Annotated in this window: 207 protein-coding genes, 3 rRNA genes, 7 pseudogenes and 2 riboswitches (2 of these 219 cut by a window edge); of the genes and pseudogenes, 52 read left to right on the forward strand and 165 right to left on the reverse strand. The window is 57.6% G+C overall.

The features are described from left to right. The 5 genes from PM3016_RS32770 to PM3016_RS32785 form a co-directional block, all read right to left on the reverse strand. Nucleotides 1–1,498, reverse strand: partial view of a hypothetical protein gene (locus PM3016_RS32770; RefSeq protein ID WP_014372351.1) — the 5' portion only. The gene continues 341 nt to the left of window position 1, outside the view; only the first 1,498 of its 1,839 coding nucleotides appear in the window; its start codon is at nt 1,496–1,498; the stop codon falls past the left edge of the window. Between the two features lie 32 nt (nt 1,499–1,530). Continuing rightward, nucleotides 1,531–2,418, reverse strand: a complete 888-nt coding sequence (locus PM3016_RS37730; RefSeq protein WP_014372352.1) for a DUF6997 domain-containing protein — start codon at nt 2,416–2,418, stop codon at nt 1,531–1,533. Between the two features lie 252 nt (nt 2,419–2,670). Continuing rightward, entirely contained in the window at nt 2,671–3,549 is an 879-nt protein-coding gene (locus tag PM3016_RS32775) for a hypothetical protein (RefSeq protein WP_014372353.1), read from the reverse strand. Nucleotides 3,550–3,553: 4 nt separating this feature from the next. After that, nucleotides 3,554–7,048, reverse strand: coding sequence for a hypothetical protein (locus PM3016_RS32780; protein WP_014372354.1), 3,495 nt, complete (start codon nt 7,046–7,048; stop codon nt 3,554–3,556). Between the two features lie 11 nt (nt 7,049–7,059). Then, nucleotides 7,060–7,938, reverse strand: a complete 879-nt coding sequence (locus tag PM3016_RS32785; protein WP_014372355.1) for a DUF4007 family protein — start codon at nt 7,936–7,938, stop codon at nt 7,060–7,062. A 234-nt stretch (nt 7,939–8,172) separates the two neighbouring features. On the opposite strand from PM3016_RS32785, the pseudogene PM3016_RS37735 reads away from it, so the two are divergent. After that, nucleotides 8,173–8,395 (forward strand): annotated as a pseudogene (locus PM3016_RS37735) (helix-turn-helix domain-containing protein). A gap of 19 nt (nt 8,396–8,414) precedes the next feature. On the opposite strand, the gene PM3016_RS32790 reads toward PM3016_RS37735, so the two are convergent. The 10 genes from PM3016_RS32790 to PM3016_RS32830 all read right to left on the reverse strand — a co-directional run bounded on the left by PM3016_RS32790 (nt 8,415) and on the right by PM3016_RS32830 (nt 16,416). Continuing rightward, a complete protein-coding gene (locus PM3016_RS32790; protein WP_014372356.1) occupies nt 8,415–9,083 on the reverse strand; it encodes a hypothetical protein in 669 nt (222 codons plus the stop codon). A gap of 81 nt (nt 9,084–9,164) precedes the next feature. After that, nucleotides 9,165–10,295, reverse strand: a complete 1,131-nt coding sequence (locus PM3016_RS32795) for a DnaA/Hda family protein (protein ID WP_014372357.1) — start codon at nt 10,293–10,295, stop codon at nt 9,165–9,167. Between the two features lie 400 nt (nt 10,296–10,695). After that, nucleotides 10,696–10,824 carry a WCX domain-containing protein gene (locus PM3016_RS37740; RefSeq protein WP_081484354.1) on the reverse strand — a complete coding sequence of 43 codons (129 nt, stop codon included), beginning with the start codon at nt 10,822–10,824 and terminating at the stop codon, nt 10,696–10,698. Beyond that, complete coding sequence (locus PM3016_RS40575) at nt 10,821–11,018, reverse strand: hypothetical protein (protein ID WP_014372358.1); 198 nt, start codon at nt 11,016–11,018, stop codon at nt 10,821–10,823. Before PM3016_RS40575 ends, PM3016_RS37740 begins: the two co-directional genes overlap by 4 nt. 634 nt (nt 11,019–11,652) lie before the next feature. Then, complete coding sequence (locus tag PM3016_RS32805) at nt 11,653–13,410, reverse strand: HNH endonuclease (protein WP_014372359.1); 1,758 nt, start codon at nt 13,408–13,410, stop codon at nt 11,653–11,655. A gap of 129 nt (nt 13,411–13,539) precedes the next feature. After that, a complete protein-coding gene (locus tag PM3016_RS32810; protein WP_014372360.1) occupies nt 13,540–13,893 on the reverse strand; it encodes a hypothetical protein in 354 nt (117 codons plus the stop codon). Nucleotides 13,894–13,912: 19 nt separating this feature from the next. Continuing rightward, entirely contained in the window at nt 13,913–14,989 is a 1,077-nt protein-coding gene (locus PM3016_RS37745) for a deaminase domain-containing protein (protein ID WP_014372361.1), read from the reverse strand. A 21-nt stretch (nt 14,990–15,010) separates the two neighbouring features. After that, the gene (locus tag PM3016_RS32820; protein ID WP_014372362.1) at nt 15,011–15,295 is read right to left on the reverse strand and encodes a WXG100 family type VII secretion target; all 285 of its coding nucleotides are present in this window, start codon (nt 15,293–15,295) and stop codon (nt 15,011–15,013) included. Between the two features lie 19 nt (nt 15,296–15,314). Continuing rightward, nucleotides 15,315–15,590, reverse strand: coding sequence for a WXG100 family type VII secretion target (locus PM3016_RS32825; protein ID WP_014372363.1), 276 nt, complete (start codon nt 15,588–15,590; stop codon nt 15,315–15,317). Beyond that, the gene (locus tag PM3016_RS32830; protein ID WP_014372364.1) at nt 15,535–16,416 is read right to left on the reverse strand and encodes a hypothetical protein; all 882 of its coding nucleotides are present in this window, start codon (nt 16,414–16,416) and stop codon (nt 15,535–15,537) included. The genes PM3016_RS32825 and PM3016_RS32830 overlap by 56 nt, the downstream gene beginning before the upstream one ends. A gap of 231 nt (nt 16,417–16,647) precedes the next feature. Here PM3016_RS32830 and PM3016_RS32835 point away from each other — a divergent pair, with 231 nt between their 5' ends. Together PM3016_RS32835 and PM3016_RS41000 are read left to right on the forward strand one after the other, a co-directional pair. Further along, a complete protein-coding gene (locus tag PM3016_RS32835; RefSeq protein WP_014372365.1) occupies nt 16,648–17,709 on the forward strand; it encodes a DUF6612 family protein in 1,062 nt (353 codons plus the stop codon). 144 nt (nt 17,710–17,853) lie between these two features. Then, nucleotides 17,854–17,925 carry a putative holin-like toxin gene (locus PM3016_RS41000; RefSeq protein ID WP_274380035.1) on the forward strand — a complete coding sequence of 24 codons (72 nt, stop codon included), beginning with the start codon at nt 17,854–17,856 and terminating at the stop codon, nt 17,923–17,925. A 90-nt stretch (nt 17,926–18,015) separates the two neighbouring features. On the opposite strand, the gene PM3016_RS32840 is transcribed toward PM3016_RS41000, so the two are convergent. The 9 genes from PM3016_RS32840 to PM3016_RS32880 all read right to left on the reverse strand — a co-directional run bounded on the left by PM3016_RS32840 (nt 18,016) and on the right by PM3016_RS32880 (nt 26,782). Continuing rightward, nucleotides 18,016–18,855: a sugar phosphate isomerase/epimerase family protein gene (locus tag PM3016_RS32840; RefSeq protein WP_014372366.1), complete on the reverse strand. Its 840-nt coding sequence runs from the start codon at nt 18,853–18,855 to the stop codon at nt 18,016–18,018. Nucleotides 18,856–19,491: 636 nt separating this feature from the next. Next, nucleotides 19,492–19,812 carry a hypothetical protein gene (locus PM3016_RS32845; RefSeq protein ID WP_014372367.1) on the reverse strand — a complete coding sequence of 107 codons (321 nt, stop codon included), beginning with the start codon at nt 19,810–19,812 and terminating at the stop codon, nt 19,492–19,494. Between the two features lie 50 nt (nt 19,813–19,862). Next, a complete protein-coding gene (locus PM3016_RS32850; protein WP_014372368.1) occupies nt 19,863–20,429 on the reverse strand; it encodes a CBO0543 family protein in 567 nt (188 codons plus the stop codon). A gap of 46 nt (nt 20,430–20,475) precedes the next feature. Beyond that, nucleotides 20,476–21,306: a TatD family hydrolase gene (locus PM3016_RS32855; protein ID WP_014372369.1), complete on the reverse strand. Its 831-nt coding sequence runs from the start codon at nt 21,304–21,306 to the stop codon at nt 20,476–20,478. A 249-nt stretch (nt 21,307–21,555) separates the two neighbouring features. Beyond that, the gene (locus PM3016_RS32860) at nt 21,556–22,620 is read right to left on the reverse strand and encodes a tetratricopeptide repeat-containing glycosyltransferase family 2 protein (RefSeq protein ID WP_238540383.1); all 1,065 of its coding nucleotides are present in this window, start codon (nt 22,618–22,620) and stop codon (nt 21,556–21,558) included. 220 nt (nt 22,621–22,840) lie between these two features. Then, nucleotides 22,841–23,644, reverse strand: coding sequence for a TatD family hydrolase (locus tag PM3016_RS32865; RefSeq protein WP_014372371.1), 804 nt, complete (start codon nt 23,642–23,644; stop codon nt 22,841–22,843). Further along, complete coding sequence (locus tag PM3016_RS32870; RefSeq protein ID WP_014372372.1) at nt 23,641–24,225, reverse strand: RNA 2'-phosphotransferase; 585 nt, start codon at nt 24,223–24,225, stop codon at nt 23,641–23,643. Before PM3016_RS32870 ends, PM3016_RS32865 begins: the two co-directional genes overlap by 4 nt. 217 nt (nt 24,226–24,442) lie before the next feature. Next, nucleotides 24,443–25,228 carry a nucleotidyltransferase domain-containing protein gene (locus PM3016_RS32875; protein ID WP_014372373.1) on the reverse strand — a complete coding sequence of 262 codons (786 nt, stop codon included), beginning with the start codon at nt 25,226–25,228 and terminating at the stop codon, nt 24,443–24,445. Nucleotides 25,229–25,270: 42 nt separating this feature from the next. Next, nucleotides 25,271–26,782 (reverse strand): TROVE domain-containing protein, encoded by a 1,512-nt coding sequence (locus tag PM3016_RS32880; protein ID WP_014372374.1) that lies wholly within the window; start codon nt 26,780–26,782, stop codon nt 25,271–25,273. Nucleotides 26,783–27,514: 732 nt separating this feature from the next. Here PM3016_RS32880 and PM3016_RS32890 point away from each other — a divergent pair. Genes PM3016_RS32890 through PM3016_RS39000 form a run of 3 tightly spaced genes read left to right on the forward strand, consistent with a single transcriptional unit; the run spans nt 27,515 to nt 29,832 of the window. After that, a complete protein-coding gene (locus PM3016_RS32890) occupies nt 27,515–28,882 on the forward strand; it encodes a helix-turn-helix transcriptional regulator (RefSeq protein WP_014372375.1) in 1,368 nt (455 codons plus the stop codon). Then, the gene (locus PM3016_RS32895; RefSeq protein ID WP_014372376.1) at nt 28,854–29,669 is read left to right on the forward strand and encodes a WYL domain-containing protein; all 816 of its coding nucleotides are present in this window, start codon (nt 28,854–28,856) and stop codon (nt 29,667–29,669) included. Before PM3016_RS32890 ends, PM3016_RS32895 begins: the two co-directional genes overlap by 29 nt. A 10-nt stretch (nt 29,670–29,679) precedes the next feature. Beyond that, nucleotides 29,680–29,832 carry a hypothetical protein gene (locus tag PM3016_RS39000; RefSeq protein ID WP_238540384.1) on the forward strand — a complete coding sequence of 51 codons (153 nt, stop codon included), beginning with the start codon at nt 29,680–29,682 and terminating at the stop codon, nt 29,830–29,832. 731 nt (nt 29,833–30,563) lie between these two features. Here the strand turns inward: PM3016_RS39000 and PM3016_RS32900 are convergent. The 3 genes from PM3016_RS32900 to groES all read right to left on the reverse strand — a co-directional run bounded on the left by PM3016_RS32900 (nt 30,564) and on the right by groES (nt 33,053). Beyond that, nucleotides 30,564–31,061, reverse strand: coding sequence for a hypothetical protein (locus PM3016_RS32900; protein ID WP_013920806.1), 498 nt, complete (start codon nt 31,059–31,061; stop codon nt 30,564–30,566). A gap of 68 nt (nt 31,062–31,129) precedes the next feature. After that, complete coding sequence (gene groL, locus PM3016_RS32905) at nt 31,130–32,746, reverse strand: chaperonin GroEL (RefSeq protein ID WP_014372377.1); 1,617 nt, start codon at nt 32,744–32,746, stop codon at nt 31,130–31,132. Then, on the reverse strand, nt 32,739–33,053 hold the full coding sequence (gene groES, locus PM3016_RS32910; RefSeq protein WP_014372378.1) for a co-chaperone GroES: 315 nt from the start codon (nt 33,051–33,053) through the stop codon (nt 32,739–32,741). The genes groL and groES overlap by 8 nt, the downstream gene beginning before the upstream one ends. Nucleotides 33,054–33,325: 272 nt before the next feature. Between groES and PM3016_RS32915 the strand changes: the two genes are divergently transcribed. Continuing rightward, nucleotides 33,326–34,063: a hypothetical protein gene (locus tag PM3016_RS32915; RefSeq protein ID WP_014372379.1), complete on the forward strand. Its 738-nt coding sequence runs from the start codon at nt 33,326–33,328 to the stop codon at nt 34,061–34,063. An 875-nt stretch (nt 34,064–34,938) separates the two neighbouring features. Here PM3016_RS32915 and PM3016_RS32920 read toward each other — a convergent pair. From PM3016_RS32920 to PM3016_RS32965, 10 genes and pseudogenes are all read right to left on the reverse strand, one after another. Beyond that, entirely contained in the window at nt 34,939–36,015 is a 1,077-nt protein-coding gene (locus tag PM3016_RS32920) for an ABC transporter substrate-binding protein (RefSeq protein WP_014372380.1), read from the reverse strand. After that, nucleotides 36,012–36,824: an ABC transporter permease gene (locus PM3016_RS32925; protein WP_013920812.1), complete on the reverse strand. Its 813-nt coding sequence runs from the start codon at nt 36,822–36,824 to the stop codon at nt 36,012–36,014. Before PM3016_RS32925 ends, PM3016_RS32920 begins: the two co-directional genes overlap by 4 nt. Then, on the reverse strand, nt 36,821–37,633 hold the full coding sequence (locus PM3016_RS32930) for an ABC transporter permease (protein WP_014372381.1): 813 nt from the start codon (nt 37,631–37,633) through the stop codon (nt 36,821–36,823). Before PM3016_RS32930 ends, PM3016_RS32925 begins: the two co-directional genes overlap by 4 nt. After that, the gene (locus PM3016_RS32935) at nt 37,623–38,729 is read right to left on the reverse strand and encodes an ABC transporter ATP-binding protein (RefSeq protein WP_014372382.1); all 1,107 of its coding nucleotides are present in this window, start codon (nt 38,727–38,729) and stop codon (nt 37,623–37,625) included. The genes PM3016_RS32930 and PM3016_RS32935 overlap by 11 nt, the downstream gene beginning before the upstream one ends. A gap of 251 nt (nt 38,730–38,980) precedes the next feature. Then, nucleotides 38,981–40,042, reverse strand: coding sequence for a YrpD family protein (locus PM3016_RS32940; protein WP_014372383.1), 1,062 nt, complete (start codon nt 40,040–40,042; stop codon nt 38,981–38,983). A gap of 196 nt (nt 40,043–40,238) precedes the next feature. Beyond that, the gene (locus PM3016_RS32945) at nt 40,239–41,846 is read right to left on the reverse strand and encodes a response regulator transcription factor (protein WP_014372384.1); all 1,608 of its coding nucleotides are present in this window, start codon (nt 41,844–41,846) and stop codon (nt 40,239–40,241) included. 24 nt (nt 41,847–41,870) lie between these two features. Next, nucleotides 41,871–43,700 (reverse strand): cache domain-containing sensor histidine kinase, encoded by a 1,830-nt coding sequence (locus tag PM3016_RS32950; RefSeq protein WP_014372385.1) that lies wholly within the window; start codon nt 43,698–43,700, stop codon nt 41,871–41,873. Nucleotides 43,701–43,711: 11 nt separating this feature from the next. Next, nucleotides 43,712–45,193 (reverse strand): extracellular solute-binding protein, encoded by a 1,482-nt coding sequence (locus PM3016_RS32955; RefSeq protein ID WP_051045015.1) that lies wholly within the window; start codon nt 45,191–45,193, stop codon nt 43,712–43,714. 313 nt (nt 45,194–45,506) lie between these two features. Continuing rightward, a complete protein-coding gene (locus PM3016_RS32960; protein WP_014372387.1) occupies nt 45,507–47,366 on the reverse strand; it encodes an ABC transporter ATP-binding protein in 1,860 nt (619 codons plus the stop codon). After that, a pseudogene (locus PM3016_RS32965) lies at nt 47,359–49,141 on the reverse strand (ABC transporter ATP-binding protein). The gene PM3016_RS32960 and the pseudogene PM3016_RS32965 overlap by 8 nt, the downstream one beginning before the upstream one ends. Nucleotides 49,142–49,629: 488 nt before the next feature. On the opposite strand from PM3016_RS32965, the pseudogene PM3016_RS39205 reads away from it, so the two are divergent. Together PM3016_RS39205 and PM3016_RS39210 are read left to right on the forward strand one after the other, a co-directional pair. Then, nucleotides 49,630–49,899 (forward strand): annotated as a pseudogene (locus tag PM3016_RS39205) (transposase); the annotation flags it as partial. 29 nt (nt 49,900–49,928) lie between these two features. Beyond that, nucleotides 49,929–50,789 carry an IS3 family transposase gene (locus PM3016_RS39210; protein WP_238540601.1) on the forward strand — a complete coding sequence of 287 codons (861 nt, stop codon included), beginning with the start codon at nt 49,929–49,931 and terminating at the stop codon, nt 50,787–50,789. A gap of 27 nt (nt 50,790–50,816) precedes the next feature. Here the strand turns inward: PM3016_RS39210 and PM3016_RS38325 are convergent, their stop codons facing one another. Then, nucleotides 50,817–51,062: a hypothetical protein gene (locus PM3016_RS38325; RefSeq protein WP_148279726.1), complete on the reverse strand. Its 246-nt coding sequence runs from the start codon at nt 51,060–51,062 to the stop codon at nt 50,817–50,819. 116 nt (nt 51,063–51,178) lie between these two features. Continuing rightward, nucleotides 51,179–51,817 (reverse strand): LysE family translocator, encoded by a 639-nt coding sequence (locus PM3016_RS32980; protein ID WP_238540385.1) that lies wholly within the window; start codon nt 51,815–51,817, stop codon nt 51,179–51,181. 635 nt (nt 51,818–52,452) lie between these two features. Between PM3016_RS32980 and thrS the strand changes: the two genes are divergently transcribed. From thrS to PM3016_RS32995, 3 genes are all read left to right on the forward strand, one after another. Next, nucleotides 52,453–54,384 carry a threonine--tRNA ligase gene (thrS, locus tag PM3016_RS32985; RefSeq protein WP_013920821.1) on the forward strand — a complete coding sequence of 644 codons (1,932 nt, stop codon included), beginning with the start codon at nt 52,453–52,455 and terminating at the stop codon, nt 54,382–54,384. Between the two features lie 145 nt (nt 54,385–54,529). After that, a complete protein-coding gene (locus tag PM3016_RS32990) occupies nt 54,530–55,981 on the forward strand; it encodes an amidase family protein (RefSeq protein WP_014372390.1) in 1,452 nt (483 codons plus the stop codon). A gap of 143 nt (nt 55,982–56,124) precedes the next feature. Beyond that, entirely contained in the window at nt 56,125–56,778 is a 654-nt protein-coding gene (locus PM3016_RS32995) for a CBO0543 family protein (RefSeq protein ID WP_013920823.1), read from the forward strand. A gap of 181 nt (nt 56,779–56,959) precedes the next feature. Here the strand turns inward: PM3016_RS32995 and PM3016_RS33000 are convergent, their stop codons facing one another. Beyond that, nucleotides 56,960–58,051 (reverse strand): lactonase family protein, encoded by a 1,092-nt coding sequence (locus PM3016_RS33000; protein WP_014372391.1) that lies wholly within the window; start codon nt 58,049–58,051, stop codon nt 56,960–56,962. A 330-nt stretch (nt 58,052–58,381) separates the two neighbouring features. Between PM3016_RS33000 and PM3016_RS33005 the strand changes: the two genes are divergently transcribed. Further along, nucleotides 58,382–58,624 (forward strand): DUF6953 family protein, encoded by a 243-nt coding sequence (locus PM3016_RS33005; protein ID WP_014372392.1) that lies wholly within the window; start codon nt 58,382–58,384, stop codon nt 58,622–58,624. A 46-nt stretch (nt 58,625–58,670) separates the two neighbouring features. Here the strand turns inward: PM3016_RS33005 and PM3016_RS33010 are convergent, their stop codons facing one another. The 8 genes from PM3016_RS33010 to PM3016_RS33045 form a co-directional block, all read right to left on the reverse strand. After that, on the reverse strand, nt 58,671–59,756 hold the full coding sequence (locus PM3016_RS33010) for an S-layer homology domain-containing protein (RefSeq protein ID WP_014372393.1): 1,086 nt from the start codon (nt 59,754–59,756) through the stop codon (nt 58,671–58,673). A gap of 177 nt (nt 59,757–59,933) precedes the next feature. Beyond that, a complete protein-coding gene (locus tag PM3016_RS33015; RefSeq protein ID WP_014372394.1) occupies nt 59,934–60,575 on the reverse strand; it encodes a TraX family protein in 642 nt (213 codons plus the stop codon). A 190-nt stretch (nt 60,576–60,765) separates the two neighbouring features. Further along, entirely contained in the window at nt 60,766–61,098 is a 333-nt protein-coding gene (cyoD, locus tag PM3016_RS33020; RefSeq protein ID WP_013920829.1) for a cytochrome o ubiquinol oxidase subunit IV, read from the reverse strand. A gap of 1 nt (nt 61,099) precedes the next feature. Next, nucleotides 61,100–61,717, reverse strand: coding sequence for a cytochrome o ubiquinol oxidase subunit III (gene cyoC / locus PM3016_RS33025; RefSeq protein ID WP_013920830.1), 618 nt, complete (start codon nt 61,715–61,717; stop codon nt 61,100–61,102). Beyond that, the gene (locus PM3016_RS33030; protein ID WP_013920831.1) at nt 61,717–63,693 is read right to left on the reverse strand and encodes a cbb3-type cytochrome c oxidase subunit I; all 1,977 of its coding nucleotides are present in this window, start codon (nt 63,691–63,693) and stop codon (nt 61,717–61,719) included. The genes cyoC and PM3016_RS33030 overlap by 1 nt, the downstream gene beginning before the upstream one ends. 75 nt (nt 63,694–63,768) lie before the next feature. Next, on the reverse strand, nt 63,769–64,767 hold the full coding sequence (gene qoxA, locus PM3016_RS33035) for a cytochrome aa3 quinol oxidase subunit II (RefSeq protein WP_013920832.1): 999 nt from the start codon (nt 64,765–64,767) through the stop codon (nt 63,769–63,771). Between the two features lie 381 nt (nt 64,768–65,148). Further along, nucleotides 65,149–65,409, reverse strand: a complete 261-nt coding sequence (locus tag PM3016_RS33040; RefSeq protein ID WP_013920833.1) for a hypothetical protein — start codon at nt 65,407–65,409, stop codon at nt 65,149–65,151. 197 nt (nt 65,410–65,606) lie between these two features. Beyond that, nucleotides 65,607–66,773 (reverse strand): pectinesterase family protein, encoded by a 1,167-nt coding sequence (locus PM3016_RS33045; protein WP_014372395.1) that lies wholly within the window; start codon nt 66,771–66,773, stop codon nt 65,607–65,609. A gap of 454 nt (nt 66,774–67,227) precedes the next feature. Between PM3016_RS33045 and PM3016_RS33055 the strand changes: the two genes are divergently transcribed. Next, nucleotides 67,228–67,746 (forward strand): hemerythrin domain-containing protein, encoded by a 519-nt coding sequence (locus PM3016_RS33055; RefSeq protein ID WP_013920837.1) that lies wholly within the window; start codon nt 67,228–67,230, stop codon nt 67,744–67,746. A gap of 427 nt (nt 67,747–68,173) precedes the next feature. On the opposite strand, the gene PM3016_RS33065 is transcribed toward PM3016_RS33055, so the two are convergent. The 8 genes from PM3016_RS33065 to PM3016_RS33100 form a co-directional block, all read right to left on the reverse strand. Continuing rightward, on the reverse strand, nt 68,174–68,665 hold the full coding sequence (locus tag PM3016_RS33065; RefSeq protein WP_013920839.1) for a glutathione peroxidase: 492 nt from the start codon (nt 68,663–68,665) through the stop codon (nt 68,174–68,176). Between the two features lie 251 nt (nt 68,666–68,916). After that, nucleotides 68,917–69,999 carry a rhamnose ABC transporter substrate-binding protein gene (rhaS, locus tag PM3016_RS33070; protein WP_014372397.1) on the reverse strand — a complete coding sequence of 361 codons (1,083 nt, stop codon included), beginning with the start codon at nt 69,997–69,999 and terminating at the stop codon, nt 68,917–68,919. A 198-nt stretch (nt 70,000–70,197) separates the two neighbouring features. Beyond that, nucleotides 70,198–71,187: an ABC transporter permease gene (locus tag PM3016_RS33075; protein WP_013920841.1), complete on the reverse strand. Its 990-nt coding sequence runs from the start codon at nt 71,185–71,187 to the stop codon at nt 70,198–70,200. 2 nt (nt 71,188–71,189) lie between these two features. Then, a complete protein-coding gene (locus PM3016_RS33080; RefSeq protein WP_013920842.1) occupies nt 71,190–72,245 on the reverse strand; it encodes an ABC transporter permease in 1,056 nt (351 codons plus the stop codon). Between the two features lie 20 nt (nt 72,246–72,265). Continuing rightward, entirely contained in the window at nt 72,266–73,789 is a 1,524-nt protein-coding gene (locus PM3016_RS33085) for a sugar ABC transporter ATP-binding protein (RefSeq protein ID WP_014372398.1), read from the reverse strand. A gap of 556 nt (nt 73,790–74,345) precedes the next feature. After that, nucleotides 74,346–75,845 carry a sugar ABC transporter ATP-binding protein gene (locus PM3016_RS33090; RefSeq protein WP_014372399.1) on the reverse strand — a complete coding sequence of 500 codons (1,500 nt, stop codon included), beginning with the start codon at nt 75,843–75,845 and terminating at the stop codon, nt 74,346–74,348. Nucleotides 75,846–75,893: 48 nt separating this feature from the next. Further along, the gene (locus PM3016_RS33095) at nt 75,894–76,664 is read right to left on the reverse strand and encodes a DeoR/GlpR family DNA-binding transcription regulator (RefSeq protein ID WP_013920845.1); all 771 of its coding nucleotides are present in this window, start codon (nt 76,662–76,664) and stop codon (nt 75,894–75,896) included. A gap of 178 nt (nt 76,665–76,842) precedes the next feature. Continuing rightward, a complete protein-coding gene (locus PM3016_RS33100) occupies nt 76,843–77,553 on the reverse strand; it encodes a MerR family transcriptional regulator (RefSeq protein WP_013920846.1) in 711 nt (236 codons plus the stop codon). Between the two features lie 225 nt (nt 77,554–77,778). Between PM3016_RS33100 and PM3016_RS33105 the strand changes: the two genes are divergently transcribed. After that, on the forward strand, nt 77,779–78,273 hold the full coding sequence (locus PM3016_RS33105) for a DUF6022 family protein (protein WP_013920847.1): 495 nt from the start codon (nt 77,779–77,781) through the stop codon (nt 78,271–78,273). A gap of 571 nt (nt 78,274–78,844) precedes the next feature. Here PM3016_RS33105 and PM3016_RS33115 read toward each other — a convergent pair. From PM3016_RS33115 to PM3016_RS33150, 7 genes and pseudogenes are all read right to left on the reverse strand, one after another. Further along, entirely contained in the window at nt 78,845–79,405 is a 561-nt protein-coding gene (locus PM3016_RS33115) for a 5' nucleotidase, NT5C type (protein ID WP_013920848.1), read from the reverse strand. Nucleotides 79,406–79,612: 207 nt separating this feature from the next. Then, nucleotides 79,613–81,169: a sensor domain-containing diguanylate cyclase gene (locus PM3016_RS33125; RefSeq protein ID WP_013920849.1), complete on the reverse strand. Its 1,557-nt coding sequence runs from the start codon at nt 81,167–81,169 to the stop codon at nt 79,613–79,615. Nucleotides 81,170–81,446: 277 nt separating this feature from the next. After that, nucleotides 81,447–82,299: pseudogene (locus PM3016_RS33130) on the reverse strand (VOC family protein). 9 nt (nt 82,300–82,308) lie between these two features. Continuing rightward, a complete protein-coding gene (locus PM3016_RS33135) occupies nt 82,309–82,728 on the reverse strand; it encodes a DoxX family protein (protein ID WP_013920851.1) in 420 nt (139 codons plus the stop codon). Between the two features lie 282 nt (nt 82,729–83,010). Continuing rightward, complete coding sequence (locus PM3016_RS33140) at nt 83,011–83,538, reverse strand: helix-turn-helix domain-containing protein (RefSeq protein WP_013920852.1); 528 nt, start codon at nt 83,536–83,538, stop codon at nt 83,011–83,013. A gap of 83 nt (nt 83,539–83,621) precedes the next feature. Further along, nucleotides 83,622–84,092: a sensor histidine kinase gene (locus PM3016_RS33145; protein ID WP_013920853.1), complete on the reverse strand. Its 471-nt coding sequence runs from the start codon at nt 84,090–84,092 to the stop codon at nt 83,622–83,624. Nucleotides 84,093–84,229: 137 nt separating this feature from the next. Next, nucleotides 84,230–85,624, reverse strand: a complete 1,395-nt coding sequence (locus tag PM3016_RS33150; protein WP_014372404.1) for a copper amine oxidase N-terminal domain-containing protein — start codon at nt 85,622–85,624, stop codon at nt 84,230–84,232. 241 nt (nt 85,625–85,865) lie between these two features. Between PM3016_RS33150 and PM3016_RS41005 the strand changes: the two genes are divergently transcribed. Together PM3016_RS41005 and PM3016_RS33155 are read left to right on the forward strand one after the other, a co-directional pair. After that, nucleotides 85,866–86,000 carry a hypothetical protein gene (locus PM3016_RS41005; protein ID WP_013920856.1) on the forward strand — a complete coding sequence of 45 codons (135 nt, stop codon included), beginning with the start codon at nt 85,866–85,868 and terminating at the stop codon, nt 85,998–86,000. 332 nt (nt 86,001–86,332) lie between these two features. Then, nucleotides 86,333–86,614 carry a hypothetical protein gene (locus PM3016_RS33155; protein ID WP_013920857.1) on the forward strand — a complete coding sequence of 94 codons (282 nt, stop codon included), beginning with the start codon at nt 86,333–86,335 and terminating at the stop codon, nt 86,612–86,614. 76 nt (nt 86,615–86,690) lie between these two features. On the opposite strand, the gene PM3016_RS33160 is transcribed toward PM3016_RS33155, so the two are convergent. The 9 genes from PM3016_RS33160 to PM3016_RS33200 form a co-directional block, all read right to left on the reverse strand. Next, a complete protein-coding gene (locus tag PM3016_RS33160) occupies nt 86,691–87,389 on the reverse strand; it encodes a Na-translocating system protein MpsC family protein (RefSeq protein ID WP_014372406.1) in 699 nt (232 codons plus the stop codon). A gap of 82 nt (nt 87,390–87,471) precedes the next feature. Then, the gene (locus tag PM3016_RS33165) at nt 87,472–88,380 is read right to left on the reverse strand and encodes an ATP-binding protein (RefSeq protein WP_014372407.1); all 909 of its coding nucleotides are present in this window, start codon (nt 88,378–88,380) and stop codon (nt 87,472–87,474) included. Nucleotides 88,381–88,608: 228 nt separating this feature from the next. Beyond that, complete coding sequence (locus PM3016_RS33170) at nt 88,609–89,298, reverse strand: hypothetical protein (RefSeq protein ID WP_014372408.1); 690 nt, start codon at nt 89,296–89,298, stop codon at nt 88,609–88,611. Then, nucleotides 89,279–90,937 carry a pilus assembly protein PilM gene (gene pilM / locus PM3016_RS33175; RefSeq protein ID WP_014372409.1) on the reverse strand — a complete coding sequence of 553 codons (1,659 nt, stop codon included), beginning with the start codon at nt 90,935–90,937 and terminating at the stop codon, nt 89,279–89,281. Before pilM ends, PM3016_RS33170 begins: the two co-directional genes overlap by 20 nt. 15 nt (nt 90,938–90,952) lie before the next feature. Then, nucleotides 90,953–91,720: a prepilin peptidase gene (locus tag PM3016_RS33180; RefSeq protein ID WP_014372410.1), complete on the reverse strand. Its 768-nt coding sequence runs from the start codon at nt 91,718–91,720 to the stop codon at nt 90,953–90,955. Between the two features lie 65 nt (nt 91,721–91,785). Further along, nucleotides 91,786–92,241 (reverse strand): type II secretion system protein, encoded by a 456-nt coding sequence (locus tag PM3016_RS33185; RefSeq protein ID WP_014372411.1) that lies wholly within the window; start codon nt 92,239–92,241, stop codon nt 91,786–91,788. A gap of 53 nt (nt 92,242–92,294) precedes the next feature. Next, nucleotides 92,295–93,500: a type II secretion system F family protein gene (locus PM3016_RS33190; protein WP_014372412.1), complete on the reverse strand. Its 1,206-nt coding sequence runs from the start codon at nt 93,498–93,500 to the stop codon at nt 92,295–92,297. Then, a complete protein-coding gene (locus PM3016_RS33195; RefSeq protein WP_014372413.1) occupies nt 93,500–94,546 on the reverse strand; it encodes a type IV pilus twitching motility protein PilT in 1,047 nt (348 codons plus the stop codon). The genes PM3016_RS33190 and PM3016_RS33195 overlap by 1 nt, the downstream gene beginning before the upstream one ends. An 18-nt stretch (nt 94,547–94,564) precedes the next feature. Further along, complete coding sequence (locus tag PM3016_RS33200; RefSeq protein ID WP_013920866.1) at nt 94,565–96,232, reverse strand: GspE/PulE family protein; 1,668 nt, start codon at nt 96,230–96,232, stop codon at nt 94,565–94,567. 342 nt (nt 96,233–96,574) lie between these two features. On the opposite strand from PM3016_RS33200, the gene PM3016_RS33205 reads away from it, so the two are divergent. Further along, on the forward strand, nt 96,575–101,269 hold the full coding sequence (locus tag PM3016_RS33205; protein ID WP_014372414.1) for a DUF5057 domain-containing protein: 4,695 nt from the start codon (nt 96,575–96,577) through the stop codon (nt 101,267–101,269). 109 nt (nt 101,270–101,378) lie between these two features. Here the strand turns inward: PM3016_RS33205 and PM3016_RS33210 are convergent, their stop codons facing one another. From PM3016_RS33210 to PM3016_RS33240, 8 genes are all read right to left on the reverse strand, one after another. Next, complete coding sequence (locus tag PM3016_RS33210) at nt 101,379–102,764, reverse strand: hypothetical protein (protein WP_238540386.1); 1,386 nt, start codon at nt 102,762–102,764, stop codon at nt 101,379–101,381. Then, entirely contained in the window at nt 102,761–103,300 is a 540-nt protein-coding gene (locus PM3016_RS40585) for a hypothetical protein (protein WP_238540387.1), read from the reverse strand. The genes PM3016_RS33210 and PM3016_RS40585 overlap by 4 nt, the downstream gene beginning before the upstream one ends. An 11-nt stretch (nt 103,301–103,311) precedes the next feature. Next, nucleotides 103,312–103,881 carry a PulJ/GspJ family protein gene (locus tag PM3016_RS33215; protein ID WP_014372415.1) on the reverse strand — a complete coding sequence of 190 codons (570 nt, stop codon included), beginning with the start codon at nt 103,879–103,881 and terminating at the stop codon, nt 103,312–103,314. Beyond that, nucleotides 103,856–104,413 carry a type IV pilus modification PilV family protein gene (locus PM3016_RS33220; protein ID WP_014372416.1) on the reverse strand — a complete coding sequence of 186 codons (558 nt, stop codon included), beginning with the start codon at nt 104,411–104,413 and terminating at the stop codon, nt 103,856–103,858. The genes PM3016_RS33215 and PM3016_RS33220 overlap by 26 nt, the downstream gene beginning before the upstream one ends. A gap of 395 nt (nt 104,414–104,808) precedes the next feature. After that, on the reverse strand, nt 104,809–105,102 hold the full coding sequence (locus PM3016_RS33225) for a hypothetical protein (protein ID WP_014372417.1): 294 nt from the start codon (nt 105,100–105,102) through the stop codon (nt 104,809–104,811). Between the two features lie 257 nt (nt 105,103–105,359). Continuing rightward, nucleotides 105,360–106,076 carry an SIR2 family NAD-dependent protein deacylase gene (locus PM3016_RS33230; RefSeq protein WP_014372418.1) on the reverse strand — a complete coding sequence of 239 codons (717 nt, stop codon included), beginning with the start codon at nt 106,074–106,076 and terminating at the stop codon, nt 105,360–105,362. 227 nt (nt 106,077–106,303) lie between these two features. Further along, a complete protein-coding gene (gene pulA / locus PM3016_RS33235) occupies nt 106,304–108,268 on the reverse strand; it encodes a type I pullulanase (protein WP_014372419.1) in 1,965 nt (654 codons plus the stop codon). A gap of 81 nt (nt 108,269–108,349) precedes the next feature. Then, nucleotides 108,350–108,763 carry a hypothetical protein gene (locus PM3016_RS33240; protein WP_014652883.1) on the reverse strand — a complete coding sequence of 138 codons (414 nt, stop codon included), beginning with the start codon at nt 108,761–108,763 and terminating at the stop codon, nt 108,350–108,352. 528 nt (nt 108,764–109,291) lie between these two features. Between PM3016_RS33240 and katA the strand changes: the two genes are divergently transcribed. Next, nucleotides 109,292–110,749 carry a catalase KatA gene (gene katA, locus PM3016_RS33245; protein WP_014372420.1) on the forward strand — a complete coding sequence of 486 codons (1,458 nt, stop codon included), beginning with the start codon at nt 109,292–109,294 and terminating at the stop codon, nt 110,747–110,749. Nucleotides 110,750–110,897: 148 nt separating this feature from the next. Here katA and PM3016_RS33250 read toward each other — a convergent pair whose 3' ends face one another. The 10 genes from PM3016_RS33250 to PM3016_RS33290 all read right to left on the reverse strand — a co-directional run bounded on the left by PM3016_RS33250 (nt 110,898) and on the right by PM3016_RS33290 (nt 120,133). Continuing rightward, nucleotides 110,898–111,488, reverse strand: coding sequence for a CBO0543 family protein (locus tag PM3016_RS33250; RefSeq protein ID WP_014372421.1), 591 nt, complete (start codon nt 111,486–111,488; stop codon nt 110,898–110,900). Between the two features lie 114 nt (nt 111,489–111,602). Beyond that, nucleotides 111,603–112,202, reverse strand: a complete 600-nt coding sequence (locus PM3016_RS33255; RefSeq protein WP_013920879.1) for a response regulator transcription factor — start codon at nt 112,200–112,202, stop codon at nt 111,603–111,605. Continuing rightward, a complete protein-coding gene (locus tag PM3016_RS33260; RefSeq protein WP_013920880.1) occupies nt 112,199–113,335 on the reverse strand; it encodes a sensor histidine kinase in 1,137 nt (378 codons plus the stop codon). Before PM3016_RS33260 ends, PM3016_RS33255 begins: the two co-directional genes overlap by 4 nt. A gap of 54 nt (nt 113,336–113,389) precedes the next feature. Continuing rightward, complete coding sequence (desA, locus tag PM3016_RS33265) at nt 113,390–114,448, reverse strand: Delta(5) desaturase DesA (protein WP_014372422.1); 1,059 nt, start codon at nt 114,446–114,448, stop codon at nt 113,390–113,392. Between the two features lie 201 nt (nt 114,449–114,649). After that, a complete protein-coding gene (locus tag PM3016_RS37755) occupies nt 114,650–114,898 on the reverse strand; it encodes an SEC-C metal-binding domain-containing protein (RefSeq protein ID WP_014652884.1) in 249 nt (82 codons plus the stop codon). Beyond that, entirely contained in the window at nt 114,849–115,313 is a 465-nt protein-coding gene (locus tag PM3016_RS33270; RefSeq protein WP_013920883.1) for an acyl-CoA thioesterase, read from the reverse strand. Before PM3016_RS33270 ends, PM3016_RS37755 begins: the two co-directional genes overlap by 50 nt. A gap of 161 nt (nt 115,314–115,474) precedes the next feature. After that, the gene (locus tag PM3016_RS33275; RefSeq protein ID WP_014372423.1) at nt 115,475–116,959 is read right to left on the reverse strand and encodes a family 43 glycosylhydrolase; all 1,485 of its coding nucleotides are present in this window, start codon (nt 116,957–116,959) and stop codon (nt 115,475–115,477) included. 441 nt (nt 116,960–117,400) lie between these two features. Further along, the gene (locus tag PM3016_RS33280; protein ID WP_014372424.1) at nt 117,401–118,444 is read right to left on the reverse strand and encodes a glycosyltransferase family 4 protein; all 1,044 of its coding nucleotides are present in this window, start codon (nt 118,442–118,444) and stop codon (nt 117,401–117,403) included. 195 nt (nt 118,445–118,639) lie between these two features. Beyond that, nucleotides 118,640–119,140: a topoisomerase DNA-binding C4 zinc finger domain-containing protein gene (locus tag PM3016_RS33285; RefSeq protein ID WP_238540388.1), complete on the reverse strand. Its 501-nt coding sequence runs from the start codon at nt 119,138–119,140 to the stop codon at nt 118,640–118,642. A 63-nt stretch (nt 119,141–119,203) separates the two neighbouring features. Then, nucleotides 119,204–120,133: a helix-turn-helix domain-containing protein gene (locus PM3016_RS33290; RefSeq protein ID WP_014372426.1), complete on the reverse strand. Its 930-nt coding sequence runs from the start codon at nt 120,131–120,133 to the stop codon at nt 119,204–119,206. Nucleotides 120,134–120,295: 162 nt separating this feature from the next. Here PM3016_RS33290 and PM3016_RS33295 point away from each other — a divergent pair, with 162 nt between their 5' ends. Next, nucleotides 120,296–120,700, forward strand: coding sequence for an MFS transporter (locus PM3016_RS33295; protein ID WP_081484355.1), 405 nt, complete (start codon nt 120,296–120,298; stop codon nt 120,698–120,700). 766 nt (nt 120,701–121,466) lie between these two features. Here the strand turns inward: PM3016_RS33295 and PM3016_RS33305 are convergent. The 11 genes from PM3016_RS33305 to PM3016_RS33355 form a co-directional block, all read right to left on the reverse strand. Next, complete coding sequence (locus PM3016_RS33305) at nt 121,467–121,955, reverse strand: hypothetical protein (protein ID WP_014372429.1); 489 nt, start codon at nt 121,953–121,955, stop codon at nt 121,467–121,469. Nucleotides 121,956–121,985: 30 nt separating this feature from the next. Beyond that, nucleotides 121,986–123,047 carry a suppressor of fused domain protein gene (locus tag PM3016_RS33310; protein WP_014372430.1) on the reverse strand — a complete coding sequence of 354 codons (1,062 nt, stop codon included), beginning with the start codon at nt 123,045–123,047 and terminating at the stop codon, nt 121,986–121,988. Nucleotides 123,048–123,315: 268 nt separating this feature from the next. Continuing rightward, nucleotides 123,316–123,885: an SF0329 family protein gene (locus PM3016_RS33315; protein ID WP_014372431.1), complete on the reverse strand. Its 570-nt coding sequence runs from the start codon at nt 123,883–123,885 to the stop codon at nt 123,316–123,318. Nucleotides 123,886–124,130: 245 nt separating this feature from the next. Further along, nucleotides 124,131–124,418, reverse strand: a complete 288-nt coding sequence (locus PM3016_RS33320; protein ID WP_014652896.1) for a hypothetical protein — start codon at nt 124,416–124,418, stop codon at nt 124,131–124,133. Between the two features lie 63 nt (nt 124,419–124,481). Continuing rightward, nucleotides 124,482–124,664, reverse strand: coding sequence for a DUF3934 family protein (locus PM3016_RS33325; RefSeq protein ID WP_164923415.1), 183 nt, complete (start codon nt 124,662–124,664; stop codon nt 124,482–124,484). Nucleotides 124,665–124,801: 137 nt separating this feature from the next. After that, nucleotides 124,802–125,254, reverse strand: a complete 453-nt coding sequence (locus PM3016_RS33330) for a HEAT repeat domain-containing protein (protein WP_013920900.1) — start codon at nt 125,252–125,254, stop codon at nt 124,802–124,804. A gap of 33 nt (nt 125,255–125,287) precedes the next feature. Next, nucleotides 125,288–125,740, reverse strand: coding sequence for an NUDIX domain-containing protein (locus PM3016_RS33335; protein WP_014372433.1), 453 nt, complete (start codon nt 125,738–125,740; stop codon nt 125,288–125,290). Further along, nucleotides 125,740–127,245, reverse strand: a complete 1,506-nt coding sequence (gene rlmD / locus PM3016_RS33340) for a 23S rRNA (uracil(1939)-C(5))-methyltransferase RlmD (RefSeq protein WP_014372434.1) — start codon at nt 127,243–127,245, stop codon at nt 125,740–125,742. The genes PM3016_RS33335 and rlmD overlap by 1 nt, the downstream gene beginning before the upstream one ends. Then, complete coding sequence (locus tag PM3016_RS33345) at nt 127,184–128,209, reverse strand: diacylglycerol kinase (RefSeq protein ID WP_013920903.1); 1,026 nt, start codon at nt 128,207–128,209, stop codon at nt 127,184–127,186. The genes rlmD and PM3016_RS33345 overlap by 62 nt, the downstream gene beginning before the upstream one ends. Before the next feature lie 8 nt (nt 128,210–128,217). Continuing rightward, nucleotides 128,218–128,994, reverse strand: coding sequence for a sirohydrochlorin chelatase (locus PM3016_RS33350; RefSeq protein ID WP_013920904.1), 777 nt, complete (start codon nt 128,992–128,994; stop codon nt 128,218–128,220). 224 nt (nt 128,995–129,218) lie between these two features. After that, nucleotides 129,219–129,509: a YerC/YecD family TrpR-related protein gene (locus PM3016_RS33355; protein ID WP_010494821.1), complete on the reverse strand. Its 291-nt coding sequence runs from the start codon at nt 129,507–129,509 to the stop codon at nt 129,219–129,221. A 355-nt stretch (nt 129,510–129,864) separates the two neighbouring features. Here PM3016_RS33355 and PM3016_RS39010 point away from each other — a divergent pair, with 355 nt between their 5' ends. Both PM3016_RS39010 and namA read left to right on the forward strand, forming a co-directional pair. Continuing rightward, complete coding sequence (locus tag PM3016_RS39010; RefSeq protein WP_238540389.1) at nt 129,865–130,467, forward strand: hypothetical protein; 603 nt, start codon at nt 129,865–129,867, stop codon at nt 130,465–130,467. Nucleotides 130,468–130,639: 172 nt separating this feature from the next. After that, on the forward strand, nt 130,640–131,695 hold the full coding sequence (gene namA / locus PM3016_RS33365; RefSeq protein WP_187297987.1) for an NADPH dehydrogenase NamA: 1,056 nt from the start codon (nt 130,640–130,642) through the stop codon (nt 131,693–131,695). A gap of 176 nt (nt 131,696–131,871) precedes the next feature. Here the strand turns inward: namA and PM3016_RS33370 are convergent, their stop codons facing one another. Both PM3016_RS33370 and PM3016_RS33375 read right to left on the reverse strand, forming a co-directional pair. Further along, nucleotides 131,872–133,143, reverse strand: coding sequence for a sensor histidine kinase (locus tag PM3016_RS33370; RefSeq protein ID WP_014372438.1), 1,272 nt, complete (start codon nt 133,141–133,143; stop codon nt 131,872–131,874). Nucleotides 133,144–133,375: 232 nt separating this feature from the next. Beyond that, a pseudogene (locus tag PM3016_RS33375) lies at nt 133,376–134,115 on the reverse strand (ThuA domain-containing protein). A 252-nt stretch (nt 134,116–134,367) separates the two neighbouring features. Between PM3016_RS33375 and PM3016_RS33380 the strand changes: the two are divergent. Beyond that, the gene (locus PM3016_RS33380) at nt 134,368–135,297 is read left to right on the forward strand and encodes an AraC family transcriptional regulator (protein ID WP_013920910.1); all 930 of its coding nucleotides are present in this window, start codon (nt 134,368–134,370) and stop codon (nt 135,295–135,297) included. 1,532 nt (nt 135,298–136,829) lie between these two features. Here PM3016_RS33380 and PM3016_RS33385 read toward each other — a convergent pair. Together PM3016_RS33385 and PM3016_RS33390 are read right to left on the reverse strand one after the other, a co-directional pair. After that, the gene (locus PM3016_RS33385) at nt 136,830–137,531 is read right to left on the reverse strand and encodes a hypothetical protein (RefSeq protein WP_014372441.1); all 702 of its coding nucleotides are present in this window, start codon (nt 137,529–137,531) and stop codon (nt 136,830–136,832) included. 199 nt (nt 137,532–137,730) lie between these two features. After that, nucleotides 137,731–138,941, reverse strand: a pseudogene (locus PM3016_RS33390) (glycoside hydrolase family 88 protein). Nucleotides 138,942–139,084: 143 nt separating this feature from the next. On the opposite strand from PM3016_RS33390, the gene PM3016_RS33395 reads away from it, so the two are divergent. Next, a complete protein-coding gene (locus PM3016_RS33395; protein WP_014372442.1) occupies nt 139,085–139,960 on the forward strand; it encodes an AraC family transcriptional regulator in 876 nt (291 codons plus the stop codon). Here the strand turns inward: PM3016_RS33395 and PM3016_RS33400 are convergent. From PM3016_RS33400 to PM3016_RS33410, 3 genes are all read right to left on the reverse strand, one after another. Beyond that, on the reverse strand, nt 139,957–140,835 hold the full coding sequence (locus PM3016_RS33400) for a helix-turn-helix domain-containing protein (RefSeq protein ID WP_014372443.1): 879 nt from the start codon (nt 140,833–140,835) through the stop codon (nt 139,957–139,959). The two genes, PM3016_RS33395 and PM3016_RS33400, sit on opposite strands and share 4 nt — an antisense overlap. Nucleotides 140,836–141,197: 362 nt before the next feature. After that, a complete protein-coding gene (locus tag PM3016_RS33405; protein WP_014372444.1) occupies nt 141,198–142,859 on the reverse strand; it encodes an ABC transporter substrate-binding protein in 1,662 nt (553 codons plus the stop codon). Beyond that, complete coding sequence (locus PM3016_RS33410) at nt 142,856–143,404, reverse strand: RNA polymerase sigma factor (RefSeq protein ID WP_014372445.1); 549 nt, start codon at nt 143,402–143,404, stop codon at nt 142,856–142,858. The genes PM3016_RS33405 and PM3016_RS33410 overlap by 4 nt, the downstream gene beginning before the upstream one ends. 217 nt (nt 143,405–143,621) lie before the next feature. Here PM3016_RS33410 and PM3016_RS33415 point away from each other — a divergent pair, with 217 nt between their 5' ends. After that, complete coding sequence (locus tag PM3016_RS33415) at nt 143,622–143,876, forward strand: GlsB/YeaQ/YmgE family stress response membrane protein (RefSeq protein WP_013920918.1); 255 nt, start codon at nt 143,622–143,624, stop codon at nt 143,874–143,876. 63 nt (nt 143,877–143,939) lie between these two features. Continuing rightward, the gene (locus PM3016_RS33420) at nt 143,940–144,428 is read left to right on the forward strand and encodes a YtxH domain-containing protein (protein WP_014372446.1); all 489 of its coding nucleotides are present in this window, start codon (nt 143,940–143,942) and stop codon (nt 144,426–144,428) included. 230 nt (nt 144,429–144,658) lie between these two features. Here PM3016_RS33420 and PM3016_RS33425 read toward each other — a convergent pair whose 3' ends face one another. Genes PM3016_RS33425 through PM3016_RS40595 form a run of 3 tightly spaced genes read right to left on the reverse strand, consistent with a single transcriptional unit; the run spans nt 144,659 to nt 148,637 of the window. Beyond that, entirely contained in the window at nt 144,659–145,945 is a 1,287-nt protein-coding gene (locus PM3016_RS33425) for an extracellular solute-binding protein (protein ID WP_014372447.1), read from the reverse strand. Beyond that, nucleotides 145,942–147,252: a putative bifunctional diguanylate cyclase/phosphodiesterase gene (locus PM3016_RS40590; RefSeq protein WP_238540390.1), complete on the reverse strand. Its 1,311-nt coding sequence runs from the start codon at nt 147,250–147,252 to the stop codon at nt 145,942–145,944. Before PM3016_RS40590 ends, PM3016_RS33425 begins: the two co-directional genes overlap by 4 nt. Beyond that, on the reverse strand, nt 147,246–148,637 hold the full coding sequence (locus PM3016_RS40595; RefSeq protein ID WP_238540391.1) for a hypothetical protein: 1,392 nt from the start codon (nt 148,635–148,637) through the stop codon (nt 147,246–147,248). Before PM3016_RS40595 ends, PM3016_RS40590 begins: the two co-directional genes overlap by 7 nt. 453 nt (nt 148,638–149,090) lie before the next feature. Here PM3016_RS40595 and PM3016_RS33435 point away from each other — a divergent pair, with 453 nt between their 5' ends. Next, entirely contained in the window at nt 149,091–149,360 is a 270-nt protein-coding gene (locus tag PM3016_RS33435; protein ID WP_014372448.1) for a hypothetical protein, read from the forward strand. Between the two features lie 64 nt (nt 149,361–149,424). Here the strand turns inward: PM3016_RS33435 and PM3016_RS33440 are convergent, their stop codons facing one another. The 5 genes from PM3016_RS33440 to PM3016_RS33460 all read right to left on the reverse strand — a co-directional run bounded on the left by PM3016_RS33440 (nt 149,425) and on the right by PM3016_RS33460 (nt 152,185). Then, nucleotides 149,425–149,745 carry a hypothetical protein gene (locus PM3016_RS33440; RefSeq protein ID WP_013920924.1) on the reverse strand — a complete coding sequence of 107 codons (321 nt, stop codon included), beginning with the start codon at nt 149,743–149,745 and terminating at the stop codon, nt 149,425–149,427. A gap of 197 nt (nt 149,746–149,942) precedes the next feature. Beyond that, nucleotides 149,943–150,734, reverse strand: coding sequence for a sigma-70 family RNA polymerase sigma factor (locus tag PM3016_RS33445; protein ID WP_013920925.1), 792 nt, complete (start codon nt 150,732–150,734; stop codon nt 149,943–149,945). Next, a complete protein-coding gene (gene rsbW, locus PM3016_RS33450) occupies nt 150,731–151,180 on the reverse strand; it encodes an anti-sigma B factor RsbW (RefSeq protein WP_013920926.1) in 450 nt (149 codons plus the stop codon). Before rsbW ends, PM3016_RS33445 begins: the two co-directional genes overlap by 4 nt. 20 nt (nt 151,181–151,200) lie before the next feature. Continuing rightward, entirely contained in the window at nt 151,201–151,560 is a 360-nt protein-coding gene (locus PM3016_RS33455; protein WP_013920927.1) for an STAS domain-containing protein, read from the reverse strand. Between the two features lie 142 nt (nt 151,561–151,702). Next, the gene (locus PM3016_RS33460; RefSeq protein WP_013920928.1) at nt 151,703–152,185 is read right to left on the reverse strand and encodes a DUF948 domain-containing protein; all 483 of its coding nucleotides are present in this window, start codon (nt 152,183–152,185) and stop codon (nt 151,703–151,705) included. Between the two features lie 200 nt (nt 152,186–152,385). On the opposite strand from PM3016_RS33460, the gene PM3016_RS33465 reads away from it, so the two are divergent. The 5 genes from PM3016_RS33465 (at nt 152,386) to PM3016_RS33485 (ending at nt 157,961) form a co-directional block, all read left to right on the forward strand. Then, nucleotides 152,386–152,964 (forward strand): Dps family protein, encoded by a 579-nt coding sequence (locus PM3016_RS33465; RefSeq protein WP_014372450.1) that lies wholly within the window; start codon nt 152,386–152,388, stop codon nt 152,962–152,964. Between the two features lie 270 nt (nt 152,965–153,234). Further along, a complete protein-coding gene (locus PM3016_RS33470; RefSeq protein ID WP_014372451.1) occupies nt 153,235–154,317 on the forward strand; it encodes a BMP family lipoprotein in 1,083 nt (360 codons plus the stop codon). Then, nucleotides 154,314–155,930 (forward strand): ABC transporter ATP-binding protein, encoded by a 1,617-nt coding sequence (locus tag PM3016_RS33475; RefSeq protein WP_014372452.1) that lies wholly within the window; start codon nt 154,314–154,316, stop codon nt 155,928–155,930. The genes PM3016_RS33470 and PM3016_RS33475 overlap by 4 nt, the downstream gene beginning before the upstream one ends. Next, complete coding sequence (locus tag PM3016_RS33480; protein ID WP_013920932.1) at nt 155,923–156,993, forward strand: ABC transporter permease; 1,071 nt, start codon at nt 155,923–155,925, stop codon at nt 156,991–156,993. Before PM3016_RS33475 ends, PM3016_RS33480 begins: the two co-directional genes overlap by 8 nt. A gap of 5 nt (nt 156,994–156,998) precedes the next feature. Continuing rightward, the gene (locus tag PM3016_RS33485) at nt 156,999–157,961 is read left to right on the forward strand and encodes an ABC transporter permease (protein WP_013920933.1); all 963 of its coding nucleotides are present in this window, start codon (nt 156,999–157,001) and stop codon (nt 157,959–157,961) included. Nucleotides 157,962–158,172: 211 nt separating this feature from the next. On the opposite strand, the gene PM3016_RS33490 is transcribed toward PM3016_RS33485, so the two are convergent. Both PM3016_RS33490 and PM3016_RS33495 read right to left on the reverse strand, forming a co-directional pair. Continuing rightward, nucleotides 158,173–158,643, reverse strand: coding sequence for an ATP-binding protein (locus PM3016_RS33490; protein WP_013920934.1), 471 nt, complete (start codon nt 158,641–158,643; stop codon nt 158,173–158,175). Beyond that, nucleotides 158,640–158,966 (reverse strand): STAS domain-containing protein, encoded by a 327-nt coding sequence (locus PM3016_RS33495; RefSeq protein WP_014372453.1) that lies wholly within the window; start codon nt 158,964–158,966, stop codon nt 158,640–158,642. The genes PM3016_RS33490 and PM3016_RS33495 overlap by 4 nt, the downstream gene beginning before the upstream one ends. Nucleotides 158,967–159,166: 200 nt before the next feature. Between PM3016_RS33495 and PM3016_RS39015 the strand changes: the two genes are divergently transcribed. Then, nucleotides 159,167–159,325 carry a hypothetical protein gene (locus PM3016_RS39015; RefSeq protein WP_014372454.1) on the forward strand — a complete coding sequence of 53 codons (159 nt, stop codon included), beginning with the start codon at nt 159,167–159,169 and terminating at the stop codon, nt 159,323–159,325. 158 nt (nt 159,326–159,483) lie between these two features. Here the strand turns inward: PM3016_RS39015 and PM3016_RS33500 are convergent, their stop codons facing one another. The 3 genes from PM3016_RS33500 to PM3016_RS33510 form a co-directional block, all read right to left on the reverse strand. Beyond that, on the reverse strand, nt 159,484–160,089 hold the full coding sequence (locus PM3016_RS33500) for a hypothetical protein (RefSeq protein WP_014372455.1): 606 nt from the start codon (nt 160,087–160,089) through the stop codon (nt 159,484–159,486). Nucleotides 160,090–160,188: 99 nt separating this feature from the next. Continuing rightward, the gene (locus PM3016_RS33505; protein WP_013920938.1) at nt 160,189–160,530 is read right to left on the reverse strand and encodes a YflT domain-containing protein; all 342 of its coding nucleotides are present in this window, start codon (nt 160,528–160,530) and stop codon (nt 160,189–160,191) included. A gap of 40 nt (nt 160,531–160,570) precedes the next feature. After that, a complete protein-coding gene (locus tag PM3016_RS33510; protein ID WP_041617611.1) occupies nt 160,571–161,749 on the reverse strand; it encodes a glucose-1-phosphate adenylyltransferase in 1,179 nt (392 codons plus the stop codon). Between the two features lie 295 nt (nt 161,750–162,044). Here PM3016_RS33510 and PM3016_RS33515 point away from each other — a divergent pair, with 295 nt between their 5' ends. Then, complete coding sequence (locus PM3016_RS33515; protein WP_014372456.1) at nt 162,045–165,116, forward strand: fibronectin type III domain-containing protein; 3,072 nt, start codon at nt 162,045–162,047, stop codon at nt 165,114–165,116. 167 nt (nt 165,117–165,283) lie between these two features. Here PM3016_RS33515 and PM3016_RS33520 read toward each other — a convergent pair whose 3' ends face one another. From PM3016_RS33520 to PM3016_RS33535, 4 genes are all read right to left on the reverse strand, one after another. Then, complete coding sequence (locus tag PM3016_RS33520; protein ID WP_013920941.1) at nt 165,284–166,480, reverse strand: ATP-binding protein; 1,197 nt, start codon at nt 166,478–166,480, stop codon at nt 165,284–165,286. An 11-nt stretch (nt 166,481–166,491) separates the two neighbouring features. Next, on the reverse strand, nt 166,492–167,397 hold the full coding sequence (locus PM3016_RS33525; protein WP_013920942.1) for a CheR family methyltransferase: 906 nt from the start codon (nt 167,395–167,397) through the stop codon (nt 166,492–166,494). A gap of 1 nt (nt 167,398) precedes the next feature. Continuing rightward, a complete protein-coding gene (locus tag PM3016_RS33530) occupies nt 167,399–171,103 on the reverse strand; it encodes a response regulator (protein ID WP_014372457.1) in 3,705 nt (1,234 codons plus the stop codon). An 84-nt stretch (nt 171,104–171,187) separates the two neighbouring features. Then, the gene (locus PM3016_RS33535; protein WP_013920944.1) at nt 171,188–172,345 is read right to left on the reverse strand and encodes a PP2C family protein-serine/threonine phosphatase; all 1,158 of its coding nucleotides are present in this window, start codon (nt 172,343–172,345) and stop codon (nt 171,188–171,190) included. Between the two features lie 360 nt (nt 172,346–172,705). Between PM3016_RS33535 and PM3016_RS33540 the strand changes: the two genes are divergently transcribed. The 4 genes from PM3016_RS33540 (at nt 172,706) to PM3016_RS33555 (ending at nt 176,375) form a co-directional block, all read left to right on the forward strand. Then, nucleotides 172,706–173,140: a YflT domain-containing protein gene (locus PM3016_RS33540; RefSeq protein WP_014372458.1), complete on the forward strand. Its 435-nt coding sequence runs from the start codon at nt 172,706–172,708 to the stop codon at nt 173,138–173,140. Between the two features lie 353 nt (nt 173,141–173,493). Continuing rightward, on the forward strand, nt 173,494–174,408 hold the full coding sequence (locus PM3016_RS33545) for a polysaccharide deacetylase family protein (protein WP_014372459.1): 915 nt from the start codon (nt 173,494–173,496) through the stop codon (nt 174,406–174,408). Between the two features lie 199 nt (nt 174,409–174,607). Next, on the forward strand, nt 174,608–175,174 hold the full coding sequence (locus PM3016_RS33550) for an RNA polymerase sigma factor (RefSeq protein WP_013920950.1): 567 nt from the start codon (nt 174,608–174,610) through the stop codon (nt 175,172–175,174). Beyond that, complete coding sequence (locus PM3016_RS33555; protein WP_014372460.1) at nt 175,158–176,375, forward strand: hypothetical protein; 1,218 nt, start codon at nt 175,158–175,160, stop codon at nt 176,373–176,375. The genes PM3016_RS33550 and PM3016_RS33555 overlap by 17 nt, the downstream gene beginning before the upstream one ends. Before the next feature lie 169 nt (nt 176,376–176,544). Here the strand turns inward: PM3016_RS33555 and PM3016_RS33560 are convergent, their stop codons facing one another. The 10 genes from PM3016_RS33560 to PM3016_RS33605 all read right to left on the reverse strand — a co-directional run bounded on the left by PM3016_RS33560 (nt 176,545) and on the right by PM3016_RS33605 (nt 184,754). Beyond that, a complete protein-coding gene (locus PM3016_RS33560) occupies nt 176,545–177,705 on the reverse strand; it encodes a DUF3048 domain-containing protein (protein ID WP_014372461.1) in 1,161 nt (386 codons plus the stop codon). A 161-nt stretch (nt 177,706–177,866) separates the two neighbouring features. Further along, nucleotides 177,867–178,724, reverse strand: coding sequence for a sugar phosphate isomerase/epimerase family protein (locus PM3016_RS33565; RefSeq protein ID WP_013920953.1), 858 nt, complete (start codon nt 178,722–178,724; stop codon nt 177,867–177,869). Between the two features lie 369 nt (nt 178,725–179,093). After that, on the reverse strand, nt 179,094–179,864 hold the full coding sequence (locus PM3016_RS33570) for a dioxygenase family protein (RefSeq protein WP_014372462.1): 771 nt from the start codon (nt 179,862–179,864) through the stop codon (nt 179,094–179,096). A gap of 57 nt (nt 179,865–179,921) precedes the next feature. Continuing rightward, nucleotides 179,922–180,458 carry a DinB family protein gene (locus PM3016_RS33575; RefSeq protein ID WP_014372463.1) on the reverse strand — a complete coding sequence of 179 codons (537 nt, stop codon included), beginning with the start codon at nt 180,456–180,458 and terminating at the stop codon, nt 179,922–179,924. Nucleotides 180,459–180,529: 71 nt separating this feature from the next. Continuing rightward, nucleotides 180,530–181,498, reverse strand: a complete 969-nt coding sequence (locus PM3016_RS33580; RefSeq protein ID WP_014372464.1) for a helix-turn-helix transcriptional regulator — start codon at nt 181,496–181,498, stop codon at nt 180,530–180,532. A 154-nt stretch (nt 181,499–181,652) separates the two neighbouring features. After that, a complete protein-coding gene (trxA, locus tag PM3016_RS33585; RefSeq protein ID WP_013920958.1) occupies nt 181,653–181,970 on the reverse strand; it encodes a thioredoxin in 318 nt (105 codons plus the stop codon). A gap of 66 nt (nt 181,971–182,036) precedes the next feature. Further along, a complete protein-coding gene (locus PM3016_RS33590; RefSeq protein WP_013920959.1) occupies nt 182,037–182,444 on the reverse strand; it encodes a hypothetical protein in 408 nt (135 codons plus the stop codon). A 112-nt stretch (nt 182,445–182,556) separates the two neighbouring features. After that, nucleotides 182,557–182,988 (reverse strand): RrF2 family transcriptional regulator, encoded by a 432-nt coding sequence (locus PM3016_RS33595; RefSeq protein WP_013920960.1) that lies wholly within the window; start codon nt 182,986–182,988, stop codon nt 182,557–182,559. A 190-nt stretch (nt 182,989–183,178) separates the two neighbouring features. Beyond that, the gene (locus PM3016_RS33600; protein WP_013920961.1) at nt 183,179–183,517 is read right to left on the reverse strand and encodes a hypothetical protein; all 339 of its coding nucleotides are present in this window, start codon (nt 183,515–183,517) and stop codon (nt 183,179–183,181) included. A 238-nt stretch (nt 183,518–183,755) separates the two neighbouring features. Beyond that, nucleotides 183,756–184,754, reverse strand: a complete 999-nt coding sequence (locus tag PM3016_RS33605) for an ABC transporter substrate-binding protein (protein ID WP_014372465.1) — start codon at nt 184,752–184,754, stop codon at nt 183,756–183,758. A 309-nt stretch (nt 184,755–185,063) separates the two neighbouring features. Here PM3016_RS33605 and PM3016_RS33610 point away from each other — a divergent pair, with 309 nt between their 5' ends. From PM3016_RS33610 to PM3016_RS33620, 3 genes are read left to right on the forward strand one after another with little or no spacing between them, the layout of a single operon-like run. After that, complete coding sequence (locus PM3016_RS33610) at nt 185,064–186,071, forward strand: FecCD family ABC transporter permease (RefSeq protein ID WP_014372466.1); 1,008 nt, start codon at nt 185,064–185,066, stop codon at nt 186,069–186,071. Next, nucleotides 186,068–187,114, forward strand: coding sequence for a FecCD family ABC transporter permease (locus PM3016_RS33615; RefSeq protein ID WP_013920964.1), 1,047 nt, complete (start codon nt 186,068–186,070; stop codon nt 187,112–187,114). The genes PM3016_RS33610 and PM3016_RS33615 overlap by 4 nt, the downstream gene beginning before the upstream one ends. 47 nt (nt 187,115–187,161) lie before the next feature. Continuing rightward, the gene (locus PM3016_RS33620) at nt 187,162–187,989 is read left to right on the forward strand and encodes an ABC transporter ATP-binding protein (protein ID WP_013920965.1); all 828 of its coding nucleotides are present in this window, start codon (nt 187,162–187,164) and stop codon (nt 187,987–187,989) included. Nucleotides 187,990–188,293: 304 nt separating this feature from the next. Here PM3016_RS33620 and PM3016_RS33625 read toward each other — a convergent pair whose 3' ends face one another. Next, nucleotides 188,294–189,529: a macrolide family glycosyltransferase gene (locus PM3016_RS33625; RefSeq protein WP_014372467.1), complete on the reverse strand. Its 1,236-nt coding sequence runs from the start codon at nt 189,527–189,529 to the stop codon at nt 188,294–188,296. Between the two features lie 181 nt (nt 189,530–189,710). Between PM3016_RS33625 and PM3016_RS41010 the strand changes: the two genes are divergently transcribed. Then, a complete protein-coding gene (locus PM3016_RS41010) occupies nt 189,711–189,842 on the forward strand; it encodes a hypothetical protein (RefSeq protein WP_013920967.1) in 132 nt (43 codons plus the stop codon). 515 nt (nt 189,843–190,357) lie between these two features. On the opposite strand, the gene purD is transcribed toward PM3016_RS41010, so the two are convergent. From purD to PM3016_RS33700, 14 genes and pseudogenes are all read right to left on the reverse strand, one after another. After that, nucleotides 190,358–191,617, reverse strand: a complete 1,260-nt coding sequence (gene purD, locus PM3016_RS33630) for a phosphoribosylamine--glycine ligase (protein ID WP_014372468.1) — start codon at nt 191,615–191,617, stop codon at nt 190,358–190,360. Nucleotides 191,618–191,629: 12 nt separating this feature from the next. Beyond that, nucleotides 191,630–192,358: an IMP cyclohydrolase gene (locus PM3016_RS33635; protein WP_013920969.1), complete on the reverse strand. Its 729-nt coding sequence runs from the start codon at nt 192,356–192,358 to the stop codon at nt 191,630–191,632. A 66-nt stretch (nt 192,359–192,424) separates the two neighbouring features. After that, the gene (locus tag PM3016_RS33640) at nt 192,425–193,612 is read right to left on the reverse strand and encodes a phosphoribosylaminoimidazolecarboxamide formyltransferase (RefSeq protein ID WP_013920970.1); all 1,188 of its coding nucleotides are present in this window, start codon (nt 193,610–193,612) and stop codon (nt 192,425–192,427) included. Then, nucleotides 193,609–194,238: a phosphoribosylglycinamide formyltransferase gene (gene purN / locus PM3016_RS33645; RefSeq protein ID WP_014372469.1), complete on the reverse strand. Its 630-nt coding sequence runs from the start codon at nt 194,236–194,238 to the stop codon at nt 193,609–193,611. The genes PM3016_RS33640 and purN overlap by 4 nt, the downstream gene beginning before the upstream one ends. Continuing rightward, nucleotides 194,235–195,278: a phosphoribosylformylglycinamidine cyclo-ligase gene (purM, locus tag PM3016_RS33650; RefSeq protein WP_014372470.1), complete on the reverse strand. Its 1,044-nt coding sequence runs from the start codon at nt 195,276–195,278 to the stop codon at nt 194,235–194,237. The genes purN and purM overlap by 4 nt, the downstream gene beginning before the upstream one ends. A gap of 1,206 nt (nt 195,279–196,484) precedes the next feature. Beyond that, nucleotides 196,485–198,026 (reverse strand): amidophosphoribosyltransferase, encoded by a 1,542-nt coding sequence (gene purF / locus PM3016_RS33655; RefSeq protein ID WP_014372471.1) that lies wholly within the window; start codon nt 198,024–198,026, stop codon nt 196,485–196,487. A 23-nt stretch (nt 198,027–198,049) separates the two neighbouring features. After that, a complete protein-coding gene (purL, locus tag PM3016_RS33660) occupies nt 198,050–200,296 on the reverse strand; it encodes a phosphoribosylformylglycinamidine synthase subunit PurL (RefSeq protein WP_013920974.1) in 2,247 nt (748 codons plus the stop codon). Then, a complete protein-coding gene (purQ, locus tag PM3016_RS33665) occupies nt 200,274–200,969 on the reverse strand; it encodes a phosphoribosylformylglycinamidine synthase subunit PurQ (protein WP_013920975.1) in 696 nt (231 codons plus the stop codon). Before purQ ends, purL begins: the two co-directional genes overlap by 23 nt. A gap of 46 nt (nt 200,970–201,015) precedes the next feature. Continuing rightward, nucleotides 201,016–201,261 (reverse strand): phosphoribosylformylglycinamidine synthase subunit PurS, encoded by a 246-nt coding sequence (gene purS / locus PM3016_RS33670; RefSeq protein ID WP_013920976.1) that lies wholly within the window; start codon nt 201,259–201,261, stop codon nt 201,016–201,018. A gap of 115 nt (nt 201,262–201,376) precedes the next feature. Continuing rightward, on the reverse strand, nt 201,377–202,270 hold the full coding sequence (locus PM3016_RS33675; RefSeq protein ID WP_013920977.1) for a phosphoribosylaminoimidazolesuccinocarboxamide synthase: 894 nt from the start codon (nt 202,268–202,270) through the stop codon (nt 201,377–201,379). Between the two features lie 33 nt (nt 202,271–202,303). Further along, nucleotides 202,304–203,599, reverse strand: a complete 1,296-nt coding sequence (gene purB / locus PM3016_RS33680; RefSeq protein ID WP_013920978.1) for an adenylosuccinate lyase — start codon at nt 203,597–203,599, stop codon at nt 202,304–202,306. A gap of 49 nt (nt 203,600–203,648) precedes the next feature. After that, nucleotides 203,649–204,846, reverse strand: a pseudogene (gene purK / locus PM3016_RS33685) (5-(carboxyamino)imidazole ribonucleotide synthase). Next, a complete protein-coding gene (gene purE / locus PM3016_RS33690) occupies nt 204,843–205,328 on the reverse strand; it encodes a 5-(carboxyamino)imidazole ribonucleotide mutase (RefSeq protein ID WP_013920980.1) in 486 nt (161 codons plus the stop codon). The pseudogene purK and the gene purE overlap by 4 nt, the downstream one beginning before the upstream one ends. A gap of 182 nt (nt 205,329–205,510) precedes the next feature. Continuing rightward, nucleotides 205,511–205,613: riboswitch (purine riboswitch) on the reverse strand. 136 nt (nt 205,614–205,749) lie between these two features. Next, a complete protein-coding gene (locus PM3016_RS33700; protein ID WP_014372472.1) occupies nt 205,750–206,442 on the reverse strand; it encodes a DUF6483 family protein in 693 nt (230 codons plus the stop codon). A 177-nt stretch (nt 206,443–206,619) separates the two neighbouring features. After that, nucleotides 206,620–206,799: riboswitch (cyclic di-AMP (ydaO/yuaA leader) on the forward strand. Nucleotides 206,800–206,850: 51 nt separating this feature from the next. Here PM3016_RS33700 and PM3016_RS33705 point away from each other — a divergent pair. Both PM3016_RS33705 and PM3016_RS33710 read left to right on the forward strand, forming a co-directional pair. Continuing rightward, nucleotides 206,851–207,693 (forward strand): stalk domain-containing protein, encoded by an 843-nt coding sequence (locus PM3016_RS33705; protein WP_013920982.1) that lies wholly within the window; start codon nt 206,851–206,853, stop codon nt 207,691–207,693. 162 nt (nt 207,694–207,855) lie between these two features. Beyond that, nucleotides 207,856–208,557 (forward strand): polysaccharide deacetylase family protein, encoded by a 702-nt coding sequence (locus PM3016_RS33710; RefSeq protein WP_013920983.1) that lies wholly within the window; start codon nt 207,856–207,858, stop codon nt 208,555–208,557. Nucleotides 208,558–208,753: 196 nt separating this feature from the next. On the opposite strand, the gene PM3016_RS33715 is transcribed toward PM3016_RS33710, so the two are convergent. The 13 genes from PM3016_RS33715 to PM3016_RS33775 form a co-directional block, all read right to left on the reverse strand. Next, entirely contained in the window at nt 208,754–208,948 is a 195-nt protein-coding gene (locus PM3016_RS33715; RefSeq protein WP_014372474.1) for a hypothetical protein, read from the reverse strand. A gap of 72 nt (nt 208,949–209,020) precedes the next feature. Further along, the gene (locus PM3016_RS33720) at nt 209,021–209,404 is read right to left on the reverse strand and encodes a WGxxGxxG family protein (RefSeq protein WP_014652938.1); all 384 of its coding nucleotides are present in this window, start codon (nt 209,402–209,404) and stop codon (nt 209,021–209,023) included. Between the two features lie 153 nt (nt 209,405–209,557). Further along, a 5S ribosomal RNA gene (rrf, locus tag PM3016_RS33725) occupies nt 209,558–209,674 on the reverse strand. Nucleotides 209,675–209,843: 169 nt separating this feature from the next. Beyond that, nucleotides 209,844–212,757 (reverse strand): 23S ribosomal RNA (locus PM3016_RS33730). A gap of 259 nt (nt 212,758–213,016) precedes the next feature. Next, nucleotides 213,017–214,553 (reverse strand): 16S ribosomal RNA (locus tag PM3016_RS33735). The 16S, 23S and 5S rRNA genes sit together here, the layout of an rRNA operon. Before the next feature lie 321 nt (nt 214,554–214,874). Beyond that, nucleotides 214,875–215,216, reverse strand: a complete 342-nt coding sequence (locus PM3016_RS33740; protein WP_014372476.1) for a DUF2512 family protein — start codon at nt 215,214–215,216, stop codon at nt 214,875–214,877. 391 nt (nt 215,217–215,607) lie between these two features. Next, nucleotides 215,608–216,678 (reverse strand): tRNA (adenosine(37)-N6)-threonylcarbamoyltransferase complex transferase subunit TsaD, encoded by a 1,071-nt coding sequence (tsaD, locus tag PM3016_RS33745; protein WP_013920988.1) that lies wholly within the window; start codon nt 216,676–216,678, stop codon nt 215,608–215,610. A gap of 21 nt (nt 216,679–216,699) precedes the next feature. Next, nucleotides 216,700–217,215: a ribosomal protein S18-alanine N-acetyltransferase gene (gene rimI, locus PM3016_RS33750; protein ID WP_013920989.1), complete on the reverse strand. Its 516-nt coding sequence runs from the start codon at nt 217,213–217,215 to the stop codon at nt 216,700–216,702. A gap of 16 nt (nt 217,216–217,231) precedes the next feature. Next, a complete protein-coding gene (gene tsaB / locus PM3016_RS33755) occupies nt 217,232–218,113 on the reverse strand; it encodes a tRNA (adenosine(37)-N6)-threonylcarbamoyltransferase complex dimerization subunit type 1 TsaB (protein WP_014372478.1) in 882 nt (293 codons plus the stop codon). Continuing rightward, nucleotides 218,110–218,580 carry a tRNA (adenosine(37)-N6)-threonylcarbamoyltransferase complex ATPase subunit type 1 TsaE gene (gene tsaE / locus PM3016_RS33760; protein WP_013920991.1) on the reverse strand — a complete coding sequence of 157 codons (471 nt, stop codon included), beginning with the start codon at nt 218,578–218,580 and terminating at the stop codon, nt 218,110–218,112. The genes tsaB and tsaE overlap by 4 nt, the downstream gene beginning before the upstream one ends. A gap of 18 nt (nt 218,581–218,598) precedes the next feature. Continuing rightward, nucleotides 218,599–219,648, reverse strand: a complete 1,050-nt coding sequence (gene thiL / locus PM3016_RS33765; RefSeq protein ID WP_013920992.1) for a thiamine-phosphate kinase — start codon at nt 219,646–219,648, stop codon at nt 218,599–218,601. Nucleotides 219,649–219,863: 215 nt separating this feature from the next. After that, nucleotides 219,864–220,046 carry an H-type small acid-soluble spore protein gene (locus PM3016_RS33770; protein ID WP_013920993.1) on the reverse strand — a complete coding sequence of 61 codons (183 nt, stop codon included), beginning with the start codon at nt 220,044–220,046 and terminating at the stop codon, nt 219,864–219,866. Then, entirely contained in the window at nt 220,043–220,249 is a 207-nt protein-coding gene (locus PM3016_RS33775; protein WP_014372479.1) for a hypothetical protein, read from the reverse strand. The genes PM3016_RS33770 and PM3016_RS33775 overlap by 4 nt, the downstream gene beginning before the upstream one ends. Before the next feature lie 187 nt (nt 220,250–220,436). On the opposite strand from PM3016_RS33775, the gene ku reads away from it, so the two are divergent. Then, a complete protein-coding gene (gene ku / locus PM3016_RS33780; protein ID WP_013920995.1) occupies nt 220,437–221,306 on the forward strand; it encodes a non-homologous end joining protein Ku in 870 nt (289 codons plus the stop codon). Between the two features lie 95 nt (nt 221,307–221,401). Here ku and PM3016_RS33785 read toward each other — a convergent pair whose 3' ends face one another. Beyond that, on the reverse strand, nt 221,402–222,850 hold the full coding sequence (locus PM3016_RS33785; RefSeq protein WP_014372480.1) for a magnesium transporter CorA family protein: 1,449 nt from the start codon (nt 222,848–222,850) through the stop codon (nt 221,402–221,404). Between the two features lie 140 nt (nt 222,851–222,990). On the opposite strand from PM3016_RS33785, the gene PM3016_RS33790 reads away from it, so the two are divergent. From PM3016_RS33790 to ligD, 3 genes are all read left to right on the forward strand, one after another. Beyond that, nucleotides 222,991–223,704, forward strand: coding sequence for a TrkA C-terminal domain-containing protein (locus PM3016_RS33790; RefSeq protein WP_013920997.1), 714 nt, complete (start codon nt 222,991–222,993; stop codon nt 223,702–223,704). Between the two features lie 52 nt (nt 223,705–223,756). Next, entirely contained in the window at nt 223,757–224,707 is a 951-nt protein-coding gene (locus tag PM3016_RS33795) for an ATP-dependent DNA ligase (protein ID WP_014372481.1), read from the forward strand. Nucleotides 224,708–224,813: 106 nt separating this feature from the next. Next, nucleotides 224,814–225,734, forward strand: a complete 921-nt coding sequence (ligD, locus tag PM3016_RS33800; RefSeq protein ID WP_014372482.1) for a non-homologous end-joining DNA ligase — start codon at nt 224,814–224,816, stop codon at nt 225,732–225,734. 67 nt (nt 225,735–225,801) lie between these two features. On the opposite strand, the gene cls is transcribed toward ligD, so the two are convergent. After that, on the reverse strand, nt 225,802–227,235 hold the full coding sequence (gene cls, locus PM3016_RS33805; RefSeq protein WP_014372483.1) for a cardiolipin synthase: 1,434 nt from the start codon (nt 227,233–227,235) through the stop codon (nt 225,802–225,804). 183 nt (nt 227,236–227,418) lie between these two features. Here cls and PM3016_RS33810 point away from each other — a divergent pair, with 183 nt between their 5' ends. The 4 genes in view from PM3016_RS33810 to PM3016_RS33825 are tightly spaced (at most 15 nt apart) and all read left to right on the forward strand, a layout consistent with a single transcriptional unit that may run on beyond the window. Further along, entirely contained in the window at nt 227,419–229,041 is a 1,623-nt protein-coding gene (locus PM3016_RS33810) for a spore germination protein (protein ID WP_014372484.1), read from the forward strand. Beyond that, on the forward strand, nt 229,038–230,213 hold the full coding sequence (locus tag PM3016_RS33815; RefSeq protein ID WP_014372485.1) for a Ger(x)C family spore germination protein: 1,176 nt from the start codon (nt 229,038–229,040) through the stop codon (nt 230,211–230,213). The genes PM3016_RS33810 and PM3016_RS33815 overlap by 4 nt, the downstream gene beginning before the upstream one ends. Further along, nucleotides 230,210–230,458 (forward strand): hypothetical protein, encoded by a 249-nt coding sequence (locus PM3016_RS33820; protein ID WP_013921003.1) that lies wholly within the window; start codon nt 230,210–230,212, stop codon nt 230,456–230,458. Before PM3016_RS33815 ends, PM3016_RS33820 begins: the two co-directional genes overlap by 4 nt. Nucleotides 230,459–230,473: 15 nt before the next feature. Continuing rightward, nucleotides 230,474–230,686, forward strand: the beginning of a protein-coding gene (locus PM3016_RS33825) for a GerAB/ArcD/ProY family transporter (RefSeq protein WP_014372486.1). Its footprint extends 1,215 nt past the window's final position; only the first 213 of its 1,428 coding nucleotides appear in the window; it begins with the start codon at nt 230,474–230,476; its stop codon lies off the right edge, out of view.

Consider the following 230,686-nt stretch of genomic DNA (forward strand, 5'->3'; position numbering starts at 1 on the left):
TTTTGGGAACTGAAATACTTTCTTCAAATATTCTACTAACCTTAGCCTGCGAGTGACTCCCAGATGTGGCCAATATCAATTCATCATTGTTCTTAGCCAATAACCCTGTAAAAATACGGTTTAAACCTTGAGATATTCTTGAAGTGATCGGTGTTGCTACTTTACCATTCTTAGATACTCTGTATACGTCAGATAAAAATTCACCAGCGAATTGAAAGGTTGTAAGATGCCAAAGTTTAAGCTCTTCCTCTTTATCCCTAGGAATTACAAAAAACAATCTTTGTCTCTGAGAACGTAGTGAATTCAAAAAGGCTTCACCACTATCCGGCACACCTTCTAAATAATTTTTTTGATTCGCCCGAAAAGTCTGGTCAGCGCCGAAGTATGTGTCATTGAGTACAAGCTCTTCATAATACGAATACAAATCTGGGTCATCTGCGCCAAAAATCAAAATATTATCGATCGTATTGCTTGTCTCATAGCCAATTCCGAATTTGCCCAAAGCTACAAATACATCTGTTGACTCACGACGTCTTTCCGTAAGATTCTCACCTAGAATATTTCGATAAATACTTGCGAACGATGTTCTATTGTCGCCTACTATTTTTACTGCATCCGAACACGACATAAGCCTATCCTTAGCTTCGGGATGACCTAAAAGCATGTTTGATACTAAAAGAAGCAACTGTCTTATTGGAAGATGTACGCCGTTTAACTCGCATAATTCCAAGAGATCGGTAACTCTAGAACGGATAAGTTTATCGTCCTTGTTACCTTCTAGTCTTATTCGATTTTCCCAAATTGGACATTTATTTCCGGTTTGATCATCTTCTCTCAAAGAGCAGTTATTACAATCATTCCAGCCTGGGTGCTGCAATACAACGTCTACAATTTGAGGAAATAGTCTTGCAGCGCTTATTTGACTTAAATTAAACAATTTCAAATTGAAGCTGCTTTTTTCTTTTATCTCAGAAACCAGCAAATCCTCTACACAGTCTTTTACGAGCTCGGTCTGATGGTCAGAATCAATATGTTTCCACGCTTCAATTAGTTGGCCATCGTTTGCAGCAATTAAAAAAACATTACTATCATCAGAATTAAGAACAGAAGTTACAAATTGTTTTAGGATACCTCTATCTTCATCCTTAAGTTCACTGAGATCTTTTATAACAAATAATTTTTTTGAGCTTGGCAGCACTAGTTCTTTAACCTTATCATCGTTTTGCCATACTTCTAATGCCCCATTCAGCGATAACCAAATCTCCCTACAGTTATACGTTTTTCCATCCCCAGCTGTACCCGTTAAAATTACTGACTTAGGGTTGTTTGAGTTGAAATTTTCAACAAGCTCATCTAAATATACCGATTCTATAATAATAGGTTGAATATTTTTACGTTTTATTATTCTGTGAATCGCTTCATCATACATATTATCATTACGGGGAATTGGTCCATATTGCCTAAGAAAGCTAATCCAATCAGATTGATAAATAGACATTTTATATACTCCCACCCTCTACATAGTAAGTCTTATATTATTTGCTTTAAATTAAGAATTAAATGAGTATATTTCTTAACAGTTAACTCATTATAAGCAACTACTGCGAGTCTTGGATCCGGAACACTGCATTCAACAATATGATAATGTATCCCAAGAGAAGAAGTTTTCACTTTCATGTAAACCGGTACTATTGGCATATTGCTTGGGATTTTCTCTGAGATCCCTAGTACTGGATATAGTAATTTATGTTTAGCTAATGATCTGTGACTTGAATCGCTCTTCGCTTCTACCACAAATAAAACATCAACATCGTTACGTTTTTCTATAAACATGGCGTCAATTTCAACTTGTCCCCTATTATGTAGGAACTCCTCATTATTAAGCAAAGTATGGGGTTTAAATTTAAAGGTAAACGTTGATGAACAGCCAGCCGGAGGATATATCGGTTTGACCTTATCAACACCTAATGCATAACTTATCAGACCAGATGAAAATGCAAGATTCACATACGACTTTTCTGTTAAAGAAGGTAATAAAGAGAACACCTTCAATTGATCAAGATTCACCTCGGGAATGTAATTAAATCCGACTGAGCTAAAAATTGAATCATCTATAAGAAAAAAATCGTCAAGTTTCCCTTCTACTACTTTTACTAAAGCAAACTGCGTCCCTGTTACCCCATGAGTTTGCCCTAATCTCATGATCATCGCCGAATGACTTTTGGCAGATGAATGAAGCCTTTCATAGGAATCTATTGAGATCGCATCCGCTGTAGCCCCTACTCTAGGGAGGTTATTGCTCTTTAGATAGTCAAGAAACGAAACTGGACCAAAAGTCGCAATACTCTGATCCACTATAGTTCTTAAGGCAGGCTCAAACATTCCACTTATTCCCTGTTGTTTCTCTTTCAGGTCCATTTGTCCCCCTGTATGTGTATGTACAATATTACATCTGTGAGGTACAAGAATTCTTTCAATCTAATTCATCGCACTCTTACTATTTATATCGTCAATTTATACTACCTCTTTTAACTATTACGAATTTTAAAATTTTATATTGTCTACTTAATACACTAATCATTTTTTTATTAAATGCAATAAAAAAATCGCCGGGTTTACCCGACGATTGGTGGATGCTCTTCATTAAAATATGCTAACTACAAATAATTATTAAGAAAACGAGCAAACACAAGGAATATCAGCATCTGCTTTAAAAAGGAATTTTTCAAATCCCTCTTTCTCCATGACTTCTCTGAACTGCTTCATGGTGTAAGATCCACCATTCTTCTTCAGAATAGATACATCTTTCTTGAGGGTTGCCCTAAATCGTTCTTCCATATCTTCTTGTTCCTGGTACCTTTCCGGCCAGATTGCATACAAAAGCGCGTAATGCTGATAACCACCGCGAACACATCTCCCTGCACAATTCGCATGGGAGAAGCCTTTGATGCCATTCTTTAGAGCTATCTTGGCATTTTCATTGTTCTCTTTCACTGCTAATTGTTCTGCAATATTATACATACGAGGAAGATCAATTCCCCACTCATCGCGAATAATTCCTTTGGCATCTAGATCATCCCGGAATAGTTCTATTAGAGGGAAGCGTGTCTCGATGGGCTCAAGAGGAAAATGCTCGTAAAAATCTTTCAGATTATCAGCGCGATGCTTCTCGTGTGGTCCAATTCCAAAATAAAGAATAGGCTCAAGCCCCTTTTGATTCCTTAATTCATCTTCTAAGAAAAGAATCGTCTGTCTAACTTTCAGTTCTTCTGAACACTTTGCCAATCGTGCATTGCCTAAAAAGCGTTCATCATAAAATACTTCTTCAGGAGTCCTGCCGTCAAGCCTCTCTGTTATTTCCAGACCAATGTGCTTTGATACTTCGTCCATGAATCTGTAATTATCTTCATCTTCCCACAAGGTGTTTGTAAAGAATAAAATACAATTTTCTTTACCGTAGGTTTGCACCATATGGTACGCGACATAAGCACTTCCAGCCCCACCACTAAACATAGCAACATGTACAATTTTTTTCTCATGTATGTCCATAGTATCACTCCGCTTTTACCACATAAGTTTCAAATAGCCTGTAAATAAGATACTCCATTTCCTGCCGCGGCACATTCTTACCCGCGGTATTTATCATTCTTTCAAGATTAGAATAAACTGTTGTTGACTTTACGGATAGATCTACCTTATTTATTATCTTTCGGCTGTTATTGAGTTGGACCGTAACAACATTTTCTTTGTTCAGAGAATTATTTTCATTCTCCCTGAGATTCAGATGGTTACGGTCATAAATTAATTGGTTGATGAACAATTCGTAAGTTGTATCCGACCAATCTTCAATTTTTACCCCAATGTATTCTTCAGAAAATTTGTCTATCCAGATCCTTTCATCGACTGTTCCAGTTGAAGTGAGAGCATTGAGCATCTTTTCTAGCATTTTACTATTGAATGAAAGGCTTCTTCTCTGATCTTCAGCCCAACTCTTTAATTCACCAATCTCCCCAACACCAATTATCTCATTCACCTTTGATATTAATTCTTGTTTCAGTTCGATAATTTGATGTTCCGCATATTCTTTTACCTTCAATAACTTTGCTAAATCCTCGTAGAACAGCTTGTATATCTCTGCAATAGTTTGCTGAGGATCTATTTCAGACCTTTTAATTAAGTCACGAATCTGCTTAAATTCTTCATCCACATGTTCTGATGTTTGGGTAATCTTAGGCAATGATCTCAGCCACTTTAATAAGGTTCCACACACATAAATCAGCCGTGATTGAGTACTAAGCCTCTCTTCAAGAGAGTCTCTGAAATGAGTTTCGATATTACTAAACAGCTGAATGTAGCCTTCATCTATTCTTTCATACACATAATGGTAGTTCTCTGGCCCTGCTTCAACAATAATATCATAGAGCTTGGCACCATTTATGCCTGGAACAAACATTCCATTGCTATATAACATGAGTTCATTCCATCGATCCCTGAGTAAAGAAACAAACAGTATAGGAATGAGTGGCTTACGAATACCGAAGGGAGGAGCTATAAATATATCAATTAGATCTTTTAAACTGCCTTTCGGATTCTTATCCAGTAATTCTTTCAATTTTGATCTCAATAGACGAAATGGCTCATTTCTAACAGTGGAATAGTCTAAGTTATTTACATTGTAATCAAAGCGGTCATTATTTTTGAATATACTCGCATATAACGCATATTCAGGCCCATTTCCCGTAATACCAAACTGATTATTGTGAGGTTCCTCGAGAATTTTATTGATTAATAAAACAGCTGCATTTCTCTGGGCTCCAGAAATAGAGCTACGGTTAAAGGAATCATTTAGTATGATAGGCGTATGTTTATATAATCTATTACACATGTCTGTCAGTTTCTCTGTTAATTCAAACTCACTGTTAAAGTATGTTTCATTGCCTTCAACATACCACGGATGTATACCATCAAAGATCGATATCTTCAACAAGTAATCGGAAATCGTGTATTTAGCCTCATTTAATAATATCTCTAATTCTTCTCTGATTCCCTTATCTTCACTCAGCAGTGTTTTGTTCCTTCTCAGTGACTCAAGGGCCATGTAATTATATAGTTCTGATTTTATGTTTTCCACTGGGTCGGGATGAATAAAACAGAGACTCCCTCTGCTTGTTACACTAAGTTCTCTTAGCGTTGAACCTAATGCTAATGCGTTCGTTACTTCAGTATTTTCAGGTAGAACATAATATAAGGAAAGATCAGATGTGGTATCATTCTCTATCTTGCCCTCTAATACTTCTTTCCCATAGATGATCTTAACCGCGGCAAACCTGGTCATTCCCTTTTCATCATTATATTTCTCAGGGAAGTAATACTTCCTAGATAGATTGCTTTTTAATACTTCAATTTCGTTAGTTGGATTTTGTTTTAATGACTGTTTTTCTTGCTCTAATTTCTCCTGTAAATCAATCGAGCTCCCCGCAAACAATTCCCAAAAGCCATTCACTCTATTGAATCGAACTATTTTATTCGTATTTAACAAGGAGAGCAACTCTAGTAGCTCTTCCTCATTGGTTCCAATAGCAAATTGCAGAAAGTCAGTTGTTAACTTTTGCTCATTCTGAAGTACACATAAATTCCAGAGTGTAATTACCTTAACTAAATTCAAGGCCGTGTGTTTTTTATTTGGAATGTCTTCTGGCATTCGAGCTATTGCCTTTTTATATAAAAGCATATGTTCAGCTAATTCATCATTACTATTCCCCGTAGAATCGGGGAAGAAAAAATCAAACAGTTGGTGGGCTAGGTAATACTCCTTACTTTTACTAATATGGTTAATTAGCCCCCCGGTTTCTTGGCTCTCTAAGAATGTGAACAATGTTCTTTCATTCTGCCCAAAGACCCTTGTTAAATGCGGCAACAGAAAGATGGAAACGGGGTGAAGCGGGTACATCCCCCGTATCACTAGTTCATCCCTTTCCGTTTGATTAATACTCGGAAAAAGGGGATACTTTCTCATGGCTCCTTGAATCCGAGTGAAATCATCGAGGGATATCTGGGGTTTGGAATCAATATTCTCCGAAACAATAATCTCAGCAATTCTTAAAAAAGTTGCTTGATCGCTCTTAATCAAATATTGATTAAACCGCTTTTCAATGCGTTGGAACTCCTTAGAAGAGTCCTCATCAGAGGAACTGAAATAATGGCGTAGACTTTTATGAGTTATCAAAATAAAATGTATGCAATTCAATCTATTTGAAAGCTCAGCAAGATCTTGAATATCTTGCATCGCTTCATTGAATTTCGACTTATTTAACCCTTGTAGAAATCTTGCAAACTCATCATATACTATAAAGATCCCCATGTTATTTTCCTTTAGGACTGTGGCCAAGTATTCCATTTGAGACAGAAAACTGTGGTCATAATCCACCTCAAAAGAAGCACCTGCAGTAAGTAAGGGGTATATGCTTGAGAAATATTTAATCTCTACTTCATTTTGTTTTTTAATTTCTTCTAACCATCTAACAATCTGTTTTCCATCCTGCTCTAACCTAAGACAAAACGCTTTGTAAGTATCCGGAAACTCATCATCCCATACTTTTATTGACTGTAGAATCTTTGATGAAAGGCCAGGCAATACAATATCTAGGCCTTGCTCCCCTAGCTTTTTTAATACGTTAGTTAGTATGGATTGCCTAAAACGTCCTTCATTACCACTTAGCAATATAGGTAAGAATAGGGTTGGTAAGTTGCTAGCATGATTAATTTTGCCGGCAATATATTCATCTACCTGATTGAACTTGTTTACCAGAGTAGTAACATTGTCTCGATCAACAGATTTAGATACAATGCTTCCTACTACATTCGCCAACAGCGATTTTCCTGTGCCATATGGCCCAATTATAATATGCGATCGGTTTACACTTTCCTCAGTAAATCCCTCAATAATTCCTTTCATAGCATCAGCATGAGAAGGGGTTGGAATGTAACGCTTTATGAATTCAACGTTACCGATATCAAATTTTATATTTACGCTTGTTTTAAACGCCATCTTCTAGTTAGTCACCCTTTCACAAGCTCCTGCTTTAAAAAATCCATAGGTGATACCTTAGGAACCTTTATGTAGTCGAGATTATTGGTTCTAACATACTGTATCGGAAATTTATCATGGTTGGTGAGAACATTTAGTGCTTCAATGGTTTTATTTCGAGATAGATTAAAGATCTTTCCCCATAAAAAATCGCCCTTGATTATTTCATCAACACTGATTAGCTCTACTTCAGCAAACTCCCTGTGACACAATAAAATGTAATAAAGCGAGTTAATCCCTAGGTTAGCGACCTCAGGGGACATTTTTTTTATGGTGTCAGACTTCTCTCCTGAAGATTCACTCTTCATCAATGAAAGCTTAGAAAACGGACAAAAGATAACGTCCTCAGGATCATTATCGTTAGGGGTTTTGGTGTAAAATTGTATCAAGCAATCAATATCTCGTTTTAGCGAATTTTCCGATATTTCTTTTGATTCATTTTGACTTACCCAAGTACTAAATGAATTCAACAAATCCAATTTGCTTACTGTTGTCTCTTTATATCTATTAAAGTACCACTCGAATACCGTGGATAAATCCTTAGTATTTTTCACCAAGTGGTAATGAAGTATTGCTAAGGTCTCATTCTTCTGAAGAAGCCTATCGTTATTGTATAAAGTCGTTCCCAACTCCGTTAAATAATGTCCTTTTTGTCCTTCTTCATTTCTTTCCTCTATAACATCAAAGGCAAGAAGCCAATATTTTAGAGACTCAACCATATTCTTGCCTAAGCCGATGGTCTCAAAGTTATTTTCCTGAAAGAAAAATCTACTATCGCTATCAACTGCTCTTAGTCCCTTACTAAACCATTTGTCTCTTAAATAAAAACTCTGATGTCTTGCATAGGCCATACGTTGTTTCTCCCCTTCAAAGTGGTAAACACTCCTGGAGAAGTATCTCCAGCACTTATTATACATTAAGATGCCTAAGAAAAACACTAAATCATAAGAACGTACATTCTGAACAGTTGAGACAAAGCAATTGTTAGATATAACCCCCTTTTCTTTTGGTACGCATAAGCGTACCATTAATAATTTCATCTTATGATACGCTTATGCGTAAGTCAATATTAAGGGGAGGTATTTATGAAAAAAAAAGTCATTGTTAAAATACCGGAGCTTATAGATGCTAAAGGAATTTCACTTAGGGAATTATCGAGATTAGCAGATGTTCGACATGCAGCGTTAAGTGAGTTATGCAACCAAAAAACGCGAGAATATTAATTTCGCTCATATAGAAAAAATCGCTGATGCATTAAGCATCAACGACATTAGGGAAATAATAGATTTAGTTGAAGTGGCGGAGTAGTTTCCCAAGAGGATAAAATCTATTGTTTGTACTCTTTTTCAGTCAAATATATTTCAGTTAATAAACTCTTCATTTCTTTCATATTAGCAAGTCTTCGATCCCTTATATCTTCAATTAATGGTTTAATAATCATAATGGCCCCAAATAAAATCAATAATAAAAATACAATCAGTATTACATTCCACATCGTTTCTGTTTGTACAAACCACTGTTTTCCATACTCTTTAATTAGTATGCCTGCAATCGGAATAACAAGTGACGTCATTACTTTACTTACAATATCTATAAATGCCGAGCTGTTCTTGCTGTTCGTACCTTCCTTAATATACTCTTTGAGTGTATCTATTAAAATTTTAACTTGATCAGATGAGTAAACCTTATATTCTCGTAGTATCATCACAAGAATAGCAACTTTATGTCTAAAGTATTGAGTGTCACTTCCGTATTTTTGTGTCTTGATTTTCTTAATTTCTGTACTTACAAGATTAGTAAACGTTAAAAGTGATATCATGTAACATAATAGGTACCAACTCAAGTTAGATATAAAAAATAAAACAAAGAAGCTAATACTAAGCAAGATAAGTGCAAAATACAAATACTTTGATCTTGTAGGGATATATTTATTAATAAGCTTTTTACTATTGACCGTCTCGCAAAACTTTTCAAAGATTAGCCAGAATGTACTCATTTATCCCCCTCCATAATCCCCCATATTGATTCATTACAGAAACATACGTTCTGTATACATTCTAATTCAAAATACATAATCTTACAACAACCTCACAACCTTCTCCAACAAATGATTCGTCCGCTTCTGCTGCTGCACCATCTCGTAGATCAGCTCCTTCAGCCGCTGGATATCGTTCGAAGCAGTCAGCAGCCTCTCTTCCTCATCGTCCTCCTCCTCATCCAGCAGATCAACACAGCCTCTCTCCGTTCCCTGCCTCTCACCCGGGGCAAGCAGCTCAAAGAACAGCGGAAGCTCCACGTCATCGATCGCCCGGATCGCCTCCCTGAGCAGCCTGCTGTAGCGATCCTCCAGCCACTCGACGGCAAATTTGCTGGGGGACTGGATGAGAATGCAGTTCGCTTCCTTCGTGATCCGGCAGGGCTGGAACCAGGTCTCGTATTGGATCGGAGAGATCCGGCCTCTCACCAACCGCATCACCTGATCATGGAACGAGCTGCTGTCACATCCCCCCACCGGCACCTCCATAGGAGGCGGCCCGCCGGACACAACCGTTCCGCTGCGTATACGAGCGATAATCTCCGCAGGGTTGGCCGCTCTCTCCAGGAAGGCCTCACTGTGCCATTCCCGCCGGTCTTCAAGACCATGATGCCTGCAGTAATCCTGGATGAACCCGGCCGGGTCGAAGCAAGCCATATCGCAGGTAAATCCCCAGTACATACGGGACTGCAGCCTGGATGTAAGCTTCTCCACGAGCTTAGGCGGCTGTTCGGAGGCGAGGACGATCTGTTTGCGCTGGGCGAGCAGATGCTCGAATACTTCCAGGAGCAGCTCCTGGGTGGACTCCAGGAAGGCGAGGTCATGCACATTATCGAGCAGGAGTACGTCGACCGACTTCAGCGCCTGCTGGTAGGCCGGGATGGTGTTGTTTCGTACGGCGGAGATGAAGGTATCCCCCAGCTCGCTGATCGTGAGATAGAGGATGCGGTAATCCGGATGCGTCCGGCGGATCTCTTGGCCGATGGCGTGAAGAAGATGGGTCTTACCGATGCCAGTAGCCCCGTGAAGCATCAAGGGATTATAGGAGCGGCCCGGCGCCTGGCTAACAGCTTGCGCCGCGGCCAGTGCCACCCTGTTGCCCGAGGTGGGGATCATGTGGTTCAAGGTATATTCCGGGTAACGGTGTGCATCGTATTCGAGGTACTGCTCCATGCGGCAGGCTCCTTTCCGTGGTGCGTTGGAACATTATAACAAGCTGGCTGCGGGGCTGACGAAGCCGCTGAGTGAGACTGAGAAGCGATGGAGAGCCGTTTTCATACCGCTCCCTCTGCCGTCATGCGGATCTTCGGGCAAGCATCTTCCGCGAATGCAGGCATGCTTTCTTTTTCAGGCGGCGCACTTGTCGGCTTTCAACCGATCGAATAATCAGAGAACGGGGCTAACGACAGTACCCGCACACTCAGAAGACACAAGGAACATATGTTCTAATCCAGGGTACAAAAAAACCTCATCAGCCGCAATGGCTGGAGGCAAGGGGGATCTCTACGGTAACTAGTATGCGGCGGCGGGACGTTTTATACTCGCTTGGGTTCCCGCTTGTTGGGCTTGTCTGTCACTGATACGGCTCCCGCCACCGCTCCAGCCGCTCCCGCATCGCATCCCGGTACGCCTTCGGCTCAAGAATCTCCGCCGCGGGGCCGTACTGGTACACCCAGTTCAGGAACTCCCGGTCGCGGTTCAGAACATTAGAATAGCGAGGTCACTCATGCGGGTTCTCCGTATTTTTATGGGTTCGATTTCACCGTTATCATATTCCTTGACGATCTCGCCGTTTGCCGTTTTATATACAATGTAAGTGCCGTTGGCTCTGGCATCCAATCTTGCCCGGTCTCCTGTAAGCTTGATTAATTTATGCAGATCTCGAACAAAATCCATGAACACTCACCGTCCATCCCAATGACAATTCCGCTCATATCATAACATTGGCCAGATACAGGAATAGGACCATCCCGAAGAATGGTCCTTGCAGTTAGTATTTTGTTATTATGAACAGAAAATGCTTAGATGAGTAAACCTCACTGGATGTTTACTTCAATCGTCAATCGCAGGAAGAAGAACTGCTGTCCGCTCCTCCCCATCCCCCGATGCCCGAAGCGTCGCCGGCCGAATAATTAGCTGATGATGCGCTCCCTACCGCCGCTTCCGGAACTCCGCAAGCCGCCGGGACCCTGTCCCGATCCGCTTCATACGGGGATGAATTCTTCGTAAATATCGGGCTGATGGGGTGGTGCAAATTCAGTACATCCGTGCTGTCACTCGAAGTCGTCGCGGCGCTTGAGGAGGCCGCTTTCTTAGAAGAGCTTCTTGCCGATACGTAACCTTGCCCGCTGCAGAAATCACATTGAATGGGAATCAAAAATTTCATGCGTTTGCCGGTTCCATTGCAGAGATAGCATCTGAGCATCCGAATCTCTCCTCTTCTCTTCGCGCAGGATGTAGGTCTCCTGCTACTCTATTAGACGCACAGCTAGATGGAAAGGTTTCTCCTATAGGCCGAGCTTAGTTTGAATTATTTGTAACCTCCAATGCGGTTGATATATTGTATTCGATCATATTTTTCCCAGATGGTATACAACAACGAAGTGATCTCATGTACTACGGCCTTATTTATAGCATGTTCGGCTTTATTACCTTTTAGTACCTCAATAAAACACCTGAAGAGCAGTTCAACACTTCCAGTTGAACGACCAGCCTTCTCAATGGCCTCTATGTTGAGATTTATATATTGAAGGAGACCAGCCAATGTACAATCCAAACCATCAATACCCGGCATCTTTCGTCCTATATACTGATAAGAGTATTCTGGTAACTCCACAGTTAAGAGCAGATATTTCAATCCTCGATAGATATTTTCTATCTCTTTAGGAGAAAAACTAACCGAAGGGCTCAAATGATAAAAGGACTGCATGTCATACAGAGATTGCACCAATTCCCCAACGGTTTGAATTTGCCGAAAGTCCTGTTTTCTTTGGTATCCGGACTCATAGATATAATTATTCAAATTAAAACTCTCCGAATATTTTTCAAAAGTCGGTACTCTCTCCAGCCATTTCTTTGGTTTAATATATTCATAGTAATAAACCACATAGAGAAGGAATTTTTGGGTTAGCCATGTATATGTTTGCTCAGCATTCCATCCCTCTTCATTACTCATAAACCTGTTATCATGTCTTCTCCAGACAATCCACACGGTATCATCCGATTCCAGTTGCCCAATGTGGAGCTCCAATTCTGTAAGGATCTTATGGTCCTGATAAACCATTACGCGGTCTGTACCTTTGTTAAAGATATGCCAGTTGGTGTCTCCGTTAGAGTAATCAAACTCCCATGAGAAGTCTATCATTTGGTTCCATAGCTCCTTATGCAGGCGAATCATTTTTACAGAGTAATTTTGAGGTAGGAAGTATCTGAACTGTAGGGTTGCCCAGTGCTCTTCAATAGAACGAAAGGTGTTCAAATATACTTCTGCAAAATCATCTATAATTCGGCAGAGCTCTTCTACCTCGTTCTCATTTAAAGTAAATCGATTATTTCCGAGTTGGACATAGTACAAATTCGGAATATTTGTGTGAGGACCTACAACAAAAGATCTTTTCCCCTGTTTAAAATCCGTATCTAAACCATTAAATAAGAGCTCTGTCAAGGTTTCGTGGTTAAATGTGATCATACAATCGCTAACAAATAAGCTCCTAAATTCCAGACAGCAGCTTCCTCGATGTTCATAGAGTTTGGGCAACATACCATAAAGACGAACGGATTGCTCGCTTCTTAAGAAAGCCTCTTTCGTTACCTCTCTTTTCTCCTCGAATGGTCCAAATTGGTTTGTAACCAACTCTGCAATCTTAGCAAATTCTTGCCTTGGTGAATCTGAATTTGCAATAAAACTGGTAATAAATGCAAGGTGTTTTTCATAATGTTTCATTTTTCGTAATTGTTCTATTCTTTTAAGTATATTGGGTGCCTTTTCCACGGCCTTTGCTCTTAGCAAAATAGCCCATTTCAATTTGTAGAGGCCGTCTCCCTTCAACAAATTAATCCTCCACGTCGCGGGTACAAGGTTATATAAATGATTCAGCTCAATAGGACCCAGTTTCTCCTTATATTCACGAAGCTCTTCCTCTTTTCCCTTGTATGATTGAGGAATGATATGATCGATTGTCATGGTAAATGAACTTAGTCTTTCCTCTGAGTAATAACAAAAGAATCCATGGGCTTCCAATATGGCGTAGCGGACAATAGGGTCATTTGGGTTAACAATCATATCCATTACCTGATCCCATCCTCTCAATGTAATTCTTAAGTTATAAAAAAAATAGATCACTACCTCTGTTGACGGTTCGTAATCTATTTTTAGATGGTTTCACTATGTTAGCAATAAGTTAGACCTTAGGAACCATTAACTTCCGTAATTCAGTAATTTGCCCTTTACCTCTTCTAAGTAGCCGCTTCTAAGTTCCAGTTCTGATTCGCTTACTCCGTCTTGCTTCCATGCTTCTATTAACTTTCCATTATCAATAATTCCCAATGCCTCTGCTTTAACTTCTTCACTTAGGCAATGATAACTTACTCCCAACTCAGCCAGCAAAACAGTAAATAACCAGCTAACATCCTCGTAATCGTCGGTTTGAATCTCATATTCATCGATCAACCTTGATGCTGCCTGAACAGGGGTTAATCCCTCAGACATAAACGTCATAAAATCCTTTGGTACATATGCTCGTAATTCTTCGTATGTCATTGGCTCTAACAATTGGCTTGTCCTCCGTTCCTCATCGCTTTAAATTTTTAGCAAAATAAACGTTCACCTGGATATCGGGAAATCTAGCTTTAAACTGTTCTAATATGGGGCCGCAGCTGGCACAAGGTTCACGGTCCGTATAAATATCAATGGAACCCTTTCGTTGTTCAGGCTTTAACGCCTTTAGCTGGTCCGTAATGTCTTCGATAATTTTAAACTCCGTATCCCATTTCCTTGAATATGCGCCCTCACCGTTAATAATATCCTTGGTATTCACCTCTTGCGGAGTAAAATTCCAGTCTTTAGGGTCGGGCTTAAGCACGGAGTAACCTTCTGCATTCCCTGCATCTTTTAATTCATTAACACGGCTGTGAGATTTGAATTCGGTTCTTAACCCTTCGATCTTCACCTCAGCCAGACCAAAGTTACCCGTTTTTTGAATTTCCTTCGGCAGTTCCTGCCTAAATTCAATACTTCTCCTAAGCAATTCCCCGCCTACACCCGGAGAGTTCATACTCACTTTTTCTTGAGTAATTCCCCCACCAGCCCTGGCCGCATCCCCCGCCTCATCAGCCTTATCCGCCTGCTTCACGCCCTGCACTACCGCCTCTGCCGTCTCATCGGCAAGCTTCAGCAGCTTCGCCCCCTGCTTGACGCCTTTGCCGAAGGGGCCGAGCACGCCGAGCGCCCGTTCGGCCGCCGTGAGCTTCTGCCCGGTGACCGGATCGCGGCCGGTTACGGCTTCGACGATGCCCTTGACGTTGCCCACTACGGGCAGGAAATCAAGGCCCATGCTGACGGCGGAGCGGATGAAGCCCGCTCCCTTCCCGCCGCCTTGGGCCCGCTGGCCGTGGTTGTCGGCCTCCAGGTAAGCGCGCTTCTTCGCTTCGACGAAGGCGCCGAGCTCGCGGTACTGCTCGCTGAGCTCCCGGAACTGCCGGTCGATGCGCTCCCACCGGTGGTCGAGGCCGGAGCGGCGGCCGCCCTCGTAATCGAGCCCGCGCATCTGGTGCTTGAGGTGGCTCTGTATCGATTGAAGCCGGTCGAGCGTGCCGCTGATGTCCCTGCGGACCTGGTCGAGCTCGGCCGGCTCTACGCGTATTCTCATGTTCCTCTTCTCCTATACCGTCTATGACCTCGACTGCCGCAGGCTCTCTTCCTCGGCCCGGCGCAGGTCGGCCGCCAGGTGCTGCAGCTCCCGGCTGAGGTCCGCCATCATCTCGGCGAGCTGGCGGGTCATGCCTTCGGTCTGGCCATAACGCTGCATGAACTCCTCCCGAGCCCGTCCCTGCCACGACATGCCCTGGATCCGGCCCCGCAGCTGCTGGGCCGTCTGCCCCACCTGATGGCCTCCTTCGGCCATCTGACGGGAGACCCGCTCGATCTCCGCCAGCTCCGCTCGTATTCGGCTCATGCTGCCTCTCCTCCTGTCGTTACTTCGACTGCCCGTCGGCCTGACGGAAGCGGCTGGCGATCGCCTGCAGCTCTTCACCGACTTCCTTCAGCATTACGGACACCTGCTCGAGCTCTTTGTGAGCCCCGGTGTACGACTGAAAAAACCGCTCCCGCGCCGCCCCTTCCCAATCCCCGGTCAACCCTTGGACCAGGGATTTCAGCTCGGCGGCCATGGTCTCGTTCTGCTCACTGCAGGACTTAAACCGGCGGGAGATCTCCTCCAGCTGCTCGGGCTGGATCGTAATTCGTGCCATGATCTGTGACTCCTTCCGCTATCTCATCCTGCTGCTGTACTTGCCCTGCTATCCCATTCAAAAACCTGCGGACCTGTTCCACTTCATAGGCACAAACCTGCCACACCCCGCTGTCCGGCTCCGTCAGCAGCCAAGCGGCCGCCGCCCCCCGCAGACAGACAAGCCGGCGCGAACGAACGACGCGCCCCTCCCGGGTCAGCACCGCCGCCTCGATCCGCTCTTCCGGATACAGCCAAGCGTCGGCCAACGATGCAGCCCAGTGTTCGGAGTATCCTTGACCGGCCAGCATTTCGCAGACAGGTCCCGGTAATGCCTTCTCCTGCCCCAGCTTCTCGATCTGCCGCCATACATCTGATGTCACGGCAAAAGAGACGGCTTCCTCTCCCTGCCCCCTGCCCGCAGTCGGAAAAATCCGCTCAACCTCACCCAGTGCAAGCTCAAGATTGGCAATGGGGCTGAGCTGCAGCCTCCCCGGCTGCTCGTCACTGTCACACCTCTCCACCACAAGCGCCGGAGACAGATGCAGCCAGCCTTCGTACACGGCCCGCCCGCCTTGATCCTTGCGAATATGAAGGGCATGGTCGCTCCCGCAGACCGCCACGCAAGCACCGGCCAGCGGATCCACCTCAATACTGCCGGATGGTCCATCCGACAACAAGCCGTGATCTATCAATTCCTTGCGGGTATGTATCCACCGTTCTTCGATCTCCGCGGCCAGGAATCCCCGGAACGGATCCTGCCATCCCAGTGGCTGTCCACAGCCGAGCAGCTCCGACAGGAAGAACAGCCCCTCCCGGGATAACGCATATCGATAAGTATCTTCCATCTCTTCCAGAATCACCTCATAGCTTTTACTATAAAGGATTGGAGGTTAGAAAATCCACTGCCGGCGCCGTCACAAACACATAGCCCCGTACTGTGTAAGCAGCTTCTCCCCTCCTAGTATAACTACTATTTTGTAATAAACTAGATTTCACACTAGATTTTTTGCTAATAACTGTAATATAATCATTCGTGCTGTATACAACTGGGAATTGGGAGAGGAGAAACAAACAAGATGAAACGAAAGTATGGAACATGGACACTGGTCACCCTGCTCGGCACGTCGCTGCTGGTGAGCGGCTGCGGCAAGGAAGTGCCGCCAAAACAAGCGCTCGAAACCGCATATGCCAATGCGAGTAATATGAAATCGACGGATTTTGATCTATCGATGAGCATGAGCCTCGACATGCCGCAGGACGTATTGGACAATGACCCGGGGATGGCCGCGGTCGCGAATATGCTCAAGAACTTTGAGGTAAAGGCCAAAGGTACATACCAGATGGAGCCGATGCAGGCGGAAATGACAGTGGAGGCGCAGCTGAAGGGTGATATGCAGATGAACATCAGCCTGCCGCTTGTCATGACCCAGGAGAAGATGTGGGTCAAGGTGCCGAACATCCCGATGCTGCCGATCCCGAAAGACGTGGTGGGGAAATTCATCGAGCTGGACATGAAGGAGCTCAGCGAGCAGTCCGGTGGTACCTTCAACACCGATGCGGCCAACATCCAGAAGCAGCAGCAGCTGGGGCAGGATCTCATGAAGGTGGTTGTCACCAGCTTCGACGAGAATACCTTCCTCTCGAAGCTCGACGCGAAGGCCTACAAGCTGGCGGATCAGAGCCAGCCGAAGCAGGTCGTCAAATTTGCCGTAACGAACGAGAATCTGGAAGCGGCCGTCAACACGGTCATCGAGAAGGTCGCACCCCAGGTGCTTGACCTGCTGGCGAGCGACAAGTATGCAGGCGTGGCCCAGCTGACGAAGGAGGAGGTCGAAGAGGCGAAGAAGGAGCTCGCAGCCCAGGATAAATCCGAACTCAAGCAGGGTCTCGACGAGATGAAAAAGGAACTGCAGATCAACGAGCTCAGCGTCATTACCGCGATCGACAAGAAGGACTTCCCTGCTCTGATGGAAGTGAATGCGGATGTCGGCTTCACGCAGGACAACCAGCCGTTCAAGGCCGGCATCAAGGCCACAACTACCTACTCCCGCATTAACGAGCCGGCAGAGTTCAAGCTAGGCATTCCGAAGGACACGATCACTCTGGAAGAGTTAGAAAGCATAATGAACGGTTACTAAGCCAAGAGAAAAGCCAGGTTCCCCGCTAGGGTGCGGTGAGCCTGGCTTTGGTTTTGATGTTCTCCAAAATCGCTGCATCTCTCTGCCATAACCGTATCCGCTTAAGAGGGCGGTCGACTAATCTCCCGGAAGGGAGGTGCGGCCATGGAGGTTAAAGATGCACTGACGCTGATGTTCATGTTCGGCATGTTCATTCTGTCGCTGCTGACTACATAGCGACTATACTTGTGACTATGTATAGCGGCTATACTCGCGACTACGCATAGCAACCCCATTGCCTGCTTTCTGACTCCCCAAACGAATAACTCACACCCCAACCGCCTGCCCGCTCCGCAGTTCCAGCACCCGGGCCGCGGACAGCTCCGCGTCTTCGAGCGTGCACAGCTCCATCACGTGCCGCTCGGCCGCCAGCTCCGGCAGGCCGGCGAGCAGCGCCTCCAGCGGTACGGTGCCCTTGCCTACGGCATCGTGGTCGTCGGCGGAGCCGCGGTTGTCGCTCACGTGCAGGCCGAGCAGATGCGGCGCAGCCTCGCGCAGGCCCTGCAGCGCGTAGCCGCCGCCGAGCATGTGCGCGTGCCCGACGTCGTAGACGAGACCAAGCCGCGGAGAGCCGGCCGCCGTCACGACGCGGACGAGCTCCTCCACGCGCGAGCCGAGCAGCCCCGGGTACGGCGGCACGTTCTCGAGCGCGATGGCGGCGCGGCAGCCGGCCGTGGCGCCCAGCAGCTCGCCGAGGAACGCGGCGGCGCGTTCCCAGGCGTCCTCGGCGTAGTCATCGCCCGAGTCCATCGCGCCGGGATGCACGACAACGTAGGCGGCGCCGAGGCGCTCGGCCCGCTCGATGCAGCGGCGCAGCACGTACAGGCCGCGGGCGCGCAGCAGCTCGTCCTCCTCGGCCGGGTTAACATCTTCGATCGGCGCGTGCACCGACCAGCGGATGCCATGGGCGCGGCCCCACTCCGCCAGCGCATCCACGCGCTCGAGCGGCCAGTCCACCCATTCACGGTGGGCGAACTCACACATGATCTCGATGGCGGTCCAGCCGCGGGACGCCATCGTCTGCACCGCCTGCTCGAGCGGCAGCTCTTTCATCGCGTAGGTCGATATGGCATAGCCGCCGTGTGCGGCTTCTGCTGCATTTTTCATGATTCATCCCTCCCTATGGATTGGCATTCGTTTAGTGATAGAGTTCAAGCCGGCAGCCGCAATCACCCAGCGTTCGCCCGAATTCTGCAGCAGCTGCCGCAAACTCGGCCATACTCTCGCCCTTGGAAGCAGACAGGGGCCTCAGCCCAGCCGGGTCCAACAGGCTTCGCCGATCCATCCACATCCACCACGGTTGGTTTGTTAGTGAGACTAACTATACCCCCGGGAGATCAAGCCTGTGTCAATGGAATTTAAAGGTTTTATGAAGCCGGGAGCGGGGAACCGGGGATGGAGGGGACAGCCTGCGCTGGCGGAGCTGCGGCCGAACCTCAAGCGGAACACGGGAGAAAGCGGTTTGCGGGAAGATGTGGTTCTTGGAGCTTGGACGGCGGGCAGGAGCATTTTTTACACAAGCTTCATATCCGGAGAAGATACGGCAAGATTTCCTAATATCATTGATATTGAGAAGGTTGACTCCCGACCGGGAAAGCCCCCGGCCTCCCTGTACACAGCAAAGCCCGGACAGCCTGCGCCTGAAGCGCCGGCCGTCCGGGCCTTTTGCCCTTTTCACAGTCCTCGGTTCATATTCCCGCCAAAGTACGGGTGTGGTAGGGCCCTGCTGATTCGCCACACGGCTCAGATCAGCTCCAGCTCCGCCAGGCGGCCCTGCTGGTGCCGGATGAGCAGCCGCCGTCCGTCCTGCAGCTCCAGCTCGACGAGCCTGGAGGCCTGCTCCCTGCCCGCCCCCGCGAATTGGACTGTGACGCATGTGGGCTCCCCGCAGTCGCAGGATGCCGCCACTTCCAGATGGTCAAGCTGGGACAGGTAGCGGCCCCGGAGGCCTTCCGGCTCCATATGCTGCAGCCCGAACTGCAGCCAGTACTGCTCTTCACGGGATAATCCCCGGGCCTCGGACGGCGGATAACAGGATTCATCGGCGTAGATTAACTTGGACATGACTTGGCCCCCCAATGGATAATTATGGTTCGCAACCTCTGTTACTACCCTTATCGACCGGGGGAGGTGTTTTTTGTATATCTCTTTTGAATGGCTTTCATCATGGCCTTCGTCATCACCGCGAGCAGCAGATAAATCGGGACCGAATAGTACGATTTCCATACGATCGGCTGGTAAATGCCCAGCCATATAAATAGAGGCTCTGCGGCGAATGAGGCCCCCAACGCCAATACCGCATGAGCAAGGAGGAACGGCTTCCAGCGGGGAAACCATTGATAGATGAGCATATAGCATATGGGGACGAGGGCGATGTCGGCCGTCAGCAGCCGGTTATACAAAGGAAACAGCTTGTAATGGTAGCTCCAGAGCTGAAGCTCGCTGCCTGCGGCATCAAGCAAAGTGGCTAGATACGCCATGAAGAGTCCGAGAAAGCCGATCTCATATAAGCGCCGCTTGTCCAGGAGACGCCACCAGAGGAGCCAGGAACCTAGGAACAGGACGAGTAAAAACCACCACTGGGGCGTAAATACCTCATGCTGTGTCCAATGGGAGAGCCGAAGCTCGGTCAGCTGCTCCTGTGCGGCATCTATCAGTTTGTGAAGCTCTTCATCCTTCATGTCGGCACCACCACCCCTTATCCTTTGTATCCATGAGGAAGACGGTTTAAACGGCCGGGATGCCGTAGAACCGGCACGAATTCGCGTACAGGATGCGGCCGGCTTCCTCCTCCCGAAGGCCCTTGATCTCCGCGATCTTCCGGACCGCCTGCCGGATCATGGAAGGATGGGTGGTCCGCCCGGCGAACGGACCCTCGAACGGCCAGGGACCGTCGGTCTCGGCCATAAGCCGGTCCAGCGGCACGGCGGCCGCGACAGCCTGTGTCTTCTCCTTGTAGACCACGTCAGGGGTCAGCGAGACATGGCAGCCCAGCCGCTCCATCCTCCTCAGCGTATCTCCGCTTCCCTTGAACCAGTGAAAATGGGCCCGGTGCACACCATGACGCTCCAAAAGGTCCAGCGCGATATCCGCGTCCTCGTAGACGGTGTGCAGCACGATCGGCTTGCCGAGCTCGGCGGCCAGCCGGACGAACCGCTCGAGCAGCCGGACATAGCCGTCCAGCGGGAAGGCTTCGCCCCGGGCCTCCGCCGCCTGGCGGAGATAATACGGCAGGCCCACTTCGCCCACGGCCGCCATCGCCCCTTGGTTCGCCCGGATCCAGGCGAACAGCGCCTCCTCTTCGGCCGCGTCCGGCAGGGGCTGCTCCGGATGATAGCCGAAGGCGCAGCGGATGCGGCCCGGCGGGGCCTGCCGGCTCAGGCGCAGCACTTCGGCGCAGGAGGCGAGGCCCATCGAGACGGCCACCAGCGCCTGCACTCCGCAGTCCGCAAGCGAGGACAGCAGGGCCTCCCGGTCCTCCGCCCCGTAGGCGTCGAGGTGAATGTGCGTATCCATGACCGGGTACATGGAAGCATGAGATGGCTTGAATGGCGGCATATCGCGTCCTCCCCAGTGAGCCTTCAGATAGGCTCCAGTCTGTTTTGCTTCCCATTATACCGGATCAGCCGCACAGGGTATGACTTTTCCATCGCGAAGAAAGGTCCTGACAGTGAAGCCCCGCCCATCCCTGTACGCGGCACAAATATCCCCCCGGCATAGGACAGGGGGATTACGTCTGCGCTGTCTTTGTCATGCTTGCTTGTGCCGTGGCGACCTGCATGTACGGTTGATGCGAAGGAGACTCTGTCAGCCAAGCTTCGCCAGACGGTCCGCCGCCGGCTTATAACCGTCCCGGGCAGCGGTCTCATAGTACATTCGTGCTTTGGCCGTATCTCCGGTCGTCTCATAGAAGACGCCCAGGTTATACGCAGGCAGGAAGCTGCCGGTTCCGCGCACGCTGTCATACCGGCTCGTCTCCCCCAGGGCCAGGCAGGTCAGGAACGACTGCTCGATCTGCGGGAAGTAGGCGATGTACTTCTCGATATTGCTGAATACAAGCTCCCGGTAATAATGCCCGCAGACGAAGTGGAAGTCCGGATAGTCCGGCAGGAACGTCTTTTCCCTCTCGATGAGCTCCAGCCCTTCTTCCAGATGCCTGCTCGCAATGATGTTGTACAGGTAATCGACGACCGCCAGCGGATAGAACGCTTCCTCTCTGCGCAGATGCTCATAGCATTGTGCGAAGTAAGGGGCTGCCGCCCGGTAATCTCCCGCCATCCGGTATTCCTTGGCAAGCTGGAAGAGGAAGTAAGCATCCAGGGGGTGCTCCTTCACTGCGCTCCGCAGCAGCTTCAGATTGCGGTCCGACTTGCTCCGGCGAAAATACCCGTCATGGTACACCTCAATGGAAGTCTTGAGCGCCGGCAGATCGGTCACCACCTGCTCGTGGATGATGCCCGTATAGAAGGTTCCCTTCGGAAACAGGCGGGAGATGAAGACCTGGGATTCCATGACCTCCCCGTTCTGCTCGAACTTGTCGATCCGCTTGATCCGGCCGATGCCCTGATGCCGGGCGATGAAGTCCCGGATCTCCCCGCCGCAGTCATTCAGGATGTATTCATCCGCATCGAGCACGAGATTCCAATCGCCGGTCGACTGCCGGAGCGCGAAGTTGCGGGCGTCCGAGAAGTTATGGGTCCACGCGTAATCGTAGACCTTCGCTCCGTACGAGAGAGCGATCTCCCTGGTATTGTCGGTCGAGCCCGTATCCGCAATGACGATTTCATCCACGAGCGGCCCCGCGCTCTCGAGGCAGCGGGCCAGGTCCTGCGCTTCGTTCTTGACGATCATGGCCAGTGATAACCGAACCACCGTCTCACCCCTTTTCGATCTTGGGACCAGTATTGCCTAAACCCAAGTCCCCTTATAACTCGATCGATCGGCTTCCCGGGCCGCTGCCCGCAGTTTCTGCCCCCAAGCCCCCTGCCCCTCCGGACCGATTTCGCCTCTTCGACTAAGGCTATCCTTTCCATAGAAAGCACAAAGAGCAGCCCTTCCAACGGAAGACTGCTCCACTTTGAACCTTTGCCTCTTATATGCCAAAAAAAGTCCGTGCCGTCCGCGTCGTCGCCTCCGCCACTTCCTCCGCAGACTTCCCCATGCAGGCGGCCACCGTCTGCAGGATATGCGGCAGGAAGGCCGGTTCGTTGCGTCCGTCCTTCGGCTTCGGCGACAGGTCACGCGGCGTCAGGAACGGCGCATCGGTCTCCAGCATGAGCCTCTCGAGCGGGATCCTCTTCACGAGCTCGCGCAGGTGCTTCCCCCGCCGCTCGTCGCAGATCCAGCCGGTGATGCCGATGTACAGGCCCATGTCGAGGTACTTGTGCAGCTCGTACGCGGTGCCCGTAAAGCAGTGCACCACGGCCCGGCCGATGTACGCCCGGTGCTGCCGGAGCAGCGCGGCGAAGTCCGCATGGGCTTCGCGCTCGTGCAGGAACAGAGGCAGGCCGGTCTCGGCGGCAAGCCCGAGCTGCTCCTCGAACCAGCGGCGCTGCACGTCGCGGGGCGAGAAGTCGCGGTTGTAGTCCAGGCCGCATTCGCCGATGGCAGTGACCTGCGGCAGGGCCGCCAGCTCGCGCAGCCTCGGGATCGTCGTATCGTCGCAGCCCCTGGCGTCGTGCGGATGAATCCCGGCCGTCGCGTAGAGCTGTCCGGGATAGCGGGCCGCCAGCCTCGCCGCTTCGGTGCTGCTGCGCAGTGACGTGCCTGTGAGCACCTGTACCGATACACCGGCAGCCAGGGCTCGGGCGATCACTTCCTCCCGGTCCGCATGGAAGGAGCGGTGCGTCAGGTTCACGCCAATGTCGATGAGTTCAGAAGTGTGGTTCCCTGTCATTGCGGGCGGGCTCCTTTCTGCTTCCCGGGTAAGGGATGGACAGCGAGACAGGAAGCGGGAACCCCGTCCGCCAGCCATACTTCATTGCCGGCAAAATAAAACGTGACGCCAAGCTCCCCCGCTTTCTTCGTATCGACCCTCAGGATCACAAGCTCTCCCCGCCGGCTGCCGGCCAGCGAGGCGAAGCCCGTTCCCTCGGACAAATGCACATACTGCCGGTTCATCGGGCTTAACCCCTCCGCCAGAATCTCCGCAGCAGCCCCGCTGTTCGTGCCGTGATACAGGAGATCCGGGGGCACGCCCGGCTCGTACGTTACCCGGTCATGGCTGTGCCCGTACCGGGCGCGGATGCGTCCGTCCCGCAGCTCGAAGCGCTGCTTCTCCGACCGCCTGACCACGGCGGCAAGGTCTTCCTCCGTCACCCAGGCCCACGAACGCTGGGTACGGATCGCCTGCAGCAGCGCCTCCACCGTGCAGGAACCGTCCGCCGGATCGAGGGAGAGTCCGAATTCTCCCGGCGTATGGCGCAGCAGTTTGGTCATGAATTTGCTTAATCGTTGTTCGGACACCGGTGTCGGCATGTTCCGCTCCTTCTTTCTCTCTGTCCGTTAAGCCGTCCAGGTTCTTTCCTTCTATTATAACCACCCGGACGGACCGCACGAGGGAAAGATTGGGTATAACGGTTGTTTGCTCAGCGGAGGAGCATATTAGGGGCCCGGATGATGTACAAAAAAAGCACCCGGGAACCCCGCTCCCTCTGTCCTGCCGGACACGAGGAGGCTGAGCTCCCGGGGCTTTCTACTCCCCCCATACTTCCCGCAGCGCCCCGCGGAACAAGGCGTCCAGCCCCACATCCTTGGAGCCGCCGCCGGATGGCTGCAGGACAGCCGCCTGCTCGAAGTACGCGATCTGCTCTTCGAGGTACGCGTTGATCGGCCCGACCTTCGGCTCGTAGTCGAGCTCGTCTCCGGCTTTCTTCCGGGCAAGAAGTGTCTGTACGGCCGTGTACAGCTCGCTGTCCGCCGGAATTAAGCGCTCTACGAGTACATCGAATTCCATTGGGGCCATCGTGCCGTACTTCTCGATCCAGCTGCAGGCAAGCAGCGGGCGGAGCACGTAGAAGTACTTCTTGATCTTCACCTGGTCCCCCTGCAGATATTCGCGGAAGTTGCCCTTCGCCATGTTGAGGTAGTGGTAGATGCAGGACTTCGGCGAGAAGGTCAGCGGGGAGATGCGGCGGATCTGCTCGGCGGTCGTGTACTTCTCGAGGTAGGGCATCGGCGACTGCAGCCACTCGAGCAGAGGCGGATTCGACTTGCGGAAGAGGCGCAGCGCCTTGCGCAGATCCCACCCGCTCAGGTCGAGCCGGTCCGAGATCGGCCGCTCAATGACGTCCCTCCCTTCGTCGATGGAGAGGTACCAGTCCAGCGGACGCAGGTACAGGAAGCGCACGTCATAGTCGCTGTCCTGCGACGGGAAGCCCCAGGCCCGGCTCCCCGACTCGCAGGCGTACAGAATGCGGACGTTCTCCTCCTCTTCAATGCGGTGAAGCTGGGTGATGATTTCTTCGCGTATGTTCGTCATGCTGCATTTCCTCCTTAACCTAACCGGTCTTGCTGCCGGAACTCATCCGGTATTCTCCTCTTCCCACTCCATTGTTGCCACCCGTTCCACCATGGAACCGTACCCCTGCGATGCCTGCGCAATATAAGACAGGACCGTGTCGCTCCAGCCGTAGATATAAAAGGTGCGCGGGTCCTCCGGCGGCACCATCGCGTGCCGGTACGGTGCGATATCCACGATGAACGCCTGCGCCTCCGGATTCACCTTCGCCCGGTAAGCCTGAAGGTCGCGGTAGAACGGGCTGCCGCTGTTCTGCTGCTCATCCGTAATGATAATGATGCGGTCCACGTGCTGCTTCTCACGGGTCAGCCTGCGCACCGGCGCACCGGTATCCGTCCCCCCGCGGGTGTGAATCTGCTCGGCCTGCCCCAGAATGCTGTCGTACCGGGACGGCCTTGGATCAACCACCTCGGTATCGAAGAGCCAGAAGATCGACGCCCCCTGTGTCTTCTTGTAGAGCGCCAGGGCAAACACGGAGCCGGTCTGCAGGTACTCGCCGTTCATCGAACCCGAGATGTCGAGGAAGACAGCGGTGCGGCCCGGCAGATCCGGCAAAGCGTCGAAGGTATGGTCCACAGCCGCCCGCAGGGCATCCCGCAGCTCGGGGTGCCCAACCTGGCGGAAGGCCGCCGCAAAACGGAACGGCAGGATGCGGGAGCGTTCCAGCGCTTCGCGGTCGGTCAGCCGGCTAACCGCGTACCGCAGGTGCTCGGGGGAGCCGAACACCCCCGCGCGGTCCAGCGCGTTCAGGTGGCGCAGCAGCGCGAACTGCGGCATCTGGTACAGCAGCGCCTCCCAGATTTCCCGCGTCGGCTGGATCGCACCGGTAACCGTCTCATACGGCAGCCGGCCTGCTCCGATCCAGTGCAGCTGCTCGGCTTCCGAGCCGGCGCGCTTCAGCTCCTCGAGCGCCGCGATCTGGGGCAGCAGCGACAGGTCCGTCTCTTTGCCCCGCAGGTAGCGGAACAGCGTGCGCTGCTTCTCATCCGCGGGCTTCGGATGCGCTGTCGCGATCGCGTCGCCGAGGCTGTAGCCCCGGCCGCGCCCGTTGTACTTCAGCGCCCAGTACTCGGTGACGCCGGAGAGGAACCGGTTCACCTGCCGTTTCACGGCGCGTCCGCCCTGCCCGCGGCCCAGCCCCCGCAGGATGGTCAGGAAGTCCGCCAGGTCGGACGGGATGCGGACGACGCCGGGGAACGCCCGGGCGAACAAGTCCGGGCGGATGCCCGAGAGCACGGCCAGCCCGTACAGGGGCTGCAGGCGCATGAAGCCCTCGCTGCGGGCGAAGACGAGCGCCCGGGCCATGAACTGCGGGTCTTGCTGCGCCATTTCCTGATGCATCCGGTGCGCATCTTCCAGCAGCTCTCCGCCGTCCGCATAGAACGTACCGCCCATCGTATTGGTCAGCAGCGTCTGCAGGTACTGCTCCTCGAGGGAGCGGGTATGAACGGTATAGCCTTCATGGTTATAGGTTTGAGGCCGCGTGCGGCCGAATAGCTTGCGTGCATGGCTCATGGTGGAAGCCTCCTTAAGGATCAACGGCATCGCCGCCCCTATGGACGGTTCGCGTTTGGCAGGGCAGATCCGAGCAGATGTGAAACTTATACTTACTTTTCTACGGAATAAGGCCGGCGAGGGAGAGTGGGGAAGGAGCTGCAGGATTCGAACCTGCGGCCGGACTGCGTAGTCCGGCCTGCCATCGTCAGATCGAAGGAACCCTCCCCGGCGCCTCGCCGGATTTGTTGGGATACGGGCAGTGCGGCATCGGCATCCATGAGGATCAGGAATGAAGAAGCGAGGAACATGGTGAAAAGGTTTCGGCGCGCTCCTAACCGATGTGCGAGCCCGGCGCGCCTTTCATTTTCAATTTGGAAGTCGAAGGAACCCTTTCAGGCGCCTCGCTTCTTGCCATGATCCGCATGGCCTCTGCCTATGTAGTCGGATCTTCGAGGGAGGGAGCGGAAAGGAAAGACTGCTCTACCCGCTGAGCTATCCCGCCTGATGCCTGGTGCGGGAGCCGGACTCGAACCGGCGGCACGAAGGACCCCTTCTGCGCCTCGGAGATCGTCGTGAGCCGAAGCGGCATGCCGTCCGTCTCACCCCCTTATCATCGCTGATTTTGACTCCCGTGAACATGGCGCAAGTATTACGACGAGGCGCCGGTGCCAAACATTTTGCGGTAGCCCCCCTCTCCCCCTCCTGCTACAATAGGTGAACGAGAATGAACCGAACGGAGGCATGACCCCGATGGCCCGGGAAAGCTTTGATAAAGAAATCCAATTCCTCCGCATGCTGGTGCTGACCAGCGGCGCCTATGACCGGCAGCAGTATGCCCGGCGGCTCGGCATCTCCGTCCACACCTTCGACAAGACGATCCGGCGCCTGAAGGAGGTGCTCGGTACGGTGTACCGCCAGCTTCCCGGGGAAGAGAGCCGGGAGTTCGCGGATATGCTGCGCTACCGCTACTATGAATCGGCCGATCCGCTGCTCCTGTTCCTGTACCGGGCGAAGTCCCTCAAGGAATCGGAGAGCCGCCGGCTCGCCCTGCTGCTCTCTTCTCTCCAGGAGACGCCGCAGACGGCACTTGAACTGCTCGACACGTGCTGCTCGGAGCTGCCGGATGACACTCCCCTGCCCGATGAGAAAACGATCCGTTCCGACCTCAAATACCTCGAGGAGGTGGGGGTCATCCGCCGGGAGCCCGGCCCGCGGCCTTACCGCTACCGGCTGCAGGACGGCCTGCTGACGGACCTCTCCTTCGATGAGCTGTGTGATCTGTACGACTATGTGGATATCATGGCGAACACGCAGGTTCCTTCCGTGCAGGGTTACCTGCTGCGCGACAGCCTCAAGCGGGCTCTGCGGATCAAAGCCGACGGCATGGAAACGGCGGACCGTAGGCCGCTTCAGGACCGGGACAGCCTGCTGACCGAGCCTTTTTGCTACAAGTACCATTATCCTTCCCGCATCCTGGACGAGGCCCATCTGCACACCCTGCTGCATGCGATCGAGCACCGGCGCAGGATCCAGTTCCTATACTTCTCACCGAAGTCCGGAGCCCACTACGGCTCGCGCAACACCAACCCGCTCTTCGAACGGGAGACAAGCGGCACCCTGGAGAGCGCACAGCCGCTCAGGGTGGTCTACGATCACCAGTACGGGCGCTGGTACCTGCTTGCGGCGCATCCGAAGATGGGCATCCGCACCTACCGGGTCGAAGGGATGACCCAGATCGTGGAGGGCGAGGAAGTCTCCGAGGACGTTCATCTGGAGCGTCAGCAGGCGCTGCAGATGAAGCTCGGACGCAGCTGGCTGCTCGACACTTCACGTCCCGTCAAGGTCCGGGCCCGGTTCTACCGCCCGGCCGGCGGGCAGCCCGATTGGATCCGGGAACGCGTGGAGCTCCAGGGACAGTGGGGGTGCATTACCGAGGAGGATGAGACCTCCTTCGTCTACGAGATCGAGGTCAGCGGCACCACCGAGATCAAGCCGTGGCTGCGCAGCTTCGGTTCCAGCTGTGAGGTGCTGGAGCCCCGGCGCCTGCGCCAGGAGTTGATCGACGAATGGAAGGAGATCGAAGGCTATTATGAAGCGCAGGATTCCGAATCCCTTTGAAAAAATATTCAGCTACAGCATCATGAGCCGGCTGGACGAATCGGCTTCTTTCACGTCGACCTCCCATGAACGGGCCTGGCTGAAACGCATGCTGGAGCACCCGGCCGCCTCCGGGGCCTTCACCGCTGAGACGCTGGGCAAGCTGCGGGGCCTGCTCACGGCCGAAGACGACCTGAGCTTCTCCGGCGGCTTCGTGGAGAAGGCCGGGGCCGCCGGGCGGCCGCTGTACCATCCCCTGCTCCGCCCGCTGCGCCGGATGATCCTGGCAGGCTCCGGCATGCGCCTGACGATCCGGACGCGGAGCGGGCTGGAGTTCACCCGGCAGCCCGGCTTCCCGTACAAGCTGGAGTATTCGATGGCCCGCAGGGAATGGTACCTGCTCTGGTACCATCGCGACGAGCAGACCCTGCTGACGACCAAGCTGGACACCGTGCTCGGTGTATATGCCGAGCCCGTCAGCGAGACGGAAACCGCGGCCGCGCTGGGCCGGATCAAGGACATCCTGGATGCCCGCCGGGAGCAGGCGCTGATCGAGGTCCTCCCCGCTTACCGCAGGGAGCTGTCGCGGATCCTGTATGCCTTCTCCTGCTTTGACAAGGAGGTCATCTACGAGGAGGCGCAGGAGGTTTACCGGATCCGGCTGACCTACCTCAGCGACGAGGCGGAGTATGTGCTCTCGAAGCTGCGCTTTCTCGGCAAGCGGGTCCGGGTCGTGGAAGGCCCCCGGCTGCAGCAGCGGATGCTGGAATCCGCCCGCCTGGCCCTGGGGCGGTATGGGCAGGGGTAAGGGGCTGCCATTGGCCAGCCTGCCTACGTACGGCAACAGCACCGCTTACCTCAAGAACATCGCTTTCGGCTGCAGCGCCGCTTACGACTATATCGCCGCTTACACCTACAGCACCGCCTGTTTCAAATACGCCACTTTCGGCTGCAGCGCCGCTTACGACTGACTACAACCGCTTACGCGAAGAACCGTCCGGATGGCCCGGACGGTTCTTTCACATGCGCAGTGTTGGATGGGGGACTCTGGGTAAAAACCGAAATTACGGAACTCAGATGCGTTATGCTTTTCATTGCAGAGATAATTTTGAACATAGCGGAACTGAGATTCGCTATTTCCATGAATGAGCGGTCAGTTGGATGAAATCGGCACCCATAGCGCATCTGAGTTCCGCTATTGGCTGGGAAATGACGGGAAATATCCCAATAAGGCATCCTGGTTCCTTTATTTGAGCTGCCGGGTAATCGTCGGGGGAGCGATGTTCGGCCACCTACGTTTAATCGTTTCGGCCCATTGATTGCCTCAGGTCGCTTCGGTTGCTTCGGTTGCTTCGGTTGCTTCGGTTGCTTCGGTTGTTTTGGCCGCCTCGGTCGCTTCGGTCGCTTCGGTCGCCTCGGTCGCTCGGTCGGATCAGCCGCCTCGGTCACCCCAGTCGCCCAGTCACTTCCGCCACCTCAGACGCCCGGGTCGCTTCGGCCTCTTCCGTCGCTTCGGTCGCTTCCTTCATCTCGGTCGCCTCCGTCACTCAGTCGCCCCTGTCACCTCAGTCTGCCAATTGCCCCTATCGATCGGTCGCTTCGGTCGCTTCGGTCGCTTCCGTCTTCTACCCTACACCTCTCCCCTCTCGGATTCATCCTTGCTGTGCCTCTATCCCCCTCCAGCTGCACCCGTCCCCCGGCTTCACCGGTACATCATCCGCGTCCGCTCCATGAGCTCCTCGAGCATCGCCAGCGCCCGCTTGACGCCCTCCTCCTTGCCGAGCAGGAACTGGGACTCGGCCGCCTCACTCGTCGGCAGCCCTGCGATCCGTTCCGCTTCCTCTTCGAGCTGCTGCCGCAGCACGTTGAGCTGCAGCTGACCGAGGCCGCGTTCCATCTCGGTCTCGCTGCGCATCCGCTCCTTCCGGTCCAGCTCCCGCTCCAGGAAAGCGTCGATATCCATCTCCATGAAGCGGGACGCCGTCCTTAGGATGCGGGAGAAGTGCTCCGTACGGTTCGTATGCAGCCGGAGCTCATGGCCCGTATGCCGGATCATGAAGCGGCACAGGAGCTCGTCGCTGTCCGTATGGCTGTTGTGCAGCAGTGAGTATTCCCCCTGAAAGTGTCCTTCCTTCTCGATATACTTGCCAAGTGCCGTATATTCGTGGCAGGCGCTGCAGTACAGCAAATAGTCCCGCAAGCTGCCCCCTCCTTCCCCGAGGATGGATGGATAGAAGAAACCCGTCCATACCGGACGGGTCGCTTCGCTTACATATCCATATCTGCTCCGGCTCCGCTGCCGAGCTTCTTCGGCTCCGGCTTGTCACTGACGACGCACTCGGTCGTCAGGAACAGGGACGCCACGGATGCGGCATGCTGCAGCGCCGAACGGGTGACCTTCGCCGGATCGACGATGCCCGATTCGATCATGTTCACCCACTCGCCGGTCGCGGCGTTGAAGCCCACGCCGGCAGGCTCACGCTTGATCCGCTCGATGACGACGGAGCCGTCGATGCCCGCATTCGCGGCGATCGTGCGCAGCGGCGCTTCCAGCGCATGGCGGACGATGCGGATCCCGGTCGCTTCGTCGCTGTCCTCGGAGGTCAGCGCTTCGACCGCCTGGATCGCATGGATCAAGGCTACGCCGCCGCCGGCAACGATGCCTTCCTGCACGGCCGCCCGCGTAGCGTTCAGCGCGTCTTCGATCCGCAGCTTTTTCTCCTTGAGCTCGGTCTCCGTCGCCGCCCCGACCTTGATGACCGCCACGCCGCCGGCCAGCTTCGCCAGACGCTCCTGCAGCTTCTCGCGGTCGAAGTCCGACGTCGTCTCCTCGATGAGATTGCGGATCTGCTGCACGCGTGCCTCAATCTCCGGACGGCTGCCGTAGCCATCGACGACGGTCGTGTTCTCCTTCGTGACGTGGATCTGGCGGGCGCGGCCCAGCTGGTCAAGCGAGGCGCCCTTCAGGTCGAGCCCCAGCTCGTCCGTGATCACCTGGCCGCCGGTCAGGACTGCGAGATCCTGCAGCATCGCCTTGCGGCGGTCGCCGAAGCCCGGCGCCTTGACCGCCACGCAGGTGAAGGCGCCGCGCAGCTTGTTGACCACAAGGGTCGCCAGCGCTTCCCCTTCGACATCCTCGGCGACGATCAGCAGCGGCTTGCCCTGCTTGATCACCTGCTCGAGCACCGGCAGCAGGTCCTGCAGGGACGAGATTTTCTTGTCCGTAATGAGCACGTAAGGCTCGTCCAGTACGGCTTCCATCTTGTCGGAGTCGGTGATCATATACGGCGAGATGTACCCGCGGTCGAACTGCATGCCGTCCACGGTTTCGAGCTCCGTCTGGAAGCCCTTGGACTCCTCAACCGTAATGACGCCGTCCTTGCCGACCTTCTCCATCGCTTCGGCGATGAGTTCGCCGACCGTGTCATCCGCCGCCGAGATCGCCGCAACCTGGGCGATTTCATGCTTCTGCTCGACGGTCTTGGCCGTGCTCAGAATCTGGTCGACCGCCACGCGGACCGCCTTGTCGATCCCCTTGCGGACCACCATCGGGTTGGCTCCGGAAGTGACATTCTTGAGCCCTTCGCGGATCATGGCCTGGGCTAGCACCGTCGCTGTCGTCGTGCCGTCACCGGCCACATCGTTCGTCTTCGTGGCGACTTCCTTGACGAGCTTGGCGCCCATGTTCTCGAAAGGATCTTCGAGCTCGATCTCCTTGGCGATCGTCACGCCGTCATTGGTGATGAGCGGCGAGCCGAATTTTTTCTCCAATACGACATTGCGGCCCTTCGGCCCCAGCGTGACCTTCACGGCATTGGCCAATGTATCTACACCGCGGAGCATCGCCCGGCGGGATTCTTCACTGAACAGGATGTGCTTAGCCATTCGTTACCAGCTCCTTTTCACCGGCAGGCTGCAGAACCGCCAGAATATCCGATTCTCTCATGATCAAAAGCTCCTTGCCTTCGGCCTTGATCTCGGTCCCCCCGTACTTGCTGTACAGAACGATGTCGCCCTCACGCACATCGAGCGGGATCACTTTGCCGTTCTCCATGCGTCCCCGGCCCACCGCCACCACGGTGCCCTGCATCGGTTTTTCCTTCGCCTTCTCGGGAAGCACGATGCCGCTGGCCGTCACTTCCTCCTGCTTCAGAGGTTCGATGACAACACGGTCACCCAAAGGTTTCAACATCGGAATTCATCCTCCCATTACGGAATTGGTCTGGCACTCCCTAGGGTAGAGTGCTAATCACAGTTATTAATATACGGATTTTCCGGGGAGTCTCAACAGCCGAAAATAACGGATTGCAGGCAATTTACCAAAAAAAGTCCGCTAAAGAACCGGATTTCGGGGGAATTTCTCATCCTTTTTCGTTTTTTCTTGGGCTTGCAACCCGGCCTCGATCCCCGTCGTCTGTTTCGGTAACATGCTATTCATTCCCACGACAGACAGGAGACAGGTTCATGACGATAGTGCTGTGGTTGTACCTTACTCTGGCCGGGGCGGGGGCCGCTGCCGGGAGCGGTGTGCCCGCTGCAGAACCGGCAGGCGAGGCCGTGCTTGCAGACGGACTCCCTTCAGCGGCCGAATTGCAAGCCCTTCCGCTGCTCGCCGAGGGTCCGGGCGGGCTTCGGCTGCTGGCCGTCGAACCCAGCCGCAGCGGCATGTATCCGCGGCTTGAGCTTCACGCGGGCGGTATCAGCCGGGCCTTCGAGTGGAGCACGGCGGATCACCCTGCCTACCGGCCGACTCTCTACCGCGGGAATTATGATGGAGACGAGCTTCCCGAGATTGCCGTCGTCCTGACCCAAGGATACGGCAGCGGCGTGAGTGTGCAGGAGCTTCATGTCGTGAACGAGGAGGATTTGACGGAGCTCGCGGTGGAACATCCCGTCGATGCCGCCGCCTCCAGAGTGGAATCGGAAGTGACGCCCCGGCAGGACGGAACGGTTCATGTCTCGGCCCGGACCGACGGCAGTCTGGTTCGACGTACGTACAGCGCAGGAGACGCGGGCTCATGGCTCGGAGAGGTTCACTTCGGCTCCATCGTAAAGTACCGGGTTGATGAGAACCGGATTACCGCCCTGCTTCCCGGGCAGGTGTCTCCCGCCGAATTCGCGCTGATAGCCGAAGCCGAGTATGGCAGGGATCTGCGGGTGCAGCGCATCTTGCTGCGAGAGGACACAACGGCGTCCAACTAGGTCCGTCTCAGTACTCCGTTTTTTTTCTGGAGCAACCATCTCCGCATTAGCCTTGTGAGCCATACTTCTTCAGCGGCGGGACACCTTTTCTTCGGTCTCGTAAAAGGATGGCTTTCGTGCCGGACTCTTTGCTGCTTTTGCTGCCCGGGTCGCGGTCCTGTGCAGCGGTGTCTGTTCAGAATCTGCAGATGCCGGTCTGTCGGGCCTTGCTTCCGCCTATGATGCCGATTCGTCCTCGGGTTGGGCGGCCGGCAGATCTGACTCCGGCAAAAGGTGAATGTTTTCATTATTTTATGTTAATAAACATAACATTTTGTTGACGAAGAGGTCCTTTTGGAGTAAAATCAAGACAGAAAGTTCGGTTTTATGTTATATAATCTAACAAGGAGATGAAGAAGCCTTCCTATGCTTGACTTGTTAATCCGCCGCCGCCGTCACCCGGATTACCCTAAGCTTAGGGATATGGGGCTCGCAGGAGGCAGGATTGTCCACTGTAGTTCATCCGGCAGGTTCAATACAGCCGCCGCTACCTGCAGCTGTGTCCCCCTTTCCGACTTGACCGCCTACCCCCTCTCCCCCGCTTCTCTCTCCGCCGGTTAACCCCAGGAAGCCAGGCACCGCACCCCGCGGGCCTGGCTTTCGATTTTGCCGCCAAGCCGCTGCGGTCCTAGGCTAATCCTCCATACTTACCGTGCAGGTCAAGCCGGCCCTGGAACTTACCTGCACATTCGCCCGTCTCCGACTCGTCCATCCAGTCCCGCACGTTCGCCGCCCGCCTGATCTTTTGCCCCCGAACCGCCCTGGACTCCCATCGATCTCACATCCCCTTGCAATTCAAAAAGCCCGCCCCAGCTTACGCTATGGGCAGGCCTCTTCTATTTCCGGTGCATCTTGAACTCAAGGAACAGCTCGTTGTAATGCGAGAGCATGCGCTTGCCGAGGTTCTCGTAAACCTCCAGCTTCTCGGTCAGCTCGGGATCCGGGTAGAAGCGCTTGTCGCCTGAGATCTCCTCCGGCAGGAACTCCATTGCACTCTCGTTCGGCGTGGAGTAGCCTACATATTCGGCGTTCTGCGCCGCCACTTCCGGATCCAGCATGAAGTTGATGAACGCATGGGCGCCTTCGATGTTATGGGCGGTCTTCGGGATGACCATGTTATCGAACCACAGGTTCGACCCTTCCTCCGGTACGACATAGTCGAGCTTGTCGTTCTCGTCCATGATCTCCGACGCATCGCCCGACCAGACGACACCGACGGCCGCCTCCTCATTCGCCAGCAGCATCTTGATCTCGTCGCCGACGATCGCCTTGACGTTCGGGGTCAGCGTATCCAGCTTGGCTTTGGCCTCCTGCAGGTGAGCCTCATCACGGTCATTGAGGGAGTAGCCGAGCGAGTTCAGGCCCATGCCCATCACTTCCCGCGCTCCGTCGACGAGCAGAATCTGATTCTCCAGCTTCTCGTCCCAGAGGTCGTTCCAGCTCGTGAACGTCTTCCCCTCTTCGAGAAGATCCGGGTTGAAGATAATGCCGACCGTACCCCAGAAGTACGGCACCGAGTACTTGTTGCCCGGGTCGAAGGACAGATCCAGGAAGCGGGGATTGATATGTTTCAGGTTCGGCAGGCGGACCGGGTCGATCGGCAGCAGCAGGCCTTCGTCCTTCATTTTGCTCAGCGCGTACTCGGACGGAACTGCCACATCGAACGTGGTGCCCCCCTGCGAAATCTTCGTCATCATCGCTTCGTTCGAATCGAACGTCTGGTAGATGACCTTGATCCCCGTCTCCTCCTCGAACTTCGTGAGCAGCTCGGGGTCGATATAATCGCCCCAGTTGTAGACGGTCAGCGTGTTCTCGCCGGTGTACCCTTCGGAGGTATTGAGGTACGAGGCGAGATACATCAGGGCAAAAGCCGCAGCAAACACGGCGGCGAACAGCCGGAAGAGCGGTTTCATGGCCTCACCCCCTCTGCGAGCGTCTTCGCCTTGGCGGCCCCTCGCCGGTTCACCGCATAATAACCGAGCACGAGCAGCAGCGTGAACAGGAAGATCAGCGTCGACAGCGCATTAATGGACAGCGAGACCCCTTGGCGCGCCCGCGAATAGATCTCGACCGCCAGCGTCGCGTAGCCGTTCCCGGTGACGAAGAACGTCACCGCGAAGTCGTCGAGCGAGTACGTCAGCGCCATGAAGAACCCGGCGAAGATCCCCGGCCGGATGAACGGCAGCACGACTTTCGTGAGCACATCCCACCGCGTCGCCCCCAGATCCTCGGCCGCATCCACCAGTGTCGGGCTCATCTCCTGCAGCTTCGGCAGCACCATCAGCACCACAATCGGCACGCTGAAGGCAATGTGCGAGAGAAGCACCGAAGTGAAGCCGAGCTTAATGCCCGCGATGGTGAACAGGATGAGAAAAGAGGCCCCGATGACCACATCCGGCGAGACGATCAGCACGTTGTTCAGCGTGAGCAGCGTCTGCTTCGTGGTGTGCCGGCGGACCCGGTGGATGAACAGCGCCCCGGCTACCCCGATGATCGTCGCCAGCGCCGAAGACAGCAGCGCAATGACGAGCGTATTCAGGACGATGATCAGCAGGCGGGTGTCCTGGAACACCTCGGCATAATGCTCGAGCGTGAAGCCCTCGAACTCATGCATGCTGCCCCCGCTGTTGAACGAGTAGTACGCGAGATAGAGAATCGGCGCATACAGGATGACAAAGACGGCGATCAGATACAGATTCGATACCTTCCAGCGTGTCTTCATACGATTCCACCCCGCTTCCGGAGGCCCGTCAGACGCATGATAACCGCCATCGCCAGGATGAGGAAGACGGCAATCGTCGCGCCGATGCCCCAGTCCTGCGTGACCAGGAAGTGCTGCTCGATCGCCGTGCCGAGCGTGATGACCCGGTTGCCGGCCACGAGCCGCGTAATCATGAAGAGCGACAGAGCCGGAATGAACACGGCTTGGCAGCCTGCTTTGACCCCGCCGAGCGTCAGCGGGAAGATCACCCGCGAGAACGTCGTCCACGCCGAGGCCCCCAGGTCACGGGAGGCGTCGACCAGCGACGGATTCAGCTCCTCGAGGGCATTGAAGATCGGCAGAATCATGAACGGGATGAAAATATATACCGATACAAAAACGAAGCTGAAGTCCGTAAACAGAATCTGCTGCGTGCCGATCCCGAGCAGCTCCAGCAGCTTGTTAACGGTGCCGTACGTGCCGAAGATGCCGAGGAAGGCATACACCTTCAGCAGCAGATTGATCCACGTGGGCAGAATGATGAGCAGCAGCCACAGCTGCTTATGCCTGGTCTTCGTGAGCAGATAAGCGGCCGGGTAAGCGACCAGCAGCGAGAACAGCGTGATCAGCAGCGCATACCAGAACGAGCTCAATGCCATCCGCCAATACACCGGCGTAAAGAACTTGGCATAGTTGCCCAGAGTAAAGTTTCCATCCACATCAAAAAACGAATAGTACGCAATCAGCACGATCGGTGCCGCCACGAACAGCACCATCCACAACAGATAAGGGATCAGGTACGCGCTTCGCGTCGCCGCATTAGTCCCCATCGCGGTCCGCCTGATAAGCAGCAAGCCGCTTATCGTACTCCTCTTCGGTTTCGCCGAACCGCATGACATGAATGGCTCCCGGGTCAAACTGCAGCCCGATCTCGCCGCCCACCGCAGCCTTCTTCGTGGAGTGCACGAGCCATTCGCTGCCCCCATCGTCGTAGCACGAGATCTCGTAGTGGACGCCCCGGAACAGCTGGGAATCCACACGCACCTTCACCTTGCCCTGATCGGCGGCGGTAATCTCCAGGTCCTCCGGGCGGATGACGATCTCAACCTCCTCGTTCGGGCGGAAGCCCCCGTCCACACATTCGAAGCGCCGTCCGTTGAACTCGACAAGGTAATCCCGGATCATCCGGCCCCCCACAATGTTCGACTCGCCGATGAAGTCGGCCACGAACCGGTTGATCGGCTCGTCGTAGATATCCGTCGGCGTGCCGCTCTGCTGGATCCGGCCTTTGTCGAGCACGAAGATCTCGTCGGACATCGCCAGTGCCTCCTCCTGGTCATGCGTGACGAAGATGAACGTGATGCCGAGGCGGCGCTGCAGCTCCCGCAGTTCATACTGCATCTCCGTACGGAGCTTGAGATCGAGCGCCGACAGCGGTTCGTCGAGCAGGAGGATCTCCGGCTCGTTGACGATGGCCCGGGCGATCGCCACCCGCTGGCGCTGGCCGCCGGACATCTCCGTAATCTCGCGGCTCTCATAGCCGTCGAGGTTCACGAACCGCAGCGCTTCCTTGACATTGCGGGTAATGTCCTCGTTCTTCATTTTTTTCACGCGCAGGCCGAAGGCCACGTTCTCGAACACATTGAGATGCGGGAACAGCGCATAATCCTGGAATACCGTATTCACTTGACGCTTGTTCGCCGGCACCTGGTTGATGAGCTTCCCGTTGAAGGAGATGCTCCCCTCGGTCGGCTGGAGGAACCCGGCGATCAGGCGGAGAATGGTCGTCTTGCCGCAGCCGGAAGGGCCCAGCAGCGTATAGAATTTGCCGCGCCGGATCTCAAAGCTTACGTTGTCCAGCACAGTGGTCTGGTCGTCGTAGCGCTGGGTGACCCGGTCAAAGCGGATGATGGTCGGATCGGACATGAGTGCCTCTTGAATAGAAAGTGAGCGAATGACCGTGAGAGGGCTTTCCCCGTCCCCGCATTATATTGTAAATATAAACCATTGGGCGGAAAGTGCAATCTCAAATTTCGATAAAATCCCCCACGCCTGTCAAAAAGCCCCGATGGCGGCAGCCTGTCCGGAACGGTTTGTACTAACGGACCTCCACCCAGTCCCATGTCCATAAAAAAACTCCTTCCCCGATTGGCGGGAAGGAGTGTAGGTTCTGAAGCTTAACGCGAAACGTTGATCGTTACCGTACTGCCGCTGACGGTTACCGTTGCGTAGTCCTGCGCTTCAATGGTTGGCGTTTGGCTTACACCGTCGACATTCACGTTCTTGAACTGGGCGTAGTTCTTGCCGGTTACCGTTTCGGAGCCTGCAATGGTAGCAAGCATTTTCCACTTGGTGACGCTCGAGACGTTCGTTCCTGCCACTTCCATGACCGAGGTCAGGTAAGTATCCGTTTGGGACGTGCAGGCCATATCAGGACACTCCGCCGTGCCGCTGATGGACAGGCGTGTGTTGCCGTTGTAGTTCCGGTAAGTCGTCAGATTCAGGTCGACGCCGCCCTTGAAGCCGTTCTTGTACTGTACTTGGTTATAGGAAGATAGGAAAGAACCATTCGATTTAACTCCATTATAGTAGCTGAGAATCGGTGTCCACTTCACGTACCCGTAAGCGTTGCTGTACTGCAGCCCCATGTCGGCCTCTACGGGATAGCTGGTCGAGCCGTTGGAACCTTTTCCCACCCCGCTGAAGCCGCCGTAGATGTAAGTCGCCCCAGACGGCGCACCGGTCAACTGCGCAGCAGTTGCCGTGCGTACCGTCGCATTCATATACGAACCGTTCTTCGCGACAATCGCCTTGCCTCCGATGCCATCCGGCAGATTAACGGCGGCCGCGGTTACCCGCCCCTTTGCTTTGACAGCTGCTGCCTGGGCTTCAGGCGCCTGCTCATAGACGTATACTTTCTCAGCGCCATCCAGACCATTCTTCTCGTACAAGTAATGCGTGCCGCCTTCAATAAGGAGGTAGTTCACGGCATCCTTCTCTGCAGCGTCAGCTTGAGCGGACACGCCCAGCTTCGCTGCACGCTTCAAGGCGTTATCCGCGCTGACCTGCCGCCCTTTCTGGACAAGCTCCTTCACCTTCTCAGTGCTGTGGTCCGTTGTGGATGGCAGGATCTGGACGCCTTCCAGGCCTGTCGGGGCCGCTGCGCTTACGTTCAGGGAGGTAGGTACGGAAGCCAAAACTGCGGCTGCCACGGTAAGTACTGCAAGACTCTTTTTCATTAATAACACGCTCCTCTGAGATTGGTTTGATCGGGTTGATCTGAAACCAAGTATACCGGAGCGCACCAAACACGATTAGAGGACAGCCATTGCCTTTTTTGGTAGTTTGATGACGTGTGTTGTCTTTTCGTGACGCACCTTGGCTTTACCTGACGATATTCCCGGCTTGAGGACGCAGCACCTGTGACTCCTTCTATCAGCAAGTCTTCATCGTTCCTGGAGTAGTCCCCCAGTAGCGCCGGAAAACCTTGGTGAAATAACTGACATCTCGGTATCCCGCCAAGAGCGCCGCATCATACACCTTCGCCCCTTCGGTAAGGGCAGCCTTCGCGCGTTCCATTTTTCGCTCCAGCACATAGACCGAGAACGGCTTGCCAATCTCCTGTTTGAAGAGACGGCTCAGATAGGATGCATTCACATACAGGCGATCGGCAAGCGCATGCAGCGTAAGATCCTGGTCCAGTTCCTTCTCCACGAGCTCCAGGATCAACTTGACCGTCCGATGGTTCACCTGGCTTCCCTGCTCCTCTGCATAATCGAGAATCCGTTCTACGGTACCGCACAGCCAGTTATGAATTTGCTTGGCGGTCGTAAGCAGATGAATGTTTTGGAAGTAAGGGTAATGGCTGCCGGCCGCATCCTTCAACAGCCAGCCTTGTCTGCGTACGGTCCGGACAAGCAGCGAGCTGAAGTAGAGCACCTGTTCATGAACCTGTTCGGGGTCGGCTGTTCCTTGTCCCATCGCGGCATTCCACAGTGCTTCCAGCGCTTCCCTGGCCTTGATCCGGTCTCCCGTCTGCAGCGCCACTTCCAGCGCCTTCTCGCAAGCCGGTTCGGGAACGGGCACCGCCGTCTGCGGCTGTACGGCTTCCCGGTACGGGATCGCCAGGCCCCCTCCGTAGATTTTGCGCTGGAGCAGTGCAATGCAGGCCTGCTGATACAGTTCGTAGACCCCATCGGCTTTCCCCGTTGTTCCGCTGATGCCCGCGCTGGACGATACGGAGAGAAAGCTTCCCAGCAGAGTCAGGATTCTCTCGACATCCGTATAAATGCGCAGCAGTCCCTCCTGTCCCTCGACTCCTTCCGGAAGAGCAAACAAGATTACAGCCGAGCCCGGCGTATCGGAGCAAATCCAATACTTCCCCTCCTGCAGATGTTCCTTGGCAATGCGTCCCAAAGTGTATTCAAGCACTGACGCATCGCGTGCGCGAAGCGCTTCACCCGATTCGGTCCGCTCATCCGGGTTAAACACGGCCACTGCAAATCTTCCCTCCGGCGGCAGGTTCAGCTGCAGTTCGGAGGCATGCCGACCGATCTCCTCGGCCCGGTATCGGCCCTTGAGCCAATTCAGTAGGAAGAGGTTCTGCAGATAGGGAAGGTGCTGATGCCACTTGTATTCCACCAGCGCCTGTTCATGGCTCTCCTCCCTCTGCCGGCGGAGGTGGCTGGCGGCTTCCGTCACAGCTTCCAGAATCTCCGTATCGCCTGCCGGCTTCAGCAGGTACTTGAACACACCAAGCTCCAGCGCCATTTGGGCGAAGTGAAAATTGTCATGCCCGCTCAGGATGACCATGGCCATGCCGGGTTCCTTTTCCCTCACGAGCCGGGCTAATGTCAGGCCGTCCATATCCGGCATCTGGATATCGAGCAGCATGAGATCCGGACGTCTTCTTACGATCAGCGAGAGCGCCTCTTCTCCGCCGGAAGCCGAAGCAATCACCTCGATCCCCCGCTCTTCCCATGGGATATGATAAACCAGACTCATCCGAAGGCGCGGTTCATCTTCGACAATCAACAGCTTCAAGTCTCTCTCCTCCTTGACTATCCTTTACACCGCCGCACACTCGTGAGCGCATAGCCCCAACGCTTCCCTTCCGCACTTGTCGACGGGCAGTGAGATCCTAACGGTCGTTCCCTCCCCTGCCGTACTGTCCACCTGCATCCCGGACTCCGACCCATAGAACATGCGGACCCGGGAGCAGACGTTGCGGAGCCCAAAAAATTCCTCGTCCCGCCCCTCCCCGTGGGATACTGGACGTGACGGCTCGGCCATGATCGAGGCCAGCTCCTCTTGTATCCGGTGAAGGCGCTCCTCCGCGATGCCGAGCCCGTTGTCCGTGACCGTGAGCACCAGCCGATCTCCCTCCAGCACACTGCGCAAGGTCAGTTCGCCGCCTTCCTCCCTTCCTTTAAGCCCATGCTGCAGCGCATTCTCGACCAGCGGCTGCAGCAGCAGCTTTAGGACCGTCAGCCCCTCCGTCCCCGGACCGATCCGGTAGTTGACCGTGAAGCTGTCGAGATACCGCAGCTGCTGTACGCGGACATAGTAATGCAGATGCTCGACCGTCTCTTTCAGCGTGAAGGCCTCCCTGCCCTTGTTCAGGCTTAGCCGGAAAAAGCGGGAGAGGTTGAGCACCATCTCGCCGATCTCCTCCGCTTCGTAGTTTTTGGCGGACCAGTAGATCGAGTCGAGGGTATTGTACAGAAAATGCGGGTTGATCTGCGATTGGAGAAACTTTAGCTCCGTATGGCTGAGCCTCAGCTGCTGCTCGTAATAGTCCTCGATCAGATGTTTCTGATCGCGGGCCATCTGGTTGTACAGGTTCATTACGAACCCGAACTCGTCGCTGCGGCTGTGGTGCAGCCGCAGGTCATAATTCCCCCCGCTGAGCTCCCTCATCCCGTGAGAGAGCCGCTTCAGCGGCCAGGCAATCCGGCTGTAGACCCCCCAGGAGATCAGTATCGAGAGCAGGATGCTTACTGCAATGATCAGGTTCGTAAAATGGCGGATCTGCCTAGTTTCCCGATAAATCTCCGCCTCCGGCTGCAGAATCCGAAGTGTCCAGCCGAAGTTCGGCGATATCGCTCCGGCCTCAATCAGAGCAGGTTCAGCATTCATGTCCGCCGTGTTCACACCGTCCTGCCCGGTCCCTGTCCCCGCCACCAATCTCCCATTCTTCGTATAGAGGAAGATTCGGGAGTCCTTCGACGGAAGAACCGATTCCATGATGGAATAGAGGCGGCTTCTGTTGAGCGTAATGATGAGCAGATTGGGCTGCCGATAGGCGTTGTAGGAATCCATCACCCGCACGAGGGATACACTGTCGGTACCGGTCAGATCGCCAAAAGAACGCTCTCCGCGGATGCCGTCATCCGGCAGCAGGTATTTTGTGCCTGACCCTATATCAGCCGCAAGCTCCAGAAGCCAAGCGCGCTGCGAGTCATCTTCCACCTTCTTCGCGCCGGATTTGGTAGATACAAGGGTCCCCGAATCTGCATGATATACCGAGACTTCCGATACTGTACGAGAGATGGCCGTCACGTTCCACAGCTTGCCGATCAACTCCGAGAACCGGTAGATTGCCTGCGGTGACAGCACAGTCCCTGCCTCACTCAGGATCGGGACCAGATTTTTATCCGTCGCTACAAGCCTCGAAAGCTCCTCCACGTTCTGCAGTACGGTATCGATGGAATTCGTCACTGCCCGCAGGCTGCCCTCGGTGCGGCGGATGCTCTGCTGAAGCACAATCTCCTCCGAACGGGAAATGGCATGGAGACTGACCAGAACGAGCGGGAGCAGCACCAGAAGAAAATAAATCGTGAGCCTAAGCTGCGTACTTCCGTTATATCGGCTGCGAATCCAATACAGCATTCTCATGGCACGGCCCTCTACTTCCGGGAGGACAGCAGCTGCCGGTTCACTTCCTCGGTGATCGCGTCTCCCCCACCCTGTTTCCACTCCCGTACATAGGCGTCGAACGCCTCCGGCGGGACCGTTCCCATGATGATTTGAATGAAAACCCTTTGAAGTGCCAGGAGAGACTCCGAATACAGTTCCATGGATTCCGTAGGAGCCCCTGTATACGCATCCCGGATGAGATTCCGCTCAATCCGCTGAAGATTATCGTACAGCCGGAACTCTTCACCATAAGAGTCAAGACGATCTCTCAGCAGTTCCGGGTCAGCCACTTCGGCCAGGCTTCCATAGATCCCCCGGTACTGATGTTTGTCGTGCTCGGCGAAGTTACTTACGATCCGCCCTTCCTTTCGTACCCAGACCTCATTCGGAAACCCGAGGGACAACGTCTCGTAACCGGGCCCTCCGATGAAATTCAACAAACGGACGACGGCCCCGGCGCCGGCACTCTTTGCCGGGATAACCTGATAGCTCTTGACCGACGGCGCCGCGTACACTCCATGATCCCCTTTGGGACCCGTAGGATATTCCAGCGGCATCCACTCCGCCTTAGGATCCAGCTCCCGGCTTCGCGCAATCATCCCCCGCGTATCGTGCCATGCCGCCGAGAAGAGCCCGACTCGTCCCTGCTCGACTCCCTCCTCCAGATTCTTGTGGTTCATCAGCGGAAACTCCGGGTCAATCCACCCTTCCCGGTAGAGTGAAGCCAGGAATAACAAGGCTTCCTTGGTCTCCGGGAGAATATTCGAATACACCAGTTGCCCCTGGCGTTCGGTCCATTGGTTCAGCTGCACGCCAAACGCACCGAAGAACGGGGCAGACCGATACAAATGGTTGGTCATTGCCAACCCGTAAGTATCATGCTTCCCGTTGCCATCCGGATCCTCTTGGGTGAACGCCCGCATCACTTCCCGGTACTCCTCCAGTGTGCGTGGAGCCTTCAGCCCTAGCCGGTTCAGCCAATCCTTGCGGACATACATGAGTTCCACCCCTGGAATACTGTTCATACTGGGAATCCCATAGATTTTCCCCTGAAACCTTACCCTGTCCCAAGCCTCCTGCGGGATCTGCCGCAGCAGGTCCGGCCCGTACTGCTGCAGCAGCTCATCCAGCGGCTGAAGGGCTCCGCGCTGTACCTGCCTCGCGATCCACACGTCGGAGGTCACACTCAGCATGTCCGGCACCTGCTCGTTGTTCAGCATAGCCTCCACCGTATGCTGATAGCCTTCCTGAGGAGGAAGGATCACCTGCACATCAAGCCCGGTGTTCCCCTCAATATACTTTAGATACGGGTTGTTGTTCTCATGAAGTCCCTGGGGGAACCGGGTCCCCTGACTGTTAATTACAATGGAAATCCGCTCGGGCACTCCCGCCTGTCCGGAGACCGTCCCCTCCTGCAGCGAGGCAGGCATCGAACACGAAGTCAGCCCCGCTGCCGAAAGCAATGAAGCCATCTTAAGATGGTAGTAGCAAGCTTTAATATTACGAGCCCCCTTCTCCTAGAATGTCATCAAATTTTCCAATACTGGAATATTCATTTTCCTGATCATATCACAAATAAAGGAAATTTAGGCTCTGATTATATAGTTTGTAACTATTCTGTAACGCTCTTTGGACAGGAGCAATTGGTCATAGGTTCGGCGATCCGGCGGGCTGCAGCGTCTGATCGCATGCGGAAAAAGCCTGCAGTCCATGGTCATGACTGCAGGCTTTTCCGGGCGTAACCTTCGCCTCCTGAATCTTTTATCCTATCAACCCTTCACTCTCTTAACCTGCCTCCGGCTCCGCTTCCTCTTCCTGTGCCCGGGCTTCATACAAAGCGCAGTACGCTCCCTTGCGCTCCATCAGCTCCTCGTGGGAGCCCTGCTCGGCAGCCCGGCCCCGCTCGAGCACCACGATAAGATCCGCCTCCCGGATCGTGTTCAGCCGGTGGGCGATCACGAGATTCGTGCGCCCCTGCATCAGCCGGGACAAAGCCTCCTGGATGCGCATCTCCGTGACCGTATCGATGCTGCTCGTGGCTTCGTCGAGGATCAGGATCGCCGGGTCGGCCAGCATCGCTCTCGCGATCGCCAGCAGCTGCTTCTGGCCGTGGGAGATGCCGCCGCCCCCCTGGTGCAGCACCGTGTCGTAGCCCTGCGGCAGCTTCGAGATGAACCCGTGCGCGTTGGCCAGCTTCGCCGCCTGCTCGACCTCCCCATCCGCGGCGTCCAGCCGGCCGTACCGGATATTCTCGCGGATCGTGGCATCGAAGAGCACGGAGTCCTGCAGGACGAAGCCCATGATGCGCCTCAGGCTGCTCCGCTGAAGCGTACGGATATCCTGCCCGTCGAGCAGAATCTGCCCGCTGTCGATCTCGTAGAAGCGGGTGAGGAGCTGGACTACCGTCGTTTTGCCTGCTCCTGTTGTCCCCACCAGCGCCGCCGTCTGCCCCGGCTTCACTTGGAAACTCAGATCGGCTAAAGCGGGTGCGCCTTCCCCATAGCCGAACGTAACGTCCCGGAACTCGATCTCCCCCTGGACTTCTGTCACCGCTGCGGCTCCCGGCTCATCCCGTTCCTCTTCCTCGTCGAGAATCTCGAAGGCGCGCTCCGCACCGGCCACCGCCGCCAGCAGCGTATTGTACTGGGTTGCCAAGTCGTTCAGCGGCCGGACGAACTGCCTTGCGTACTCCGTGAATGTGATGATGACCCCGATGGTCACCAGTCCCTTGTAGGCGAGGACGCCGCCCGCCGCCGCAATGACCGCGAAGCTCATGTTGTTGAGCATGATCATCAGCTTGGAGATGAAGCCGGAATACGTCTGCGCCCAGTAAGCGGAAGTCTGCAGCCGCCGGTTCCGTTCCCCGAACGCCGCCTTCACCTGCTCCTCGCGGCCGAAGGTCTTGACGATGAGCTGGCCGGACAGCGTCTCTTCGATGAAGCCGTTGAACGCGCCCATGTCCTTCTGCTGGGCCCGGAACAGCCTGCCCGTGCGGCGGGTGATCCACTTCATCCCGAGGAACATGACCGGCACTACCGTCATCGTAATCAGGGTCAGCAGCGGGCTGAGCCACAGCATCACCGCCAGCATGCCGGTGAAGGTGATCACCGAAGAGCAGATTTGGATAAAAGAGGAGCTCAGCGTCTGGCTGACATTGTCGATGTCGTTCGTGAACCGGCTCATGAGCTCCCCATGCTGCCGCTTCGCGAAGTAAGGAATCGGCAGCCGCTGCAGCTGCGCGAACACGTCCGCCCGCATGGCGGCAACGGCTTTCTGCGCGGTGCCGATCATCAGGTAGTTCTGCAGAACCGTCGCGGCGGTCTGCACCAGATACACGGCGGCCAATCCGCCCAGCAGGAGCAGCAGGCCGCTTCCGTCACGCCGCACCAGATAGGTATCGATCGCCATCCCCAGCCAGAGCGGGCTGAGCAGGCTGAGCACGGAGCTCACCACAACCAGCACACAGACCAGGACCAGGATCCCCTTCGCATCCGCCAGGTAAGACCAGATGCGCTGCAGCGTGGACCTCAGGTTGCGGATCTTCGGCTTCGGCTTCCCCCTGCCTGCCGCAGGAGCCTCCTTTCCCTCCAGCAGCCCTTCCAGGGCTTCGGCGTATTTGTCCGGAATGCCAGGCAGCTTAAGCATGGCCCACCCGCTCCTCTCTGGCTTGGGATTGTACGATGCTCCGGTACAGGTCCGAGTTCTCCAGGAGCTCCTCGTGGCTTCCTTGGGCGAGGAGCTTCCCGTCCTCGAGCAGCAGAATCGTATCGGCCTGCTGCGCCGCCGTGATCTTCTGCGTGACGAGCAGGATGGTACAGGACATCGCCCGCAGCTCGCAGAGCAGCCGCGCCTCGGTCCTCGCATCCAGCGCGCTTGTGCAGTCGTCGAGCAGCAGCAGCTTTGGCCGGCGCAGCAGCGCTCGCGCGATGGACAGCCGCTGCTTCTGGCCGCCCGACAGCGTGGAGCCCTTCTGCCCGATGACCGTGTCATACCCCTCCGGCATGTCTGCGATCGTCTGATGGATTTGGGCCCGGCGCGCCGCTTCCTCCATCTCCTCCAGGGAGGCGTCCTCCCGGCCCCAGACGAGGTTCTCCCTCACGGAGCCGCCGAAGAGCAGCGCCTCCTGCGGCACATAGCCGATGGCCCGGCGGAGGCTCTCCGGATCGTACCGGTGAACATCCTCTCCGTCGATGCGGATCGCACCTCCCTCGGCCTCGTACAGCCGGGGAACCAGCTGCAGAAGGGAGGTTTTGCCCGAGCCCGTGGCGCCGAGGATCACCGCCAGCTGCCCCGCCCCGACGCGGAATGTCAGCGACTCGAGCACCGGCGCGGCTGTGCCGGGGTAGCGGAACGTCACGCCGTCAAATTCGACGGCGCCGGCGGTCACCGGCTCTCTAGCGTCTGCTGAGCCTGGCTCCCGTCCTTCCCTTGGGCCTTGGTCCGCTCCGTTATCTGGGACGGCTTCCGGCCTCTCCTCCGTCCGGAGCACCTCCTCCATCCGGGTGACGGCCGCGCGGGCGCGTGAGAGGCTGGTAATCATCATTGAGATGATCCCGAAAGCCCCTGTGATGCGGGTAGCATAGTTCACGACGGCAACGACCTCCCCGACGTTCACCGTCCCCCGTCCGATCTCCGCGCTGCCGACCCACAGCAGCACCAGCACGCTGAGGTTCATGACCAGTAGCACGCATGGAATCATCGTCTCCGACAGGCGCAGGGGCTGCCGTCGTCTTCGCGGCCAGGTCGCTGTTGGCTTCAGCGAACCGGCCCTTCTCATGCTCGCCCCGCACGAACGCGCGGATCAGGCGGATGCCCTTCAAGTTCTCGAGCAGCGTGCCGTTCATGCGGTCGAGCCGCTCCTGCACCGCGCGGAACAGGAGGAAGCCCCGTTTCATCGCAAGCCCGAGCAGGACGATGAGCAGCGGGGTCACCACGAGAAGCAGCAGAGCCAGCTTCGCATTCACCGACACGGCCAGAACCAGCGCGCCGATCATGACAAGCGGCGAGCGCAGGAAGACCCGCAGGCCGAGGAACACCGCAAGCTGCGTCTGTGTGACGTCGCTCGTCAGCCGCGTAATGAGCGTCGAAGCCGGAAACCGGCCGAACGCCGCATACGAGACCGTCTGCAGGCGGGTGAACATAGCCTGCCGGATATCATGGGCGAAGCCCTGGCTCGCATCGGCCGCATAGAACGTATTGATGATACCGCTGATGAAGCCGAGCAGGGCAAGTCCGATCATCAGCCCGCCCCATTTGAGCACCTGCCCGAAGTCGTGCGGCACGATCCCCTCGTCGATCATCCGGGCCAGCAGCAGCGGATGCCACAGCTCTACGACGAGTTCGACGAGCATCAGAATAATCGCCGCCGTCATCGACCGGCGGTAAGGCTGCAGAAACCGAAATACCGTGCGCACCTCCAAGCACCTCTCCCCTCATGCTGCCCAATCTATGCTGTCCATTATAAAACAGATTCAAGATTTGAACTATCCCATTCACCAATTTTATTTATAGGAATAGTAAGTTTGAACCTTGCACTGATTTTCTCTGCCCTTACAGACTTCGCCCCTTCGAAGCTCCGAACGCTCCGACACCCCGACAATCCGACAATCCGACACTCCGACACTCCGACACTCCGAAACATTCAGCCCCTCCAGCCCTGCCCCTCCCCCAGCCAGCGCCAAATAGCACTGCATCCAGCAGTGCTCCGATCTTTTTGATATTGACCCGGCATCCTATTCAAAAAATAGCGGAACTCCGATTCGCTATGGCCTTCCTTCAAGAACGATTCGGCGAAATAAAGGAACTGAGATTCGCTATCCCGCCTAATCTGGAAGTAGACTAAACGGTGGACACAACTTAAGGAACGACCTTTATAATAAAGACAAACGAACAAAGGTCGAGGTGTGCCATGAGTCAGCAGCGGGAGAGTTACGACAGTGAGTTTAAGAAAAAAACAGTGGAACATATAGAGAAGGAGGGGAAGAAGCCAATTGAGATTGCCCGGGAACTTGGGATTCCGAAAAGTACCTTAAGCCGCTGGATCAAACAGTACGGGAAAAGTGCAGCTTCGGAACAATCACAAGTCTTTGTGGATTACGAACGACTAAAAAAGTTGGAGCAGCAAAACCGCGAACTGCAAGAGGAGAACGAAATCTTAAAAAAGGCAATGCACTTCTTCACGAAAGACCGGGACTGATTTTTTCGTTTATTTATAAACACCGCTTCCAGTACCGTGTCGAGAAGATGTGCTCCGTTTTACAAGTATCCAGAAGCGGCTATTACAAGTGGGTAAAACACAAGCCTAGTAAACGGGAAAAGCACCGGATGTGGCTGAAAAAACGCATCCGGCATCACTTTTACCGTTTGAAGAAGCGCCCGGGCAGCCCCGTGATTACTGCGATTCTGCGAGAGGAAGACGGTTGTGCTGTCTCCTCAAAAACGGTCAGTCGCCTTATGAAAGAGATGGGTCTTAAGTCGATTACGGTTGGAAAATACAAAGCAACGACCAATTCCAACCACAACATGCCTGTTCATGACAATATCCTAAATCAGCAGTTTAAAGTGGAGGCACCCAACAAGGTCTGGGTAACAGATATTACTTATGTCGCCACTGGCGAAGGCTGGCTATACTTAGCCAGTGTGATGGACTTATATTCACGTAAAATCGTGGGCTGGGCTACAGGCGCGCGGATGACTAGGGAGCTCGTGATCGAAGCCCTGGAGCTTGCTTACAAGCGTCAGAAACCGGCCCCTGGCTTGATCCACCACTCCGACCGCGGATCTCAGTATGCAAGCAGTGATTACCAAGAACGGCTGGCAGACTACTTCATGACCGGCAGCATGAGTCGAAAAGGGAACTGCTATGACAATGCGTGTATCGAGTCTTTTCACAGTACATTGAAAAAAGAGCTTGTGTACCAAACCAAGTTTAAAACTCGTAAACAAGCAACCGATGAACTCTATAATTACATCGAGTTTTACTACAACCGAACACGGCGCCACTCCACTTTGGGTTATAAAACGCCTCATCGCTTTGAACAGATGTACCATGAACAAAGAGCAGCTTAGCGTTAAAGGGTTCCTTCATTTTTGTGTCTACTTTATTGACAGAAGTCCAATCGGCCCCCTCTGCGTTGAAAACAGCCCAATAAGATATCTGAGTTCCGCTATTCCTTGCGCCCCGCCTGAAAATGCCCACTTAACGAACCTGAGTTCCGCTATTCCTCGCGATTCCCCTGAAACTACCCACATTACGAACCTGAGTTCCGCTATTCTGACCGGCAGGACCAGCGCCTTTCCTTTTGCCCACAAGCTCCCATAGGGTCCTGCCAGAAAGCCCATCACCGTGTCACTTCCCACCCAAGCTCCAATAGGGTCTGCCGGCAAACCCCACGCAACTCTGCACCTATGTTCCACGATGGCCCGCCGCCGGAAGTCCCAGCGCCCCTCTCTCCCGCTTACAGCAGCGTGTGGTACCCGTCGAGGAAGACTTTGACCGCGAAGAACAGGAACAGGATCGCCGATACGATGGAGAATCCGCGGGTCAGCTTCTCGCCGAGCAGCTTGGCGCCCTGGCTGCTGATCACCGCCATGAAGGCCGACCAGACAAGCCCCGCCACGAAGAAGCCGAGGAAGAACAGCATCAGCGACTCGTAGGAAGAGGAATCGGTGGTCGACGCGATCACACTGCCCCCGATCGAAGCAAAAAAGAGAATCGCCGTCGGCGAAGCGAGCGCAAGCGTCATGCCCGTATACAAGTCCTTGAGCGATCCCCGGCGGCTGCCTTGGGTCCCCCCTCCGAGATCGACCTCTTTCGCCCGGATCACCGAGCGGATCATCTGCCAGGTCAGGTGAAGCAGGATGAGCGTCCCCCCGATCCAAAGAATCCACCGGATATAAATATTCTCGAGAATGAGCGTGACGCCCACCATCGACAGCACCGCGTAGATCAAATCCCCGATTCCCGAGCCGAAGCCCACCAGGGCGGCGGGAACAAGCCCCCGTTCGACTCCTGTTTTCATAATCGTGACATTGACCATCCCCAGATCGAGACATAAGGCCAGCGACAGCAGAAATCCCGACAAGAACAGCTCCACGACGTTCACCCCAACATTTTATTCGGTTTATATTTAAACTGGCGAAGCAGCGCCCTCTTCCCTCTATCCATGCCGTTAACTTTCTTGATCCTATGGAGAAAAGAAGGCTTCCCCAGCATGGCAGAGTTCAGAACATGAGGCATTCCAGCAAAAGCTTACCATATTCCGGTTGGCAGTTGAATCCCAAATTTTTGATGGCACCGGCGGCCGTCTCCCCTGTGCTGATCGGCTTATCCCTTTGAACTTTCCCCCTTGACAATGGAAAATCCCCCTGTATAATACAGAATCAAACCTCAAAAGCACGGCGATGACCAAAGACATGATCCCCGGAACCGGACTGCCAGAGAGAGAAGTGAGTGGTGTGAGCTTCTTCAGTAACGTCCGCGGATTACCCCTTTGCAGCCGCTCCGCCCAACCCGCAGGACCGCCTGCGGCAGTAAGCGGCGCCGCCTGATCCCCGATACCGGATTCCATGAGGACCTTGCGATGGCTGCACTTCCGGGCGAACCCCGGCAGATCCGGCGCGCAGGTCGAATTAGGGTGGAACCACGAGCTGAACGCACTCGTCCCTTACCGGACGAGATGCGTTTTTTTTGCGTTCACAACACACTATTCAGGAAATGGAGGAACAAGGCATGAAAGAGATCAGCGTGGCACTGCAGGACGGAACGGTCAGGAGGTACGCGGCGGGCACCACGATCCGGGACATCGCCGAGTCGATCAGCCCGGGCCTCAAGAAAAAGGCTGTCGCCGGACGAGTCAACGAAAAGCTGGTAGATCTGGACCGGCGGCTGGAGGAAGAAGGAGGGACAGCAGTCCTCACCGTAACCATCGTCACGCTGGACTCTCCGGACGGACTGGAGATCTGTCGGCATACTACAGCGCATGTCATGGCACAGGCATTCAGGCGGCTCTACGGACCACAGTCCGTTCAGCTTGGGATCGGACCCGTAATCCGTGACGGCTTCTACTACGACATCGGCCTAGACCGCCCGCTCTCCCCCGCCGATCTTGCCGCCATCGGGCAGGAGATGGAGCGGATCATCCGGGAGAACCTCCCCGTCGTCCGACGGGAAGTGTCCAGGGAAGAAGCCCTGCACACCTTCGCGGAGCTCGGGGAGCCGCTCAAGCTGGAGCTCATCCGGGATCTGCCGGCGGAGGCGGTAATCTCCCTGTACAGCCAGGGCGAGTTCACGGATCTGTGCCGCGGGCCTCACCTGCCCTCCACCGGCTGGATCAAAGCATTCAAGCTGCTCAGCACAGCAGGCGCTTACTGGCGGGGAGACTCGTCGAACAGGGTGCTGCAGCGGATCTACGGAACAGCTTTTGCTTCGAAAGCAGAGCTCGAAGACCACCTCCGCTTCCTCGAGGAAGCAAAGAAGCGGGATCACCGGAAGATTGGCCGCGAGCTCGGACTGTTCATGTTCTCCGAGGAAGCGCCGGGCATGCCCTTCTACCTGCCCAAAGGAATGACGGTCCGGACGGAGCTGGAGCACTTCGAGCGGACGCTCCTGCGCCAGCGCGCCTATGACGAGGTGCGTACCCCCCTCATGATGAACAACCGCATGTGGGAGCAGTCGGGCCACTGGGACCACTACCGGGAGAATATGTACTTCTCGGATGTCGACGATACGACGTATGCGCTGAAGCCGATGAACTGCCCCGGCCATATGCTCATCTTCAAGAACCGGCTGCACTCCTACCGCGATCTCCCCGTGCGCCTCGCCGAATTCGGGCAGGTGCACCGGCATGAGTTCTCCGGAGCGCTGAACGGCATGATGCGGGTGCGCACCTTCTGCCAGGACGACGCCCACCTCTTCGTCCGGCCGGATCAGATCGAAGGAGAGATCGGCGGCATCATCGAGCTGATCGACGAGATCTACAGCGTCTTCGGGTTCCAATACGAGATCGAGCTGTCCACAAGACCGGAGGATTCCATGGGCTCGGAGGAGCTGTGGAACGAGGCGGAGCGCTCCCTGAAGAACGTGCTGGAGGCGCGGGGGATCGCCTACCGCCTCAATCCCGGAGACGGCGCCTTCTACGGACCGAAGATCGACTTCCACATCCGCGACGCGCTGCAGCGGAGCTGGCAGTGCGGAACGATCCAGGTCGACTTCCAGATGCCCGAGAAGTTCGACCTGTCTTATGTCGGCGAGGACGGGCTCAAGCACCGTCCGGTGGTCATCCACCGTGCCGTGTACGGCTCCATCGACCGGTTCATCGGCATCCTTACGGAGCATTATGCGGGAGCCTTCCCGCTGTGGCTGGCCCCGGTCCAGGCGATGCTGCTTCCGGTCTCCGACGCTTACAGCGAATACGCCCACAAGCTGCAAGAGACCCTGACGGCCGCAGGCCTCCGGGCCGAGGTCGACGCCCGCAGCGAGAAGCTCGGCTACAAGATCCGCGAAGCGCAGCTGGAGAAGGTGCCGTATATGTTCATCCTCGGCGAACAGGAGAAGTCTTCGGGCACTGTCTCGGTCCGCAGGCGGGACGAAGGGGATCTGGGAGGCCGGACCCTCGGGGAAATCACGGAGCGGATGCTCGAAGAGATTCGCGCAAGGAAGTAAGCAGGATCCGGGAAGAGCCCGTTCTTTCATATAGTTAACTTCTCTCTTGATGGGCCGCTCCGTTTAGGTCACAATAAAGCCGATCAACAGACCGAAAGTTAAAAGAACAGGCTGCTTGCCTGACGCGTGGGAGGATTACTCCAGCATGGAGAGAATCGAAGAAGCAACGATAGCCCGGCTGGGCCAAAGCATGGAGCAGGGCGGTCTTACGTCGCTGGAGCTGACCGGGTTCTATATGGACCGTGTGGCACGTCTTGACCAGGACGGTCCGCGGATCCATGCCGTACTGGAGTGGAACCCGCAGGCTCTGGAACTGGCTGAAGCGGCGGATGAAGAGCGCCGCGCCGGCCGGGTCCGCGGACCGATACACGGCATCCCCGTGCTGCTCAAGGACAACATCGGGACAGCCGACGCCATGCATACGAGCGCCGGATCGCTGGCCCTGGCCGACCATTACGCCCGGAAGGACGCCTTCCTCGTGACCCGCCTGCGGGAAGCCGGCGCCGTGATCATCGGCAAAGCGAACATGACCGAGTGGGCGAATTTCATGACAGCCGGTATGCCGAGCGGATACAGCTCCCGCGGCGGCCAGGTGCTGAACCCCTACGGCCGGGGCGTCTTCTGCGCGGGAGGCTCCAGCAGCGGCAGCGGTGCGGCGGTCTCCTGCAATCTGACGGCCGTCGCCGTCGGCACCGAGACGTCGGGTTCGATCCTCGATCCCGCCGCACAGCATTCCATCGTCGGGATCAAGCCGACCGTGGGCCGCATCTCCCGCAGCGGGATCATTCCCCTGGCGCACAGCCAGGACACCGCAGGCCCGATGGCCCGCACCGTGGCCGACGCAGCCGTGCTGCTCGGCGTGCTGTGCGGGTACGATCCGGCCGATCCGGTAACCGCCGCATCGGCCGGACGGAATGTGTCCGACTTCACGGCCTGCCTGGACCGGGACGGCCTCCGCGGTGCGCGGATCGGCATCCCGCGGCAGGTCTATCACGATTCGCAGACGGCGGAAGAGCTGGCCCTCTTCGAGTCGCTGCTCGAAGACATCGCGGCGGCCGGCGCGGTTCTGGTCGATCCGTCCGATATCCCATCGGCCCGGGAGCTGGCTTCGCACCATTCGGAGGTACTGAGATACGAATTCAAATCGGACTTGAACGCGTATCTCAGCCGGCTTCCCGCGGAGCTCCCGGTGCATTCGCTGAAGGAGCTCATCGCCTTCAACGAGGCCCATGCGGAGATGACCCTGCGGTACGGACAATCCACCCTGCTCTGGGCGGAAGAAACCTCGGGCAGGCTGACCGAGCCCCGGTATCTGCTCGACCGGCTGGCGGATCTCCGGTTATCCCGTACGGAAGGCATCGACCGGGTCATGCAGGAGCACCGGCTCGATGCCCTGCTCTTCCCGCATACCGCGGGAGACGATATTGCCGCCAAGGCCGGCTATCCGTCCATTGCGGTACCGGCGGGCTACCGGAGGGATGGAAGCCCGTTCGGCGTGATGTTTACGGGCACAGCGTATGCCGAGCCCGTATTGATTCGTCTGGCTTATGCGTTCGAACAGCAGAAGCACCGCCGGGTCCCTCCACTACTCGAATAGCCACCGTGAGTGTACAAAGCCTGTCCGGAACTTCCGGGCAGGCTGTTTTGTTACCTGCGGGATAACTTCCTCATAATTCCTTCTTCTTGTGGAAACCTTAGTTACGAACCATTTCGGACCACAATACAATGGGAGCAGATCGCATGACGACGGACCAATCGGCACAACTCGAACGGATGACAAAGCTTCATGAGCTCTCTTCAGAAGCTACCTGGAATTACTGGTTCTCCTATTCCCACGCAGGGACCTGGCAGTTCTGGGTGGAGATCGCCCTGCTGGTCGTTCCGCTACTTGCGCTCTTCCTGTATATTGACCGCGGCAAGGCGTTCCTGCTCGGGTTCTACGGCTTCTGCGTCCATATGCTGTTCACCTACATTGATGCCTACGGGGTCACCCACGGGCTGTGGATCTATCCGTACAAAGCGATCCCCTTTCTCTCCGTCAATCTGCCGCTGGATACCGCGCTGATTCCGGTGCTTTACATGTTCATGTATCAATGGACGATCAACTTCGGCAAAAACTACTATATCTACGGTACGGCGCTGTGCCTGTTCCTCTCGTTCCTGTTCAAACCGGCGATGGTCGCCTTCGACCTCTTCCGCTTCAATCATGGAACCGGGTACCTTCATCTGCTCGCCGGCTATCTCACGATCCTCTGCCTGTCACGCTGGGTTACGAATCTGTTCCTGTACGCCGAGCGGACCTCCAAGCAGGATCCCCCCGACGGCGGTCCGGTCCTCCGGCAGCCCCGGGCCTATAAGCTGCTCAGACAATTCTCCCGGCCGAAGGCGCGGTGAGCGTGACAGTCATGCTGTTGGTACACGGGGGAAGATAAGTTCCACCTGAAAGCTGCATCCACCGATTTCCCGCCACCCAGACGGAACAAGCCCATCCTAACCGGATGGGCTTGTTTGAGTCGATCACTTGCGGAGAGCCCCTTACCTTAAGGAGATCCCCTCTTTGTCGAACCGCTATCGCCTACAGCGGGAAGTAAGCCGCCTGCACGCACACCGGTTTCGACACGGTGACGGCCTGGCCGGAGAACGCCAGCCGGCCGGTCTCCTTGTCGACACGGAACAGCACCAGGTTGTTCTCCGAGTCGCGGTTGGCGGCCAGCAGGTGGCGTCCGCCAGGCAGCAGAGCGAAGTGGCGCGGATGCCCCCCTCTTGTCGATACGTGTTCGACAAGCGTCAGACGGCCGCTCTCCCGGTCGATGCGGAAGACGACAATGCTGTCGTGCCCCCGGTTCGAGCCGTACAGGAACTGTCCGTCATCCGACACGGCAATCTCCGCGCACGTGTTTTCTTCCGTAAAGCCCTCAGGCAGCGTCGACACGTGCTCGATCTCCTGCAGGGTGCCCGCTTCGCTGTCATACCGGAAGGAGGTGATCGTCGAATCCACCTCATTGATGGAGAAGGCCAGCTTCCCCTGCGGATGGAACGCCATATGGCGCGGACCGGCCCCCGGATGCGTCTGCGTCTCGCCTTGATAGACGAGGGCATTGTTCTGGGTATCGACCGTGTACACCCGGATGCGGTCCATCCCGAGATCCGGCACGAACAGGAACCGCCCGTCCGGGCTGAGGTTGGCCGAGTGCGGATGCGGACGGTCCTGCCGCTCGGGATGCGGCCCGTGACCTTCATACTGCTGGGTATCCAGCAGGGCGCCGATCCGGCCGTCCTCCCCCAGCGCCGTGAGCCCGATCCGCCCTCCGTGATAGCTTGTCAGCACGAGGTACCGTCCCGATCCGACACGCTGGATATGGCAGGCCGGCGCATCCACGCCGATTCCGCGGCTGATCTCCGACAACCGCCCGGACTTCGTGTCGATGTCGAACGACACGGCTTCCCCCACTTTCGCACCGTCTTCCGACAATCCCTCGGCGAGCGAATACAGCCGGCGCCCCTCCGCATCCAGATTCAAGAAGGTTGGATTCTTGAGGCCGGATACCGAATCGAGGAGGGTCAACTCCTCCTTCTCCTCGTCCAATGCATAGACATACACCCCGCTGCCGGAGGCTTCCGCATAGGAGCCGACGAACACGAGCATCTTTTGCTGTTCCACTGTCATCTCACAATTCCCCTCTTCCCTTATATTCACTGGTTTTCCTCACTGTATAGAGTACCACACCCTTCGCCCGATGCGATAATTCCCTGCTCGTCGAGCCCATTATTTCCCGGAAAATATGACAGCAGTAAGCGTACCGTTTCGACCCGGAGCTCCCCATCCTTCGCGCTTCACGGGGCTCATTTTCGACCCCCTACGCAGGACTGTGTCTTTGCGGGTTACCGAAACCCAGCCCCAAGAGCCCGCCCCCATCTCGACAAGGCAGGCCCCGGATGAGGTATACTAATAAGCGACCGTCACACGTCAATTACGCAGCATAAGGAGCGTTAACCCATGGAACAGCAGCTTAAGGCAGAAGAAGCAGCCCGCTGGATGCTCAGCGAGCTTAAGGAGGCCGGCATCCTCTACCAGCAGGACGCGGTGAACTATATCCGAAGCCATTTTGGCGAGAGCTTCATCTACGTGAATGAGAACGGCAACGAATCCATCGACAAGGAAGTCAAAAAGATCTTCAAAAAGCTGCACGGCGGCAAAGCTGCATGGGACCGCGACGGCTTCTTCTGGGGCTGGACCTGAGACTGGTCCGGCTTTCGTTTGCCTTCCGCAGCGGCTGTCATTGCCCTTAGGATGCCGGCGGGGCAGCCTCCTCGAGCTCTACGGACCGGGTACTGTCAGGTACCCCGCCCTTGGGAAAGAGCCGATCCTCGTAATCCGACAAGGTGATCGTCACATTCCCCTGATCCGCCGTCAAGTCATACGACTTGAACTTGCCGACAATCCCGGGGGAGCTCCACCGGAGCTCCGGCACCGGAATCCGGCCGGCGTCCCCGGGAGCCGCCTGGAAGACGACATGCTCCGGCGAGGCTTCCCCCTCCGGCACGATCCGGTATGAGCCGCTGACCCGGACAGGCTGCGGCGCCTGGAAGCGGATCTGGTAGCCGAAGATCTCATCGTTATCCGCCCAGTAGTCCACCCCGGTAACGACCATGCCTCCGACGGTCTGGCCCGTGCGAATGCTGCACCGGTCATAGGGCTCGGCGGAGAGCATCCGGCCGCAGCTGCGGGCATGGAAATTCTCCTGACGGGCATACGCCCCATACACGGAAGCCACGAGGTCGCTCCGTTTGGCGGCCACCGTGTAATCGTCTGCCGTGCCGATCAGGCCCGAGGCATAAGCGGCGTCGAGCTCCACCGCGGCCCAGCCCGATACCTTCGAATACTGGGCGATCGCATCCTCGCCGTCCGCCGGCTTCAGGGCGAAGGCGCGCGCGAAGACCGCCGCCAGCTGCTCCAGCGTAACGGGGTCGCCCGGAGCGAACCGTCCCTCAGCCGTGCCGCCCATCAGGCCCGCCTCCGCGGCCGCCCCGATATAGCCCCTGGCCCACTCGTGGTCCGCCAGGTCACCGAAGCCTGATGCGGCACCCGGCGCTTCCGGGAGATCCATCAGCTTCACCAGCACCTTGGCGAGCTGAGCGCGATTGGTGTCCCCCTCGAGATTCGAGCCGGCCTCGTCCCCTTCCATGATCCCCTGCTTCTTCAGCTCCTGGAACCGTTCCTCGAGCGTCAGCCGAGAACCCTGCAGCACATGATATCTTGCCTCACCAGTACCCGTCTTCTCCTCCGCAGCCGGCACTCCTGCGGCCGGCAGCATCAGAGCGCAGCCCAGTGCCGCAGCGATCCCCCTCCTGCACCACTTCGTCCAGTTCATTCGTCGACTCCCCCTGCCGCAGCATTCCTTTTTCCTTTCGCTCCGTGAGCTTCCATCGGCGCCCCCCCTACGGATCGCGGACCGCTTCTCTCCTGATGCCTACCTTAACGACCCTTCGACAGCAAAAGTTGCATGCCGGCGTTTCCCGCCCCCCCTGAACCCGGCTTACCTTCCGGCTCAAAAACCCGCGAACAGCCCCCTGCGGAAAGCCGCCGCGATGCTCAGCAAGAGCAGATGGCCCGGGTAGAACCCCCGCCACAGCCAGGCGGGCGCCGACCTCTCCGAGAGGGCCGGAAGCCGCTTCTGCGCATAAATAATGATCAGCGTGCCGGCAATGCTCAGCATCTGCAGCGGCATCAGCACATAGTAGAGGAAGTTCAGCAGCAGATGGCCGAGGAACATCTGGGAAGGGGACTCCGCATACCGGTAGATCAGCACGAGCAGCAGGCCGTAGCCCCCGTACTCGAAAGGAAGCACCTGCATGATCACCAGTGCGGCCGCAATGATCAGCGCCCGGGCGGCCGGGTGACCCGTCCGGTCCAGCACGTAGAGCACCCCGATGCAGAACAGAAACGAGCCCACGACGTTCACCTGCATGAAGCCGAAGGCGTACAAGTACGGCAGCTGAGCCAGTGCAGCCGTGACCGCGAGACGCTTGGCGTATCTCGGCAGACTTCTCGTATGCCGGTATCCCGCCACAATGCCGTAGGCATACAGCGGGAAGGCCAGCCGGCCGATCCAGCGCCATACCTGCTCCCCCTTAAAGAACACAATCCCGATATGATCGATGAGCATGGCGATCATCGCGATCCACTGCATGAACTCCCTCCTCACGCTTTTGTTTCCCTTAGTATATTACACCCGCTGTCCTTTCTGCCAAAACATGAGGATTTTCAACAAAAAAACAGCCTCCCAAAGGAGGCTGCCAGTGTTCGGGCTGAGCCGCGCTCCGTTAGAAGCGCCGGCCTTGCCTTCATCTTATCCGGGAAATGAATCCCGCTATCTTTTTTTAATGGGCTACCTGATTGTACGTCATGATCCAGATCGATCCGGCGACGATCGTCAGCAGGATGATCATCCCGAGGATCAGCGCCATGATGTTCCAGCGCGCATTCTCGCCTTCCTTGAGGTGCATGAAGAACACCAGCTGCACTGCGAACTGAAGGATCGCCATCGCGAGGATGAGGATCAGCAGCGGCTTGCCCTCCAGCATGTGGTTCATGACCGCGGCAACCGGAATGATCGTCAGTACGATCGAGAGCAGGAAGCCAATCACATACGACTTTAGGGAACCGTGGGACGCATCATGAGAAGCGGAATCGCCGTGATGCTGCTGTGCCATTTTACATCACCCCCATAAGATAGACGACGGTGAGAACGAAGATCCACACGACGTCGAGGAAGTGCCAGTACAGGGAGAGCACTTCGACCTTGCGCTTCGTGACCGGTGTAATGCCTCTGCGGCGGAGCTGGATCATCAGACCGATCATCCAGACGAGACCCAGGGATACGTGCAGCCCGTGGGTACCGACCAGAGCGAAGAAGCCGGAGAGGAACGCGCTGGTGGAGATCGTCGCCCCCTCGTGAACCATATGCACGAACTCGTAGATCTCGAGCCCGATGAAGGACGCGCCGAGCAGTGCCGTTACAATGAGCCAGCCGATAAGCTGCTTCACCTTGCCCTGGTGCATCGCAAGAACCGCGAGACCGCTGGTGAAGGAGCTCGTAAGGAGAATGAACGTCTCCGCGAGAATCATCGGCATCTGGAACAGCTCTTCAGGGGTCGGGCCCCCGTTGGTGTTGCCGCGAAGCACGATATAAGTGGCGAACAGCGTACCGAAGAGGATGCAGTCGGTGATCAGGAACAGCCAGAAGCCGAACGTCTTCATCGATTCCAGGTCATGATGGCCGTGGTCGTGATGTCCGTGTCCGCCCTTGGCGGCTGCGTGTGCTTGTGCCATTATGCCTTCACCCCTCTCAGCGCGGCCTCGGTCCGCTCGATTTCGTCAACCTGGATATAATAATCATCGTCATATGTGAACGAACGGGCCAGCATGCAGATCCCTACGCCGATCAGGGCCGGGATCGCCATCCACATCCAGTCCCAGACGAAGCCGAAGCCGACGAAGAACCAGAGTGCGGACTTCACGAACGGAATCGCGGAATTCTTAGGCATGTGAATCGGTTCATACACCGGACGCGGCTCCTTCGCCGCCCCTGCTGCGGCACGCTTCTGCTTCGTTTCCCACCAATCGTCGACATGCTCGACGTGCGGGGTTACGGCGAAGTTATACACCGGTGCAGGCGACGGAATCGACCATTCGAGCGTGCGGCCGTCCCAAGGATCGCCGGTGACGTCTTTCTCGTGATGCTTAATGCTGTAAGCAATCTGCCATACCTGGAAGATGAAGCCGATCCCCATCAGGAAGCCGCCCACGGTGGAGACCATGTTGAGCGAGCCCCAGCCCATGTCGAAGTCGTACGTGCTGACACGGCGGGTCATCCCGTCGAGACCCAGGAAGTACTGCGGCATGAAGCAGACATAGAAGCCGATGTTCCACAGCCAGAAAGCCCATTTGCCGAGGTGCTCGTTGAGCTTGAAGCCGAACATCTTCGGCCACCAGTAATACAGCCCGGCGAAGTAACCGAACGCCACGCCGCCGATCAGAACCTGGTGGAAGTGCGCGATCAGGAAGTAGCTGTTGTGGAACTGGAAGTCGGCCGGCGCTACAGAGAGCAGTACGCCGGTCATCCCGCCGATGACAAAGCACGGAATGAAAGCGATGGTCCACAGCATCGGGGTCGTGAACTTGATCCGCCCGCGGTACATCGTGAACAGCCAGTTGAAGACCTTGGCCCCGGTCGGTATCGCGATGGCCATCGTGGTGATCGCGAAGAATACGTTGACGTCTGCGCCGGAGCCCATCGTGAAGAAGTGGTGGACCCAGGTGAAGAACGAAAGGACGCTAATAATTAACATGGCGAAGACCATGGACTTGTAGCCGAACAGGGTCTTCTTGGAGAACGTTGCGACGATCTCGGAGAAAATCCCGAACGCCGGCAGAATAACGATGTATACTTCCGGGTGGCCCCACATCCAGATGAGGTTGATATACATCATCGGGTTGCCTCCGCCGTCGAGCGTGAAGAAGTGCGCGCCGAGGAAGCGGTCCAGGAAGAGCAGTGCCAGCGTCACCGTCAGAATCGGGAACGCGAAGATAATGATGATACAGCTGGAGAATACGGACCAGGTGAACATCGGCATTTTCATCAGCGTCATGCCCGGTGCGCGCATCTTCAGGATCGTGACGATAAAGTTAATGCCTGTGGCAAGGGAGCCGATACCCGAGATCTGAATCCCCCAGATATAGAAGTTCTGGCCTACGCCCGGGCTGTGCTCGAGACCCGACAGCGGCGGATAAGCGAGCCAACCCGCATCCGGCGAACCGCCGATGATGAACGAGACGTTGAAGAGCATCGCGCCGAAGAAGAAGAGCCAGAAGCTCAGCGCGTTCAGGAACGGATAAGCTACGTCGCGCGCGCCGATCTGCAGCGGCATAATGACGTTGAACAAGCCGAACATAAGCGGCATCGCCATGAAGAGAATCATGATGACGCCGTGCGTCGTGAAGATCTGGTTATAGTGCTCGGGATGCAGGAATTCCGCATTCGGCACGGCCAGCTGCAGACGCATCAGCAGGGCGTCGACCCCGCCGCGGAAGAGCATGAGAATGGAGCAAATGATATACATGATACCGATCCGCTTGTGGTCGACGGTCGTCAGCCATTCGCGCCAGAGCCAGACCCACTTGCGGAAGTAGGTCAGGACGAACACGATGGCCACCATCGCGATCGCGATGCTGACTTGCGCCCCCAGGATCAGCGGGTCCCCGGTAACGAAAAACTCGGATGCAAACTCTTGTATCTTATCGAGCATGTAGAGGACTTCCTTTCGCTGGTTTTCTCCTTGTAATTCACAGGGTTGCCTGTGTTAGCGGGTGTTCAAGCCGGATTAATGGCCCGTGTGTCCCGAATGGTCCGTGCCGGTCGAGCCGCCCTGGGTATGGTCTTCCTTGGCGTCAGGCAGCGGCTGCTGCACCGGATCGGTCTTCGACTGAGGCGTCGGTTCGTTATGCTGCCCGTGAGCGTGGCCGCCCGGAGCATACTTGGTGACAATGCGCTGGAACAGGCCTTCCGGGAACGAAGAGTACAGGACCACCGGGGAAGTCCCTTTCTCCGCCAGCTTCTCGTACGAATCGTTCGTGAGCTTCTCCGGCGAAGCCTTGACTTCTTGAACCCAGGCGTCGAACTGGCTTTGCGGCTTGACGTCCACGAAGAATTTCATGTCGCCGAAGTACTCGCCGCTGAAGTTCGCGCCCGACCCGTAATACCGGCCTTCATGGTCGGCCTGCAGGAAGAGCGTCATGCCCATGCCGGACATCGTGTACATCTGCCCGCCCAGCTGCGGGATCCAGAAGGAGTTCATCGGCGCGTCGCTGGTAAGCTCGAACTTCACCGGCACATCCTCCGGAATCTGCAGGTAGTTGACCGTTGCGATCCCCTGCTCCGGATAAGTGAACAGCCACTTCCAGTCAAGCGAGGTTGCCTGAATCGTGATTGCCTTCTTCTCGGACTCGATTGGCTTCGTCGGCTCGAGCGCATACGTATATCGGGCCGTTACGGCAGCCAAAATAATGATGATAAGGATCGGAATCCCCCACCAGATCAATTCGAGCTTGGTGCTGTGGGAGAAATGCGGCTCGTAGGCCGCCGTACTGCCTTCCCGCTCACGGTATTTCCATACGATGTAGGCGGTCAGGCCGAGAACCGGAAAGAGAATCACGGCGCACAAGAGGGATGAGATCAGAATCAAATCCTTCTGGTCCGAGGCGATCGGCCCCTTCGGGTCCAGAACCATTGGCTGCTCACCGCAGGCCGAGAGCAGCAGCACGCCTGCAAGCAGGAGCAGCATCGGAAGTGCCCTGCGAAGCGTCCGTTTTGTTTGTTGCATGGTGGGTGGTCCTCCATTCTCCTCATTCTACGGTTGACATCTTAACATAACGAAAAGGTAAAACTTGTGACAAAAATCACAAACGCAAGTTCTCAAAGTTCTGCCTTTGGAAGTTCAGGGGAATGTATAGGCTATCCGTCCTCCATCCGGCGTCATTTTGATGACTTACGACTACAAGCAGAAGTGATATGTATAACATAGCAGATTCTCTCCGGCTTTACGCGGGGGTTAACAAATACGTCAAAACTTCGCCTTTTCTCTGCAACAAGTTTGTCACCAAGCCGACAAAAACGCAAAAAACACCCTCGTCCGGACTGGTTCCGGTTGGGGGTGTTCCAAAAATTAACCTAATCTGTATGGTTTTGGGCCGGTATTTCCGCCTTATTTCTCCGAATTGGATGCGCGGGAATGGACCAGGTGGATCGCAGTCCGCATGACGTAAATGTGAACGCTGCCGACCATGCAGCCGATTCCTACCATGAGGCTCGGGTTGCGATCGCTGAAGTGATGTAAGTTAAACAGGCTAAGAAGAAGTCCGAAGCCCAGGAAGATCCATGCTGCTGCAGTCATCCAACCCACGAGGCGGTTTACATCCCGCTCTCCCTGCATTTCGCTTTGTACTGCCGCTGTTTTTGTCGTCATAGGATTCACTCCAAAACAGATAATGTAAGTGCTTTAGTAAGGCAAGATCAGTATACCATACTTTACCCGGTTTGTTCAAAGATTATTCACTTTTTGATCAAAAAATAGACAAAAGTCTGAACGCTTTCAAAGAAGGGGCCGGACAGATGCCAAAAAATCCTCCGGCGGCCGGCCGGGGGATTGCTCTTCCTGCGTATTTAATGATGTCCGAGGGACGGATTGGCAAAGGATGGACTGAGCCCCTCCAGCACTTTCTTCGGATCCCAGTCACCGAAGTAAGCCTCCGGCGTGTGAAGATCCGCCTGCTCTTTGGTGAGCACCGGACGCGTTAGGCTCTCCAGCGCCCCCGGTCCTCTGCTGTCATATTCGAAGAAGCGCGCGTTCTCCGCCTTGGAGGCCCCCATATCCACCCAGCCCGTCGACGTGATGTGGCTGCCCATGTGGGTGTGCTTGAACACGACGCTCGCTATGGCATTCGTATTGCCGCCTGGCTGCCATGGACGTCCCAGAGAAACCGTGCCCTCCATACCCGGATCGCTTGTCAGCCGGCAGTTGATGAACAGGTAGCCGTACGGATTGGAGTTCAGTGTGCTGGCTGCCGTAATATAGCCGTTATTGGTATCGGAACCGCGGTCCAGAGAGTGGATGCGGGAATTCTCGAAGACCGCCGTGGCGGCGCCGAAAATGAAGTCGACGTCCCCTTCAATATAAGAGTCCACGAAATACTGGCGGCCGAGGTTCGGGTAGAGCGTGTCCTGGTTGCCAATAAAGCGGCAGTCCTTGAAGATCGCGCGGTCCGCCTGCGTCTTGATCGCTACGGCCTGCTTGTTCTGGTACGGCGAATTCGCCTCGTCGAATGAGTTCTCGAACGTTACGCTGACCGCCGTAAAATTCTCTCCCTTGACCGTCACCGTGGCGCTGCCCGTGGTTCCGTACGTGCCGCTGCCGTCCGGCTTCGGTGTGCCGCTGGCATTATCATAGGTAATCACCGTACGCTTCGCGTTCTCGCCTACGAGAGTAACATACGGCTTGTCCACGTTGAGTACTTCCTTATAGACCCCTGCCTTCAGATAGATGACATAAGGCGACGCCTGGTCCGCCGGCACATCCGAGATGGCTTTCTGAACGGAACGGTACTGCTTGACGCCGTCGATAACAGCCCCTTCGGTTCCTTGGTAAGAAGAATCGACGATCGCTTGCTTGGTCATTTGCTCCTGCTCCTTCATCGTTGAGGCTGAGAATACGGCTCCTTCCGTTCCAGCGGAGGCTGCGGAGGCTGCATCCGGCAGGGCTCCCCAAGGCGCCGCGGCGGTTACCAGCAGGAATGCCCCCAGGGCCAACGGTACGGATTTTTTCGATTTCATCAGGTCATCTCTCCTCATTGTTCCAAAGTGGATGTGTGCAATCGCTTCCACACCAACATAGCTCAAGGGCGGATGGCAATCCATAGTCCTGAGTTAACCGAAGCGCCGCAGCAGCCGGTTCCGCCTGCCAAATCCAATCCATTGATTATCCGGTACATGCCGGCCCTCCCTAGCTCCGCTTCCGGACAAACCGATAAGGGAGAAGACTTCCGTTCCTGCTGCCTCACAAGCACTTCCTCCCCCTTTTCTGACATCAGCCTGCTTCCCTGCTTCCCTGCTTCCTGCTTCCCTGCAGTCTGCTCCCTGCCCCCGCCTGACAGCCCCGAGTATCCCCCATGCTCCGCTTTAAGATTCATCTTTTTTATTTGTGATTCATTTCACATACTTTCGTGTACCCATCCCCTATACTGAAATCATCAAAGCCAGTCCATTGGCATAAGCGGAGGGATTCCAAATGAAAACCATCGACACGCAGGCCGTCTTCACCACTTTAACCCATCCCCTATACCAGCTGACGGAAGCGATTGACCGCCTCAAGGAAGAACACGCCATGCTCGAAGAAAAGCTCGTGGAGCTGTACGCCATGGCCCGGACCATCGGGCTGCAGGATGAAACCGGCAACTGGACCCCTGCCCTGCTTCAGCTGGGCCAGACGGTCAAGGCGTTCTGGATGGAGCTCGAGGCTCATTCGAAGTGGGAGGAAGCCACCATGTTCCCGATGATCACCTGGTATTTCGGGGAGACGCTGGAGCAGTTCACCCTGATGGAGCAGGAGCATGAGCTGGCCGAGCAGTACATCCTGGCCTTCATCGAACCGGTGGAACGCCTCACCGCACCGGTCGAGCAGGAAGAAGCCAAAGAGCTGGCTTCGATGCTGGTTCAGGCTTATGCGATCTTGAGGAATCACTTCCGTCAAGAAGAAGAGATCATCGATGCCCTCGCCGACCGTTCGAACCACTTCGGAGGCTTCTAAGTGAGTGAGCCCACAGCCGATTTCAAAACCAATAACCCCAGGCGCGCGCATGCTGGAAGAATGGCGCACTGGGGGTTTATTTTGTGATATACAGGAGCTTGCTATGTTTGCCGTTCACGGCTCCCGATTCCATATGCCATGGAGCTTCCGGGAAATCCAGCCGGCCCTGAAGATCAGGAACAGGCTTACGCCAATATTCGTCACATGAACAATGAAGTCCAATAGGATCCCGTTCTGCCCTGCGTAAGGCTCTATGCCCAGATAATCTCCGGCATACTCACGGAAGGACCAGAGGATGCTGGACAGATCCAAGACCAGCATATAGATGCCGAGCAGCCCGCATCCAAACAAGCCGAACCTAAAGAAGCCCCTCCTTTACATAGAAGAGAGGGTCTCCTTTAGATATAGAGGCTATCTGTGCACGGACTCACACCGCCGCGGGATCAAGCAGCTCCGCGATCCGGCTCTCGATCATCTCCGGGGTATCGGTTGGGGCAAAACGTTTCAGGACACGGCCATTCCGGTCAACAAGGAACTTGGTGAAGTTCCACTTGATCGCCTTGGAGCCGAGCAGACCGCGGGCCTCGCTGCTCAGATATTGGAACAAGGGATGGGCACCGCTGCCGTTCACATCGATCTTCGCATAGAGCGGGAACGACACGCCGTGGTTCAGCTCACAGGACTGCGCAATGTCCGCGTTATCGTGCAGCTCCTGGTCAAGGAACTGGCTGCTCGGAAAGCCCAGTACGGCAAACCCCTTGTCGCGGTACGTATCGTGCAGCTTCTGCAGCCCCTTGAACTGCGGGGCAAATCCGCACTTGGTTGCCGTATTGACGATGAGCAGCACCTGCCCCTGGTAGGGGGCCAGGGTCGTCTTTTCTCCGCGGATCGTGGTGACCTCGAAATCATAGATAGACATGGTAGGGACCTCCTGAGGAATGATGGATCGGATGAACGTGTCAACACTTGGTTATTTGATTGTATACAATTAAATTTGAAGTGTCCAGTATCATTTTTGTTCCCGCTACCTCTAATTAAACCTTCAGCCCTTGCGGACAACCTCTAATGAAGAACGCCTCAGAAAAAAACAGACTCCCGGCGGCATGATGCTTCCATCCATGCCCGGGAGCCTGCGGCTGCCGAAACTTCATAGGCCTGTTGATCTGCGGTCTAGTATACCGATTTCCACTCGCCGATATTCTTCGCGTCGAATTTGAACGGATCGCCGAGCATGACCTGCGTGCCCTTGTCGTCGGCGATGATCTCCTTGTCTCCGAGCCGGCCGGCCTTGAACTTGTCGCCGGTCTTGCCGGTGATCGTGCCCTGCACGAGCGCATCCGCCGTATAGCCGGCCAGATAGCCCACATCGACCGGATTCCACAGGTACATCCACTGCGAGACGCCGGATTCGATGTACTGCGCCATCTCGCTCGGCAGGCCGAGGCCGGTGAGATGCACCTTGCCCTTCAGGCCTTTGTCGGTCAGCACCTTGCCTGCCGCCGCAATCCCTACCGTAGTCGGGGCAATGATGCCCTTCAGGTTCGGATACGATTTCAGCAGCGCTTCCGTCTCGGACACGCTCTTGTCGCGGAGATCGTCGCCGTAGGCTACTTTGACCAGCTTCATGTCCTTATACTTGGGATCCTCCAGCTCCTTCTTCATCCAGTCGATCCAGAGGTTCTGGTTCGTCGCCTGGGAGGTCGCACTGAGCACGGCAATCTCGCCCTTGCCGCCGATCATCTCGGAGATCGCCTGCACCTGCACCCGGCCGATCCGCTCCGGGTCCGCCTGATTGACGTGCACCATGCGGCTCTGCGCATTGACCGCGGAATCAAGGGAGAGCACCTTAATGCCCGCATTCATCGCCTTCTTCAGCGCAGGCTGCAGCGCATCCGGGTCATTCCCGGAGATCGCGATCGCCTGGACCTTCTGCGAGATGAGCTCCTCGATCATCTTGATCTGCGCCTCGGCCGTCGGCTGATCCGGCGCCTTCAGTATCGCTTCGCCGCCCAGCTCCGTCACGGAGGCCTTGAAGCCCTCCATCATCTTCTCGCCGTACGGGTTGCCTGTGTTTTTGAAGATAATGGCGTATTTCTTCTTGCCCCCTGCCCCGCTGTCCGCAGGCTTCGCCCCTTCGCTCTTGGCCGGCTCCGCTCCACTGCCCCCGGCAGCCGGTGTACTCCCTCCGCCGCACGCCGCCAGCATCGACAAACTCAGGACCGTCGTCAAACAAGTCATCACCATTTTGTTCATGCGTCTGATCTCCCCTATCTTTCTTCTTGGATTGAAAAAGTGTATACTAACAGCTTCCTTCCGGAGGAAGTCTGCCGTATTTGCAGTTGGGCGGTTCGTGCGAAACAGATCATTAAGCTGCCGGCCCGGATTTCCACTCCCCTGTCCGAAGAGACCAGGGAATAGCCTTACCGATAGCTCCACGCGTTACGTGCGGGATCAGGTGCGGCGCAGTTTGCCCAGCTTCAGCTTCGGCACCATCACCGCGAAAATCAGCAGCAGCCCGATGATCACGAGCAGCATCTGTGCCGGCACATTGACCAGCCCGAGCCCGTAGCTCAGCAGCCCAATGAGGAACACGGCGAGGATCGCGCCGATCATCCGTCCTTTGCCCCCGGCGGTGCTGATCCCGCCGAGCACGACCATCGCGATCACATCGAGCTCATAGCCCGTCGCCACATTCGGCCGCGTGCTGCCCATCCGGGACATGAGGAAGATCGCTGTAACCGCTGCCATGAGTCCTGTCAGTGTGAAGACAATGACCTTGATCTTATCCACCTGCACGCCGGAGAAACGGCTTGCCGTGCTGTTGTTGCCGATAGCGTACACTCTCCGGCCGAAGGTCGTCTTATGCAGCAGCAGGCTGAACGCCGCCGCGAAGATCAGGAACACTACAAGAATGAACGGAACGCCGCCAACATACTCCCAGCCGAAAAAGCTGAACCACTCCGGGAAGTTCCCTTTGGCCTGGTCTTCCAGGATGATATAGGCGATACCGCGGTAAATGATCATGGTCGACAAGGTGACGATGACCGCCGACAGCTCCTTGAACTTGACGATAAGCAGGCCGTTAATGAAGCCGCACAGCGCCCCGACAGCCAGACCGACCAGAATCGACAGCTCCATCGGCAGCCCCAGATGATACAGGTCGGCCATGATGACGGAGGTCAGTGCGACCGTGGAGGCTACGGAGATGTCGATGTCGCCGAGGATCATGACGAGCACCATAGGCAGCACGATGAACGCTTTATCCAGGAAGCTCATCGTGGCATCCCGCAGACTTTCATAGTTCAGGTAGTACGGCGACAAATTCGCATTGATAATATTGATGGCAATCAGAATCACGACGAGCAGCCATTCCCACTGCAAAAAGAAATTCTTCAGGCTGAACTCCCGTCTTCCCTGCAGCCCTCTCGCTTGCGCTTCCATCGTCAAATCCTCCTCCTCAGCAGGTGGTTGCGGTCCACGCCCCGTTTGACGAGCGCGTTGATGATCACGGCCACCAGGATAATCGAGCCCTGAATCGCCATCTGCCAGAACGGCGAGACATCGATCAGCGGCAGCGCGTTGTTCAGGATGCCGAGCAGAACCGAGCCGAGGATGATCCCGGAGATTTTGCCCGAGCCGCCCGCGATCGAAACCCCGCCCAGCACGCAGGCTGCGATCACGCTCAGCTCGTAGCCCATCGCCGTGTCCCCTTGGGCCGACGCGAACTTCGAGACCCACAGCACCCCGGCGAGCCCGGAAAGCGCCCCCATGATCGTATAGACCAGCCACAGAATGCGGTCGTTATGAATGCCGCTTATCTTCGCCGACTCGGGATTGCTGCCGACGGCATAGATCTGCCTGCCGGTTCTCGTGTGATTGATGAAATAGTAGAAGACGATATAGATGAGGACCGCGATCATAATCAGTGTGTTCAGTCCCAGGACCGAACCGGTGGCAATCCCTTTGAAGCTCTCCGGCATCTGGTGCGCGCTGACCCACTTGCCCCCGGACACCGTGAAGGTCAGCCCGCGGAACACGTTCATCAATCCGAGGGTGGCGATGATCGGCAGCACCCCCATCTTGGCGATCAGGAAGCCGATGACGATGCCGCAGACGACGCCGACCAGCGTCCCGAGGAGCAGCGTCAGCAGCGGATGCAGATCCGGCACGGCCTTCACGGCCAGGGCGGAGATCATGCCCGAGAGGGCCAGGGTCGCCCCGATCGAGAGGTCGATGCCCCGCGTGACGATCACCAGCATCATGCCCACGGCAAGAATACTGAGGATCGCAGTATTGGTAATGAGATCATTGATGTTCTCGAGCGTAAGGAAGCTCGGATTACGGAGCTGGACGGCCGCCGACAGCAGCACAATGAAGAGCAGCAGCCCGAGTTCCCTGAATTTGGCCAGCTTGGCGCCGATCGACGATGCTCCGCCGATGCGGGATGCGCCGCTCGGGCCGCCGCCTCCGATGGCCTTCCCCAAGGCTTTCTCAGCCATGGATTCTTCCCCCTTTCTGTCTATCCTGCGTGAATCGGATGCGGCTTGGCTTCATTACCGCTCATCGCCGCTTCCAGTATGGCTTCTTGCGTGACCTGTCCCCGCTGGAGCTCGGCCGTGATGCGCCCCTCCTTCATGACGATCACCCGGTCGCTCATCCCGATGACCTCGGGCATCTCGGAGGAGACCAGCAGGATGCCGTAGCCCTGGGAAGCCAGGTCGCTGATAATCTCGTAGATGGACGACTTCGCTCCGACATCAACGCCCTTCGTCGGCTCATCCAGGATGATGACATCGAGATCGGCGGTCAGCAGCTTCGCGAACACCACCTTCTGCTGGTTGCCGCCCGACAGCGACGACACGAGGTCGTGAATGCTTCGCGCCTTTACGCTGACCTTCTCCGCCAGCGTCTGGGAGACGGCGTCTTCCCTGCCCACATCCAGCCAGCCTCTGCGCGAGAGTCCTCCGAGGGACGGGAGCGTAATGTTCCTCCCGATCTCCCAGTCGAGCACGAGCCCCTGCTTCTGCCGGTCCTCCGGCAGATAGCCGATCCCAAGCTGCATCGCCTGCAGCGGATCTCGGATCGCAACGGGGCTTCCCTTCACGAAGATCTGGCCGCGGTCGCACGGTTCGATGCCGAACAGCGCCTGGCACACCTCCGTCCGGCCTGCGCCGACAAGCCCGGTGAGGCCGAGAATCTCACCCCGGTGCAGGGCGAAAGAGATATCGGCGAAGTAGCCGGTCCGGCCGAGCCCCTCGGTCCGCAGCAGCTCCTCGCCGCGCCGCACCTCCTTCTTCGGGAAGAGCTGGGTCACTTCCCGGCCGACCATCGCGACGATCAAGGCGTCGTTCGTGATCTCATCCACGCCCCAGGAGCCGATATACTTCGCATCCCGGAACACGGTCACCCGACTGGCCAGGCGGTACATGTCTTCGAACCGGTGCGAGATGAAGATGATCGCCACCCCGCTGTCCCTCAGCGCCTCCGCAATCGTATACAGCTGCTCGCTCTCCCGCTGGGTCAGCGCGGCGGTCGGTTCGTCCATGATGATCACCTTGGCATCGGTTGACAGCGCTTTCGCAATTTCGACGATCTGCTGCTGCGCCACGCTCAGTGAGCCCATCATGGCTTTGGCGTCGAAATCCGCCCCCAGCCGCTCCAATAACCGCTGCGCTTCATGGTGCATCTCCCGCCAATTGATTCTTCTTGTTCGTTTATGTACTTTCTCATGGCCCATGAAAATATTCTCGGTGACGCTGAGGTCCGGATAGCATGTGACATGCTGGTAGATCGCGGCAATGCCGAGCTTCTTGGCGTCGTTCGGGCCCTTGAATTCGACCCTCTCCCCGTTGTACCGGATCTCCCCTTCATCGGGCCGGTGCACGCCGGTAATCACTTTGATGAAGGTCGATTTACCCGCCCCGTTCTCTCCCATCAGCGCATGGATCTCGCCGGACCTCAGTTGAAAGTTCACCCGGTCCAGCGCCTTGACCCCGGGAAACGTCTTTGTAATCGCTCTCAATTCCAGAATGAATTCAGACATCGTACGGGCTCCTATCCATCTCTTAGAATTCCCCTCGGGACTGAGCCCAGTATAGCACACGATCAACCGAAAATAAACAACAAAATTAACTTTTATTTTCGATTATGTTTATTTATGATTGTAACAGAAGAAAAAACCTAAATCCTTATAGTTGCATACACCCTTACTTCGGCGCGTTTGAGGGATGGGTGTGGGGTTCCAGCCGCTGTTAAAGTTATGTGGTTAGGAATATATATTCAGCTGTAATCACATGACTTTAAAGGCGGACGCTATGCTCTTCCACCCCACACCCATTCCCTTTCTGGCATATTGCGGCGCGTTAGAGGCCGGCAAAGGCGGTCCTTCGCTTTTCCCACTTAAGCCCATCCTTCCCCAGCATCTATCTCTATCTACCGCATAGGGCGCTTAAGACAATACGGCAAGCTAATAAAAAACATCCGAAACCACTTAGGCCGTTAACTGTGTAAGCCGACCCAGCGGTCAGCCCTGACGACATACGAAAAGACATGCCCGTACGCTTCGGTCCATGAGCATGTCTTCTTCTCCCTGCTTCTGATTAATCTATCCCGCCGCCAGAGGCGTAGTACAGGATCTTCTCCTTCGTCGCCTCGGCTCTCGGCAGGACGCGGCGGAGTTCGCCGCCGCACATGACGAGAATCCGGTCGGCCATCCCAAGCACCTCCGAGAGGTCCGACGAGATCATGATGACGGATGCGCCCGAGAGCACCATCTCGTTCATGATGTTATAGATGTCGGACTTCGAGCTGACGTCGATCCCGGCGGTCGGCTCGTCGAAGATGAGCACCTGCGCGTCCGCGAACAGCCACTTGGCGAGCACGACCTTCTTCTGCTTGCCGCCGCTGAGGCTGCCGGCCAGTTCCTTCTCGTCGCAGGTGATCTCGAGCCGTTCGATGAGATCCCTGGCATAGCCGGACTCCCGGCCCGCCCGCAGCAGTCCGGCGCTGGAGACCCGCTCGAGGTTGGAGAGCGTGATGTTCTCCGAGATCGTCGAGGTGGCGATCAGCCCTTCATCGGAATACAACCCGCTTGCATAGCACAGCCCGCACTGCTTCGCCAAGTGGGGGGTCATCCGGGCATAGGGGCGGCCGTTCAGGTGAATCGTCCCCTCGTAAGGTCCCTCGATACCGCACAGCACCTTGGCGAGCAGCCGCCGCCCCGAGCCGCTGAGGCCGGTCAGCGCCAGGATCTCCCCCCGGCGTACCTCGAAGCCGATGTTCCTAAGCAGCCCCTGGTAATTGAGATTCTCCACGCGCAGCAGCTCCCGGCCGCTCTTCACCTTGAGCTTCGGATAGCGGTCGTCCAGCGGCTTGCCGACCATGCACCGCACGATGTCATCCAGCCCCACATCCGCTGTGGAGCAGGTCAGCACGGCTTCCCCCTCCCGCAGCACCGTGACCCGGTCGGCGATCCGCTTGATCTCCTCCAGCCGGTGGGAGATGTACAGAACGCAGACGCCCAGCTCCTTCAAACGGCCGATCACCCCGAAGAGCACCTCACGCTCCCTTTCCGTCAGCGAAGCCGTCGGCTCATCCATGATCAGAATACGGGCATTCTGAGACAACGCCTTGATGATCTCCACGAACTTCTGCTGGCCCGGGCCGAGTGACTTCAGCACGGTCCGCGCGTCCAGATCCAGCCCCAAGGCCTGCAGATAGCGCCCCGTCTCGCGGTAGACGGCCTCCCAGTCGATGAGCCGGTTCCACTTTTTGAGCGGCTCCCTGCCCATGTAAACGTTCTCAGCAATGCTCAGATCCTGGAACAGCTTCAGCTCCTGATAGATCATGGCGATGCCGAGCTCCTGCGCCTGCCTCGGAGAGGAGATGATTGCGGGCTCCCCGCCGATGCGGATCTCTCCCTCATCAGCCTCGAACCAGCCCGCCAGAATTTTCATCAGGGTCGATTTGCCCGCCCCGTTCTCCCCGAGCAGGGCATGCACCTCTCCCCTGTCCGCTGCCAGGTCTACGGCCCGGAGCACCGCAGCCTCGCCGAATCTCTTGGTGATTCCCTTCATTTGAAGCAGATGCTCCACACCCATGCCTCTTTTCCTGGGGATTTTCATTTCATCCGCTGATTCCGCGCCGGCTTATTCCAGTTCGAACGTGGTGAACAGCTTCACGCCCTGCTCGAAGAAATGCTTTTTGTATTCGGAAGGAATTTGCTTGTTCGTAATGAGCGTCTTGGCGAGGGAAAGATCTCCGAGCTTCGCAAAGCCTCTCTGGTCGAACTTGCTGTAATCGGCCGCAATGATCACTTCGCTGGCAATCCGGCGCACCGCCTGGATGATCATCGCCTCGTCGTAGCTGCCCGTCGTATAGCCCGCATCAAAGTGCACGCCCTTCACACCGAGAAAGGCCTTGTTGACATAGATTCCCTGCAGCAGCTGCAGCGCGGCTCCCCCGACGAGGGCGGAGCTCGAGTGCGCCAGGTCCCCTCCGGTCACGATCGTCTTCACGCCGGTGAAATCCTTGAGCGCGAGGCCGATCCGCAGATCGTTGGTCACCACCGTGACCCGCTTCTCCTGCAGGTTGCGCGCGATCTCCAGGCAGGTCGTGCCGGGACTGAGATAGACCGCTTCCCCGTCTTCGATAAGCCGGGCGGCGATTCGGCCGATCATCCGCTTCTCCTCGATGAACTCGTCATCTTCCTCGACCGCCTGCGCGGCCGGCACCAGCTCCTCGTTCAGCACCGCCCCGCCGTAGGTTTTGGTGAGCACGCCCATCTGCTCGAGCTTGTCGAGGTCCCGCCGGATCGTCACCTCCGTCACGGAGAAAAGCTCGCTGAGCTCCATGACGTCGACGCGTTTCTTCGAGAAGAGCAGCTCTTTTATTTTGTTCAATCGCTCAATGGCAAACATAACGATGCTCCCGTGTCCATAGTCCGTATGTACGTTGTTGTACGTTCATGAGTCCATTATAACACATCTCTTGTTTCTTTGTGATCGCATCTGCGCGAGGCCCCATAGCAATGCTGAAGTCCCAAGGGGAAGGCCTAAAAAGTCCATGCCTCGCTCCAGCTTCCCAAAGCACGGCATGCTATTCCAGCAGCTCCAGCTGTCTGCACAGGGAGTAAAGGGAGTGCAGCCCCTTCAGCTGGAGCCGGGCGAGAGCGTTCCAATAGTGCAGCGCCTGCAGAGCCAGCCGGTGTGCTTCTTCGGTGTCGTCCGGATCCAGCCGCTTGACCGCCTCTTTCCACTGCACCGCCTCCTCCGAATACACGGCTGAGCGGAGAAGGCGCATCAGCAGTACTTTGCGGAGTTCGGATCGGCCGTACTTTCTGTACCCGTTCTCCTCATCGCGAAGGGACGAGACGAGGCCTTCCTTCTCCCAATACCGGAGTGCGGAGCGGGGGACTCCCGTCTCCCCGGACAGCTCCCCGATCCCCACCGGTTCCCCGGCATGCTCCCCTCCCTGGGTGTCACCGGCTTCTGCTTCAGAGGCGAACCGTTCGGCGGTCTCAGCCGCCAGAAGCTGTTCGCGGTGCAGGGCGGCCTGCGCCCTGCCGGCTGCCCACAGTGCAGCATCCACATCACCGGCCTGCAGGGCACGGAGCACCTCCGACGTCACCTCCATTCCGAACCCCGGTGCCATGGCACGCAGGCAGTGAAAGTAGGCCCGGTGCACCTCCGTGTACATCCGGTAGCCTTTGGGCGAACGCACTGCGGGCGGCACAAGCCCACGGGCCTCGTAGCCCCGAAGCGTATTGGTGCTGAGCTTCAGCTCACGGGCCAGATCGACCGGTCGCATCTTGTGGATTCCTCCTTTACCGGCATGTTCCCATTTATCGTCGTCTGCAAACTTTTTCTAGCTTCTATCCCATAATATCAGGCATTGCCGCGCTCCAACCTTCCCATTCGCTTCACTGTTGTAAGATGGATTTGTAAGGTGATCCCTGCGGGTCACCCATACCACGCGGGAGCCGCCCGGAGAGGAAAAGTCCACTCCGTCCGGCCCGCCAGAGGAGGAATAACAATGATGGCTGATTCGAAGTTTGTTCCCGGCATGAGTGCAGAGGATCTGGCTGCGGTAATTCAAAACGAGCTTGCCTCCCAATGGAAGCAGGTCCTGGAGGAGAATCGTGCGGAGCTGGAGAGCGTCTTCCCCGAGCTGGAGGACTCGACTTACGGATTGTATCTGGACCGGCTTCTGCCGCCAATCTTCGGCGCACTGGAGCAGGCGGGATATAGCGGGCTCGGAGAAGTCAAGGACACGGACTTCATCATCGGAGGCTGCCTCAACTTCAGCAGCTCCCTGGAGCAGTGGGGACCCGAACATCACCGCTCCCGCGTGTTCTGGATACCCGTCCGGGAGGAGGGCCGGTCCGAGCCGGTGGGAACCCTGCTGCTCGATTTCTTCCACTCCCACGCCGGATTCGAAGTGCCGGAAGGACCGCGGATCACGGCGATCCCCGCGGCAAACCGGCGGGAGATCGTCGCAGCCGTCCGCGAGTGGAAGGAAGGCGCGTAGACAGGGATGCCGAATAGGTGAGCATGCGCAGACCGGAGGGTCGATGACACTCCAAATCCCTTTGACCCTCCTGACTTTTATGCTGACTGTCAAGTTGGACCAACTTTTTTTCAAACACTGGCTTCCCGGCCCTGCCTGGCACTGGGTCATCCCAGGCCTGTTCATCTTTATACTAAGTTACATGTTGGAACTTACGGGACTTCCCAAGAAAAAGCTCCCCGCCCCACTCTGTATCCTGCTAACGCTGGGTACGATGGTCCTCGGCTCCACCGCCTTATAAAAGAGACCAACCTGCCGCCGGAAATGGTGGAAGGTTGGTCTTTTTATTTAATTGCCGCGGAGTGATATCCTTTTTGTTTTGCCCTTCCACCTGCTGCGGAGTGATATCTTTTTTGTTTTTGCTCTCCCCCTCTGCCGCGGAGTGATATCCTTTTTTGTTGTTGCCCTTCCCCTACCGAGGAGTGATATCCTTTTTGAAAGTGACCTTTGTGCGAAGCACAACGGAACGAAAAAAGGATACCACGACGCCCCAACGGAACGAAAAAAGGATACCACGACGCTCACGACGCCCTTACACCACCAAATCCCTCAGCTCCGACCAGCACCCGATCCGAGGAAACGGCAGCCCCCGGTTGTACGGCTGATCCTTGGCATACACCTTGACGCCGGAATCGGCCAGCGTCTCCAGCACAGCCGGCTTGTCGTCGAAGTAATAGTCGAGACCGAGGTCCCGGATGATATGGACCTTCTCCGTATCGTCCATACCGTAGAAGAACCGGCCCGGCCTCACCGGGAAGCCGTTCGTGGTCATCCACTCCAGCGTCCGCTCCCCGAACTCTCTCGCCCGGGCCGTGATGTAATAGATCTCATGCCCCTGCCGGTCCAGCTCCTGAAGCACTTCCACGGCATGCGGGAACGGAGGACACGCGGAGAAATAAATCGCTTCCCGCAGCTCCCCCCACAGCGCTTTGCCCTCATCCCGGGTAAGCCCGAACGCATCGTGAATGCCCATCGACTGGATCGCCTGGAATACCTCCAGCGGCACGTCCTGGCCGAGATGATCTTTATACAGATGGAACGCATGCTCCCTCAGATTGATGAGCGTATCGTCAATATCAAAGCCGATTTTCATTAGGCCGTATCCTCCTTGGCATCTTCCTTCCTAGGATACCCCGGGAAGCCCTGTGGTGTACAGCCGAAGGAAGGTTCCTGCAAGCAAAAAAAGCCCCGGCCCATGGCCGGAGCTGGACCAAGCACCCTTTGGCCCCGATATTGTTTCTGTTGGCTGCCATAGCTTGGGGGATCCGGCTTCCACCCGCCGGCCCGTCCGTCCTCACCCTCATCCCAAGGCTTCACCAGTGCTGGTAAACACCGTCGTCCGGTTCCGCCCCTCCTTCTTGGAGCGGTACAAGGCCTGGTCCGCAAGCTCAATGAGCCCTTGCGGACCTGCAGACGCATCGGAGACCGCCACCCCCAAGGAGAGAGTAATCCGCTCCCCTTCAGCCAACGGAAGCTCCGCAGTAGTAAGCCTCAGGCGCTCCGCCAGCTCGGCCGCCTCCTTCCCGCTGCCATGTCGGACCAGTACCGCAAATTCCTCCCCGCCAACACGAAAACACAGGTCATCTGACCGGGTCGAAGCCTCCATGTGTTCTGCCAGGCTTCTCAGCACCGCATCGCCCACCGGGTGGCCGTAGGTATCATTAATGCGTTTGAAGTGATCGATATCGAGCAGAATCAGCGAGAAAGGAACCCGCTCTTCCGCCCAGCTGCCGATCGTCCGGTCGAATGACTTGCGGTTGAGCAGACCGGTCAGCCCGTCATTTTCGATCTCCGCAGCTAGGTGGCTCAGATGGTTATCCATGCTGTGATGCAGCTGCTTAACCTCGTAGATGAATCGGCCCGACTTCGGCATCCGCAGCGGCAGCGGCCGGCGCGAGTGCATGGACTCCTCCGAGAATTTGGCGAGGGCAAACAGCGGCGCCGAGATCATATGAGCCACACGCCAGGCGGCCAGCAGAATAACGAAGCACAAGGGAACGCCCTGCAGCAGCAGCTTCTTCATGAGGGTCTCGCGCGGCGCCTCCAGTATGGAGGTCGGGGTTTGGGAGATAATCGACCAGCCGGCACTCGGCACATAAGTATAGCCGGCCAGGAAGGGAAGCCCGCGGGTATTCGTGATAAGCTCGGAGCCGCTTTGACCCGAGACGGCTTTGCGGACCACCTCGTTGGTTGTCACAAGTTCGCCGATCCGTTTCGGATCCGGGTGGAACAGAATATGGCCGTCGGCGTCCGTAACATACACGTAGGATCCGTTACCGTAGAAGTGCTCGCTGAGCGTCCGGCTCAGTACATTATTCTCCTCCAGGTAGATCGTCCCCCCGACATACCCCTGGTAAGCCCCTTCCCCGTCAAAGATAGGACTGGAAATCAGAATAAGCCGCCTTCCTGTGGCTCCTACATAGTGCTCGGATATCAGCGGTGCTTTGGTCTCGACCGCTTCCCTGGATGCTTCTGAGGTCAGCCGGGTGCCCGGACCGACATTGGCTTGTGCCGGAAAGACAGCCGTGATCCGCCGCTCAGGGTCAACGATGAAAATCGAATTGAAATACTGCCGATTCGCCTGAAACCAGATCTCGAGTTCCCGGGGGGATATCGGCTGCTGCCCCGCATGGGCAGCCATGAACTTCAGATTATCTTCCATAATCCCAAGCAGGTTCGTTGTATTGGAAGCGAGCTTCCTCGCATACTGTTCGTTGTTCTCCAGGTAGCTTGCCGTCAAGGAGGCCATATTGGCCTGTACGGCGGCATACCCGCCGACCAGTGCCGTCAGCAGCACCGAACCGATCACCAGCATACCGAGAAGCGTTCGCAGTTTCATGCCTTTGGACGGATTCATCCCTACATGCTCCTTGCCGAAGTGAGTAAGAGTGACTTTCATCTGCTATAAACCGGACTTTGGTGCCCGAGCCAACCCTCTATAGTTCTATCGGCAAAAATCCCCGTCAATGTAACCTTGAGTCCCCTTAGCGCCGGACTTCCACTGTCAAAGCTCTTTGCTGCGGCAAGAAGGCTGCCTCCTGCTTCAGCATGGAGCTGATGCAGGGGACAGCCTTCGCAAGGCTTCTATTCGATTACCATGCCCAGCCGGGCTCGGACTCATCCGAGCTCAGCGCTCAGGCTTCTGTCAGGTGAATGTCGATGCCGGAAGGATCTCGGGTGATCCAGACCTCGCCCTCCTGCCGGAGGAAGGCTCCGGCTTCCCGCAGTCTGCGAAGGACGGCTTCCCGTCCTTGCGGGATCACGAGCGTGAAGTAATTCAATCCAACGGACCCCGGCTGCGGAGCCGGCGCCCCTTCCCCGGCCCAGGTGTTCAGACCGATATGGTGATGGTAGCCGCCGGCCGAGATGAAGAGCACGCGCTTCCCGTCGTCCCGCTGTCTTTTCAAACCCGAGCAGTCCCACATAGAACTTCTCCGCCTCTTGCAGATGGCTGACATGCAGATGAATGTGTCCGGTAACCGTCCCGGCCGGCAGCCCGGTCCACGGGTACCCCTCCGCTTCCCGCAGCAGCCCCTCCGCATCGACCGGATCGGTCGACATCACGTAGTGGCCCTGCTCATCGCGGATCCAGCCCTCCCTCGGTCGGTCCGCATAGATCTCAATGCCGTTGAGATCCGGGTCCGTGATATAGAAGGCTTCGCTGACCAGGTGATCCCCTTGGCCGACATGCAGGCCGTGCTCCAGGAGATTCCGAAGCGTGACTCCGAGCGATCTGCGGTCCGGAACCAGGATGGCAAAATGGTACAGCCCTGCAGCCGACCTGCGCGGCACCGGCAGGGCGTCCGGCACCTCTTCGAGCCGAAGCGACGGCCGCACGCCGTCTACCGTAAGCTCGGCAGTGCGTCCTTCCTGCTTCAGCAGCCGGTAGCCGACCACCTCGGTATAGAAGCGGATTGAGCGCTGGAGCTCGCTGACCTTCAGTCCAAGAAGGCCGATGGCCGTTTCCTTATCGATAACTGTCTCCATGGCGGCCCCTTACCCTTGGACCGCAGCGGAATCGGTCCGCTTCCAGAGACGTTCCACCGCGTACAGAGAGCTGCCGCTCAGGCCAAGGTAGGCCGAGATCGCGAGCAGGGCCAGGTCCAGCTCATAGCCTGCCCCTTTGCCGTCACCCATGAATCCGCCGGCGAGCTTCACCTTGACGATGGCTCCCAGCATGATCAGGCCCAGCAGAATGGACACAATGCGGGTACCAATCCCCAGGATCAGCAATGCCCCGCCGACCAGTTCAATCACCGCTACCAGATACGCCATGAATCCGGGTAGCCCCAGGCTTTCGAAGAAACCCGATACGTTCCCAAGTCCCATCTGGAACTTCGCCGCTCCGTGGACCAGGAAGGTGATCCCCAGCACCACTCTCAGAATCAACGCGCCAAGCTCATAGTTCTTTGTCATGTTCTTCAACCTCTTTCTATATGTTTTTTGTGAGTTGATCTCCTGCTGGCTGGCTGCTTGCTAATATCTAGTTACTTAAAGTGTGTAACTCACCTTATGGAAACATCATAGCGCAGAACCACAGGGTGCGTCAATAAAAATATTTGTAATAGCAAATTTATTTTTTAAATACAAATATACCTTAAAGTCCAGCGGCACGTAACCACAACAAAAAAACGCAGCTCCCAAAGGAACTGCGTCCACACTTACACTGCGGCTAAATCTGCATTCTAAATCTGCATTCTAAATCTCTTTATGACTGATGATCAGAATAACGGCGGTTTCTTCTCCGATGTTGTGCACCGAATGAGGGACGCTGGAATGCCAGGAGAAGGTGTCGCCTTCCTCCAGCACATATTCGTCCTCGCCCTGACAGGCCTTAACGGTCCCCTTCATGACATAATGGGCCTCGATGCCTTCATGCTCGTTCATGGGCCCTTCTTCCGGCAGACCGGGAGGAATCTCGCTCAGGTACAGGCGCATGCCGCCGATCTGGCCGAGATGCTCAATCTTATGCCGGCCCTTGAACAGGCTCGTCGTACGGTCCTGCTTGCGGACTACATTCATCCGCTCCTCCTGCTTCAGAAGCAGGTAAGAGATCGGTACGTTCAGGAAGGTGGCAATGGTCTCCAGCGTGGCCAGAGACGGAGAAGTCTTGTTGTTCTCAAGCTGGCTCATGAAGCCTTGGGACAAGCCGGTCGCTTCGCACAGCTGGCCCATCGTGATGCCGCGCTTTCTACGTATGCTTCGAATACTGCTCCCAATTTGCATAGATCCTGGTCTCCATACTGCTTTTAGTCCTATTTTATCAAATGGACCGGGATTCTAAAAGAAGAACTTGTACAAAAGCAGGCCTAACGCATCAAAATGGCATCTTCCTGCCTATGCGGCGCTTTCGTTTTGTTCTCCGAAGCCCCATACACGCTTGGAAAACGCAGCAGAATCCGAGTCCCTTCGCCTACAATGCTGTGCACCTCTATGCTTCCCTGCAGAGCATGCACAATCGACCGGGCAATACTCATCCCAAGCCCGGCCCCATCGGAGCGCTCCTCTGTATTCGTACCGCGGTAGTACCGCTCGAACAGCTTCCGCCGGGTCTCCGCATCCATGCCGCTTCCGTTATCCTCGATTTCGATCAGCGCCTCCGTTCCGCTCCGCCCTGTCCTGACCGTCACCACCGTGCCGGGCGGATTGTGCTTCACTGCATTGGAGATGAGATTATCCAGCATCCTCCTGCACCACTTCGGATCTGCAGCGATCCACACCGGATCCCGCTCCGTGCCCTCGTAGACAAAAGACATCTGCTGCAGGGTTCCGTCATTCACATAACCGCCTCCGCGGCAGCGCGCTCCTCCTCCGTGAGGAGGCCCATATTTCTCGCGCACTTTCCTCCGGCTGACAAGCCTTACGTCCACACAGTACAGGGGCTGAGCACACACTGTGCCCAGCCCCCTCTTCCTGCTTACTGCTCCTTCGCGTCGGTAATCAGAATCTCCCCGTTGTCGAAGAACACCTTCATCTTCATACTCTCGCTGACAAACCGCACCGGCACGAGCGTAATGCCGTCCCGGATAACCGCCGGCGTGTCGAGTACGGCCGTCTCCCCGTTCACATGCGCGTTCTTCTCGTCAATGACGAGCTCGATCTTCACGTCCTCCTTCGCCAGCGTGACGCGTCTCTCCGCGGCATTCCAGTCCACCTTGGCGCCCAGCGCCTCCCCGATGAACCGGATCGGGACCATGGTCCGGCCGTCCAGCGTGAACGGCGCGACCTCCAGCGTCTGCTCCACCTCATCAACCGCCGCCACCGTGGAATCCAGCTTCAGGGCAATCGTGCGGAAGTCGAGTGCCGAATCGTCTTTGTAATTGGAAGCCGCATTCCCGAATTCGATGGGCTTCGAGATCACCGTGCCGTACGTCGTCTCAATCTCGACCGTATAGTGCTGCCCGTTCTTGATCGATTTGTTATTGTTGGCGTAAAGATCGAAGGTCACATTGCCGCTGAAGGTGCCGAGCGGCTCCTTCACATCCTTCTTGAACTCAGGCGTAATGACGGTATCTCCCTTGGTAATGCCGAGCAGCCAGCCTACACCGGCCCGGTTGGTCCGCCTGATGCCCTGGTAAGCCTCCTTGCCGTCCTTGTCGGTCGGCCGCAGAATCATCGCGAGCACCTCAGTCTTCGGCGCCAGGTTCAGCTTCAGCCGGAAGTGTCCGTCCGGCGTCCCGTCCTCACCGAAGAAAGCGATGCCCGTCTTGTCCTGGTCGAGGTCCACCCAGGAGAATTCCCGGATCGCTACGGGAGCGTAGGAGCTCTCACTGTCATGGAAAGGCGTCACAGCCGACTTCACCGTGCCCTTGCTCGTCTCGATCTCCACGTAGTAGTATTCGCCCGGCTTCATGCTGTTATTGTCCGAGGCGTACAGCTCCAGCTGCGTGATCCCCTGGAACGTGCCGAGCGTCTGCTGGAACGTAGGGTTGAGGATTTTGCCGTCGCGGACCACGGCCAGCAGGTGGCCGATATCGCCCGGCTGTGCCTTGAAGGTCTTCCACAGCCCGTGGTTCACATCCGCCCCCGAGCTGTCGGCCGTCTTCAGCGTGATGAAGCGGATCTCCGTTCCGTCCCCCGCATCGATCAGCAGGGAAAGGTGGCCGTCCCGGGTGCCGTCCGGCTCCGAGGTCTTGTCGAGCGAGATGCGGTCGGATTCCTTGTCGAGGAAACGGAACTCCTGCACCTTCACAGGCGAAGCGGCAATCTCTGCTGCGGATACGGGAGCGTGAACGGCCAGGCTGCCGGCCAATAACGCGACGGCTGCGGCGGACAGAACGCCGGTGCGGATCATTTTCATAGGTTTGTACATGAATGTCAGTCCTCCTTGGGGCTTGCGAAATATTCTTGTATGATGTTCCCCCATCATAAGGAGTCCCCTCGTCATATGACCAGTGACCGGCATCATGTCCTTCGTCACAATCGACCAAAATGTGAAAAATTTCACCTTTTTTTCTAAAGCATTTTTAAGCTGTTTCGACAAACATTTCGGAACCCATCTGTTATAGTAGTTTTCATCATGCACCACACCTTGGAACCTATGGAGGCACCCTATGCAAATCACCCTGCAAGTCGAAGAAGTCATCCGCCAGCTCGGCCTGAGCCTGGAAGCCTGGAACCGCTGCGTCGAACTCACCCCCGAACCGCTCGAGATGAACCGTCAAGCCATGGAACCCGCTTCCGAGTAACCCCGTATCTCCGCCCCTTTGGGCACGAATCCCACATCCAACCTTTTGATCCCTTTTATGCCCCTTTGGGCAAGTGCAAGCTCCCCGGCTCCACTCTCGAAGATCCACCATCTACGCGATCCCGCCGTTCCGTTCACTGCCTTTCCTGCCCGTATTCCGCGATCATGCAGTATGCTGAACTCCGTCATGCGCCCCCCTTGTACTCAGGTAAGAGTAGAGTTTGGTCCGGAATCCATTATTGCTGCGCTGCCCCCGCCGCCCGTTCGTTATCACGTATCCTGCAACCCTCCTCCTTTGGACGGCGTCTGTAGATGGTAAAAGGAGGAGATGCCATGAACGCAGACGGCCTCATCCATCTCATGCTGCTCCTGCTGAACCTTCCCCTGTTCCGCCGGCTGTTCCGCCTCTTCTTCCCGGACGAGGATGATTTTAGGGCAGCCCTCCAATTCTCACTGACCCCTGACCTCATCTCCCTGCTGAGAGGGCGCTTCTTGAAGGATAAGTGGGAGGAAACCCGGCTTCTCTTCTTTGTGATAAGCTGCCTGGCCGTAACGTATGGCGAATGGCTGCTTGTGAACCGGCTTGTCCATTGGCTTCTGAACGGGCTTGGATGATGGAAACGGGTATGAAAAAAAGAGCCCTGGCGAATGCCCAAGCTCTCGGTTCATGAGAACGAAATGAATTCCTCTATTATTTGGATTGCGTCACCAGCATCATAACGCTCTTGTCCTGACTGTAGTTCCAGTCTGCGAACGAGTCGAGCACCTGCCGGTTCAGAATTTCATCGAAGTTGTTGTTGTTGTGCATATAGGTTTTTTCCAGATTGCGCTTCACGCCCTTGAGCAGTTCTCCGTGCCCGAGTCGGATCAGCTCCTTCTCGATCCGTACCAGAATCCCCTTGCGGATGATGAGGATGGTGCGGGCGTTCAACTCGCAGGAGTAGATTTCGTCCGGCTCCCGCTGCACCAGCCGGCTGATCTTGTTGATCTCCTGCTCCAGGCGCTGCTTGCCCTCATAGTTCTCATTGACCTCCGGCGCTTCCTCGAAGCCTTCGGGAACGAAGCCGACCAGCATACCGGATTTGTTATGCAGGGCCCAGTCGTAATAAAATTCGGATGGCTTCACACCGGTGACAAGCTGAATATAGCTCGTGATCTCAGGGATCATCATCTGGGTCAGCTTCTCCCGCATCTGATGGATGATCATCTCATGGTCCTGCTCCAGCAGAACCCGCTCTGAAGGCGTAAGGAAATTTCTGAGATACATTGTGACAAAATGTCCGCCCATCGACACGGAGATGGACTCGGGTCCCTTCCCGAAATGGTCTCGCAGCAGCTTTCCCGTATAGCTTCCGATGAGCTGCTGGTATTGATTTACTTTTTGATTCATGGGATTTAACTCGTCGATGGCGGCGCACCTCTGCTTCGGTTTTTAGTACCAGTATGCAGTAAAACGAGCCTGTCTATCCCCCTTATTCCCCGTATAAAGGCAGCTTCACGGTCACGTTCGTCCCGCCCTCCTGCCGGTTATGAAATTCCAGTACTCCCTCGTGGTCCTGAACGATGCGTCTGCAGATCATCAGGCCGAGCCCCGTCCCCTTCTCCTTCGTGCTGAAGAAGGGCTGTCCCAGACGGTGCTGCCCCTCTGGAGGAATGCCGGGCCCCTGGTCCGCGATCTCCACGGTTACCATCGTCCCCGATGCAGTCAGCTTCACCACCACTTCTCCCCTGTCCGGCGTGGCTTCGAGCGCATTCTGGATCAGATTGATGAACACCTGTTTGAGCTTATTGTAAGAACAGTTGACCCTCAGCTGTTCCGACTCCGCCTTGTATACCTCCTGCAGTCCAACACTGTACATGTTAGCCTGAGGCCGCATCAGGGTCACGACACCCTGCAGCAGCAGGGGCAAGCTTCGCGGTTCATAGACAGGCTCCTTCGGCTTCGCCAGCTCCAGCAGCTCCCCCACGATCTCGTTGATCCGGTCGATCTCCAAGAGCATGATCTCTTTGTACTGCGGCTGCTTGTGCCCGTAGAGCTGGGTGAAGCCCCGCAGGCATGTCAGCGGGTTGCGGATCTCGAGGGCAATGCCGGCAGCCAGCGTCCCTGCGATCGCCAGCTGGTCCGCCTGCTCTTGACGCCGAGCGGCGGCTTCGGCAGCCTGACCTGCGGACTCCTCTCTTGCTGTGGGCTCTGGCGTGCCGCACCGCATCCAGACGAACAGATAGCCGCCCATCAGCAGGGCCCAGGTTACCATGGACCAGAGCAGCATGGCCCAGCTGCCGCCCAGCAAATACAGCACGCCCAGATGTACCACTTGCAGCAGGATCCCTGCGATGAAGACGCCGGTGTTGAAGAGGTGTGAACGCCCCCCGTGTCGCACGAGACCACAACCTTCCGATTTATGTATATTTATATATAAATATGGGAAATAAAAAAGACCTAACTCTCCTACACAGGAAAAGTTAGGTCATGACAATGACTTTTATCCGGAGATAAATTCATTCATTTACCCAGGGCGCTATGATGTTAAGCTCTTACTCTAACATTCATCCGCATTATATCACAGGACCCCCCGCAAAAAAAGAGGCAGTCCTAACTGCATAAGCAATCACGACTGCTGAGGAACGGCCTGTTCGTCTGCAGAGGCCTTCGCGGCTTCCGCCGGCGGAGCCGCTTCCTTGGGATCTTTGGCATCCTTCGGCTTCGAAGCAGAAGCATCAAAGTAGGCTTTGAACGAGATATGCACGGAAAGCTCCTTCGTATTGTCCACCGGCGCGGCCGAGCTCCGGTTCATCGGAATATTGCCGAAATCCACGGAATCGATGTGAGTCAGCCGGGGAAGCAGCTGCAGGCGCTCGATCACTTCCTTGATCTGCACGTAGGTGCCGCTCACTTCCAGCTTGGCCTCCACCATATGCACGTTAGGGTACACCGGCTCCTTGCTCACCAGCAGCGTCTGCAGGTCGTTCTTGGCACTCTTGCTGAACGTCACGGAGCTGATCTTCGCCTGGGCGTCCTTCTCAATCTGGCGGAGATCTACCGTCAGCTTCTCTACGTTATCTCCCGGAGGCAGCGCCGCCTGTACGGCTTCGGTCGACATGGTCGATTGAGCCTGCTGCTTCTCCTTCACTTTCTTCTCCAGAATCCCGAGCTGCTTCTGAAGGGTGCCGATCTCGGTCCGGTTCGCCTCCAGCGTATCGCTCGATGGCTTCAGCACGAAGGAATAGCAGGCGAACAGAATCAAAAAGAGTACGGCGAAACCAAGCAGCAGCAGATTGTTATTTGGTTTGTTTGGCATTCGCTCCCTCTCCCTTCTGTCCTTCTTCCGCTTCCTCCGCAACCGTATAGACCGCCCGGTACGTCGTATTCACGACTTTCTTCACCTGGGCCGGCGGTGCCGCCGGAGGCGGAGTTACTACCATTCCGTCGCCTTGTGCCGGGTCGGTTACCGTAATCGGAGCCCCGGGAGCCGGGCGCGGCGGTACGGTCTGACTCTCTTCACTGTAGGAGACGACCGTGATCGACTGCATGAAGGATGCGGCGCCGAAAGGCAGCTCGCGGAGCTTGCCCAGGTACACCGAAGCATCGTCCATCGACTTGAAATCGATCGTGATGTTCAGCTTCTCCTCCCCTTTGTAAGCCAGGGAGTAGATCAGCCCCCCCTGCGGGATGACATCCGCAACCGCTGTGATCGTCTTCGAGACATCCACCTTCGCTGCCGAGATGGCTTCCACCGCCCCGGCCGGATTCTCCCCGGTGCCCGACAGCTGCTTCAGCTGCGCTTGTACCGCAGCCTGCTGGGCGTTGAGCTCGTGGATCGTTTCGAGATCCGCGTCGATCTGCTTCTGGTTATCGAGATAGACGTAAGTGATGCCGGCCGCCCCGGCCGTCCAGGCCAGAAGCAGCGTAGTCATTACGGCGATCCGCAGCGCTCTGCGGGGATCCTTCCGGCTGCCGGGCAGCAGATTGATCCGCTTCGTCGTTTTGTCCTGCAGCGCCAAGCCGATACCGATCCCGTAAGGGTTCAGCCCATCCCCGCCTGCGGCGGAAGTCTTGTCCGAGTAGGCGTCGAAGTCGAAGGTACGGACCGAGATCTCGGTCATCGCCGCCTTCAGCCCTTCGAACAGCTGCATCCGGCCTTCGCCCGTTCCGGTGACGATGATGTCCACAATCCGGCTGGCCCCTTCCCGGATGCTGTATTGATAGAAGCTCAGGATCCGGGAAAGCTCGGCGGTGATCTCGGGAATCTGATCCGGTGTCAGCCCTTGGCTATGGTCGGCCGCGAACGGATCCATAGCGTAAGGGTCCTGCAGCGAAATCGTCCGCATGAACACCGGATTGCCGTTATGGAACAGATAGATTTCCAGCTGCGCTTCGTCCAGCGAGATCAGCATCGTCTCTTCCAGCTTCTCGAACTGCTGGGCCTGGATCGCACGGGCCAGGGCGAAGGCCGAGATCTCGGCATCCTTCACCTTCACCCCCGCTTCCTCCAGCACGTTCACGTAGCTGTCGATCAGCTTGCGGGACGCGGCATAGACGAGCACCGTTGTGCTTTCCTCGTCCGAGGCGACGGGGATATAGTCATAGACCGGATCCTCGAACGGCAGCCGCAGCGCCGTCTCGACCTCGAGCTCGACCAATCCTCGCAGCTCGCTGGCCTTCGTGCTCCCGATCTTCATACGGCGGATAATGATCTGCGACGTAGGGATGGACAGAATCGCCGAAGCGCCCTTGAGCTTCTCCTGATGGACCCAGCGCTGCACTTCCTGTCTCAGCAGCTCCTCGTCCACGATCTGGTCTTCCACGATCGTGCCCTGCGGCAGCTTAAGCATACTGTGGTTCGCGGCGGACGCCTTGTTCTTCTTGACCTGAATATAACGGAATCCTCCCGAATCGACCGTAATTCCGATTTGTTTGCCTCCGAATGGTAACATCATGTTCACCCCCTATGGTTATCCGATTAGTGTTACGTATGCTTCGATGAGGTCCGCCCCGTAAGCGTAGGCGATCAGTGCGCCTGCGGCCAGGTACGGGCCGAAGGGAATGTGCTGCTTCGGCTTCACCAGTCCCAGCAGCATCAGCGTGCCGCCGACCAGGGATCCGAGCAGACAGGCGAGGATAAAAGCAAGCAGAATCTTCGGCAGGCCGAGCGCGAAGCCGAAGACGAACATCAGCTTCGCGTCGCCCATGCCCATGCCGCCTCGGGAAGCCAGCGCCACCAGGAGGATGACGCCTCCCCCGGCGGCCGCCCCGAGAAGTGCGGTCCCTACGGCGCTCCAGCCCTGGGCGGCGGCGGAGAGCAGCGTCGCTCCCGCCACCAGCGGGAAGAAGAACAGAAGCACCTTGTTCGGGATCAGCATGTATTTCAGATCCGAAACGGTGATGATTACGGAGAGGCTGACCAGCAGCGCGCCGGCCAGTGCTTCCCAGCTCCACCCATGCAGCGTATACACCCCTACCAGCAGCCCTCCCGTCGCCAGCTCCCCGAGCGGGTACAGCACGGATACCGGGGTGCCGCAGTGGCGGCAGCGGCCCCTCGAGAGCAGCCAGCTCAGCACCGGCACCAGGTCCCGCGGACGCAGCTGCGTGCTGCAGTTCGGGCAGGCCGACGGCGGATGGACGATGGATTCCTTCGCCGGCACGCGCAGCGCGACGACGTTATAGAACGAGCCGAGCGTGATCCCCAGCAGGAAGATGTAGGCGATGATGAGCGTTGTCATGGGAACCTCCGCTTGTGTATGTCATGAAAGAGGAACCGGGAGACCCGATTCCTTGGTTGGGTGGATTATTTCGTAGACTCAGATTTCTGAATTTCTTCAGGAGTGTACTTCTTACTAGGCTCTGCTCCAGCAGCTGAGGAAGTGCTGAGCCATACCTCACTTAATACACCATTCGAAAAGATAACCTTAGTGTTATTACCGTCCAGTACTACTTTTGTACTAGGAAGAGTAATTCCTGAATTCAAATAACTTTTTCCAGTTAAATCACTCAGAGTAATAGTGTTATCAGTCTCTCTAGTTACATCTCCCTGCAATTCACCGGTAATGTACAGTCTGGTTGCATCATAAATCTGCCGAGCAGTAGCCACGTCAGCGTCTTTTCTGGATTTATTAATAATTCCACTGATCATCGGTACAGCAATTGCCGCGATAATCCCGAGGATAACAATAACAGCCAGGAGCTCGATCAGCGTAAAGCCTTTTTCTTCTTTCTTGAACCGCTTCAGCACGGACTTCATCATAATAAATTCCTCCAATGTGTAATAAGTAGATTGATATATGATAACAATTGCGGTTATCCAATATTGGAATACAGGCTGAACATCGGCAGCATGATCGCTGCAACGATGGTGCCGACCACGCCGGCCAGGAAGACGAGCAGCAGCGGCTCAATCAGCGACTTCAGCCGGTCGACGGTATTCTCCACTTCCATCTCATAGAAGTCGGCAATCTTCTCCAGCATCTGGTCCAGCGCCCCGGTTTCTTCCCCGATCGCGATCATCTGCGTGACCATCGGCGGGAAGGCCCATGCCTTCTTGAGCGGCTCAGACAAAGGCCGGCCCTGCTGAAGGGAATCCGCCGAATCCCGGATGAATCCGCCGATGACCTTGTTGCCGACCACCGACTCCACGATGTGGAGGGACTGCAGGATCGGCACCGAGCTGGAGTACAGCGAGGACAGCGTCCGCGTCATCAGGGCGATGGAGCCCTTCTGCTTCAGCTTGCCGAATACCGGCACCTTCAGCTGGACATAATCCAGAGCATAAGCGCCCTTTTCCGTACGCCGCGCAGTAATGAAGGCCACCACAAGACCCAGGACACCCAGCACCCAGTACCACCACTGGTTCTCGATGCTGCTGCTTACGGCTAGTACCATTCGCGTGACCAGCGGCAGCTCGGCGTTCATCGACTCGAACATCGAGACGAACTGCGGCACGACCGCCTTGAGCAGGTAGACGACCGCGGCAATAGCGAGGAAGCCTACGACCAGCGGATACGTCATCGCGGATTTGATCTTCTCCCGGGTGACGTGCTCCTTCTCGAAGAAGCGGGCCAGCCGGTCAAGCGTCCCCTCGAGGTCACCGGTCTCTTCACCGGCGCGCACCATGTTCACGAACATCGGCGGGAAGATCCGCTTATGCTCCTGCACCGCGTGCGAGAAGGTTAGGCCTCTTACGAGGGAGCCGCTGACCTCATGCAGCGTCTTGCGCAGCGGCTTGCTCTCCGACTGTTCGGCCAGGATATTCACCGCTTCGACGATAGAGACCCCTGCGCGAATCAATGTAGCCAGCTGGCGGAGGAACATAATGAAGTGGGCCGGCTTGACCGGGTTCCCGATATAGATCTCTGTCGACAGCAGCTGGTTCTGCTGCGGCTTCAGCGAGAGGACCATCAGCCCCTGCTTGCGGAGCTCCTCCACGGCAGCGGACTTGTCCATCGCCGTCAGCGTGCCCTTCAGATTCTTGCTGCCCCGCCGGGCTTGATAGACGAACTGCGGCATCAGGCACCGCCTTCCTGCAAATACGCCTTGGCGGCCAGCGGATCAACCAGCCCCTGCTGAAGAAGCTCCTTGATCGCCATGTCCATCGTATGCATGCCCTGCAGGCGTCCGGTCTGCATCACACTCTTGATCTGATGCACCTTCTCCGTGCGGATCAGGTTCGCCACCGCCGGCGTGTTCATCATGATCTCGGTGACGCAGGTCCGCCCTTCGCCGCGCGGTTTCGGCAGCAGCCGCTGAGAGACCACGCCCACCAGGACGGCGGCCAGCTGGATGCGAATCTGTCCCTGCTGGTGGGCCGGGAACGCGTCAACGATCCGGTCGATCGTCTGCGGCGCATCCGTTGTGTGCAGCGTAGCGAACACAAGGTGCCCGGTTTCGGCCGCGGTCACCGCCGCCGTGATCGTCTCCAGGTCGCGCATCTCGCCGACCAGGATCACATCCGGGTCCTGGCGGAGGACCGCCCTCAGCCCGTCCGCGAAGCTGCGGGTATCGCTGCCGACTTCCCGCTGGTTAATCACCGACGAGCCGTGCGCATGCAGGAACTCGATAGGATCCTCGAGCGTGACGATATGCTTGCGCTGCGTCTTGTTAATATGGTTGATCAGCGCGGCCAACGTAGAGGACTTGCCGCTCCCCGTCGGCCCGGTTACGAGCACAAGCCCGTGCGGCCTCTGCGCCAGGGACTGCACCGCCGGCGGCAGGCGCAGCTCCTCAAGCGTCGGAATCTTGGCCGGGATGGTTCGCGCGGCGAGTGATACCTTGCCCCGCTGCCTGTAAGCGTTGACCCGGTAGCGGGACAGCCCTTCGACTTCATAGGAGAAGTCGACCTCTCCTGTCCGACCGAAGCGCTCCGCCTGATCCGGCGTCATCACGGCCAGAACCATGCCGGAGGTATCCTCCGCGCTTAATAGCGAACCTTCCAGCGAAAGCAGACTCCCATGCACCCGTAGTACAGGGGGCGCCCCTGCGGTGATGTGCAAGTCGGACGCTCCGCGTTCGTGAGCCGTACGCAGCAGTTCATTGAATGTATGCAAGTTAGACATCTGATGGCTCCCTCCCGCTTAGTGCGCTACCGTCTCGCGAATCACCTCCTGCAAGGTGGTCGTTCCGTTGATGACTTTGGCGATGCCGTCATCCATGAGCTGGACCAAGCCCATCTTCACTGCTTCGGCCCGCATCTCCTGTACCGTTGCGTTCTCACTGATGAGCTGGCGCAGCTCTTCGCTGACGACCAGCACCTCATGGATCGCCGCCCGGCCCTGATACCCCGTCTGGTTGCAGGCACCGCAGCCGGTTCCTTTATACAGCGTGCCTACCTCTTCCATGCCGCGGCTCTTCATGAAGAACAATTCCTGCTCCGTCGGAGCGTGCGCCTTCCGGCACTCCGGACAAATCCGGCGCACAAGGCGCTGGGCTACGACGCCGACCAGAGAGGAAGCGATAAGGTACGGCTCGATGCCCATATCCCGGAAGCGGGTGACGGTGCTGATCGAATCGTTCGTATGCAGGGTCGACAGCACCAAGTGGCCTGTCAGCGACGCCCGCACCGCAATCTCCGCCGTCTCGGTATCCCGGATCTCCCCCACCATGACGATATTGGGATCCTGCCGGAGAATCGAGCGAAGGCCTGCCGCGAAGGTCAGCCCGATCTGGGCGTTCACATGCACCTGGTTGATGCCCTCGAGCTGATACTCGACCGGATCCTCGACGGTAATGATGTTCGTATCTTCTTTATTGAGATGACTCAGCGCCGAGTACAGGGTGGTCGTTTTCCCGCTTCCCGTCGGTCCCGTAATCAGCAGGATACCAAAAGGCTGGGCGATCATCTCTTTGAAAGCCTTGATATTCCGCGCACTGAAGCCCAGGTTGTCGATCGGTTTGACCCCTGAGGTGAGGTCGAGCAGACGAAGCACGATTTTCTCGCCATGAATCGTCGGCAGCGTAGAGACCCGGATATCGACGGTCTTGAAGTCGACATTCACCTTGATCCGGCCGTCCTGCGGCAGCCGCCTTTCGGCGATGTTCAGCTTCGCCATGATCTTCAGCCGCGCCGTAAGGAAGCCCTGCATCTGCTTCGGGATCACACGCTCCGTACGGAGGAACCCATCCACCCGGTAGCGGATGACGACGTTGCTCTCGCCCGGGTCCACGTGAATATCCGAGACCCTCAGCTGCACAGCCTGCTGGATCATCTTGTTGACCAGCCGCACAATCGGTGAATCCTCGCTGGTGATCTCCGTCTCTTTGATCTCGTCGGCGGTCGTAATCTCGCCCATCATCTGGCTCATGGAGTCCTGAAGGCCGTAATGCCGCGCGATGGCCCGCTGCAGCTCGTCCTTGCTGGAGATGGCCGGCTCGATCCGGAAGCCCGTCGTCATCCGCATCTCTTCGATCGCGAAGTAATCGAGCGGGTCGGCCATGGCCACCATGAGCTTGCCTCCGTCCTTCTGGAGCGGAATCGCCTGGTACCTTCTTGCCATGCTCTCCGGGATGATCTGCGTGATGGCCGGGTCGATCTGGAATTTATAGAGCGAGACGTGCGGAATGCCAAGCTGGAATTCCAGCACCTCGATCAATTGCTGTTCCGTAATATAGCCCTGCGTAATCAGCAGGTCGCCGAGCTTCTGTTTCGTATTGCGCTGCTCGACAAGCGCTTCCTTCAACTGATCCTCCGAGATAATGCCGCTCTCGACCAGCAAATCCCCGAGCCTCTTTTTGACAAGAGCCATGTGGCACCACTCCAAATCGGTTTCTTACTCTTTATATCGGACATTCCACGTCAGAGTTGAACCCGAATTTCTGGAATCGATTCTTTATTCATCCCGCTCATACTTTTGTCGAATAATGACGTTTATTTTCTTTTATATTTATCGTAGCTTATACCCCTTCCCCCCTCTATACCAAAAATCACACTCCGCTAAAAAGTGCGCAGTGGCGCTGATTTTAACCAATTTATAGCAGGAAAAGGCTCATATATTATCTCTCATGAAAGTAGTACAATGGAACTATTCACTATACCTAGTGATTTGACGTTATTTAGGTAGGACTATATTCATCAATGGAGGGACATCATGCGGATAACAGGGCACTTATGGCATCGATTCTTGTGCCGGCTGCTCGTCTTTACACTCCTGTTCTCATCCCTATCGGCAGTGGGCATTCGGCCGTCCGAAGCCTATGCGGCGGATGAAGCGGTGAAAACCAGAATTCTGGAGATTACGGACAGCGGCACATCGGATTTGAGCGGCATCCTGGGGGGGCAGACCTCTTCGGTGGAGCTGACCACGCTGCGGATGAAGAGATTTGTTGCGCTTCGTGAGGATTTGGATGGACGTTACGACGCCATTTATATCGGTAAGGGAACTTACAATCCTGCAGGCTTACCGGCTTACAACAACACGACACAGAACCACAATACAACCCATCTGCAGAACGACATTACGAACCTGAAAGCCAAAGAAATCATTGACGGGTTCGTTAACAAAGGCCTTCCTGTAATTCTGCACACAGATGTTCTTAATCAAGTACAAACGGGCAAGCTTTATACAATGTTCAGTCCATACAACAAGCCGGCCACGGCCAAAGAGAACGTGATCTTTGTTTCGAACACGGATATCGCAAGCTATACGGCGTTCAGCGCCAAAACCAAATTCGTTGAGCGCTCCGCGGTCCGGCCGCGCTTTGTGCTGACGGCCTCGCCCACCGATTACTCCACGAACAACAGCTTCATCTATCAGGATGGGGATTCGCTGACCTTCCGGTTCGATATCAAGAATGTGACTGACGTTGCCAAACGGGGACTGATCGCCAACCTCTACCTCAGTGCCGACCAGGTGCTCAGCACAGGGGCCGAGCAATTGGTGGCTTGGGCTCCGGTTACGCAGCAGACCGGCAATGTACTCAGCTTCCGGCTGCCCAAAGGGTTCTCGGGGCTCCAGTATTGGAAGCTGGAGATTGTCGAAGGCACGACCCTGACCAAGCTGAAAGACGTCAAATCCGGCGTGTTCCGCTTCCGGGATGAGGTGACCAAGATCAACGTGCTGCAAATCCTCCCGAAGAGCAGTACCTTACTCACGAATCTCGGCATCGATTCAAACAGCTCTTTGAAGACCGAGTCCAATATCAAACAGAGCTATCTGAAAACCACCGATTATGAGATCACCATCGACACGATGAGCATTCTTGACTTTAATGCAACCGGGTTTACCACGCTGAACGGGAAATACGATATGCTTATTTTCGGATTCCGGGATGAGTACAACGCTTATGCTCCCATTAATGAACAAGCCTCCAAAGCAGTACAGACCTTCATTACTACCGGACAAGCGGTCATGTTCACGCATGATACCATCTATACGAACAGCAATTCGGCAAACTGGATGAATTATTTCCAGGCCGCTACCGGACAGATTGAACCGCAAACGAATATGGGCTTGAGGGCGCCCAATACGACAACGACGGTTGTCAAAGTCAATGAGGGGCTCCTGACCCAATTTCCATACGCATTAAGCAGCGGTACCTTGATCAATCTCACACACAACCAGTATTTCACGTTGAATCTGGAGGATCGTGCTGTTGTGCCTTGGTACAACGTCATCGGCAGCTCCCGGGATTTGACGGACAGCTGGAATCATTACTATACGTACTCCAAAGGGAATGTGACCTACTCGGGAACGGGCCACAGAAACACCGGCTTCCCGGATTGGGAGCAGCAGCTCTTCGTCAACACCATGTTCCGTGCTTATATCGGTTCCAACCATGCGCCGGTCATTAGCGCCTATGCGCCGGCGGTCTACTCGTCGACGGACAATAACATCATTCCGGCAAGCCAGGACATCTATGTAAGCTACAAGGCGGAGGATTACGATCTGAACGACCGGCACCTGACTACTTCCGTTACGTTCACCTATAACGGCAAGACGCAAACCGTGCTGCCTGCCGTACAGAAGTCGTCCGGCGAGATGGTCTCCCAAGGCTTCGCCAATCCCCTGCCGGACGGCGGGAATCTGACGATAACGATCACGGCCACCGATGCCAAAGGCGCCTCCTCCGTCAAGGAAATTCCGGTGAAGGTAGAGAAGGTAACGGCCAACCTTCAGCTGGCCCGTACGATCTCGGCTGCGAGGGTGGAGAAGAATACCACCGCCGAGCTGTCCTACACGATTACACCAAGCCCGGTTGCCTACAGCTCGAGCATCAAAGAGAGCGATCTTATCATCAAGGGCCTTCAGGTTAACGAAGTGTTCCCGGCTAACCTGGCTGTGAGCCAGCTTCCGGCCGGGCCAGGCACCTTCGTCAAGGAAGGAACTCTTTCCGGCGGATATACGGTGAAAGGCACCCTGCCGGATATCCAGTACCGCCGCTCGGGCGAACAGTTCATAGCGGATCCCGTATCCTTCAAGATCAGCGTAACGCCGCAGAAGAACGGTTCTTATCTGCTGGACAATTCAAAGCTGACGTTTACTGATTTTGTCCTGAATCAGATCTTAAACCATAGTGTGACGCGGACGCTTCCGTTCAATACATTCAATCTGGATGCCGTTACCACGATGACGTCTCTGGAGCTGACAGGGAAGAACCTGAGACTGAATGACGAGGATCGTCTGATTCCGACCATTCTGCCGCTGGATACGAGCAACAAGAATCTCACCTGGACCTCGCTCCAGCCGGATATCGTCAGCGTCAGCCAGACGGGGATCATCAAAGGTCTGAAGGCCGGCCAGGCCACAATCAGAGCCGTCTCCCAAGACGGGTCCAACTTGTCGGCAACCGCCGTTGTGAACGTCATAATCCCGGGCCTGAACATCATCGGTCCGGCGAACCTGTTCGTTGGCCAAAGCGAGGCCATGACAGCCAGCCTGCTCACGGCCAACGAGACGCCTACCTCTTATACGTGGTCTGTGGTGAGCGGCGGAGAGCATGTCTCGTTGTCCAACACGGATCAGGCATCGACTACGATCACAGGCGTGAAGCCGGGCACCTCCACTGTTCTTCTTACAGTCACTACGGATAAAGGCGCTGTATACACCAGAGAGGCGACGGTTACCGTTATGGCTCCGAAGCTGTCCATCATCGGACCAACCACCCTCTATGTGGGTGAACAGCAGGCTCTGGACTTCCGGTTGTCCGAAGGCTATGAGAATGCGACCGTCTACAGCTGGACCGTGAAGGATGGCGCAGGCAGCGCTCAGCTGACGAACGAGACGAAGCCCTCTGCCGTTCTGGAAGGACTGCTGAAAGGAACGGCAACGGTAAGCCTGACCATTGCCACCGATAAAGGCAGCACCTACAGTCAGGACTTCGTCGTCAATGTTGAAGACCCAAGCGTGGTGATCACTCCGGGTGAACGTGTTATGAATAAAGAAGAAACACTGACTCTTAGTGCGGCGTTTCTGCCTGACGGCCTCAAGATCCCCTATACCGTCCAATGGACGATCGAAGAGCCGAAGAGCGGCGTCGTGACGATCATAGACGGAGCCCAGTCGCTTCAGGGTCTGGTCATTAAAGGCCAGAAGCCGGGTACAGCTCATGTGGCCGTCACGGTGACCACAGACAAAGGCCGTGTCTATACCGACCGTACCGAAATTTCGGTGAGGGGGATCGGCATCTCCGGCGACAGTGAGATGTATGAATTCGAGACTAAGGATTTTCTTGCGATCGCCCAGTCCGTCCCGGGTACCGGTTCGTTCGTGAATGGTATTCTGAATGCAGCTAACTCGACGTGGAGTATCTTAGGCGGAGACGATGTTGTCAAACTACTTCAAGTTGAGGGTCAGAAGATTACTATCGAAGCGTTAAAGCCGGGACAAGCGCAGATCCGCATGGGACTCGGAGTGCTCTCCGCCACCCAGAACATCACGGTCAAGCCGCTCCTCGAGAGCCTCGAGCTTCCGGACAGTCTGCTTCTCAGCACCGGCACGAACAACACCAAGAACTTGTGGAGTCTGTTGGGCGCAAAGCTCGTCGAATCGCCCGAGATCCAGCTTCCGGCCGGCTTCGACTATAAAGAGGCCCGCTTGAAAGGGAATCTGATCTGGTCGAGCTCCGATCCGTCGATCGTTTCAGTGGATTCGAACGGTGTAATCACACCGATGAAAAATGGTACTGCCGACATTACGGTGAGTTACACCGACGCTTTAGGCAAAGCATATAAAGATACGGTCCAAGTTGTCGTCGGCAGCCTCTTGCTGCAGGGGGCTCACGAAATGATGGAGTTCTCGACGATCAACCTGACGGCAGGCTTCGATGCCGGTAATCTTTCGGCCGACCAGCTCGCCGAAATCAAGAATGGCCTCAACTTCCAATGGAGTACGGCTGACGATAAGATTGCTTCCCTGAATGCCCTGACCGGCAGTGGAGTCCTGCTCACCGGCAATCAACCCGGGGATACGGAGATCATTCTCGGCTCGGGCAAACTATCCGTTACTCATGCCATTACCGTGAAGTCGGCTCTTAAGGGCCTCGGACTGCCGGGCTCCTACAAGGTTAAGCGCGGCGCTCAAATCGACCTCTGGAAGCAGCTCGAAGCCGTGCTGGATCCGAGCATCACTCTGCCGGCAGGCATGAATTACAAGGAGTCTCGTTTGAAGGATCGTCTGACCTGGACGAGCTCCAGTCCGAACTATGTATCGGTCAACAAGAACGGAGTTGTCCAAGCTCTTAAGAATGGAACGGCCAAGATTACCGTCAAATATACCGACCAGCTCGGAAGAAACATCATTACCGCTACCCTATCGATTATCGTGGATACGCGTGATCGATTCTAAAGAGTATGGGCTTCGCCATCCATCCATCTAAGGACGGCGAAGCCCTTTTTCTACACCTGATAGACGGACGCATGACCAGAGTTCCCAAGACAAAAAAGAAGACTCCTGCTCATTCGCAGGAGTCTTCTCCTTTTGCACATAATTTTCTTGAGCCTACCTTAACCGTTATGCTGTCCACCCGCGGCAGAGCGGCTCCCTGGTTATCGAGCAGCCCCCCCTTACTCTGCAGGATCATTCTTGACTTCAAAGGGGACTCATCCGGCATGAACAGAAGCGACGACTCGTTGCTGCTCGGCTCCGTATTGCCGCGTACGGCATGAAGAATAAGTTCTTCTTTGGCAAAAAATCCGCCGCGGATCCAGAAGATCGACCCGACCCCGTACAGCTCGGCACTCTTCTCCGTGTAGAAAAAGGCATCCAGTTGATAAAGGTTGTTCTCGGCTGTAGGCTTGTACTCTTCATGAATCTCATCAAAGGAGTTTACCCTTGTAATCAGAATCGATTCCCTGGAGAACAGGAGCAGCTCCTTCCCGTCCATCCCCTTAATCTTGGCATCGGAGATCTCGGTAGATTGACCGCTGTTGCCCAATGTAAAGATTGTTGCATCCATCTCTACATTGCCTTTGATGGTTAAGCTTCCTGTCACCAGGATATTGCCTTTTACCTGAATCGGGGTGGTATCATCGGAGTTGATCGTCAGGTCCCCGTTAACGATAAACCAGTTGCTCTTGTACAAGTCCGAATCAGCGATGATTTCTTCCCTGAAATCTTTAGCGCCCTGCTTATATACCAGCTGCTTGATGGTAATCTGCGTATCGGCAGCTTCCCCTGTGTTCTCCTCAGTTCCTTCCGTATCTTCAGCTTCTGAGGTACCGGACGAACTGCTGTCCTCCGCGTTATTCAGTGTCAGATCACCTTGAAACAGGATAGAGTTTTCTAATGGCTCACTCAGTTTTTCTTGGACGGCCCTTTTTTCCTCATCATATTTAGCCCAACTCTCTTTGCTGGCATCTTCAGGAACAGGTGGGTTGATGACCTCAATGGAACCGGAATTCCTCAGGTATTCCATTAAAGTTCTGCCTTGACTGTTCGATCCGTCATCATTGAACTTTTGTTTTAACGTTTTTCGTTCGACCTTATTGGCACTCACCGCTTCGGATACCTTATCAACGAAGGATTCATTGAACTGGATATCGGCAAACTGCTGATTGTACTCTACTACGCTGGCCTTATCCCCGAACAGTTCTGCAATACGATTCTCAACCAACTGCGGGTCTCCGCCCAAGGCTTTATATTCCGCAGTCCCCGTGCATTCTCCCTCATCCGTATTGCAGTACAGGATATCATTCCGGGTTTCCACAACTGCTTTGCCATCCATAGTTGGATACAAGGTTGCCGCCCGATCCGGCTCGGTCGTGAACTCGTCACTGTTGTAGTAATACTCCGCTTCATCTTTGACAAGTAACTGCTCGCCGGCATACATATCACCGATCATGTAAGGAGAGCCGTCACCTTCACTTTCCCCTTGGAGCCCATGACATAATCCAGGAAGGGCGGATACGTTTGGAGCGTGATCTCCTGCACCAGCTTTCGCTCCACGCCGCCTACAACGGCCTTGGCGATAACTCTAAGGAGGCGTCCCTTATTAATTTCTCCTGCATCTTCAATGGCCTCAATGGTTCCAATCCGGTCCACATTTGCTTCAGAAGCTTCCGTCTGTGGGTCGACTGAATTCTCGCTGTCCGTTACCTGAACGGATTCTAATTCTGATTTAATATCCAATACGTCTTGCTGAAGGCGCTCGGACGTGATTTCTTCCTGTGACTTTCCATTGTACTTCTCCGCAATATAGGCCGCCGCTACGTTCAGGGCCTTCTCCGCCAAGTGCAGGCTCTGCACATCATTCTCCCGCTTCACCGCCAGCTTCGCGCCTCCTACCGCCGCCCCGGTTACGGCAATGCCAAGCATCGTAAATACGACGATCATAAATAAAACCAGAAGCAGGGCCGAGCCCCGTTCCTCCCGAATCATGCCCATCTCTCCTAGAATCCGAATTTGCTCTGAAGGGCGAGCTTGTGCTCCTTCCCCTCATAGGTCTGTCCCAGTTCCATCCTCACATCGATCAACCCGCTTCCGCATGCTTCGGGCTCCGGACTTCCCGGGCATTTCAATTCAATTGTGGAGCCGGGGAGGAGTTGCGATCTCAGCACCATATGACTCTCATCACCGGCCAATCCTTCCTCGTCACCTCCGATGTAGAGTCTCAGCCCCTCTCCATCGGTTTTCAATAAAATGTACTTTTCCTCGTCGTTACCATCGGATAAAGTATCGATCAATGTAATCCCATCCAGCTGGCCGTCAGTGCGGTTCTTATGCTTTTTGACACGATCCGCCCCAAATTCGTACATTTCATTGATGATGGCAGACATGATCAGGTCGCTCTCATTGCGCAGATCATTCTCGATCGTCACTTTGTGATAGGCATTGAAGCCAAAGGTAATCACACCGTAGATCGTTCCCATGACCATAGACATGATCGACAGAGAGGCGATAAGCTCCACCAGCGTCAGGCCGCGCTCGTCGTCTCTAATCCGCCTTACGAATGCTCTCATCGGTGATATACCCCCTCACTTCCGTTGACCGGTACTTTGTCGGTGTATCGTCCGATTTCGCCCGTACTTCGACCATGACAGGCAGCAGGTGCTTAGTAAACGAAGTAGTGTCCAGGCCGCCGCCTTCCACCTTATTCTCCTTATGATGGCTGACCGTGATGGTGTACTCGATCCCGTTGACGCTTGGATTAAGCACGTCCCACAACCCCGGAAACCTGTCGGTGTCGATCAGCAGAGCATTCATACTCTTCCCGGAACAGCGTGGATCGTCCCCGCATTCTTCCGTGCTGATGTTCATCTCGTAGGTAACAAGGTACTTTTCCATCTCCTTAAAACTGCGCTTCTCCATATAAAACAAGGCGTTGCGCGCCAGATTCACCATGACGGTCTTGTTCTGGTTCGCCTTATTGTAAGACATCGCGTTGATGAAGAAAGCCGTCATCGTGAGGCCCGCAATGGCGAGGATTACGCTTGCCGCGAGCACCTCAATCAGGGTGAAGCCTTCTTCTCCGCTTCTGAATCTCTTGAGCACGTACACCCCTCCAAACCTCGATCAAGCCAGGTACAAACTAGGTATTTAGTCTCACTCTTCATTGTAGCACAGGGGTTCGAAGAGCAAGGGAGTTACATTTTACCGGGGCTGGATGTCCATCCCTGCCGCTGCCTTGAAAGGCAGACCCCTATTATATAAATCGACATGTAAGAGCCCTGGAATTAGCCTTGGAGCAAAATAAAAAGCCGGCTGCCCTCTCCCGCAGGAAGAGGTACAACCGGCTTTGGTATGTCTTTCGAATGTTCCAAGCATAAGCTTTACGTTGTTGATGCAGCAGAGGTCGCGGCCCACCGCTGACTGGGTCTCAGCCCTTTCAGCCCTTCCTTCCGGCGTCCTATAAGCCCGTGAGTCCCCCGCGGCCGCTCCATGATGCTTCACTGCCGCAGGCTGGCCGCTGCGGGCCTCAGATGCCGCCCGGCTCTGGGCAGCCGCAGCGTGTATTGCTGGCGCCCCAGGCGGGCTGCCTCGGTCTGCAGGCCCCCGCGGCCGCGGCCCGGCAGCACCAGCGTCCTTCCAAAATATTGGCGGAAGCGGCGTGCGAGCTCGCCCTCCACTTTCTCCAGTTCGTATGCTGCAGCGGCTCCGCGCCCTTCATCGCTTCCACTCCGGATCCCTTGCATCAGGCGCTTCCTCTGGTCAAGCAGGGTTACAAACAAGTGCAGAATCATAAGTAACGCTCCCTTCGTGGAATGGCCGGCGAGGCTCTGAGAATGCAGAACAGCCTCTGCCGGATTGCCGGCAGAGGCTGTAAATGGGTGCATACCTTTGCCGGACAGGCAAAGGTCTCGCTAACAACGTGGTAACGTCGCATACAAAGCCGGAGGCGGTGAGGCCACGGAATGACGACTTTGCGTGTACTAGCTACTCCCCTTTGAGAGTATTCAGTTGGTGTTACCAGCAATATAACAGAGCCGCAGGGCCGGTGTCAAATCCTACGGGATACCCGGCCATGAAGCTCCGGCAGCACCTCGGCCGCCCGGCCCTGGATAAAGGCATGGAACCGGTCCTCCTGTCCCGTTCGCTCCGTCCCGATGAGAATCAGCCGCCCCTTCGTCATGTACGGCAGCTGATTGGCCGGATACACCTGCAGGCTCGTTCCGATGACGAGGACCGCGTCCGCCGCCTTGATCGCGGCCAGCGACTCATCCCACGCCTCTTCCGGCAGCTTCTCGCCGAACAGGACCACGTCCGGCCGCAGCCGACCTCCGCAGTGCCCGCAGGCTTCGCGGCCCAGGAAGGCCTCCTCGGCCGCCTCCCGGCGGCAGTCATGGCAGCGGAACTCGCGGATCGTGCCGTGCAGCTCCCGCACCTCCCGGTTCCCGGCCGCCTGGTGCAGCCGGTCTACGTTCTGCGTCGCGATAAGCGTGAGCCGTCCCTGCTCCTCCCACTCCCGCAGCACCTCATGCCCGGCATGCGGGCGGATGCCCTTGAGGTGGTTCACCCTGGCGGCGTAGAATTCATGGAAGAGTTCATAATTCCCCTCGAGCGCCTCCACGGTCGCAACCGTCCGGGGATCGATCTTCCGCCACCAGCCGGAGGGGGAACGGAAGTCCGGCACACCCGCATCGACCGAGCATCCGGCCCCGGTCAGCACGACGAGCGAACCCGCAGATGCGATCATCTCTGCCGCTTGGTCCAGCATCGCCCTTCCACCTCCCTAGAAATGAAACATGTATATCGTCATTATACAATGCCTGAGGCCTGCCGGAAAAATCCGCAGCGCCCTCGCCCCCAGCACTCTACAACGTAAATCAGCTCCGTTCAGGCGGCCTAGAAGCACTCGGAACCCGCCCAAACGCACAGAAGCCCCAGGTCTCCGTTAAGAGAGACCCGGGGCTTCCTTAATCCATCTGACGCTCCTAAGTGAGCTCAGGACCGCTTGCTAACCCCAAGCACTACCATGCCGATGCCTTCGACCTGCAGCCGTCCGTCCATCCGGCGCACATGCTCGCTCCCGAACAGAACCTCCCACTCGCCGAGCTGAGGCAGAGGGAGATCATCCGTTCCGCGGTTCGCGTGATAGAGCACGTACAGGTGCTCGAAGGGGTCCCCGCCCGCATGATCGCGAAGCGTGTAAGCCACGCAGCCGCCCGGCGCATCCTCGAAGCGGAGGTGGCTGCGGATCTCCTCGGTCGTCGTCATCCGGAAGGCCGGATGAGCCTTGCGCAGGGCGATGAGCTCCTTCATATACCACACGTCATGCTTGCGGTCCGCACAGCGCTGCCAGTCGAGCCGGTTGATCTCGTCCGGCGACTTGTAGCTGTTCTCCACACCCTGCTTCGTACGCATGAACTCCTGGCCTGCATGGAGCAGCGGAATGCCTTGGCTCGTCAGCACGATGGCGGAGGCCAGCCGATGCGAAGCGCGCAGAATGTCTTCACTCTCCCCGCCGCCCACAAGGGACAGCTTATCCCACAAGGTGAAGTTGTCATGGCACTCCGCGTAGTTGACGGTCTGGTCCGGCTGAAGCGGGAACCCGAACGTGTACTCGTTGTAAGGAATCGAACCGCAGGCACCGGTTTTGATCTCGTGCTCGAGGTACCAGCCGCCGTTCACGAAGCCGCGTGAAGCCTTGTCGAACGTGTCGCCCTTCAGCGCGTTGCGCAGTCGGTCATTGAACTGCGCGACCCGCGGCATCCGGCCGGCATGAAGCTGGTTGGCCCGCTCCTCGGGTGCGAGGGCGGAGTCCATCACCCAGCCTTCGCCGGTAATCAGGATCGAAGGGTCGATCTCATCCAGACGGCGGCGGATCTCCTGTATCAGGCTCACATCGTGGAGCCCCATGAGGTCGAAGCGGAAGCCGTCCATGTGGAACTCCCGGGCCCAGTACACGACGGAGTCGATGATGAACTTGCGCATCATGAGATGCTCGGAGGCCGTCTCATTGCCGCAGTGCGACCCGTTGGAGAGCGTACCGTCACTCCGGTAGCGGAAGTAATAGCCCGGTACCAGCTGGGCCAGATTGGCGCGGTAGCCGTCATACAGGTGATTGTAGACGACATCCTGGATCACCCGGATGCCGCGGCTGTGCAGCGCCTGCACCAGCCCCTTCAGCTCCCGGATCCGGGAGTCCGGCTGATACGGATCGGCCGCATAGGAGCCTTCCGGCACGTTGTAGTTCTGCGGGTCGTAGCCCCAGTTGTACTGCTCATCCGGTTTCGTCTCATCCACGCTGCCATAGAAGTAATCGTTGACCGGCAGCAGCTGTACGTGAGTGACACCGAGGTCGACCAGATGGTCGATTCCCGTGTAGATCCCTTCCGGCCCCCGTGTTCCCTTCTCGCAGAAAGCGAGATACTTGCCTTTATGCTGCATCCCCGACTCCGGGTGGATGCTGAAATCGCGCACATGCACCTCGTAGATGATGGCATCCACAGCCGCGCGCATCGGCGGCTTCGTATCGGCGGCCCAGCCCGCCGGGTCCGTCGTGCGAAGATCCAGGATGGCTCCCCGCTTGCCATTGACCCCGACAGCCTTGGCATAAGGATCAGCCGCCTCGTTCCAGCCGTCTCCGATCTTCACCCGGTACGTGTAGAACCAGCCGCCGAAGTCGCCTTCCACATCAAGGGTCCACGTGCCTTTTTCCGCCCGCGTCATCGGCAGCTCGAGTCCGGCCACCTCATCATCCCAGGAGCGGTACAGGACCACAACCGCCTCACCGGCGGTAGGGGCCCACAGACGGAAGAACAACCGGTCCGCCGTATACGTAACGCCGAGGTCATCCCCATCATAGAAGAACGCCTCGTCGAATTCCTTCGTGCCTACCACGAGACTCCCTGTCACTTCAGGGTCCCCGTAATGAATATGAAAATCAAGCTCATGCTGTATCGACATGTTCGTCCCTCCCGGCTTGAATTATGGGTTCTGCATCGAAAAAGGATAGTACTCTATTTGTCGTCACTATGGAGGAATATGTTAAGAGGCAAATTCGGCGTAATAAAAATGCTGATTGTAAGCGTTAGCAGCAATATCGGTCCGGATAGGAAATGGTCGTATTAGGATCAGGATGCCCCAAAACATACCAAAGCATAACTCCCTCCAGGCTTGCTTTTGTAACGCGTCTCCCTGCTTCTTACAGCAGTACGGATTACTACAGTATATGAAAACGCCGCCGATTGGGAGCTCGTCCCCGGCAGGTTGGGCTGTCCCTGCATTAAAAATAAGCCATGCGCCTATTGATGGCCCGATGATTTTATTTTGCGTTCCGCCCGAGCTTCGCTCAAAGGCCCCTGTCAAAATAAAACGTCTTACAGGGCAGGTAAAAGATAAAGGAAAGCTTCGCGAATTCCAGAATGTAATGTCCCCATTTCCACCAGCCAGAATATACATCTAAACGGTCTCCACCGCAGTTCGTCGGTCCTAAGCCTCTTCTCTTCCGGCATAACTTCAGGCCGGAAGGCATATATCTTCGAATGGGAATGGCTTCTACCTCCAAAAGCCGGACTACCCGGGTCCAACAAGCTGCCGCTCCAGGTCTGACACAGCCCGCTATCCTATTCTACCATATTCTGTATATGAACAAGCAAAAAAGTTAGCAGGCTGTGAGCAATGTGACAGACAAACCGATGGATATCGCTTACAATGGATATGGTAAAGTGTTCCAATGCGGCGCCTCTTCTTCTGTTCGCTCTCCATACACAAGCTTTTCCAGGCCGGCATCCGGAGCCCGTATCCACATGTTCTCTCACCTATTATCCCCCATGTTAGGGGAAGACGGAGGGGGTTGTTCACCGAATCTATATTTATACTTAATACTAAATTAGAATTATTATAAAAAAGTATTGATTTTTATTTGAGAATGTTTATCATATAGTTATAGCCAAGAGCAAACCACATCAAATTACGAGGTGAACCGAATTGACTACGAATGACAAGAAGCTTACAACCTCCTGGGGCGCCCCTGTAGGAGACAACCAGAATTCCATGACCGCCGGCTACCGCGGCCCTACCCTGATCCAGGATGCACACCTGATCGAGAAGCTCGCACACTTCAACCGGGAGCGTGTGCCTGAGCGTGTCGTACACGCCAAGGGTGCAGGCGCACACGGCTACTTCGAAGTAACGAACGATGTCAGCCAGTACACCAAGGCTGCTTTCCTCTCCGAAGTGGGCAAGCGCACGCCGATGTTCATCCGCTTCTCCACCGTTGCCGGTGAGCTCGGCTCGGCGGATACCGTCCGTGACCCGCGCGGCTTCGCAGTGAAGTTCTACACCGAAGAAGGCAACTACGACCTCGTCGGCAATAATACGCCGGTGTTCTTCATCCGCGATGCGATCAAGTTCCCTGACTTCATCCATACGCAGAAGCGCCACCCGCAGACACACCTGAAGAACCCGAATGCGGTGTGGGATTTCTGGTCCCTGTCCCCTGAGTCCCTGCACCAGGTCACGATCCTGATGTCGGACCGCGGAATTCCTGCGACCCTGAGGCATATGCACGGCTTCGGCTCCCACACCTTCAAGTGGGTTAATGCAGAAGGACAAGCCGTATGGGTGAAGTACCACTTCAAGACAGAGCAGGGCGTGAAGAACATGGATGTGAACGTCGCTGCGAAGCTGGCGGGCGAGCATCCGGACTACCACACCGAAGACCTGTTCAACGCGATCGAGAACGGCGACTTCCCGGCCTGGAGACTGTACGTGCAGATCATGCCGCTGGAAGACGCGAACACCTACCGTTTCGATCCGTTCGATGTGACGAAGGTATGGTCCCAGAAGGACTACCCGCTGATCGAGGTGGGCCGCATGGTACTGAACCGCAATCCGGAGAACTACTTCGCGGAAGTGGAGCAGGCTACATTCACGCCGGGCGCGTTCGTACCAGGGATCGAAGCTTCCCCGGACAAGATGCTCCAGGGCCGGATCTTCGCCTATGCCGACGCTCACCGCTACCGGGTTGGCGCGAACCATAACGCGCTGCCGATCAACCGTCCTCACGTCGAAGTCAACAACAACCAGCGTGACGGTCAAATGCGCTTCGACGGCAACGGCGGCGCATCCACCTACTACGAGCCGAACAGCTACGGCGGCCCGAAAGAATCGCCGGAGCACAGAACGACTCCGTTCGAGGTATCCGGATTGGCGGACAGCGTAGCCTACGACCACGACGATCACTACACGCAGGCCGGAGACCTGTACCGCCTGATGAGCGAAGAAGAGCGCACGCGTCTTATTGAGACCATCGTAGGCGCCATGAAGCCCGTAGAGCGCGATGACATCAAGCTCCGCCAGATCGGCCACTTCTACAAGGCGGATCCGGAATACGGAACACGCGTTGCCGAAGGTCTCGGCCTGCCGGTACCGCAGACGGTTTAATCCGTCTACCGTCCCGCATCACTACCAAATTTGTAACTGCACTACTCCCGAATTCACACACTTTCCCGTATATGCAGCAAAGCCTTGGACATCCAGCGTCCAAGGCTTCTTTTTATTCCTAATAAGCCGTACTACGTCCGGCCGTATGTTACTGCTTCATCGTGAATCCTACGAACACCCCGAAGGCAAAGATCGTGGAGATTACGATCGTATGGAAGACGATCCATGCCCAGCGGCCGTAGCGGAACTGTCTCCCGGAGAGCGGAGTCCTCAGCCGGGGAGGAATAATTTTGCCTCCGATCCACTCGAAGATGAGGTAGAACAGCCACCAGGCGGTGTAGGAGTCCCACAGATCCCAGCCGAAGGTGAACCGGAAGATGCCCGTGTAAGCCAGCAGCACCACCTCCGACACCACAGCGATATGGACGATGGCCCAGTAGTAGGGGATTTTCCAGATCCAGCGCTGCGGACTGAACTGGACGCCGGCCAGCACCGTGAAGGGAACGAAGGTAACCATGACGAGGAAGGGCAGACTCCATATCGTCTGGATCGGCCGGTTCGGGAAGATATAGAGGCCCGCCAGAACGAATGCGTAGCAAAGCCCGGTCCCTACCGCTCCCGAGAGGAGAAAGAGCAGGCCGTATCGTTTCCAATCCCGCTTGATCAGAAAAAGGCTGCCTGCCGCCCCGATCACAATGGTGGCTATATTCGCGGCATATTCGTACCAGGGAAATTTCATGAAGGGACCCTCCCTCACAGATTGATGTTAGAATTCCCCTCTTCTCCCACGCTTACTCAGGTATGGGCGGATACGTCAAAAAAGCCCAAGCCTTCGCTTGAGCTTCCCTGTCTTCTATTTGAACCAGCCGTTCTCCTTGAACCGCGTGATCGCTTCGATCCGGTTGCTGACGCCCAGCTTGTCGAGGATCACCGAGATGTAATTGCGCACCGTGCCGGTCGTCAGGTAGAGCTCCGAAGCGATCTCCTTCGTGTTCTTCCCGTCGGCGACCAGCGCCAGCACTTCCTTCTCCCGGTCGGTCAGCGGATTCTCCTGGCTGAAGCCGCCGTCCACCAGCTCCGCCGCGTAGATCCGGCGGCCGGACATGATGCTGCGGATCGACTCCGCCAGCTCCTCGCTCGGGCTGTCCTTGAGCAGGTAGCCGTGGGCCCCCGCCTTCAGCGCCCGCTCGAAATAGCCGGACCGCGCGAACGTCGTCAGGATGAGCACCTTGCAGCCGCTGCCCTTGAGCTCCTCGGCGGCATCGAGCCCGCTCTTCAGCGGCATCTCGATATCCATCACACAGATATCCGGCTTGTGCTCGTGGACCAGCTTCACGGCATCTTCGCCGTTGCCGGCCCTGCCTACAACCTCCATATCCTCTTCGAGATCAAGAAGAGAAGCCAAGGCTCCGAGCAGCATCCGCTGGTCCTCGGCAATGACAATTCGTATCATAGGCCCGCCTCCGTTTGCGGTGGACTGAACGTATTCGGCACCCGGATGGTCACGAGGACTCCTCCCTCGGTCCGGATATCAAGGCTTCCGTTCACGAATTCCAGCCGCTCCTTCATCCCCCGCAGCCCGTTGCCGCGGAAGCATACCCCATCCCCCGCCATGCCGATCCCGTTATCCCTCACCCGGATCACAAGATCCGTAGGCCCCGGTTCAACGGACAGCGTACATGCCGTGGCCCGGCTGTGCTTGACGATGTTGGTCACGGCTTCCTTCACACACATGCTCAGCACATTCTCGGTGAGCAGCGAGGTGTTCTCCAGCTTCGGATCGCCCTCGAGCGTGAATTCTATCTCCGCGGCCTTCAGAATCTGGCGCACCCGGAACAGCTCCTCCTCCAGCGAGGTGCCGCGCATCTGGGTGACCATCTCCCGCACTTCCTTCAGCGCACTGCGTGCCGTCTGGCGGACATCATTGATCTCGCTGAGCGCCCGGCCCGGGTCCTTGCGCACCAGCTTGCCGGCCAGATCGCTCTTCAGGCCGATCAGCGACAGCTTCTGCCCGAGCGTGTCGTGCAGGTCGCGGGCGATCCGCTGGCGTTCCTCGAGCTTCACGAGCTCGGAGATCCGCTTGTTCGCATCCTCCAGCTGGCCCTGCAGCTTGTCACTCCGGTTCCTATTATACGTCGTAACGGGAAGAAGAATGACCGCGAGCAGCGTGATGAGCACGAACGGCAGCTGCGAGATGAACACCGGATTGCGCGAGACGAACTCGAGATTCACCGAGACAATCGTACTCATGAGGTGGATCGTGTACAGCACCATGAACCCTGCGCGATGCTGCAGATTGCCGATAAAGAACGCAATAAAGAGCGAAAAATAAACATAGCCGAACAGCAGGGTCATGGCGATGGAGATCACAATCTGCAAGGTGGTCCAGAAGTAGATCAGCCACCCTCTCGAGACGAACGAGAGCACATAACAGACGAAGAACACCACAATCATGACGATCCCGCTGACGACTTCATAAGTGGAAGAGGAACGGAAGATAAAGTAAAAAGGGAGGATATAAAAGACGACCCATACATAAGGGCTCAGGCCCGTATTCCTTTGAAAAATCTGATACCACTTCTGCATGGCCGCCCACCCTCTTGGATTCACTGCTGCTGTCCATTCCATTGTAGGCCAGGCTTACTCCCCTTGCAAGCCCGGACGCTGTCCCTTCAAGCGGTCCGTGACCGATTCGGAGGTGCTGCGCGGCAGCTTCATCTCGCGGAACGAAATAAAGTTCTTAGCCTGCTCATCCCACAGCTTGAACTTCAGCGATTGGAACGATGTGCGAAGCGTAATCGTTGTGGCCTTCTGCAGCGGAGGCGTCGCGTTGTGCGCCTTCTCCAGGTTGTAGTTCGGCACTTTGGGGCTCAGGTGGTGTACATGGTGGAAGCCGATGTTCCCCGTGATCCACTGCAGCACCTTCGGCAGCTTGTAGTACGAGCTTCCTTCAACGGCAGCTTTGACATAGCTCCACTCTTCCTCATGCTCGAAGTAGGAATCCTCGAACTGGTGCTGGACATAGAACAGCCAAATGCCGAGCAGACCCGATACGAACATCACAGGAAGCTGGACCATCACGAACGCCTGCCAGCCGATCAGCCAGATCATCAGAGCGTACAAGCCCACGAGAACCACATTCGTCATATAGGTGTCAATGCGTTCCTTGCTCTTCGCGCCCTTGCGGTTGAACCGGTACTGGAACAGAAAGACGAAGATCGGACCAAGGCCGAACATCACCAGCGGATGGCGGTAGAAGCGGTAGGAGAGACGAAGCCACAGCGGCGCAGCGGCATATTCCTCCACTGTCATGATCCAGATGTCGCCAATCCCCCGTTTGTCGAGGTTACTGCTCGTGGCATGGTGGATGGAGTGGCTGTTTTTCCACTGCTGGTAAGGACACAGTGTTATGACACCCAGGATGAAGCCGAGCGTGTCATTGGCCAGACGGCTCTTGAAGAACGATTGATGGCAGCAGTCGTGGAAAATAATGAACGTGCGCACCACAAAACCGGCCGTGACGACCGCGATCGGCAGGGTCAGCCAGAAGGACACGGACAAGCTCAGGTAAGCCCCGTACCACAGCAGCAGCATTGGAACTACGGTATTCAGAAGCTGGCGGATACTCGCTTTGGTGTCTGTCTGCTCATAAGGAGCAACCTTCTTCTTCAGCTCCGCTATGTTGTTCGATTGTTTCATCGCAAGCTTTCCTCCTCGATTCATCACACATATGAACGAAAGTAACTTCAGACGCGTCGTATTGTAGTTTAATTATAGAAGCCGCGCGTCATTCGTCACAGTCATACACGTCATGACGAGGACATGACACTTGTCATATAGCCTGGTCCTAAATCCTAGTGCTGGATTGATTATCCAGCGTGGGGACAGCGCAGCATCCTGCTATTTGCCGCAGCACTTCTTGAACTTCGCTCCGCTGCCGCAGGGGCACAGGTCATTGCGTCCGACTTTCCTGCCCGTTGCAAAATCGATGACCGTCCCGCCTGGCGACGGCCCGGCTGCCAGCTCCGGCTCACTCCATTGGCGCAGCTCGATGGGGCTGTACCCCTTGAGGGCCCACCGCTTGGTGCGGTTGGAGGAGCTACTCCGCCAGTCCGTCTCCTTCGAAGGAGCGGATGATCTCCCGTGCATGTCCGGAGATCGGCGTGCTCCGGCCCACGGTCTTGTCGACCAGTACAATGGCTCCGCGGCCCGCGGCCTTGATTCTCTCCCCCACCACCAGCGCGTACTCGATGTCCATCGAAGAGCGGCCGAGCTTCGCCACCCGCACATGCAGCTTCAGCGGGTCCTTCAGGAACACTTCGGCGAGATACTTGCACTCGAGGTCCGCGACCACGGATACTTTTTCGTCGGTAAACAGTTCTTCAGTCAGCCCAAGATGCTCGAAATATTCGATGCGTCCCTGCTCAAAATACATAAAATAGCTCACATTATTAACGTGTCCCAGGAGATCCGTCTCACAGTACCGGACTTTGATAGGGGTATGAAAATGAAATTTCTCCAGCCACTGCTGCGGATCGGGTCCGATAAAAGAAGCTCTGCTCATCTCGGTGAATCTCCTTTCAGGTAGGTCAACATACGCTTCCCCCATTATATCCGCTTTGCCGGCCCAAACAAAAATAAAACCGGACCCTGCCGCGGAGGCAGAGCCCGGTTGTCACCTGTGGATATGGCCGTGCTGGTCGCTGACATTCGAAAACTCGCGGCTTAATTCACGCGTTCAAAAATCCACTGCTGTACCGTATTGTTGAGATCGGACCACTGCCCGATGTTGCCGCCGTCCACCAGCGAGCCGTTCGTCACGTCGAGCAGCTTGCCGCTGTTGCGGTTCTTGATCTCGAAGTACTGGTTGTTCGTCGAGATGAAGCTCCACTGCTGGTTCGTGGCACCCGTGTTCGGCCACTGGATGACATCGGCCCCATCCGCCGTCGAGAGGTTGAGCACATCGGCCACCTTGCCGTTGTGGCTGGCGCGAAGGCGGAAGAAGCCGCCGGATACCGGATCCAGCGCCCAGCGCTGGTCGCCGGTGCCGTTGTAGGTCCACTGCAGGATGTTCGCGCCGTCTGCGGTCGAAGCGACGTCGACAGCCATCACCTTGCCGCTGTTGCGGTTCTTGATGCGGTAGTAGATATCACCTGTACCTTCACCGGAAGGTCTGGTCACTGCAGCTGCCGGATTAACTGGTGTGCCGAAGACAGGCGTGTCGCCATTCCACGTAATCTTCTGGATCCGCGTCGTGCGCTGCTCCGCGCAGCCCTGGCCGGAGCCGTCATTGGCGTGGTAGACGATCCAGTCTTCCGTGCCGTCCGGGGACTTCACGAAGCTGTTGTGGCCCGGGCCGAATACGGAGGCCGTCTTCTGGAACACCGGGCTCGCGCTCTTCGTCCAGCTGCTCGCTACCGTCAGATCGGCGGTCAGGTTCGCACTGAGCAGGCCGAGCTTGTAGTCATCCGTCCAGCAGCCGCTGGCCGAGAAGCTCAGGTGCACCTTGGAGCCATGCGTGATGAAGGCCGGGCCTTCATTGACCGGGGAGCCGGAGGTTTCCCAGGAGTTCGTCGGCGTAGAGATGACCGTCCCGCGGCCGGAGATCGCTGTCGGGGAGCTCATCTTCGCGATCATGATACGCTGCGGCTGGTTCGGCGCAATCTCGGACCAGGAGATGTACAGCTGGCCGTTAATATTCGCTACCGTGTGGTCGATGGACCAGTAATCCGCCGTATCCTTCAGCTTGATCGGCGCGGACCACGTGCCCTCAAGCGGGTTGGCGCTCGTGTTCCTGATCACCCACATCCGCTGATTCGGCGTGTTGGCTTCACTGCTGCCGGCGCTGAAGTACAGATACCACGCGCCGTTGATGTAGTTCAGCTCCGGAGCCCAGATGTTGCCGGAGTAGCAGTTCGAGCCCGTGCAGTACGTCGGAGACTTCGTGAACACCGTCTTCCGTGTTCCATTACCGATGCCCGTCAGCGAGGTGGATCGCGAGATGTCGATTTTGTCCCAGCCCTGGGAGGTGTGAACGAAGTAATAGTAGCCGTCCGTGTGCTTCATCACGTGGGGATCGGCCGAGGAATAAGGTGCGACCGGATTGATGAACGTCGTCGACGCCGCGCTGGCCTGGAACGGGAACGCCGCCACCATCATAACGAAAGCGATGGCCATAGTGAGCATGCGGTGGGTCTTTCTTTTCTTCATATTATTGCTGCCTCCTTCATCTGTCTCGTAGTCTTCCTGCGTCTGATGCCATACTTGAATGCGTGAGATGAACGGCTCCCCGAACACCATGCGGGATGTATGATCACCATTATCTCTGCCATGACGCCGATTCCAATCGATCGTCGGTCAGTCATTCCCCCTTCCTCTGCCGGAACTTATTAAGCGCTTTCAAATTTGCTGTTACTTAATCATAGCCGCTCACTACCCAAAACAAAATATAATTCCTTTTTATTTTTGTTGATTTTTTTACGAAAATGTTAAATGAAGGGGAGCTCTCCGATAGCATAGGGCTCATCGCCAGTCGAGAAAAACAAAGAACCAGACCGGCCTGATCGGCCCTTGTCCGGTTCCTCTTTCGTTCGATGAATCGTGCTTGCGCATGCCCGGCTGATGGAATCTGACATCTTGCCCCCGCCGCACTCAGCTCATCGCTGGCTCCCTCCGCTCCGGCGCCTTCCGGGCCTCCAGGATCTCACGGTAGACGCTGATATAGTCGCGTACCATCCGCTCCCGGGTGAATCGCTCTTCTACCCTACGGCGGCAGCCTTCCCGGGAGATCCCGGCGATATCCGCGAGGCGCTCCACCATTTCGTTCACGCCGGAGACGATATAGTCGTTCCTGCCATCCTGGATCAGCTCGGGCATCGAGCCGCGGCGGAAGGCCAGCACCGGCGTGCCGCAGGCCATCGCTTCCACGACACTGAGGCCGAACGGCTCGTCGAAGTAGATCGGGTGCAGCAGCGCATACGCCCTGCCGAGAACCTCATTGCGTTCCGCCGGGCCGACCGAGCCGATATACCGGATATCTCCACTGAGCTCGGGTGCGACATAGCGCTCATAATAATCCCGGTCCTGGATAATCCCTGCGATGAGCAGCTTCATGCCGGCCTGCTTGGCCGCCTCGATCGCCTCACGTGTGCCTTTGTCCGGATGAATGCGCCCGAAGTACGCCAGATACTCGCCGGGACCAGGCTGGAACGCGAAGTTCTCCAGATCGATCCCATGATAAACCGTCCGGATATACTTCAGGTCCGGATGCCGGTCCGCGTCGCTGATCGAGACGTAGTGGGTCTTCTGATTGTATTTGCGGTAGACGGGCAGGATCTTGGGGGAAGAAAAGCCATGGATCGTGGTCACCATCGGCGTGTCGATCAGGCCGCTGTAGGATAGAGGCAGAAAGTCATAGTGGTTGTGAATGATGTCGTATTCCTCCGCCTGCTCCATGAGCGCCGAGATGTGCAGGCATTCCCATACCTTCGGATCGATCTCCCGGTCCTCTTCGTAGGGTCTTGCGCACACGCCTCTCAGCTTGGCCGAGGTAACGGAATCGCCGGTCGCGTAGAGGGTCACATCCATATTCTCCTTGACCAGCCCCTCCATCAGAAGGGACACGACCCGCTCCCAGGGTCCATAGTGGCGGGGCGGCGTTCGCCAGGCAATGGGGGATAGAATGGCAATTCTCATAGGGATGACCTTCCTTTCTGAAAGTTCATGGCATACAAGAATTAGGCATTACACCTCTGTTTAACTGTAGTAACCGAATGGGAAAATGAAGCTCAAGCCGCGTCGGGCTTGGGTTTGTGGGGGATGGTTGAGCAAAAAAAAGACCCTGCCGCGGCGGCTGAGCCCGTTGTTGATATGACCTATCCTAGTAAAAAGCTAGCTTATCGACTTCGTATGCCGGCAGCCGGGGAATGTTGAACAGCCATAGAAGCTTCGACCTTCCCTGCTTTTGCGGACGACCATGGGAGCGCCGCAGCTGCAGGTTACGCTCACTTCTTTGTGCTCCTGGACACCGGCTGGGGCCGTATTTTGTTCCGGCTGCCTCATCTCCGAGGTCGCAGCTGTATTCAAGGGCTGATCTTGCGGCGCTTCCTTCCTCCGAGCCGGCTTCTTGAACAGCAGCCACACTACGCCGATCACAGCCACCACGACAACAGCTCCCAGCATCCAATTCACTTCGCTTCGGCGCGCAACGAGCTCTCTGATTTGGTCGAAGCGATCCATACAAGCCATGAATACAAAGTAACCGCCAACCAAACCGATCAGGGTGATCACCTTCTCCGGAATCACGCGTCCCACCTTCGAGTACACAACCAACCATAGCAGCGCATATAACACGATGATCATACCTACAAACAGCAGCGGTTGTAAGATCATTCCTTTTACTATGCTTCCCAGATCAGTAGACATGTTCATATTCTGTCCTCGCTCTCATCCATCTTAATAGGCTTGAATCCCGAACTTCAGCAGCTTCCTCGGCAGCACGTCATCCAGATTCTGAATATCCGCGTCTTCCAGCTCGATCAGTTTGAACCCGTACTTCTCATAGATGTCCAGCTTGACCTTCTTACGCTCCCTGTATCTCTCGTCATTCTCCAGTCCCCAGTATTCGATGTACACTTTGCCGACGGGCAGATAAAAGTCGCAGTACACGTCCTCTTCAATAGGCAGCTTTCGTTCGTAAGCGTGGACGATCTCGGACATGTAGAGCCAGTTGTCAATCAGCATCTCGGCCCGGGAACGCACATAGTGCCCATCCGCAGTCCGATGCTTGGCTTCGAATTTATCCCGGAAGCCTACCGGCGCCGCGGCGGCTTTCGGTGCTTCCTGTTCCTGAACGGCCGGCTCGTCCACCTGTTCCTCCGCATCTCCGCTTTCCGTCACTGTATTTCCCTGTACCGATTGGATCGTCTCAAGCAGCCGCTTATTCGTCAGAATGCTAGGGTTCCAAGACACGGATGGAATCCCCGTCTGCGCATGCTCGAACTGTCTGCCGCCCAGGCTCTCCCCCAGCTTGGTCACCGTCCATCCCTTCACGGACTTCTGGATCATGCCAAGCTCCGACAAGATTGGATTCATCCGGAACTTCGAGACATTAAAATGCTTACTGAGCGCCGTAGCGTTAAGCAGCTTCTCCTCTTCGGCAGCAGAAACAAGCTTGTCCGTCATACTTTCATCCCAAGCTATATAAGTTCCGTATTGGGGGTGGGTCTTCATGATCCCGCCGGCTTCCTTCCCCTGATCGGTGAGGGTCCAATTCTCATTTTCCCGTTGAATCAGCCCTTTGGTCAGAAGGATCTGGAATAGTTCTTTGGCCGGCATACTCATTTCTTTCGCCAGCGCCGAGGTGGATACGTATTTCTGTGACATATCGGTAAGCAGCCCCGCTTTCAGTAAAAGTAAGCTATGTATTACACGTTACCTTGTTTATCGGTATGAACCTGGTCGTTTTACAGTACTTGCCACAGGAAACTGCCAAAAATGAAACCGAACCCAGCGACAGCCGCAGAATTCGGTTCCTAATTTTGCGGCATCCAAGCGAGGCTCGGCTCCGTCAAAAGCATCCTGGTCACCTTCTCCCTCGCTCTGCTAAGCCTACTGCTGTTCATGCTGGCAGCGGAGTATTCACTCCTCGGGCTGCTTGTCTCCCTCGCCATTGTCGGCTTCACGGCAGGTCTTACCATGTCTGTCCCTCCCACGCTGCTCGCCGGGGAATTCGTGCAGGAGCGGGCGACCGCCATCGGGGTGTACAACTTCGTACGCTACCTGGGGATGGCCGCAGCGCCGATGATCGGCAGCCTTCTCTATCCATGGGGCGGGAGCCTGCTGTTGTTCGGCGCAGCCGCCTTGATGATGGGACTTGGCATCCTGTATGCCAAGCTCCAGCTCTATGCTCCGGTTGCCGGCAACCCGGCGGCAGTGTCTGAGCGCAGCTAGACAGTAGATGGCGGCACATAACGGTCCGACAAAGTGGAAACATATGGTAAATATATGATAAAATGATCGCATAGCAACCAGCAGGAGGGGGTAGCATGTTCAATCCCAAGGTCTTCTTCTATTAGCCGCGCCGCTGTCCATGGCCGCAGGCCATAATCTGACCCGGCGCAGCGGGGATGAAGATGTTCGATGGAGAAGTACCTTCCAAGAAGCACAAGGACCAGACGGGAGAAGCTCAGGGAGGTACGCAAGGGAATCAAAAGTGTCCACTACTCCAAAGAGTGCAAGGGTGTAAGAGAGCTGCTGCAGCGCAGATACAAGGCCCGAATGAAACAGCTCATGTGCAAAGAGCACTACGAACTGCTGCATAATTACCAGCGGACCAGTGGGTGGCATACATGGTGAGGTGATCGAGCTGAGCCGGAGAAACAAGTATATCGCCAATTCCATCAGCTTATGGGTTCTGCCTATTTTTTTGTCCTTCGTGTATACTGTTCTGCACTACAAGACGCTCGACTTCTCAAGCATCCGCTTCTTTGAACCATTTGAAGGAATCTATCTGGTTTACTTCGTTGGTTCCTGATTGGCCTTATCATTGATATTTACTTGAAAAGAAGAGGGAAGACGTTCTAACCGAGTGGCGGCGGCCATCCGCCAATACAACGAAGAGGAGATGCTTCGCGCATCTCCTCTTCGTCTTTCCTTCATTCGTACCGATTCCCCGCTCTACGGATCGTCGGCACCCGCATGTCCATCTCCCTAAGTCCTACTGATCCTTCAGCGGGATATCATACAGCCGGATCGCTGTCTCCAGCGAATGATGAAGCCGTCGAACCTCTTTCAAAGCCGGCTCCAGGCTCTCTTCGACGCCATCGACGAAGAGGTCCATATGCCATTTCAGCGTCGTGCCCAGCTGCCTCCCGAGGGGAGTCTCCGGCGGAAGAGCGAAGGGCCTGAACTGGACCTTCGTCCCGCTCCGCGCACAGTCCCTCACCCACCAGGCCAGAAACTCCACGGATTGCAGACTTTCCGGCGAATAGTCGAAGGCGATCTCAAACTGGATCAGCACCTCCTGCTCCAGCCCGCCTCCCGTGCGCAGCAGAGCGGCATGGGGAAGATGGGCGCACGCGCTGTACCCCAGCATCTCCGTATCGATCGGCTCGAGATTCTCGACTCCGCTTTCGATTCCCGTTATGCCTTTCAGCCCCAGGAGGGCATTATGAAATTCTTCAATATCAGTAGGATAATGACTCATGTTCTGCTCCTTATTATACGGCATCCGCGGTTAGCCGATCGTCGATACGATATTGCCGTCCTGGTCTTTAATATGGGTGGGAACGATGTGCAGAATCATCCCTTTGAAGGAAGACAGCACGATCACGCCTTCCTTCGGCTGCAGCTTCCCGGACAGTTCGGCGGCGCTCGCTTCGTCGAGCTTGATCCGAATCTCGTCCTCCTCTTCCTCGAAGCCCGGCTTCTCCCCCGGCTCCCATACGACCTGAATATCCGGTCCGGACATATACAGCGATTTTCCTTTCAAAATGCGGCCGGCCAGCATCTTGCCGACGATCCCTGCCTGCTTGGCGCCCAGCCTGACCACAGCGGGAGTCCTGCCGAGCAGACGCTTCTTGGCCGGCTCCCAGCCCAACTGATCGACATATAAGAAGCCGGTGCTGGAACCGTCTCTTTCCATCCCTCTTTGCACCGCTTCGGCGATAGCCGGCCTTTGCAGGAAGGAATCCCGCTCCAAATCCGTTATGTAAAGCGGCATGTGTTCCTCACAAGTCTCCAGCACGCCGAGTGTATTCCACGTCTGCATCGCTTCGAGTTCGTCGCAGGTGATGCCGACCATCTGCAGGAACTGTACCTGTCCGTTCGGCGTGTCCATGGCCGGAAGCTCGGGATCCTCGACGAAAGCCAGCGCCGTCAGCTTCGTATCCGACCCAAGGCAGATCGGACCGTTCGCGTCCAGGTAATCACCCGACCGGAAGATATTCCCGCTGCGGAACACATATCTGCCCATATTCTGCAGCAGATTGAGCGCCCAGCCCGGAGGCTCCTCCTCCGCTTCCCCACGCTTGAGCCGCATGGTCAATTCAAATCCATAGCCGCTGTGCTCGGCATCGTCCGATTCCTTTTCGTATAACTCCGAAAATCCGTATGTCACGATATGCCAATGAGGCAGAGGCTGTTCGGCCTTGTAGGCGCTGATGCCGTCGAGCGGATCGGGGCCTCCCAGATTATATGGAATCATCGTTCCGTAATGCTTCTCTTCCTGATCTCCGTAGAGCTTGGACATCGCCTGGTCAATGGCGTCCCAGCCGTGAGATTGTGCTTCTTCACTCATTGTTGTTCCTCCCCATAGGTGCAATATGCCTATTATATCAAAAGCGAATCTATTCTTCCTTTTATTGGTCTATCAATTCATAAGGAAAGAGCCATCACCCGAGCGGATGATGGCTCCATAACACACACTTTATCGCCTATTGATCAAAGTAAGCACTTGTTCCACTTCTTTATCCTGTGCCTTCCACCCGTTACGGCTCCAGATCCGATGAAACGAATAGTGAAAAGCACTCCACCTGTGTCGAGTGTTCAGCGAGATTTATCTACTTTCATACCGTACTACGCCGTAGTTCATAAAAATACTGCACAGCTGGATGCTTTAACTTCATCTTCTCGGTCATGTTTACTATTCGCTTTTTTCCAACTCGTCTGTCCACTAAAGCTAGAATATTCAATAAGATATCCTTACTCTCCAAGCTTTCCTCTATAGAAATGGACAAAAACTGATTAGCTGCAACGACAAAATTTGATCTGCTTAATGAGGCCTGTGCTGACAAAAGCTCCTTTGCATATTCTGATATTTTTCTACTTCTTGCAATTACGATTAAACGATCCTCCGGAACGATTCCCTTGGTATCTTTTCTGACCGCTTCCATTTCTTCATGGTTGATAGGAATTTGGAGATCTGGATCATTCTTAATTTCCTGCTCCGTCTGATACCATCTGATTGAGCTAGTTATATCACTCATATTAAGTACGTTCTTTTTATCTACGGCAATATAGCAAATCCCAGATTTATCAGGCAAATAACGGTAACCGGTTGCCCGGTATTCGACCCTTCCATATAACGCAGGACAGAGGAAACCCTCCAGATTTTGCTTCACTTTGCTCCAGGACATGTATTCTCCTATGTTCTCAAAGCCTACCACCAGTACTTTGCGGCTGTCAGGCTTTCTTTTTGAATAATGAGACAGTTTATTGAATCACTTTGTATCTTACATTCATTTATTCTGTTTACTGTAGAGCATGGCAAAATAAGGGGCGCAGCCTATTTAGGCTGGCCCCTCCATTCCATCAATCATACGCACTCCACATGTGCCGTAAACGGAAACATCATCCCCGTTTGGGCATCATGCTCTCCCTGCTACTTCCCCTCATACGCCTTCGTCGCTGCATCCAGCATCGCCTGCCAGCTGTCGAACCCCGTCTCCCGGTTCACATGCCGGTCGAACAGCTCCCCATGCAGGTTGTTAATCTCCTCATGCGTTTGCGCCTGGAAGTTGCCTTTCTCCAGGAAGTCCGCGAAGTTGTTGAAGCTGGAGTGCTTGCTCATGAACGATTCGTTGAACAGCTTATCCAGGGAAACGTGATTCGGATCTTCCTCTACGGTCTTCTGTCCTTGCAGTTCCTTCAGCAGATCGTCGAACGACATTGGCTTTTGCTTTCTCAAATGACCACCTCATTGATTAATTTGGTTATTGCACGAGCAGGCTGATTACTTGTCGGATTTATCGCTTGTAGGATGGCTGGAAGCGGCGGTGCTGTCCGGGTTCTTGGTGCCCTTGCTCTTATACGGCTTCGGTCTGCTCTTGAGCCGGTTGGCGCTGGCCTGCCAGCGGTTCCAGCCCTTCTTGTCGGTGCCCCGGCCTGTGCCGCCCTTGCCTTTTGCTTTACTCAGGTTCATCACTCCATAGTATATGCTGGGTAGGTTACTTCTAAGAGTCCTGGGCCGGCCAACCTGCCGATTGACGCAGCCCTCTCTCTCCTTGCCCTGGACCCCTGCCAAGATGTTGTGTCGTTGCGCTTGCCCCTGGCTTACTGCTGCTTCGTCGTCACCAGGCCGGCCCACTCGCCTTGGAGCCAGGCGTCGAACTCCTCGCCCTTCTCGCCCTCGTAGGTGTCGTAGACATCGGTGCGGGTCTTCTGCAGCTTCTCCTTGAACTCCTCGTACGTATGGCCTTCCGGCAGACTCTTCTTCAGGCGCAGGAACACTTTGTTCGCGCCCTTCACGAGCTCGCCCTTCTTGCGCGGCGGCAGCTTGACGTCTTCGCCGAACGCTCTCAGCTTGCGGAACGCCGCTTCCTGTACCGGGAACACCGCATCGCCCCGCAGGACATGCTTCAGCACGTTAATCGTCTGGTCGGTGTTGTACTTGCCCAGCTCCTCCACCGCGGCGAGGCGCTCTCTCCAGTTCGAGGTGCGGTTGGCGGCTTTTTTCAGTTCATCATAGTTTTCGGGCAGTTCATACTGCACATCTTGGTTACTCAATCGATTCAGTCTCCTTTGGGTTGGTTGGTATGGTTAACGATTCATTCGGTTAAGCAGCTGCTCGATCGCCGGGACAGTAAAACAGGCCAGGTTGGCCGGAAGCGCATCGAGCGGGAACCAGCGAATGTCGCCGATGGCCCCGCCTTCCTCCATGTTGCGCAGCTCGCCGCCTAGGATCTCAGCTTCGTAGAGGGCCGACACCCAGTGCTCGTCCCGCTCGGGCCGGATCGTCTCGGCCATGCAGAGCAGGCATCTCACCTGGATATCGAGATTCACTTCTTCCTTGATCTCCCGGACGACACAGTCCTCGAGCCGTTCATAGGTGTCGAGCTTGCCGCCGGGAATGCTCCAGGTATCCTTCTCCGGCTCTCGATTGCGCAGCACGAGGAGAATCTCCTGGTTCTCATTGACGATGGCGGCGCCTACACCCATTCGGGGAGTAACCGACGCGGCAGCCTCAGCTGCAGGAGCAGGAGTCTTCGCCATTAGGCCTCCCCCGCTTCCCCGCGGACCAATACCGCGACGCTCTCCACATGCACCGTGTGCGGGAACATGTCCACCGGCTGCACCTGCACGGTGCGGAAGCCGCCGTCCTCGAGCACGCGCAGGTCGCGGGCCAGGGTCGACGGGTTACAGGAGACGTACACCACGCGCTCCGGCCGCATGGCGAGGATCGTCTCGAGCAGCGCGGGGTCGCAGCCCTTGCGCGGCGGGTCGACGACGATGACGTCGGGGGCGATGCCCTTCCCGCGCCACGCCGGGATGACGACCTCGGCCGGGCCGGCCTCGAAGCTCGCGTTGCGGATGCCGTTCAGCCGCGCGTTCGCCCGCGCGTCCTCGATGGCCTCCGGCACGATCTCGACGCCGTAGACCTGGTCGGCCTTCTGCGCGAGGAAGAGCGAGATCGTCCCGATGCCGCAGTAGGCATCGATGACGGTCTCCCGGCCCGTGAGCGCCGCGTATTCGAGCGCCTTGCCGTAGAGCACCTCGGTCTGCACCGGGTTCACCTGGTAGAAGGACCGGGCCGAGATGGCGAAGCGGATGTCGCCGATCGTGTCGTAGATGACGTCGCTGCCCCAGAGGGTGCGCGTCTCGTCACCGAAGATCACGTTGGTCTCGCGGGTGTTGATGTTCTGCACGATGCTGGTCACGCCCGGCACGTCGCGGCGGATCAGGCCGGTGAGCTCGTCCGCATGCGGCAGGTCGCGGCCGTTGGTCACGAGCACGACCATGATCTCGCCCGTGTTGAAGCCGTAGCGGGCGATGACGTGGCGCAGCAGGCCGCGGCCGGTCTCTTCGCTGTACGGGCGGATGCCGAGCTCGCGGGCGATCTTCTTCACAGCGCCGACAACGGCGTCGTTGTTCTCATGCTGGATGAGACAGGCCTCCATGTCGATGATCCGGTGGCTGCCCTGGGCGTAGAAGCCGCCGACCAGGCCGCCCTCTTCGGTCTCGGCGAGGCCGATGGGTACCTGCGCCTTGTTGCGGTAGCGCCAAGGGTCGCTCATGCCGAGCGTAGGGTGCACGATGATGCCCTCCTCGCGCTCGCCCACGACCTGCAGCTTGCCGATGCGCGTCAGGTTGTCGATGACGAGCTGGCGCTTCCAGCGCATCTGGGCCTCGTAGCTCAGGTGCTGGAGTTGGCAGCCGCCGCACTGTTTGTAGATCGGGCACGGGGCATCGATGCGGTCCGGGCTCGCTTCCAGAACCTCGAGCAGCTTGGCGTAGCCGTACTGCTTCTTGACCTTGACGACCTTGACCCGCACCTTCTCCCCCGGCAGCGCCCCAGGCACAAAAAGGGTATAGCCATTCACACGGCCTACCCCTTCCCCCTCGTGGCCGATACCGACGATATCGGCAGTATAGTCTTCATTCTTGGCGACCGGCAGTCCGCTGAGGTCTTCGGCCCCGGCGGGGCGGCCCGGCCGTTTATGGTTTGATTTTGTATCGGTAGTTTTCGTTCTCGTTGTCGGTTTCTTCGATCTCGTCATCTTCGTCCACTCCGGGTTTCGTTTTCCAAGGCAGCTTCATCAGGTTGATCGCTGGGGTCTTATACGTAGACTGCCCGGTTTCATCCACAAAAATATGCAGGTGCTGCGGCAGGTTGGTGAATACGCACGGCAGCGTGCCGCCGAACTCGCCGTCCAGGTTGACCTGCACGTAGTCCGGGGACGTGACCTGGATCTGCTTCGTCTGCAGGTAGATGACGTTCGGGTCGGCGAGATGCTCGCCGCGCAGCGCCAGGGTCACGACACGGATGAACTCCGCGAGGTTGCACTTGCGCAGCACGAGCACGTCGAACATGCCGTCGCTCAGCGATGCGTCCGGCGCCAGGCGCTCGAACCCGCCGACGGAGTTGGAGTTCGAGATGAGGAACAGCATGACCTCCTCGTGAAGCTCCACCTCCGCGGTCTTGATGTACAGCTCGATGGGCCGCAGGCGCGGCAGCTTCTCGAGCCCCTTCATATAATAAGCCAGCTGGCCGATCATCGTCTTGAGCTTGCTCGGCACCTCGTACGTGAGCTCGGTCATCGACCCGCCGCCCGCAATATTGATGAAGTACCGCTGGTTCACCTTGCCCACGTCGATCACCCGAGAGTGCTGGCGCAGGATCACATCCACGGCGGCGTCCCAGTTCCGGGGAATGTTCAGCGCCCGGGCAAAATCGTTCGTCGTCCCCAGCGGAATAATCCCGAGGGGCGGACGGTAATCCTTCTCGGCCATCCCGTTGATGACCTCATACAGCGTGCCGTCCCCGCCGGCCGCGATGATGATATCGAAGCCCCGCTCGACCGCTTCGGCCGCCGCCAGGGTGGCGTCCCCTTCGCCGATAGTCGCATGTGTGCTCGTCTCGAGGCCCCCGCGCTCGAGGCGCTGCAGCACGTCCGGCAGCCGCTTGCGCATCTCCTCCCGCCCCGAGGAGGGATTGTAGATCAGCCTTGCCCGTTTTGCCATTCTCTCTCTCACCCGTTCATTTCGAAGTTGATATAGGATAAGGCCCGGCGCTCGATCCAGCGGGAGATGCCCGGATGAGGCAGCATCGCCGCCCCGTTGTACCGGTACTCCCAGCCGGCCAGCCGCTCAGGAATCACTTCTCGTGTAAAATAGCCCTCGCTCAGAAACACCGGCGCCACGATCACCCGGCAGTCCGGTCTCTGCTTCTTCCACAGCCGCATCTTGAACGCCGTCTGGTCCGGCAGCAGCATCGCATAGTCCGCTTCGGCATAGCCGCCGAGCGCCTGGATCCGCACTGCAAGCCCCTCAAGCACCCGGCGCCACTGGAGGTGGAAGCCCTTCTCGATGCTCCCGTGGCCCACGAGCAGCAGGATCTCCCGCGGCGGGTCTTCGGACAGCGGGCTGACCTTGCCCTGCAGAATCTCCGCCACTTCCGCGTCGTCGTCCATCGGATCGGCCATATGTACCCGCGCCCGGATCTCAAACGGCTCCATGTCGGTCGGCAGCAGCGGCGCATCCTTCACGCCGAGGGCATACGAAATCTCGTCAATGTGCGTACTGCCCGAAGAGACGAACAGGGGCACAACGACGAGGTCCGTGCAGCCCAGGCTCTCCAGATGGGTGATCCCGTCCTGGATGAGCCGCCCTTCCACGATCTCGAGGAAGGAAGAATAGATCGGCACCCCGTCCGGCAGCTGCACCGCATCGACCGCTTCGTCGACGAGGCGCACCCAATCCGCGCTCCGGGAGCCGTGACTTATCACTAATATACCGTATTTTACCACGCCGTATCCCTCCTGACACCCTCCGGGTCCGCCTAATGTTGCAGCCCGTCCCTATTCCTGCCCAAGACAACGCCAAAAATCCCGCTCGGCCTGGGAGACGGGACGGTGGTGCGGTACAGCCGCACGCCTTGGAACGCTGGGCAGGGCGCCCTTCCCCCGCACCACTGCAGAGAAAAAAGAGCGCCCCGCCTTCCGTTCATGTACCTTGCCTGGCTGACCCGGATCTATCGGCCGAGCCGCTCCAGCGTCATTTTGTACCCGTCATTGCCGTAGTTGAGGCACCGCTTCACGCGCGAGATCGTCGCCGTCGAGGCGCCCGTCTCCGCTTCGATCTGGTTGTATGTATTGCCCTTGCGGAGCATACGTGCCACCTCAAGCCGCTGGGAGAGCGATTGGATCTCGTTCACCGTGCACAGGTCGTCAAAAAATACATAGCATTCTTCTATATCCTTCAGCGTAAGGATCGCCTCGAACAGCTGATCAATCGCCTTGTCGTTCAACTTCTTCAGTTGCATGGTTCCTTCAACCCCTTGATGGTCTGCTGATAATCCGCGTTCTGCCATCCGGAAGGACGTCAGAGGCTGCTGGATCTGAACATAATTCCGAACACAATTTTGAACATAATTTCTTGCAATCTTGAACATATTCGACAACCGGGACGAGATTCCTTCCTTTAGGTTGGCGAAACGTTACAATTTTCCTGCGGTGACGGACTAAACCGCCTGATGGGCAAAAATCCCTGTCACCCGTGACAGGAGTCCATACCGTTCATTCGCCTATCACATACAGTATACAAGGAAACCGACTGCAGAGGAAAGCACGATGCCCCTCAATATGCGACAAGACTATGAAAAAAAAGGTTGTGAAACCATGAATTATCGGAGACAAACGATCGGCAACGGCGGAGCGCGGGACACAAGGCACTATGCGGCACGCTCCTCGAATTATTATGACGGCCGGTACCCCGGCCTGCAGCGGGCCCACACCCGCAGCTTCCTGCAGGGCGCGGCGCCCGGCGGCGACTTCACCGGCGGTGGCGGAGCGGACTATCCAGGCCTGGGCGGCCAGCTGCCGGCCACGCAGGCCCTCGTGCCGCAGAGCGGCGGAGGCGGCCTCGGCGGGCTGTTCGGCGGCGGTGGCGGAGGCCAGGCCGGCGGTGGCGGGCTGGCAGGCCTGCTCGGCGGCGGCGGTGGAGGCACCGGCTCCTTCAACATCGGCCAGATCAAGGACATCGTCGACCGGCTGGGCGGCGTGGAAGGCATCGTCAGCACATTCGGTAAGGTGCAGACCGTGGTGCAGAGCATGTCGCAGATGGCCCCGATGATCAAGCTGCTGCTCGGCTCCTTCGGCAAGGGCAAGAAGAGCGATGCGGAGGCTTCGGACGACGGCGACGGGCTGGCCGGTACACGCCGCAAACGCCGCAAGCGCAAAGGCCCCGTACGCGGACGCCGCCGCAGAAGCACGAAGCGCTAGAGTAAGTTAGCAGGATAGCCGCACCGGTGTGACGCCGGTGCGGCTCTTCGTGCTGAGCGGCTGCAGCTGGTATATGCTTCCTATTGTTCCACGCGCCGGGTGAACCTAAACCCGGTGTGCGTTTTGCCATACCGGGCCCCTTTCTGCTAAACTAAAGTAAGCATGGCACCTCATGTTACATACTAACCAAATTACCGAAGAGAAGGATGTGGAGGATTCAATGCTGTTTACCCCGTTTACCATCAAAGGACTGACCCTGAAGAACCGGATCGTGATGTCTCCGATGTGCATGTATTCGTGCATGGATGAATCCGGCCTTGTCCAGGATTGGCATAAAATTCACTATCCGGCGCGTGCGGTGGGCCAGGTCGGCCTGCTCATCGTCGAGGCTTCGGCGGTCACTCCGCAGGGCCGCATCTCCGTGCACGACCTCGGCATCTGGAGCGATGCTCACGTGGAGGGCCACCGCGAGCTCGTCCGCCTCGTGCACGGCCAGGGCTCGAAGATCGGCATCCAGATCGCCCACGCCGGACGTAAGAGCGAAGTGCCGGGAGCGATCGTCGCCCCGTCGGCGATCCCGTTCGACGAGAAGTCCCGCACGCCGGAAGCGCTGAGCTCCGAGGGCGTCGCCGAGACGATCGAAGCGTTCGTGCAGGCCGCACGCCGGGCGAAGGAAGCCGGCTATGACGTCATCGAGATTCACGGCGCGCACGGCTACCTCATCAACGAGTTCCTCTCGCCGCTGAGCAACCGCCGCGAAGACGGATACGGCGGAGACCGCGACAAGCGCTACCGCTTCCTCCGCGAAGTCATCGACGGCGTGAAGACCGTGTGGGACGGCCCGCTGTTCGTCCGCGTCTCCACGAACGAGTACCATCCGGAAGGCAACACGCCGGATGACTATGCCTACTACGCCCGCCTCATGAAGGACCAAGGCGTCGACCTCATCGACTGCTCGTCGGGAGGAACCGTACCGGCGGCCATCAAGCCGTTCCCGGGCTACCAGGTGCCGCTCGCGGAGAAGATCCGCCGCGAAGCCGGGATCGCCACCGGGGCGGTGGGCCTGATCACCGAAGCGCAGCAGGCTGAGGAGATTCTGCAGAACGAGCGCGCCGATCTCGTGTTCCTCGGACGCGAGCTGCTCCGCGATCCGTACTGGCCGCGCACGGCCGCCAAGGCGCTCCGCGTGGAGATCGAAGGACCAACGCAGTACGGCCGGGGCTGGTAATCGTTTGAATTGAACAAAGCCGGAGCGCCTCTCCGCATCCGCCCTCTCACCGGAGGAACGGAGCGGGAGCACTCCGGCTTTTTATTGCCTATGTATTGATGCCTTCCCGCCCCTTCGCCATCTGCAGCGCTTGCCGGTCCGGTGCCTCTTTTTGATATGCAGAAGGGTTTCTTGCGTCAGACAGCGCTTCCAAACTTTTCCGCCGGATTTACTTTGGGCAGCACAATCGTGAATTCCGTGCCCGCACCCTTCTTGCTGTGAATGTCGATCCTGCCGTTCATCGCCTTGATGATGCTGAAGGCGACCATGGTGCCGAGCCCGGTCCCTCTCTCCTTCGTGGTATAGAAGGCCTTGCCGAGCCGGCTGACTTCCTCCGGCGTCATCCCCGTACCGTTGTCGCGGATCCGCACTTCCACCTTGTTCTGCAGCGCATGAATCCCGATTCGCAGCTTGCCTCCTTCGGGCATGGCCTCGATGGAATTTTTGACGAGATTGATCAGGCATTGACGGAACTTCTGCCGTTCGCCGAGCACCCAGTTATGCTCCGGACAGTCCGTCTCGATCTCGACTTCCCCGAACAGCGCATAGGGCTGCAGCACCCCGCTAACGTAGCGGATCTCGTCTTCGACCTCAAGCTCCTCGAGCCGGTCCGCATCCGGCTTGGCGTAAGCCAGGTAATCGCCAATGATCTCCTGCGCCCGGTCGAGTTCTTCCAGCGCGAGCGTCATGAACCGGCTCTCCTTCTCGGACTTCGCCGAGGTCAGCAGCAGCTGCAGGAACCCCCGGGCCACCGTCAGCGGATTGCGCACCTCGTGGGACACGCTGGCCGCCAGGTCGCTGATCACCCGCATCTTCTCGGCCTGCCGGATCTCCCGGCGGATCGCATGGGCTTCAATGTCCTTTTCGATGAAATAGATCACGATCCATGTCCCCACAGCCTGGATTCCCATCACCGTCAGGAACTGTTCGACCAGCTCCCAGGTCAGGAGGACGTCCTGAAAGATCAGCGGTTTGCCGAACAGCAGCATCGGCACCGGGGCGATCGACAGGGCGATCACCAATATCATCCGGACCGCGGGCGGACGCGAGGTGAACTTCCTGCGCGCAAGCATCAGCAGCGGGAAGAGCAGCGCCAGAATGAACAGCTGGCCGAAGAACCCGTCGCCCCCCATCCACCAGCGGTAGGCCACCATAACCCCCACAAGCACGGCCGAATGGCGCAGGCTTCCATACAGTGCCGCAATCGCCAGCACCGTAAACCGGAAATCAAAGTAGTACCCGTCCGACATCACCACGGGAAAATTCATGCAGAGCAGCATCGCACCTGCCCCAAGCATCAGCATGACAGGACCGTCCTGGTTGAAGCGCCGCCTCCCCTCCCAGAATACCTGAAACAAAAAGATAGGGAAGATCAAAAACAGAATGTTGCTAAACAAGCTGGTCAGCATCTCTATCCCTCTTCTTTTGGATGAGCCTCTCCCGAAAGCCATCAGACCCCCAACCGGTCTGTTTCATTGTTGTACTTCCGGTGCCCCTGGATGTGTTTCCCATCTATGTAAATACCCGGTGAACCCACGTCCACAAGGGTATGCTACCGAACCTTAGTATAGCAAAAACGGCCCGGAACGGGCACCCCTCCGGGGGCCGTCCGAGCCTGACAAAAGTGCACAAAAATTTTTGTTACGCGTTGGTCTTGGCCTTAATCGCTTCCAGCGGCTTGTGGTTGCCGTACTTCGGATACTCACGCGTCGACGGGGCTGCCCACTTCACGGCGTTGGAGAGAACGCGGCGCACCTGCTCGTTGTAGAACGTCGGATACGTCTCGTGGCCCGGACGGAAGTAGAAGATCTTCCCTTGGCCGCGGGTGAACGTGCAGCCGCTGCGGAACACTTCGCCGCCCTCGAACCACGATACCATGATGAGCTCATCCGGTGCCGGGATGTCGAAGTGCTCGCCGTACATTTCTTCTTCCTCGAACTCGATGTACTCGCCGATGCCTTCGACGATCGGGTACCCGGGTTCACGACCCAGATGCGCTCTTTCTCGTCGGCTTCGCGCCACTTGAGGTCGCAGGAAGTGCCCATGAGCGTTTTGAAAATCTTGGAGAAGTGGCCGGAGTGCAGCACGATCAGGCCCATCCCGTGCAGGACGCGGTCCTGGACGCGCTTCACGACTTCGTCGCTCACTTCGTGGTGCGCGATATGGCCCCACCAGAAGAGGACGTCGGTGTTGTCGAGCACTTCCTGGGTCAGGCCGTGTTCCGGCTCATCGAGGGTGGCATACGTAACTTCCACCTCGTCGCCCAGCCCTTCGCCGATCGCGGTATGAATGCCGTTCGGGTAGACGGCGCGGACTTTCTCATTTTTCTTCTCATGACGGAATTCGTTCCAGATCGTCACACGCAGTTTGGATTGTGCCATGTCGGATCCCTCCAAGGTTTGGTTGTTGTGGTTAGGATTGTGCTTGCTGTGATTCGATACCTCTGAGTATATTGATTCTTTACCCAAAAAGATATGCTCGATCCTGCCGGGGTCTTATGCAAAAATGCCATGGCCCTTCATTCGTGCTATACTGGGGGATATCGCGCCGTGCCGCTCGGCAGGGCCGGTTTGAATACGGATACATATTAGGGGAACCTGCAAAAGCCGTTGGAGCGAGGTGTACGAATTCTGTTGACGAACGCTGCGCTGGAATCGCCGCTGGAGGCGATCAATGAGAATGTGATCTATCAAAATCCGCTGCTGCGGCTGAAGATCTGGGAGCTGTACTGGGACGTGCCCACGTACGGGATCCCGGAGCGGTGGCGCTGGCATTACCATAAGGAAGTGGAATTTCTCGTCGTGCTCGAAGGGCAGCTCGGGGTGCAGACGAAGGACGACTCGTGCATCCTCGGACCGGGCGACGTCATGCTGCTCGGCGCCTCACAGCCCCACCGGACCTACAAGAGCGATCCGACGGCGATCCGTCAGGTCGTGTTCCAGGTGGACCTGGCCCAGCACTTCGACCAGAGCACAATGCCGTATCTCTCCACGTTCTCGGAGCTGACCCGGCCGCTCGGGGAGCTGAACTACATTTTCCGCGAAAATGCCGAGGCCCGGCAGGAAGCCTTCCGCCTCGTGATGGACATCTACGAGGAATCCCAGCAGAAGCAGCGCGGGTACGAGATGTCGATCTCTTCGTCGATCAAGCGGCTGCTGCTCCTGCTGCTGCGCAGCGACTACCGCGGGGTGCTGGGCCGCACGGACGACACGGAGCTGCTGCGGCTGCGCCCCGCTCTCGACTACGTCGACCGCCACCTCGGCGAGAAGATCGCGGTCGAGGACGTGTGCGGGCTGCTGAACCTCAGCTACCACTATTTCATCAAGTACTTCAAGAAGGCGATGGGCCTCTCCTTCGTCGACTACGTGAACTACAAGCGGGTCAAAACGGCCGAGCGTCTGCTGCTCACCCGTGACCTCAGCATCATGGAGGTTGGCTTCGAGGTCGGCATTCCGAACATGGCCCAGTTCTACAAGCTCTTCAAGCGCCACAACCAGTGCTCGCCGAAGGAGTTCCGCCAGCGTATGCGCAGCCAGGCGGGCCCCGGCGGGGACGGGGTGTAGGGGGGCGCGGAGTGCGAGTGGGACGCCCGGCGTAGCCGCGTCAGGCACGGCTAGCCTGTGAGAGCTGGCGCGAGCCGTGCGGGAGCAGGGCTGCCCGGCGCAGAAGCGCGGGCTGAGCGCAAGCGGGACGCAGGCGAAGCTGAGTCAGGCACGGCTAGCCTGCGAGAGCTGGCGAGCGAGCGAGCGGGAGCCGGGCTGTCCGGCGCGAAGCGCGGGCTGGCGAGGCTTATTTTTGAAATAGCGGAACTACGATGCTCTATCCCCCTTTTTTAGAGGCTATTTTCCGAAATAGCGGAACTCAGGTATCTTATTTGGTCAAATTCAAGGTTTTGGAGGCGATTTGACCACAAATAAGGCATCTGAGTTCCGCTATCTTCATTTTACTCCATGTTTCTGGGCAAATAGCGGATCTGAGTTCCGCTATTTAGAATAAGGACCTACAGTGACCCGCCATCTCCACCCATACCGCCTCTCCGGACGCACTCACTCCTCTTCTTCCACCAGCCAACTTGATCCTGTTTACTCTCACTTCAAGCCGTCCGTCCTTCTAATCCACACTCACCCCTCTTCTTCCACCAGCTAACCCGAACCTGATTACTTCTCATCTTTCAGCCCTCCGTCCTCCTGATGCACTCAACCCACTCCTTCCACCAGCTAATCAGGCCCTTTTTACTCTCTCCATCCAGTCATCCATCTCACCGAATGCCCTCACTCCTTTTCCTCCACCAGCTAACCCGAACCTTATTACTATCTCACCCACCAGCCATCCATCCTTCTCTGGACTCACTCCTCTCCTTTCACCAGCTAACTCCTGTTTACTCTCACTTCATGCCCCATCCGTCCTTCTAATCCACACTCACTCCTTTTCCTCCACCAGCTAACCCGAACCTGATTAATCTCACCCACAAGCCATCCGTCCATCTCACGCACTCACTCCTCTTCTTCCACCAGCTAACCCGAACCTGATTGCTCTCACCTCTCAGCCCTCCGTCCTCCTGACGCACTCAACCCACTCCTTCCACCAGCTAATCAGACCCTGATTACTCTCACCTTTCAGCCCTCCGTCCTCCTGACGCACTCAACCCACTCCTTCCACCAGCTAAGCTGCTCCTGTTTACTTTACTCTCTCCCTCCAGCCATCCGTCCATCTCACGCACTCCCCCTCTTCCTCCACCAGCTAACCTGAACCTGTTTACTCTCATCCTGCCTTCCGACCCTCCGACGTACGCAGCCCCCTCCTCCCGGCAGCCAACTGTATCCCTGTCCGTCTACTTTACTCCCCCCTGCTTCTAACGCAGGTATTTCTTCTTCAGCACAACCTCCTCCCACCCGTCCGCATCCCCCCTTACCAACCAACAAAGCCCCGCTTACCCTCTTCATACAGGAGAGCAGCATCCTGCAATTCACACGCAGACCGGCTTTGAAGGATAGGCTCCCCCACGCAGCTCACTCCCATTGTGCCAGCCATGTTAGTCCGTGGTGTATACCGTCCTAACCCCTCCCCAACCTACCGGCACCTAACCCCAAGGCCCCTACCACACCGCCGGCTTACCCTGCGGATTCAGCTTGTAGGCCCGCACCCGCTGGCTGCCCGATGCGGGAAGCAGCAGTCGCTGCTCCACCAGCTGCTGAAGCAGTTCACGGGCATAGCGGGTGCTGATGCCCAGATGCCCGGCAGCCTCTGCAGGCGTGATCGCTCGCTGCTCCCGGAGGACGAAGCGGAGGATGTCTTTTTCGCGCAGGGACAGCGCTGCCGGGAATACCTCTTCGCCGTACCACCGGCCGAGGAACTGCTGGATAAGCTGCTGGCAGCGGCGCGGCTTCTCCATAATGTCGTCGTAGGCAAAACGCAGCACCTTCCAGTCATCGAGCACGAGCTGATTCTGCCGGTACAGCCCGTCCGCAAACTGCCAGCGGGTCGTGTCACGCTGATGGGGACCGTATCCATCGATTTCGATGCAGATCTTGTACGGCGGCCTCAAATACGCATAGTCCAGAAACCTCGTACCATCCCGAAAATCCTGAACCTGATACTCCGCCTGAAGATAGTCCCAACTCCCGACAGCGGGCCACCATACGTTCTCCACAAACCTGCGCTCCGCGTGACCCTGCCCTTCCCGAAGCCTTCGGCGCCGCTCACCGGAGGCGGACTTCCGCTGCTCCTCCATATACGCCTCATAGGTCTGCTCCCATGCCCCTGACCCTGACCCTGACCCTGACCCTAACCGATCCATCCATTCTTCCTCCCAAGCTCGTATGCAAAAAACAAAAAGCCGCCCTTCCCCATCGGGGACGAGCGGCGTGTGCTTCACAACCATCATCTGTCTCTATCGATATTAATCATACCGGATAGCAGCCGAATCTTCAATACTTTGGTGCGGCTTCCAGATGTTGATTTTGTAAATTCATCCCTGCTGCTAAGTCTGACACGAACTAAAATATACGCCGCTCCCATCCCATCAGCTTCGCGATCGCCTCAACGTAATAATAGTCGCCGTAGATGAGCGACACGTCGACGTTCTGTCCGGCTGGCTTGTGACCCGTGCCGGAGAGCAGGATCGCCTCGTGCGCCGGCCGGTCCCAGGTGCCGTAATGCTGCGTGAGCCCGAGCAGGATGCGCTCGGCTCCCTGCCGGTACACGGCGCCCTCAGGGCCCGGGAGCGCCTCCGCGAGCTCCAGCAGGCCGGAGGCGGCGCAGGCGCCGGCCGACGTATCGCGCGGTTCGCCGGAGAGGTCGGCGGCGGCGCGGAAATCCCAGTGCGGCACGCCGTCCTCCGGCAGGCAGGCCAGGAAGTAATGCGCCACCCGCCGGGCAGCCTGGAGGTACCGCCGGTCGCCGGTATAGCGGTACGTGTTGGCCATGCCGTGCAGGGCCCACGCCGCTCCCCGGCTCCACGACGAGTCCGGCGCCGCACCCTGGCCGCCCAGGGACTCGATGACCGCGCCGGTGTGCGGATCGAAGGACACGATGTGATTCACGGAGCCGTCCTCGCGGATGAAATGAGCCACCACCGTGTCGGCATGGGCCCGGGCAATCTGCGCGAAGCGGGGGTCGCCGCTCTCTTCGGACGCCCAGAAGAGCAGGGACAGGTTCATCGAGGAGTCGACGATGGACCAGCCGATCTTGTCCTCGTTCCAGGCCCTTAGGAACCGCCCCGCAGGATTGAACCGGCCCGCCAGGAAATTCGCCGCCTGCAGCCCCCGCCGCAGTCCGTCCGGGTCCCCGGTCAGCTTATATTTGATCACGGCGGTCGGCAGGAACTGAAATCCTACATCGTGATGATACCGGTTGGCCTCGATCATGCGGCGCTCCACTTTTCATCCCACGGCCACGCCGCCTCCCGGTACGCTGCCTCTCCCGTCATATCATGCAGAATCCAGAGCAGCCCCGGCCAAAAGCCCGACGTCCACCAGTCCACCTGCAGGTCGTCATACACACCGGTCTCCGGCCTCGCCACGTGCGGCGATTTGTCCCCGATCTGACCGATCATGCGGCTGACTTTGACCTGCAGTGCCGTCCATACCTCGGGAAGAATGTCACCCAGCTGCCGGGCATCAGCCCAAGCCTTCCCAACCCTTTCCTCCTTCAAAGAAAAAGCACCTTGTCCTGCAGCCCCATCCATCGCACCTGCGCCGCCTGCCATATGCCCACGCTCCGTTTCGTTTTTTGGATTGTTCCATGCCGATGCCCCCCAAGGACCGATCGATCCCAGCATACCAAAAAGAACGCCCGCAAAGTGCAGCGCTCTTATGCTAAAATGTCGTTATCTTACGATTCGGACCGGAGGTGCCCATCCTGAAGCTCACGAACTATTTGAACCTGAATACGCATCCGGTCAGGCTCTCCTTCCGCAAAGAACGGACCGGCGGGCTAGTCGACTACTATCATGCCCATCAGGGGCTGGAACTGCTGTATGTTCATGAGGGCGGCGGAAGGGCCGTTGTCGAGCAACAAATCATCGAGATGATTCCCGGCCTCATCCTCGTCTTCAAGCCGTACCAGCTCCACCGGATCCATGTCCTGCCGCAGCCCGTCCGGCCCTATATCCGTTCGTTGTTCGTGCTGGAGCCGGATGTACTGGAGCGGTCTTTGGAGCCTTTCGGCAGACTTCAGGCGTTCCTGCGGAGGCTGTGGAAGGACCCTCTCGCCCCCTATGCATTCCAAAGCGAAAATCCAACGTCAGGAGATCTGCTGCTCAGCCTGTATGAGCATCGGCTCGAATCTTACGAAGCCTCCCCTGCCCGGCTGGAGGAACAGCTGCTCTTCCTTACGGCCTTCACCGATTATATACGGTCGGCCTGCATCCCGGTGGCTGCCGCCCCCGCCGACCAACAAGGACCAAAGGGCTCTGCTGCAGCCGAAAAGATGATGGCCTGGGTGGAGTCCCACTATGCCCGGCCCTTCGAGCTTGCGGAGCTGGCCCGCGCCGTGCACCTCTCGCCGAACCATGCCTCCGCCGTGTTCCGCAAGTATGTGGGGAGCTCCATCACGGAGTATCTTGCGGCAAGAAGGGTCCGCCAAGCCTGCTGGCTGCTGCGTACGACCGACCTCCCCGTACAGGAGATCGGCCGGGAGGTGGGGCTGGGGAGCTTTCCGTACTTCTGCCAGCTCTTCAAAAAACACGTCGGCCAGTCCCCCCACCGCTTCCGAAAAGAAGGTTAGTCCGGCACAGAGACAGAGGAAGCTTCCGTCCGGGGGCCTCTTGCGTTCCTGCGATATTGGGTCGGGGAGAGGGCCGTTTGCTTCTTGAACAGCCTGGAGAAGTAAGCGAGCTCCAGCCCTACGGCCTCCGCCACCTCCGTCACCGGGACCTCCGTATCCCGCAGCAGCACCTTCGCCTTGTCCATGCGTTTGCGCGTAATATAGGCGATCGGGGAGAGCCCCATCATCGTCTTGAAGTACGGCATGAAGTAATTCGGGTGAAAATGCATCTGCCGCGCCAGCTCCTCCACCGTGATCCCTTCGCTCAAATGCGTGTCGATATAATGCAGCACGGCCGTGATCTTGCCCTCCGCGGCGGACGGGGCCAGTGCGATGCTCTGACTGTCCTGCTGGCGCAGCGCTTCTTCCATATAATAGGAAACCAATTCAAGAAGCACCGACTTGATCCGCAGGGGAGCCGTCAGGGACGGGCTGCGGTACAGAGCCTCCAGTGCCCGGAACTGCCGCTCCAGCCAGTCTTCATCCCCCACCCGGATGCTGAAGGGAAGATCCAGCATCTGGAACAGATGCACATCCCCGACCTTTGCGCCAAAATGGCACCAATACTTTCCGAAACGCTCCTCTTCGCTGCACAGGCCGAGCTCCAGCTTCGCCCCCGCGGGCAGGAGCAGCAGCTCTCCCGGCTTCGGATGGTGCAGGCGGCCCCGCAGCCGGATCCACCCGCTCCCTTCGCGGATGAAGTAGAAGCGGTTCTCCTCGGGATTCTCGAACCGGTAGCGCCAGTTCGTGCCGACCTTCGTGTAGTGCACCGTATCAAGCGTCATCTGCACATTGTCCAGATAACTCCTCATGATCTGCAGCTGCCCCTGCTCCATCTCTCCGTCCCCCTGCGTCGTTGGCGTGCCTTACCGCCAATCCTCACGTTCATGTTGAATCCGCAGGTATATCATACCGCGGTTCCCTAGCGATGCGGTAGCAAAAAAAGCCAACCCTGCAGCAGGCACAATGAGGTGCCGTACAAGGTTGGCATAAACGCGCGGGATGAGACTGCCGAGTAAAGCAGCGAGCTGCCGTAGAACGGCTTCCGCCGACTGCTCCCCGGCCAGCGACGTAACCCGCCGCCCGACCGCATGCTCCTGCTGCGTCCTGGCCGCTCTCCGCCGTGCCGCCGTGCTGCCTCGCGCCGCCAGTCCCGCCGCTCTCCGCCGTGCCGCCAGCCACGCCGCCCTCCGCCGCGCTACTTCGCGCCGTCCAGCACGGCCTGCAGCTCCGCCTCCAGCTGCCGCAGCGCGGCGTCCGCCGTCTGCCGGCCGGCCGCTGCCGCGGCGAACCGCTCGGCGGCGAGCAGCGGCAGCGCCTCGGCCAGCCGCGACGGCAGGCCTGCGGACGCCTGGGCCTGCGGCGGCTGCAGCCGGTAGAACGCCTCGGCATGCTTGCCCTGCAGCAGCCGCAGCGTCAATCCCGGCAGCCGCGACGGCAGATGCTGCTCGCCTGCGGCCGCAGCGCGCCGCTTCGCCGCCTCTTCGCCGGCGATATACTTCACCAGCGCCAGGGCCGCTTCCGGCTGCGGGGATTCCGCCGCGGCCGCGTAGACCCTGCGCAGGCGGAAAGATGCCGACTCGTTCGTCTGCCCCGGCGAAATCTGAGGCTCCGTGACGATATTCCAACCGGCGGCAGCCTTGTTGTCCGGTGCACGGCGCGCCGCCTCATCCAGGCGCCGGGCCAAATCATAAGGCCCGAGCACCATGGCCGCCCGCCCCTGCAGGAACAGCTCCAGAGCCGACAGCCCCGCGGTCCGGCTTTCCCCGCCGTCTGCCGGCGCTGCCGCGCGGTCCACCGCGGACGACCCTGCAGCGTCCCTGGTTTCCGCCGCCTTTTTCACATCCGCTTCACCGCTCTTCGGCTCCGCCTTCTTCCCGCTGTCGGCAGCCCTTACGGCTGCCCCCGGCACATAGACCGCTCCGCCGCGCACCGCCTCCACGGCCTGTTCCCACAGTCTTCTCCACTCCACATCCTGCAGATCGACATGTCCCTGCGGATCCAACAGACCCGGGTCCTCTGCGGCTGCCGACTGCACCAGGCCCTCCAGGAAGGAGAGTCCCCCGTCAAAGGCCAGGCCGTAGATCCGCTCCTCTCCTGCACCGCCCGCTTGGGCCAGGCGGGATGCCGCCTCGATCAGCTGTCCCCGGTTCATTCCGTCGCGGGGAAGGGGGATGCCATACTGCTCGAACAACGAAGGATTATAGTAGAGCGCCAGCTGCTCGTACTCCGGCGCGATCCCGTACAGAGCGCCGCCCCCCAAGGATCGGAGGGCCGCGGTCACGCCGGGATGCATTCGGCCCCGCTCCCAGCCCTCTTCCTGCGACAGCGTCTCCAGCGTCTGCAGCCGCCCCTCGGCCGCCAGCGCACTGTAGGTGCGGTCCGCTTCCAGCTCCAGCACGTCGGGCCGCTGGTCCGCGAACCAGTCCCCCCGCGGCTGCTCCGCGCCGGTCCGGGTGAGGCCCCGCCCCTTCAGCGGGATCACCTCCAGCTGTGCGTTGGGGTACTTCTGCTCGAAGGCCTCCCCGTAGGCGGCCATGAAGTCCGCCGCCGAATCCGCGGCTACCCGCAGCGTGAAGGGCTTCCCCCCGTTCAGAGAACTCCCGTCCGCTTGCTCCTTACCGCCCAGCCGTCCGGCCCAGCCCGCCAGCTGCTCCGCCTGGCCGATCCCGATGGCGATCATCAGGCCGCAGGCAAGGAGCGGGCTCCAGCGGATCAGCCGGCGCCGGCCAGGCCGCGGGCCGGCTGCGACGCGCTGCATCACCCGGCCCTCGAGCTCCCGGGAGTAGCCCCCTTCCTTAAGCGGCGGCCGGCTTCCCAGCCGCTGCTCCCAGGCGGGCGTATCCAATTTGCGCTTCATGTCCGCTCTCCCCCTTCCCTGTTCAGCTCCTTGGATACTTTGACTCGCGCCCGCGACAGCCTCGATTTGACGGTGCCCTGCGAGAGATCGAGCAGCGCTGCGATCTCCGCATGGGACAAGCCGTGATGGGCGTGCAGCAGGAGCACCTCCCGCAGCTTGCGGGGCAGCGCCAGCACGGCGGCCCAGACCTCCTCGGTCACCAAAGACGAGACCGCCAGGGATTCCGCTGACGGCCCATGCTCTTCACGCTTCGGCGAGCCGAAAGGAATCACCCGGCGGAACCACGCCGAACGCCAGTGGTCCCGGACCAGGTTGCGGGTGATCGCCAGCAGCCAGGTCCGCACGCTGGATTCGCCGCGGAAGCTGTACATTTTTTCATAAACCTTCACGAACACATCCTGGGTAATATCATCGGAGAGCGCATGATCGCGGGTCAGGAAGAATGCGTAATTCCAGACATCTTCCCCGTAAGCCCCCATCAGCTCCGACAGCACGCAGCTCCGGTCCATTCCGCCGGAGAGCGATTTCAGGTATTCGAATGCCACCCGGCTCACCTCTTCAGCTATTGGACGGCGCCCGGGGGCGCAAAGTTCCCTTTTTCTCTCCACTCAGGATCGAATTCACCTGACCGCCTGCCCCCCGCCGCAGTCTCTCGGGCGCCGCCGGGCTTGTTTCACCCCCCGACCCCCCGGGTAAAAAGAGACAAGCAAGCGCTGAACATACGAAAAAAGGGATCTGAGAGACAAAGGAGCGTGAGTGAAAATGAGTTGGATTATCATGATCATCATGGCTATCATCATCGGTGTGATCGGCTCTGCGATCGCGCCGGGCCGGATGCCTGGCGGTATCCTCGGTTCCATGATCGCCGGATTCGTAGGCGCCTGGATCGGCGGCATGCTGCTCGGCAGCTGGGGCCCGCAGCTCGGCGGCTTCTCCATCGTACCGGCTATCATCGGCGCCGCCTTGTTCGTCCTGATTCTCAGCCTGCTGGCCCGCGGGATGAACCGCGCAGCGTAATCCACGGTCCCAAGGACAACCTGACATCCTTACATCCATATTCCATTAGAAGGAGTGATCGTCATGAGTACAGTGAACACGACGGAAAGCAGAAGCAGCTCCCTGCTGCTGGGTACGGTGGTTGGTGCGGCTACAGGAGCCCTGGTAGCCCTGCTGATGGCGCCTAAGACGGGCCGCGAGCTCCGCAGCGACCTTATGGAAGTGGTGAACACGATCCAGACCAAGGGTGCTGAGTATATGGCTATGGCCAAGGAGAAGGCAGCCGACACCGCATCCATGGTGAAGGAAAAAGCCGCCGACACGGCTACTATGGTGAAAGAACGCGGCTCCGAGCTGATCGAGAAGGCTCAGCAGACGACGACTACAGCGGCCGACGCTTCTCACGAAGCGATCGACCAGGCTGCGAGCGTGTCCGAGCAGAAGCTCAATCAGGCCGCCGATTCGGCACACAAGGCGCTCGAGTCCGCTTCCTCCGCTGCCCAGAGCTCGCTCGACAAGGCTGAGGACAGCACGGACAAATCCACATCCCCTTATTCGACAACCCGTTACTAATACAGAGCAGATCCAGCCCGACCGCTCACCAGAAAGAAGCCCGGATTCTCTCCGATAGAGAACCCGGGCTTCTTCGTTGTTGTCAGGCCTTCCAAATATTCATGAAGCTGAATGTTAGGGGAGCCCATGGTTAAAGGGACTAATTAAATGGTACCGCAGCGTCCCCGCCGCTCCCTGCTTTTGTGGTTTGCGCACAGTCCTGGATCAGATTCCAGCCAACTCTGCCGCCCCTAAGGCCGCTCCAGCTTGTTCTTCCCGAGATAGCGCAGAAGCCGCTCCCGGTCCTTCTCAATCATGCTGTTCGCCTGGCTCTCGATGAACCGCAGACCGCTTCCCGAATGGGTGCCGTTCTCGAGGATATCGGTAACCGATTCGGTCCACAGCTCCTCCAGCTTCCGGTCGAACGGCGATGGGGTCTGGCGCTCGACGAACGTCTGGCCGTAGGTATACAGCACGTCGAACGGACTCATATCAAGGAAGCCGCTGTCCGGTCTCGGCACCCCAAGCTGCGTCGTCATGCGGGCGAACGCCCAGGCGAGCTCCTTGCTCTGCGAACGGGAGGAGATCGCCAGCGACGAACCGCCGTTCCAGCCATAGAGGTTCATCGGCAGACGTGTCACAGACCAAAGTCCCTTGGTCTCCGGCGCCCAGCGCTCGAGCGAATCGGCACCCCAGCGGCCGAGATACACCATCGCGAGCCGGCCGCTGCGCAGCGCCTCCTGTCCGGGATCCGTCTGAACCGAGCTGCGCAGGGCCAAGCCTTCGCGATGCACGGTCTTGGCCACCTCCAGCGCCTGCTGATACACGGGCTTGTTCCGGGCGAAGTTCAGATCCTCCTGCAGATAGTTCCCCTGCATGGCAGCGACCTCGACAGGCTCAGCTTCCCACTGGAAAATATACCGGTCCTGTGCTTTCAGCTTCCGCGCAAGCTCGAGCCAGTGCTCCGGATTCTCGAGATAGACCCCGAGCTCCGCCGGATCGCCGGGCAGCCCGAGGCTTTCGATTAGGTCCCGGCGGTAATAGGTCGCCGCCGTAGGAAGCTCGATCGGAAGGGAGATCATCCGCTCCCGGTCGAACGACGAGTAGAGCTTCCACACGTTGCCTGGAATCGCCGCTTTGTACGACTGCCCCCCGTACGGCGGCTGCAATAGATCCTCCAGCCCGTCGATCGTGTTGAAGGCACCGATGTCCCGGTTGTCGAGCAGCAGAATATCCGGCGGACTGCCTCCGGCGAGGCCGTCCAGATAAGCCTCCACATAGCTGCCGTTCGCGAAGGTCGCCACGTTTACCTGCACATCCGGATGCTCGCTGCGGAAGCGTTCCACATCCTTCGTGATATTATAGTAGGTCCAGATCGTCAGCTGCTTTGCGGTCGATACGCTCCGGTAGGCCCTCTCCAGCGGAGCCGCTTTGGGCAGCATTGCGGCGGAATCCTGAACCGCTCCGCCGCAGGATGCGGTCAGGAGCGTTACCAGCGTGAGGACTGCCAGAGCGGCCGTCCGGTTCCTGCGTGTCATGAGTCTCCCCTCCTTTCTTCCCTGTCTTCGTCCGATGATGCTGCCGAAGGCGCTCCCTTCAGCAGCGCCTCCAGTTCTGCCAGGGGCAGCGGCTTGCTGTAGTAATACCCTTGAATCTCATCGCAGCCGAAGCGGCGCAGGCTGAGGAGCTCCTCCTCCGTCTCGACCCCTTCTCCGACCACCTTCAGCTTCAGGCTGTGGGCCATCGTGATCAGCGCCTGCACAATCGAGGCGTTGCTCTCATCCTGGTCCAGTCCCCGGATGAACGACCGGTCGATCTTCAGCGTGTCCGGCATGATCCGCTTCATCTGCGCGAAGGATGAGTAGCCGGTGCCGAAGTCGTCGATCGCCAGGCGGATGCCCATCTCCTTGAACTGCCGCAGCGCGGCCTCCGCCTTGTCCTGGTTGCGGATGAAGAACTCCTCCGTGATCTCCAGCTCCAGAAGGCCCGCAGGCATCCCGGTCTCCTGGAGAATGGCGCGGACCCGTTCCACCAGATCCGGCTGGTCCAGCTGCCGCGGCGACAGGTTCACGGCGGTCAGCAGGCCCGGCGCATGCTCCTGCAGGCGTTTGCCCTGCAGGCAGGCTTCCCGCAGCACCCATTCCCCGATGCTGCGGATCTCGCCGGTCTGTTCGGCGAGCGGGATGAAACGGACGGGCGGAATGTAGCCTTCCGCCGGGTGCTTCCAGCGGATCAGCGCCTCCATGCCGTTGATCCGGCCGTCGGTCCCGCCGTATTGAGGCTGGTAGAAGAGTTCGAACTCGCCGGCGGCCAAGGCCCGGTGCAGCGCCTGCTCGAGCTGAAGCCGCTCCGCGGCGCTCTCGCTCGTCGCCTCGGAGTAGAAGGCATACTGCCCGCCCCCGCGCTCCTTCGCTTCGTACATGGCGTCGTCCGCATTCTTGAGCAGCGCTTCCGCGTCCTGTGCATCGCCAGGGAAGATCGAGATGCCGATGGAGCTGCGCACGAAGATCTCCTGCCCCTGCAGGATAACCGGTTCGGAGAGGGCGGCCAGGATCGCTTCGGCGGTCTCCACCACCTCCTCCCTCCTGCGGTGGGAAGCCAGCACGACGAATTCGTCGCCGCCGAGCCGGAAGACCGGAGCATACCGGACGCCCCCGGAGAGCTTCTTGGCCACGTCAATGATGAGCTCATCCCCGGCCGAATGGCCAAAGGTATCGTTGATCTGCTTGAACCGGTCCAGATCGAGGAACAGGACGGCGGCGGACAGTCCGGGCTCTGCCGGCTGCTCCATCCATTCGCTCAAATATTTGCTGAAGTGCAGGCGGTTCGGCAGGCCCGTCAGCATGTCGTGTAAGCCAGCTGCTCCAGTCGCCGCTCCGACTCCCGCAGCTGCATGGTCTGTGACTGCAGCCGGCTGTTCATACGGACCGTCTCGAGGAACATTTTGAGCAGCTCGCCGGACATCGCCCGAAAATTCGTCGTGAGCCGGTGAACCTCCGTCACCCGGGTCTCCGGCCAGTGGATCTCTCCCTCCTCGCGCAGCTTCTGCGGCAGATCGGCGGTTGCCTGTCCCAGCAGATGAAGCACCCGCGTCAGCCGCCGGGAAATCAGCAGCGTAGCCATGACGGCCAGGAAGATGAAGAGAAGCACCAGACTGTAATTCAGCGTGTGGACGGGCTGGAGCTCCTCCAGGAAGACGTGCATCGGCACTTCGAGCAGCAGGAGATACGGCAGACCGTTAAGCGTCTTGCTGTAATAGAAGCTGGATTCCTCCCAGGCCGCCATCTCGTACAGCCGCGATCCCGGCGCCGGCTTGCCCAGATAGAGCCCCTCAGCCTCCATAGGATACATTTGCCAGCCCGCAGGCCATTCCCAGGGCTTCTGGATCCGTCCCGCCACGTTCGAAGCCACGACAGCATCCCGCGTGTCCAGAACATAGCTGCGGACACCCGCCTTATCCCCCATCTGGACGAGCACTTCGTTCAGACGGCTGAGCTCCACCAGGGAGTGAAGCCTGAGGCCGCGGAGTTCTTCTTCGCCCCAGGTGCGCAGCTCCTGATTGAGCTGGGCGGCCAGACCCTCGGTCAGTACACCGGCCCGCTCCACCATGGAATTGTTCTGATACCAGCTGACAATAATCATGAAGAGGACGAAGGGGACCATCAGGGCCACCATCACGATATGGAACAGAATCTGCTGCAGCGAGATGCCGCTTTCCGCCTCGGGCAGCCGCTGCCCCGCCATCCGCCGCAGAGGCAGATAGGCCATGGCTATATCGGCTATCAGGGCGTTGAACGTGCCGTTTACCACGGATTTGAACAACAGCAGCAGCAGATCGACGCCCATCCGGCCCGTATCGGCATAATAGGCGCCCCCGGTAATCAGCCAGCCGACCGTAATCCAGTAGATCAGGTCCGCAATGAGCAGATGCTCCGTCCGCCGCCTCATCATCCACCCGACAAACATCACTTCGATGACCGTGAACAGAAAGGCCGGGGCAAACCCGACGAAGAACATTCCGGTGACCAGCGTCACGACGGAGAGAAAGACGGCGGGCAGAATCCCGTAGAGCCGCAGTGCGATCATGATGAAGACGCCGGCAAAAGTAAAATGAAGTCCGAAAATCATGGGGATGCTTTGAAGTACGGACGCTGCGGACAACCCATACAGCGCGGCTCCCATGAGGAAAGGCAGGGACCGCTGGTGCCGGATCCGGCGCAAGAATTCCATAAAGTATCTGTCCTATCCTGTGTCTTAAGTGTAGGGCGGCCCGTGCCGCCGTGCTGCATCTCCTGGCAAAAGATCATTCACGTTCGGTATTCCTACTCTTTTTATCGGATGAAGAGGCTTATCTTTGTAGTTGGGAAGGCGGAGTACAAAGCCGGCATGGATGCTGTGGCAAGTACATAAAATATTCGAATATTCTGTAAATTAGGGCTGGCAGTCCTTGGTATTCCTTATCGGACATAGTACAATAGGTAACAAGAACTCCGGCGGACCCTTGGTTGTCCGTCTTTCATCGGTACGAGCCGTCTGCCCTGCCATCGTTGATTCATGGGATTCCTGGCATTCCCTAGTATGTACTAAATGGGCTTTACAAAAAACACGGCTTCCCGGCAGGGTTCCTTCGTGAGACCGGGCCGGTTATATGTACCCCTTGACGGGGTGAAGGGAGGCAGGAAGATGAGCAAGCTGGAGGAAGGACACAAACAGATTGTGGAGATTCTCGGGGAAGGACGGCTCCGGCTGGAGCTTGACCCGGAGGAAGGGCGTCTGCGGCTCCGCGACGGGGAATCGGGGGAATGGCGCGAGCTGCCCGCCGACTCGGCGGCTGCAGCCGCCCCCCCGCACGAGGAGACGGAACCCGCCGGCCGCTGGCAGTGGATTCCGGTCTTCCTCGTCATCTTCCTGGCCGCGGCGGCGGCGATGTACTGGATCACTCCGCAGCCCTAAGGCTTCACCGCCAAGCCGGCTTCTTCTCTGGGAGGATGCCGGAGACAGCAAAAAGCCGGGGAGCTTATCCCCGGCTGAGCTGTTCGATCCATCCCTCTTCCGTCTGCCCGGCGTGAAAACTGGTGGTGACCGGAATTTTCTCCCGCTGCGGCTTCACGAAGTAGCCGTTCTCGAGGTAGTAACCGCGTTCCTTGGCCGCCGCAAGCGACCTGCAGAAGAGCTCAGCCGAACGGATCGCTTCATCTTTGTCTGTAAACGTTTCCAACACATTGCCGAAACCCAGCGGATTCGTTGTCGATTGGATCGCCAGGATGTATGTTTTCTCCGGCGTCTCCCGTACCAAAATTTCGCTTCCGCTGCATTTGATACTATGCTTGACTGTCATGTCTTTCACCGCCTTTTAAGGAATGGGCTTGTCCTTCTTGTTTATCATTACCCGGTGGCTCAGGCGCTGAATCGAGAAAAGGCACTATAAATCAGAATTTTCAGATAATTATATGGATAGCATCCTGCTTTCTCCCTGCCGCTGACCCTCCTATCCCCTCTTCCCCGCATGCAAAAACGCGCCTCTCGCAGGCGCGTTTATGTTCCTAGTCCCATGCTGTTGTCTCCATTCGGCTCCTGGAAATAAGCCTTAAGCTTATCGAGCGCCCGCTTCTGAATCCGGGAGACGCTCATCTGGGAGACGCCCAGCTGGTTGGCAATCGTCCGTTGGGACTGCCCTTCCACATAAGCCAGCTGCAGCACCTTCTGCTCTTCAGGCTTGAGGTGAACAAGGGCCTCCTGAAGGGCAAGACGGTTCTCCACCTGGCTGTAGGCGTCGCTTGGGGAACCGATGACATCGCCGATCGTCGAACCGTTATCTTCGGCCGACAGCGGCGTATCGAGCGACACGTAATGGTAATAATCCCGGCCTGCGAGAATCTCGATCGTTTCCTCCACGGACAGCTCCATCTCGGCAGCAATCTCGTCGACATTCGGCGAACGCTCCAGCTTCACCGTGAGCATGTCGACCACCTGCTGGATCTGGTTGCCCTTCTCCTTGATGCGCCGCGGCACCTGTACATACCAGGACTTATCACGCAAATAGTTCTTCATATGACCGATGACGCTCTTCATCATATAGGCCTCGAACTGTACGCCAAGCGACAAATCAAACTGCTTCAGCAGCTTGAGTACGGACATCTGCCCCACCTGGTACAGGTCTTCGAAGAGATCGGGGCGATTGCGTGACATTTTACCGGCTGCCATCTTCACCATCGGCTCGTACTGCTGAAGCAGCACCGTCGCGGTGTCGTTGCAGCCGGTTTGCTGGTATTTTACGATGAGCTCTTCAGCGCTCGCATTTGCCAATCGCTCCGAATTGATCTTCATACCATTTCCTCACTCCTGGTTACCCGCTTGGTGAGGACCACTTCGGTTCCGATGCCCGTCATCACTTCCACATCGTCCATCAAGGCCTGCATCAGATAAATGCCGAGTCCTCCCACGTTGATCTCGTTCAGGGTCTTGTCATGCAGGGATTCGGCCCGCTGTGCCTTGTCTTCGAAGTTGAAGCTCGGTCCAAAGTCCTTGACGACAATGCGCAGACCGCCGGCGATCTGCTCGAACCGTACTTCCATCTGGCCCGGATTACCGGGCTCATACGCATGCACGACGGCATTGTTACATGCCTCCGCCACCGCGACTTTCATATCTTCTATCTCTTCATATGTGAAGCCGAGCTTGGAGCTGATGCCGTACAGCGTCAGCCGCACCAAGTCGATGAACTCCGCTTCTGCAGGAACAGTGAGACTTACTACTTGAGATTCGGGTTTCATACGGTCGCTTCGATCCTTTCCTATCCGTTAATGGTTCGTGCCTGCGTCGCGCTTTCGGAATCGTTCGTTTGGAGGAATGCCGTGATTCCCGTCAGATCGAACAACCGTTTGATTTTGGGCGGAATATCTTCTACCGCGAATGGCGCCTTGAGCACATCCCGGGCCTTTAATACCGATACAATCACACCGATCCCGGTGCTGTCAATATACTGAAGCTCCCGAAGGTTCAGGACAAGCTTGCGCGTCGTGTCCGCAATGAAGGTATCGAGTGCGCACCGAAGCTCCGCCACCTTGGACAGATCCAGCTCCCCCTGCAGATATACGGTATTGGCAAGTTCTGTTCTTTGTGTTTCGACTCCAAACGATTGCGACCTATCCATATTCTTCCTCCCCCGGCTGCAGCTTGTCTTCCAACATAGAGAAGTCGGCAGCCCTGTTAATCTTCCTCTAATTACCCCAGGACTGCCGTTCTGAAACAGAAAGCCGTTATTTAATTGTATAATGGGCTTGTCCGCTCTTCTCTCAGGCCTTGCTCAGCGTGCTGCTCTTCATCGATTTGCGGTTTCTGAACGAGTTCCAGAGGTCGATCACGACCGGCACGGCCTGCATGACCTTGACAACCTTGTCCTCGGTCGGACCTTCCGCCTGCTTCGCGGTCTCCACAACCTTGCTGCGCACCGTGCCGGCTACGGTAGCCGAGGCCTGCTTCAGCGAAGAAGTGATCTCCTCCACCGCATCCCCTACATTCTTCACCGAGTAAACGACGGAGTCGATCGAGTGCAGCTTGTTGCGCACATCCACGGTCACCTCATTGGTGTGACGGAGCACTTCGGTCGCTTCGGCGCTGAGCCCGCTCACCTGCTGCTGAATCTCTCTCATAATCCCGTTGGTCTGCCCAAGCAGTGCCGATACGGAACGAAGCGTCATGATGAGGAAAACGACGAGTGCGACGAAGGCGATGGCGGCGACAGCCACACTGGCCTCAATAATCCAAGAGTTCTCCATGTGTTCCCTTCCTTTCGTGTCCCTTTTGTGGTTGGTGTTGGAATCTTTTTACCCCTCGCCTGCCGGCTTGAAACCGCGCCGTTCCCGACTTTCGGAGCACGCCCTCTATTGATTCAGAGCTTGTCCCCGGAGGGTAATGAGAGACATGCTGCACCTGAGGTACAGACATCATCATTACCATATACAGGAGGGAACGAACCATGGCTAAAGTACTTGAGAAAGACAAAGAACTGAAGGAAAAAGCATCCGAGAAAGCGTCGTCCGAGAAAGCTTCCTCTGAGAAAGCTTCCAAGGAATCTTCCTCTTCCAGGTCTTCTTCCAAATCCGGTCAGGACAGCGAACTGCTGTCCCTGCTCAACCAGCAGATCGCCAACTGGGCCGTCCTTCATATGAAGATCCACCAGCATCACTGGTACGTGAAAGGGCCGAACTTCTTCCCGCTGCACGTGAAGTTCCAGGAGCTGTATGAGGAAGCGTCCCTGACGCTCGACGAGCTCGCCGAGCGCCTGCTGGCCGTCGGCGGTCAGCCGGTTTCCACTTCGAAGGAGATTGCGCGTGCCGCGACGATCGAAGAGCACGAACCGCTCGAGACCGCCGAAGAGATGGTCCGTTCGCTGCGGGACGATTACAAGCAGCTTATCGAGGAGACCGGCGAAGCGATGGAGCTCGCCGAAGAAGAGAAGGACGAAGGCACGCACGATATGCTGCTGGAGCTGAAGACGAAGCTCGAGAAGCATGTATGGATGCTGAACGCCCATCTCGGACGCGAGGTGGAATAAGCTCCGCTAAGGCATGCAACGCCCGGAAGCGGAGAAGGCCTGACCGGCACCGGTCAGGCCTTTTTGCTGTGCCTGCCTCCTGGGATTCCTCGGGCTGCCCGCCTGGCCTGCCGCTGGATTAGATGTGCAGCTGCCCTGAATCGGTTCGCGGGGAACAGGGATCGGGCGGATGGGCATGCCTTCCGCTTTTGTTGTTATAACCTGACATTCCTTGGAGAATACTACGCCTGACTACTGAGAAGAATACCCAACCCAGGAGGATGATGAGCGATGAGAACATGGATATCCCGCTCCGCGATCACCCTGCTCGTACTGCTGCTGACGATCACCGGCTGCGGTAGGAATGCGGGCAACAACGGCACGGCAGGCACCGGCGATGCGACCGGCGGTACGGGTACGACGGCCGGTACGGAAGGCCCTGCCGGCGGCAATCAGGCCGGCGCCCAATTCAATATCGGCATGGTAACCGATGTCGGCGGCGTCAATGACAACTCCTTCAACCAAAGTGCGTGGGAAGGCCTGCAGAAGCTGGAGAAGGACACCGGCGCCAAGGTGAAATACCTGCAGAGCAAGAGCGACGCCGAATATTTGCCGAACCTGAACCAGATGGTCAAGGGCAACTTCAACCTGACGTGGGGGATCGGCTTTATTATCGGGGATGCGATGAAGACCGTGGCGGCCCAGAATCCGAACGCCAAGCTCGCGATCATCGACAACGTGGTGGACGCGCCGAATGTAGCCTCCATCACCTTCGCGGAGAACGAGGGCTCGTACCTCGTCGGGGTCGTCGCCGGCCTCATGACCAAGACGAACAAGATCGGCTTCGTCGGCGGCATCGATATTCCGGTCATCAAGCGCTTTGAAGCCGGCTTCCGTGCAGGCGTCACCGCCGTGAATCCGCAGGCGAAGCTGACGGTGAACTATACCGGCGCCTTCGACAAGCCGGATCTCGGCAAGGCCGCGGCCGCCACGCTCTACAACGACGGGGCGGATATCATCTTCCATGCCTCCGGCGCTACGGGCAACGGCGTATTCAACGAAGCGAAGGACCGTGCGAAGAGCGGCCAGAAGGTATGGGTCATCGGGGTGGACCAGGACCAGTCGAAGACGTTCGGGGACGATGTTACCCTGACGTCGATGATGAAGCGGGTCGACCAGGCCGTCTACCGGGTCTCCAACGACCTGATCGGGGGCAAGTATGAAGGGGGCAAAACCACGGTGCTCGGCCTCAAGGACGACGGCGTCGGCCTGCCGGAGACCTCCACGAAGAACGTGCCGGCGGATGTGCTGAAGAAGGTCGATGAGTACAAGCAGCGCATCATCAGCGGCGAGATCAAGGTTCCGGAGCAATGATCCCGGCCTCCGCAGGAGAGTACGAAAGCCCGTCGCCTCCCGTCCCCATTGTCGAGATGCGCGGGATCACCAAGCGCTTCCCCGGCATCGTAGCCAACGACAGCATCTCGCTCACCCTCGGACGGGGCGAAATTCTCGCCCTGCTTGGGGAGAACGGGGCCGGCAAGTCGACGCTGATGAACATCCTCTTCGGCCTCTATCAGCCCGATGAAGGAGAGATTCTGGTGAACGGGGAGCCCGTGACGATCACCGGGCCGAAGGCGGCGATCCGCCTCGGACTCGGCATGGTGCACCAGCACTTCAAGCTGGTGCAGCCGTTCACGGTGGCCGAGAACATCGTGCTCGGCATGGAGCCGAAGCAGGGGCTGCGGATCGACTACCGGCATGCGGAGCGGGAGGTGGCCGCCATCTCCGACCGGTACGGCCTGCGAGTGGAGCCCCGGGCGAGGATCGCGGACATCTCCGTCGGCATGCAGCAGCGGGTGGAGATTCTGAAGACGCTGTACCGCGGGGCGGAGATTCTCATCTTCGACGAGCCGACAGCCGTTCTGACGCCGCAGGAGATCCAGGAGCTGATCGCCATCATGCGCAAGCTCGTAAGCGAGGGCAAGTCGATCATTCTGATCACCCATAAGCTGAAAGAGATCATGGCCATCGCCGACCGGGTAACGGTTATCCGGCGCGGGAAGGTCGTCGGCACGGTGCGCACCGCCGAGACGAACCCCGATGCGCTGGCCGCCCTGATGGTCGGGCGGGAAGTCAGCTTCCGGCTCGATAAGCCGCCTGTCCCGGCGGGTGCGGCATCGAAGGAGCCCGTGCTGCGTGTCGAAGATGTTACGGTCCGCGGCCGCGGCGGGACGCCGGTGCTGAACGGCCTCTCCTTCGAGGTCTACGGCGGGGAGATCCTCGGCATCGCCGGTGTCGACGGCAACGGCCAGAGCGAGCTCATCGAAGCCCTGGCCGGGCTGCAGACCGTGGACAGCGGCCGGATTACGCTGGCCGGACGCGAGATTACGAACCTGTCGCCGCGTGCGGCAGCCGAAGCCGGCATCGGGCATATTCCTGAGGACCGGCACAAGCGCGGGCTCGTGCTCGACTTCTCGATGAGCGAGAACCTCGTGCTCAAATCCTATTACACGCCGGCTTACAACCGGGGCGGGTTCCTGGATTACGGCGCGATGGACAAGCAGGCCGGCCGGCTGATCGGCGAGTTCGACGTCCGCACGCCGGGCACGCATACGCCGGCCCGCGCCCTCTCCGGCGGCAACCAGCAGAAGGCGATCATCGCTCGGGAGGTCGACCTTGACCCCGACCTGCTCATCGCCGCCCAGCCGACGCGGGGCCTCGATGTCGGGGCGATCGAGTTCATCCACAAGCGGCTGCTGGAGCAGCGGAGCCGCGGCAAAGCCGTGCTGCTGATCTCACTGGAGCTCGACGAGATTCTGCAGCTCTCCGACCGGATCGCCGTTATCTACGAAGGGCGCATCGTCGGCATTGTGGACCCGGCCTCCACCTCGGACCGGGAGCTCGGCCTGATGATGGCCGGCTCCCTGCGGTCCGGGGAGGCGGATGCCGCCGTATCCGGGGCCGGAGGAGGTGCCGCCCATGGCTAAAGGCTCGCGCATGTCCGCGGACTCGGCACTGCTGCCGCTGGCGGCCGTCGTACTGGGCCTGCTCGTCGGCGCCCTGATCATGCTCGCGGGAGGCTACGACCCGCTCACGGCTTATGCCGCGCTGATCGATAAAGTCGTCGGAGACCCGTACAGCATCGGCGAGACGATCCGCGAGATCACCCCGCTGATCCTCACCGGCCTGTCGGTCGCCTTCGCCTTCCGCACCGGGCTGTTCAACATCGGAGGCGAAGGCCAGTTCATCATGGGCATGACCGGCGCCTCCATCGTCGGCATCAAGCTCAGCCTCCCCTTCTGGCTGCACGCTCCGCTGGCTGTGATCGCCGGGGCCCTGCTCGGCGGTCTCTGGGGCGGAATTGCCGGTTATCTGAAGGCCCGCCGCGGGGTCAATGAGGTCATCACGACGATCATGCTGAACTGGATCGCGCTGTATCTGGCGAACTACATTGTAGGCAGCTTCCTGCTGCAGCCGGGCCAGCAGCGCTCCTACCTCGTCCGGGAGAGCGCCTCGCTGTCCCTGGCGGCCCTCAGCGAAATGTTCGGCCATGCCCGCCTGCATGCCGGAATCTTCCTGGCTCCGCTGGCGGCGGTGGTCTTCTACATATTGCTGTGGAAGACCCGGCAGGGCTATGAGCTGCGGGCCGTCGGCCACTCGCCGAGCGCCGCCGAATATGCCGGCATGAACGTGAACGCCGGCATCATCCGGGCGATGTTCATCGGCGGGGTGTTCGCCGGGCTGGCCGGCGTCGTTGAGATACTGGGCGTCTTCCAGTATCAGGTCATCGCCGCCGGATCGCCCGGCTACGGCTTCGACGGCGTGGCCGTGGCGCTGCTCGGCGGCAACCATCCGCTCGGGGTGGTGCTTGCCGCGATGCTGTTCGGCACGCTGACCTACGGCTCGGCCGGGATGAGCTTCGGCGCGGACGTGCCGCCCGAGATCATCCGCATCATTATCGGCTCCGTCATCTTCTTCGTGGCGTCACCCGCCATCATCCGCGGGGTGCTGCGCCTCGGGAAGAGACGCGGCTCCGGGGAGGTGGCCTGACGGCTATGGATATTCTTCGCATCGCCGGCGAGCTCATTAACACGACGCTCGTCTTCTCGACGGCGCTGATCTTCACCGCGCTCGGCGGCATACTCTCCGAGCGCTCCGGGGTCGTCAATATCGGCCTGGAGGGGCTCATGGTTTGCGGCGCCTTCGCTTCGGCCGTGGCCGCGTACTACGCCGAGGCGGCCGGCCTGACGGGCGCCGCCCCCTGGCTCGGCCTTGCCGCAGGGCTGCTGTTCGCGATGCTCGTCTCCGTGATTCATGCCGCCGCTTCGATCACCTTCAAGGCCAACCAGGTGGTCAGCGGCGTCGTGATCAACTTCCTCTCGGCCGGCGCCACGGTGTACCTCGTGAAGATTCTGTTCGCCGGCTCCGGCCAGACGGAGACGCTGAACACGGCCTTCCACAAGATGGCCGTTCCCATCCTGTCGCAGATTCCGCTGTTCGGCACCGCGCTCTTCTATGCGTATCCGACCACCTATCTTGCGCTCGCGCTGGCGGTTGTGGTCTGGTATGTGCTCTTCAAGACGCCGTTCGGCCTCCGGCTGCGGGCGGTGGGCGAGCACCCGGGCGCCGCGGATACGCTTGGCGTCGGGGTGAGCCCGCTCCGCTATGCGGCCGTGCTGCTCAGCGGCGCATTCGCCGGGCTGGGCGGAGCGACGATCACATTGACGACGACGAGCAACTTCTCGCACAATACGATCTCCGGGCAGGGCTTCATTGCCCTGGCCGCCATGATCTTCGGCAAGTGGCATCCCTTCGGCGCCCTGGGGGCCGCCCTCTTCTTCGGCTTCGCCCAGGCGCTGCGCAATTTCGTCCAGCTCTTCGAGTTCGCGCGGGGCATACCGATGGAGTTTCTCTACATGCTTCCATACGTGCTGACCATCCTGGTGCTGGCCGGTGCCGTCGGCCGGGCTTATCCCCCGGCTGCCCTCGGCGACCCGTATGATCCGGGCAAGCGGTAAGCCTTCCCATTCGCTGCCGCCCCTGCCGATCTGCGCCCGGCTTCGAGCCGGCCGGATCAACAACCCAAACAAGCCGTGATCGCACCTCTGTCCGAGAGATGCGATCACGGCTTGTTTCGAATTCGAACCGGCGGCTGCCCGTTCTGCGGTGCGTCCGACGCCCCTCAGCCTGTGGGCTCTGCCTGACGCGCAGATCAGGCTCTGGTGCTTTTTAACTGAGACGTTTGCACAGCCGGATCTCTTCGCTGCCTTCCGTCTCGCCCGGCACCACTACGACTTCATCCACCAGCGCTTGCAGCAGATACAAGCCGATCCGTCCGCTTTCGATCGATTCCAGCGATTCTGCGGTTTCCGGCTGCACGGATACCGGCTCCAGGGCATCGCGGAAGGTTACCGCGGCTCCCGTTATCCCGATCCGGACAACCAGTTCCTCCTCCCGCATGGTGAACACCAGCATCAGCGCGGCATCCTGCCTGCTTCCGGCCAGGCGGAGCAGCGCATGATTGCATGCCTCACTGACCGCCACCTTCAGGTCCTCGATCGCTTCGAAGGAGAAGCCCATGCGGACCGCAACGCCGTACAGCGCCATCCGGACCGTCATCAGCCCTTCGGGCTGAAGCGGCAGCCGGAGGATGATTTCTTTGCCAGCCGCATTCTCTACGGCCTTCATTCCCCCGCTCATCCCATCACTCCTTCAATTTCCAGGAACCGGGACAGCCCCGTCATATCGAACAGCCGTTTGATTTTGGCTGGAACTTCCGCAACGACCAGATTCGACTGCACAGTCTGCCTGCTCTTGAGGATGGAGACCAGAATGCCGATCCCCGTGCTGTCGATGTACGTGAGATCCCTCAGGTTCAGCTTCAGCGGCAAAGGCTCAAGCGCCAAGGACTCCGCTGCCGTACGCAGCCGGTCGGCCGTGCCGAGATCCAGTTCGCCGGCCAAATACAAGATGGCCCCGTTCGGGCCCGACTCGGTTTTCACTTCGAATTTTTCTCCTGTCATTCTCGTTACCTCTACCTCCGCTACCCGTTAGTTACTATCTAGCATAGCAGATTTCAGGGCAAAATACACGGGGAGCGCCCCCTCCCCGCGAATATTTTGTATCCGCTTTCTTAGCCTTGATTCAGCCCCATCTCGTCCGGGTAATCTTCCTCAGGAAGGCGCGCCCGAATGACGATCCCAAGGTGAAGGAAGTGGTGAAGATGGAACCGACCAAGAATGTGGAGATCGAACAAAAACATGTCGAACGCCGCATGGACTCCGGTATGGTGGCGTCGACATTCATCAAGTATGCCGCATATATCGTGATTTTCTTCGGCTTTCTCTATTTCCTCGTGCGTTACGTATTCCCGATGTTCTAAGCATAGTCGGCAGATCCACGAACGCGGCGGCCTTTTACGCCCCGCGTTTTTTTGCGTGCCCGGATTCACCCGGGTACTGCCTTCCGACGGCGTGCGGACACGCCAAAAACCCGAGCATGTGCATTCCCCGGGTTGTCGTACCGTCATCCTGCTTTCGGTCAAGATTGGAAATCATGAAAGTACTGGACGGAAGTCAGGCTTCCGTTCTCCGGTGAGAGGAACAGCTTCAGCGCGGCTTGTCCCCTCTGATAGACAACCCCGTCCTCGGCCTTCCAATCCGGCTCGCCAAGCGCCTGCCTCAGGGCATCGGCCGTTAATTCCAGCCGCACGCCGTCGATATCGATCGTGCCGGCGGCTGCCGGAACCAGGATATATTGAATGAAATTCTGGTACAGACCGACCCGGCAGTCTTCGTACACGAAGATCTGCTCGTCCTTGAACAAGGGATCTTTTTCAACGGCCAACGGCTCCCCCTTGATCTCATAGAGCGTCTTCAGGTCATCGCTCATCGACAGCCCGTTCACCCTCTGCAGCTCCCACTCCGGCACGGCCTCTGTCCATGCGGCCTCCTCCTCCGCCCCGCTCACCGCGGAGGCCGGAGAGGCGGTACCCGGCCCGGCGGATAACGGCTCTGCCGCCGCGGTCTGCACCGCAGGTGCAGAATAAGATTCCGCCGCGGGTTCCTGCGGCCCGGCCACCCAAGCGGTACCGGTCCATCCCAAGGCAACCGTACTGATCACTAACGCCATGCTCCACCTTTTCATTCTGTCCACTTCCTTTGCGTAATCGGCTTCGGGAGACGCTTGATACCGGGACCTTAAGGCAAGGGGCCAATGCATAGAACATCCGCTTCGTTCGGAGGGTTAATGATTCAGAATCTGCTGCTCGTCGACGGCAATCACGATCCGTCCCTTGGCCATTTCCGACTCATAGTATTCCACGGCTGTCTCGGACAATCCGAGGGAAAGGAGCTTCTCCCGCAGGGCATGTCCACCGCATCTGTAGAGCGGCGCTACCGTGTGGGCCATGCTCTCGCCGACGAAACCGATCCGGCTGGCATACTTCGGCTTGAAAATTTGGTCCATCTTCACATTCTCGTGGGCCAGAATCTGAATCTGGTCCACTCCGCGTCCCGCGCTTTGCAGGTCCCGGACCGCTTCCTTCACTTCTTGTTCGCCCCTGGCTACGACGATGGAATGAAACATGGGGGTTACGCCTCCTAGTAGAATATTCTGGATGTTCTTATTAACGAACACGTTCCAAGTGAAGCTGCCCCATCGGGATATAGACCTTCGGTTTTTTGTCGTTCTTCTTCATCACCGTCTCAGCGTCCCCGACGACCGCAATCGATGATTTGGACAGGCTGCCTACCGTTGCTCCGTCCGCAATCACAGCGCCTTCCCCGATAATCGCATTGCGCAGGTACACGTTACGTCCGATATGAGCCCCCGGCATGATGATGCAGCCGCGTACTACGCTGCCATGCCCGATGTATACGCCCGGGGAGATGACCGACCGTTCGACCTGCCCGTAGATGCTGCAGCTGCCGGCGATGAGGGATTGTCCGAGCCGTGCCGCCGGATCGACATAGGTTTGTCCGCTTCGTGCCGCAGGGGTATACATAGGCCACGCTTCTTCCCCGCAGCGGAACTTCGGCTGGTCGCCGAGCAGGTCCATGTGTGCTTCCCACAAGCTCTCGATCGTACCGACATCACGCCAGTAACCCTCGTGTGAATACGTTTGCAGATGGGCGCCGTTCAACAGCATGTAAGGAATGACGTCCTTGCCGAAGTCATGCGACGACTCCATATCGCGAGCGTCCATCTCCAGGACGCGTTTCAGATAAGACCATTTGAAGACGTAAATGCCCATCGAAGCCAGGTTGCTTCTCGGCTGCTTCGGCTTCTCGGCGAATTCGACGACCCGCCCCAACTCATCGGCGCGCATGATGCCGAAGCGGTGGGCGTCTTCCCAGGCGACAGGGGTTACCGCGATGGTCGCGTCGGCTCCGGTCCGTACATGACGCTCCAGCAGATGCCGGTAATCCATCCGGTAGATATGGTCGCCCGAGAGGATCAGCACATGTTCCGGCTGCTTCTCTTCAAGGTATGCCAGGTTCTTGTAAACCGCATCGGCGGTTCCCACATACTCCCCGTTCTTCGGAGGAAGCACCGACACTCCCTTGGTCTCTGGAGACCAAGAAGCTCCGCTGCCAATATGCTCGTGCAGGGAGGAGGCTTTATATTGTGTTACGACACCCACGGTGTCGATCCCGGAATTTCTGCAGTTGCTGAGACCAAAGTCGATGATCCGGTAAGCCCCGCCGAAATGTACGGCAGGCTTTGCTTTCGTTTGGGTGAGCACACCCAGCCGGCGTCCTTCACCGCCGGCAAGCAGCATGGCAACACATGCCTCTGAAGTCATAATTTCACCTGCACCTTTCTGCTATTGGACTGTAGTCGTCGCTACCATTTGATAATTATGATTAACCTGGGCCCTCCCTCCTGAAACACAATATTTCCATTTTTTCGGACAAGATTTTTCTTTTGAGACCGTCATTCTATAAATTTTTTTTGATTTGAGTGATGCTGGAATAAAATGTAGAATGAAACCAGCTTGTGATACAGAATGTATAATTTTGGGGTAACTTCTCAATAGTGGATACATTATGTATCGCCAACAATACGTCGAAATTTCACATGATGAAAGGAGCCGGAATATGTTGAAAAACGCTTGGCGCGTGTGGAGCCTGGTTTTGATGCTCCTGCTGCTTGTCCCTCTGGCCGCTCTGGCTGAGGAAGAAGACGTAAGTGTTGGCATTCAAAGCGCCGATCTGACCGGACCTAACCTGGACCAGCTGAAGATCGTTGCCGGCGCTTATTCCCCGTACGAGATCAAGGAGCTTACCGCGGAGGTTGGGGACAGGAAGACCGCTCTGATGTTGTCCGGCTATCAGTGGACCGGTACGATCTCCCTCGAAGGGCTTCCCAAAGGCGATCATATCCTGAGGGTTACAGCCTATACCTATGAAGGCTCCAGCGCCTTCACCGAGCAGACGGTTACTCTGGAAGGGCCTACGGTCATTGAGATCACGGAACCTATGGACGGTACGGTCATCCGGAACGGGCGCATCCCTTTCAAGGGAAAGGCAATAACCGGCAACGGCACTGAAATCTCTGTGGCCGTGGCTTATACGATTGACGGTCAATATCACAGCCGTTCGATTTATATCGAGCCCGGTAAAACCGCCTATTTTGACGCATCCCCCTATCAGGGAAAGAAAATTACATTCCACTTCATCAGCGGCGATGAAAAGGCACCCATTCTCGACAGGGAGGTATATGTCGAGAAAAGCCAGCGCCTGACCGAGTCCCTGAAGGTGGACGGGAAGCTGCTGGACTGGAATGCGGAGCGGGTGCTCTACAAGGCGGACGGCATCCTCCACATTGAGGATCGGGCCAGCGGCCAAGTGACCTCCCTTCCCAAGCTGACTGTCGCCACCAAGAACGAGAAGCTTGTCGGCAGCGGAGCGATTTTCGAGGTTATCGCCGGCTACAGGGTCCGGGATCCCTATTACAAACCCATCTGGTGGAACGGTTCCGAGCTGGTTGAGCTTGCTAAGGCCGGCGCCGTTCAGGACGTCAACGGCATCTATACGGCCTACTTCGCAGATGGAGGACTTTTCATACTCAATACGGCAACCGGCGAGAAGAAAGCGATTCCCCCTGCCTTCCCGGGATCCTACTACTACTCTGTCCTGCTGAATGAGGACGGAAGCGCCACGATCTCCGGCAGCGGGTTGTTCCGGTATCTTCCCGATGGGAGCATACAGACCCTGATGGAGGATCGGAATGCAGGATACCAAGGCCTGCTCCACTCGGGTAATGATTATGTCTATACGGACGGATGGAAAGTATACCGCTATGACGGACAAACCGTGTCGGTCCTCAAAGAGAATGATACTATCATGATGGAGGCCGGCAAGCAGTATCTGTATCAGAACGGCTGGCTTGCTTATATCAAGAAGAGCGCCACTGGCTCCGCACAGCTCTTCCTCCGCTCTCCGGAAGGGACCGAGAAGCAGCTGACCTTCCTGAGCTCCGCTCCCGTACTGCAGGCGCTGGCAGAGGACGGTTCTGTGGCCTATACCTTTAATTACAAAACCTACATCCATTCCGCACAAGCTTCGAAGGCGCTGGAGGTCAGCACCAGTCTGGGCAGCACGTTCCATCTCCCTGCACTCGGCGGCTGGAATCAGAGACTCGGCAGCGGCCTCTATCAAGTCCTTACGGGGCCCGTGGACCTCGACAACACCCCGCCGGCCTGGCCGGCGAACGGCCAGTTAACGGTAACGGACCTGACCTATAAATCGGTGAAGCTGCACTGGCCGGCCGCCGCAGATGCCAAGGGAGTGACCGGGTATGTAATCTACCGTGACGACTTCATCTTGGACGTCGTCGCCCCTGACACCCGCGAATATACAACCGAGGTTTATCAGGGCCAACAAGTGAAGCTTACTGTCAAAGCCGAAGATGGGGCAGGCAATGCGGGTGAAGCACTAGAGACCAGCGTTACGGTTCCGGAACATGATTATTATCCGCCCGAGTGGAATAACGGCAATGAACTGACCGTCACGGATGTCACCTATACCAGCGCCAAGCTGGCATGGCCTGCAGCTTACGACCATCCGGCCGTGCTCCGCTACGCTGTCTACCGCGATGATGCCCGGATTGACGAGGTCCCCGGTGATACCACCGAATATACCGCCACCGGACTGACTCCCGGCACTTCGTACCGGTTCACCATCGCAGCCGAGGATGAATTCAACCAGAGTCAGAACAATCCGACCGCTGTGGTCACCACACCCGAACTGACGAACAGCGGAGACACGGAAGCCCCGGTATGGCCCGAAGGCAGCTCCCTCAGCGTATCGGAGATCACCTACAGCAGCGCCTACCTGAACTGGACGTTTGCGGAGGACAATGCCGCCGTCACCTCGTATGAGCTGTACCGGGACGGCGAGCTGGTGGACAGCGTCAGCGGGGATGTCTACGGCTACCTTGCCGAAGGTCTGGCATCCGGCAGAACGTACCTGTTCTCCGTGATCGCCAAGGATGCCGCCGGTCATGCCAGCACCGGCAATCCGAGCGTCAGCGTGACAACCGCCGTCTATGGTTCCGGCGGGAATCCGGTTCCGAGCGCCACCTCCCTGTCCCTGCAGGCCAAACCCGGCTTCATTGACAAGGATTCGGTGCTCGAGGTTTACCTGAAGGCCGATCAGGCCAAGGACCTGTACAGCTTCCTGTCCAAGGTTCAATATGATCCGTCCCGGCTCAAGCTGGCCCAAGTTCTCCTTCACTCCGAATTCGGCAGGGAGAATACGACCGCCGTTCTCTCCCAGAACACGTCTGTGCCAGGTCAGGTCAAGCTGACAGGCACCCTGCTGGGCAGCGTTCCGGGACGGGGAGATGGAACACATCTCGTTATTCTGAAGTTCAAGACGCTGCAGAACGGCCCGAGCGTTATCTCCCTGCTTCCGGGTGCGGTTGTCGCCGACAGCCAGGGCCGTCAGACGACTCTGAAGAACGGCAGCCAGCTCACGGTCTATGTGGGCGGCGGTGATTATGACGGAGACGGACAAATCGGCCTCAGCGACCTCGTGCTGATCTCCAGAGCCAGCGGACTCAGCCAGGGCCAGACCGGATTTGACTCCCGCTTCGACATCAATAACGACGGCAAGATCAGCGCGTCGGACGTGCAGTATATCGCGGGCCGGGTTGGTTCCGTATAAGCCGGCGCTGCACTTCATGGTTAGGCCAATCCTTATTCCAACAACAAAAAAAGCACCTCCGCTTGGAGGTGCTCCCCTGCCGAGGATGCTTCCTCGGTCTTTTTTTTGTAGCGGTCGCTTGGCCCAGCCCCCGGTGTGCAGCCTGCACCGCATTTCCCGCTGTCACGCTACGAAATGCCTATGTACTCATGCTCCTCACAGGTACGGACCGAAATCGTGAAGATGAACTCCGCCCCCTGACGGTCCGACGAGCCAAGGGCAATGGTCCCGCCCATGAGGTGCACCAGATTCCGGCAGATCGCAAGACCGAGCCCGGTACCGCCATACCGGCGGGTCATCGAAGAGTCGACCTGGGAGAACGGCTGGAAGAGCAGGCTGCGCTTCTCTTCCGGAATGCCGATCCCCGTATCGGCCACCCTCAGCTCCAGCTGGAGCCGCTGGCCCTCGCGCTCCCGCTCGCAGACCGAGACGTGCACGCCGCCCTGATCCGTGAACTTGACCGCATTGCCGATGAGATTGATGAGAATCTGCCGCAGCCTGGATTCGTCACCGAGAATGCATTCGGGAACGTTCGGATCGATATCGTACGTCATCTCAAGCGACTTCGCCCGGGATTCGGCATGGAACATCTCGATCGTCTCCATGAGACAGATGCGGAGGTTCATCGCCTCCTCCTTCAGCTCCATCTTCCCCGATTCGATCTTCGAGAGGTCAAGAATGTCGTTAATGATATAGAGCAGCGCCGCCCCGCTTCGCCGGATCGTCTCCGTATACTCGCGCTGCTCCTCGTTCAGGTCCGTCTCCTCGAGGAGATCGGCCATCGCGATGACGCCGTTGAGCGGGGTTCGGATCTCATGGCTCATTACGGCGAGAAACTGCGACTTCGCCATCGCCGCCTGCTCCGCCTGCACCTTGGCCCGCTCGAGCTCCCGCGTCCGCTCATTGAGCAGATCCGTCTGCTGCTGCAGCTTTTTATGTGCAAGATAGATCGAGACGAAGCCTTCGATTTTGGACTTGAGGATGTGGGGGACGAACGGCTTGACGATATAATCAATCGCTCCGACCGAGTAAGCGGTGAACGAATAATCATCCTGTTCATCGGGAGCGGCGGTGATGAAGATAATGGGGACCGCTTTGGTCCTCTCCCTGGACTTGATCCATTGGGCCGTTTCGAATCCGTCCATTCCCGGCATCTGAACGTCGAGAACGATGACCGCGAACTCATGCTTGAGCAGGCAGCGCAGCGCCTCCTCTCCCGAAGAGGCCTTCACGAGATGGTAATTCTGATCCTCAAGCACGGCTTCGAGCGCCAGCAGGTTCTCCGGCTGATCATCCACCAGCAGAATGCGGATCGGTTCCTCCATGATTTCACACCTCATTTATCGTTCATACGGAATATTTTCTCCTGCCGGTTCACCGTTTCGTACCTGGCCGCGTGCTTGGTAAATGAGATCGACTCCTTGTGCCCCAGCACGAGATACCCCTGCTTGCTGAGACTTTTGTAGAACAGGTCATGCACCTGATTCTGCAGGTAGTTGTCGAAGTAGATCAGCACATTGCGGCACAGAATCAGATGAAACTCATTGAACGACCGGTCCGTCACCAGATTGTGCTGGGCGAAGACCACGTTCTCCCTCAGGAACGGATGAAAGACGGCCGTCCCGCCCGCGCTGCTGTAATATTTGGAGAAGTCGTCCCGGCCTCCGGAACGGATGTAGTTGTTCGTATAATCCTGCATCTTCTTCAGGGGGTACGAGGCCCGCTCTGCCGTCTGCAGCACATCCTCGTTAATATCCGTCGCATAGATCCGGGTCTTCTCGTACAACCCTTCCTCGTGCAGCAGGATCGCCATGGAGTAGACCTCCTCGCCGGTAGAGCAGCCCGCATGCCAGATCCGGATGGCCGGCAGCTCCCGCAGCTTCGGAACGACCTGCTCCCGGATCGCAGCGAAGAGGCTCGGGTCCCGGAACATCTCGGTCACATGAATGACGAGGTCGGACAGAAGACGCTCCATGCAGTCCCGGTCATGCAGCACCCGCTCCTGCAGTCCCGACACCGTATGGAGCTTCTCGGCATGGATCCGGTGCCATACCCTGCGGCGCAGAGAGGCGTAAGCATAGTTGCGAAAATCGTACCCGTACAGACGGTACAGCCCTTCAAGCAGCAGGGTGATCTCGATGCGCTCGCGCTCGTCTTCATCCCTGCCGGCGCCCCCTGCCTCCGAAGAAGGGGCGCCCCGCTTCAGCAGGCCTTTTACGTCCGGGCTTCTGCTGTCGTCCATCTTACCTGCTCAGCCACACGCGCATCAGCGAGAGAAGCTGCTCGGTGTGCACCGGCTTCGTGATATAATCGGAGGCTCCCGCCTGGATGCACTTCTCCCGGTCATCCTTCATCGCCTTGGCGGTCAGGGCGATAATCGGCAGCCGGTCGAACCGTTCGTCGTCGCGGATGGAACGCATCGCTTCATATCCGTCCATCTCCGGCATCATGATGTCCATGAGCACAAGATCGAAGTCCGGCTCCTTCTCGAGCTGCTCGAGCGCCCCCTTGCCCGTCTCGGCAAAAGCGACCTGCATGTCGAGCCCTTCGAGCAGGTTCGAGAGGGCAAAGACATTGCGGATATCGTCGTCGACGATGAGCACCTTCCTGCCCGCGAAGACCGCTTCAATGCTGTGAAGCTTCTGCAGCACCGTCTTCTTCTCTTCCGGCAGCTGCTCCTGTACGCGGTGCAGGAACAGCGAGGTCTCGTCGAGCAGGCGTTCCGGCGACCGCACATCTTTGATGATGATGGATTCGGCATATTTCTTCAGCCGCAGCTGTTCCTTCTTATCCAGCTCCGTCCCGGTGTAGACCATGATCGGCAGACGGCGGAGCTCCGCATCCCCCTTGATCTCGTCAAGCAGTTCGTACACGGCCATGTCCCTCAGCTGGAAGTCGATGACCATGCAGTCATACGAAGCGGCCCGGAGAGCCTCCAGCGCCTCACGGCCGCTCTCCACGGCAGTGATCGACACATCGTCGTGCGCAATGAGCTCGATCAGCGCGATGCGCTGGGCTTCATCCGGCTCAACGATCAGCAGGCTGCGGATGTCGCGTTCGAGGAATGTCTGAATCTGCTCGAACGCCTGGTCCAGATGGTCGCGGGTCGACGGCTTGCGCAGCCAGGCGATGGCCCCCATCGAGAGCCCCTGCAGCACCTCATCGTTGACCGAGATGACGTGAACCGGGATATGCCGCGTCGCTGCGTCGCTCTTGAGCTGGACCATGACGGCCCAGCCGTCGAGCACCGGCAGCTGGATATCCAGCAGGATGGCGTCCGGCCGCAGCTCCTTGGCCAGCTGCAGGCCCGAATCGCCCTGGAGCGCCACCACAGCCTTGAAACCGCGGCTGCGTGCCATATCGAGCAGGATCGTCGCGAACTGGGCGTCGTCCTCGATAATGAGCAGCACCTTGTCGCCAGGCTCGATGTGCTCCCGGTCGTCCGCGAACGAGTCGCTCACCGGCGCGGCCCCCGGCGGCCGGAGCACCGGTGCCGACAGCGGCGACCGGGCCCCCGGCATGCCCGGCAGGGCTCCCGCCAGAGCGGAGCCGCCGGCGGAAGCCATCGCCGCAGCGATCGCATCGCGCGCTTCGTGCATTCCGCCGGCCGCCACGCCTTCCCTGCCTGCCTTGACCGGCTGGAGCACCATCGGCAGCGACAGCGTGAAGCGGCTGCCCTTGCCCTCTTCGCTCTCGAGCTCGATCGTCCCGCCGAGCAGGGCCGCCAGCTGCCGGGAGATCGACAGACCGAGACCGGTCCCCCCGTACTTGCGGCTGGTGGTGCCGTCCGCCTGCTGGAACGCCTCGAAGACAAGCTGCTGCTTCTCCGGCGGAATACCGATCCCGGTATCCTCGACCGTGAAAGCGAGCATCGGTTCACTGCCTCCGGCCGGCTCCACGGTCAGCTTGACGCAGCCGCTGTCCGTGAATTTGAATGCATTGGCGAGCAGGTTCTTCAGAATCTGCTGCACCCTTAGGCTGTCGCTCTGCAGGCTGACGGGGGTGCCCTCCTTCACTTCGATCTCGAAGGCAAGCATCCGGTTGCGGGCAACAGGCAGGAACGAGCGCTGAAGCGAATCGATCACATCCTGCACCCGCACCGTCTCCGCCTGAATATCGAGCCGGCCGGATTCGACCTTCGCGAGATCCAGCACATCGTCGATGAGCCGGAGCAGGTCGCTGCCCGACGAGTGGATCGTCTCGGCGTACTCGACCTGTTTGGCGGACAGGTTCTGATCCTTGTTCTCCTTGAGCAGCTGCGAGAGAATCAGCAGCGAATTCAGCGGCGTGCGCAGCTCGTGGGACATGTTCGCCAGGAACTCCGTCTTGTAGCGCGAAGCGACCGCCAGCTCCAGCGCCTGCTTCTCCAGCGAATCGCGGGCGAGCTCGACCTGGCGGTTCACCTCTTCGGTCTCGCGCACCTGCTCCTCCAGCTCGGCCGTCTTCCGCAGAAGCGCTTCGTTGCTCTGCTCGAGCTCCTCCTGCTGCCGCTGCAGCAGCTCTTCCGAGGCCCGCAGCGCCTTCGCCTGGTCCTCGAGACGCTCGTTGCTCGCCCGCAGTTCGTCCTGCTGCGAGAGCAGCTCCTCCGACTGCGTCTGAAGCTCCTCGGTCAGCGCCTGATGGATCCGCAGCAGCTCCTCGATCTTGAGGCGGCCCTGCAGCGAGTTCAGCACGACGCCGCCGACCTCGGAGGCCTGGTCGATGAACCTCATCTCGAGCTCGGAATAGGTCTTGAGCGAGACGAGTTCGAAGACCCCGATGACTTCCTCGTCATAGATGACAGGCTGAACCATGACCGAGAGCGGCTTCATCTCCCCGAAGGCCAGGCGGACCTGCCCCTGCTCCTCTCCGCCCTCCAGGAAGATCGGCTGTCCGTCCTTGGCGCACTGGCCGACCAGTCCTTCTCCGATCTCGAAGCTCGGGACCGCCGTGCCGCCCGAGCGGGCATAGGTGCCGGCCAGCTCCAGCCGGCGGTGAAGCCCCTCATCCTTGAGCACATAGAAGGCCCCGCTCTGCGCTTCGACCGTACGGGCCAGCTGCCCGATGAACAGCTCTCCCATCTCGCCCAGCTTCGTCATCTCCTGCATGGCGGAATACATCTCGCCCACCCGGCTCTGCAGCCACAGGTTCTCTTCGTTGATCCGGTGCAGCTCCTGCTCCTTGGCGGCCGTCGCGTCCAGATCGTCCGCCAGCCGGTTGAATACCGCAGCAAGCTGGCCGAACTCGTCGTTCGACGTGATGGGCACCCGGTAGGAGGCGTCTCCCCAGCGGCCGTCCGCGAAGCCCTGAAGCATCAGCGTCAAGGTCCCGAGCCCCTTGGTCATCGACGTAACGATCCAATACATGATAACGACCGACAGCAGCAGCGCAGCCAGCGTCAGGATGCCGGTGGCCGCCATCGTCTGCTGGTTCTGGTCCACCGCATCGGCGATCGCCGCGTCCATCTGCTCTTCCTGGTATCCGCTGAAGGCCGCCATGCTGGCCGTGAACTGATCCTGTATATTGACGCCGCTGCTCGTTCGAAGGTTGTTCGCTTCGGCGACTTTTCCGTTCTGATAAAGCCCGAGCACTTGATCCTTATACTCCAGATAACGCCGGCCGCCGGTGAGCAGACTGCTGACGAGCTCCTTCCCCCTCGGCGTATACTCGAGGCCCTCGAGGTCTTCCATGGCTTTGGCCACGTTGGCCGAGGTCGTGCGGATCAGCTCCAGATTTTTCTTGTCGCTCTCCGGTGTGGAGATCAGCAGCAGATTCGCGATTCCTTTGGCCAGCTCACTGGCATTGCTGCGCATATTGGTGGCCAGCTTCACTTTATTGTAACGGTTCTCGTAGATCTCGCTGAGGCTGCTGTCGGTGTTCGTCAATCTGCTGATGCCGATGCCTGCAAGCGCGAACAGCAGCAGCAGCAGGATGCCGAATCCCGCGAACAGCTTTGTTCTCATCTTCATTCGCGCGGTTCCTCTCTCTCCTCCGGTAGTGACGCCTGTGTGTTTGTTTTTCCGCTTTTGAGTACGGCCTCCGATCCCCGAAGCTTAGGTCGCTTGGATCAGCACCATGCAGATGTCATCGCTCTGCGTCTCCCAGATGTCCTCCGGCAGCAGCGCTTCGACGAGCCGGTTCGGGTCCTCTTCCCCGTGAATCAGCCCCTGCAGCCGCAGCGCCAGCAGATCCGACTCCGCCGCATCTTCCGGGTAATCGTGCGGCATCGGAATCGATTCGAGCAGCCCGTCGGTATACAGCGCGATCCGGATCGGGTTCTCGTAGGTGAAGATGCTCTTCGTGATGTCCATCTGATCGAAGAATCCGACAGCGCAGCATCCTTGGCTCAGCGCCACCGGCGGTTTGCCCTCCTCGAACAGGAAGCCGGGCGGATGCCCCGCGTTCACATATTCAATCGTCTTGTTGTGCGTATCGATCAGCAGATAGACCGCGGTAAAATAATAGCTCATCGAGGGGTTCTTATGGTTGAGCTGGTGCATGTAGCGGTTCAGCTCGGCGACGACGAATTCGGGGGAAACAAAGCGCGTGATCGTATCCTGCATGACCGATGAAATGAACATGCAGACAAGGGACGAGGAAATGCCGTGCCCCATGATATCGAGAATGATGATGCCGTGCCGGTGCTCGTCGATCCGGTGCCAGGCATAGAGGTCTCCGGCGAGCTCCGAAGAGGGATGATAAGCGGCCCGGATCTCGAGATGCTCCTTCTTCAGCGGCGGGCTGAGCACGCTGCTCTGCACCTGCTTCGCGAGATCGAGCTCCCGGCGGATTCTCGCTTCGTTCTCCTTGTGCCAGTCCTTCTCATACTTCAGCCGCAGCGCCACACGGATGCGGGCGATGAGCTCGACCTTGTTGACCGGCTTCATCACATAGTCGATGGCACCGGCTTCCAGCGCCTCCGCCAGCTTATTCGAATCTCCAAGCGCGGTCACGATGATGACCGGAATATCCCGCAGGCGTTCGTCCTGCTGGATCAGCCGGCAGGCTTCGATCCCGTCCATCTCGGGCATCATCATGTCCATGAGAATCAGGTCTACGGGCACCTTCCCCCCGTCGGCGCTCTCGGTCAGCCGCTGCAGCATCTCCCTGGCCGAAGAAGCCTTCCAGAAGGAATCGTATCCTGCGCTTTTGAGAATTTTCTCAATGACGATAATATTGACAGGGTTGTCATCCACAATGGCGATATTCATACAATGTCTCCTCTTGTTCACTGCATGGGCAGGTCAAGAACCGTGCGCTCCCAAAAAAGAATCCCGTTCCTCCTCCAGCCCGAACGGTTCCTGACGCCTGCCGGTATTACGGCCCTAGCTGCAGGCCCTCTCTTCCCTGGTGTCCGCTCCGTGATGTATCGTTCCTACCATTATAGCGAAAAAGATAAACATATGTAACCACAAACGAGTGGGCTTGAAACACCAAGGGAGTGATTCGGCGCAGGAAAATCCGGGTAATTACGGATCGAGCGGGTCTGCCGCAATCCGGGCGGCAGCATACCTGCAGCCGCCCGCCGAAGTTTCGAGGGGCCTGCAGTCCGGCTTCGAGGAGGTTAGATCATGAGGACCAAAGTGAAATTGGTAAATGGAGAAGAAGCAGCCATCCGGGCCGTACAAGCGTTCCGGACGGAAGGTCATTCTTTGGATGAGATATATGTGCTGGCCCATGACGGGGATAAAGTAAACGAGCTCAGCAGACTTACGGACGCCAACACGATCGGCGTGATGGAGGAGGGCGTGGCCACGGCCTTCGCCAACCTGTTCCGCTCGCGCGGAGACCAGCTGCGGGCGAAAATGGAGTCCCTCGGCATTTCTGCGCTCGATGCGCAGCGGTATGAGGAGGAACTGGACAAGGGCCGCATTATGGTGCTGGTCTGGTACGACGAGGAGACCGGGACGCTGGACCGGGCGGATGCTGCCGCCCCCCGCCGTCCCCGGCCCGAGGAGATCGTCCTGCCGCCTGTCGGCGGTGCGGTAATGAGCGAGAGAAGATAAGAGACGCACGAGTTGGGATGCTGATTTGGATTTGAATTCACTTTCGCATCTTCCGCAAGGAGGCCGGCCTTCAGGCCACGGCACACACCCGCTGCAGGCGCCGGAACTTCACGCTGCGGGCCGGACGCTTCCTTGGCGGAGGCGTAAGCAGGCACACGACCCTGAGGGGGCGTGTGCTTGTTTTGAGGTACAGCGGGGGAATCCGCCGCATCCGGCTTCACCGAACAACGGGGAACCTGGGGGAGCTCAGCCTTTTTTTCGGCAGACGGCCCCGTTCCTTGAACCGCTTCCCCGCAGGCGTCGTCTATGTAGCAGCAAGAAACGACCCTGCCCAAAGGAAGCGAAAACACACGATGACAAAGCCCCCTGCCTCACCCCGCAGCGCCCTGGCGCTCCCCCTCTTCGGAGCCGCAGCGCTCCTGCTGTCCGGCCTGTATACGGCCTATTCCCTGTACCCCCGGCCGGCGGCCCTGACGAAGGCGGAAACCGCCGCCCCCGGTGTCTCCCTTCTGCAGGAGCTTCCAACCGAAACCTGGGAAGGGAGGGCCGGAGGGGACGAAGCGCTGCCTGATCCGGACCTTCCGCGGCCCGAACCACCAGGCCCTGAGCTGCAAGGCCCCGGGCTCCCCGGCCTGCAGCCGTCCCCTCCCGTCCTGCCGTCCGTGCCGGAAGATCAGCCCGCTTCACCAGCCGGGATGAAGCGGGCCGCCCTGACCTTCGATGACGGACCGGACAGCCGCTATACGCCGCTCATTCTCGATATCCTGAAAGCACACAACGTCAAAGCCACGTTCTTCGTGGTCGGCCGGCAGGCCGAGAAGCATCCGGAGGTGCTGCGCCGCATCGCGGAGGAAGGCCACCTCATCGGGAACCATTCCTGGGATCATGCCAACCTCTCCAAGCTGAGCGAAGCGCAGATCCTGGCGGACATTGCCGCAGGCGACGAGGCCATTCGGAAGATTACCGGCACCGCGCCCGGCCCCTTCCGGGCTCCCTACGGTGCCGTGTCGCCTGCAGTCCGTCGAGCGCTGGAGACCCTGGGGCGCCCGCTGGTCGGCTGGACGGTGGATACGCGGGATTGGGCCGGCACACCGGCGGAGGAGATCCGGGACTGCGTCACCCGGGGGCTGCAGCCCGGCGGGATCGTGCTCATGCACAGCTTCGGAGGGCGCAGCGGCTCCCTGGGCAATACGGTAGAGGCGCTTCCTTCCATGATTGAAGCGCTGCAGGGGGACGGCTATACGCTGGTTACCGCCGATGAGCTGTAAGCCCCCTCCTGCAGCGCACCCCGGAGCGAAGACTGTGTTCCCGTGCCGCCACCTGCCGGGAACACAATTTCCTCTGGCTTCCAACAAGGGATCGCGGTACACTGAAGATATGCCCGGGCCGTATCTTCCGCAGGAAGGCGGTCCTTCCATTTGAACCGGAACGACGGAGAGATCGTCATATAGATTTGAGGTGGCCTTGTTGGAAGGGAACATGAAATTCGAGTACTTGAAATACTTGTCCGAAAGTTCGGATAAAAAAGCCATTCTCCACGACCTGATGACCGCCTACGGCCAAGACGTCTGGAATTACGCTTACAGCATGACCCGCAAGTGGGATCAGGCTGATGATATTACCCAGGAGGTATTCCTGAAGGTATACCGCAATCTGTATTCCTTCCGGTGCGAATCCTCTGTCAAAACCTGGCTGCTCGCCATCACCCGCAACATGACGCTGGACTACCGCAAATCGGCCTTTCTGCGCAGAGTGACCCTTGTCGACTATTTCCTTCCCGGGAACACGGCACAGGCTTCGGCCGAAGATGAGGTGATGGCGGAGCTGGCCTTGGACGACATGTGGTCCCTGGTGCTCGAGCTGCCGGTCAAATACCGGGAGGTGCTGATTCTCTTCGCGCATCACCAGCTGTCCATGAAGGAGATGGCGGAGGTGCTTGGCGTCAGCGAAGGAACGGTCAAATCCAGACTGTACCATGCCCGCAGCAAAATATCCAAGCTAAAGGAGAGTCGGAGGATTGGATCCGAAGGATAGCGAGTTAAAAAAAGCACTGAAGGACGGTCCTCCGGGGCAGCGCGGGTTCGACGAGAACCTGAAGCGCCGCATCGAGGAGCGCCTGGACGAACCGCGGGTGCGGCGGCGGCCCTGGAGAATCTGGGCCGGTGCCGCCGGGGCCGCCTGTGCCCTGGCCGCAGGCCTGCTGTTCGCAGGAGCGTACGGCCTGGTCGAGCGGCTGAGCCCGAAGGCGGAATCCTCCGCCATGCCGGCGGCAGCGGATCCCGCTCAGCCGGCGGAGGCAGAGACCGGCCCGCGCACCGCCCTTCTGGTCGGCACGCGTACGGACCGTCCGGCCCCCTCAGGACAGAAGGGACAAACCTCAAGTGTGTACCGCTCGTTCCTCCTCGCTCCGGAAGGCGGAAGGCTGGAGATGATCGCGTCGGGCAAAGGCATCCTCATGCCTTACAAGATGGAATTCTGGCGCATTGACGGCGAGACGGCGGCGAACGGCAGTACGATGCTCGGCGCCGTCCGGGTCGCGTCGAACGGCAAGACCCCGCTGGTCCGCAGCTCCGCCGTCCGCTCCCAGGGGAACCCCGCATTCAGCGAGAAACTCCTGTTCGCGGGCAACCGCTATGTCGCCATCGCCCAGACTCCCCCGGGCGGACGCGAGATGCTCTGGGTCAAGGAGCTGCCGCAGCTGGCGGCCCCGCGACGCTCGGCATCGGCCGAGCCGCTGCAGGAGCCGCATGTGACGCTGCGCAGCCTGCTCGGGGAGTCGGCCCAGCCGCTGGTCCGTTCCCTGGATGCCGCGCCTCCTGGAGGCGGGCACGACACGGTCGGCGAGAGCTGGACGCTCGAACGCAGGCAGGGAAACTGGACGGCGATGCTCGCTTCGTACGACGGCTCCGGGCCCAACGGTTACCGCCTCAAGGATGTGCCGGCGGATCTGCCGGATGCCCTTGTGTCTTACGATACGCTGTCCACGCCTTGGGCCGAGGTATCGGGGCTGCAGCCCGCAGCCACCGACGCGTTCACCTCGCCCAATCTCGACATGGCCGTGGTCGTCACCCCGCGGAGCCTTGTCGTCCATCCGATGCACCGCGGGGAGCTTATCGCCTCCCCGCTGCTCACCGTGCCGCTCGCCGAGAACGAGACGGTGGTCATGGCCCACTGGGCGCTGGACCCGTATATCGATCAGTGGAAGCGGCAGGCGAAGGCTCAGCTCTCTCCCTGACCGTGCGGGAGCCCTTGAGTTGGCTCCCGTACCCAAAAGAAGCTTACCCGCCGGATAGGGCAGGTAAGCTTCTTTTTGCCGCGCTGGAGCCCTCTTTTTACTCGGAGCAGGATGCCGATCCGGTTCCAAGACCGAGCGGCCTGGCCGCCTGAGGGAACGTGCTTCAACCTCAGGGCTGCGTGGTGGGACCGTACGTCACGTGGGAAGCGAAGTCCGGCGCATTCGGCACGATGAGAATATGCGTCCGGCCCGGGATCAGCTCGACCGCCTTTCCCCCGCTCGCGAACTTGAGGGCTTCGGACGACGCGCCCCGGCGCCACTCCCCCTTCTGCGTCCGGCCCTTCTGGAAGATCAGTGCTTCTCCGCCGCCGGTCAGCTTGACGTCGAGCCGTCCTTCCTTGTCGAGCACCTTATGATCGGCCCCCATAACGATCACATTCTCGGCAGCAAGCTGGCTGCCGTTGTTGAGATCGTGGTGCGGTTCGCCGTCAATGGAGCGCAGATACCGCCCGCTCCCGGCCTCATAGCGGTAGCCGACCTTGTAACCCTTGACGAGGAACGTGACGTCCAGCGTTAAGGCCTCCACTGAACCGTCCGGCCCGCCGGCGGAGACCGGCTGCACTGCCGCGTCAGCGGAGGCGAAGGTGTAAGCCGGAAGCAGAGCCGCGTCCCCCGTCACCGTGAAGCCTCTCCCCTCGGCGCCCGTCCGGATCTTCTCGAGACTCGTGTACAGGTTATGCGGTGCCTTCCGGCTCTTCTCCCGCCAGAAGGACGGTCCCGCATTGGTGATCTCATCCATGTCGTCGATCCGCTCTTTCTTCAGCTTCGCGTAGCCGTCCGGGCTGCCTCCCGCGTGCACCTGGATGGCGCCGAAGCTTTTGCCGAGCTCGATAAAATAAGGCCGGATGCTGCGTACCGGTCCGATCGGGTTCTGTACGGCGGGACTGCTCTGATAGACCGCCACCAGCCGCGTGATCTCCCCTTCGGCCAGCACCTCCAGCAGCATATCCGCATCGCTCAGCCCGCTCTGGGGCCGGGCCTGGGGGGCGTTGTTGATCATCACCATCACCGGGCGCGCGAGTGCCGTCTCTCCGAGGGGCAGCCCCGTCAGCGGAGCCTTCGGTCCCGGCGGAGGAGAAGGTACGGCAGGCTCGGCCGGTCCGTCGGATTCCGGCTGGACCTTCACCGGGGCCGGCTTTGGCGGCTGTGCCTCTTCCCCGCCGCCAAGGCTGCAGCCCGCCGTCAGGGCAAGCAGGCCGCCGGCAAGCAGCAGGAGGGCCGCCCTGCGGCACCGCTTTTTCCCCGGGAGCCCCGTGTTGCGTGCTGTCATACTCTCACTCACCTCTCTGATCTGCAGGGAATTTTCTCTAGTAATCTATATTCTAGCAGGTACGGAAATAGAAGTACGGATGCCCAAAAAGCGCTATCCCTCTTTTAAACGGATAACGCCGTGGTTTTGTTACCGAATATGCAAATTCGGCTGCGCCCGGTTCAGAGACCGGCCAGCAGTTCCTTCATGTCCTGTGCGTATACCTGCAGCAGCTCCCTTGATCCGAACGTTCCGCTGAAGTCTTCCAGACCCAGGTAGCCGTCATAGCCTACCGCCGCCAGATCGGCAAGCACCTGCTTCCAGTCGACGATCCCCCCGCTCACCGGCTCCCAGTAAGAGCTCCATTCCCGCTTCCCGTTCTCCCGCCGGCTCTCCGGCTTCCACCCGGTGTTCTTGACATGGACGTGAGCGAGGTACGGCCCAAGCAGCTCCAGACCGAGGCGGAAGTTCTCATAGCCTTCATGAATCATATTGCCGGGATCGTACAGGACCCCGACGGCGGCCGGGTCGAACCGGGATACGAGACGATGGGTCAGTCCTGCGCTGGGCGCGATGGTGCGGTGGTGCGTTTCCACCAGGCCCTTCACCTTGTAGCGGCGTGCCAGCTCCTCCACCCCGTGCAGATAGGCGATCTCCTCTTCATAAAGCTCATTGTAATTTTTCGTGCGGTCATATCCCGGTACGCCGACGCGGATCGCGGAAGCCCCCAGCCGCTTAGCGGCCTTCATGGCCTTCTCCGTCCCTTCGAGATCTCCGGGGGTCAAATAAGGCATGACGGAGAGGCTCCGCAGCCCGTGCCCGGATGCGGCCTTCGCGAACCGGTCGAGCTCCTCTTCCGTGCTCCGGGGATCAATGGAGCAGAGATTGCGGCGCCAAAACGAAGGCGGCTCCTCCTGCGCCTCCGCAGGAATCTCCTTATACCGCCACTCGATGCCTTCGATCCCCGCTTCCTTCGCGGCCTGCGCCAGCTCTTCCGGCGTCAGGTCCGGGGTAACGACGGTGAATACGGACAATTTCATACGGGTTCCTCCGATCCCAGATCCGATGGATGGGTGATGCTGCAGCTGCAGCTTGTTACCCGGATTATAACAGGCCGCCGGATGCCTGACTACCACGAATGTTCACGTGAACATCATTTAACTGCAATCGAAGCTGCCCCTAACTGTCTGCTGTTCCATCACACAGCCTGTACCTCTCCCGCACAGCGGGATTGAACGGCCTTGTCTTCCATGAAGGACGGCCCGACTGTTGAGCCAGCTAAATAGAAACGAGCTAAAGGCGAGTAATCTTTTGGGATAGATACAAAAAGCCTGCCGAAGCTTCCACCTTCGGCAGGCCCATTCACGCACGTCACACCATTTTCGTTCATCCACACGAGCTCTCCGCGGCTACCCGAACATCCAACCCGTCAGGCTCAGCGAGCCGTACTGGTACTCCTGGTGCAGCAGCCTGGCCTTGCGCTTCCGGTCAGCCAGCCCCATTGCCAGGAAGAGCGGATAGAGATGCTCCCGCGTCGGGGCGGCAAGCTTGGCATGAGGCGCCCGGTTCTCGTAGTCGAACAGGGCTTCCAGATCCCAGACGCCGATCCGCTCTCCGAGCCATTCGTCGAACTCCAGGGCCCAGCGGTCCACCATGGAGGAATCCCACTGCAGCAGCGGGGGATTATGTACGGTCCCTCCGCTGCCGATGACAAGGATACCCTTGTCCCGGAGAGCGTGCAGCGCCTGGCCAATCCGGTACGGTTCCTCCGGCGCCAGCCTCGGATGAACCGACAGGGCCACGACGGGAATGTCCGCGGCCGGGTACATCCAGTGAAGGAGCGACCAGACGCCGTGGTCGAGCCCGCGGGCATCGTCGATCTCCGAGGCGATCCCTTCGGCTGCGAGCTCCTTCCGGATCTGCAGACTGAGCAGGATATCGCCCTGCCCCGGGTAGGTGACGGCATACGCCTCTTCCGGGTAGCCGAAGAAGTCATGCAGCGTCTCGTGGCGCGATGCGCCCGAAATCAGCTGAAGCGGACTTTCCCAATGGGCGCTGACGACTACGATGCCCTCCGGTCTCGGCAGATGCCTGCCGAGGTTGCGGAGGAACCGCGTGTAAGGCAGGTCCTCGGCTGCGAGCAGCGGGGTGCCGTGAGCCAAAAACAGGGTCGGATACATGCCTCCCACTCCTTTCGGTTGTCGGTGCTTCCTCCGGAGCGGGACCGCAGCCGGAGCTTAGGCGCTCTCGAGGCCGAGGAAGGAGTCCAGTTCCCGCTGCTGCCGGAGGTGGTGACGGAAGTGCATTTCGATCAGGGCGAACCATTCTACGGCATTCATCGCCCCCAGCCGCGGATGGGGAACGCGGCGGTCTGCCGGGATGGCCGCGAGCTGCGCCTCAACCTCGCGGCACTCTCCCCTCAGCTTCTCCAGACGGGCACGCAGCGAATCCGCCTCTTCGGTATTGGGCGGCGTGTACGCGTCCGTCGGAGGCACGGCGATTTTGATCGGCGGGAAGGCGCCCAGACGGAAGACCGCTTCTCCCGCTTCGCTCTTGCTTCCCTCCGGCTGGCCTTCTCCGTTCCGGCAGGCCGTTATGGCTCTCATCTGCATATGAAAGGCCGTATTGAGCAGGTGCGTATAGACCTGACCGACCGACCAGGCCTCAGGGGATGGCTGCCGGTGCAGCTGCTCGGGGGTATAGCGGCCGAGGGCTTCCTCATACTGTCCGATCAAGAGTTCAAGGTCCTTCAGAATGCGGTTCGTTTCGCTCATGGTTCATTCTCCTTCTTATGGGCTTCGGATGAGTCTACGAAACCCAGCATACCAGAGCGCTCCTGACAGCCTTATGTCAGGAAGTTCGCAGGGCTCTCGTACAAGCTGAACATCCTATGTGCCTCTTCGGCCACCCGCCTGCCGAGGCTCGGCGGCTCCAGCACGACCGCTCCCGCTCCCCAGCCAAGCAGCCACGGGAGAATTTCAAGCTCATAGCGTACCTGCAGCGTAAGCAGCAGGGTTCCGGTATCCGGCTCCTCCAGCACATGCGTGACATAGAAGAAGCTCGGAGATTCCTTATAGCGTGCAGCCGCTTCGCCCGACAGCCGGACCACGACTTGGACCGGCCGGTCACCGGACGGGGTATACCGCTGAAGATCGAAGTCCGCCGGACGGGCGAACGTCCGGCCGGTCATCTGCAGCTCCTCCATCCGCTCCAGACGGAACTGCCTCAGCCCGCCGCGCAGCAGACAGTGACCGATGAGATACCAGCTGCCCTGCGAATGGACGAGCCCATAAGGCTCCACCTCCCGCAGCTCGCCCGGCCCGTTTCTTCCTTCCTGCAGCCGCGCCCTTCCGGTATACCGGAAGCGGACGGCCCGTTCCTCCCGGACAGCCAGATTGAGCTGGTCCAGCTTCTCTTCCGTCTGAGGAAGCCACCGGAAGCGCAGCCTGCCCCGTACGGCTTCGAACTCCTCGCGGACCTCCGCGGGCAGCACGGCTTCCAGCTTGGCCCGGGCGGCCTGCCCGGCTTCCCGGTAGACCTCTCCCAGCAGCCGCAGAACCGCATCGCTTCCGAGGAGCAGGGTTGCCGCTTCCTCGGCCCGGAAGGATAGCGGCGGCAGGAAATAGCCTTCCATCAGGGAGTAGCCGAGGCCCGGCACAGCCACCACCGGCACTCCCGCTTCGCTCAGGGCCTGCATATCCCGGTATACGGTCCGGACACTGGTTTCGAACAGCTCGGCCAGGTCCTCGGCCCGTACCCGGCGCCGCTTCTGCAGCTCCAGCAGCATCGCCATTAACCGGTCGGTCCGGTTCATGGGCGTTCCCCCCTCCCGATCTTGGTTATAGTTAGACTATTCCATAGATGCTCCGACTCTTCCTTCCCCGCACAGCAAAAAAAGATCCGGTACCGAAGTCCCCAGGTTCGGGCCTCCTTCCGGATCTTTCTCTTTGAACACATGCTGCCATAGGTTACAGCTGCTCGCGAACCCAGGCTTCCAGCTGGGCCAGCGGCACGAATCCCACCTGCGTCCCCACTTCCCGGCCGTCTTTGAACAGCTTCAGGGTCGGGATGCTCATGATGCCGTATTTGCCGGCCGTGTCGGGATTGTCATCCACGTTGACCTTCACGATGGAGAGCGTATCGCCAAGCTTTCCGCCGAGCTCTTCCAGCACGGGAGCGATCATTTTGCACGGTCCGCACCACGGCGCCCAGAAGTCCACGAGAACTACCCCCTGTGCGATGGCCGACTCGAACTGCTCTTCTTTGGTAATGGATACGATAGACATGATTACACTCACTCCTCCTATATATAAGAGACTCAAGGATTCGCTGGCGGCTGCCGGAGGGGCATTCTACCGCAGGAATCCGGGGTTGAAGCGTCTGCGGAAGGGAGAGAGGCCGGATGCGGACCCCGGAGTTCCCGTACCGTTCGCATGGCTCGGCCATGCGGCTTCGGCCGCCGACTTGCGCTCGCTGAGCTCCTTGAACCACTCGCGGTCGCGTGTGATCAGCGCCACTTCGATCAGTCCGCGCAGCGCCTCCACATCCGACAGCAGGTCGTCCGGCAGCTTCATCAGCTTGAACGGTCTGGCTTCCGCCAGCGTCCCTACCCGCTCCGTGCGGTCGCACTGTGTCAAGCGCACCCGGATTCTCCCGTCATCGTTCATCGATTCGATATACCCAATGAAACGCTCGTCCTGTAAGGTCGTTCCGCTCACCCAATCCCCTTCTTGCAGCAGCATCGGATTATAAGCCGTCATCTTCGGTCACCCTCTCCTCTTTTTATATACTTAACCGCTTTTTACATAATTAACCTACAGGAGAGTACTGAAACATTATTAGTAACAGTTTGGGGAGAGAAAAAGAAGCACCTTAGCGCTTCTCCCGCTGGGCGGTCTTCAACCGGTCGAGCACCTCGCGCAGCGTTAGACGCTCCAGGTACTGCAGCATGCCTTCCTCCGCTTCCGTGAAGATGCCGTCCATGACGCCCGAGATGTTGCAGGCGATCAAGCACTCTTCCTCCACACTGCCGGAGCACCATGACGGCTTGATCGAGCCGATGGAGGTAACCCGGTAAATCTCGGCCAGGGTTACTTCGTCCGGATTACAGCTGAGAATGAATCCCCCTCCGCTGCCTTCCTTCGTCGCCACATAGCCTCTCTTCTTCAGGCAGGCCATGACCTTGCGTACCCGGGCGGGGTGCGTGCAGACATTGTGGGCGATGACATCGCTGGTAGCCATGTGATCCGGCCGGTAGGCGAGAAGTACGAGACTGTGTACCGCAATCGTGAATTCGCTGTTCAACGTTTGCCCTCCCTTATCCCTGTACTGTAATTATATTTATTACAGTAAGATTTGTCAAGACATCCTCCGCCCTTTTCTTCCAGGGGGATTTAGCCCTGGTGAGAGTTCCATTCTGATATTTTCAAAAGACCGGCCCCCTATGCAGGGAGACCGGCCTTAGATAGATCCGGGCGGCGAAGGCCGGCCATCATTATTGATACAGGGAGCTGCTGCGGTAGAACTGGTTTTGAGGCTGCTGCGCGAAGATACCCGCATTCACCGTGTTCAGCTGTGCCAGGTTCTGCTCAATGCGGGCACAAGCTTGAGCTACCTGCTGCATCTGCTGCATAGCCACTTGATGACCCTGCAGCGCCGTTTGGATGACACGCACCGCTTGACGCTCACGCTGAGCGAGAAGCTCCAGCTGCTGGGCATTCTGCTGCTCCTGCTGCAGCATTCTTTGATACTCTGCGCTGGCCAGCTGCGTTTGCTGCATAAGCTGCTGGATCGTTTGCTGGCACTGGTTGAGCTGCGAAGTCAGGTTGTACATGGAATGGTAAACCTCCTAAGGAAAGTTTGAGTTCAGCCCGGTTTGGACCCATCCTATTTTGCATTAAGCTTCCTTTCCTTATGCATGGAGCCCCGGCACAATTCAGGCCGGTCACACGGCCATTCCTGCTCTGGAGACGTACACAGTACGGTACCATCCGGCTGCCTATAGGGAACACAAAAACCCTCTCTCCGGCGTTCCGGAGAAGAGGGTTCTTGTATTTTATGCCCGTAAAGATTTATTTAATTTCATAAATCTTGGCGAGGTCATCGAGCAACAGGTTGGCTGCTTTGACACCGCCCGCCGTATTCCAGATGGCGTCATTGACTTTGTGCACTTTGCCTGCCTTCACCACGTTCAGGTTCTTCCAGAGCGCATCGTTCAGCCAATCCTGCTCCTGCTGGCTGGCTTTGTTGTCCCCGGTTTCGTACGTGAAGTAGAAGAGCATGTCGGCATCCACTTCAGGCAGACGCTCCTTTGTGATTTCCTCTACGAACGTATCCTTGTACTTGTTCTCCGGGCGCTTGATGCCGAGTTGGTTGAAAATAATACCCGTGAACGTATCCTGCAGGTAGATTCTCGTCTTGCCGGCCATGAAGCGGACTACGGATACCTTCTGGTTCAGCTTGTCGCCCGCCTTCGCCTTGATGTCGGCGATCCGCTTGTCGAAATCGGCGATCACCTTCTCGCCTTCATCCTTCTTGCCTACCGTTTCCGCATAGAGGCGGTAGTTGTTCTTCCACTCGCCGCGGAGCGTTTCGGAGAAGACGGTTGGAGCAATAGCCTTCAGCTGGTCGTACACTTTCTCTTGGCGCATCTTGTTCCCGATGATGAGGTCCGGCTTCAGGGATGCGATCAGCTCGAGGTTCGGCTGGCTCTCTTCCCCTACTACCGTTACGCCTTCCATCTCGGACTTGATATGATCATACCATGGGCTACCTGTCCAGGACTTGACGGCACCTACCGGCTTGATCCCGAGGGAGAGCAGGGCTTCCGTGCCTTCATTGGTCAGGATCACGACGCGCTTCGGAGCGGCCGGAACTTCGGTTTCCCCCATGACGTGCTTGATTTTACGCGGGCCTTCCGCAGCCGTCTTGTTTTCCGTACCTCCGGCTGTGCTTGGTGCGGCCTGCTCGGCCGGTTTCGATCCGCATGCCGTCAGAAAGACGGACAGCATCATGACGAGGGCGAGGAGCAGTGAAGATTTTTTGCCGATCATTCCTGTAAAACGTTGCATAAGTGACCTCCTGATGTCGTAAATAAACAGTGTCCGGCTGATTTCTCTGTCTGTAGGCTCTGCCGGCGGTTGATAACGGTTATCATTTACTTCGTTCATAGTAAAGGCTCCCATTCGGCTTGTCAACCTTTTTTTGATAATGATTCTCAAATTCATTGACACATGATAACGGTTCTCATACAATGAGAAAAGAGTTTGTTTCATTAATTATCGAAATGGTTAACGGGGCGTACCTATGGGCTCCGTTCCCTACTTTGCATTTATTTCTTCATCTAATGTGATCCGCAGGAAAGCAGGCTGTCCATCCCTATGCACAACGAACGTTCTCTTGCCTTCAAAGTCACCTGGCTTCTCGTCTCAGCCATTGTCCTGGCGCTCGTTATGCTCTCCAGCGTCATGTTCGGCATCCAGACGTACAGCTGGGAACAGATCGTCTCGGCCTACAGCCGCTTCGACGGTTCCAACGAGCATCTTATCATCACGACGGCTCGGATGCCCCGTGCCCTGATTGCGGCGGCCGTCGGAGCTTCGCTGGCCGTCGCCGGCGCGCTGATGCAGGCGATTACCCGCAACCCGCTGGCGTCGCCAAGCGTCTTCGGCGTCAACGCGGGAGCCGCGTTTGCGATCGTCCTGTCCGTTACCGTATGGAACGCCTCATCGCTGTCCGAGTTTGTCTGGATCGCCTTCGCAGGGGCGGCCATCAGCTCGCTGGCCGTGTATGTGCTCGGCTCCATCGGACGCGACGGGCTGACGCCGATGAAGATCACGCTGGCCGGCTCGGCCATCTCGGCCTTCTTCGCGTCGCTGACTCAGGGTCTGCTGCTCGGCAGCGGCAAAGCGTTCGACCAGGTGCTCTTCTGGCTCGTCGGCTCCGTGGCCGGCCGCACCATGGAGATGCTTCACTCCGTCCTGCCTTATATGGCGGCCGCGATGGTCGGCGCCCTGCTGCTGGCCTCACACATCAACGTCCTGTCGATGGGCGAGGATGTCGCCAAGGGCCTCGGCCAACGGACAATCCTGATCAAGGCGCTGACGGCGCTGGTGATCGTTCTGCTCGCCGGCGGCTCGGTCGCCGTGGCCGGGCCGATCGTCTTCGTGGGCATTATCGTGCCGCACATCGTGCGCTTCGTCGTCGGCATCGACCACCGCTGGGTGCTGCCCTACTGCGCCGTGTTTGGCGCGCTTCTGCTGACCGGCGCGGATGTCGGCGCCCGCTTCATCGCCATGCCGAAGGAAGTGCATGTCGGCGTAACCACGGCGATCATCGGCGTGCCTTTCTTCGTGTACATCGCACGGAAGGGAGGCCAGCTCCGATGAACCGCAAAAGCCGCTACATGACCCTCCGGGGCAGTGCTTACTCGTTCCTGATCAGCCGCAGGGCCGTGCTCATCACCGTACTGCTGCTGATCGCCCTGCTCGCCGCCGTCGTACTCTGCACGGGTATCGGCAGTGTCTTCATCCCGCCGGCCGAGGTCATCCGCGCGATCCTCGGCACGGGAACGGATGCGAGCGAGACGATCGTCCGCTCCCTGCGCCTGCCGCGCATCGTGATCGGCGTGCTGATCGGCGCCGCGCTCGCCGTATCGGGAGCGATTCTGCAGGGCGTGGTCCGCAACCCGCTGGCGTCGCCCGATACGATCGGTGTCACGGGCGGGGCTACGCTCGGTGCCGTCTCATTCTTCTTCTTTCTGACCGAGCGGGTCAGCATCGCCTGGCTGCCGGTGGCCGCGATTGCCGGCGCCTTCCTGGCTATGGTCCTTGTCTACGGCCTGTCATGGAAGAACGGCGTTACACCGCTGCGTCTCGTGCTCATCGGCATCGGTTTCTCGGCCGCCATGAGCTCGCTATCCCACATGATGATGCTGACCGGTCCGGTCGTCGTGGCGAACAAAGCGCTGACGTTCATGACCGGAAGCATCTACGGCGTATCCTGGGAGAAGGACGTGTTGATCCTCCTCCCCTATGTTGTCGTCCTGCTGCCGCTGGTGCTGCTCTACTCGCGGCACATCAATATCCAGGAGCTCGGCGAAGAGATCGCCCTCAGCGTAGGCAGCGCCGTCCAGCGCCAGCGCCTGCTGCTCCTGCTGTTCAGCGTGGCCCTGGCCGGTGCGGCCGGCGCCTTCGGCGGCGCGATCACCTTCATCGGGCTGATGGCGCCGCACATGGCCCGTAAGCTTGTAGGTCCAAGCTTCGGCGCGCTGCTGCCGGTCTCCGCCCTGCTCGGGGCCCTGATCCTGCTCGGCGCCGATCTCGTCGGGCGCACAGCGTTCTCGCCGCTTGATATTCCGGCCGGCGTCTTCACCGCCGCGATCGGCGCGCCGTTCTTTGTCTACCTGCTCTACCGCAGCCGGAACCGGTAACCGATCACATCACCCTGCAGCCTTGCAGATACCAAGGAGAGATACCCATGACCGCCATTCAATCCAAAGACCTTTGCTTGTGTTACGGCGAGACCTGCATCTTCCAGGAGCTCAGCATCCGGATCCCAAAGGGTAAAGTGACCGTGTTCATCGGCAGCAACGGCTGCGGCAAATCGACCCTGCTTCGCTCGCTCGCAAGGCTGCTTAAGCCCCAGAAGGGCTCCATCGTCCTCGACGGCAATGAGATTTCGCGCATGTCGACCAAGGAGATCGCCCGCCGGATGGCCATGCTCCCTCAGGGGCCTGCCGCTCCGGATGGACTGACGGTGCTGCAGCTTGTGAAGCAGGGCCGTTATCCGTACCAGAACTGGCTCCAGCAGTGGAGCAAGGAAGACGAAACGATGGTCCAGCGGGCTCTCGAGCTGACGAACATGGCTCCGCTCGCGGAGAGAACCGTCGATTCCCTGTCCGGCGGTCAGCGCCAGCGTGCATGGATCGCCATGACCCTGGCCCAGGGCACACCGACGATCCTGCTTGACGAGCCGACGACCTATCTCGACCTTGCGCATCAGATCGAAGTGCTCGACCTGCTGTATGAACTCAATGAGCGGGAGCAGCGCACGATCGTGATGGTCCTTCACGACATCAACCTGGCCTGCCGGTACGCCGACAATATCGTCGCGATCAAAGACCGCAAGGTGTGGGCCGAAGGACGTCCCGAGGATATCGTGAACGAGAAGCTCATCAAGGATGTGTTCGATCTCGAGAGCAAGGTCATCGAGGACCCGCTGTTCGGCACGCCGATGATCGTCCCTGTCGGCAAAGGCAAACGGCCTGCAGCAGGCAAGCTGCCGGTAAGACCCGTGGCCCTCTAAGGGAAGCTCATTCCATAGACTCCCGTCATCCCAAAAAGGTGCTCCTCTTTTCCAGAGGAGCACCTTTCTATTTAGGGCTTTGATTCGCTTGGCCTGCCGCTGCAATCCCCATGATGGCAGAATCCGGCGGACAGCATCCATTTCGTTTAGCCCGGCCGCGAGGCGGACGCTGACTTTCATGCCCCTGATTGACCGCTTGCAAGTAGTTCCGACTCTCCGGTGCGTGTCCGGGGACGGTGCCACTCGTCTGCCTTAGATGCTCCACCGCCGCCTTTTCACTTCCTCGGGGTACAGCGACCGCTCGTTATCCCTGAGGCACCTGCGGCTGCAGCGTCCGGCTCCACGACAGGATGTCCTCCGCCGCTCTCGAAGCGCCGCCCGCCTCCCGGAAGGAAGCTGCAATCTGCTCCGCTTTCTCCTTGTACGAAGCCTCTCCCAACAGCTTCTCCGCCGTCTCCCGCAGCAGTTCCGGAGTTACCTTGCTGTGATCGAGGGCGATCCCCGCACCGAACTCAGCCACACGTCCGGCGACCATCGGCTGATCGGCGGATACGGGAAGGACAGCCAGCGGCACCCCATAATACAGCCCTTCGCTTGTACTGTTCATCCCGCCGTGGGTGAAGAACACATCGGCATGCTGCAGCACCTCCAGTTGAGGCACATAAGGACGGACGATGAAGTTGGCCGGCGGCTCCGGCAGCTCTTCCAGGTTGATTTTACGCCCAACCGACAGCACCACCTTCGCCTCCGCATCCCGGAAGGCGTCGAAGCAGGCCTGGTAGAAGCCTTTCATTTCATTGAATACGGTGCCGAGCGAAATATAGATGACGGTATGGCCCTCGAGCTCGTCGAACGGAAAATCACCGCTGTCCGCCCGCTTGGCAATCGATGGACCGACAAACCGGTGCGTATCGTCAAAACGCTCGCCCGCAATTTGAAACATACGGGAGGTGAACACCACCGACAGGTCACCCGGATGCGAGACGATGCCCGGCACGCTTTGCAGAGAGCTGAGATCCAGTCCGTATTCCTGTTCCATCCGCTTTACCGGCTCCTGACTCTTCAGATACAGCTCCGAATCTCGGTCCGGCTGGAACCGTTCCTTCATCAGCGCAGGCATCCGCTCCTGCATTTCCTCTCCAATCATGAAGGTCGTGCTGGAGCACACCTTCGGCAGTCCCAGTATATCGGCTATGATCCAGCCGGCCACGCACATGCTGTCATAGATAACGTAATCGTAAGATTCTTGGCGTACTTCGGGAAGAATCCCCTTCACCATCAGTTCCGCACCATGCAGCATGAAATTCATCATCTGTCTTGCATCGAAACCTTCGGCTCCAGGCCGGCCCGCTCCCATCAGCTCCTGATGATAATTCTTGTAAGTCCGGACAACGGCGCCCGCTCCTTCGAGCCTTTCCTTGAAATCCTCGGTGCAGTAATAGGTTACCCGTTCGCCTCGTGCCGTCAGTTCCTTAACGAGGCCTACCGTTGGATTGACGTGACCTTCCGCCGGCAGATTGATCATCAATACATGAGCCATGGTTTCTTCACTCTCCCTCCTTTTCCATATTATACCTGCTCATTCCAGCCGTCAAATTCTCCTCCAGCCTGCCCTTATGACGTAAAGCCGAGTATGGTTCCCTCCCCCGCTGGAAAACATAAGGTAAATCCCCTGATACTCCCGTATCATCGATTACACGAGAAAGCTGAGGAAATTCGTGATGCGCACGTTCGCTTACTATGTACAGCACTATTGGTTATCCGGCATTCTTGTGCTGGGTATGATCCTGGCAGGATACTCGGTATACCGGAAATGGGACAAGATTGTCGTCAAAGGCAGCGGCCGTAAATAAAAGACCTCGGGGGCTGTAAAGCGGACCCACTAGAGATGGAACATTCGAATCCCTGTGCACTAAACGCCATGCAGACATGTATTGGCTGCCCTGTATTTTCGCTTGCGTGAGCTAGGGACACTACTGATCTGATGAGCCTGCCCTCAAGATCCCTGACTCTTGGCCTCTCCAATGCCTCTGGACTATCCTCTGCTTTTTCCCTTACCCTCCGCCCATTCGTTCACTTCCTTGCAGCCGACTTGCCTTATAAGCGCCAAAAACCCGGCCGACAGAGTACGAGGTTCCCGTCAGTCTCCGCCTAACCGGCTCTTCTGTTTACACCGTCCGATAACCTGCTCACACGGTCGAGTTTGACTCAGGCCTCTACAGCGACTCTGGCTCTCCTTAGCCTAGCCTTCCTTACCTCACTCACCCTCACGTTCTTCCCTTGCAGCCGACTAGCCCCCCCCTTATACGCAAAAAAGCCGGCCGACAGAGTACGGGGGTTCCCCGTCTCCGCCTAACCGGCTCTTCTGTTACACCAATGCTTTCTTGGCAATATCCGTACGGTTATGCTTGCCTGCGAAGTGAATGCCGTCTGCAGCCGCATAAGCCTTGCTGCGGGCTTCGGCAATGTCGCGGCCCAGTGCCGTGACGCCAAGCACCCGTCCGCCGTTCGTGACGACGGCACCGTCCTTGATGGCCGTTCCGGCGTGGAACACGATGGCATCCTGCACGCTCTCAAGCCCTTCGATCGGCAGTCCTTTCGGGTAGCTGCCCGGATAGCCTTCCGAAGCGAGAATGACGCAGACCGCCGCCTCGTCGCTCCACTGGATGTCGATCTCCTCCAGGCGCCCCTCTACGGTCGCCAGGAAGATCTCGAGCAGATCGGTCTGCAGCCTCGGCAGGACAACCTGCGTCTCCGGATCGCCGAAGCGGGCGTTGAACTCGATCGTCTTCGGACCATCCGGTGTGATCATGAGGCCTGCGAACAGAACACCGCGGAACGGACGCCCCTCGGAGACCATGGCCTTCGCCGTAGGCTTGACGATCGTCTCGATCGCTTCGTCGATGATCGACTGCGGGATATGCGGAAGCGGCGTGTAGGTTCCCATGCCGCCCGTATTCGGACCTTTGTCGCCGTCGAACACCGGTTTGTGATCCTGCGCCGGGGTCATCGGCTTCACGGTCTCCCCATCGACGAATGCCAGGATCGACATCTCCTGTCCCGTCAGGAACTCCTCGATGACCACCTGGTTGCCGGACTCGCCGAAGATCTTGTCGACCATGATCTCCCTCAGCGCCGTCTCGGCTTCTTCCTTCGACTGGGCGATAATGACGCCCTTCCCTGCCGCAAGGCCGTCCGCTTTGATGACGTAAGGCGCCTTGAGCTGATCCAGATACGCTGCAGCCGCATCATACTGCTCGAACGACTCGTAAGCCGCCGTAGGGATGCTGTATTTTTTGAGCAGCTGCTTCGTGAAGACCTTGCTGCCTTCGATAATCGCCGCATTCTCGCGGGGACCGAACACCTTGAGATTCTTGCGCTCCAGATGATCGACGATCCCTGCAGCCAGCGGATCATCCGGGCCGATCACCACGAGATCGATGTTCTTGTCGAGGGCAAACTGCCCGATTTCTTCGAACTGGTGCACCCCGATCGGCACGCACTCCGCTACCGAAGCAATGCCCCCGTTCCCCGGAGCGCAGTACAGCTCCTGTACTTTCGGGCTCTTCTTCAGCGCCCAGCAAATTGCATGCTCGCGGCCACCGCCGCCTACAACCAATACCCGCACGTTGCGTGCCCCCTATTCCTTATTGATAACGAGCAGCTCGGCTTCCGCCGTCTCGAGGGAGATGGTCTTCACGAGCAGCGAGATCCGGTTCTCCTCATTGAGCGCGTTCCAGTACGTCTCAGCGATGGTCTGCGCGTCGTTTGCCAGAGGCACCAGCTGAGGCTCGCCCTGGAACGAAGGCAGCGGATTGCCGTCGCCCGCATACGTATGGATGCAGTGGCCGTAGCCCGGCAGCGCCTTCTCATAAGTGAACGTGTAGCGCAGCGTCTGATCTTCCGTGTTGCCGCTCGACTTCAAGATGGACAGCTTGTATGCGAACTGCTCGTCCGCCAGGTCCACCAGACCGCTGATGCGCGGCGTGAAGTTCGGCGCGTCCGGCTCGTACGTACGGGAAGCCAGCGCGGACTCGAACGTGCCGCCCTGCTGCAGTGCCTCGTGAATCGTATCGGTCTGGTCACCGTTCGTTACGATATGGGCTCCGCCCAGGTGCTTCACCGGGTAGTAGATGATCAGGGAAGGATCGGTCAGCTTCGCCGGATCTTTGGCCTCGGTGCGCAGGAAGCCGTTGTCCTCCTGGATGAACACCCGGTTGCGGCTATTCTCGCTGCGGCCCATGATCCAGTACACCTGGACCAGCTTGCTGCCGTCCGGCGTCTGCCCGATCACGATGCCCCGTCCCGGATAGACGTTCTCCTTCAGGCTGTTCAAATAGCGTTCCGCTTGTGCGGCTCTTGTCGTCACGGCTTTCTCCTCCTAATGGTCAGTCAAAACGATTCCCCGCATGCGGCTCGGCACCGCATCAAGGTTCTAGTGGTGGAACAAACGGACGCCGGAGTAGCACATCACCATGCCGTAATCATTGGCGGCCTTTACGACTTCCTCATCACGCATGGAGCTACCCGCCTGAACGACGTATTTCACGCCGCTGCGGCTGGCACGGTCAAGGTTATCACGGAACGGCAGGAAGGCGTCGGAGCCGTAAGATACGCCTTGCAGTCCTTTGAGCCATTCGCGCTTCTCTTCGCGGGTCAGACGGGCAGGCACTTCCTCGAAAGCCGCTTCCCAAGCCGCCTGCTCCACCGGTGTCAGCTCCTCTTCGAGCCACAGGTCGATGGCATTGTTCTGCTCGGCGCGGGAGAGGCCTTGGCGGAACTTCATATTCAGCGCCGTCGGGTGCTGGCGGAGGTACCAGCGGTCCGCTTTGTCACCCGCCAGGCGTGTGCAGTGAATCCGGGACTGCTGGCCGGCACCGATCCCGATCGTCTGGCCGTCCAGGGTGTAGCAGATGGAGTTCGACTGCGTGTATTTGAGCGTCACGAGGGCAATGAGCAGATCCCGCTTCGCATTGTCAGGCAGATCCTTATTCTCGGTTACAATACGCTCCAGCGCGGAAGCATCAATCACCGCATCGTTGCGCTCCTGCTGCAGCGTCAGGCCGAACAGCGTGCGCGTCTCCACCGGATTCGGCACATACTCCGGATCGATCTGCAGCATGAGGTAGCCACCGTTCTTCTTCGCCTTGAGGATCTCGAGGGCTTCCGGCGTGTAGCCTGGAGCCACCACGAGGTCAGATACTTCACGCTTCAGCAGCAGGGCAGTGGAAGCGTCCACGACGTCGCTGAGGGCCACGGCATCGCCGAAAGAAGACATGCGGTCCGCTCCGCGGGCGCGGGCATACGCCGTTGCCAGAGGGGACAGCTCAAGGCCTTCCACGAAGTAAGCCTTCGCGAGCTCAGGGGTCAGGGGCGCAGCAACCGCAGCACCGGCTGGGGACACGTGCTTGAACGATGCAGCAGCCGGAAGGCCTGTTGCACGGCGCAGCTCACGTGCCAGCTGGAAGCCGTTCAGGGCATCCAGGAGGTTGATGAAGCCCGGGTCGCCGTTCACGACGGTGATCGGCAGATTGCCTTCGCTGATCAGCTTCGCCTGCTTCTGATGCGGGTTCATCCCGTAGCGAAGCTCGATTTCATGTTTCTGATTCGTGGTCTGGCTCATGATTTCATCCCATCCTTCTCTTTGCTCGTTGCGATATCGTCTAGCTTGATGCTGCCGTCCGCGATCGCCTGGACGACCTGAGGATACAGCTCGTGTTCGATCTCATGAATGCGTTCGGCCAAGGTCTCTTCCGTATCCTCCGGACCGATCACAAGCGCCCGCTGGGCCAGAATCGGACCGCTGTCGAGTCCTCCGTCCACGATATGGACCGTCACTCCGGTAATTTTCACCCCGTGGTTCAAGGCCTGCCGGACCGCATGCAGTCCCGGAAAAGAAGGCAGCAGCGACGGATGCACGTTGATCATGCGGCCCCAGTAGGCGTCGACGAGCACATGCGTCAGAATGCGCATATACCCTGCGAGCACGACGAGCCCGATCTTTTTGTCCCGCAGCCGCTCCAGAATCTCAGCCTCATAAGCTTCGCGGGAAGGATAGTCCTTCGGGCGGAAGAGGAACGTTTCGACTCCGGCGGCTTCCGCACGCTGTACGACAGGCGCTTCCGGCTTATCACAGACGAGAAGCTCGATGTCGGCATCGAGCTTCCCGGATTGGACTGCGTCCGTCAGCGCCTGGAAGTTAGAGCCGCTTCCCGAGGCGAACACGGCAATGCGCAGCCGTTCAATCATACTTCCGCTCCTTCGAAGGTAACGATCCCTTCGCCGGTTGTAATCTCGCCCAGGCGGTAGATGCTCTCGCCAAGCTCACGTGCCGCAGCAAGCGTCGCTTCCGCTTCTTCGGCGGAGACGACGATGACCATGCCGATGCCCATGTTGAAGGTACGGAACATGTCATTGTTGGAGATCGAGCCATCCTGCTGCATCAGGTGGAAAATCGGCAGAATCGGCCAGGAGCCGTACTGGATGTGGGCATTGACGTTCTTCGGCAGTACACGCGGAATGTTCTCCAGGAAGCCGCCCCCCGTGATGTGGGCCATCCCTTTGATCTGCACTTTCTCGAGCAGGGAAAGAATCGTCTTCACGTAGATCCGAGTTGGCTCGATGAGCACATCGCCGAGCTTCTTGCCTTCGAGTGCTTCCAGAGCCTGATCCAGCTTGTAGCCCTTCTGCTCCAGCAGCAGGCGGCGGACCAGCGAGAAGCCGTTGCTGTGAATGCCGCTCGACGGCAGGCCCAGGACGACGTCGCCCGGACGGATCGTGGAACCGTCGATGATTTTCTTCTTGTCGACGATACCGACCGTGAAGCCAGCGATGTCATACTCGCCTTCGCTGTACATGCCCGGCATCTCCGCCGTTTCGCCGCCGATCAGCGCGCAGCCGGCTTGTACGCAGCCGTCGCTGATGCCTTTGACGATCGCTTCGATTTTCTCCGGAATGACTTTGTCGCAGGCCAGGTAGTCGAGGAAAAAGAGCGGTTCCGCGCCCTGCACGATAATATCGTTGACGCACATTGCTACCGCGTCGATCCCGATCGTGTCATGCTTGTCCATGGCAAAAGCCAGCTTCAGCTTCGTCCCTACCCCGTCCGTACCGGACACGAGGACCGGCTCTTCGTACTTGTCTTTGTTCAGACCGAACAGGCCGCCGAACCCGCCGAGCTCGGTGAGCACCTCAGGACGGAACGTGGTTTTGACGTGTTTCTTCATGCGTTCTACCGCTTCGTTGCCTGCCGCGATATCCACGCCGGCTTGTTTATATGCATCGGACACTTGGTTTTCCTCCCCGGAAATGGTTGACCCCTGGGCTAGTGCGGGGCTCCGGCATCGTATGATTTGCCTTCGGCCGCTGTTGAACCGGAGTTCCTAATGAACTTACCTGTCGGTAAGAACTCCGGTTCAAAGGCGGCACGTAAACTCTCCGGTAAACATACGAGCCTCCCGCCCAAGCCAGTTGGGTCAAAAGATTTACGCCTCGAAATACGGCGTTTGGTTAATGATAAGGCGGCCGCGCTGTGCGGCGGCCGCTCGGTTTGTTAGGTTGGTTGAACTCGGTGCATCCCTTACCGCTGCTGTGGGTCTCATGAAGCCGCGGCTGGGAAACCACTTATATCGCATCACCAGGTAGCCTTCCGCGAATGGATCACACAGTTGTGCTGCTCGACAGGCCTATTTCAGTTGAGACACCACTGACATCCAGCTCGAATGCCTTCCGCGGCTGAGACGCCACTGTCGTGCACCACGAACGAGCCTTCCACAGATGGACCATTATTGATGTTCTGCTGGGACGGGCCCTCCGTAGGGGGGACGCTACTTGCACGCTGTTCGGACGAGCCTTCCGCGGCTGGGATGCTACTGTTGTGCAGTTCGGATGCCCTCATAAGTACTTTCCGCGTGTACCGGCTTATCCCATCAAGAAGGACATACAGCAAAATAGCGGAACTGAGATTCCTTATTCGCCCGTTTCCAGGGTACATTTCCGGAATAACGGAACTCAGGTTCCTTATTTGGCTCCCAACGGCCTCTTCGGCTCGCCACCGGCCCAAATAGCGCATCGGAGTTCCGCTATTTCGACCAACACACTCGCCAATTGAGCGAATAGCGAATCGGAGTTCCGCTATATTGCCAATGTCGCCGGTTGCCTGCCATGCATTCCATGCAATGCACGCCTTTCGCAGCTAGCTGACTGCACAACCGCATCACATGCAGTCGGTCCACTGAGGCAGCTGGAAGCCTCCGTGCATTCAAAGCAGCTAACAGCCTGCCTGCGGCCTGCGGCCAAAACAAGGCTTCCTGGCAGCTCTGCAGCTGCGGAAGGACAGCCTGCCTTTAACCCTCGGCTAACCGGTCCGTCTCACCGCCAGCGCTGTGAGAGCCCACTCGCTCTCCACCGCAGCCTCGCGGCCTACGGCCTTCAAGCCCCCAGCGCTATGCGGTGCGACTTCCCGCCGCTCTCCCGCGCCGCTCCCTGCAGGCTACTTAATCGCAGCCGCAGCCGATCTTCGCGTCGTCCGGGATGGCCGTCGGGTAGCGGTTGTCGAAGCACGCCGTGCAGTGGCCGCGGTTGATCTCGCCCGCCGGGCCGCCGATCGAGTTCACGAGCCCTTCCTGGCTCAGGAAGTGCAGCGAGTCCGCGTTGATCGCCTTGCGGATCTCCTCCACCGACTTCACGGCGGCAATCAGCTCGCCGCGGTTCGGGGTATCGATCCCATAGAAGCACGGGTTCTGGAACGGCGGCGAAGAGATCCGCACGTGCACCTCGGTTGCTCCCGCTTCGCGGAGCATGTTCACGATCCGCAGAGAAGTCGTGCCGCGCACGATCGAGTCGTCGATCATGACGACTCGCTTGCCATGCACGATGCTGCGCACCGCGGACAGCTTCATCTTCACGCCCTGCTCGCGCAGCTCCTGGCTCGGCTGGATGAACGTCCGGCCCGTGTAGCGGTTCTTGATCAGCCCGAGCTCGTAAGGGATGCCCGTCTGCTCCGCATACCCGATCGCCGCCGAGATGCTCGAGTCCGGCACGCCGGTGACGATATCCGCGTCGACGAACGACTCGATCGCCAGCTGGCGCCCCATCCGCTTGCGGGCGGAGTGGATGTTCACCTCGTCGATGTCGCTGTCCGGACGCGCGAAGTAGATATACTCCATCGCGCAGACGGCCCGCTGCTTGCCTTCGGCGAAACGGTCGTGCGTCAGCTCGCCCGTCCGCTGGTTGAGAATCAGCAGTTCACCCGGCTGGATGTCGCGCTCGTACAAACCGCCGACCGTATCGAACGCACAGGACTCCGAAGCAAACAGATACGCATCGCCCAGACGCCCCATCACGAATGGCCGCAGGCCGTGCGGATCGCGCGCCGCGATGAGCTTGTCCCGCGTCAGGAACAGGAACGCATATGCGCCTTCGATCTGCAGCAGCGCGTCCCGGACCGCTTCGACGATGTCATCGTGCTTCGAGCGGGCAATCAGATGCGCCACAACTTCCGTGTCGCTTGTCGTCTGGAAGATCGAGCCTTCCCGCTCCAGGCGCTTCTTGATGTCCGGCGCATTCGTCAGGTTCCCGTTCGTAGCGATTGCGAGATCGCCCTCGCGGTACTTGAACACGAGCGGCTGGGCATTCGCCAGCTTGCTCTCTCCAGCCGTCGAGTAGCGTACATGTCCAATCGCATAGGAGCCGACCATCGGTCCCAGGTTATCGTTGTTGAACACTTCCTTGACCAGACCCATGCCGCGGTGATAGTTGAACGCATCCTCGCCCGCCACACAAATGCCGGAACTCTCCTGCCCCCGGTGCTGCAGGGCATGAAGACCGTAATACGAAAGATTGGCGGCCTCGGGGTGACCGAACACCCCGAATACGCCGCACTCTTCTCCCAGCTTGTCGGACAGGCCGTTCGGACCTGCCCCCATGCCTTCGTTATAATACGCTCCGGTCCAGAGAGGGAACGCACCATCATGTTGCCCTTGACCATTGCCGCCTTGCCGCATTCCCGTCACCAGACCTTTCGCATCCTCATTCATATCTAATCGTTCCTGTCCGGAAACTACGCGTTCATCAGACATGGAATCGCATCCTTCCAAACTTGCTGCAGCTCAGCCACAGCAGCGTCGATTGCCGCGCTGCCGTTTACCTGCACCTGCAGAGACGTGCCTTCCACCTTGCCGATGACCTGTACAGGAACGCCGGCTGCCTTCAGCACCGCTTCCAGCTCGGACGCCTTCTCCGGTGCCGCGCTGAGCAGCAGGCGGGATTGGCTCTCACTGAACAGGGCGATATCCGCACGCAGGTCCGTCGTCAGGTTCACGTTCGCGCCCAGACGGCCGCTGATGCAGCTTTCAGCCAGCGCTACAGCCAGACCGCCGTCGGACAGGTCATGCGCCGAAGCGACGAGACCTTTCTGAATCGCACCCAGCACCGTATCCAGCAGCGTCTTCTCCACGTCGAGGTCGATCTGTGGAGGACGGCCTTCCGTTACGCCATGAACAACGTATTGGAATTCGCTGCCGCCAAGCTCCGCTTTCGTCTCGCCGAGCAGCAGGACGATGTCGCCTTCGTTCTTGAAGCCCTGCGTGGTGATGTGGTCCGTGTCATGCACGAGACCCACCATGCCGACAACCGGTGTCGGATAGATCGCGCCGCGCGCGTTCTCGTTGTACAGCGACACGTTGCCGCCGATGACCGGCGTGTTCAGCTTGCGGCAGGCTTCCGCCATACCGTCCACGGACTTCTCGAGCTGCCAGAAGATCTCCGGCTTCTCCGGCGAACCGAAGTTGAGGTTGTCCGTAATCGCCAGCGGTTCCGCACCGGAGCACACATTGTTGCGCGCCGCTTCCGCCACGGCGATCTTGCCGCCGACTTCCGGATCGAGGTACACATAACGGCCGTTGCAGTCCGTCGACATCGACAGCGCCTTGCGGGAGCCGCGGATCGTTACAACGGCAGCGTCAGAGCCCGGCTGAACTGCTGTGGAGGTACGAACCATGTAATCGTACTGGTTGTAAACCCACTCTTTGCTCGCTACCGTAGGCGAAGCCAGAACCTGCTTCAGGGCACCGTTCAGATCGGTAACTTCCGGATAAGCGGTGGTATCGACCGAAGCATTCGCTTCGTAGTAAGCCGGTACCGAGGAAGGCTTGTTGTACATCGGGCACTCGTCGACCAGCGCCGTCACCGGCATGTCGCCGACAAGCTCGCCCTTGTGGTACAGCTTCAGGTTGCCGTCGTCCGTTACCTTGCCGACCTTCGCGCAGTGCAGTCCCCAGCGCTCGAAGATCGCTTTGGCCTGCTCCTCATGCTCCGGCTTCACGACGAACAGCATCCGCTCCTGGGACTCGGAGAGCATCATCTCGTAAGGCGTCATGCCTTCCTCACGCTGCGGCACCTCGTCGAGGTACAGCTCCATGCCGTTGCCCGCTTTGCTCGCCATCTCGGACGAGGAACACGTCAGACCCGCTGCGCCCATGTCCTGGATCCCTACGACGATGCCGGAGTCGATCAGCTCCAGGCACGCCTCGAGTACGAGCTTCTCCATGAACGGATCGCCCACCTGTACCGCCGAACGCTTCGCTTCGGACTCGGCCGTGAGGTCCTCGGATGCGAAGGTCGCCCCGTGAATCCCGTCGCGTCCCGTTGCCGGGCCCACATAGAAGACCGGGTTGCCTACGCCTTTGGCTACGCCCTTCTGGATCTTGTCGTGGTCGATGATGCCGACGCACATGGCGTTAACGAGCGGGTTGCCCTCGTAGCTCTCATCGAACATCACTTCGCCGCCGACCGTCGGAATGCCGATGCAGTTGCCGTAGCCCGCAATCCCGGATACGACGTGCTCGAAGAGGTATTTCACGCGGTCATTCGTCAGACGACCGAAACGCAGGGAGTTCAGCACAGCTACCGGACGGGCACCCATGGAGAAAATGTCCCGTATAATCCCGCCTACGCCCGTTGCCGCCCCTTGGTATGGTTCCACCGCGGAAGGGTGGTTATGGCTTTCAATTTTGAACACAACCGCTTGGTTGTCGCCGATATCCACGATTCCCGCGCCTTCGCCCGGTCCCATCAGGACACGTTCGCCGGTTGTCGGGAACTTGCGCAGTACCGCTTTGGAGTTCTTGTAAGAGCAGTGCTCCGACCACATGACGGAGAATACGCCGATCTCCACATAGTTCGGCTTCCGTCCGAGGAAGCCGCAGATGAGGTCGTACTCGGCATCGGAGACACCGAACTGCTTGTAGATTTTCTGTTCCTGAATCTGTTCTGCCGTTGGTTCCTTAGCCGATAGCTGCTGCGCCATGTTTTTCCCTCCAAGTGCTTAAAATCGATGTAAACATCCGCTTGCCGTCTTCGGAACCGAGCAGCGCCGACACGGCACGTTCCGGATGCGGCATCATGCCGAGGACATTGCCGCCCTTGCTGCAGATGCCTGCGATATCGTCAACCGAGCCGTTCGGGTTGTTGCCCGCTTCGTAACGGAACACGATCTGGTTGTTCGCTTTGAGCTCGGCCAGGGCCGCCTCGTCACAGTAGTAGTTGCCTTCGCCGTGCGCGATCGGGATGTTGATGAGCTCGTCCTGCTTGTACTCCTTGGTGAACGGGGTATCCGTGTTAACTACAGACAGCATCGCCGCATGACAGCGGAACTTCAGCGACTCGTTGCGCAGCATCGCGCCCGGCAGCAGGCCGGACTCGAGCAGAATCTGGAAGCCGTTGCAGATGCCGAGGATGTACTTGCCCTGCTCCGCCGCTTCACGGAGAGCCTTCATGACCGGTGCAAATTGGGCGATTGCGCCGCAGCGCAGGTAGTCTCCGTAGGAGAAGCCGCCCGGTATGATAATACAGTCGTATTTGGAGAGATCCGTCTCGGTATGCCATACATAGTCCACGGGCTGGCCTACTGTGTCTTCCACCGCTTTGTAGCAGTCGATATCACAGTTGGAGCCGGGAAACACCAGAACCGCAAAATTCATGATTGTTGTCCTCCCTAATCCTTGTTAAAAGGTAGCCGGCCGGCTCCTATTCGCTCAGCTCGTAGCGGTAGTCTTCGATGACCGTGTTCGCGAGCAGCTTCTCGCACATGGCTTTGAGGCGCTCTTCCGCAGCAGCGCGGTTGTCCGTGTTCAGTTCCACTTCCAGGTACTTGCCGATCCGCACCTTGTCCACTTCGTCGAAGCCCATGGAGTGCAGCGCGCCCTGCACCGCCGTTCCTTGTACGTCCAGTACGCTTTGCTTAATCGTCACATATACGGTCGCTTTTAACATCGAATAGTACCTCCCAAGGGTATGAAAAATGTCCGTTTGCTCTCTCACCTTACATACTGCGTGTCCATCCTGCATCTGCTCCCCCGGACCGAAGCCCGGGCTGCAGTCATGCGTTTTATCCCAAAACCAAGCGGTTATAAATTTCGCGGTAGCGCCGGCTTGTCTCTTCCACGACTTCTGCAGGAAGCGGAGCAGGCTCGCTGTTCTTGTCCCAGTCCGTGCTGGCCAGATAGCTCCGCACCGGCTCTTTGTCCATGGAGTCGATCTCGGTATCCAGCTCGTACTTGTCCTTCGCCCAGAATCTCGATGAATCCGGAGTGAAGATTTCGTCAATGAGTATGATTTCACCGTCGATCAGGCCGAATTCGAATTTGGTGTCGGCGAGAATAATGCCGCGGTCCTGGCAGAAGGCGTGAGCGTAGTTGTACAGCTGAAGGCTCTTCGCCTGCAGCTGCTCGGTCAGCTCGGCGCCGACAAGCTCTTTCATCCGCTCGATGGAGATATCCTCATCGTGGCCGACATCGTTCTTCGCCGCCGGCGTGAAGATCGGCTGCTCAAAGCGCTGGTTCTTGCGCAGGCCTGCAGGCAGCTTGTGGCCGTTGATCTCGCCCGTCTGCTGGTACTGTCTCCAGCCGCCGCCCGTGATGTAGCCGCGCACCACGCATTCGATGTCGATCCGCTCGGCTTTTTTGGTCACCATGAACCGGTCTTTCATGATCTCCCGGTCCGTGATGATGTCGCCGAGCAGATCCACGTCCGTATGCACCACATGGTTGTCGATGATCTCGGTCGTTTGGTCGAACCAGAACTTGCTCAGCGTGTTAAGCACGTTCCCCTTGTCCGGCACAGCCGGGCTCAGCACCCAGTCGAATGCCGAGATCCGGTCCGATACCGCGATGAGGTAATGGTCTCCAAGCCCGTAAATCTCGCGGACCTTGCCTTTATAGAGCAGCGGCGCCTTGATATACTCCTGCGCGCTGGAAATTGCGATCGTTGACGCTTCCTTCATGGTTTCCCCCGCCTCCCCGTAACCCGGTGCTTCTTAGCTCAAGCCCAGACGTTTGAAAATCGTATCGACATGCTTCAGATGCCAGCTCGGATTGAATGCATCCTCAATCTCTTCCAGGCTGAGGTACTCCCGGATCGCCGGCGTATTCTCCACGATGTCACGGAACGAGCGCTGCTCTTCCCATGCCTGCATGGCCCGCGGCTGCACCGTATCGTAAGCCTGCTCGCGGGAGAGCCCTTTGTCGATCAGCTTCGTCATAACGCGGCCCGAGAACGGAACCCCGTAGGTGCTCTGCATGTTGCGCTTCATGTTCTCCGGGAACACCGTCAGGTTCTTGATGATGTTGCCGAGGCGGTTCAGCATGTAGTTCAGCAGGATCGTCGAATCCGGAAGAATGATCCGCTCGACGGACGAGTGCGAGATATCGCGCTCATGCCACAGGGTGACATTCTCGTAAGCGGAGACCATGTGGCCGCGGATGACGCGGGCCAGACCCGAGATGCTCTCGCAGCCGATCGGGTTGCGCTTGTGCGGCATGGCCGAGGAGCCCTTCTGACCCTTCGCGAACGGCTCTTCCACTTCGCGGAACTCGCTCTTCTGCAGGGCGCGGATTTCCGTCGCGAACTTGTCCAGCGACGTCGCGATGAGCGCCAAAGTCGCCATATACTCGGCGTGGCGGTCACGCTGCAGCGTCTGGGTCGAGATCGGCGCCGGCTTCGTACCGAGCTTGCCGCACACATACTCCTCGATGAACGGATCGATGTTCGCGTAGGTGCCTACGGCGCCCGAGATTTTGCCGAACTGGACACCGTCCGCGGCAAAGCGGAAACGCTCCAGATTCCGCTTCATCTCTTCGTACCAGAGCGCCATCTTGAGACCGAAGGTGGTAGGCTCAGCGTGCACCCCGTGCGTACGGCCCATCATCGGCGTATCCTTGTAAGCCACTGCTTTGTCCTTCAGGATTTCGATGAAGTTCACGATGTCCCGCTCGATGATCTCGTTCGCCTGTCTCAGCAGGTAGCCAAGAGCCGTATCGACTACGTCCGTGGAAGTCAGACCGTAGTGCACCCACTTGCGTTCCGGGCCCACTTTCTCGGATACCGCACGCGTGAAGGCAATCACGTCATGGCGTGTCTCCTGCTCGATCTCGTAGATCCGGTCGATATCGAAGCTTGCGTTCTTCCGCAGCTCCGCTACGTCTTCCTTCGGGATGACACCAAGCTCCGCCCATGCTTCGCAGGAAAGAATTTCGACTTCAAGCCAAGCCTTGAATTTGTTTTCTTCCGTCCAAATGCTGCCCATCTCGGGTCTTGTATAACGATCGATCATGATTCCCCATACCTCCGGTATCTGCTCTTTGACTTGATCTGCTGCTTCTCTATTTAGACTCCCATACGCCTGACAGCTCTATCCAGCGGAATGCATCTTCCGCGCGGTCCGCCAGCAGATTCACGTGGCCCATCTTGCGTCCCGCCTTGGCTTCCTCCTTGCCGTACAAGTGAAGCTTGGCGGTCACACCGGGCACAGCGCTCTGCGATTCGGGATTCTGAATCCACTCCAGCAGCGGCACCACATGTTCACCCAGCACGTTCACCATAACGACCGGCACCAGCAGCGACGGATCGCCGAGCGGCAGGTTGCACACCGCCCTCAGATGCTGCTCGAACTGCGAGGTCCGGCACGCTTCCATCGTATAGTGGCCGGAATTGTGCGGCCGCGGTGCCAACTCGTTGACGAACAGCTCGCCGTCCGAAGTCAGGAACATCTCCACGGCGATCAGCCCGATCACATCCAGCTTCTCGGCGATCTGCAGCGCCATCTCTTCCGCCCGCTTCAGCACGCCTTCCGGCGCACGGGCCGGAACGATCGAGAGATGCAGGATATTGTTCACATGGATATTCTCCGCCGGGGGAAAAGCCTTCACTTCGCCCCGCGGGCTTCTCGCCGCGATCACGGAGATCTCCCGCTCGAAGCGGATGAACTGCTCGAGTACAAGCTCCGTCTTCGCCCGGCTCAGCGTCTCGAATGCCTCTTCGACTTCATCCAACGAGCGGATGACCCACTGGCCCTTGCCGTCGTAACCGCCGGTCGCCGGTCTTGAGCACGCAGGGCGTGCCGAAGCGCTCCACGGCCTCCCGAAGCTCCGCGGCGCTGGCCACTTCCGCATACGGCGCTACTTTGACGCCCGCGGCCTCTATGGCGCGCTTCTCGCGCAGCCGGTGCTGCGTCGTGTAGAGCAGCTCGCTGCCCTGCGGCACGTAAGACTCCCGCATGAGCAGCTCCGTTACACCGGCATCGACGTTCTCGAACTCGTACGTGATGACGTCGGCTTCTTCCGCAAGGGTTCTTGCGGCCGCCGCGTCGTCATATGCCGCTACGATCTGGCGGTCCGCCACCTGGCCGCAGGGCGCATCCGGCGTAGGGTCCAGCGTGACGAACCGGTAGCCCATCGCCTTGCCGGCCAGTGCCAGCATGCGTCCGAGCTGGCCGCCTCCGAGGACGCCGATCACGGACCCGGGCGGGGTCACTTTGAGCGGGTCATACGGCCGGTTCTTGTTCGCTTCGTTCATGGTCATTCCAGCACGCTGCTTTCCATGACAGACTTAGCGATGCGTTCGCGGCGCTCCGCCACCCGCTGCTGGATTCCGCCGTCGAAGGCGCCGAGAATCTGCGCCGCGAGCAGGCCCGCATTGGTCGCGCCAGCTTGTCCGATCGCCACCGTCGCTACAGGAATGCCGCCCGGCATCTGTACGATCGACAGCAGCGAGTCCAGCCCGTTCAGGGTCGACGTCTTCACAGGCACGCCGATGACCGGCAGAACCGTCTTCGAGGCGACCATACCCGGCAGATGTGCCGCGCCGCCTGCTCCTGCGATGATGACCTTCAGTCCGCGTTCAGCCGCCGTTTCGGCGTATTCGAACATCAGATCCGGCGTCCGGTGGGCCGATACCACCTTCTTCTCGTATGCAACTCCCAGCTCATCGAGCACGTCGCACGCTTTCTTCATCGTTTCCCAGTCCGACTGGCTTCCCATGATGACTCCAACAAGAACCGACATTCAGGTACCCTCCATATGCTTGCTTTTCAATCCGTAACGAACCCAAGTCCAATAAAAAACAAAACGTCCTTCCAGATAGATGCTGCACATGCTCAAATACAAGCTGTTCAGTCTATGAGTAAGGACGACAAGAAGACTCCTAAGCGCAAGTTAAGGCCAGACACCGCCCCGGTGCCGACCTTCTTCATCAAACGCTTACTCGTAGTCCAAAAATTTAAGGTTTTCGGGTAGAAACTATTCGGGCCATATTCCCGACATTATACGAGATTATTCGAATGTTAAACGTGTTTTTTTCCAAGCTATTGATCTCTTTCAGTTTATCGGCTTTCACAAAGGATGTCAACTCCAAAAGGCGAACTATTTTTGTTTTGGATGTGATAATAGTTCGTATTTGCTGTGATCGGTTTTGCACTTTTTCCTGTTATTGGCTCTGTGTGATTTTCAATTGCCGGAGCGTCCGCAGGCCTTCCTCGGCCTCTTCCGCAGACAAGCCGCCTGCCCGCAGCGGCGTGTCCTCCAGGAGGACCCACCGTTCGTACATTCGGATCCCTTCTTCTACGGCGGCTCTCCACTCCAGTTCGCGCTCTCCGCCTTGCAGCACCTCCAGCCGGTAAAACAAGGCGTCTTCCGCCCAGGCATAGCTCCCCTGCTCCTCGTAATAACCGACAATCCTCGACAAGATCCCCTCATTCAGCCCCGCACGTCCGGTGATATCCAGCGCCTCTTGAATCCGTCTGTTGAATTCTTCTCTCAGTTCGCCGCGGGCATCGTATTCCCGCCCGATCAGCAGCAGCTCAAGAGATTTCCTTGCTGTCCTTTGGGCAGCCGCTTCCTCCCCGCCCTCCCGCTGCAGCTCCGATTGAGCCTTCATCAAATCCCCGAGTGCAAGCACCTTGGCCGAATCCAGCTCCCCGTCCTTGGACAGCAGTGCAATCAGATCCTTCACCGAGAGTGCCCCGATCAGCTTGGAGCCGAGCCCCAGCATTTCCTTCATCGCCTGCTGCAGCAGCTCTATCGCCTCCTGCATCCGTTTGTTCCGGGCCAGATGCATCACGCGGCCAACTATCACCCCTGCCTGCTCAATCATCCGCAGAATATAATCTCTTTGATACATGCTTTCCCCTCTTTCACCCGCTGCCTTTCCAGACCTTACTCTGCTCTCGTTCCGCGGGTTCCTCCGGATCATTTCATCCATTGTAACCCACATGCCTGCTGAGGTTAACCCCCCGTGTCAATTAAAGGAAGGGACTGGATGATTTTATCCATTGCCCCCCGGTTTTATCGTATGGTACGCTCTTAAGAGCCGAATCGCGCATGTATTTTAGATGTACGTACGGGGGACGCATCACATGGGGTGAATGCAACGGCTGTCTGCCGCTGGCACTACTGCAGCGAAGCAGGCACCATGCTAGGGAACCAACCTTCTTCCCGAACCCGACAACTAACCTCGGAGGCTATGATCGACAACTGACGGCGGATGCCAGTATTCGCCGGACAGGTGCAACGATATGGAGGGATCCTGTTGAATAGTCGCATCACGTCCATGCTGAAGGCATGTCTATTGACGCTGCCTGCAGCCGCAATTCTTGTATTTGCAAGTCCTGCACAGGCCGAGACGGTCCGACTCGCCGAGGATATCAAAGTGCAGGTTAACAGCAGCCTCGTGCATTTTCCGGACGCCCAGCCGTTCCTTGACGAGAACCACAAGCTTCAGGTTCCGGCCAGAGTCATGGCGGACAAGCTGGGTTATCAGCTTCAATGGGAGCATGCCGGCGCTCAGATGAAGGTTACCCTGAGCAGCTCCACAACCACCGTTGTTTTCACTACCGGCGACCCGAACATCACCGTTAACGGCCAGCCTTCCGTGCAAGAAGCAGCCGCCAAGCTGGTGGATGGGCGGGCCTACGTTCCCTTCCGGATGCTTGCAGACTCCTTCAGCATCCAGACCCAGTGGGACAACCTGAACCGAATCGCTATTCTTGGGGTGGATGGACAATACCATGCTCCGGCCTGGTACCGCCCTACGAAGATCGCTCCTCTGTACACGAAGACGATCGAAGCCAGAGCTTCTGCCTATACAGCAGCAGCGGCGGAAAACGGTACGTTCGCGGCCAGAGATTACATGGGTAATCCTCTGAAGCTGGGGACGATCGCCGTTGACCCTGCAGTCATTCCTCTGGGGTCCAAGGTATTTATTGAAGGCTACACGCACGACGGCCTTCCGGTCGGAGGCATGTATGCCGTAGCAACGGATATCGGTGGATCCGTGAAGGGGAACAAGATTGATATTTTTATGCCGCAAGGACGCCATGCTGCACTGCAGTTCGGTATTCAGAACGTGAAGGTTCATGTGCTTGGTTCTTAATCGGGCGCTCCCAAAAAAGCAGGTCTCTCTATCTAAGCTGCCCAGGCAATAGGCCGGGTGCAGAGATGGGAGGCCTGCTTTTTATTGGCCTCTCTTCAGGCGCATAGGAGCCCTGTGCCGGTCGAACCCTAAGCATGATCATGTTACACGGAGGTGACCGACATGAATCAAGGTGTCCGCAGGCTTCTGCTGTGTGTCCTGACAACGTTTTGTTTGACCGGTGCAGCCGCTCCAGCTCCGCGGCCCAGCGAGGTGGTCTGGAACGTGGAGACCGACCAAAAGCTCATTGCCTTGACGTTCGATGACGGCCCCAACCCTGTCTATACGCCCCAGATTCTCGATCTGCTGCATGAGTATGGGGCCAAGGGGACATTCTTCGTCATCGGCAAGCGGGTACAGCTGTATCCCGCCATTGCCATTCGTGAAGTGAATGAAGGGCATGAGATCGCCAACCATACGTTTGACCATCACTTCCTCAAACACTATCCTGCCGAACGGCTCATTACCGAAATCCGCCAGACGCAGGAAGTGATCTTTGATATTACGGAGCAAATGCCCCATGTGTTTCGCCCACCCGGCGGTTATTATAATGACGCCCTTCTCCAATCCATGAAGGAAGACAAGCTCACGGTAGTGATGTGGTCCTGGTATCAGGATACGAAGGATTGGATGAAGCCCGGTGTGGATAAAATTGTCGCCCAAGTGCTGAACAATGTACACAATGGAGACATTATTTTGTTTCACGACCTTCAAGGGGACTGCAGCCAAACGGTCGAAGCGCTTCGCCGGATCCTGCCGGAGCTCAAGCAGCGCGGCTATGAATTTGTTACCGTATCGGATTTGATCTCACGGACCCGCAAATAAAAGCAGTTCTTATCGTTTTTTCTCTCCCATACACAGCGAGGATCCTTGTTCATAAGACAGGGGTCCTTTTGCTGTTTACTTCTTACCCCGTTATCCGAAGTATACGCATCAGATTCAGCCCCTCTCACACGGCTTCCATACTAAATAAGGCTTGGAAAGCCGGGGCTTCCAAAGCCTTATTGAACAGTACTTTTCGTTAAATGGATTTCCCGTTCTTCTTAAAATCCTTCTCATGATCCCGATTATCTACAATCCCGGGACCTTGTCCGGGAGCTTCAATCACCATCACTTCATCGCTGGTTCTCGTTTTGTGCAGCCCCGTTGCTCCCGCCATATGCGTGCCCAGCTCGGCCAATTCTTCATTGTTTTCGTTATGCTGTACACCACTCATGCTGTTACGCCTCCTCATGTGTAGAATCATACGAACCGGTCCCTCGGTTGAGAGCTTATTGATCCACGCCTTTTATGAATTTGTCCTGGATCTTCGGCTTCGCTTGGCAGAAGACAAGCCGGAGAGCCCCACCAAGCCGATCAGGCCAAGCCATCCCCAATCGGCTCCATCCTCCCGGTCCGCCGATACGGCCAACGGGCGATAGCCGGCCATCCCGTCAGGGGTGGACATGATCTGCTGCTTGTTGATCAAAAAGCCAGGTGTACTTCCTGACAGGCCAAGTCCTGCATCACTGCCGAATTGCGCACCGTTGGTGCTTTGTCTTACTGTTCCTATAGGGTTGGCCTGATCCATTCCATTCTGTGCCGCGCCGTTCTCCGCTCGCACCCACCCCGGCAGCATGCCATACAGGGCCAGTAGGGCAACAATCGATATGGTTGTCCAGGTTTTGCTCATTTCTTTGTCCTCCCTGTTGTAGTTCACCATCTCCCCCTAGTTTTTTCTAACTCGCCGTATAAAATACAAGGAGGACAAAAGAAGCTCCGGCATTAAGAAGATCAAAGCAAAAAGAGCCCTCTTGGACTCGTGGTCCAAAAGGGCTCTTCATTGGCTTGGCGACGTTCTACTCTCCCAGGACCCTGCGGTCCAAGTACCATCGACGCTGGAAGGCTTAACGTTCGTGTTCGGGATGGGTACGCGTGGTTCCCTTCCGCCATCATCACCAAACGGTTGTTCAAGGCTTGTACCTTGAAAACTGGAAACGAAACAACCATTCGGGTATATTGTTTTGCGTTCCGTTGTGCTTCGCACAAAGGTCACTACCAAAACAATATATCCTCATTCGCTAGCGAAGATCTAAAGCTTAACTATTGCCGCCGCTTCCTTTCAGAAGCTTGTGGATAAGCCCTCGACCGATTAGTATTCGTCAGCTCCACACGTTGCCGCGCTTCCACCCCGAACCTATCAACCTCGTCGTCTACAAGGGGTCTTACATACTGGGAAATCTCATCTTGAGGGGGGCTTCACGCTTAGATGCTTTCAGCGCTTATCCCGTCCGTACTTGGCTATCCAGCCGTGCTCCTGGCGGAACAACTGGTACACCAGCGGTACGTCCATCCCGGTCCTCTCGTACTAAGGACAGCTCCTCTCAAATTTCCTGCGCCCGCGACAGATAGGGACCGAACTGTCTCACGACGTTCTGAACCCAGCTCGCGTACCGCTTTAATGGGCGAACAGCCCAACCCTTGGGACCTACTTCAGCCCCAGGATGCGATGAGCCGACATCGAGGTGCCAAACCTCCCCGTCGATGTGGACTCTTGGGGGAGATAAGCCTGTTATCCCCAGGGTAGCTTTTATCCGTTGAGCGATGGCCCTTCCATTCGGTACCACCGGATCACTAAGCCCGACTTTCGTCCCTGCTCGACCTGTTTGTCTCGCAGTCAAGCTCCCTTATGCCTTTGCACTCTTCGAATGATTTCCAACCATTCTGAGGGAACCTTGGGGCGCCTCCGTTACGCTTTAGGAGGCGACCGCCCCAGTCAAACTGCCCACCTGACACTGTCCCCGTACCGGATCACGGTACCAGGTTAGAACTCCGATACGATCAGGGTGGTATCCCAACGGCGCCTCCACCCAAGCTGGCGCTCAGGCTTCTCAGGCTCCCACCTATCCTGTACAGATCGTACCAAAGTCCAATATCAAGCTGCAGTAAAGCTCCATGGGGTCTTTCCGTCTTGTCGCGGGTAACCTGCATCTTCACAGGTATTAAAATTTCACCGGATCTCTCGTCGAGACAGCGCCCAAGTCGTTACGCCATTCGTGCGGGTCAGAATTTACCTGACAAGGAATTTCGCTACCTTAGGACCGTTATAGTTACGGCCGCCGTTTACTGGGGCTTCGGTTCACAGCTTCGGATTGCTCCTAACCGCTCCCCTTAACCTTCCAGCACCGGGCAGGCGTCAGCCCGTATACTTCGCCTTGCGGCTTCGCACAGACCTGTGTTTTTGCTAAACAGTCGCTTGGGCCTTTTCACTGCGGCCCCCTCGGGCTATTCACCCTACCGAGGCACCCCTTCTCCCGAAGTTACGGGGTCATTTTGCCGAGTTCCTTAACGAGAGTTCTTCCGCGCGCCTTAGCATGCTCTGCTCGCCTACCTGTGTCGGTTTGCGGTACGGGCACCTTCTCCCTGGCTAGAGGCTTTTCTTGGCAGCCTGAACTCATGACCTTCGGTACTTAAATTTCCCTCCCCATCACAGCTTAGCCTTATCGATGTGCGGATTTGCCTGCACATCAGCCTTACTGCTTGGACGAGCATCCATCAGCTCGCGTCACTATCCTTCTGCGTCACCCCATTGCTCATAACGGTTCACGGTGGTACAGGAATTTCAACCTGTTGTCCTTCGACTACGCCTTTCGGCCTCGCCTTAGGTCCCGACTTACCCTGAGCGGACGAGCCTTCCTCAGGAACCCTTAGGCTTTCGGCGGATCAGATTCTCACTGATCTTTTCGTTACTCATACCGGCATTCTCACTTGTATGCAGTCCAGCTGTCCTCACGATCAACCTTCAACCCGCATACAACGCTCCCCTACTGCCCATAAATGGACTCATAGCTTCGGTGGTGTGTTTAGCCCCGTTACATTTTCGGCGCAGAGTCACTCGACCAGTGAGCTATTACGCACTCTTTCAATGGTGGCTGCTTCTAAGCCAACATCCTGGTTGTCTGTGCAACTCCACATCCTTTCCCACTTAACACACACTTGGGGACCTTAGCTGATGATCTGGGCTGTTTCCCTCTTGACAATGGATCTTAGCACTCACTGTCTGACTCCCGGGCATCACGTTTGCGGCATTCAGAGTTTGACTGGACTTGGTAACCCTTGGCGGGCCCCGCACCCAATCAGTGCTTTACCTCCGCAACGCTAACCCGAGGCTAGCCCTAAAGCTATTTCGGGGAGAACCAGCTATCTCCGAGTTCGATTGGAATTTCTCCGCTACCCCCACCTCATCCCCGAATTTTTCAACATTCGTGGGTTCGGGCCTCCAGTGCGTGTTACCGCACCTTCACCCTGGACAGGGGTAGATCACACGGTTTCGGGTCTACGTCCACGTACTATGTCGCCCTATTCAGACTCGCTTTCGCTGCGGCTGCGGCTTCTCACCTTAACCTCGCACGGGAACGTAACTCGCCGGTTCATTCTACAAAAGGCACGCCATCACCCATTAACGGGCTCTGACTTCTTGTAAGCACACGGTTTCAGGTTCTTTTTCACTCCGCTCCCGCGGTTCTTTTCACCTTTCCCTCACGGTACTGCTTCACTATCGGTCACCAGGGAGTATTTAGCCTTGGCAGATGGTCCTGCCGGTTTCCCACGAGGTTTCACGTGTCTCGCGGTACTCAGGATCCGTCTAGGATGTTCGCAGAATTTCAGTTACGGGGCTTTTACCCACTCTGGCCGGCCTTTCCAGACCTGTTCGCCTACTCTGCTTAACCCACATTGACGTCCTACAACCCCAAGGAGCAAGCTCCTTGGTTTGGGCTGTTCCGCTTTCGCTCGCCGCTACTGACGGAATCACTATTGTTTTCTTTTCCTGAGGGTACTTAGATGTTTCAGTTCCCCTCGTCTGCCTCCGATGCAGCTATGTATTCACTGCATGGTACATGCGAATTACCACATGTGGGTTTCCCCATTCGGACATCCCCGGATCAAAGCCTGCTTACGGCTCCCCGAGGCATTATCGTTGTTCGCCACGTCCTTCTTCGGCTCCTGGTGCCTAGGCATCCTCCGTGTGCTCTTAATAGCTTAACCAAATGCTCGTAGTTTCGTTTTTGCGCTCCGTTATGCTTCGCATAAAGGTCGCTTTCAAAAACGAAATACATCGCTAGCAGCTATAAAGATAAAACATTAGATTACTTCAGCTAGTTTGTTTCGTATATCCAGTTTTCAAGGAACAAACTTCTTCTTGAAAGGCATTGCACCTTTCAAAACTGAACACGAGTGAGTGTCCGCAGCTCAAGGGCTGCTATAAGATTTGTCCGCCACCCTGCAGGTGACATGGACTCCATAGAAAGGAGGTGATCCAGCCGCACCTTCCGATACGGCTACCTTGTTACGACTTCACCCCAATCATCTACCCCACCTTCGACGGCTGGCCCCCTTGCGGGTTACCCCACCGGCTTCGGGTGTTGTAAACTCTCGTGGTGTGACGGGCGGTGTGTACAAGACCCGGGAACGTATTCACCGCGGCATGCTGATCCGCGATTACTAGCAATTCCGACTTCATGCAGGCGAGTTGCAGCCTGCAATCCGAACTGAGACCGGCTTCTAAGGATTCGCTCCATCTCGCGACTTCGCTTCCCGTTGTACCGGCCATTGTAGTACGTGTGTAGCCCAGGTCATAAGGGGCATGATGATTTGACGTCATCCCCACCTTCCTCCGGTTTGTCACCGGCAGTCACTCTAGAGTGCCCAACTCAATGCTGGCAACTAAAGTCAAGGGTTGCGCTCGTTGCGGGACTTAACCCAACATCTCACGACACGAGCTGACGACAACCATGCACCACCTGTCACCTCTGTCCCGAAGGAGGACCCTATCTCTAGGGCTTTCAGAGGGATGTCAAGACCTGGTAAGGTTCTTCGCGTTGCTTCGAATTAAACCACATACTCCACTGCTTGTGCGGGTCCCCGTCAATTCCTTTGAGTTTCACTCTTGCGAGCGTACTCCCCAGGCGGAGTGCTTATTGTGTTTACTTCGGCACCAAGGGTATCGAAACCCCTAACACCTAGCACTCATCGTTTACGGCGTGGACTACCAGGGTATCTAATCCTGTTTGCTCCCCACGCTTTCGCGCCTCAGCGTCAGTTACAGTCCAGAAAGCCGCCTTCGCCACTGGTGTTCCTCCACATCTCTACGCATTTCACCGCTACACGTGGAATTCCGCTTTCCTCTCCTGCACTCAAGTCTTCCAGTTTCCGGTGCGAACCGGGGTTGAGCCCCGGGCTTAAACACCAGACTTAAAAGACCGCCTGCGCGCGCTTTACGCCCAATAATTCCGGACAACGCTTGCCCCCTACGTATTACCGCGGCTGCTGGCACGTAGTTAGCCGGGGCTTTCTTCTCAGGTACCGTCATTCGCAGAGCAGTTACTCTCCACGACATTCTTCCCTGGCAACAGAGCTTTACGATCCGAAAACCTTCATCACTCACGCGGCGTTGCTCCGTCAGGCTTGCGCCCATTGCGGAAGATTCCCTACTGCTGCCTCCCGTAGGAGTCTGGGCCGTGTCTCAGTCCCAGTGTGGCCGATCACCCTCTCAGGTCGGCTACGCATCGTCGCCTTGGTGGGCCGTTACCCCGCCAACTAGCTAATGCGCCGCAGGCCCATCCGTAAGCCACAGGTTGCCCCGTGTTTCATGATTCCGGCATGCACCGAAACCAGCTATCCGGTCTTAGCTACCGTTTCCGGTAGTTATCCCGATCTTACAGGCAGGTTGCCTACGTGTTACTCACCCGTCCGCCGCTAAGCACCGAAGTGCTCCGCTCGACTTGCATGTATTAGGCACGCCGCCAGCGTTCGTCCTGAGCCAGGATCAAACTCTCCATTAAAGAAAAGCTGATGACTCATTTTGAAGCTTGGCAGAAACTCATCGCTGAGTCTCTATATTTAACACTCACTCGTTGTTCAGTTTTCAAAGGGCAATTCGTTTCACTGTCGTTTCCGACAACGTTTCACACTCTAGCATAAGATGCTTCGTTTGACAAGCTGTTTCTTTTCTCCATTCCAAGGGACAAGTCCGCAAGGTGTAGATCCCAGAAGTCTTTCAAGTCAACGTTTTGGATTTTATCATAAGGAATTGATCAATGCAACCCCTAAAATAGAAAATGACTGTCCGGGGAAAAATCCCCCGGACAGCCCCACTCCACCGCTTAAGCAGCGGAAGTAACCAAGTTAGCCTTAAACGTTCGATGAAAATAATACTCCAGTACACCGATGCCCGCTACAAGAGTCAGCAGTTCGACAAGCGAAAGCTCCCCCATGGTAACGCCCGACACCAGAACGAAAAATACGAAAGCAAGACCGAGATCCGCTACCGTCGCCACCACATTGTTGGTCACCTTCAGAATAAACCGGTCTCCGACCACATAAGCGATGACACTAAGAAGCACCGACGTAACGACCGCACCGCTGAAGGATGTCCCGGCGAATATCACCAGAAAAGGAACCGTGATAAGTCCGTTAATCATTAGCTTCATCAATAATAAACGCATCTCACAAACTCCTTTTTTCCGTGCGGATGCCTCAAGCGATTACCCCTTTAGCGAGAGCAGCCACTCTTGGTAGCACGAACCGCACAGAACCTGAAATTCTTTCTCCCGCCCGTCTTCTTCATACACTGTTATACTGTGAGCCGACTCCGCATCTCTTTCACAATACTGACAAGTGTACATCATCTGGTTCGTATCTCCTCCGTGTCTGAATTAAATAAACATATTGCTGTCTGAAGCTGAGATGCTCCGATCTTTCTGCTTTCATTTTTCCTTGCGGACCGGGAGCGTATGCACCGTTCCAGCTTCCAATATGCTCCCCCGCACCGGCCGTAGAAAAAGCAAAAAGCCTCCGCGGATTGTACCGCAGAGGCTCTTGAACCATAAACCAAAGTTACACCGACCACTCTTCCAGCTTCAGCTGAGGGTCGGCCTTCAAATCCAGGGAGGCGAACTGCCCACGCCGAAACTTGAGGAATGCGGCGGCGCCGATCATCGCCGCGTTGTCCGTGCACAACGGAAGCGGCGGCGCCAGCAGCGGAACGCCGGCTTCCGCGCAGCGCGCTTCGAGCCGCGAGCGCAGTCCCTTGTTGGCGGCGACACCGCCCGCGAGCAAGAGCTGTTTGGCGCCGTACGCCTTGACGGCGCGCAGGGCCTTCTCGACCAGGACCTCGACCACCGAGTCCTGGAAGCCCCGCGCGACGGCTCCGGCGGAAAGCGTCTGCCCTTTCATGGCGGCCGAGTTCATGGCCGACAGCACCGCCGACTTCAGCCCGCTGAAGCTGAAGTCGTAAGAATCCGGCTCCAGCCAAGCCCGGGGAAGCGTCAGCGCTTCCTCGGACTCCAAGGCCAGCCGGTCGATATGCGGGCCGCCCGGGTAAGGCAGCTTCAGTGCCCGGGCGACCTTGTCGTAAGCTTCTCCCGCGGCGTCGTCCCGCGTCTGGCCGATGATGCGGAAGTGCCCTTCCGATTCCACGTAGACCAGTTCCGTATGCCCGCCGGAGACGACCAGCGACAGGAACGGATACTCTAGGCGGTGCACCAGCGCATTCGCATAAATATGCCCGGCGATATGATGGACGCCGATCAGGGGAAGCCCCCAGGCACAGGCGAACGCCTTGGCCGCGACCATGCCGACGAGCAGGGCCCCTACAAGGCCCGGGCCCTGCGTCACCGCCACAGCCGACAGCTGCGAGGGATGCAATTTGGCTTTATCCAGAGCTTCCTGAAGAATCCAGGTGATGGATTCCACATGCTTGCGGGAAGCGACTTCCGGCACGACGCCCCCAAAGCGCTGATGGGTTTCGATCTGGGAAGAGACGACATTCGCCAGAATCTCCGTGCCGTCGCATATGATGGACACCGCGGTCTCGTCACAGCTGGTCTCTATCGCCAATATATAAACCGGGGTACCGGAGGTGTCAGCTCCGGCCGCCGGCTCTTTTGCAGGGTTAGTTTCGTTCATCTCTCGTTCCTCTCCGTCCCTCTAGGCTTGATCCTTCATGCGTCCCGCCTTCGGCAGGTCAGCCCACATGATGACGGCGTCTTCCTGATTATCGGTGTAATAGCCGCGGCGGACCCCGACGGAACGGAATCCGAGCTTCTCGTAAAGACCGAGTGCCACATGGTTGGAAGGCCGCACTTCGAGCGTCATCCGGATAGCCCCGTACAGGCCCGCAGTCCGCTGCATCTCCCTCATGAGGAGCTCGCCGAGTTTGAGGCCGCGGAACTTCGCCCGAATCGCCACGTTGGTGACATGCGCCTCCTCCATAATGAGCCACATGCCCCCGTATCCTGCAATCTCCCCATCCACTTCGAGCACCAGATAGCGGGCAAATTGGTTGTTCGTCAGCTCGTTATGAAAAGCCCCGGCTGTCCAGGGCGTTGCAAAGGATTCCTGCTCGATCTCGCAGATGACCGGAATATCCTCCGCCCCCATCGGTCTGAAGCGGTAATTCAGACCTGCCGGGACGGAAGCCGGCCGCGCAGGTTCTTGTTCCATGGCAGGACGTCCTCTCTTAGGTTCGTTTGGCGGCAAGAAGATTTGCTTCCGCCTCCGCCAGCTGCGTATAATTCGGCACCAACCCGTAAACATCTTCGGTTTCCCCCCGCTGCCAGCGAATCCGGCCGAGCTCCGCGACATGCCTGGCCTTAAAGGCAAAGTTCGTTTGGTTCCATTCTCCTTCGAAGCCTGATTGAAGCACACCCAGGGCCTGCCCGTGAAGATGAGCATCTCCGGTGCACACTACGCCCTGAGGCTTATGAAGACGGACAAGCTCAAGAAGCTCCTCCGCCCAGACGGAGGTCAGCCGAATGCCGTCCGGAACCAGGCACCGCCAGCCTGCGGCCGATGCCTCATAGAGTCCGGTGAAGGCCTGGCCGCGGCGGGCATCGATCAAAGGAATCACCCAGCGTGTCCCTCCCGCCGGCGCCGTCGGAAGAAGCCGCTCCAGGGCTCCCAGGTCACCGTCTTTGACGATGCGCAGGTCCACCGTCTCTTCGTCTGAGTTCTCAGCCGATGCGTGCTGCGGATGAAGTGCTTCCTCCAGGCCGCCGAGCGCCATCGCTTCCAGCGTCGAAACCCCCAGCAGCGCTAGGCCGTGGGTCCATGCAAAGGTCTTGGCGACCGTCACGCCGATCCGCGTGCCCGTATACGAACCGGGACCCACGCCGGCGGTGAAGGCCGACAGCTCGGCCGGCTTCACACCGCTGTCCTCCATAAGACGCTGCAGCGCAGGCACCACATACAGCGAATGGTTGCGCTCCGCACTTACCGTAATCTCCCCGAGAAGCGAGCCGCCCCGGGACAGCGCCGCCGTCATCGATACCGTAGAGGTATCGACGGACAGCATCAGTCCCTCCTCCTCGTACTGCCGGGCCCCGCTTGATGTTGTCGTCATAGTCCGTTCTCCTTTAACTTCCCGCACCACTTCCGGTAGGGTTCCCCGTGCGGCTGCAGCCTGAAGATGCGTTCCTGCTCCCCGGCATGCTCAATGCGGATCTCCAGCCGGGATTCGGGAAGAAGCTCTTCGATGAGGGATCCCCACTCCACCAGCGTCACGCCGGAGCCATAAAAATACTCATCGAGTCCCAGCTCGTCCGCTTCCTCCGCCGACAGCCGGTATACGTCCATATGATAAAAGGGAAGCGTCTCCCCCCTATATTCCTTGATGATCGTGAAGGTCGGCGAATTGACCGTTTCCTTCACGCCCAGTGCCCTGCCTACCGCCTGGGAGAACGTCGTTTTGCCGGCACCGAGATCCCCGTCCAGCGTGATGACGGTCCCCGGGCCGAACAGCCCTGCAAGCTGCTGCGCAAGGAATGCGGTCTCTTCCACATTCCGGGATCTGTATTGATATGAGGACATGCTCCCGGGCCCCTCCCTTCAACCTGCAAAATGGTTATAGCCTTTCTTCTCCAGGGGGACGGTGTCCCCGCCGCTGCGGATCAGGCGGACCGAACCCGCTTCAGCCGTCACAACTCCGATCAAGTACAGCGGCATGCCTGCATCCTTGAATTTCATCTGCAGGGCCGGCGCGTGCTCCGCAGGCGCCGTACCGAGCAGCTCGTAATCTTCGCCGCCGAACAGCGCGTAATCCAGCGGCTCTTTGCCTGCTGCAGCCGCGTGCCGGCAGAGGGCATCCGAGAGCGGAATCCGCTCTTCCAGCAGGTCCATGCCGACGCCCGATGCCTCCGCAATCTCCCACGCTTCGCTCGCCAGTCCGTCACTCACATCATTGAGCGCATGACACCAGGCGGACTGGCGGAGTAGCTCGCCGGCTTCGATCCGGGGAAGGGGCCGGCAGTGCGCCTCGATGAGCGGGCGCAATTCCACGTCAGCCCCCGCCCAGACGTCTTCCCAAGAAGAAGCCGGCGCCCGGCGGGACAGCAGCCAGTCGAGCCCCGCTGCGGAATTCCCGAGCTCCCCGGTCACGAAGACGACATCCCCGGGTACGGCCGTGGAACGCAGCAGCGCACCGCCGGCTTCCGTCTCCCCAATCACGCTGACGGAGACGGTCAGTCCGCCGGAGCTCGATGTCGTATCGCCTCCCGCCACGACCACACCGAACCGGTTGGCGCAGTCATACAGCCCTTCATAGAGAGAGTGCACCCGCTCCACAGGATACGATCTCGGCATGCTGAGCGAGACCAAGGCGAACCGGGGCGTGCCCCCCATGGCCGCCACATCGCTTACGGCCGAAGCCATCGCCTTGAAGCCGATATCCCGGTCGCGCATCGTGACGGGAGTGAAATGCGTGGTATCGGTCATGGTATCGCAGGTCAGAATGAGCTGCCGGCCGGCCGTCACTTCCACGACGGCGGCATCATCACCGATGCCCGTCACCACGCCCCCGGCCCGTTGAAACGCAGGGGATTGCCTGCCTCCGGTCAGAAGCCGGATCAGGGAGAATTCGTCGAGGGCTTCCGTTCCCACAGCATCCGCCTCCGCTTCCTTTATTAGCAACTATTATAGCCCTATGTCCTGCCTCTAGCAACCGAGCCCGGCGTCCCCGACCCCGGCAGAACAAAAGATGGGAAACGGCGCTGCCGCCCCTCTTTTGGACAAGCATGGCACTCCAAAACAAAAGACCCTTCATCCGCTGGGGACGAAGGGCATCTATCGCTATCTTTAGGTACACTGCACTTGATTTAGGTCACTTCCTGCAGTTCATCCACCGGAACAACCCGGGAGTCTGCCGGCTGATCTTCCACATGGACCTTGGCGGTCTCTTTCTCCGGGTCGACGCTGTCGATCCAAACGGAAACCCCGTTCAATTCCACTTCAATCCGGTCCTCGGCTCTCAAAATTTCCTGTGCGCGGAACACTTTCATTCTTCGGTCCCTCCACCCGTTACCGACTCAGAAAAATGCATGGTGTCGGTCGTCGTCTCCTCGATCAATCCGTTCTGGTAGGATACCGTTCCTCCGCCCAGGCCTTCGTTGATCATCCGGTCGATATCCATAAAGTTGGAATCGCGCCCCTCATGGGTGGCATCGTTATCGTACAAGCTTCCCGACGTATTCGCTTCACTCATTGCTTTCTTAGTCGCCTCCTTGAACCGGAATTCCGGGCCGGCCGCCAATCAAATCTTCGGCGGAGCCTCTCCCCGTAGCATGTCCAAAAAAAGTAGGCCGTCATGCGTCCCTCTGTAATGAGATGCTCCGGATGTGCGTATACTAGTTCGTATAAGAGGGCCGTTTCCAGGCCAAGGAGGGATCCGTATGCATACGGTGTGGAAAGGCGCCATCAGCTTCGGTCTGGTGCATGTTCCCGTCAAGATGTTCTCGGCGACGGAAGATAAGGACATCTCCATGCGCATGATACACAAGGAATGCAATACGCCGCTGAATTTCGTCCGCAAGTGCCAGCACTGCGAACGTGAGGTCGAATGGGGAGAGATTGCCAAGGGGTATGAATACGAACCCGGCTCTTTCGTCCTCTTCGAGAAGGATGAGCTGGAGCGCCTGACCGGCGAAGTCACCAAAGAAATCAAGATCCTCGACTTCGTCAATCTGTCGGATATCGATCCCGTGTACTTTCAGAAAACGTATTATCTAGCGCCTAACGAAACGGGGGCGGGCGCTTACAACCTGCTGCTCGAAGCGATGAGGCAGTCCGGTAAGATCGGCATCGCAAAGGTATCGATCCGCTCCAAAAGCTCTCTGGCCGCCATCCGGATCATCGACCGCTGCATCGCCATGGAGACGATCTTCTATCCCGACGAAATCCGGCCCGTCTCCCATGTCCCGAACCTGCCCGAGACCGTCAACGTGAACGAGAAGGAATTAACGATGGCCAAAATGCTGATCGAACAGCTCTCCACCGCATTTGAGCCGGAAAAATACAAAGACGACTACCGTGCGGCCGTACTCGAAGCGATCGAGCAGAAGATCTCCGGACGCCAGGTCAGCGTTGCGCCGGAACCGAACCGTTCGAACGTCATCGATCTGATGGCGGCGCTGCAGGCCAGTCTCGAAGCCGTGTCTCCGGTCGCCCCCGCGCCTTCTCCCGAACCGGCTGCGGAAGTCAAGCCGGAGAAGAAGCCCGCCAAGGGCAAAGGCAAGAAATCCAAGGAAGCGGCCTTATCGTAACGGTAACGGAACCTTCCGCTGAAGCCGCTCTTCCCCTTCGGGGGCAGGGCGGTTCTTTTCCATGCATACCGTTCCCCAATCGGATTCGGGCCAAGCTACAGCTTCTTGAGCTCCTTACGCTTGCGCCATCCCCTATACAGCCTGTAAATCGTATGCATGCCGAGGCCGAAGGAGACGACGATCCCGGTCAGCGTCACCCCGAGCGCGATATATTCAAAAGAGGAGTACTCCTGCACTTTGCTCCAGTCGATATCCCCCTTCAAATCCTCGATCACCTGGTTCATCCCGTAGATGCCGCTGATGACGGTATAGATCGTCAGAATCTGCAGCAGGTAGCTCGAACGCTTCGACGTAAAGTCTTCCTGGTAGGTATAGAGGTCGGAGAGCGTCTCCTTCACTTCCTTGAAGAGATGGTCGCTCCCGAGATGATCTTTCACCTGGAGAAAAATATCCTTGCCCTGAGACTGGGAGACCACTTCCAAAAAATAATATTTGGCTGAGAACAGGGTAATCGCACGGATCAGTTCTTCGATTTCATCCTGGTTTTTCTCCAGCTGCACATGCGAGTACCGGGTGGAGAGCTTGAGCAGAACGATTTTGTAGAACAGGTTCAGGAGTATGGCGTAGTAATACTCTCCACACATATGGCTGCCGATAGCCGCTGCGGCCTGGTGCTCCTGATTCGTGAGACAGACGAACGATGTTTCTTCCGTCAGATAATAGGTGTGGGGCGCCCAGCGGTCATAGGCGTGCTTGCGGCAGTAGCGGCTGATATAGTCGGAATTCGAGGCGCTGATATAGGGGCGCCCCTCCTCGTCAGTGCCGTCGATGCGCGATCCCCGGTAAAGATCGATGTCTGTGATCTCCTGCTCTTGATCGAAGGCATACAGGGAGTGCACGAACATCCGCTCATCGACGAAGAACGGCAGCTTCTCGAAATACGATTCCTTGAGCTCCGTCTTATCCATATAAGGCATCATTCCCGGCACGAGCTTGTGGAAGATCAGATCCTCCACCTCCTGGTAGGCATCCCCCTCATCCACGGTGAGAAGGGTCCGCTTCTGCTGATCCTTCAGGTTCTGGAGAACGCGGAACCGGCCTGCGAACTCCAGCGCCTGCGTATAATGGAGGTCCTGGCGGTCAAGCTCCGTACGCAGGGTGATGAAGCCGATGTCGAACGGGCACAGAATGACGTCCACGGAATGGATCGTGAACCGGATGCTCCCGGATTCCGTGTCCATGCGGCACGGCAGGCTCATGCTCTTCGAGAACCGGCGAAGGCCTTCGTCCTCGTCCCGGCGCGGAAACAGAATCCGGTTCGTAAACGGAAGATAATAACGTTCGAGATTATGGTGCGATACCCGGAAGTCCTCCCCGTAGAAGGCATCCTCGAGACTCAGGTTCTGAAGATAAAAGGGATGGAAGCCGTCTTTCATCATCTGGTGCTTCACCTGGTCCCTGCTGTGCCGGTCCAGGGAGAACGGGAAGATAAACTGGTGGAGAACGAACTGGAGAGGCTGGTCCGCAGGAATGGTCGGGGTCATGCGACTTGCTCCTTTTTGGTCACCGTTCATATCAACGTTTACCCCCTGCCGTCAGGCTTGTAACTGGAATGGCGGTGCTTCAAGCATACTGCCGAATGGTAATGATGCATATCAAACACTCCGAAGGGAGGGACGAACCTGTGGGGGTAGGATTCATCGCACTTTATCTGATCCTGGTTCTCCTCGTTCTGGAAATGGCGGCGTCCCTGCTCATCATCACGGGACTCGATCACCGGATCGCCCGGTTCCAGGCGCTGTCCATGCTGACGTCCACGGGCTTCACCACCAAGGAATCGGAGCTGATTCTCCGCCATCCGGTCCGCAGGAAGATCGCCATGTTCCTCATTCTGTTCGGCGTCTTCTCACTGGCCGTCATCATCTCCTCGCTGAGCAGCCTCATGACCCGGAGCTTTCAGGTTCCCCAGCTTCTGCTTGTGACCACCCTCCTCGGACTGGTGCTTCTTCTCATCAAAAGCAAACGGGTCTCGCGGCAGCTGAAGCGCAGGCTCCATCAGCATCTGGAAGAGGATTTTGAACTGCATGAACTTCCTGTACAAGAAATATTATACATCGATGAGGAGGATTTCATCACGGAAGTCTGCCTTCATGCCCAGTCTGCCTTTATCGGCCGGAAGCCCAAAGACATTGCGGGCCGCGAAGACGACCTGCTCATCCTGTACATCCGGCGCGGCATGGCCAAAATCCGCAAGGGGTGCCCGGACCTTCCCCTGAACGAAGGGGATACCCTCCTGGTCTATGGCAGCCGGAAGAGCATAGAAGGTAAGTTTTCGCAGGAACTGGAGAGAATGAAGGAAGAGATCGAACAGGAGGAGCAGATCATCGCCATGAAGTAAGCCCCTGATCTCTGCTCTTCAGACTTATCCCATCGCATGGAGGAATGCTCCCTTGGAATGGCAGCCCATCGTTCCGTTCGAGCCCATCCGCACCGAAACCGCGCCCTCCGGGGACGGGTGGGTCGGGCAGATCAAGTGGGACGGCACCCGTATTCTCACCTATGCTTCCGGCGGCACCGTCAGGCTCTTCAACCGCAAGGGCCATGAACGGACGCTGCAGTACCCCGAGCTGCTCGACCTGTCCTCCTACTGCACCGCCGAATCGGTCATTCTGGATGGAGAGGTCATTGCCATCGCGGACGGGCGCCCGAACTTCCAGGAGGTCATGCGGCGCGACAGCGTCCGCAAGGCCCAGCACCTGGCACTGGCGCAGAAGCAGGTGCCCATCTCCTACATGATCTTCGACATGCCGTATCTGGACGGGGAATGGATCACCGACAAGCCGCTGAGAGAGCGGCAGCGGCTGCTGCAGGAGCGGGTCCGCGGCAATGCCACCGTGCAGCTGGTGCCGAGTGTCGCCGGCATGAACGACCTCTTCGGCGTAATGAAGCAGCACAAGATGGAGGGCATTGTCTGCAAGGATCTCGAGAGCAAATATCTGATCGGCGGTAAAGACAAGCGCTGGCAGAAAATGAAGATCTACAACGATCTGGTGGCGGTCGTCGGCGGGGTCACCCACCGGGCGGGCCAGGTCAACGCGCTGATGCTCGGCCTGTACGACGCCGAAGGCCGGCTGTGGTATATCGGCCACGCCGGTACCGGGCGGTTCACCCAGCAGACTTGGCGGGAGCTCACGGAGAAGGTGCGGGAGATGACCCTGCCCGAGCGACCGTTCGTCAACGTGCCCGAACGGAGCAAGGATGCGGTGTGGATCAAGCCCCTGCTCACGGTCAAAGTGAGCTATATGGAATGGACCGCCGGCCGGACGCTGCGCCAGCCGAGCATCCAGGCTCTGGTCGGCGCCCAGCCGGCGGACTGCACGTTCGGGCAGCTGGACGGCTGACGCCCGGAGGCCGTTGCGAGCCTCGGAGGGAGCTGCCCCCGAGTACGCCGGGGCGGGGCTCCGCCGCCGGCCGCATAAGGAAGATACCCTAAGAGGAGGTGCCCGATTGGCCGCACCTGTTAAGCCCAAATCCTCATCCTCCAAATCGGCCAAGGGCACGATCATGGTTCAGGGCCGGGAGCTGACGATCACGAATCCGCAGAAGCTGCTCTGGCCCGAAAAAGGCATCACCAAGGCCATCTACCTGGAGAAGCTTGCCCAGCTGGCCCCCTACCTGCTTACTTACTGCAGGGGAAGGTATCTGACGACGATCCGCTTCCCCGACGGCTGGAACGAGAAATCGTTCTATCAGAAGAATGTCCCCGAGCCGACGCCGGACTTCGTCGCTTCGGCGGAGCTGGAGGGCATCCGGTACGTGCATCTCGATTCCCTGCCCACGCTGCTCTGGCTCGGGAACCTGGCTGCGCTCGAATTCCACCCGTCGTTCCACCGCATCGGCAGCCCGCTGCCCGCCGAATGGCTGATCGACATCGACCCGAGCCTTGACCCTGAGCCGCGCATCATGGAGGCCGCGGAGATCATCGGCGGCATTCTTGACGGCATGAACATCCGGTCCGTCCCGAAGACCAGCGGCGCCACCGGCGTCCAGATCTATGTGCCGATCCCGCCCGAGAAGGGCTACACGTTCGAGCAGCTGCGCAAGATCGGCCAATTCGTCGCGAATTTCGCCGTGCAGAAGCACCCCCAGCTGTTCACGGTGGAGCGGCTGAAGAAGGACCGCGGGACCCGCATCTACATCGACTACCTGCAGCACTGGTACGGCAAGACCCTCTCCGCCCCTTATACGCCGCGGGCCCGGGAGGCCGCCTCGGTCTCCACGCCGCTGACCTGGCAGGAGGTGGCCGCCCGTCCGGATCCCCGGGACTTTCACCTGCTGAACATCATGGAGCGGCTGCAGCAGAAGGGCGATCTGATCGCACAGAACCCCGCGCAGAACCTCGATCCGATCCTGTCGTTCCTCAAATAAAAACGAGAGCAGCCTCCCCGCCGCACCAGGCGGTAAGGAGGCTGCTTGGGCTGCCCCGGCGGCCTACTCAGAAGAGCGGAGAGACCAGCCGGGCCAGCACTTCCTTGCCCTTCTGCCAGCGGGAGCGCTTCTCGAACTCTTCGAGCTTGATCTCCCGGCAGGCCTTCAGGTCCTGAATAAAATCGCCCTCGAGCCGCTGGATCGAAGCTTTGTCGAACAGCACCGCATTCAGCTCGAAGTTGTTGTAGAAGCTGCGCATATCCATATTCGCCGTACCTACCGTGGCGAGCAGGTCGTCAATGATCATCACCTTGGCATGGATGAACCCTTCTTGATAAGCATAGAAGCGCACCCCTGCCTGAAGCAGTTCCTCAAGATAGGACAGCGAAGCATAATTGACGATGCGGGAGTCGGAGTTCTCCGGATAGATGATCCGCACGTCAATGCCGCTGACCGCCGCCGCCTTGAGTCCCATGAGCAGACTGGCGTCCGGCACAAAATACGGAGTGGTGATAAAAATACGGCGCTTGGCCGTTGTGACCGACCCGAAGAACATCTCCAGCACGGCATCCCAATGGGCGTCCGGTCCGCTCGAGATTACCTGAACGGGCTTGCGGCCGCGGATTTCGTGCTCCGGGAAATATGCCGTCTCGGTGAGCCGCTCGCCGCTGACGAACAGCCAATCCCGAATGAAGGTCATCTGGAGCGAATAGACCGAATCTCCCTCCAGGCGCAGATGGGTATCCCTCCAGAAGCCAAGCGACGAATTGCGCCCAAGGTATTCATCCCCGATATTCAGCCCCCCGAGGAAACCGACGATGCCGTCGATTACGATAATTTTGCGGTGGTTGCGGTAGTTGATCCGCTTGTCGAAGAAGGCGATCAGGGCCGGAAGAAAGATATAGACCTCGCAGCCGGCCTGCTGCAGCTCGGCGATGAACCGGTTAGGAAGGTGATAGCTCCCGATCCCATCGAAGATGCAGCGCACCTGCACGCCTGCCCTCGCTTTACGGATCAACAGCTCCTGGAACCTGCGGCCGGTCGGGTCGTCGCGGATCGTATAGAACTCGAAGTGGATATGCTTCTGAGCTCCCTCTATCGCCTCGAGCATCTCGGGGTAGGCTTCATCCGCATTCGCCAGTACAAGGACCTCATTCTGGACGGTAATCATGGCACCGGGGATATTGTTGAGAAGGGCAAACAGCCTCGGCTCGTGCCTCCACCCCTGCAGGTGCTCCTCCTCGATCTGGGGATCGGCTGCCTTCATGTGCTTGCCGATCTGCCGGAGATCATGCACAAGACCCAGCCCCCTGCGCCTGACCTTCCTGCGCTGCCGGTACTCCTTCGCCAGAAAATAATACATCACAAATCCAATAACCGGGATTACGAACAGGATAAAGAGCCAGGCCAGCGCTTTGGGCGGGTGGCGGAATTCCCCGATAATGATCGTGAGGATCTGGAGGATGAACAAGATGAGGGCGAGGATGATCCAAAGCTGCATGGGACTTCTCCTTCCTTACCTGGGGTGGCTCTTGTAGCTTTTACCGCCCCCGTGTGCACTATTCCATTATTTTGCTGAAATTCTGAAAGCTTTGTCATAAAATTCTGGTTTTGGTTCAAAATATACCGGACACGCCCCCGGCAAAGCTTGGAATGAAGGACCGAAACAAACAGGAGGCCCGGCATGGTCATAACCAAGAAAGGCAGCAGGCCGAACCGGCAGCCCGGAGGGGATTCGCTGCACAAGCTGGATTACCGCTTCATCGACGAACTTCGCAGCGTTCCGGTCTCGATGGAGCTGGAGGACAATCGAACCTACCTGAAAGAGCTCTTCAAAGACGGATCGGACTTTGTGATCCGGGAGTTCCAGCTCGAACAAAGCGTGAAGGCCCTGCTGGTCTTCATCGACGGGATGGCCAAGACCGACCTCGTCAACGAGGCGATGAAATCCCTGATGACCCTCGAAGGCGGGGAGAAATTCATCGACAACATCTCCGCCTCCGTCCTGCCCGTCTCCCAGCTCCAGCCCGCGGACAATTATGGCGATCTGCTCCTCGGTGTGCTTGGCGGAGATACGGCTCTCTTCGTGGAGAAAAACAACAAAGCGCTGCTGATGGGCATCCGCGGGGCCGAAAAACGCTCCATCGCCGAACCGGAAACCGAAGCGGTCATCCGGGGGCCGCGTGAAGGCTTCACGGAGGCCCTGCGCACCAATACATCCATGCTTCGGCGGAAGCTCAAAACCCCGCATCTCAAGATGAAATCGCTGACGATCGGGCGGGAGAGCAATACAAGCGTCGTGGTCACTTATCTGGAGGATATCGCCGCCCCTTCCGTTGTGGATGAGGTGATCGGCCGGCTCCAGAAAATCAATATCGACGCCGTGCTGGAAACGGGGTATATCGAAGAGCTCATCCAGGATTCGGCATACTCCCCCTTCCCGCAGATTCAATATACGGAGCGCCCCGATACCGTAGCGGCCGCCCTGCTGCAGGGCCGGGTGGGCATCATCGTGGACGGCACGCCCTTCGTGATGCTCGTTCCCTTCGTCTTCGTCGAAATCCTTCAGGCCAGCGAGGACTATTACGAACGGTTCCAGATCGCCACCCTGATCCGGTGGCTGCGGTATCTGTTCCTGTTCCTCTCGCTGCTGACGCCGGCCCTGTATGTGGCGATCACGACGTTCCACCAGGACCTGCTGCCGACCACCCTGCTCTTGTCGGTCGCCGCCGCCCGGGAAGCGATCCCCTTCCCCGCCGTCATCGAGGCGCTGATCATGGAGGTTACCTTCGAGGCGCTTCGCGAGGCCGGAATCCGGCTGCCGAAGACCATCGGCTCAGCCGTCAGTATTCTCGGGGCGCTGGTTGTCGGCCAGGCCGCCGTGCAGGCGGGGATCGTCTCGGCTCCGATGGTTATCGTCGTATCGATCACCGGTATCGCCTCCTTCACCATCCCCCGGTTCAACGGGGCGATTGCGGTGCGGATGCTGCGCTTCCCGATCCTCATCGTCGCTTCCATCTTCGGGATGTACGGCATACTCATCATGCTGATGCTGATTCTGGGGCACCTGGCCTCCCTGCGTTCATTCGGTGTACCTTACCTGTCGCCGATCGGTCCGCTGTCCTCGGGTGACCTGAAGGATGTCGCCATCCGCGCCCCTTGGTGGGCGATGGCGAAGCGGCCGGCCTTCTTCCCGGTTCAGGATGGATTGCGGATGAGCAAGGATCTGCCCCAAGAGATCATGGAGCAGTCCGGACAGCGGGGCAAATCGGTCGATCATCCTTCGGCGGAGGAGGAGAAGTTATGAACAAAGCCGCCTGGCTGCGAATCCCCGCCATCCTGGGACTGATCTGCTGTCTTACCGGCTGCTGGGACCGGACGGAGATCAATGACATGGCGTTCATTCTGACCACGGCGGTTGACCTGGAGAAGGACGGAAGAATCCGCTTCAGTGTACTTGTGCCGCTGCCCGGACAGATGGGCGGCGCATCGGGGGGCGGAGGCGGTACATCGGGGGAGAAAAGTTACTATATTGACTCCGAGACCGGAGCCACCATCCGGGAAGCCCAATCGAAGCTGCAGCAGCGCATGTCGCGCCGGATGTTCCTGGCCCACCGCCGTACCCTGCTGGTCGGCGAAGAGCTGGCCAAGACGGGCATCCGCTATATTTATGATTCGACGCCCCGGACACCCGAGAACCGGATGACTACCTACCTGATCGTCACCAAGGGGAAGGCTTACGAGCTGCTTCAGGCCACTCCGAAGTTCGAACGGTTCCCGGCCGAGGCTTATCGTGAACTGGTAAAGTCCCGGACGGCGATCACGATGAACATGAAGGATATCGGCGTGTCGCTCAGTGCCCCGGGCAGTGACCCGGTTGCCCCTTATATGGAATTGACGGAATCGCAAAAAAGCGAAAAACCCTCCAAAGAGATCGAGATGGCCGGTTACGCCATGTTCAAAGAAGATAAGATGGCGGGTACGCTGGAAGGAGCCGCAGCGGACGGTCTCGCCTGGCTGAAGAACAAAACGATCAACACCGCGATCAGCGTCAAGCTTGCCGAGGATATCAATGTGACGACCCGAGTCTTCGATTCACAGACAAACATCAAAGCCAAGGTCGCCGGAGGCAAGCCTCACTTCACGATCCAGGTGGTCTGCAAATCCAAGATTCTGGAGGTTACGAAGCCCTTTGATCTCAGCCAGACCGAGAATGTGGTCATGGTGGAGCAGCAGATCTCGGAGCACATCAAAAAAGCGATGCAGGCCACCATCAAGGAAATGCAGAACAACGAGTCGGATGCCGCCATGCTCGGCGGGTACCTCTGGCGGGCTTATCCGGCCCAGTGGGAGCAGAACTTCGCCAAGGACTGGCCTGCAGGCCTCAAGGACGCCCAGTTCCAGCTCCATGTCAGCAATGCGCTGACCGAGCCCGGCGACATTTATAATAACGTCACCCAGGAGGAGGGCTCCTCTTGAATCTTCAATTCCTGGTCTGGTTCGGCGTTCTGGTGCTGCTGCACCTCACGCTGAACATGAAATATTGGGTCAGACAGACCAAGGCCATGCTGTGGATGTTCGCGCTGCTGTACGCTGCCGCCATAGGTCTCTATCTGGGCCTGCTGCTCGGCATCAAACCGCCGATGCCGACGCAGTTCTTCATCAAGACAGTGTCTCCCACCGTATTCTCGATCATTCATCCGCAGCAGGAAGCTAAGCGGTAAGAGGAAAGGTGACCCATGTCCAAGCATCTGCTTGTTATCAACCAGCGACAAATGGCATGGCTTGTCGGCTCCCTGCTGACCGGCGGCGGCCTGATGTCCGTTCAGCATGAACTTGTCCGTATCACCAAGATGGATGCGTGGTTCTCGTATATTCTGCCGACGCTCTATGTGCTGTTCATCGCCTTCGTGTTCGCTCAGCTGTCCCGCCGCTTTCCCCAGCTGAATCTA

The sequence above is a fragment of the Paenibacillus mucilaginosus 3016 genome (genome assembly GCF_000250655.1).
Taxonomy (GTDB): Bacteria; Bacillota; Bacilli; order Paenibacillales; family NBRC-103111; genus Paenibacillus_G; species Paenibacillus_G mucilaginosus.

Bases quoted from the DNA above. Each gene is read 5' to 3' on its own strand.
- PM3016_RS37730 (WP_014372352.1), bottom strand. From the start codon at position 2,418: ATGGACCTGAAAGAGAAACAACAGGGAATAAGTGGAATGTTTGAGCCT.
- PM3016_RS32775 (WP_014372353.1), bottom strand. From the start codon at position 3,549: ATGGACATACATGAGAAAAAAATTGTACATGTTGCTATGTTTAGTGGT.
- PM3016_RS32780 (WP_014372354.1), bottom strand. From the start codon at position 7,048: ATGGCGTTTAAAACAAGCGTAAATATAAAATTTGATATCGGTAACGTT.
- PM3016_RS32785 (WP_014372355.1), bottom strand. From the start codon at position 7,938: ATGGCCTATGCAAGACATCAGAGTTTTTATTTAAGAGACAAATGGTTT.
- PM3016_RS32790 (WP_014372356.1), bottom strand. From the start codon at position 9,083: ATGAGTACATTCTGGCTAATCTTTGAAAAGTTTTGCGAGACGGTCAAT.
- PM3016_RS32795 (WP_014372357.1), bottom strand. From the start codon at position 10,295: ATGGAGCAGTACCTCGAATACGATGCACACCGTTACCCGGAATATACC.
- PM3016_RS40575 (WP_014372358.1), bottom strand. From the start codon at position 11,018: ATGGATTTTGTTCGAGATCTGCATAAATTAATCAAGCTTACAGGAGAC.
- PM3016_RS32805 (WP_014372359.1), bottom strand. From the start codon at position 13,410: ATGGATATGATTGTTAACCCAAATGACCCTATTGTCCGCTACGCCATA.
- PM3016_RS37745 (WP_014372361.1), bottom strand. From the start codon at position 14,989: ATGAGAATACGCGTAGAGCCGGCCGAGCTCGACCAGGTCCGCAGGGAC.
- PM3016_RS32820 (WP_014372362.1), bottom strand. From the start codon at position 15,295: ATGAGCCGAATACGAGCGGAGCTGGCGGAGATCGAGCGGGTCTCCCGT.
- PM3016_RS32825 (WP_014372363.1), bottom strand. From the start codon at position 15,590: ATGGCACGAATTACGATCCAGCCCGAGCAGCTGGAGGAGATCTCCCGC.
- PM3016_RS32830 (WP_014372364.1), bottom strand. From the start codon at position 16,416: ATGGAAGATACTTATCGATATGCGTTATCCCGGGAGGGGCTGTTCTTC.
- PM3016_RS32835 (WP_014372365.1), top strand. From the start codon at position 16,648: ATGAAACGAAAGTATGGAACATGGACACTGGTCACCCTGCTCGGCACG.
- PM3016_RS32840 (WP_014372366.1), bottom strand. From the start codon at position 18,855: ATGAAAAATGCAGCAGAAGCCGCACACGGCGGCTATGCCATATCGACC.
- PM3016_RS32845 (WP_014372367.1), bottom strand. From the start codon at position 19,812: ATGTCCAAGTTAATCTACGCCGATGAATCCTGTTATCCGCCGTCCGAG.
- PM3016_RS32850 (WP_014372368.1), bottom strand. From the start codon at position 20,429: ATGAAGGATGAAGAGCTTCACAAACTGATAGATGCCGCACAGGAGCAG.
- PM3016_RS32855 (WP_014372369.1), bottom strand. From the start codon at position 21,306: ATGCCGCCATTCAAGCCATCTCATGCTTCCATGTACCCGGTCATGGAT.
- PM3016_RS32865 (WP_014372371.1), bottom strand. From the start codon at position 23,644: ATGACAGGGAACCACACTTCTGAACTCATCGACATTGGCGTGAACCTG.
- PM3016_RS32870 (WP_014372372.1), bottom strand. From the start codon at position 24,225: ATGCCGACACCGGTGTCCGAACAACGATTAAGCAAATTCATGACCAAA.
- PM3016_RS32875 (WP_014372373.1), bottom strand. From the start codon at position 25,228: ATGACGAACATACGCGAAGAAATCATCACCCAGCTTCACCGCATTGAA.
- PM3016_RS32880 (WP_014372374.1), bottom strand. From the start codon at position 26,782: ATGAGCCATGCACGCAAGCTATTCGGCCGCACGCGGCCTCAAACCTAT.
- PM3016_RS32890 (WP_014372375.1), top strand. From the start codon at position 27,515: ATGGCCCGGGAAAGCTTTGATAAAGAAATCCAATTCCTCCGCATGCTG.
- PM3016_RS32895 (WP_014372376.1), top strand. From the start codon at position 28,854: ATGAAGCGCAGGATTCCGAATCCCTTTGAAAAAATATTCAGCTACAGC.
- groL (WP_014372377.1), bottom strand. From the start codon at position 32,746: ATGGCTAAGCACATCCTGTTCAGTGAAGAATCCCGCCGGGCGATGCTC.
- groES (WP_014372378.1), bottom strand. From the start codon at position 33,053: ATGTTGAAACCTTTGGGTGACCGTGTTGTCATCGAACCTCTGAAGCAG.
- PM3016_RS32915 (WP_014372379.1), top strand. From the start codon at position 33,326: ATGACGATAGTGCTGTGGTTGTACCTTACTCTGGCCGGGGCGGGGGCC.
- PM3016_RS32920 (WP_014372380.1), bottom strand. From the start codon at position 36,015: ATGAAACCGCTCTTCCGGCTGTTCGCCGCCGTGTTTGCTGCGGCTTTT.
- PM3016_RS32925 (WP_013920812.1), bottom strand. From the start codon at position 36,824: ATGAAGACACGCTGGAAGGTATCGAATCTGTATCTGATCGCCGTCTTT.
- PM3016_RS32930 (WP_014372381.1), bottom strand. From the start codon at position 37,633: ATGGGGACTAATGCGGCGACGCGAAGCGCGTACCTGATCCCTTATCTG.
- PM3016_RS32935 (WP_014372382.1), bottom strand. From the start codon at position 38,729: ATGTCCGATCCGACCATCATCCGCTTTGACCGGGTCACCCAGCGCTAC.
- PM3016_RS32940 (WP_014372383.1), bottom strand. From the start codon at position 40,042: ATGAAAAAGAGTCTTGCAGTACTTACCGTGGCAGCCGCAGTTTTGGCT.
- PM3016_RS32950 (WP_014372385.1), bottom strand. From the start codon at position 43,700: ATGAGAATGCTGTATTGGATTCGCAGCCGATATAACGGAAGTACGCAG.
- PM3016_RS32955 (WP_051045015.1), bottom strand. From the start codon at position 45,193: ATGGCTTCATTGCTTTCGGCAGCGGGGCTGACTTCGTGTTCGATGCCT.
- PM3016_RS32960 (WP_014372387.1), bottom strand. From the start codon at position 47,366: ATGCTTAAGCTGCCTGGCATTCCGGACAAATACGCCGAAGCCCTGGAA.
- PM3016_RS38325 (WP_148279726.1), bottom strand. From the start codon at position 51,062: ATGGGCTTTCTGGCAGGACCCTATGGGAGCTTGTGGGCAAAAGGAAAG.
- thrS (WP_013920821.1), top strand. From the start codon at position 52,453: ATGAAAGAGATCAGCGTGGCACTGCAGGACGGAACGGTCAGGAGGTAC.
- PM3016_RS32990 (WP_014372390.1), top strand. From the start codon at position 54,530: ATGGAGAGAATCGAAGAAGCAACGATAGCCCGGCTGGGCCAAAGCATG.
- PM3016_RS32995 (WP_013920823.1), top strand. From the start codon at position 56,125: ATGACGACGGACCAATCGGCACAACTCGAACGGATGACAAAGCTTCAT.
- PM3016_RS33000 (WP_014372391.1), bottom strand. From the start codon at position 58,051: ATGACAGTGGAACAGCAAAAGATGCTCGTGTTCGTCGGCTCCTATGCG.
- PM3016_RS33005 (WP_014372392.1), top strand. From the start codon at position 58,382: ATGGAACAGCAGCTTAAGGCAGAAGAAGCAGCCCGCTGGATGCTCAGC.
- PM3016_RS33010 (WP_014372393.1), bottom strand. From the start codon at position 59,756: ATGAACTGGACGAAGTGGTGCAGGAGGGGGATCGCTGCGGCACTGGGC.
- PM3016_RS33015 (WP_014372394.1), bottom strand. From the start codon at position 60,575: ATGCAGTGGATCGCGATGATCGCCATGCTCATCGATCATATCGGGATT.
- cyoD (WP_013920829.1), bottom strand. From the start codon at position 61,098: ATGGCACAGCAGCATCACGGCGATTCCGCTTCTCATGATGCGTCCCAC.
- cyoC (WP_013920830.1), bottom strand. From the start codon at position 61,717: ATGGCACAAGCACACGCAGCCGCCAAGGGCGGACACGGACATCACGAC.
- PM3016_RS33030 (WP_013920831.1), bottom strand. From the start codon at position 63,693: ATGCTCGATAAGATACAAGAGTTTGCATCCGAGTTTTTCGTTACCGGG.
- qoxA (WP_013920832.1), bottom strand. From the start codon at position 64,767: ATGCAACAAACAAAACGGACGCTTCGCAGGGCACTTCCGATGCTGCTC.
- PM3016_RS33040 (WP_013920833.1), bottom strand. From the start codon at position 65,409: ATGACGACAAAAACAGCGGCAGTACAAAGCGAAATGCAGGGAGAGCGG.
- PM3016_RS33045 (WP_014372395.1), bottom strand. From the start codon at position 66,773: ATGAAATCGAAAAAATCCGTACCGTTGGCCCTGGGGGCATTCCTGCTG.
- PM3016_RS33055 (WP_013920837.1), top strand. From the start codon at position 67,228: ATGAAAACCATCGACACGCAGGCCGTCTTCACCACTTTAACCCATCCC.
- PM3016_RS33065 (WP_013920839.1), bottom strand. From the start codon at position 68,665: ATGTCTATCTATGATTTCGAGGTCACCACGATCCGCGGAGAAAAGACG.
- rhaS (WP_014372397.1), bottom strand. From the start codon at position 69,999: ATGAACAAAATGGTGATGACTTGTTTGACGACGGTCCTGAGTTTGTCG.
- PM3016_RS33075 (WP_013920841.1), bottom strand. From the start codon at position 71,187: ATGGAAGCGCAAGCGAGAGGGCTGCAGGGAAGACGGGAGTTCAGCCTG.
- PM3016_RS33080 (WP_013920842.1), bottom strand. From the start codon at position 72,245: ATGGCTGAGAAAGCCTTGGGGAAGGCCATCGGAGGCGGCGGCCCGAGC.
- PM3016_RS33085 (WP_014372398.1), bottom strand. From the start codon at position 73,789: ATGTCTGAATTCATTCTGGAATTGAGAGCGATTACAAAGACGTTTCCC.
- PM3016_RS33090 (WP_014372399.1), bottom strand. From the start codon at position 75,845: ATGGGTGTGGAGCATCTGCTTCAAATGAAGGGAATCACCAAGAGATTC.
- PM3016_RS33095 (WP_013920845.1), bottom strand. From the start codon at position 76,664: ATGTTTGCCATTGAGCGATTGAACAAAATAAAAGAGCTGCTCTTCTCG.
- PM3016_RS33100 (WP_013920846.1), bottom strand. From the start codon at position 77,553: ATGCGACCGGTCGATCTGGCCCGTGAGCTGAAGCTCAGCACCAATACG.
- PM3016_RS33105 (WP_013920847.1), top strand. From the start codon at position 77,779: ATGATGGCTGATTCGAAGTTTGTTCCCGGCATGAGTGCAGAGGATCTG.
- PM3016_RS33115 (WP_013920848.1), bottom strand. From the start codon at position 79,405: ATGAAAATCGGCTTTGATATTGACGATACGCTCATCAATCTGAGGGAG.
- PM3016_RS33125 (WP_013920849.1), bottom strand. From the start codon at position 81,169: ATGAATCCGTCCAAAGGCATGAAACTGCGAACGCTTCTCGGTATGCTG.
- PM3016_RS33135 (WP_013920851.1), bottom strand. From the start codon at position 82,728: ATGACAAAGAACTATGAGCTTGGCGCGTTGATTCTGAGAGTGGTGCTG.
- PM3016_RS33140 (WP_013920852.1), bottom strand. From the start codon at position 83,538: ATGCAAATTGGGAGCAGTATTCGAAGCATACGTAGAAAGCGCGGCATC.
- PM3016_RS33150 (WP_014372404.1), bottom strand. From the start codon at position 85,624: ATGTACAAACCTATGAAAATGATCCGCACCGGCGTTCTGTCCGCCGCA.
- PM3016_RS41005 (WP_013920856.1), top strand. From the start codon at position 85,866: ATGCAAATCACCCTGCAAGTCGAAGAAGTCATCCGCCAGCTCGGCCTG.
- PM3016_RS33155 (WP_013920857.1), top strand. From the start codon at position 86,333: ATGAACGCAGACGGCCTCATCCATCTCATGCTGCTCCTGCTGAACCTT.
- PM3016_RS33160 (WP_014372406.1), bottom strand. From the start codon at position 87,389: ATGAATCAAAAAGTAAATCAATACCAGCAGCTCATCGGAAGCTATACG.
- PM3016_RS33170 (WP_014372408.1), bottom strand. From the start codon at position 89,298: ATGCCAAACAAACCAAATAACAATCTGCTGCTGCTTGGTTTCGCCGTA.
- pilM (WP_014372409.1), bottom strand. From the start codon at position 90,937: ATGATGTTACCATTCGGAGGCAAACAAATCGGAATTACGGTCGATTCG.
- PM3016_RS33180 (WP_014372410.1), bottom strand. From the start codon at position 91,720: ATGACAACGCTCATCATCGCCTACATCTTCCTGCTGGGGATCACGCTC.
- PM3016_RS33185 (WP_014372411.1), bottom strand. From the start codon at position 92,241: ATGATGAAGTCCGTGCTGAAGCGGTTCAAGAAAGAAGAAAAAGGCTTT.
- PM3016_RS33190 (WP_014372412.1), bottom strand. From the start codon at position 93,500: ATGCCGCAGTTCGTCTATCAAGCCCGGCGGGGCAGCAAGAATCTGAAG.
- PM3016_RS33195 (WP_014372413.1), bottom strand. From the start codon at position 94,546: ATGTCTAACTTGCATACATTCAATGAACTGCTGCGTACGGCTCACGAA.
- PM3016_RS33200 (WP_013920866.1), bottom strand. From the start codon at position 96,232: ATGGCTCTTGTCAAAAAGAGGCTCGGGGATTTGCTGGTCGAGAGCGGC.
- PM3016_RS33205 (WP_014372414.1), top strand. From the start codon at position 96,575: ATGCGGATAACAGGGCACTTATGGCATCGATTCTTGTGCCGGCTGCTC.
- PM3016_RS33210 (WP_238540386.1), bottom strand. From the start codon at position 102,764: ATGATCGGTGATATGTATGCCGGCGAGCAGTTACTTGTCAAAGATGAA.
- PM3016_RS40585 (WP_238540387.1), bottom strand. From the start codon at position 103,300: ATGATTCGGGAGGAACGGGGCTCGGCCCTGCTTCTGGTTTTATTTATG.
- PM3016_RS33215 (WP_014372415.1), bottom strand. From the start codon at position 103,881: ATGAGAGCATTCGTAAGGCGGATTAGAGACGACGAGCGCGGCCTGACG.
- PM3016_RS33225 (WP_014372417.1), bottom strand. From the start codon at position 105,102: ATGATTCTGCACTTGTTTGTAACCCTGCTTGACCAGAGGAAGCGCCTG.
- PM3016_RS33230 (WP_014372418.1), bottom strand. From the start codon at position 106,076: ATGCTGGACCAAGCGGCAGAGATGATCGCATCTGCGGGTTCGCTCGTC.
- pulA (WP_014372419.1), bottom strand. From the start codon at position 108,268: ATGTCGATACAGCATGAGCTTGATTTTCATATTCATTACGGGGACCCT.
- PM3016_RS33240 (WP_014652883.1), bottom strand. From the start codon at position 108,763: ATGTATATTCTGGCTGGTGGAAATGGGGACATTACATTCTGGAATTCG.
- PM3016_RS33250 (WP_014372421.1), bottom strand. From the start codon at position 111,488: ATGAAATTTCCCTGGTACGAATATGCCGCGAATATAGCCACCATTGTG.
- PM3016_RS33255 (WP_013920879.1), bottom strand. From the start codon at position 112,202: ATGATACGAATTGTCATTGCCGAGGACCAGCGGATGCTGCTCGGAGCC.
- PM3016_RS33260 (WP_013920880.1), bottom strand. From the start codon at position 113,335: ATGCAGAAGTGGTATCAGATTTTTCAAAGGAATACGGGCCTGAGCCCT.
- desA (WP_014372422.1), bottom strand. From the start codon at position 114,448: ATGAAACAATCGAACAACATAGCGGAGCTGAAGAAGAAGGTTGCTCCT.
- PM3016_RS37755 (WP_014652884.1), bottom strand. From the start codon at position 114,898: ATGCACGGGAGATCATCCGCTCCTTCGAAGGAGACGGACTGGCGGAGT.
- PM3016_RS33270 (WP_013920883.1), bottom strand. From the start codon at position 115,313: ATGAGCAGAGCTTCTTTTATCGGACCCGATCCGCAGCAGTGGCTGGAG.
- PM3016_RS33275 (WP_014372423.1), bottom strand. From the start codon at position 116,959: ATGAAGAAAAGAAAGACCCACCGCATGCTCACTATGGCCATCGCTTTC.
- PM3016_RS33280 (WP_014372424.1), bottom strand. From the start codon at position 118,444: ATGAGAATTGCCATTCTATCCCCCATTGCCTGGCGAACGCCGCCCCGC.
- PM3016_RS33285 (WP_238540388.1), bottom strand. From the start codon at position 119,140: ATGATCTTACAACCGCTGCTGTTTGTAGGTATGATCATCGTGTTATAT.
- PM3016_RS33290 (WP_014372426.1), bottom strand. From the start codon at position 120,133: ATGTCACAGAAATACGTATCCACCTCGGCGCTGGCGAAAGAAATGAGT.
- PM3016_RS33305 (WP_014372429.1), bottom strand. From the start codon at position 121,955: ATGAGTCATTATCCTACTGATATTGAAGAATTTCATAATGCCCTCCTG.
- PM3016_RS33310 (WP_014372430.1), bottom strand. From the start codon at position 123,047: ATGAGTGAAGAAGCACAATCTCACGGCTGGGACGCCATTGACCAGGCG.
- PM3016_RS33315 (WP_014372431.1), bottom strand. From the start codon at position 123,885: ATGTCCTGGAGCAAAGTGAAGCAAAATCTGGAGGGTTTCCTCTGTCCT.
- PM3016_RS33320 (WP_014652896.1), bottom strand. From the start codon at position 124,418: ATGTCGTTCGACGATCTGCTGAAGGAACTGCAAGGACAGAAGACCGTA.
- PM3016_RS33335 (WP_014372433.1), bottom strand. From the start codon at position 125,740: ATGGCGAAGACTCCTGCTCCTGCAGCTGAGGCTGCCGCGTCGGTTACT.
- rlmD (WP_014372434.1), bottom strand. From the start codon at position 127,245: ATGACGAGATCGAAGAAACCGACAACGAGAACGAAAACTACCGATACA.
- PM3016_RS33345 (WP_013920903.1), bottom strand. From the start codon at position 128,209: ATGGCAAAACGGGCAAGGCTGATCTACAATCCCTCCTCGGGGCGGGAG.
- PM3016_RS33355 (WP_010494821.1), bottom strand. From the start codon at position 129,509: ATGCAACTGAAGAAGTTGAACGACAAGGCGATTGATCAGCTGTTCGAG.
- PM3016_RS39010 (WP_238540389.1), top strand. From the start codon at position 129,865: ATGAATTATCGGAGACAAACGATCGGCAACGGCGGAGCGCGGGACACA.
- namA (WP_187297987.1), top strand. From the start codon at position 130,640: ATGTTACATACTAACCAAATTACCGAAGAGAAGGATGTGGAGGATTCA.
- PM3016_RS33370 (WP_014372438.1), bottom strand. From the start codon at position 133,143: ATGCTGACCAGCTTGTTTAGCAACATTCTGTTTTTGATCTTCCCTATC.
- PM3016_RS33385 (WP_014372441.1), bottom strand. From the start codon at position 137,531: ATGGATCGGTTAGGGTCAGGGTCAGGGTCAGGGTCAGGGGCATGGGAG.
- PM3016_RS33400 (WP_014372443.1), bottom strand. From the start codon at position 140,835: ATGGAGCAGGGGCAGCTGCAGATCATGAGGAGTTATCTGGACAATGTG.
- PM3016_RS33405 (WP_014372444.1), bottom strand. From the start codon at position 142,859: ATGAAGCGCAAATTGGATACGCCCGCCTGGGAGCAGCGGCTGGGAAGC.
- PM3016_RS33415 (WP_013920918.1), top strand. From the start codon at position 143,622: ATGAGTTGGATTATCATGATCATCATGGCTATCATCATCGGTGTGATC.
- PM3016_RS33420 (WP_014372446.1), top strand. From the start codon at position 143,940: ATGAGTACAGTGAACACGACGGAAAGCAGAAGCAGCTCCCTGCTGCTG.
- PM3016_RS33425 (WP_014372447.1), bottom strand. From the start codon at position 145,945: ATGACACGCAGGAACCGGACGGCCGCTCTGGCAGTCCTCACGCTGGTA.
- PM3016_RS40590 (WP_238540390.1), bottom strand. From the start codon at position 147,252: ATGCTGACGGGCCTGCCGAACCGCCTGCACTTCAGCAAATATTTGAGC.
- PM3016_RS40595 (WP_238540391.1), bottom strand. From the start codon at position 148,637: ATGGAATTCTTGCGCCGGATCCGGCACCAGCGGTCCCTGCCTTTCCTC.
- PM3016_RS33435 (WP_014372448.1), top strand. From the start codon at position 149,091: ATGAGCAAGCTGGAGGAAGGACACAAACAGATTGTGGAGATTCTCGGG.
- PM3016_RS33440 (WP_013920924.1), bottom strand. From the start codon at position 149,745: ATGACAGTCAAGCATAGTATCAAATGCAGCGGAAGCGAAATTTTGGTA.
- PM3016_RS33445 (WP_013920925.1), bottom strand. From the start codon at position 150,734: ATGAAGATCAATTCGGAGCGATTGGCAAATGCGAGCGCTGAAGAGCTC.
- rsbW (WP_013920926.1), bottom strand. From the start codon at position 151,180: ATGAAACCCGAATCTCAAGTAGTAAGTCTCACTGTTCCTGCAGAAGCG.
- PM3016_RS33455 (WP_013920927.1), bottom strand. From the start codon at position 151,560: ATGGATAGGTCGCAATCGTTTGGAGTCGAAACACAAAGAACAGAACTT.
- PM3016_RS33460 (WP_013920928.1), bottom strand. From the start codon at position 152,185: ATGGAGAACTCTTGGATTATTGAGGCCAGTGTGGCTGTCGCCGCCATC.
- PM3016_RS33465 (WP_014372450.1), top strand. From the start codon at position 152,386: ATGGCTAAAGTACTTGAGAAAGACAAAGAACTGAAGGAAAAAGCATCC.
- PM3016_RS33470 (WP_014372451.1), top strand. From the start codon at position 153,235: ATGAGAACATGGATATCCCGCTCCGCGATCACCCTGCTCGTACTGCTG.
- PM3016_RS33475 (WP_014372452.1), top strand. From the start codon at position 154,314: ATGATCCCGGCCTCCGCAGGAGAGTACGAAAGCCCGTCGCCTCCCGTC.
- PM3016_RS33480 (WP_013920932.1), top strand. From the start codon at position 155,923: ATGGCTAAAGGCTCGCGCATGTCCGCGGACTCGGCACTGCTGCCGCTG.
- PM3016_RS33485 (WP_013920933.1), top strand. From the start codon at position 156,999: ATGGATATTCTTCGCATCGCCGGCGAGCTCATTAACACGACGCTCGTC.
- PM3016_RS33490 (WP_013920934.1), bottom strand. From the start codon at position 158,643: ATGAGCGGGGGAATGAAGGCCGTAGAGAATGCGGCTGGCAAAGAAATC.
- PM3016_RS33495 (WP_014372453.1), bottom strand. From the start codon at position 158,966: ATGACAGGAGAAAAATTCGAAGTGAAAACCGAGTCGGGCCCGAACGGG.
- PM3016_RS39015 (WP_014372454.1), top strand. From the start codon at position 159,167: ATGGAACCGACCAAGAATGTGGAGATCGAACAAAAACATGTCGAACGC.
- PM3016_RS33500 (WP_014372455.1), bottom strand. From the start codon at position 160,089: ATGAAAAGGTGGAGCATGGCGTTAGTGATCAGTACGGTTGCCTTGGGA.
- PM3016_RS33505 (WP_013920938.1), bottom strand. From the start codon at position 160,530: ATGTTTCATTCCATCGTCGTAGCCAGGGGCGAACAAGAAGTGAAGGAA.
- PM3016_RS33510 (WP_041617611.1), bottom strand. From the start codon at position 161,749: ATGACTTCAGAGGCATGTGTTGCCATGCTGCTTGCCGGCGGTGAAGGA.
- PM3016_RS33515 (WP_014372456.1), top strand. From the start codon at position 162,045: ATGTTGAAAAACGCTTGGCGCGTGTGGAGCCTGGTTTTGATGCTCCTG.
- PM3016_RS33520 (WP_013920941.1), bottom strand. From the start codon at position 166,480: ATGGAGGAACCGATCCGCATTCTGCTGGTGGATGATCAGCCGGAGAAC.
- PM3016_RS33525 (WP_013920942.1), bottom strand. From the start codon at position 167,397: ATGGACGACAGCAGAAGCCCGGACGTAAAAGGCCTGCTGAAGCGGGGC.
- PM3016_RS33530 (WP_014372457.1), bottom strand. From the start codon at position 171,103: ATGAAGATGAGAACAAAGCTGTTCGCGGGATTCGGCATCCTGCTGCTG.
- PM3016_RS33535 (WP_013920944.1), bottom strand. From the start codon at position 172,345: ATGAATATCGCCATTGTGGATGACAACCCTGTCAATATTATCGTCATT.
- PM3016_RS33540 (WP_014372458.1), top strand. From the start codon at position 172,706: ATGAGGACCAAAGTGAAATTGGTAAATGGAGAAGAAGCAGCCATCCGG.
- PM3016_RS33545 (WP_014372459.1), top strand. From the start codon at position 173,494: ATGACAAAGCCCCCTGCCTCACCCCGCAGCGCCCTGGCGCTCCCCCTC.
- PM3016_RS33560 (WP_014372461.1), bottom strand. From the start codon at position 177,705: ATGACAGCACGCAACACGGGGCTCCCGGGGAAAAAGCGGTGCCGCAGG.
- PM3016_RS33565 (WP_013920953.1), bottom strand. From the start codon at position 178,724: ATGAAATTGTCCGTATTCACCGTCGTTACCCCGGACCTGACGCCGGAA.
- PM3016_RS33570 (WP_014372462.1), bottom strand. From the start codon at position 179,864: ATGTATCCGACCCTGTTTTTGGCTCACGGCACCCCGCTGCTCGCAGCC.
- PM3016_RS33575 (WP_014372463.1), bottom strand. From the start codon at position 180,458: ATGAGCGAAACGAACCGCATTCTGAAGGACCTTGAACTCTTGATCGGA.
- PM3016_RS33580 (WP_014372464.1), bottom strand. From the start codon at position 181,498: ATGAACCGGACCGACCGGTTAATGGCGATGCTGCTGGAGCTGCAGAAG.
- trxA (WP_013920958.1), bottom strand. From the start codon at position 181,970: ATGTCTATCGTATCCATTACCAAAGAAGAGCAGTTCGAGTCGGCCATC.
- PM3016_RS33590 (WP_013920959.1), bottom strand. From the start codon at position 182,444: ATGACGGCTTATAATCCGATGCTGCTGCAAGAAGGGGATTGGGTGAGC.
- PM3016_RS33600 (WP_013920961.1), bottom strand. From the start codon at position 183,517: ATGTACAACCTGACTTCGCAGCTCAACCAGTGCCAGCAAACGATCCAG.
- PM3016_RS33605 (WP_014372465.1), bottom strand. From the start codon at position 184,754: ATGCAACGTTTTACAGGAATGATCGGCAAAAAATCTTCACTGCTCCTC.
- PM3016_RS33610 (WP_014372466.1), top strand. From the start codon at position 185,064: ATGCACAACGAACGTTCTCTTGCCTTCAAAGTCACCTGGCTTCTCGTC.
- PM3016_RS33615 (WP_013920964.1), top strand. From the start codon at position 186,068: ATGAACCGCAAAAGCCGCTACATGACCCTCCGGGGCAGTGCTTACTCG.
- PM3016_RS33620 (WP_013920965.1), top strand. From the start codon at position 187,162: ATGACCGCCATTCAATCCAAAGACCTTTGCTTGTGTTACGGCGAGACC.
- PM3016_RS33625 (WP_014372467.1), bottom strand. From the start codon at position 189,529: ATGGCTCATGTATTGATGATCAATCTGCCGGCGGAAGGTCACGTCAAT.
- PM3016_RS41010 (WP_013920967.1), top strand. From the start codon at position 189,711: ATGCGCACGTTCGCTTACTATGTACAGCACTATTGGTTATCCGGCATT.
- PM3016_RS33640 (WP_013920970.1), bottom strand. From the start codon at position 193,612: ATGAGCCAGACCACGAATCAGAAACATGAAATCGAGCTTCGCTACGGG.
- purN (WP_014372469.1), bottom strand. From the start codon at position 194,238: ATGATTGAACGGCTGCGCATTGCCGTGTTCGCCTCGGGAAGCGGCTCT.
- purF (WP_014372471.1), bottom strand. From the start codon at position 198,026: ATGAATGAGGATGCGAAAGGTCTGGTGACGGGAATGCGGCAAGGCGGC.
- purL (WP_013920974.1), bottom strand. From the start codon at position 200,296: ATGGCGCAGCAGCTATCGGCTAAGGAACCAACGGCAGAACAGATTCAG.
- purQ (WP_013920975.1), bottom strand. From the start codon at position 200,969: ATGAATTTTGCGGTTCTGGTGTTTCCCGGCTCCAACTGTGATATCGAC.
- purS (WP_013920976.1), bottom strand. From the start codon at position 201,261: ATGTTAAAAGCGACCGTATATGTGACGATTAAGCAAAGCGTACTGGAC.
- PM3016_RS33675 (WP_013920977.1), bottom strand. From the start codon at position 202,270: ATGAAGGAAGCGTCAACGATCGCAATTTCCAGCGCGCAGGAGTATATC.
- purB (WP_013920978.1), bottom strand. From the start codon at position 203,599: ATGATCGATCGTTATACAAGACCCGAGATGGGCAGCATTTGGACGGAA.
- purE (WP_013920980.1), bottom strand. From the start codon at position 205,328: ATGTCGGTTCTTGTTGGAGTCATCATGGGAAGCCAGTCGGACTGGGAA.
- PM3016_RS33700 (WP_014372472.1), bottom strand. From the start codon at position 206,442: ATGTATCAAAGAGATTATATTCTGCGGATGATTGAGCAGGCAGGGGTG.
- PM3016_RS33710 (WP_013920983.1), top strand. From the start codon at position 207,856: ATGAATCAAGGTGTCCGCAGGCTTCTGCTGTGTGTCCTGACAACGTTT.
- PM3016_RS33715 (WP_014372474.1), bottom strand. From the start codon at position 208,948: ATGAGTGGTGTACAGCATAACGAAAACAATGAAGAATTGGCCGAGCTG.
- PM3016_RS33720 (WP_014652938.1), bottom strand. From the start codon at position 209,404: ATGAGCAAAACCTGGACAACCATATCGATTGTTGCCCTACTGGCCCTG.
- PM3016_RS33740 (WP_014372476.1), bottom strand. From the start codon at position 215,216: ATGCGTTTATTATTGATGAAGCTAATGATTAACGGACTTATCACGGTT.
- tsaD (WP_013920988.1), bottom strand. From the start codon at position 216,678: ATGAACGAAACTAACCCTGCAAAAGAGCCGGCGGCCGGAGCTGACACC.
- rimI (WP_013920989.1), bottom strand. From the start codon at position 217,215: ATGGAACAAGAACCTGCGCGGCCGGCTTCCGTCCCGGCAGGTCTGAAT.
- tsaB (WP_014372478.1), bottom strand. From the start codon at position 218,113: ATGACGACAACATCAAGCGGGGCCCGGCAGTACGAGGAGGAGGGACTG.
- tsaE (WP_013920991.1), bottom strand. From the start codon at position 218,580: ATGTCCTCATATCAATACAGATCCCGGAATGTGGAAGAGACCGCATTC.
- PM3016_RS33770 (WP_013920993.1), bottom strand. From the start codon at position 220,046: ATGAAAGTGTTCCGCGCACAGGAAATTTTGAGAGCCGAGGACCGGATT.
- PM3016_RS33775 (WP_014372479.1), bottom strand. From the start codon at position 220,249: ATGAGTGAAGCGAATACGTCGGGAAGCTTGTACGATAACGATGCCACC.
- ku (WP_013920995.1), top strand. From the start codon at position 220,437: ATGCATACGGTGTGGAAAGGCGCCATCAGCTTCGGTCTGGTGCATGTT.
- PM3016_RS33785 (WP_014372480.1), bottom strand. From the start codon at position 222,850: ATGACCCCGACCATTCCTGCGGACCAGCCTCTCCAGTTCGTTCTCCAC.
- cls (WP_014372483.1), bottom strand. From the start codon at position 227,235: ATGCAGCTTTGGATCATCCTCGCCCTCATCTTGTTCATCCTCCAGATC.
- PM3016_RS33810 (WP_014372484.1), top strand. From the start codon at position 227,419: ATGGTCATAACCAAGAAAGGCAGCAGGCCGAACCGGCAGCCCGGAGGG.
- PM3016_RS33815 (WP_014372485.1), top strand. From the start codon at position 229,038: ATGAACAAAGCCGCCTGGCTGCGAATCCCCGCCATCCTGGGACTGATC.